Origin of the sequence: Mucilaginibacter frigoritolerans, assembly GCF_007830615.1 — a bacterium.
Lineage (GTDB): Bacteria > Bacteroidota > Bacteroidia > Sphingobacteriales > Sphingobacteriaceae > Mucilaginibacter > Mucilaginibacter frigoritolerans.
The window spans coordinates 57672-288357 of the sequence record NZ_VLLI01000006.1; the positions used below are offsets into that span (position 1 = coordinate 57672).

General features: G+C 39.2%; 200 protein-coding genes (2 of these 200 only partly in view). 102 read left to right on the forward strand and 98 right to left on the reverse strand.

The window, feature by feature from the left end:
- The 14 genes from sov to JN11_RS11145 form a co-directional block, all read right to left on the reverse strand.
- Nucleotides 1-1722 carry the start of a T9SS outer membrane translocon Sov/SprA gene (gene sov, locus JN11_RS11080; protein ID WP_449406738.1) on the reverse strand. Its footprint begins 5322 nt before the window's first position, so 1722 of the gene's 7044 nt are visible here — the first part of the coding sequence; the start codon lies at nt 1720-1722; the stop codon falls past the left edge of the window.
- A 33-nt stretch (nt 1723-1755) separates the two neighbouring features.
- Nucleotides 1756-2340 carry a Holliday junction branch migration protein RuvA gene (ruvA, locus tag JN11_RS11085; RefSeq protein ID WP_144912555.1) on the reverse strand — a complete coding sequence of 195 codons (585 nt, stop codon included), beginning with the start codon at nt 2338-2340 and terminating at the stop codon, nt 1756-1758.
- A gap of 2 nt (nt 2341-2342) precedes the next feature.
- Nucleotides 2343-4655, reverse strand: a complete 2313-nt coding sequence (locus JN11_RS11090; protein WP_144912556.1) for an NADP-dependent malic enzyme — start codon at nt 4653-4655, stop codon at nt 2343-2345.
- 228 nt (nt 4656-4883) lie between these two features.
- Nucleotides 4884-6296 carry a lytic transglycosylase domain-containing protein gene (locus tag JN11_RS11095; RefSeq protein WP_144912558.1) on the reverse strand — a complete coding sequence of 471 codons (1413 nt, stop codon included), beginning with the start codon at nt 6294-6296 and terminating at the stop codon, nt 4884-4886.
- Nucleotides 6297-6357: 61 nt separating this feature from the next.
- Nucleotides 6358-7782, reverse strand: coding sequence for an Asp-tRNA(Asn)/Glu-tRNA(Gln) amidotransferase subunit GatA (gene gatA / locus JN11_RS11100; protein ID WP_144912560.1), 1425 nt, complete (start codon nt 7780-7782; stop codon nt 6358-6360).
- A gap of 103 nt (nt 7783-7885) precedes the next feature.
- Nucleotides 7886-8104: a twin-arginine translocase TatA/TatE family subunit gene (gene tatA, locus JN11_RS11105; protein WP_144912562.1), complete on the reverse strand. Its 219-nt coding sequence runs from the start codon at nt 8102-8104 to the stop codon at nt 7886-7888.
- Nucleotides 8105-8155: 51 nt separating this feature from the next.
- Nucleotides 8156-8566: a twin-arginine translocase TatA/TatE family subunit gene (locus tag JN11_RS11110; RefSeq protein WP_246138992.1), complete on the reverse strand. Its 411-nt coding sequence runs from the start codon at nt 8564-8566 to the stop codon at nt 8156-8158.
- Nucleotides 8567-8667: 101 nt separating this feature from the next.
- The gene (locus JN11_RS11115; RefSeq protein ID WP_144912565.1) at nt 8668-9966 is read right to left on the reverse strand and encodes a murein hydrolase activator EnvC family protein; all 1299 of its coding nucleotides are present in this window, start codon (nt 9964-9966) and stop codon (nt 8668-8670) included.
- Nucleotides 9967-10025: 59 nt separating this feature from the next.
- Entirely contained in the window at nt 10026-10742 is a 717-nt protein-coding gene (locus JN11_RS11120; RefSeq protein WP_170227742.1) for a DUF4292 domain-containing protein, read from the reverse strand.
- Between the two features lie 91 nt (nt 10743-10833).
- Nucleotides 10834-12627 carry a tetratricopeptide repeat protein gene (locus tag JN11_RS11125; protein WP_144912569.1) on the reverse strand — a complete coding sequence of 598 codons (1794 nt, stop codon included), beginning with the start codon at nt 12625-12627 and terminating at the stop codon, nt 10834-10836.
- A gap of 31 nt (nt 12628-12658) precedes the next feature.
- Entirely contained in the window at nt 12659-13093 is a 435-nt protein-coding gene (gene dut / locus JN11_RS11130; RefSeq protein WP_144912956.1) for a dUTP diphosphatase, read from the reverse strand.
- Nucleotides 13093-14580: an oligosaccharide flippase family protein gene (locus JN11_RS11135; RefSeq protein WP_144912570.1), complete on the reverse strand. Its 1488-nt coding sequence runs from the start codon at nt 14578-14580 to the stop codon at nt 13093-13095. Before JN11_RS11135 ends, dut begins: the two co-directional genes overlap by 1 nt.
- Nucleotides 14581-14669: 89 nt before the next feature.
- The gene (locus JN11_RS11140) at nt 14670-14951 is read right to left on the reverse strand and encodes an acylphosphatase (RefSeq protein ID WP_144912572.1); all 282 of its coding nucleotides are present in this window, start codon (nt 14949-14951) and stop codon (nt 14670-14672) included.
- Nucleotides 14952-14983: 32 nt separating this feature from the next.
- The gene (locus JN11_RS11145; RefSeq protein WP_144912574.1) at nt 14984-16156 is read right to left on the reverse strand and encodes an amidohydrolase family protein; all 1173 of its coding nucleotides are present in this window, start codon (nt 16154-16156) and stop codon (nt 14984-14986) included.
- 142 nt (nt 16157-16298) lie between these two features.
- On the opposite strand from JN11_RS11145, the gene rlmN reads away from it, so the two are divergent.
- Together rlmN and JN11_RS11155 are read left to right on the forward strand one after the other, a co-directional pair.
- Nucleotides 16299-17357 carry a 23S rRNA (adenine(2503)-C(2))-methyltransferase RlmN gene (gene rlmN, locus JN11_RS11150; RefSeq protein WP_144912575.1) on the forward strand — a complete coding sequence of 353 codons (1059 nt, stop codon included), beginning with the start codon at nt 16299-16301 and terminating at the stop codon, nt 17355-17357.
- Between the two features lie 31 nt (nt 17358-17388).
- Nucleotides 17389-18087: a ComF family protein gene (locus JN11_RS11155; RefSeq protein ID WP_144912577.1), complete on the forward strand. Its 699-nt coding sequence runs from the start codon at nt 17389-17391 to the stop codon at nt 18085-18087.
- A gap of 54 nt (nt 18088-18141) precedes the next feature.
- Here the strand turns inward: JN11_RS11155 and JN11_RS11160 are convergent, their stop codons facing one another.
- The 3 genes from JN11_RS11160 to JN11_RS11170 all read right to left on the reverse strand — a co-directional run bounded on the left by JN11_RS11160 (nt 18142) and on the right by JN11_RS11170 (nt 20830).
- A complete protein-coding gene (locus JN11_RS11160; RefSeq protein WP_317131269.1) occupies nt 18142-18531 on the reverse strand; it encodes a response regulator in 390 nt (129 codons plus the stop codon).
- A gap of 156 nt (nt 18532-18687) precedes the next feature.
- Nucleotides 18688-19974 (reverse strand): serine hydroxymethyltransferase, encoded by a 1287-nt coding sequence (locus JN11_RS11165; protein WP_144912580.1) that lies wholly within the window; start codon nt 19972-19974, stop codon nt 18688-18690.
- A gap of 103 nt (nt 19975-20077) precedes the next feature.
- Nucleotides 20078-20830 carry a segregation and condensation protein A gene (locus tag JN11_RS11170; RefSeq protein WP_144912582.1) on the reverse strand — a complete coding sequence of 251 codons (753 nt, stop codon included), beginning with the start codon at nt 20828-20830 and terminating at the stop codon, nt 20078-20080.
- Between the two features lie 196 nt (nt 20831-21026).
- Between JN11_RS11170 and dxs the strand changes: the two genes are divergently transcribed.
- Nucleotides 21027-22955 (forward strand): 1-deoxy-D-xylulose-5-phosphate synthase, encoded by a 1929-nt coding sequence (gene dxs, locus JN11_RS11175; RefSeq protein ID WP_144912957.1) that lies wholly within the window; start codon nt 21027-21029, stop codon nt 22953-22955.
- 160 nt (nt 22956-23115) lie between these two features.
- On the opposite strand, the gene gmd is transcribed toward dxs, so the two are convergent.
- The 15 genes from gmd to upp all read right to left on the reverse strand — a co-directional run bounded on the left by gmd (nt 23116) and on the right by upp (nt 37439).
- Nucleotides 23116-24252, reverse strand: a complete 1137-nt coding sequence (gene gmd, locus JN11_RS11180; protein WP_144912584.1) for a GDP-mannose 4,6-dehydratase — start codon at nt 24250-24252, stop codon at nt 23116-23118.
- A gap of 87 nt (nt 24253-24339) precedes the next feature.
- A complete protein-coding gene (locus JN11_RS11185) occupies nt 24340-24903 on the reverse strand; it encodes a DUF3109 family protein (RefSeq protein ID WP_144912585.1) in 564 nt (187 codons plus the stop codon).
- Nucleotides 24904-24905: 2 nt separating this feature from the next.
- On the reverse strand, nt 24906-25685 hold the full coding sequence (locus JN11_RS11190; RefSeq protein WP_144912587.1) for a DUF3108 domain-containing protein: 780 nt from the start codon (nt 25683-25685) through the stop codon (nt 24906-24908).
- Nucleotides 25686-25801: 116 nt separating this feature from the next.
- Nucleotides 25802-26317, reverse strand: coding sequence for a DUF2480 family protein (locus JN11_RS11195; protein ID WP_144912588.1), 516 nt, complete (start codon nt 26315-26317; stop codon nt 25802-25804).
- Nucleotides 26318-26473: 156 nt separating this feature from the next.
- On the reverse strand, nt 26474-28582 hold the full coding sequence (locus JN11_RS11200; RefSeq protein ID WP_144912590.1) for a peptidylprolyl isomerase: 2109 nt from the start codon (nt 28580-28582) through the stop codon (nt 26474-26476).
- A gap of 188 nt (nt 28583-28770) precedes the next feature.
- Nucleotides 28771-29358 (reverse strand): LPS export ABC transporter periplasmic protein LptC, encoded by a 588-nt coding sequence (gene lptC / locus JN11_RS11205; RefSeq protein WP_170227743.1) that lies wholly within the window; start codon nt 29356-29358, stop codon nt 28771-28773.
- A gap of 11 nt (nt 29359-29369) precedes the next feature.
- A complete protein-coding gene (locus JN11_RS11210) occupies nt 29370-30746 on the reverse strand; it encodes a hypothetical protein (RefSeq protein ID WP_144912593.1) in 1377 nt (458 codons plus the stop codon).
- A complete protein-coding gene (locus tag JN11_RS11215) occupies nt 30739-31485 on the reverse strand; it encodes a type III pantothenate kinase (protein WP_144912595.1) in 747 nt (248 codons plus the stop codon). Before JN11_RS11215 ends, JN11_RS11210 begins: the two co-directional genes overlap by 8 nt.
- Nucleotides 31485-32177, reverse strand: coding sequence for a phosphoribosylformylglycinamidine synthase subunit PurQ (purQ, locus tag JN11_RS11220; protein ID WP_144912597.1), 693 nt, complete (start codon nt 32175-32177; stop codon nt 31485-31487). Before purQ ends, JN11_RS11215 begins: the two co-directional genes overlap by 1 nt.
- A gap of 45 nt (nt 32178-32222) precedes the next feature.
- Entirely contained in the window at nt 32223-33203 is a 981-nt protein-coding gene (locus JN11_RS11225; RefSeq protein WP_144912598.1) for a DUF6427 family protein, read from the reverse strand.
- Between the two features lie 54 nt (nt 33204-33257).
- Nucleotides 33258-34247 carry a glycosyltransferase family protein gene (locus JN11_RS11230; protein ID WP_144912600.1) on the reverse strand — a complete coding sequence of 330 codons (990 nt, stop codon included), beginning with the start codon at nt 34245-34247 and terminating at the stop codon, nt 33258-33260.
- Between the two features lie 108 nt (nt 34248-34355).
- Nucleotides 34356-35210: a UDP-2,3-diacylglucosamine diphosphatase gene (locus JN11_RS11235; protein ID WP_144912602.1), complete on the reverse strand. Its 855-nt coding sequence runs from the start codon at nt 35208-35210 to the stop codon at nt 34356-34358.
- Between the two features lie 259 nt (nt 35211-35469).
- Nucleotides 35470-35991: a DinB family protein gene (locus tag JN11_RS11240; protein WP_144912604.1), complete on the reverse strand. Its 522-nt coding sequence runs from the start codon at nt 35989-35991 to the stop codon at nt 35470-35472.
- Nucleotides 35988-36704 carry a YjjG family noncanonical pyrimidine nucleotidase gene (locus tag JN11_RS11245; RefSeq protein WP_144912605.1) on the reverse strand — a complete coding sequence of 239 codons (717 nt, stop codon included), beginning with the start codon at nt 36702-36704 and terminating at the stop codon, nt 35988-35990. The genes JN11_RS11240 and JN11_RS11245 overlap by 4 nt, the downstream gene beginning before the upstream one ends.
- Before the next feature lie 90 nt (nt 36705-36794).
- Nucleotides 36795-37439 (reverse strand): uracil phosphoribosyltransferase, encoded by a 645-nt coding sequence (gene upp, locus JN11_RS11250; RefSeq protein WP_144912607.1) that lies wholly within the window; start codon nt 37437-37439, stop codon nt 36795-36797.
- A 214-nt stretch (nt 37440-37653) separates the two neighbouring features.
- Here upp and uvrB point away from each other — a divergent pair, with 214 nt between their 5' ends.
- The 4 genes from uvrB (at nt 37654) to JN11_RS11270 (ending at nt 42965) form a co-directional block, all read left to right on the forward strand.
- Nucleotides 37654-39678 carry an excinuclease ABC subunit UvrB gene (uvrB, locus tag JN11_RS11255; RefSeq protein ID WP_144912609.1) on the forward strand — a complete coding sequence of 675 codons (2025 nt, stop codon included), beginning with the start codon at nt 37654-37656 and terminating at the stop codon, nt 39676-39678.
- Between the two features lie 148 nt (nt 39679-39826).
- On the forward strand, nt 39827-40078 hold the full coding sequence (locus tag JN11_RS11260; protein WP_144912610.1) for a DUF4834 family protein: 252 nt from the start codon (nt 39827-39829) through the stop codon (nt 40076-40078).
- 2 nt (nt 40079-40080) lie between these two features.
- Nucleotides 40081-40368 (forward strand): hypothetical protein, encoded by a 288-nt coding sequence (locus JN11_RS11265; protein WP_144912612.1) that lies wholly within the window; start codon nt 40081-40083, stop codon nt 40366-40368.
- Nucleotides 40369-40466: 98 nt separating this feature from the next.
- Nucleotides 40467-42965, forward strand: coding sequence for a YfhO family protein (locus tag JN11_RS11270; RefSeq protein ID WP_144912614.1), 2499 nt, complete (start codon nt 40467-40469; stop codon nt 42963-42965).
- Between the two features lie 72 nt (nt 42966-43037).
- Here the strand turns inward: JN11_RS11270 and JN11_RS11275 are convergent, their stop codons facing one another.
- Both JN11_RS11275 and JN11_RS11280 read right to left on the reverse strand, forming a co-directional pair.
- A complete protein-coding gene (locus JN11_RS11275; protein WP_144912615.1) occupies nt 43038-43796 on the reverse strand; it encodes a glycosyltransferase family 2 protein in 759 nt (252 codons plus the stop codon).
- Nucleotides 43793-45061, reverse strand: coding sequence for a glycosyltransferase (locus JN11_RS11280; RefSeq protein ID WP_144912617.1), 1269 nt, complete (start codon nt 45059-45061; stop codon nt 43793-43795). Before JN11_RS11280 ends, JN11_RS11275 begins: the two co-directional genes overlap by 4 nt.
- 123 nt (nt 45062-45184) lie before the next feature.
- On the opposite strand from JN11_RS11280, the gene JN11_RS24840 reads away from it, so the two are divergent.
- From JN11_RS24840 to JN11_RS11295, 3 genes are read left to right on the forward strand one after another with little or no spacing between them, the layout of a single operon-like run.
- On the forward strand, nt 45185-45688 hold the full coding sequence (locus tag JN11_RS24840; RefSeq protein ID WP_144912619.1) for a serine acetyltransferase: 504 nt from the start codon (nt 45185-45187) through the stop codon (nt 45686-45688).
- A gap of 40 nt (nt 45689-45728) precedes the next feature.
- The gene (locus JN11_RS11290) at nt 45729-46472 is read left to right on the forward strand and encodes a class I SAM-dependent methyltransferase (protein WP_144912621.1); all 744 of its coding nucleotides are present in this window, start codon (nt 45729-45731) and stop codon (nt 46470-46472) included.
- Nucleotides 46473-46520: 48 nt separating this feature from the next.
- Nucleotides 46521-48026, forward strand: a complete 1506-nt coding sequence (locus tag JN11_RS11295) for a rhomboid family intramembrane serine protease (RefSeq protein ID WP_144912622.1) — start codon at nt 46521-46523, stop codon at nt 48024-48026.
- 31 nt (nt 48027-48057) lie between these two features.
- On the opposite strand, the gene JN11_RS11300 is transcribed toward JN11_RS11295, so the two are convergent.
- From JN11_RS11300 to JN11_RS11325, 6 genes are all read right to left on the reverse strand, one after another.
- The gene (locus JN11_RS11300) at nt 48058-48975 is read right to left on the reverse strand and encodes a glycosyltransferase (RefSeq protein WP_144912624.1); all 918 of its coding nucleotides are present in this window, start codon (nt 48973-48975) and stop codon (nt 48058-48060) included.
- 55 nt (nt 48976-49030) lie between these two features.
- Entirely contained in the window at nt 49031-49804 is a 774-nt protein-coding gene (locus tag JN11_RS11305) for a class I SAM-dependent methyltransferase (protein ID WP_246138994.1), read from the reverse strand.
- 117 nt (nt 49805-49921) lie between these two features.
- Entirely contained in the window at nt 49922-50920 is a 999-nt protein-coding gene (locus tag JN11_RS11310; RefSeq protein WP_170227744.1) for a PorP/SprF family type IX secretion system membrane protein, read from the reverse strand.
- Nucleotides 50917-54288 (reverse strand): Ig-like domain-containing protein, encoded by a 3372-nt coding sequence (locus JN11_RS11315; protein WP_144912628.1) that lies wholly within the window; start codon nt 54286-54288, stop codon nt 50917-50919. Before JN11_RS11315 ends, JN11_RS11310 begins: the two co-directional genes overlap by 4 nt.
- Nucleotides 54289-54408: 120 nt before the next feature.
- A complete protein-coding gene (locus tag JN11_RS11320; RefSeq protein WP_144912629.1) occupies nt 54409-55059 on the reverse strand; it encodes a class I SAM-dependent methyltransferase in 651 nt (216 codons plus the stop codon).
- Nucleotides 55056-56372: a flippase gene (locus JN11_RS11325; RefSeq protein WP_144912631.1), complete on the reverse strand. Its 1317-nt coding sequence runs from the start codon at nt 56370-56372 to the stop codon at nt 55056-55058. Before JN11_RS11325 ends, JN11_RS11320 begins: the two co-directional genes overlap by 4 nt.
- Before the next feature lie 357 nt (nt 56373-56729).
- Here JN11_RS11325 and JN11_RS11330 point away from each other — a divergent pair, with 357 nt between their 5' ends.
- Nucleotides 56730-57566, forward strand: a complete 837-nt coding sequence (locus JN11_RS11330) for a tectonin domain-containing protein (RefSeq protein ID WP_144912633.1) — start codon at nt 56730-56732, stop codon at nt 57564-57566.
- Nucleotides 57567-57654: 88 nt separating this feature from the next.
- Here JN11_RS11330 and JN11_RS11335 read toward each other — a convergent pair whose 3' ends face one another.
- From JN11_RS11335 to metK, 3 genes are all read right to left on the reverse strand, one after another.
- Nucleotides 57655-58680: a tectonin domain-containing protein gene (locus tag JN11_RS11335; RefSeq protein WP_144912635.1), complete on the reverse strand. Its 1026-nt coding sequence runs from the start codon at nt 58678-58680 to the stop codon at nt 57655-57657.
- Nucleotides 58681-58774: 94 nt separating this feature from the next.
- Nucleotides 58775-60586 (reverse strand): translational GTPase TypA, encoded by a 1812-nt coding sequence (gene typA, locus JN11_RS11340; protein WP_144912636.1) that lies wholly within the window; start codon nt 60584-60586, stop codon nt 58775-58777.
- Nucleotides 60587-60823: 237 nt separating this feature from the next.
- The gene (gene metK, locus JN11_RS11345; protein ID WP_144912638.1) at nt 60824-62074 is read right to left on the reverse strand and encodes a methionine adenosyltransferase; all 1251 of its coding nucleotides are present in this window, start codon (nt 62072-62074) and stop codon (nt 60824-60826) included.
- A gap of 268 nt (nt 62075-62342) precedes the next feature.
- Between metK and JN11_RS11350 the strand changes: the two genes are divergently transcribed.
- From JN11_RS11350 to JN11_RS11495, 29 genes are all read left to right on the forward strand, one after another.
- Nucleotides 62343-63239 (forward strand): diacylglycerol/lipid kinase family protein, encoded by an 897-nt coding sequence (locus tag JN11_RS11350; protein WP_144912639.1) that lies wholly within the window; start codon nt 62343-62345, stop codon nt 63237-63239.
- 72 nt (nt 63240-63311) lie between these two features.
- Nucleotides 63312-63647, forward strand: a complete 336-nt coding sequence (locus JN11_RS11355; RefSeq protein WP_144912641.1) for a translation initiation factor — start codon at nt 63312-63314, stop codon at nt 63645-63647.
- 209 nt (nt 63648-63856) lie between these two features.
- Nucleotides 63857-65464 (forward strand): phosphoenolpyruvate carboxykinase (ATP), encoded by a 1608-nt coding sequence (pckA, locus tag JN11_RS11360; protein ID WP_144912643.1) that lies wholly within the window; start codon nt 63857-63859, stop codon nt 65462-65464.
- Between the two features lie 269 nt (nt 65465-65733).
- On the forward strand, nt 65734-66570 hold the full coding sequence (locus tag JN11_RS11365) for a MotA/TolQ/ExbB proton channel family protein (protein WP_144912645.1): 837 nt from the start codon (nt 65734-65736) through the stop codon (nt 66568-66570).
- A gap of 94 nt (nt 66571-66664) precedes the next feature.
- The gene (locus JN11_RS11370) at nt 66665-67285 is read left to right on the forward strand and encodes an ExbD/TolR family protein (RefSeq protein ID WP_144912646.1); all 621 of its coding nucleotides are present in this window, start codon (nt 66665-66667) and stop codon (nt 67283-67285) included.
- A 4-nt stretch (nt 67286-67289) separates the two neighbouring features.
- A complete protein-coding gene (locus tag JN11_RS11375) occupies nt 67290-67829 on the forward strand; it encodes an ExbD/TolR family protein (RefSeq protein ID WP_144912648.1) in 540 nt (179 codons plus the stop codon).
- Between the two features lie 48 nt (nt 67830-67877).
- Nucleotides 67878-68693: an energy transducer TonB gene (locus JN11_RS11380; RefSeq protein WP_144912650.1), complete on the forward strand. Its 816-nt coding sequence runs from the start codon at nt 67878-67880 to the stop codon at nt 68691-68693.
- A 224-nt stretch (nt 68694-68917) separates the two neighbouring features.
- Entirely contained in the window at nt 68918-69859 is a 942-nt protein-coding gene (locus tag JN11_RS11390) for a PstS family phosphate ABC transporter substrate-binding protein (RefSeq protein ID WP_144912653.1), read from the forward strand.
- A 214-nt stretch (nt 69860-70073) separates the two neighbouring features.
- Nucleotides 70074-71807, forward strand: coding sequence for a tetratricopeptide repeat protein (locus JN11_RS11395; RefSeq protein WP_144912655.1), 1734 nt, complete (start codon nt 70074-70076; stop codon nt 71805-71807).
- A 77-nt stretch (nt 71808-71884) separates the two neighbouring features.
- The gene (locus tag JN11_RS11400) at nt 71885-72256 is read left to right on the forward strand and encodes an NADH-quinone oxidoreductase subunit A (RefSeq protein ID WP_144912657.1); all 372 of its coding nucleotides are present in this window, start codon (nt 71885-71887) and stop codon (nt 72254-72256) included.
- A gap of 292 nt (nt 72257-72548) precedes the next feature.
- Complete coding sequence (locus JN11_RS11405; RefSeq protein ID WP_144912659.1) at nt 72549-73091, forward strand: NADH-quinone oxidoreductase subunit B; 543 nt, start codon at nt 72549-72551, stop codon at nt 73089-73091.
- Complete coding sequence (locus JN11_RS11410; RefSeq protein WP_144912661.1) at nt 73091-73594, forward strand: NADH-quinone oxidoreductase subunit C; 504 nt, start codon at nt 73091-73093, stop codon at nt 73592-73594. Before JN11_RS11405 ends, JN11_RS11410 begins: the two co-directional genes overlap by 1 nt.
- 6 nt (nt 73595-73600) lie before the next feature.
- A complete protein-coding gene (locus JN11_RS11415; protein ID WP_144912662.1) occupies nt 73601-74812 on the forward strand; it encodes an NADH-quinone oxidoreductase subunit D in 1212 nt (403 codons plus the stop codon).
- Entirely contained in the window at nt 74805-75329 is a 525-nt protein-coding gene (locus tag JN11_RS11420; RefSeq protein ID WP_144912664.1) for an NADH-quinone oxidoreductase subunit NuoE family protein, read from the forward strand. Before JN11_RS11415 ends, JN11_RS11420 begins: the two co-directional genes overlap by 8 nt.
- Before the next feature lie 192 nt (nt 75330-75521).
- Nucleotides 75522-76886: an NADH-quinone oxidoreductase subunit NuoF gene (gene nuoF / locus JN11_RS11425; protein ID WP_144912666.1), complete on the forward strand. Its 1365-nt coding sequence runs from the start codon at nt 75522-75524 to the stop codon at nt 76884-76886.
- Nucleotides 76887-76947: 61 nt separating this feature from the next.
- Nucleotides 76948-77943, forward strand: coding sequence for a 2Fe-2S iron-sulfur cluster-binding protein (locus JN11_RS11430; RefSeq protein WP_144912667.1), 996 nt, complete (start codon nt 76948-76950; stop codon nt 77941-77943).
- Nucleotides 77943-78974, forward strand: coding sequence for an NADH-quinone oxidoreductase subunit NuoH (gene nuoH, locus JN11_RS11435; RefSeq protein WP_144912669.1), 1032 nt, complete (start codon nt 77943-77945; stop codon nt 78972-78974). Before JN11_RS11430 ends, nuoH begins: the two co-directional genes overlap by 1 nt.
- Before the next feature lie 9 nt (nt 78975-78983).
- Nucleotides 78984-79481 (forward strand): NuoI/complex I 23 kDa subunit family protein, encoded by a 498-nt coding sequence (locus tag JN11_RS11440; RefSeq protein WP_144912671.1) that lies wholly within the window; start codon nt 78984-78986, stop codon nt 79479-79481.
- A 60-nt stretch (nt 79482-79541) separates the two neighbouring features.
- Nucleotides 79542-80039: an NADH-quinone oxidoreductase subunit J family protein gene (locus JN11_RS11445; protein WP_144912672.1), complete on the forward strand. Its 498-nt coding sequence runs from the start codon at nt 79542-79544 to the stop codon at nt 80037-80039.
- Complete coding sequence (gene nuoK, locus JN11_RS11450; protein ID WP_144912674.1) at nt 80039-80368, forward strand: NADH-quinone oxidoreductase subunit NuoK; 330 nt, start codon at nt 80039-80041, stop codon at nt 80366-80368. Before JN11_RS11445 ends, nuoK begins: the two co-directional genes overlap by 1 nt.
- A gap of 98 nt (nt 80369-80466) precedes the next feature.
- Nucleotides 80467-82374 carry an NADH-quinone oxidoreductase subunit L gene (nuoL, locus tag JN11_RS11455; protein WP_144912675.1) on the forward strand — a complete coding sequence of 636 codons (1908 nt, stop codon included), beginning with the start codon at nt 80467-80469 and terminating at the stop codon, nt 82372-82374.
- A gap of 26 nt (nt 82375-82400) precedes the next feature.
- Nucleotides 82401-83867, forward strand: coding sequence for a complex I subunit 4 family protein (locus JN11_RS11460; RefSeq protein WP_144912677.1), 1467 nt, complete (start codon nt 82401-82403; stop codon nt 83865-83867).
- On the forward strand, nt 83867-85246 hold the full coding sequence (locus JN11_RS11465; protein WP_144912679.1) for an NADH-quinone oxidoreductase subunit N: 1380 nt from the start codon (nt 83867-83869) through the stop codon (nt 85244-85246). The genes JN11_RS11460 and JN11_RS11465 overlap by 1 nt, the downstream gene beginning before the upstream one ends.
- Before the next feature lie 58 nt (nt 85247-85304).
- Nucleotides 85305-85952: a DedA family protein gene (locus tag JN11_RS11470; protein WP_144912680.1), complete on the forward strand. Its 648-nt coding sequence runs from the start codon at nt 85305-85307 to the stop codon at nt 85950-85952.
- A 9-nt stretch (nt 85953-85961) separates the two neighbouring features.
- Entirely contained in the window at nt 85962-86507 is a 546-nt protein-coding gene (locus JN11_RS11475) for an inorganic diphosphatase (protein ID WP_144912682.1), read from the forward strand.
- A 7-nt stretch (nt 86508-86514) separates the two neighbouring features.
- Entirely contained in the window at nt 86515-87852 is a 1338-nt protein-coding gene (locus tag JN11_RS11480; protein WP_144912684.1) for a hemolysin family protein, read from the forward strand.
- A gap of 12 nt (nt 87853-87864) precedes the next feature.
- Nucleotides 87865-88572 (forward strand): 16S rRNA (uracil(1498)-N(3))-methyltransferase, encoded by a 708-nt coding sequence (locus tag JN11_RS11485; protein WP_144912686.1) that lies wholly within the window; start codon nt 87865-87867, stop codon nt 88570-88572.
- Nucleotides 88573-88574: 2 nt separating this feature from the next.
- Nucleotides 88575-89240: a DUF4159 domain-containing protein gene (locus JN11_RS11490; RefSeq protein ID WP_144912687.1), complete on the forward strand. Its 666-nt coding sequence runs from the start codon at nt 88575-88577 to the stop codon at nt 89238-89240.
- 101 nt (nt 89241-89341) lie between these two features.
- Nucleotides 89342-89839 carry an acetyl-CoA carboxylase biotin carboxyl carrier protein subunit gene (locus JN11_RS11495; RefSeq protein WP_144912689.1) on the forward strand — a complete coding sequence of 166 codons (498 nt, stop codon included), beginning with the start codon at nt 89342-89344 and terminating at the stop codon, nt 89837-89839.
- A gap of 78 nt (nt 89840-89917) precedes the next feature.
- Here JN11_RS11495 and JN11_RS11500 read toward each other — a convergent pair whose 3' ends face one another.
- On the reverse strand, nt 89918-91582 hold the full coding sequence (locus tag JN11_RS11500) for an SUMF1/EgtB/PvdO family nonheme iron enzyme (RefSeq protein WP_144912691.1): 1665 nt from the start codon (nt 91580-91582) through the stop codon (nt 89918-89920).
- Nucleotides 91583-91819: 237 nt separating this feature from the next.
- Between JN11_RS11500 and porV the strand changes: the two genes are divergently transcribed.
- Nucleotides 91820-92995: a type IX secretion system outer membrane channel protein PorV gene (gene porV / locus JN11_RS11505; RefSeq protein WP_144912693.1), complete on the forward strand. Its 1176-nt coding sequence runs from the start codon at nt 91820-91822 to the stop codon at nt 92993-92995.
- On the forward strand, nt 92995-93477 hold the full coding sequence (gene ispF, locus JN11_RS11510; protein ID WP_144912694.1) for a 2-C-methyl-D-erythritol 2,4-cyclodiphosphate synthase: 483 nt from the start codon (nt 92995-92997) through the stop codon (nt 93475-93477). The genes porV and ispF overlap by 1 nt, the downstream gene beginning before the upstream one ends.
- An 80-nt stretch (nt 93478-93557) precedes the next feature.
- Here the strand turns inward: ispF and JN11_RS11515 are convergent, their stop codons facing one another.
- The 3 genes from JN11_RS11515 to JN11_RS11525 all read right to left on the reverse strand — a co-directional run bounded on the left by JN11_RS11515 (nt 93558) and on the right by JN11_RS11525 (nt 98093).
- On the reverse strand, nt 93558-96935 hold the full coding sequence (locus tag JN11_RS11515; RefSeq protein WP_144912696.1) for a glycosyltransferase: 3378 nt from the start codon (nt 96933-96935) through the stop codon (nt 93558-93560).
- Nucleotides 96936-96993: 58 nt separating this feature from the next.
- Nucleotides 96994-97155: a FeoB-associated Cys-rich membrane protein gene (locus tag JN11_RS11520; RefSeq protein ID WP_144912697.1), complete on the reverse strand. Its 162-nt coding sequence runs from the start codon at nt 97153-97155 to the stop codon at nt 96994-96996.
- Nucleotides 97156-97256: 101 nt separating this feature from the next.
- Entirely contained in the window at nt 97257-98093 is an 837-nt protein-coding gene (locus JN11_RS11525; RefSeq protein WP_144912699.1) for a glutamine amidotransferase-related protein, read from the reverse strand.
- Nucleotides 98094-98251: 158 nt separating this feature from the next.
- Between JN11_RS11525 and JN11_RS11530 the strand changes: the two genes are divergently transcribed.
- A complete protein-coding gene (locus JN11_RS11530; RefSeq protein ID WP_144912700.1) occupies nt 98252-98812 on the forward strand; it encodes an NUDIX domain-containing protein in 561 nt (186 codons plus the stop codon).
- A 41-nt stretch (nt 98813-98853) separates the two neighbouring features.
- Entirely contained in the window at nt 98854-99594 is a 741-nt protein-coding gene (locus JN11_RS11535) for a lysophospholipid acyltransferase family protein (protein ID WP_144912702.1), read from the forward strand.
- 68 nt (nt 99595-99662) lie between these two features.
- On the opposite strand, the gene JN11_RS11540 is transcribed toward JN11_RS11535, so the two are convergent.
- Both JN11_RS11540 and JN11_RS11545 read right to left on the reverse strand, forming a co-directional pair.
- Nucleotides 99663-100391: a LytR/AlgR family response regulator transcription factor gene (locus JN11_RS11540; protein ID WP_144912704.1), complete on the reverse strand. Its 729-nt coding sequence runs from the start codon at nt 100389-100391 to the stop codon at nt 99663-99665.
- Between the two features lie 2 nt (nt 100392-100393).
- A complete protein-coding gene (locus JN11_RS11545) occupies nt 100394-101407 on the reverse strand; it encodes a sensor histidine kinase (protein ID WP_144912706.1) in 1014 nt (337 codons plus the stop codon).
- 327 nt (nt 101408-101734) lie between these two features.
- Between JN11_RS11545 and JN11_RS11550 the strand changes: the two genes are divergently transcribed.
- The 4 genes from JN11_RS11550 (at nt 101735) to JN11_RS11565 (ending at nt 105233) form a co-directional block, all read left to right on the forward strand.
- Nucleotides 101735-101938: a hypothetical protein gene (locus JN11_RS11550; RefSeq protein ID WP_144912707.1), complete on the forward strand. Its 204-nt coding sequence runs from the start codon at nt 101735-101737 to the stop codon at nt 101936-101938.
- Nucleotides 101932-102831, forward strand: coding sequence for an ABC transporter ATP-binding protein (locus JN11_RS11555; RefSeq protein WP_144912709.1), 900 nt, complete (start codon nt 101932-101934; stop codon nt 102829-102831). Before JN11_RS11550 ends, JN11_RS11555 begins: the two co-directional genes overlap by 7 nt.
- A 3-nt stretch (nt 102832-102834) precedes the next feature.
- The gene (locus JN11_RS11560; protein ID WP_144912711.1) at nt 102835-103641 is read left to right on the forward strand and encodes an ABC transporter permease; all 807 of its coding nucleotides are present in this window, start codon (nt 102835-102837) and stop codon (nt 103639-103641) included.
- Nucleotides 103642-103706: 65 nt separating this feature from the next.
- Nucleotides 103707-105233, forward strand: coding sequence for an IS1182 family transposase (locus JN11_RS11565; protein WP_144912712.1), 1527 nt, complete (start codon nt 103707-103709; stop codon nt 105231-105233).
- A gap of 149 nt (nt 105234-105382) precedes the next feature.
- Here the strand turns inward: JN11_RS11565 and JN11_RS11570 are convergent, their stop codons facing one another.
- The 6 genes from JN11_RS11570 to JN11_RS11595 form a co-directional block, all read right to left on the reverse strand.
- Nucleotides 105383-106735, reverse strand: a complete 1353-nt coding sequence (locus JN11_RS11570; RefSeq protein WP_211360734.1) for a M28 family peptidase — start codon at nt 106733-106735, stop codon at nt 105383-105385.
- Nucleotides 106736-106756: 21 nt separating this feature from the next.
- On the reverse strand, nt 106757-109921 hold the full coding sequence (locus JN11_RS11575) for an ATP-dependent DNA helicase (RefSeq protein WP_144912714.1): 3165 nt from the start codon (nt 109919-109921) through the stop codon (nt 106757-106759).
- Between the two features lie 84 nt (nt 109922-110005).
- Nucleotides 110006-110299 (reverse strand): YciI family protein, encoded by a 294-nt coding sequence (locus JN11_RS11580; RefSeq protein ID WP_144912715.1) that lies wholly within the window; start codon nt 110297-110299, stop codon nt 110006-110008.
- 72 nt (nt 110300-110371) lie between these two features.
- Entirely contained in the window at nt 110372-111046 is a 675-nt protein-coding gene (locus JN11_RS11585; RefSeq protein WP_211360735.1) for an NAD-dependent epimerase/dehydratase family protein, read from the reverse strand.
- A gap of 105 nt (nt 111047-111151) precedes the next feature.
- Entirely contained in the window at nt 111152-111916 is a 765-nt protein-coding gene (locus JN11_RS11590; RefSeq protein ID WP_170227745.1) for a porin family protein, read from the reverse strand.
- 163 nt (nt 111917-112079) lie between these two features.
- The gene (locus JN11_RS11595; RefSeq protein WP_144912718.1) at nt 112080-113804 is read right to left on the reverse strand and encodes a glycoside hydrolase family 3 protein; all 1725 of its coding nucleotides are present in this window, start codon (nt 113802-113804) and stop codon (nt 112080-112082) included.
- 189 nt (nt 113805-113993) lie between these two features.
- Between JN11_RS11595 and JN11_RS11600 the strand changes: the two genes are divergently transcribed.
- Entirely contained in the window at nt 113994-114656 is a 663-nt protein-coding gene (locus tag JN11_RS11600; protein ID WP_144912720.1) for an outer membrane beta-barrel protein, read from the forward strand.
- Nucleotides 114657-114783: 127 nt separating this feature from the next.
- Here the strand turns inward: JN11_RS11600 and JN11_RS11605 are convergent, their stop codons facing one another.
- The 7 genes from JN11_RS11605 to JN11_RS11635 form a co-directional block, all read right to left on the reverse strand.
- Entirely contained in the window at nt 114784-115761 is a 978-nt protein-coding gene (locus JN11_RS11605) for a nucleotide-diphospho-sugar transferase (RefSeq protein ID WP_144912722.1), read from the reverse strand.
- 162 nt (nt 115762-115923) lie between these two features.
- On the reverse strand, nt 115924-117756 hold the full coding sequence (locus JN11_RS11610) for an ABC transporter ATP-binding protein (RefSeq protein WP_144912723.1): 1833 nt from the start codon (nt 117754-117756) through the stop codon (nt 115924-115926).
- 124 nt (nt 117757-117880) lie between these two features.
- On the reverse strand, nt 117881-119020 hold the full coding sequence (locus tag JN11_RS11615; protein ID WP_144912725.1) for a glycosyltransferase family 9 protein: 1140 nt from the start codon (nt 119018-119020) through the stop codon (nt 117881-117883).
- A gap of 34 nt (nt 119021-119054) precedes the next feature.
- Nucleotides 119055-119810, reverse strand: coding sequence for a glycosyltransferase family 2 protein (locus tag JN11_RS11620; protein WP_144912727.1), 756 nt, complete (start codon nt 119808-119810; stop codon nt 119055-119057).
- A gap of 99 nt (nt 119811-119909) precedes the next feature.
- Nucleotides 119910-120854 (reverse strand): glycosyltransferase family 2 protein, encoded by a 945-nt coding sequence (locus tag JN11_RS11625; protein WP_144912729.1) that lies wholly within the window; start codon nt 120852-120854, stop codon nt 119910-119912.
- 17 nt (nt 120855-120871) lie between these two features.
- Nucleotides 120872-121867, reverse strand: coding sequence for a glycosyltransferase family 2 protein (locus JN11_RS11630; protein ID WP_246138995.1), 996 nt, complete (start codon nt 121865-121867; stop codon nt 120872-120874).
- Nucleotides 121868-121873: 6 nt separating this feature from the next.
- Nucleotides 121874-122752 (reverse strand): glycosyltransferase family protein, encoded by an 879-nt coding sequence (locus JN11_RS11635; RefSeq protein WP_144912730.1) that lies wholly within the window; start codon nt 122750-122752, stop codon nt 121874-121876.
- A 209-nt stretch (nt 122753-122961) separates the two neighbouring features.
- Here JN11_RS11635 and meaB point away from each other — a divergent pair, with 209 nt between their 5' ends.
- Nucleotides 122962-123855, forward strand: a complete 894-nt coding sequence (gene meaB, locus JN11_RS11640) for a methylmalonyl Co-A mutase-associated GTPase MeaB (RefSeq protein WP_144912732.1) — start codon at nt 122962-122964, stop codon at nt 123853-123855.
- 12 nt (nt 123856-123867) lie between these two features.
- On the opposite strand, the gene JN11_RS11645 is transcribed toward meaB, so the two are convergent.
- On the reverse strand, nt 123868-125157 hold the full coding sequence (locus JN11_RS11645) for an aminopeptidase P N-terminal domain-containing protein (RefSeq protein WP_144912734.1): 1290 nt from the start codon (nt 125155-125157) through the stop codon (nt 123868-123870).
- 147 nt (nt 125158-125304) lie between these two features.
- Between JN11_RS11645 and JN11_RS11650 the strand changes: the two genes are divergently transcribed.
- From JN11_RS11650 to JN11_RS11680, 8 genes are all read left to right on the forward strand, one after another.
- A complete protein-coding gene (locus JN11_RS11650) occupies nt 125305-126654 on the forward strand; it encodes an OmpA family protein (protein WP_144912736.1) in 1350 nt (449 codons plus the stop codon).
- Between the two features lie 181 nt (nt 126655-126835).
- The gene (locus JN11_RS11655) at nt 126836-128188 is read left to right on the forward strand and encodes an OmpA family protein (protein ID WP_144912737.1); all 1353 of its coding nucleotides are present in this window, start codon (nt 126836-126838) and stop codon (nt 128186-128188) included.
- 97 nt (nt 128189-128285) lie between these two features.
- Nucleotides 128286-128429: a DUF6728 family protein gene (locus tag JN11_RS24430; protein WP_170227746.1), complete on the forward strand. Its 144-nt coding sequence runs from the start codon at nt 128286-128288 to the stop codon at nt 128427-128429.
- Between the two features lie 76 nt (nt 128430-128505).
- The gene (locus JN11_RS11660) at nt 128506-128886 is read left to right on the forward strand and encodes a RidA family protein (protein ID WP_144912739.1); all 381 of its coding nucleotides are present in this window, start codon (nt 128506-128508) and stop codon (nt 128884-128886) included.
- A gap of 15 nt (nt 128887-128901) precedes the next feature.
- Nucleotides 128902-131010 carry an ATP-dependent DNA helicase RecG gene (gene recG, locus JN11_RS11665; protein ID WP_144912741.1) on the forward strand — a complete coding sequence of 703 codons (2109 nt, stop codon included), beginning with the start codon at nt 128902-128904 and terminating at the stop codon, nt 131008-131010.
- Between the two features lie 73 nt (nt 131011-131083).
- Nucleotides 131084-132460: a M20/M25/M40 family metallo-hydrolase gene (locus JN11_RS11670; RefSeq protein WP_144912742.1), complete on the forward strand. Its 1377-nt coding sequence runs from the start codon at nt 131084-131086 to the stop codon at nt 132458-132460.
- A gap of 113 nt (nt 132461-132573) precedes the next feature.
- The gene (locus JN11_RS11675; protein ID WP_317131270.1) at nt 132574-133860 is read left to right on the forward strand and encodes an MFS transporter; all 1287 of its coding nucleotides are present in this window, start codon (nt 132574-132576) and stop codon (nt 133858-133860) included.
- A 202-nt stretch (nt 133861-134062) separates the two neighbouring features.
- Complete coding sequence (locus tag JN11_RS11680; RefSeq protein ID WP_144912746.1) at nt 134063-138337, forward strand: hybrid sensor histidine kinase/response regulator; 4275 nt, start codon at nt 134063-134065, stop codon at nt 138335-138337.
- 17 nt (nt 138338-138354) lie between these two features.
- Here JN11_RS11680 and JN11_RS11685 read toward each other — a convergent pair whose 3' ends face one another.
- Nucleotides 138355-139350: a polysaccharide deacetylase family protein gene (locus JN11_RS11685; protein WP_144912748.1), complete on the reverse strand. Its 996-nt coding sequence runs from the start codon at nt 139348-139350 to the stop codon at nt 138355-138357.
- Between the two features lie 131 nt (nt 139351-139481).
- Between JN11_RS11685 and JN11_RS11690 the strand changes: the two genes are divergently transcribed.
- The 4 genes from JN11_RS11690 (at nt 139482) to JN11_RS11705 (ending at nt 144307) form a co-directional block, all read left to right on the forward strand.
- Nucleotides 139482-140204 (forward strand): pyridoxine 5'-phosphate synthase, encoded by a 723-nt coding sequence (locus JN11_RS11690; protein WP_144912749.1) that lies wholly within the window; start codon nt 139482-139484, stop codon nt 140202-140204.
- A gap of 167 nt (nt 140205-140371) precedes the next feature.
- Nucleotides 140372-143281: an aminomethyl-transferring glycine dehydrogenase gene (gene gcvP / locus JN11_RS11695; protein WP_144912751.1), complete on the forward strand. Its 2910-nt coding sequence runs from the start codon at nt 140372-140374 to the stop codon at nt 143279-143281.
- A 192-nt stretch (nt 143282-143473) separates the two neighbouring features.
- Nucleotides 143474-143785, forward strand: coding sequence for an antibiotic biosynthesis monooxygenase family protein (locus JN11_RS11700; RefSeq protein WP_144912753.1), 312 nt, complete (start codon nt 143474-143476; stop codon nt 143783-143785).
- Nucleotides 143786-143944: 159 nt separating this feature from the next.
- Nucleotides 143945-144307 carry a TM2 domain-containing protein gene (locus tag JN11_RS11705; RefSeq protein WP_170227747.1) on the forward strand — a complete coding sequence of 121 codons (363 nt, stop codon included), beginning with the start codon at nt 143945-143947 and terminating at the stop codon, nt 144305-144307.
- Between the two features lie 185 nt (nt 144308-144492).
- Here JN11_RS11705 and JN11_RS11710 read toward each other — a convergent pair whose 3' ends face one another.
- Nucleotides 144493-146133 carry a M28 family metallopeptidase gene (locus JN11_RS11710; RefSeq protein ID WP_144912755.1) on the reverse strand — a complete coding sequence of 547 codons (1641 nt, stop codon included), beginning with the start codon at nt 146131-146133 and terminating at the stop codon, nt 144493-144495.
- 185 nt (nt 146134-146318) lie between these two features.
- On the opposite strand from JN11_RS11710, the gene JN11_RS11715 reads away from it, so the two are divergent.
- From JN11_RS11715 to JN11_RS11725, 3 genes are all read left to right on the forward strand, one after another.
- On the forward strand, nt 146319-146678 hold the full coding sequence (locus JN11_RS11715; RefSeq protein ID WP_144912757.1) for a hypothetical protein: 360 nt from the start codon (nt 146319-146321) through the stop codon (nt 146676-146678).
- 97 nt (nt 146679-146775) lie between these two features.
- The gene (locus JN11_RS11720; RefSeq protein ID WP_144912759.1) at nt 146776-147468 is read left to right on the forward strand and encodes an SIMPL domain-containing protein; all 693 of its coding nucleotides are present in this window, start codon (nt 146776-146778) and stop codon (nt 147466-147468) included.
- 366 nt (nt 147469-147834) lie between these two features.
- A complete protein-coding gene (locus JN11_RS11725; RefSeq protein ID WP_144912761.1) occupies nt 147835-148248 on the forward strand; it encodes a hypothetical protein in 414 nt (137 codons plus the stop codon).
- Here JN11_RS11725 and serS read toward each other — a convergent pair.
- The gene (gene serS / locus JN11_RS11730; RefSeq protein ID WP_144912762.1) at nt 148245-149516 is read right to left on the reverse strand and encodes a serine--tRNA ligase; all 1272 of its coding nucleotides are present in this window, start codon (nt 149514-149516) and stop codon (nt 148245-148247) included. The two genes, JN11_RS11725 and serS, sit on opposite strands and share 4 nt — an antisense overlap.
- Nucleotides 149517-149645: 129 nt before the next feature.
- On the opposite strand from serS, the gene rsmI reads away from it, so the two are divergent.
- The 4 genes from rsmI (at nt 149646) to lnt (ending at nt 155255) form a co-directional block, all read left to right on the forward strand.
- Nucleotides 149646-150323 carry a 16S rRNA (cytidine(1402)-2'-O)-methyltransferase gene (gene rsmI, locus JN11_RS11735; RefSeq protein ID WP_144912764.1) on the forward strand — a complete coding sequence of 226 codons (678 nt, stop codon included), beginning with the start codon at nt 149646-149648 and terminating at the stop codon, nt 150321-150323.
- 22 nt (nt 150324-150345) lie between these two features.
- A complete protein-coding gene (locus tag JN11_RS11740; protein ID WP_246138996.1) occupies nt 150346-151371 on the forward strand; it encodes a hypothetical protein in 1026 nt (341 codons plus the stop codon).
- Nucleotides 151301-153574: a hypothetical protein gene (locus tag JN11_RS11745; protein ID WP_144912766.1), complete on the forward strand. Its 2274-nt coding sequence runs from the start codon at nt 151301-151303 to the stop codon at nt 153572-153574. Before JN11_RS11740 ends, JN11_RS11745 begins: the two co-directional genes overlap by 71 nt.
- Nucleotides 153575-153647: 73 nt before the next feature.
- Nucleotides 153648-155255: an apolipoprotein N-acyltransferase gene (gene lnt / locus JN11_RS11750; RefSeq protein ID WP_144912767.1), complete on the forward strand. Its 1608-nt coding sequence runs from the start codon at nt 153648-153650 to the stop codon at nt 155253-155255.
- Between the two features lie 45 nt (nt 155256-155300).
- On the opposite strand, the gene JN11_RS11755 is transcribed toward lnt, so the two are convergent.
- Complete coding sequence (locus tag JN11_RS11755) at nt 155301-156152, reverse strand: N-acetylglucosamine kinase (RefSeq protein WP_144912769.1); 852 nt, start codon at nt 156150-156152, stop codon at nt 155301-155303.
- Entirely contained in the window at nt 156149-156529 is a 381-nt protein-coding gene (locus JN11_RS11760; protein ID WP_144912771.1) for a response regulator, read from the reverse strand. Before JN11_RS11760 ends, JN11_RS11755 begins: the two co-directional genes overlap by 4 nt.
- 221 nt (nt 156530-156750) lie before the next feature.
- On the opposite strand from JN11_RS11760, the gene JN11_RS11765 reads away from it, so the two are divergent.
- Nucleotides 156751-158547 (forward strand): M61 family metallopeptidase, encoded by a 1797-nt coding sequence (locus JN11_RS11765; protein WP_144912772.1) that lies wholly within the window; start codon nt 156751-156753, stop codon nt 158545-158547.
- 383 nt (nt 158548-158930) lie between these two features.
- Here the strand turns inward: JN11_RS11765 and ligD are convergent, their stop codons facing one another.
- Together ligD and ku are read right to left on the reverse strand one after the other, a co-directional pair.
- Nucleotides 158931-161432, reverse strand: a complete 2502-nt coding sequence (ligD, locus tag JN11_RS11770) for a DNA ligase D (protein ID WP_144912774.1) — start codon at nt 161430-161432, stop codon at nt 158931-158933.
- Between the two features lies 1 nt (nt 161433).
- On the reverse strand, nt 161434-162204 hold the full coding sequence (gene ku / locus JN11_RS11775; protein WP_144912776.1) for a non-homologous end joining protein Ku: 771 nt from the start codon (nt 162202-162204) through the stop codon (nt 161434-161436).
- A 231-nt stretch (nt 162205-162435) separates the two neighbouring features.
- On the opposite strand from ku, the gene JN11_RS11780 reads away from it, so the two are divergent.
- Entirely contained in the window at nt 162436-162873 is a 438-nt protein-coding gene (locus JN11_RS11780; RefSeq protein WP_144912777.1) for a DUF1801 domain-containing protein, read from the forward strand.
- 107 nt (nt 162874-162980) lie between these two features.
- On the opposite strand, the gene JN11_RS11785 is transcribed toward JN11_RS11780, so the two are convergent.
- The 3 genes from JN11_RS11785 to JN11_RS11795 all read right to left on the reverse strand — a co-directional run bounded on the left by JN11_RS11785 (nt 162981) and on the right by JN11_RS11795 (nt 166369).
- Complete coding sequence (locus tag JN11_RS11785; protein ID WP_144912779.1) at nt 162981-164411, reverse strand: glycosyl hydrolase 53 family protein; 1431 nt, start codon at nt 164409-164411, stop codon at nt 162981-162983.
- Nucleotides 164412-164690: 279 nt separating this feature from the next.
- Nucleotides 164691-165767: a collagen-like triple helix repeat-containing protein gene (locus JN11_RS11790; RefSeq protein ID WP_144912781.1), complete on the reverse strand. Its 1077-nt coding sequence runs from the start codon at nt 165765-165767 to the stop codon at nt 164691-164693.
- A 227-nt stretch (nt 165768-165994) separates the two neighbouring features.
- Nucleotides 165995-166369, reverse strand: coding sequence for a VOC family protein (locus JN11_RS11795; protein WP_144912783.1), 375 nt, complete (start codon nt 166367-166369; stop codon nt 165995-165997).
- A 227-nt stretch (nt 166370-166596) separates the two neighbouring features.
- Between JN11_RS11795 and JN11_RS11800 the strand changes: the two genes are divergently transcribed.
- The 6 genes from JN11_RS11800 (at nt 166597) to JN11_RS11825 (ending at nt 172825) form a co-directional block, all read left to right on the forward strand.
- Nucleotides 166597-167193: a cupin domain-containing protein gene (locus JN11_RS11800; protein WP_144912785.1), complete on the forward strand. Its 597-nt coding sequence runs from the start codon at nt 166597-166599 to the stop codon at nt 167191-167193.
- 159 nt (nt 167194-167352) lie between these two features.
- Nucleotides 167353-169128, forward strand: a complete 1776-nt coding sequence (locus JN11_RS11805) for a glycoside hydrolase family 9 protein (RefSeq protein WP_144912786.1) — start codon at nt 167353-167355, stop codon at nt 169126-169128.
- A 291-nt stretch (nt 169129-169419) separates the two neighbouring features.
- Nucleotides 169420-170301: a cyclase family protein gene (locus tag JN11_RS11810; RefSeq protein WP_144912788.1), complete on the forward strand. Its 882-nt coding sequence runs from the start codon at nt 169420-169422 to the stop codon at nt 170299-170301.
- 198 nt (nt 170302-170499) lie between these two features.
- The gene (locus JN11_RS11815) at nt 170500-171399 is read left to right on the forward strand and encodes a LysR family transcriptional regulator (RefSeq protein ID WP_246138997.1); all 900 of its coding nucleotides are present in this window, start codon (nt 170500-170502) and stop codon (nt 171397-171399) included.
- A 73-nt stretch (nt 171400-171472) separates the two neighbouring features.
- Complete coding sequence (locus JN11_RS11820; RefSeq protein WP_144912789.1) at nt 171473-172483, forward strand: NAD(P)/FAD-dependent oxidoreductase; 1011 nt, start codon at nt 171473-171475, stop codon at nt 172481-172483.
- A gap of 24 nt (nt 172484-172507) precedes the next feature.
- Nucleotides 172508-172825, forward strand: a complete 318-nt coding sequence (locus JN11_RS11825) for a 2Fe-2S iron-sulfur cluster-binding protein (protein WP_144912791.1) — start codon at nt 172508-172510, stop codon at nt 172823-172825.
- A gap of 92 nt (nt 172826-172917) precedes the next feature.
- Here the strand turns inward: JN11_RS11825 and JN11_RS11830 are convergent, their stop codons facing one another.
- Nucleotides 172918-173511 (reverse strand): hypothetical protein, encoded by a 594-nt coding sequence (locus tag JN11_RS11830; RefSeq protein WP_144912793.1) that lies wholly within the window; start codon nt 173509-173511, stop codon nt 172918-172920.
- Nucleotides 173512-173691: 180 nt separating this feature from the next.
- Between JN11_RS11830 and JN11_RS11835 the strand changes: the two genes are divergently transcribed.
- The 6 genes from JN11_RS11835 to ftcD all read left to right on the forward strand — a co-directional run bounded on the left by JN11_RS11835 (nt 173692) and on the right by ftcD (nt 181400).
- The gene (locus JN11_RS11835) at nt 173692-174177 is read left to right on the forward strand and encodes a hypothetical protein (protein WP_144912795.1); all 486 of its coding nucleotides are present in this window, start codon (nt 173692-173694) and stop codon (nt 174175-174177) included.
- A gap of 142 nt (nt 174178-174319) precedes the next feature.
- The gene (locus JN11_RS11840) at nt 174320-174829 is read left to right on the forward strand and encodes a MarR family winged helix-turn-helix transcriptional regulator (RefSeq protein WP_144912796.1); all 510 of its coding nucleotides are present in this window, start codon (nt 174320-174322) and stop codon (nt 174827-174829) included.
- Nucleotides 174822-176381, forward strand: a complete 1560-nt coding sequence (gene hutH, locus JN11_RS11845) for a histidine ammonia-lyase (RefSeq protein ID WP_144912798.1) — start codon at nt 174822-174824, stop codon at nt 176379-176381. Before JN11_RS11840 ends, hutH begins: the two co-directional genes overlap by 8 nt.
- On the forward strand, nt 176359-178032 hold the full coding sequence (hutU, locus tag JN11_RS11850; protein ID WP_144912799.1) for a urocanate hydratase: 1674 nt from the start codon (nt 176359-176361) through the stop codon (nt 178030-178032). The genes hutH and hutU overlap by 23 nt, the downstream gene beginning before the upstream one ends.
- A gap of 127 nt (nt 178033-178159) precedes the next feature.
- Nucleotides 178160-179368 carry an imidazolonepropionase gene (gene hutI, locus JN11_RS11855; RefSeq protein ID WP_144912801.1) on the forward strand — a complete coding sequence of 403 codons (1209 nt, stop codon included), beginning with the start codon at nt 178160-178162 and terminating at the stop codon, nt 179366-179368.
- Between the two features lie 343 nt (nt 179369-179711).
- Entirely contained in the window at nt 179712-181400 is a 1689-nt protein-coding gene (gene ftcD / locus JN11_RS11860; RefSeq protein ID WP_144912803.1) for a glutamate formimidoyltransferase, read from the forward strand.
- Between the two features lie 136 nt (nt 181401-181536).
- Here ftcD and JN11_RS11865 read toward each other — a convergent pair whose 3' ends face one another.
- Complete coding sequence (locus tag JN11_RS11865) at nt 181537-181857, reverse strand: hypothetical protein (RefSeq protein WP_144912804.1); 321 nt, start codon at nt 181855-181857, stop codon at nt 181537-181539.
- A 198-nt stretch (nt 181858-182055) separates the two neighbouring features.
- The gene (locus JN11_RS11870) at nt 182056-184323 is read right to left on the reverse strand and encodes an aconitate hydratase (RefSeq protein ID WP_144912806.1); all 2268 of its coding nucleotides are present in this window, start codon (nt 184321-184323) and stop codon (nt 182056-182058) included.
- Between the two features lie 340 nt (nt 184324-184663).
- On the opposite strand from JN11_RS11870, the gene JN11_RS11875 reads away from it, so the two are divergent.
- Complete coding sequence (locus JN11_RS11875; RefSeq protein WP_144912808.1) at nt 184664-185074, forward strand: hypothetical protein; 411 nt, start codon at nt 184664-184666, stop codon at nt 185072-185074.
- A gap of 60 nt (nt 185075-185134) precedes the next feature.
- On the opposite strand, the gene JN11_RS11880 is transcribed toward JN11_RS11875, so the two are convergent.
- On the reverse strand, nt 185135-185758 hold the full coding sequence (locus tag JN11_RS11880) for a polysaccharide deacetylase family protein (protein ID WP_144912809.1): 624 nt from the start codon (nt 185756-185758) through the stop codon (nt 185135-185137).
- 152 nt (nt 185759-185910) lie between these two features.
- On the opposite strand from JN11_RS11880, the gene JN11_RS11885 reads away from it, so the two are divergent.
- From JN11_RS11885 to JN11_RS11905, 5 genes are all read left to right on the forward strand, one after another.
- Nucleotides 185911-187374 carry a TolC family protein gene (locus JN11_RS11885; protein ID WP_144912811.1) on the forward strand — a complete coding sequence of 488 codons (1464 nt, stop codon included), beginning with the start codon at nt 185911-185913 and terminating at the stop codon, nt 187372-187374.
- Between the two features lie 110 nt (nt 187375-187484).
- Entirely contained in the window at nt 187485-188816 is a 1332-nt protein-coding gene (locus JN11_RS11890) for an efflux RND transporter periplasmic adaptor subunit (RefSeq protein WP_144912812.1), read from the forward strand.
- Between the two features lie 106 nt (nt 188817-188922).
- The gene (locus JN11_RS11895; protein ID WP_144912814.1) at nt 188923-189930 is read left to right on the forward strand and encodes an NAD(P)H-dependent glycerol-3-phosphate dehydrogenase; all 1008 of its coding nucleotides are present in this window, start codon (nt 188923-188925) and stop codon (nt 189928-189930) included.
- 22 nt (nt 189931-189952) lie between these two features.
- Nucleotides 189953-190264 carry a hypothetical protein gene (locus JN11_RS11900; protein WP_144912815.1) on the forward strand — a complete coding sequence of 104 codons (312 nt, stop codon included), beginning with the start codon at nt 189953-189955 and terminating at the stop codon, nt 190262-190264.
- Nucleotides 190265-190343: 79 nt separating this feature from the next.
- Complete coding sequence (locus tag JN11_RS11905; RefSeq protein ID WP_144912816.1) at nt 190344-190664, forward strand: hypothetical protein; 321 nt, start codon at nt 190344-190346, stop codon at nt 190662-190664.
- A gap of 250 nt (nt 190665-190914) precedes the next feature.
- On the opposite strand, the gene JN11_RS11910 is transcribed toward JN11_RS11905, so the two are convergent.
- Nucleotides 190915-192774: a DEAD/DEAH box helicase gene (locus JN11_RS11910; protein WP_144912818.1), complete on the reverse strand. Its 1860-nt coding sequence runs from the start codon at nt 192772-192774 to the stop codon at nt 190915-190917.
- 302 nt (nt 192775-193076) lie between these two features.
- Between JN11_RS11910 and JN11_RS11915 the strand changes: the two genes are divergently transcribed.
- Nucleotides 193077-193931, forward strand: coding sequence for an alpha/beta fold hydrolase (locus JN11_RS11915; protein WP_144912820.1), 855 nt, complete (start codon nt 193077-193079; stop codon nt 193929-193931).
- A 146-nt stretch (nt 193932-194077) separates the two neighbouring features.
- On the opposite strand, the gene JN11_RS11920 is transcribed toward JN11_RS11915, so the two are convergent.
- Nucleotides 194078-195718, reverse strand: coding sequence for an ABC transporter substrate-binding protein (locus JN11_RS11920; protein ID WP_144912821.1), 1641 nt, complete (start codon nt 195716-195718; stop codon nt 194078-194080).
- A gap of 925 nt (nt 195719-196643) precedes the next feature.
- Between JN11_RS11920 and JN11_RS11925 the strand changes: the two genes are divergently transcribed.
- The gene (locus JN11_RS11925) at nt 196644-197750 is read left to right on the forward strand and encodes an AAA family ATPase (protein WP_144912823.1); all 1107 of its coding nucleotides are present in this window, start codon (nt 196644-196646) and stop codon (nt 197748-197750) included.
- A 291-nt stretch (nt 197751-198041) separates the two neighbouring features.
- Nucleotides 198042-199535 (forward strand): DUF6965 family protein, encoded by a 1494-nt coding sequence (locus JN11_RS11930; protein ID WP_144912825.1) that lies wholly within the window; start codon nt 198042-198044, stop codon nt 199533-199535.
- Here the strand turns inward: JN11_RS11930 and JN11_RS11935 are convergent.
- The gene (locus JN11_RS11935) at nt 199519-200025 is read right to left on the reverse strand and encodes a YcxB family protein (protein WP_144912827.1); all 507 of its coding nucleotides are present in this window, start codon (nt 200023-200025) and stop codon (nt 199519-199521) included. The genes JN11_RS11930 and JN11_RS11935 overlap by 17 nt on opposite strands.
- Nucleotides 200026-200264: 239 nt before the next feature.
- Complete coding sequence (locus JN11_RS11940; RefSeq protein ID WP_144912829.1) at nt 200265-200732, reverse strand: DUF4293 domain-containing protein; 468 nt, start codon at nt 200730-200732, stop codon at nt 200265-200267.
- Between the two features lie 118 nt (nt 200733-200850).
- On the opposite strand from JN11_RS11940, the gene JN11_RS11945 reads away from it, so the two are divergent.
- The 4 genes from JN11_RS11945 to JN11_RS11960 all read left to right on the forward strand — a co-directional run bounded on the left by JN11_RS11945 (nt 200851) and on the right by JN11_RS11960 (nt 204678).
- Nucleotides 200851-201369 carry a DUF892 family protein gene (locus JN11_RS11945; RefSeq protein WP_144912831.1) on the forward strand — a complete coding sequence of 173 codons (519 nt, stop codon included), beginning with the start codon at nt 200851-200853 and terminating at the stop codon, nt 201367-201369.
- Between the two features lie 169 nt (nt 201370-201538).
- Nucleotides 201539-201820 carry a hypothetical protein gene (locus tag JN11_RS11950; RefSeq protein WP_144912832.1) on the forward strand — a complete coding sequence of 94 codons (282 nt, stop codon included), beginning with the start codon at nt 201539-201541 and terminating at the stop codon, nt 201818-201820.
- 127 nt (nt 201821-201947) lie between these two features.
- Nucleotides 201948-202772, forward strand: coding sequence for a tRNA pseudouridine(38-40) synthase TruA (gene truA, locus JN11_RS11955; protein ID WP_144912834.1), 825 nt, complete (start codon nt 201948-201950; stop codon nt 202770-202772).
- Between the two features lie 157 nt (nt 202773-202929).
- Nucleotides 202930-204678, forward strand: coding sequence for an ABC transporter ATP-binding protein (locus JN11_RS11960; protein ID WP_144912969.1), 1749 nt, complete (start codon nt 202930-202932; stop codon nt 204676-204678).
- Between the two features lie 127 nt (nt 204679-204805).
- Here JN11_RS11960 and JN11_RS11965 read toward each other — a convergent pair whose 3' ends face one another.
- The 9 genes from JN11_RS11965 to JN11_RS12005 form a co-directional block, all read right to left on the reverse strand.
- Entirely contained in the window at nt 204806-204997 is a 192-nt protein-coding gene (locus JN11_RS11965) for a hypothetical protein (protein WP_144912835.1), read from the reverse strand.
- 134 nt (nt 204998-205131) lie between these two features.
- Complete coding sequence (gene atpG, locus JN11_RS11970; RefSeq protein WP_144912837.1) at nt 205132-206013, reverse strand: ATP synthase F1 subunit gamma; 882 nt, start codon at nt 206011-206013, stop codon at nt 205132-205134.
- Nucleotides 206014-206155: 142 nt separating this feature from the next.
- Nucleotides 206156-207730 carry a F0F1 ATP synthase subunit alpha gene (gene atpA / locus JN11_RS11975; protein WP_144912839.1) on the reverse strand — a complete coding sequence of 525 codons (1575 nt, stop codon included), beginning with the start codon at nt 207728-207730 and terminating at the stop codon, nt 206156-206158.
- Nucleotides 207731-207751: 21 nt separating this feature from the next.
- Nucleotides 207752-208303 (reverse strand): ATP synthase F1 subunit delta, encoded by a 552-nt coding sequence (gene atpH / locus JN11_RS11980; protein ID WP_144912841.1) that lies wholly within the window; start codon nt 208301-208303, stop codon nt 207752-207754.
- 27 nt (nt 208304-208330) lie between these two features.
- On the reverse strand, nt 208331-208825 hold the full coding sequence (gene atpF / locus JN11_RS11985; protein ID WP_144912843.1) for a F0F1 ATP synthase subunit B: 495 nt from the start codon (nt 208823-208825) through the stop codon (nt 208331-208333).
- Nucleotides 208826-208913: 88 nt separating this feature from the next.
- Nucleotides 208914-209156 carry an ATP synthase F0 subunit C gene (atpE, locus tag JN11_RS11990; RefSeq protein ID WP_144912971.1) on the reverse strand — a complete coding sequence of 81 codons (243 nt, stop codon included), beginning with the start codon at nt 209154-209156 and terminating at the stop codon, nt 208914-208916.
- Nucleotides 209157-209208: 52 nt separating this feature from the next.
- Nucleotides 209209-210201 (reverse strand): F0F1 ATP synthase subunit A, encoded by a 993-nt coding sequence (gene atpB / locus JN11_RS11995; RefSeq protein WP_246138998.1) that lies wholly within the window; start codon nt 210199-210201, stop codon nt 209209-209211.
- 78 nt (nt 210202-210279) lie between these two features.
- Nucleotides 210280-210666: a hypothetical protein gene (locus JN11_RS12000; protein ID WP_144912846.1), complete on the reverse strand. Its 387-nt coding sequence runs from the start codon at nt 210664-210666 to the stop codon at nt 210280-210282.
- A complete protein-coding gene (locus tag JN11_RS12005) occupies nt 210663-210893 on the reverse strand; it encodes an AtpZ/AtpI family protein (protein ID WP_144912848.1) in 231 nt (76 codons plus the stop codon). The genes JN11_RS12000 and JN11_RS12005 overlap by 4 nt, the downstream gene beginning before the upstream one ends.
- Nucleotides 210894-210944: 51 nt before the next feature.
- On the opposite strand from JN11_RS12005, the gene porW reads away from it, so the two are divergent.
- From porW to uvrC, 4 genes are all read left to right on the forward strand, one after another.
- Entirely contained in the window at nt 210945-213755 is a 2811-nt protein-coding gene (gene porW, locus JN11_RS12010) for a type IX secretion system periplasmic lipoprotein PorW/SprE (RefSeq protein WP_144912850.1), read from the forward strand.
- Nucleotides 213756-213758: 3 nt separating this feature from the next.
- Nucleotides 213759-216002, forward strand: coding sequence for a transglycosylase domain-containing protein (locus JN11_RS12015; RefSeq protein ID WP_144912851.1), 2244 nt, complete (start codon nt 213759-213761; stop codon nt 216000-216002).
- Nucleotides 216003-216076: 74 nt separating this feature from the next.
- The gene (locus JN11_RS12020) at nt 216077-216463 is read left to right on the forward strand and encodes a four helix bundle protein (RefSeq protein ID WP_144912853.1); all 387 of its coding nucleotides are present in this window, start codon (nt 216077-216079) and stop codon (nt 216461-216463) included.
- A gap of 47 nt (nt 216464-216510) precedes the next feature.
- Nucleotides 216511-218328: an excinuclease ABC subunit UvrC gene (gene uvrC, locus JN11_RS12025; protein WP_144912855.1), complete on the forward strand. Its 1818-nt coding sequence runs from the start codon at nt 216511-216513 to the stop codon at nt 218326-218328.
- 38 nt (nt 218329-218366) lie between these two features.
- On the opposite strand, the gene porN is transcribed toward uvrC, so the two are convergent.
- From porN to JN11_RS12055, 6 genes are all read right to left on the reverse strand, one after another.
- Entirely contained in the window at nt 218367-219323 is a 957-nt protein-coding gene (gene porN, locus JN11_RS12030; protein WP_144912857.1) for a type IX secretion system ring subunit PorN/GldN, read from the reverse strand.
- 7 nt (nt 219324-219330) lie between these two features.
- Nucleotides 219331-220860, reverse strand: a complete 1530-nt coding sequence (gene porM / locus JN11_RS12035; protein ID WP_144912858.1) for a type IX secretion system motor protein PorM/GldM — start codon at nt 220858-220860, stop codon at nt 219331-219333.
- A 41-nt stretch (nt 220861-220901) separates the two neighbouring features.
- A complete protein-coding gene (gene porL, locus JN11_RS12040; RefSeq protein ID WP_144912860.1) occupies nt 220902-221702 on the reverse strand; it encodes a type IX secretion system motor protein PorL/GldL in 801 nt (266 codons plus the stop codon).
- Between the two features lie 59 nt (nt 221703-221761).
- Entirely contained in the window at nt 221762-223075 is a 1314-nt protein-coding gene (gene porK, locus JN11_RS12045) for a T9SS ring complex lipoprotein PorK/GldK (protein ID WP_144912862.1), read from the reverse strand.
- 378 nt (nt 223076-223453) lie between these two features.
- On the reverse strand, nt 223454-224212 hold the full coding sequence (locus JN11_RS12050; RefSeq protein ID WP_394348825.1) for a uroporphyrinogen-III synthase: 759 nt from the start codon (nt 224210-224212) through the stop codon (nt 223454-223456).
- A 25-nt stretch (nt 224213-224237) separates the two neighbouring features.
- Nucleotides 224238-225230: a DUF4271 domain-containing protein gene (locus tag JN11_RS12055; RefSeq protein WP_170227748.1), complete on the reverse strand. Its 993-nt coding sequence runs from the start codon at nt 225228-225230 to the stop codon at nt 224238-224240.
- A 141-nt stretch (nt 225231-225371) separates the two neighbouring features.
- On the opposite strand from JN11_RS12055, the gene JN11_RS12060 reads away from it, so the two are divergent.
- Nucleotides 225372-225755 carry a YrdB family protein gene (locus JN11_RS12060; RefSeq protein WP_144912867.1) on the forward strand — a complete coding sequence of 128 codons (384 nt, stop codon included), beginning with the start codon at nt 225372-225374 and terminating at the stop codon, nt 225753-225755.
- A gap of 62 nt (nt 225756-225817) precedes the next feature.
- On the opposite strand, the gene JN11_RS12065 is transcribed toward JN11_RS12060, so the two are convergent.
- A complete protein-coding gene (locus tag JN11_RS12065) occupies nt 225818-226702 on the reverse strand; it encodes a PhzF family phenazine biosynthesis protein (RefSeq protein ID WP_144912868.1) in 885 nt (294 codons plus the stop codon).
- A 108-nt stretch (nt 226703-226810) separates the two neighbouring features.
- On the opposite strand from JN11_RS12065, the gene JN11_RS12070 reads away from it, so the two are divergent.
- Nucleotides 226811-227152, forward strand: a complete 342-nt coding sequence (locus JN11_RS12070) for a winged helix-turn-helix transcriptional regulator (RefSeq protein WP_144912870.1) — start codon at nt 226811-226813, stop codon at nt 227150-227152.
- Between the two features lie 184 nt (nt 227153-227336).
- On the opposite strand, the gene JN11_RS12075 is transcribed toward JN11_RS12070, so the two are convergent.
- A protein-coding gene (locus tag JN11_RS12075; RefSeq protein WP_144912872.1) for a glycoside hydrolase family 2 protein crosses the window boundary here: on the reverse strand, nt 227337-230686 show its 3' portion. It continues 7 nt past the right edge of the window; 3350 of the gene's 3357 nt are visible here — the last part of the coding sequence; the start codon falls outside the window, past its right edge — the gene reads right to left on this strand; the stop codon is at nt 227337-227339.

Consider the following 230686-nt stretch of genomic DNA (forward strand, 5'->3'; position numbering starts at 1 on the left):
GCCATCGGGTTGTTTATTCTGTTGCTGATCAAGATTATCCAAATCTGTTAATTGTATCCAGAGTTTACTTTTGGTATTCTGGCCCTCCTCCATTATAGGTTTCTGGATACCAGATTTATCATCTAACCTTGAAATGGTAAGCTTAAAATTATTGGGACTGATTTGATAAGCATTTAAAGGATAAATGTTTTTCATCATCAGGTTCCAGGTAGGTAAATTTGTTTTTAACAGCTCATTTTTAAGCAATTTTACATACAAAACTTTTGGGGTATTCGGATCAACCGGCACATCTGTAGAAAATTCACCTACCTGGTACTGAGTGCCGTTGTAAGTATATTGGTAAGCAACAGCCAGTACCTCATCATTATTAAGCGGATAGTTAAGAGATATATACCCCAGCTGAGGGTGAAGGGTGTAATCCTTTGTGGTTAATAAACGGGCATAAGTTAATTTAGCATAGTTATCTGAAGTACCTGTAGAAGCAAAATAGGTTGCTATTGTATTTTTAGGATCATTGGTTAATCGTGCATTTACAGGTAAACCACGCAATAATGAGTTCGATTCTTGTGGAAAACCCGGACCCTGAAAACCCGCTGGAAGGCCAGAATAACCTGAACCGCCCTTTATTAAAGTTTTATTATAAGGATTGTTTTCTCCGAGGTCGGTAAAAGCCAATATATCTCTTGAACCTGTTGTACTGTTTATCCTGTTGGTTACCCAAACTTCAATTTTTGTGATGTTTACATTTGAGCTGATAATAGGAATATTGGCAAGTGCCTTATTGTAATTGTTTCTAAAAAACTGTGATAAAAAGAAGTGTTTATTGGCATCATAATCTGCAGAGGTCAGTTTAAAGCTTCCTTGCTGCGCTCCATTTTTTATGGTAATTGATTGCGATTGCGAACGCTGCTGCGACATAATGGTAGTTACATCAAGCTTACCGAATTTAAATTGTGCCTTTACTCCAAACAATGCCTGGCTACCAGTAATAAGCGTGGTATTTAAAGGCATGCTTACTGTACCTACTTCTATTTTTTGTATAATCTCATCCTTGTAGCCAGTGTATTCGAGCTTTATCTGGTTCTCGAAATTGAACTGGGCATCGGTATTGTAATTTGTAGTAATTTTTAATTTTTCGCCTATAGTTCCGGTGATATTTAATTGAATTTTCTGATCAAAATTAAAATTAAACTGGTTACGCTGCTGTGTACTATACAGTGGATTTTGGTTACTATTTACCTGACCAGACATAATAGCCTGGGCAGAACCCTGCGGCCTGATGTCAATTGTTGATCCACCAAATATTTGATTAAAAGTCTGGCTCCTGATCTTTATTTGTGGAATAAAGCCCGGCTGCTGCGACTGATAAGCATAATTATCCGAGAGCTGTTGAAAATAAGCTCTTTGGTTTTCTCTTTCTTTTAAATGTAAATATTGTTCAAATGTGAGGTATTGTGGTGGACGGTATAATAGGTTGCCTACTCTTTCATATAAAATGTACATATTGAGGCTTGGATCATACTCAATAGTACGGACAAGGTTGGGAGGATCCGGGTCAAATATCCCATCCAGGAGCCTTATATTTCTCGGATCTTTACCATTATCAGGTACTTGTACCTTTGTTGTATCACGGTTTCCTGCTGATTGTTGTGCAAAAACATTCCCCAATCCGCAAAATGCAGAAAAGAATAAAATGCATACAACTCCTTTTAAGGTAAAAATTTTAATCAAGGTCAGGAATTCAAATTCTATTAATTATAAACTTTTTAACGCGGCTTTAATCAATTGTTCAACGGTTATATCGCCAGTATTTCTGTTTAATTCCAGTTCAATTACCTTCTCGGCAGCATTGCGTGCAAAACCAAGCATCACTAAAGCTGATAATGCTTCTTCTCTTACTGTTTTATTTAAAGGTGCCGGACTCAAAGTATCTGGCCCCTCTTTTTTCAGTTTATCCTGCAATTCCAGTATAATACGCTGGGCCGATTTTGGACCGATACCCTTTATACGTTGAATCAATGCAACATTGCCCGAAATTATTGCATTTTGTATTTCTTCGGGTGTCACAGATGACAACATCATTCTGCCAGTATTAGGACCGATACCAGATATGGATATCAGGTGCAAAAATAACCGGCGCTCACCCTCATCAATAAAGCCATATAAAGTATGTGCATCCTCTTTTACATGCAGCCATGTAAACAGTTTGCAACGCTCATTCTCTCCGAGTTTTGAATAGGTATTTAATGAAATATTGATATGATAACCAACACCTCCGGCATCAATTACCACAAAAGCAGCATTCTTAAAAACTAATTTCCCATCAATATATGCGTACATCTTTATTTAGCTTTTAAAGCAGCGGCTGGTTTATTTTTTAAATATTCGTTCTCTTTTTCCTGGGCATCAATTACAGCAATGGTAATCATATTCACTATCTCCCTTACCGAACTGCCTAATTGAAGTACGTGTACAGGCTTTTTCAGTCCAAGTAAAATTGGACCGACAGCTTCTGCACCTCCCATTTCCTGCAATAATTTATAGGCAATATTTCCTGATTCAAGGTTTGGAAAGATAAGAGTATTTGCTGGTTTTCCCTTTAATGTTGAAAACGGAAAATTATCAGCAAGCAGGTCGGCATTTAAAGCAAAATTTGCTTGCATATCGCCGTCAACCAGCATATTTGGATATTTTTCGTGCAGAATACGCACCGCTTCACGTGTCTTTTCGGGTATTGGGCCTTCGTTTGATCCGAAGTTTGAATAAGACAGTAAAGCAACCCGCGGGTTGATGTTAAATTGTTTTACAGTACGCTCAATCAGTACCGTTATATCCACCAGATCCTGCACAGATGGATTAACATTCACTGTTGTATCACCAAAAAATACAGGTCCATTTTTGGTGATCATCATATACATACCGGCAACCCTGCTTACGCCATCGCCTGTACCAATAATTTGCAGGGCGGGCTTAATAGTAGTAACATAATCCTTGGTTAAGCCTGATATCAAAGCATCTGCTTCACCAAACTGAACCATACAGGCACCATAGTAATTCCTGTCATGCATCAATTTTCTTGACTCATAAAGCGTTACTCCTCTGCGCTGGCGTTTATTGTACAAATAATCAGCATACTCTTCCAATCGTTCGCAATTTTCACCGGGGTCAATAATGTGTACGTCACCGAGTTCAATCTCGTTTTCGCGCATTATTTGTTTTATCTTTTCAATATTACCCAGCAAAATTGGTGTGGCAATCCCTTCTTCTTTTACAATTTGAGCTGCCTTTAAAATCTTATAGGTGTCGGCTTCCGCAAAAACTATCTTTTTAGGGTTTTGCTTTGCCTTATTGGTCAAGCCACGAAGCAGTTTATCATTAATGCCAATTCTTACCCTTAGCTCTTCAATATAGGCATCCCAATCGTTTATAACTTTTCTGGCCACGCCTGAATCTATCGCAGCGCGTGCTACGGCAGATGACACCTCTGTTATTAATCGTGGGTCCATCGGCTTAGGGATAATATATTCACGGCCGAATTTGAGATTGGTGGTATTATACGCGAGGTTAACGGATTCAGGGATTGGCTTTTTGGCCATCTCAGCAATTGCTTTAACAGCCGCAATTTTCATTTCTTCGTTAATAGCAGTAGCCCTTACATCCAGTGCCCCTCTGAAGATATATGGAAAGCCCAATACATTATTAACCTGGTTAGGAAAGTCAGACCTGCCTGTAGCCATAATAATATCCTTGCGGGCATTTATCGCTAAATCGTAAGCAATTTCAGGTTCAGGATTGGCCATGGCAAAAACAATAGGGTTTTTAGCCATGCCTTTCAACATATCAGGTGTAACCACATTGCCGGCAGAAAGTCCTACAAAGACATCAGCATTTTTCATTGCCTCAGTAAGTGTCTTCACATCGTTACGCTCGGTAGCAAATTCCATCCTGATATCATCGAGATCAGTACGGTTGGGCGTAATTAAACCGTTGATATCAAACATTACCAGGTTCTCTTTTTTAACGCCGAGAGCCAGGTACATTTTTGAGCATGATACAGCTGCCGCACCGGCACCATTCACCACCATTTTTATTTTATCGAGCTTTTTGCCCTGTATTTCACAGGCATTAAGCAAAGCGGCTCCTGATATAATGGCAGTTCCGTGCTGATCATCATGCATTACCGGAATTTTCATTTCAGCCTTTAACCTGCGTTCAATTTCAAAGCAGGTAGGTGCCGATATATCTTCGAGGTTTATCCCTCCAAATGTTGGTTCAAGTGCTTTAACTATGTTTACAAATTCATCAACTGTTTTTGCATTAACTTCAAGGTCAAAAACATCAATATCAGCATAAATTTTAAACAACAATCCCTTACCTTCCATAACGGGTTTACTTGCTTCGGGACCAATGTTTCCAAGTCCTAATACAGCGGTTCCGTTACTAATTACTCCTACCAGGTTACCCTTAGCAGTATATTTGTAAACATCCTCAACATTATCAGCAATGCGCAGGCATGGCTCCGCTACTCCCGGAGAGTAAGCCATACTTAAGTCGCGTTGAGAATTGGTGGGCTTTGTAGGTACTACCTGTATTTTACCGGGGCGACCCTTTGAGTGGTAATTTAATGCGTCCTGGTTACGGGTGGGTTTATTCATTTTATCAGTTTCAAGTACACAAAATTACAACTCTTTTTAGCTGAAAGCAGAATGAAAAAGGCCCAAATCATAAAGATTAAGCCAAACAGTAAAATCGTTACGGAGTAGTCTGAAAATGAATACGATGTAAATTTAAACTGAATCATGATAAAGCGGTTTGCCTGGTTTTAGTAAAATTTTAAAGCTCCAAAATTGAAAAAAATCCAAAATTGAATGTTTATATCAATACTAACCTTTGCTTATTTTGATTGTCATTCCGGGCTGAAGGCGGTTTTTCTTTAGGCCATTCATTGATCTTATCTTTTCCACAGAAGCTCCTTCAAATTTTGATGCAATACTGCTTAATGTATCGCCTGCTTTAACTTTGTAGGTTATATAGCCATCGTGATTTTTCAAAGAAGGCTTCTCTGCAGATAAATCAGCATTTTCTTTTAATCGCAACCTTTGTCCAACCACAGCTTTGCCACTATGTAAATGATTCCATGCTTTCAGATCGTGCAATTCAATACCATAAGTATCAGCTATATCACCAAGTGTTTCACCTCTTTTTACTTTGTGATAGGATGGAATATCTTCTTCTTTCTTTGCTGTATAAGGCGCATAAAAACTTTTTGGCGCTGTAGGTACCAGGTTACTGTTATTTAAGGTTTCGTATAATGCACTATATTTCTCCTTATCAATTTGAGGTATTATTAACCGGCGCGGCAATTTATCAGTGCCGTTAATAATTTGTCTTTTATAAGCAGGATTTAAATTGGCTAAATCTTTAACATCTATATTTAAAACCTGTGCAACTGAACCCAGCGATACGTATTTGTTTACCAGAACCGTATCTGTTTTTAAGGCGAAATTACAAGGCTGCGGAATAATGTTCAGCTTGTTATAATAGTTCATGATGTAAGCCACCGCAATAAATGCAGGAACATAACCACGTGTTTCAACAGGTAAATATTGACGGATTGTCCAAAAATCACCAGTTCCGCCTGCTTTATCAATAGCATGTTCAACATTGCTCTTGCCACAGTTATAAGATGCAATGGCTAACAGCCAGTCGCCAAATTCTTCGTAAGCATCTTTCAAATAAGCAGCTGCTGCATAACTGGCTTGTACCGGATCACGGCGCTCATCAATATAATCATCAATATTTAAACCGTATAGTTTACCTGTAGTAAACATAAATTGCCATGGGCCTGTGGCACCTACGCGCGAAACAGCATAAGGATCAAGCTTTGATTCAACGATGGATAAGTATTTAATTTCATCAGGGATACCCGCATCATGAAAGGCTTTTTCGTAGATGGGGAAATAATACTTGGTTAAACCCAGCACATGTCCCATCTCATCCCGATTATGTGCATAAATGTCAATATAACTTTGTACATACTCATTATAATCTAACTGGATATCTTTTTTGATGGAATCCAAGCGACGCTTAAATACACCACTTTGTGACGTTAAGGGGGCCGGTTGATTAACCACCGGAACGACTATGGTATCCTGATAGTTGCTGGTAAGATTTTGAGCAATGTTTAACAGATTATCGCCATACACCAGAGAGTTTGCTGCCGGGGTAAAAGAAGGAGAAGCCTTAACGATTTGTAACGATAAAAAACAGATAATTAAAGTAAATAATCTCTTCATTCTTTAAGGGGTTTAAACCAATAATACGCCTACGTCACCAACTTACTAATATATTAACTTTTTATAGCTCAAGGAAATATTTGGAAAAATCCAGTAATTCCTGTTCTTCAAAATGTCGTGTTAATAATTGTAAACCTAACGGCAATCCTTTGCTATTATTGCCTGCAGGCAAAGAAATTGCGGGTGCACCTGTTAAAGATGCTTGTACGGTAAATATGTCAGCAAGATACGTTGTTACCGGATCTTTTTCTTTTTTGCCCAACGGTGGAGCAGGTTCAGGGGCTGTAGGAATGAGTATAAAATCATATTCCTTTAATATTGAATCCGTTTTTTCGCGTATTAAACGACGTACTTTTTGGGCCTTGGCAAAATAAGCGTCGTAATAACCAGCGCTTAATACAAATGTACCGAGCATTATACGGCGCTTCACTTCTTTACCAAATCCTTCAGAACGTGATTTTTTATAGGTTGATACCAAATCTGTAGCAGCAGGGCTACGATACCCATAATGCACACCATCATATCTGGAAAGATTGGATGATGCTTCGGCCATTGCCAAAATATAATAAGTTGGTACTATATAATCCAGGTATTCAAAAGCAATGGGTTTAACCGTATGCCCATCAGCACGGAGTTTATCAATATATTCAACAAGCGTGCTTTTAACATCCGGGTCAACACCTGGGCTTGATAATGCCTCCTGCAAATAAGCAATCTTTTTAGGGCCCGGCTTTTTTATATTCTCAGCAAATGCAGGGACAGTAATATTTGCTAATGTACTATCATATTCATCGGTACCCGCCATAACTTCTAACAGCAGGGCAGCATCTTCAACCGATTTTGTTATTGGCCCAACCTGGTCAAATGATGAAGCATAGGCAATAATTCCATGCCTTGAAATGCGTCCATATGTAGGTTTTAATCCAATTATGCCGCAAAATGAAGCAGGCTGCCTTACTGAACCACCCGTATCGGTACCTATTGCGGCATGGCACATACCCGCCTGCACTGCCACTGCAGAACCGCCTGAAGAACCACCGGCTACCCGGGTTTCATCTGCAAAGTTTTTTACCGGTCCAAAATGAGAGTTTTCGTTTGATGCCCCCATCCCAAATTCATCACAGTTACAACGGGCTATAATAACTGCATCTTCTGCCAGCAAACGTTCAACAATCGTTGATGAATAAATGGAAGTGAAGCCTTCTAAAATTTTAGATGATGCACTTACTTTGTGCCCCTTGTAGCAGATATTATCTTTAATGGCAATAACCATACCGGCAAGTTTACCGGCTGTGCCTTGTTGTATACGTAAATCAACATTACGCGCGCTTTCAAGCGCATCGTTTTCAAACACTTCATTAAAAGCGTTTAAGTGAGTATTCGAAGCAATTTTATTCAGATAGCCTTTAACCAGTTTCTCAACTGTAACACCTCCAATTGCAATCTCTCTCTTTATTTCAGTTAAAGAGTTAAAAGATTTAGTCATGGGGCTAAAATAAAAAACTTATCCGTTGAAATGTAAAATATCAACAGATAAGTTTATAATATGATTTTTTTCTAAAAAGAATAAAAAATTATCCTGCTTAAAATTAAGCTTTAGGCTTTTCTTCCGGAGTTGAAGTAGGAGTAGTTGTGGTGGTTGTGGTAGTATTATTATTAGTACTGCTACTTTCGCCATTTTGAGCATCTTTAAACTCTTTCATCCCCTTGCCCAGGCCTTTCATTAATTCAGGAATTTTTTTACCTCCAAAAAACAACACAAGTACTAACAAGATTAAAATAATGTGCTGCGGTTCTAATAGTCCCATGATTTAAATTTTTTATATATGGTTAATTGTTACTTTGAATTATTGATTAATTTAACTGTGTGATGTTCCGGTATTACTATCCGGTACATTACTATGGCTTTCTGACACATGTTCTGTATGCGATACTTTAGTATCATCAGCCCCAGTATCTGATGGCTGGCTATAATGAGTATCACCTACAGGTATTGAATTTATTGCCGGTCGAATAATACCAGCTGCTCCAGATTCAGCAATTGATGAAGATTGATCCTGAACAGGTTGCTGCTGATGTGCTATTGCAGCTTCATCCAGCTTCTTCTCTTCTCTCTTTTCTTCAAAACTATTTATCTGGTTATTAATTTCACGCTTTACCCCTTCAGATGCGTCTTTAAAATCACGAATACCCTTTCCCAATCCACGTGCTATTTCAGGAAGCTTTTCGCCACCAAAAAGCAACAGAGCAATAAATATAATTATTACCATGTCTGTGGAAAAGAGGTTGCTAAAAAATAAAAGAACTGAACTATGCATCTTTTTTAATTTAATCTACAAATATAGAGAATAAAAAATTAATATATTTAAAACTAGTTTGGTGCAAGCCAAATTCTAGGGTTAACTGGTGTCATACCTTTGTATAAATCAAACGTAACAATGGCTTCGCCTGTTGTTGCATCAGTTGCTACAGTACCAATAACCTCTTTGGTACTTACTTTTTGACCTTCTTTTACAGTATATGACCTCAAGTTTGAGTAAGCTGTAAAATATTCCCCGTGTTTTATTACCACTAAAAATGTGCCACTAACGTTTGAAATCCGTGTAACCTGCCCCTGGAATACTGCCCTTACAGAAGCACCAGGATTAGTTTTAATGTCCCATCCGTAGCTTTCGTTTTTAATGCCTTCATTATCAGTATATATCCCAAAACCCTGTTTCACACTTCCATTTGTTACCGGCCATGGCAATGCTCCACGGTTTCCTAAAAAGTCACTTGATAATTTAGCTGCCTCAGGAGTAGCGTTCAAAACTTCGCTGGTAGTTGAATTCTTTGTAATAGCCCGAACTTTGGGAATTACTGCCACTTCTTTATTTTCGGCTTTCGCTTTTGCTTCCGCAGCTCTTTGCTCTGCTCTTGCCTGTTCTTCGGCCTTGCGTCTGGCCTCTTCAATTTCTCTGCGTATAGCTGCATTAATCTCTCTGTTGGTCTTAGCTATCTTTTTCTGAACATCCTGCTGCTGCTGTTTAAGCATCCCCTCATGTTTCGATAAATCAGCTACTACCTGTACCTGGTTATTCTTTTCAACGCCAAGCGTTTCCTTTTCCTTTTCCTGATCAATTAATAAATTATTTTTCTCCTTTTTACTTTTGTCCAGCTCATCAATCTTTACGTGCAGCTCTGTTTGGGTTTCCTGTATGTAACCGGCCTGGCGCTCACGGTAAGTTCCTATCTGCTGTAAATATTTTAAACGTTTGTAAGCCTGGTTAAAGTCTTTAGCCGCAAAAATAAACATCAACTTATTATAAGCACTTTGATTACGATAGGTGAAAAGAACCATTGCAGCGTACTCTTTTTTTAACTGGGTTAACTGGCTTTGCAGGTTGTGGACAAAGTTATTACTCTCGGATATCTGGTTATCCAGGTTATGCACTTCGGAATTTATATTTTTAATTTTTTCCTCCCTCAGTCCTATCTGTTGCTTTAATAAATTTAGCTGCTTTAAAGTAGCTTTTTTATTATTTACCGTTTCCTGGTATTCGTGATTAAGCTCTTCCAGCTGTTTGGTGAGTTCTTCCCGCTGATGTTTTAGTTCAGCACTGCTTTGTGCATGAGCAGCAAAGGCAGCAAAAACAAATATTAAAAGGAATAGTACTTTTAAAAATCTCATCTTTTATTTAAACTCGTTTAACGCAGGCTTTGCCTTTATTTTTAATACTCTTAAATATGTTAATTTATTTTTGCGGGATTGTACCTTGAAGGAATGCTAAAAGGAAAATCAAGTGCCTGGTCAAAATCAACTTTAACGTAATGCAAATTAACCAGTATTTTTTTATCTTTTACTATTGATGATATATCTATTTGTGATGGCACGATTCTGGTGCCTGCCTGCACATACACACTATCAATCACTTTTAAAGATTGTGAAGCATTCTGATTGTCCAAATCAGTTTGATTAACTTTCATATCGGCACCAAGCAAAAGCTTATAAACAACATCCTGCAGGTTGCCATTTATGGTAGTGATGCCGTTAGTTGTTATAAAATCGGCATTTTCATTTAGTAATTCAGGAATGGCGTTACCAATCAACAATGATTCAATTGTTTTGTAGTTTACCTGATTACCGGCAAGCCTATTTAAATAGCTGAAAGGTTGTTTAACATACTCACTCTGAAGTCGGTTAATCAGCAAAACACTATCCGGAGTAATTAAAGCACGGGCAACTTCAATACCGGCTATAGCGGTTATTGAAACCCATATTTTTTGGTCGCGTTTAATGCGGATATTTAGCGTAACATCATTACTTTCTCCATTAATGTTTAGTTTGGTGCGGGCCTTGCCTGAAAAGGTATCAAAATTGGTTTGAGCCGCCTTAATTGCATTTATTTTCACCAATTTAGTATCAACTGCCTTTGTGGTGCTATCTCCTACTGGCCGTTTTATCACCAGCTGTTTTTTTGCTTTGCAGCTTACAATCAATAACAATAAACAAACTGTAAATAGCTTTATATAACTTGAAAAATAGTTATACAAATCTTTATTCAACGTATTTCTTCTCATTTATCTTTTGTTCTAAAAAAGGCGATTTACCACCGTTTGCTTTGGCTTTTTTCCAGTTTTCAACAGCGTCGTCAATATTACCCAGGTAAAACAGAATATCTCCATAATGCTCTAATTTTACAGCACTGATAGCTTTATCATCAGTAAGGGCTTTTTCCATCCATTGTTTTGCAGTGGCGTAATCCTTTTGTTTAAATAAAATCCATGCGTAAGTATCTTCAAACGAAGCATTGCTTGGCTGTAAATCATTTGAATGTTTGGACATCGCTGCTGCCTTATCCAGGTGTTCGCCCCTTACTGATAAGTAATAGGCATAGTTATTTAATGTAAATACGTTATCCGGATTATAAGAAAGGGCCTTATCATAGGCATCATCAGAGTTTTTATTGTCTTTCAAATCATGATAGCAATCGCCCAGTGATGAATAGCTTTGTGAAAGCAGGTCCTTGTCCTGAAACTCAAGTGAGGTTGCATTTTTTATATAAGATAAAGCCTTATGCGAGTCTTTTTTTTGCAGCCATGCAATACCCACCAGATAGTTCATCCAGGCCTGGTTTGGGAAAAGCGATAAAGAGTATTCACCATCTTTAATGGCACCATCAAGGTCATTACTGCCCAATTCAATACGAACCAGTTGCTCCTGCACCTCATAAACCTGGCTATTAAGCGATATTGATTTCTGATACATTGCTTTAGCCTCGGTCACTTTATCGTTTTGCAACAGCATATCCCCATAAATAGCATAAGCACGGGCATCATTTGAATGGGCAACTGTAAGAATCCGGCTTAGTTCCAATGCGCTGGCCTTTGCATCAGGATCTGGAAATTTAGGCAGGTAGCCTAAAACAATTTTTATTTTTTGGTTGATATCAATATCTGGAATGGCAAATGCAAATGAAAGCTGATCATAACTGGCTTCATAATCTTTTTTATCCCTGTAAATATCGGCCAATGCAAGGTGCACCAATCCATTATCAGGGGAGATTTTTTCGGCTGTTTGTAATACCTTAAGTGCCTTATCGGCAAAGCCGTTTGCATTATACAGTTCGGATAAAAACAGGTAATATTTTATCTGTGATGGATTGGCGTCAATCATTTTATCTAATTGTTGAGCAGCCAGGTCAACCTTACCTTGTTTCAAATATATTTTCTGGCGATTAGCCAACAGGTCATCATCCGGCCCTATTATTAGTTCCAACTGGTCATAAACCTTTAAAGCTTCATCATATCTTTTTTGCAAAAAATACACGTTGGCTTTGTCATAATAATAATCCGGTTTATCAGGGTTTATTCTTATTAACTCATTAAAAACGTTTTCCAGCTTACTTACATCATTGCTTTTTTCGTAACAGTCAGCAAGTGATAACCAGTACCATTCATTATCCTGATTAACGGTAATTGCTTTTTCTAACAGTTGTTGTGCTTCTTCGTAATTATTTTTTTGCTTTTTAAGGTTGGCCAGTTCATACATAGCGGCATCATTTGCTGGGTCCATTTGTATTACTTTATTAAATAACTCTGTAGCCAATGAAAAATTCTCGACAGTTTTCTCTCTCAGCGCTGAAAAGTAAACCTGCTTAACCATGGCACTATCCATATTGCTCATGGGTTTGCCAACAACGATAATAGCCGAATTGGCTTTTTTATCATTCTGGGCAATAACCTGTTCACTTATTAAAAAAGAAAAAGCAATAATAACCGAGGCAGTAAAAGCTTTACCTGCTTTTATGCTTAATAATTGTGTATTACGCCCTGACTTTTGAATGGCCATTATGTTGTTTTTTGCGCTTGTAAATTGTATTTTATCCTATTCCTGTATGTCCATAACCACCTGCGCCGCGCAAAGTTTCATTTAATACTTCTACCTGTTCCCAGTTTATTTTTTCGTGTTTGGCAATAACCATCTGGGCTATTCGGTCGCCGGTATTTATTTCAAATACCTGGTCCGAAAAATTGATGAGCAATACTTTTATCTCTCCCCTATAATCAGCATCAATTGTTCCAGGCGAATTTACTATTCCGATACCATGCTTAAAAGCTAAGCCACTACGTGGGCGAATTTGTGCTTCAAAACCTTCCGGTAATTCAATAGACAAACCTGTTGGAACTAGCTTACGCTCCATTGGCTTTAGTAAAACGGCTTCCTGCACATTAGCCCGCAAATCCATTCCAGCAGCGTGCAAGGTTTCATATGCCGGTAAACTATTTTCTGATCTGTTAATGATCTTGATATTCATCATGCCTTAATAAAAATAGCTTTTAAATTCTTCCACTCAAAATATCCTGCAACTGATATAAATATTAACAACAGTATATTCCCTGCAAATAAATTCCGCTTAAAAATACTGAATGATAAATAAACGATAACTATTGAAGATATGATATAAATAAGATTCTTTTTAAGATTATAAGGAATTGGATAATTTCTTTGTCCCCATACATAGGATAACACCATCATTGTTGCATAAGCTATTAATGATACCCATGCCGATGCCATATAACTGTATTTGGGTATGAACAATACATTTAATACAATAGTTAAAATGGCGCCCACCCCTGATATGTATAAGCCATATTTAGTTTGATCAGATAGTTTATACCAAACAGAAAGGTTCATATAAATACCTAAACTAACATATCCAAACACCAGCGGTGGTACCACCGGCAAGCCAACCCAATAGCTTTTATTCGGGATAAAATATTTGAAGATCTCAATATTAGCTATCAAACCAATAAATATCACACAAACGGTAATCACAAAATAATCCATAATGCGGGCGTAGGTTTGGCCGGCATTCTTGTTTTTGGCATGACTAAAAAAGAAAGGCTCGGCACCCAGCCTGAAGGCTTGAATGAATATACTGAGGAACAGCGATATTTTGGCACAAGCTCCGTAAATACCTACTTCATGAGCACTAATGTTTTGAGGTAAAAGTTTACCTAGTAGCAGCTTATCTAAATTTTCATTAATGATGAATGATATATTGGCAATTAAAACCGGCCAGCTATAGGTAAACATTTCCAGCAGCATTTTAACATCCAGCTTTAACCTTATTTTTGAAAATTCAGGAATCAGCATCAATAGCGTTATTGCGCTCGAAACCAGGTTTGATAAAAACACATACCCTACCCAGCCTTTTACATACCAGCTGTTTATCCATTGCGTTGCTGGTAAGTGGTGCTTAGTCCAAAAAGGCAATCCCCAAATAAAAATCAGGTTGAGCGCTATATAAATAAGCACATTAATAAACTTAATAGTACCAAAACGCCCGGGTCTGTTTTCGGCACGCAGCTTAGCAAAAGGAATAACACACCAGGCATCAATAATTAAAATGGCGATGAAGTAGAGGATAAAGCGCCCGAAATCATTTTGAGATGAATCATTACCAACTCTTATAAATTCGGCAATATGACTTATAAAAGGCAAGGTACACAGCACAAAAAGTATAGTAATAAAAAATACTGTGGCAAAGGCATTGTTGTACACCTTTGCTTTATTATCAGGATACTTGCTTAGATACCTGAAAAATGTGGTTTCCATTCCAAAAGCCATTATGGCATTCAAAATGGACGACCAACTGTACATGGTAGTTAAAATACCGTAAACCCCAGTTGCATAAGCCTTGGTATAAACGGGTGTAAGGAAAAAGCTTAATACACGGCCAGCGATAGTACTTATACCATATACGGCAGTTTGCCCGGCGAATTTTTTAGCGGTTGACAATGGATAATCTTTTATTAAGTGGTTAGTTCTAGGCCCATAGCCTTTTGTAAATAAAGACTATGAACTTAAGGCTCCGGCCACAGAGCTTATTACAAGCTCTTTTTTACGATTTCAAAATTACGATAGTTTTTTAATTCGCCTTCATTAGTTTCAACAGAAGTTACTTCAGCATCCTGGGGACCCTCGTTGCACCAGTCCAAAAACATTTCGAGAGAAACATTATCTCCTTCGGCAGCTATAACCACATCGCCATTGTTCTCATTTTTAATATACCCTTTAACCCCCAGCTGATCAGCAACAGCTTTGGTTGACGCACGGTAATGCACGCCCTGCACTTTACCTTTTATTATGATGTCGATGTGTTTAGTCATGTATGAGTTGATTGGGGTGAAAATTATTAAAATTAAATCAACTTTTTCACTTTAGTCTCCGGTGTTATTTTTAAACCATCAAGACCTGATATAAGATTCAATCCCGGTGTTTTGCCCGCTTCAAGTGTGCCTTTTTCGTCATCAATACCTAAAAAACGGGCGCCGTTGATGGTTCCCCATTCAATAAGCTGAGCTGTGCTCACCAACGGAAATTTTTCCTGAATAGTTCGCATCTCGCTTAAAATACATAGTTTGGTATTAGAAGCAAGGCTATCGGTACCCAGGGTTATGTTATATCCTTGCCCTATAAAAAGCTCAATTTTAGGCAGCTTATTTTCGATATACAAATTAGCATTTGGGCAAAAACAAAAATTTATTTTACGGTCAAAACGCTTTATAAAGTAAATATCCTTCAGATTGGTGCAGGTATTATGAACCAATAAAATCTCCTGTTTATCAGTTAATAAAGGAATTATAGTTTGTACTGAATTACGGGCCTGTGGCTTAAAAAAGCTAATATCAATGCCGAATGAAGCATAAAGGTCATTAAAACTGCCTAATTTATATCTGAAAAACTTATTTTCATCATCACACTCCTGGTTGTGGATGCTGATTAAATTATGCCCAACTTCTGAATGTTTTTGGATGAGCTTAAAAAGCTCTTTCGAAACAGAATAAGGTGCGTGCGGCGTAATGGAGCATGACAACGGCTTAAATTCATTCAATAGCTGTAAAGCATTATTGAACGTATCTGATGCCCGCGCCGGCAAAAAACTAAAGGTTTCAATAAAACTATGATAGTATAGTTTACTGGCTGTTTTAGGTTTGATGCTTATGTTGCTATTGGATATATCGCCAACGGCAACAATGCCATTTTCATACATTTCCATATCAGCTTTTTGAGCAGCATCTAAAACCATGCTACTTTCAGCACCTCTGAATTTTTGAACATCCGTTATAAAATTAACCAAGCCGGTATGTTGTTTAACTTTATCTTTAAGATGTGAAAGTTCCAGATGGCAATGGGTATTGACAAATCCGGGGCATAATATACCACTCAATTGTTCAATGGGCACATCCACCGGAGGAGGAGCATTTTGGTCGGTAACTGATAAAATTTTACCGTTATCATCAACAGTAACAATTCCATTCTTAATTGGATCGGCACAAACAGGAAAAACGTAATCGGCTTTAAAACTTTTCATTAAGATATAACTAACACTTGTCGTAACGTTTTCGATTAAATGGCACCTTTATTTAAAAACCATTAACTTTTAGTTATTGTTTTTAAATATAAAAAGAATGTCTTTTAAAAGATAGTTTTTTTTTATTTCGTACTTTTGCATCGTGAATATTGCAAAAGAAAAAATTGATATCCGTGGCCTCAGCCTTGACGCCTTGCAGGAACGTTTTATCCAAATGGATGAAAAAAGTTTCAGGGCTAAGCAGGTTTATGAGTGGCTATGGAAAAAATCTTGCGTTTCTTTCGACGAGATGAGTAATATTTCAAAAGAACTGCGCACTAAACTCAATGATCATTTCAGCATCAATAATGTTAAAATAAATAACTCACAGTTTAGCGCCGATAAAACTATAAAAAATTCTTTCATTTTACACGATAGTCATTTAATTGAAGGTGTTTTAATTCCAACTCCCGGCCGGATGACGGCCTGTGTATCGTCGCAAGTGGGCTGCAGCTTAACCTGTAAATTTTGCGCCACGGGTTATATGGAACGCAAAAGAAATTTAAATCCCGACGAAATATACGACCAGGTAGTGTTGATTAATCAGCAAGCCATGGAAAACTATGGTGCCCCGCTTTCAAACATTGTTTATATGGGCATGGGCGAGCCTCTGCTAAACTACAAAAATGTAATGGAGTCTATAGACAGGATCACGTCTGAAGACGGACTTAACATGGCAGCTAAAAGGATAACGGTATCAACCGCCGGGATAGCCAAAATGATTAAAAAGCTGGGCGACGATAATGTGAAATTTAACCTGGCATTATCGTTACATGCTGCCAATGACGAGAAACGTAATACTATAATGCCTATAAATGAGCAAAACTCATTAAAAGCATTGGCCGAGGCTTTGAAATATTATTATGCCAAAACAAAAAACCCGGTAACGTACGAGTATATTATTTTTGACGGGGTTAATGATAACATACAAGATGCTGTAGAATTGGCCCAGTTTTGCAAACACCTGCCCTGCAAAGTAAATATTATTGAATATAATCCTATTTCATTTGCCAACTTTATAAACGCAGGCGAAGATAAGGTGGAAGCTTTTGCCGACTACTTGCGTAAGCAAGGCGTTAATACCCATTTGCGTCGCAGCCGCGGTAAAGATATTGATGCCGCCTGTGGGCAACTCGCCATAAAAGAAAAAGCAAAAGTTTAGGAATAACAAAAATCTGTGTTAAATTCATAAAATGAATTTGAAGCGCAGTTATCTATCTGATTTTGTTTCCCTATTATTTCCAGAGCTTTGCGCTGCATGTCATGAAACACTATTGGCAAATGAGCATTTAATATGCACCAGTTGCCTTTATAACTTACCTTATACTAATTTCCATTTACAGCCCGATAACATTGTAGCCCGTCAGTTTTGGGGTAAAATACCTATTGAGGCTGCTTATACCCTATTTTACTTTGCCAAAGGTGGTAATGTTCAAAACCTGATGCACCAGTTTAAATATAAAGGAATGCAGCAGATTGGCCATTTGCTGGGAAAAATGGCCGGGGAGCAATTGATAAAAAACGATATTTTTAATACGGTGGATTTTATTATACCTGTACCTCTTCATAAAAAAAGGATGCAGCAAAGGGGATATAATCAAAGCACCTGCTTTGCCGAAGGCCTTGCGGAAAAATTAACAGGAACAGTTGATGATCAGAACCTGATAAGATTGAAGGCTACCGAAACACAAACTCATAAATCCAGATTTGAGCGGTTTGAGAATATGCTGGAGGTTTTTGAAGTAAAAAAACCTGAGAAATTGCTTAATAAGCATGTTTTATTAGTTGATGATGTAATAACTACCGGTTCAACATTGGAAGCCTGCGGTACTTGCTTACTTAAAATACCTGGTTTAAAGCTCAGTATAGCTACCATAGCTTATGCGGAGTAGAAATTTACAGATTAAAAATGTTTTTTAACACAGCACATTTAAGGCTAAGCGCAGTTATACTTTCTGATATGCGCTTAGTTTGTCAAATAAAGCTTTAGGATCAAAGGGCTTTAATACATAGTCATTCATACCGGCAGCATCAATCTGTTCCCTTTCGGTGCTCAGCATGGAAGCGGTTAAAGCTATGATAGGTAATTGTTTAAAATAAGGTTCGTCTTTAGCACGGATAACCTGGGTAGCTTCAATACCGCCCATTTCAGGCATATAAACATCCATTAATACCACATCGTAATTACGGTTTTGGGTGATTTTTTCCACCGCCTGCAATCCGTTTTCGGCAAAATCTGCAGTTGCTCCCCATTTTGATATTACCTTGTTCATTAATAGCCTGTTTATTTGGTTATCATCAACTACAAGCACATTTATTTTCAATCCCGTTTCCACTATATTGTTTTTTAGATTAATTTCAAATCGCCCCGTTAAACGTAACTAATAACTAAAAGGTTACGCACTTAAAACAGCACAATTTAGCAAAACTAATGCTATAAAACAAATTAAGCGCCGTTAAGCGCTTAGTTTGTTTTTGTATAATAATTTTAATTAGTCGATATCGCCATCACGGTAAAGCGGAAAATCGTGCATTAACTTGTGTACTTTTTTACGTACCTTTTTTAACATATGCTCGTCCTCTGGGTTACTCAACACCTCATCAATCAATTCCACAATTTCGGCCATGTGTTTTTCCTTCAAACCACGTGTAGTAATGGCTGCTGTACCCACCCTGATTCCTGAGGTAACAAATGGTGATTTGTCATCATAAGGCACCATGTTTTTATTGGCAGTAATATCAGCTGCCACCAAAGCATTCTCGGCAGCTTTACCGGTTATATTTTTATTGCGTAGATCAATCAATATCAAGTGATTATCAGTACCCCCCGAAACAATTTCATAACCACGATCAGTAAATGCCTGGGCCATAGCAGCACCATTCTTTTTTACCTGTAAGATATATTTCATATAATCTTCAGATAAAGCTTCACCAAATGCAATTGCTTTTGCTGCAATAATATGTTCCAAAGGGCCACCTTGTGTGCCTGGGAATACCGCCATATCCAGCAGGTTCGACATCATTCGGATCTCGCCTTTAGGCGTTTTTAAACCCCATGGGTTTTCAAAATCTTTACCCAGCAATATCATACCACCACGTGGGCCGCGCAAGGTTTTATGTGTAGTTGTAGTAACAATGTGACAATGCGGAAGCGGATCTTTTAATAATCCACGTGCTATTAAGCCGGCTGGATGTGATATATCGGCCAAAACCAATGCACCAACCTCATCTGCAACTTTACGGATAAATTCATAATCCCAATCGCGTGAATAAGCCGAAGCTCCGCAGATAATCAATTTTGGTTTTTCGCGTAAGGCAACCTCTTTCAACTGATCGTAATCAACCAGCCCAGTTTCTTTTTTCACACCATAAAAGTGCGGATCGTATAATTTACCTGAAAAGTTTACTGCTGAACCATGTGTTAAGTGACCACCGTGCGACAAATCAAAGCCCAAAATTTTATCGCCAGGCTGTAAAACCGCTAACATTACTGCAGCATTTGCCTGCGCACCAGAGTGCGGTTGCACGTTTGCCCACTCAGCATTAAATAATTGTTTAGCTCTTTCAATAGCTATTGTTTCAATTTCGTCAACTACCTGGCAGCCGCCATAATAACGCTTACCCGGTAGCCCTTCGGCATATTTATTGGTTGCCACAGAGCCTGCAGCTTCCATTACCTGCTTGCTAACAAAATTTTCAGATGCGATCAGTTCAATGCCCTCTTCCTGGCGTTGCTGCTCTTCATCCAACAGCTTAAAAATCAATTTGTCTCTTTTCATAATTATTTAAAAACGGCGCTAAGTTAAGGATTTTGGTTTAGAGATCGGTGGCTTGTGCTTAGAGATTAGAAAAAACTGACAAGACTGACTTATCCAGTTATATTTAAGCACTAATCTCTTTGCTCGAGATCCAAAAGTTATTATAGCCCAGGCCAATCTGTATATCAATCATCTCTTGTTGCAGCATTTCGAGAACAGCCAGGAAGTTGTAAACAAAATGCACCTTATTTTCGGAGTTGCCGGCTATCGCTTTAAAATCCATCATCTTGTTAATCTTGAGCAGGTTTTCTATAGCTTTTTTCTGTTGTTCAATAGTGTATGGATATTGCACTACGGTATGATGCACTTCCTCGCTCCTGCTCAGATAGCGTTTCATCAGTCTACCGTACATCATCATTAGCTTATATAAACTAAGTTCTGATAGTTCCTCCCCCGGTAAAGCTACCGCATCAGCTTGCTCTATGTCAAATTTTATATTTCCCCGCTTTTCCTGCTTAAACCGATCATCCTCCATGGGATGGAGGACTTCGCAGATCTCCTTAAATTTCTTATACTCTATTAGCTTACGGATCAGATCTTCCCTCGTATCGGTTTGGTCGGCATCAGGGTCTGCTTCATAGCGCGGCAGCAGCATTTTTGCCTTAATACGCATTAAAGTAGCCGCCACAAAAATGAACTCACTGGCAATCTCCATATTCAGGATAGTCATTTGATGAATATAATTCAAAAAATCATCTGCAATACGGGCAATAGGAATGTCATGGATTTCCAGTTCATCCCTTTCAATAAAAAAAAGCAGCAGGTCAAAAGGACCTTCAAACTGGGGTAATTTTATTTCAAAACCTTCTTCAACCATGAGAGCCCAAAAATAAAGTTAAATTGTTGTAAGTGGCTGAAAGTATATTAATTGTTGAAAAATTTAAATTTCATTCTGATTGATGATTTAAAGCCAAATAAGTTGTTAACACTTCCTAAAATTATTCAGTAAGTTTTATCCCTATTTTATTAATAAATTTCCGTAATTTGTAAGTTAAATAATTTACCAAATGTCAATGCAGGTACCGGCAGGCCATTTATTAGAAAAAATAAACTATCCATCTGACTTAAAGCAACTTAAAGTTGAAGAACTAAAACAGGTTTGCCAGGAACTAAGACAATATATAATTGACGTAGTATCGGTAAACGGTGGGCATTTTGCTGCCAGCCTGGGTGTAGTGGAGTTAACAGTTGCTTTGCAATACGTTTTGAACACGCCTTATGACCAATTAGTTTGGGATGTTGGCCACCAGGCTTACGGGCATAAAATATTAACCGGACGCCGTGATATTTTCCATACCAACCGTGTTTATAAAGGCATGAGCGGTTTCCCAAAACGTTCTGAAAGCGAATACGATACTTTTGGTGTGGGTCACTCTTCTACCTCTATTTCTGCAGCTTTGGGTATGGCCGTTGCCTCACACTATAAAGGCGAAACCGACAGACAGCACGTAGCCGTAATTGGCGATGGCGCGATGACAGCAGGTATGGCTTTTGAGGCGCTGAACCATGCTGGTATTGAAAACTCTAACCTGCTGGTGATATTGAATGACAATAATATGTCTATTGACCCTAACGTGGGTGCGCTGAAAGAGTACTTAACCGACATAACCACTTCCAAGCCCTACAACCGCTTCAGAGATGATATTGCACATGTACTTGCAAAGATATCAGCCATTGGCCCTGATGCGTTTAAAATAGCTCAGAAACTTGAAAAAAGCATTAAGGGAACCCTGCTTAAAAAGAGCAATTTCTTTGAAGCATTAAAATTCAGGTATTTTGGGCCGATTGACGGGCATGATGTTGAGCACCTGGTAAAAGTATTAACTGACCTGAGAGATATACCAGGGCCTAAATTACTGCATTGCATTACTGTTAAAGGTAAAGGTTATGCATTAGCCGAAAAGGATCAAACCAAATGGCATGCACCCGGCTTGTTTGATAAAATAACCGGAGAAATTAAAAAGACAAAGCACGAAAAACCACAACCTCCAAAATACCAGGATGTTTTTGGTCATACTATAATTGAACTGGCAGAGCAGAACCCTAAAATAATGGGTATTACCCCAGCTATGCCATCCGGCTGCTCGCTTAACCTGATGATGAAGGCTATGCCTAACCGCGCCTTTGACGTTGGTATTGCAGAACAGCATGCGGTAACTTTTTCGGCTGGCTTGGCTTCGCAAGGACTAATTCCTTTCTGTAACATATACTCCAGCTTTATGCAGCGGGCCTATGATCAGGTAATACATGACGTAGCTATTCAAAACCTGAATGTGGTATTTTGTTTAGACAGAGCCGGTATTGCCGGAGCTGACGGACCAACGCATCATGGAGCCTATGATCTGGCGTTTATGCGTTGCATACCAAACATGACTGTTTCGGCACCGATGAATGAGGAAGAATTGCGCAACCTGATGTTTACTGCCCAGCAGGACGATATGGGGCCATTTGTAATCAGGTATCCACGCGGTAACGGTGTTATGGTTGACTGGCAACGACCTTTAAAAGCAATAAAAGTTGGTAAGGGACGCAAAGTTTGCGATGGTGAAGAAGTAGCCATACTATCAATCGGTCATATCGGCAACGAAGTTGTAAAAGCTACAGCAGAATTGAACTCTGCGGGTTATTACCCTGCACACTACGATCTTCGTTTTGTGAAACCACTTGATGAAGCCCTATTACACGAGGTGTTTAAAAAATTCAGTAAGGTAATTACGGTAGAAGATGGTTGTTTAGAGGGCGGAATGGGCAGTGCCGTTTTAGAATTTATGGCCGATAATAACTACCAGCTTCAGGTTGTGCGTTTAGGTATACCCGATATGGTTATTGAACACGGCGACCAACCCGAACTTTGGGCAGACTGCGGTTACGATGCCAAAAGCATTGCTGCACAGGTTATGGCCTTAGGCATAAAACAAAACAAACATACTATAGCTTCTTAAAAAGCCTCCACTTTATTTATAAAGCCCTAAGTTTTTGATAGACAAAACTTAGGGCTTCTTTTTTTTACTCTTTTTTTATATTGATTTAACTGCCTTACCAAGTGTGCCGCGTTTACCAGATGTGCCACGTGTACCGGGTGTCACAGGCACAGTAATAAGCTTATTCGAAATAGTTAAGCGTTTTAAATCCACCTTTTTTCAAATAATCATCCTTTTTTACCAGGTAAAGGTCAGATTGAACCATATCACTTACCAGCGATTGGAGATTGTATTTAGGTATCCAACCCAATTTCTCTTTTGCTTTTGTTGCGTCCCCAATTAATAAATCAACCTCGGTTGTCCTGAAGTATTTGGCATCAACCTTCACAACTGTTTGGCCAAATTTTAAAGCATCCAGGTTCAGGCCCAATTCTTTGGCTTTTTGTTCGTCAATATCAATAATTACTCCGCGTTCGTTTTCGTCTTTACCGCTAAATTCCACTTCTATGCCTAGTTCATTAAAGGCCATCTTTATAAATTCACGTACAGTGGTGGTTACTCCTGTGGCAATTACAAAGTCTTCGGGCTTATCCTGCTGTAGCATCAGCCACATAGCTTCGATATAATCCTTTGCGTGGCCCCAGTCTCGCTCGGCCGATAAATTGCCAAGGTACAGGCAATCTTGCAGCCCCATAGCTATTTTTGAAGCAGCACGGGTAATTTTACGGGTAACAAATGTTTCGCCGCGTACAGGGCTTTCATGGTTAAATAATATACCATTACAGGCATACATATTATAGGCTTCGCGATAGTTTACAATTATCCAGTAACCATACAACTTAGCAACCGCGTAAGGCGACCGCGGATAAAATGGAGTGGTTTCACTTTGCGGAACCGCTTGTACCAAACCATACAGCTCAGAAGTTGAAGCTTGATAGATTCTTGTTTTTTGCGTCAGTCCTAAAAGTCGTACAGCTTCAAGGATGCGTAATGTTCCAATACCATCAGCATTGGCTGTATATTCAGGGGTATCAAAGCTCACCTTTACGTGGCTTTGCGCGGCCAGATTATAAATTTCATCAGGCTGTACTTCCTGAATAAGGCGGATCAGGTTAGTTGAGTCCGTTAAATCGCCGTAATGCAATCTGAATTTAACATCAGGATCATGCGGATCATGATACAAATGGTCAATACGATCGGTGTTAAATAATGACGAACGTCTTTTTACGCCATGTACTTCATATCCTTTTTTGAGCAGGAACTCTGCCAAATATGCACCATCCTGACCGGTAATACCGGTGATTAAAGCTACTTTCATCTGGAAATATTTAAGTACAATATTATCCAAATAAATTACAAAAACAGTATTTGATATAAGGAGTAGAAATTAGAATTAGCAAGATGACTAAAGATCCGCCACTTTTTCTTCAAGTTCGTTATACCATTCTTCACCGTATTTACGAATAAGCGGGCCTTTTAAAAACTCATGCACACTCACTTTAAGCTCATTACCGAAAGAACATGCAGGGCTGCAAATGCTCCAGCGATCATAATTCAATACATCAAACTCCGGGTATTTAGTAATGCGGATTGGGTATAAATGGCAAGAGATAGGCTTTTTCCAATTGATTACACCTGTTTCATATGCCTTCTCAATGGCGCATTTGGTAATACCGTTTTCCCATATAACATAGGCACACTCCTTATTTACATCAACACATGGGGTGGTATAATCGCCTTCAAAATCTTTAACATAGGTGCCAACTTTTTCAATGGTGGCAATCCCTTTGGCAGTCATAAAAGGTTTTACTTTTGGATATATTTCATCCAGTATATCCAGTTCATTGGCGTCAAGCGGCGCGCCAGAGTCACCCTCCAGGCAACATGCTCCTTTACATTTATTTAAATTGCAAACAAAGTTTTCCTTCACCACATCTTCATGCAGCAATACAGCCCCAACTTCTATCATATTTATTTCTTTAAGGGATTTAGTGGGTATTTCAAGTTTTTTGCTCCCGTTAAATCCATTGTTACACTACCTACTACCAGTTCAACATGTGCTTTTACAGGTATACGGTTTTTATCATCTGTGATCCAAAGGTACAGTTTACTATCCTTTCTGAATACGCGGCCAGGAATAATGGTTGGGTTGAATTTTAAACAATTAAAACTACCCATTGAACAATTCACCTTTTCTACACCAACATAGGTAATACCCAGCGTATGTACTCCATCTTCTAAAAAATATTGAAGTTCAAATTTTTCTCCTTTTTGAATTTTTGAAACATCAATACTACGCGAAAAATAATAGGCTGATAAAAAATCAAACACCTTACCCTTATATGGAAAAACGCCTTTAGCGGCTGTTATCTTATCATTCTCATGATTAAAGGTTACGTTATCTGTATGCTTGTAATTTGCCTCATGCCTGTTCTCAGTATAAAAATAAGGCATTAAGGTTGATTGGTCGACATATGATTCATATCGGTTACGAACCTTATAAAATATATCAAAGGTTCCGGCTGTCCTACCATCTGCTACAATATGAAATACCGGATGACCATCGAATTTCTTGTCGCTTTCCTCAACATTTATAACAGCTTCGGCGGCTGTAAAAAATCCATATTTGAGGGTATAAGTCAGTTGCTCACCTGTTTTAAAAACAGGCTCATTAATACTGTTAAGTTCCTGAGCATATGATCCGTTAAAAAAAGCAATTATGACGACAATTATTAAAAAGTATTTTCTCATATTTTAGTCAAAACTGCTTAATCAACGTTTTAAGTTTATTTATGTTGTTAAACAATTTTTGGCATTATTAAAATAGAAAGCAAATTTGATAATCAATAAATTAGACAAAACTCGTTTTAATCTTTCTTTTTATAGATTGGTACAGTAGAGCAAGGTTCGCCAAACATAAGGCTTTTTACTATGGGAGTAAGTTTTTGAGTAAGTTCAACATAAGCCGAAACAGGTACCGGGATATCTCCGCAACCTTTTATTACGATGCGTTGATCCCTATATTGTTCAACATCCATTTTACCAATGCTTTTCACAAACAGTACAGTTTCCAATACCTCTTCGTTTCCAAAAACAACTTCAAGCGCATGTTGTGCAAGTTTATTTGCCAACAGCATATAGGCCCAAGCCGGTACAATTGCATCAGCGGTGCAGGTTACAGCAACAAACTTACCGGTATATTGAGTCCAGTCGTGTTCTTTTACAAATTCCCTGAAATCCTTTTCCTTCAAAATAAGGCCCATAAACAGGTTATCTGCAATATCATATATTACCCGTTCGCCTTCAGGGTAAAAAGCTGCGGGATCAAGTGTAACCAAACCACTTTGCGCTACCTTGTTTATTATATTTTCCTGTATTTCCATTATCGTAAAATAAAAAATCCGGGTAGAGAATTAACACTACCCGGATACAAAATTACTTTTTATTTCTTTTAGTATCTGTCTTTAACAAACAATGAACCATCTGTAATCATCCGTTTCATTATTTTTTACTTTCAGATGGCTGCTTTAAACTACTTCTTATAAGAATTTAGCTCTGTTATCTTTTATAGTAGCTTTATCTTTCAATGCTTCAAATATCTGCGCATCTGCACTCTGAAGTATAGTCTGAGCCATTTGTTGTTTTTCTCTAACTGCATTAGTAAGAGCCGGTGGATTAGTAAAGCTATTTAAAACAAACACATAAACACCTTGCTGACCTTCAACCGGTTTTGATAGTTTGTTAGGCTGTGAACCAAAAACAGTACCAATAACTTTATATTCAGCTGATGATCCTGGAATTACAGGGTTAGCAAATACGATATTCTCCAACGGTGTAACCTGGCTTCCTACTTTTTGGGCCACCTGATCAATACTTGATACACCATTTAAAGCTCCTGCAAATTTATCAGTTAATACTTTAGCTTTTACCTTGTTTTTAACCATCGGCTCAATTTGCTTCTTAACAGCATCAAGTGGCAATATTCCTTTTGGCTTAATCATTACCAAATGGGCTACGATGTATTGGTTATCAGAAATATAAACTTTATCTGAAAAATCACCATTTTCAGCATTGAATGCCCATCTTACAATTTCACGTGCATTATCAATACCTGGCAAGGCTGCGGCAACACCTCTAACATCTGTAGCCGTCTTTTTTTGAATACCTGCTTTTTTCGCTTCTTCATCAAAATTATCTTTTGTTAAAGAACCTAAAAATCCTTGTGCCTTACTGTAAACAGTTGTTTGTGTTTGACTGCTGGCCTTTAACGGTACATCAACAATAGCTACTTTAACAACCTTTGATGAACCTTTTTGATCTTCGATCTCAATTAAATGCACACCATATTGTGAAGCAACGATCTTCAGATCACCTTTTTTACCGCTGAACACAGCATCCTCAAAAACAGGAATCATTGCGCCACGACCAAAAGTACCCAAATCACCACCTTTAACAGCAGAGTTTTTATCTACAGAAAACATATTAGCCAGTTCTGCAAATGATTTGCCACCCTGAATAAGTTTCTTTAATGAATCGGCTTTAGCCATTGCTTTTTCAACACCAATGGTTCTGTCGTCAATCAGAATGTGACGTGCTTTTACTGAATCTGGTTCAGTACGCGCATCAACCAGTTTAGCAATTTTGTAGCTACCTGTTGATAAATAAGGACCATAAACAAATCCGTTAGATTCATTAAACATTACTGAATCCAATTTCGGCTCTAAACGGCCTTTATGAACATAAACTAGTGGAGCCTTTGTTTCCGCATTAATTTGAACAAAAAGAGAATCATCTTTAGTTGCTTTAAAGGCTGTCACTAATTTATCAGCCTGAGCTTTAATAGCTGCACTATCAGCTGACGAAGGTGCTGCATTAAAACTTACATAATCAAAGGTTCTGGTTTCCTGTTGATTTTTAAATTCGTTTTTATGCTCGTCGTAGTATGATTGATAATCACCGTCAGTTACTGTGATTTTGCTATCAGGTACCGAAGCATAAGTAAGCACGGTATATTTGAAATTAGCAAGCTTATTTTTTGCTTCGTAATCATCTTTTGCTTCCAAAGAGTTTACATATAAACCAGTAGTTACTAAAGCAACATATTTTTCAGACAATTTAGCTTCAATCATTTGTGAAATGAAATCAGACCATTGTTGTCTTACCGGATCATCAGCTTTAGATGCTGCAAGGTTATTTAAAAATGTGTTTAACTTATTTTTATCAACCTGGCCTGTTTTAGGATCGCCAAAAGCCTGAACAATCTGTGGATTTGGGTTATCACCGCTTACCATTGATTTTGCTTCATCGTCACTAACTACCAAACCAAGTTTATCAACCTCTTTTTTCAATATCAGCTGACTGATCATTTGATTCCAGGTTGTTTCCTGAATGTAGCTGGTAATTTGGGGTGATAAGTTTCCCTGCCCAGACTGTTGCCTGAATTGAGTACTGTTTTGTTCCACTTTTTTTGCAAACTCATCATATGCAACTTTTTCGCCGCTAACATTACCCAGTTCATTCCGGTCATCCCTGAAAAAAGAACCACCTGAACGTACTACCTCGCCAATAATAAAAGCAAGCAGCGCAAACCCAATAAAAAATGCGAGAATTTTCCCCATCCGGTCGCGCAAAAAACCCATTATACCCATATACTTATATAAATTATATTATACTGTTAAAAAGAGGGCGCAAGATACAATTTTTAGTAAAATTCTATAATACAATTTTTTGTATAAATAATTCCTGAATTTTAGGCTATTATAAACGGTATATCTTGCGGCATTAAGGCTTTTTTACATTTAAAAAACACTAATCCCTGATTATATTTCCTGCATTTTTATGGATTAATACCACTCTCTTTATCATTCACGTTGAAAATACCTGTGGATTGATCAATATGCCAGGGATACAAACTTTCATTACTGTTAAATCCGGTACCATTCATTATGTTACCATTGGTCATGATAATTTGGACCGGTTTCTTTGAAAAAAGCTTTTTATTGGCTTCATCATAAATCAGTTCATCTGATTTAAACGTTTCACCCTGTGCATTTTTGGCCACCACATTCTTGTGAAACTCAATTAAGTTCTCTTTATCTTTTTCAATAGCGTATTCTGATGTTATGGTTCCTTTTATAGAAAGATCATCTTCATAAAAGATAATCTTTACGCCTTTTGACATTTCCTTATAAGGTTTGGCCGCATCATCATAATCAATTTCGAGCGGAGCGGTAAGGTGCGCTTTTACTTTTGCTGAGTCACTATAAATAATATCTACAAAAGTTGAACGGGAAATTGGTTTATCCGCCTCTGCGGATGCTATTTTCTTTATATCATTCAAAGAGTTTTCACACGATGCCAGCAGCAAGCAAATAAACACTGCCGACAAATATAAATGTAAAAGCTTCTTTGCCTGACTGTACATTATCATTAAGGTTATTGGAATTTAAACCGTTGGAACCACTTATCATTTAAGGTAAAGCCTATGTGTATGTTAACATAATTCTCTTTCACCAGGCCATTGTTTAAAGTCCCTTCTCTGCCTACTTCAGCAGAAAGATTTATCTTATCAAAGGTTGAAAGACTATTTGGTAACGGTAATCCAAAACCAAAGGTCACTGCTTGTTTTTTAATATCGGTATTGTTAACGTTCAGGTAAGTGTCTTCATAAATAAAACCAAAACGATAATCAACCCTGGCCCAGTAGTTACGTAATGCATTAATGTTTGGGGTTATAGATCCACCTACATTTAATGTTTTACTGTTTTGCAGTCCAGCATTTGTACCATCAATAGTAAGTGATGACCAGTTACCTACGGTATAGTCCGCTCCTATTAAAAAGTGTCCATCATTTTGGAACGAAACACCAAAACGATTGATTCTTGGAAGTTTTATTTTGCTTTTCGTCCCAGTATTGTTTACCAGCGAATCAGCCGCTAGGTTTTGATTACCGCTGCTATCATAAGTGTATTGACTTACCACATAACTGCTTGTTGAATTTAAACTTGAACCTGTAGAAGTTGAATATCCAAATACCAAATGCTTGTTAGTATTGCCGTTAACATCAGCAAAATCAAACGAATATTGGATACCATAATCGTAATTAAAGCCTCCAACGCTATTGGTCTGCTGTACTTTCGAGTCAAGCGTACCATATAAGGTAGGTATTTCTGTTTCGGTTGATTCTGCCAGGTTACCAAATATGTATGACACATTACCACCTATTAACAAGTGCTTGCCAATATGATAGCCATAACCTATATAAGCCTTTGATAAACCGCCTTCACCATTATACAGATAATTTACAGCATTGGTATCAACCTTAGGGGTATTAGGATTAGAAGGCGTTGGCGACGTGCCGAAATTATTTTGAGTTATTTTGTAATTATAACCAAGTTCTGAATATGGCAATAAACCAAAACTTAGGGCCGAATGCCTGTTAACCGGCATTGCGAATGCAACATGGCTTAACCTGAAATTGGCATTTGTTACGCTGGTTGTTCCTCCCGTTCCATTATTCTGATTCAGGTTATCAATGGTTGCATAAATACCAGCATCAATAGTTGTATAATTTATCATCCCGTATGAGGCCGGGTTAATAACGTTAATATTGTTATAGCCGCTAACGCTATTTATTGCTGTACCGATACCCCCCATTGCAATATTTTGAGGAAGTAATGCCGGAGCATACTCACCTAGTCCGTACCTGGAATAAGGCGAGCTGGTTGCTGGAGTAGTGGTTGATTGCGCCTTTGCGCCAAATGCAATAACAGCAAGTAAAATTGTTACAAGGGCCCTGGAATATTTAATCATTATTGTTGTGTATGGCTGCGTTTAATCCTTTAAGAACCAAGTAAGGTTCAATTTTTATATAGGGGGCAAAGATGCTATTTTTCAATAGAGTATCAAAAAAAATACCGTCGCCCCCACAAAGTATAATATTTAGTTCTTCTCCGTCTTTTTTATAACTTTCAACGAAGCCTGTTAATTCATGTTTGATCCCGTTTTGCACACCCGATAATATAGCCGTTGTTGTATTATTTCCATAAGTCTCGACAAACGTCTTATCGGCACTAATTAAAGGCAAACCTGCCGTGTAATAATTTAAAGCCTTATAACGCATATTTAAACCCGGTGATATACTGCCGCCAAAATAATTTCCGCCGGCATCAACATAATCATACGTAATACAGGTACCACCATCAATTATAAGGCTATTTTGAGCCGGATATAAGTAATTTGCTCCTATTACTGCTGCTAATCTATCAAGTCCAAGCGTTTCGGGTGTAAGATAGTGGTTTACAATCCTCCCTTTCATCCCGGCATTAAAGTATAGTACCTTAACCTCTTGCCCGAGCAAAGTAATCCATTCGCTATTATCTTTTTTCTTAACTGATGAGATGATTGCTTTGGTAACTTTGTAATCAACAAGAAGTTTATTTGTTAAAATTGCATCAATGGTTTGGTATTGATTATTGAACAATAATTCATTGCTTTCAAAAACAGCAATTTTAGTATATGTATTGCCAATATCAATAACCAGATTGGCCATTAGGCTTTAACAAGCGATAAAATTGATTCAAAAATGGCCAGGCCATCTTCATTAGCTACCAACGAATCTGAAGCGCGTTCGGGGTGTGGCATAAAGCCAAATACATTACGTGCTTTATTGCAAATACCTGCTATATTTTCTAACGAACCATTAGGGTTTGAATCTGCTGTAATATTACCGGCTTCATCACAATACCTAAATAACACCTGATTGTTATCATTTAGGGATTTTAAAACATCGGCATCAGCAAAATAATTACCCTCACCATGTGCAATAGGTATTTTTAAAGCCCGCTGAGGATCAATCTGCGCAGTAATTAATGAGTTGTTGGTTTGTGCCTTCATGTAAATATTGCGGCAAATAAACTTACGGTTCTCATTATGAAGCAAGGCGCCCGGCAGTAAACCTGCTTCTGTAAGCACCTGAAAACCATTACAGATACCCAAAACATATCCACCATTTTCTGCAAATTGAATTACTTCCTGCATAATTGGCGAAAAACGTGCTATGGCACCTGAACGTAAATAGTCGCCAAATGAAAAGCCACCTGGTAACACAATAAATTCAGCTCCCTGTAAATCATGGTCTTTATGCCATAAACGTACTACCTGCTGCCCCAGTATTTTTTCTAATACATAGATGATATCTTCATCGCAATTAGATCCCGGAAATACTACTACTCCAAATTTCATGATACAAAACTAATATAACAGCTGTAAATTGAACGAATGTAAAAGTTAAAAAGTGTTAAACTGAAAATAAACGATGCTGATTAACAGTATAACAAACAACGTTTCATAGAACCATTTACGCTTTGAGTTTAAAAAATAATAAGAAAAAAACACCGATACCGGTACTACACACAATAAAAAATGACTTAAATGGAATGCTGCTTTGTTATAAAATGAAAAACCTCCTATTAAAGAAACAATAAACAAAAACTGAAATGATTTACGGACCTGTACGTAGCTCTTGAAAAAATTTTTCTGCAATGTAAAAAAACACAGTAACAAAATAATAACTACAGGTATTAATACTAGATAGTTATAATAATTTATGCTGTTGCCATCAGAAAACTTTGTACTCAAAGGCTGCCAGATATTATAAAACTGCCCCAAACTATCGTTCCAGAAGTAATATACTGCTAAAAAGAAGAATACCGTTATATAACCAATTACACCGGCAATAAGCTCGCGCCAATTAAAAGGCTTAAAAATAATTAGCCCTATCCATATGGCTAAAAAGAAATAAATAAAAGGTAAATAAATTATGGAACCAAGGGCAACTATCAAACCCAGGTCATAAGCTGCTGATTTGGCGTCATTACTTTTATAAAAACTGAGCAACTTAAACAGCATCCATATTAACAGAAAATTGCATAACAGCGGCGCACTTAGTACAAGGAAGTTTTTAAATAAACATGAAACCGTTATGTACATTAAAGCAGGTAAAAAAGTTGGTTTACCCAATAAATTAAAATGATTTACCAAATGATTTAACAGAAGTGCCTGCACAAATACAATAATACCTGCAAGAAAAACATTTATAGTCGGATCTAACGGAGATGGCGCTGATAACAATAAACGGGCAAATGGATCAGCAAAGGCAAATTCAATTTTCCCTGGGATATTAAACAAATAACCGGCACGTAAAGCGAACGATACAATAGCCAGCCATAAAATATTAAAGGGATTAAGCGATTTAAAAAAATTGATCATTAATGCGTATTTGCCAGCGCGAAATTACAGAAAAACTACTTATGCCGAAACTACTTATGTTTTTGCATACTGTTTTACCAAATTATCAACAATCAAGGCGGTTTCATCGGGGAAATTCACTATTACTTTCTTATCGTCACTAATCCAATTATTAATATGATAAACAAACTGATCGTCAATTTCATGAATTACGGGTACGCCAAGTCTTGATGCTGCCACAGCATTGCATTGCTGTTCGTATTGCCCCTTCATGGGTATCATCAATACTTTCTTCTTTAAGAAAAGGGCCTCGGCAGGACCTTCAAAACCTCCGCCTGTTAATAAACCTTCGCAACCGGCAAGACTAACATTAAATGCTTCATTATTTACAGGCAGTATTTCTACATTTCCCTTACGATGCGGTGTTTTTTGGCGCTTTGAAAAAATTTGCCATTGAATTTTTCCTGTTTTATTCAAATGCCTAGCTAGTAATTTATCATCATATGCCGGTAAGTACACAGTATAATGGCCCTGGTTAGAGGTTTCCATATTTCTGATCTCGCTGCGGATAACAGGGGTATGGATAAAATCATCATACCGTTCAAAATGAAAGCCTACATGATGAGTAGTAGGCGAATAATATTTAAGTAACCATTCCGCATAACTCCACTTTGCTGGCCGTGGTGTATTTTTTGAAACAAATGAACACTGATGACTTAATGACACAGAAGGAATTTTTTGCAGTTTGCATGCCCAGGCGCTTACCGGTTCAAAATCATTAATTATAAGATCGTATTGCTTTAAGGGTAGCGTGCGTATATCATGCCATAACAAAGGCAGATTCATTATTTTAAAAGTTGCCCAGTTATCAACCCCACCATTGGTTCCAAATACAAAGCTAAAACCATGAAATTTATATTTAAGCGGCTGCGACAAGCTAACTTCTGCCTGTGTACCACTTACTAAAAGGTCAACCTCGCCGTATTTTTGCAGCAGGGGTACAATTTCGCGCGCCCGGCTAATATGTCCATTGCCTGTTCCTTGTATGGCAAATAATATTCTCATAGTTGCTGTAAGGTAGTAAGTTGAAGCGTTTTTAACAGAAATATTTATTAACAAATATTTCTGTTAAAAACGTTGCTAAAATTCAAATATAAGCGGGTGGGTTAAGGTTTATCCTGGTTCCTGTTTAAATCTTTCAAATAAAATTTTAACATCCAGTTTAGCGTCCAGATCTTCGGCATCGGTTTTATCATCCTCGTCGGCATCGCTTTTAAAATCCTCAGGTTGGTATTTAAAGATAGTCCAGTTACCATCATTATACTCCAGCGCAGAAAGACTTTCAACCCAATCTCCTGAGTTTAAATACAATACAGAGCCAGCTTTATCGGTCGATTCCATTTCTCTGATCTCGGCATGATGGATGTGACCGCAAATTACATACTGGTAATTTTTATCAACCGCAAGGTCGGCAGCGGTTTGTTCAAATTGATTAATGAATTTAACGGCTTCTTTGAAACGGGCCTTCACTTTTTGTGAAAAGCTCATTTTTTGGCGACCCAATGATGTTAATAACCAATTGGTGAAGCTATTGATCAAAATAAGGGTATCATAACCTACGGCACCTAATTTTGCCAGCCATTTTGAATGCTGCATAGTAACATCAAATACATCACCATGAAATATCCATGCTTTTTTACCATCAATATTGAGTACTATTTTATCCAGCAATTGAAAAGAGCCCAGGTTAAAATCAGTGAATTTGCGTAGCATTTCATCGTGGTTTCCGGTTAAATAATAAACCGGGATGCCATCGGTAACAAATTTCAATATCCGGCGCACTACTTTCATATGCGCTTCGGGCCAATATGACTTACTGAACTGCCATATATCAATAATATCCCCGTTTAAAATAAGGATTTTAGGTTTAATGCTTTTTAAATACTTAAGCAGTTCCTTAGCATGACACCCATAGGTGCCTAAATGCACGTCGGATATAACAACAATATCTACTTCGCGTTTGGCCATTAAAATTGGGGGGAGGTTGATCCGGCAGATAAGTTATACCGGCAAAATATTAAAAAATAAGGTAAGTAACGATTACTCTTCCTCGTCGTCGTCATTAACTTTTAATTCAAATGGGCTGATATAGAACACGCCAACGAGCGAAAGCAACCCAACTACGATCATGTAAGCAAATTCAAAATGCATCTTCTACAATTTTTACAAATATCTGCCAATCAGATTATTTAAATGTTAAGACTTTGTTAAATGTAAAAGGTTTCATTTAATTTGAAATTTTTTTCCTGATACGATTCAACTGTTTTAAATGATGTTGTAAATGAATCCTGATAAATTTAAACCATTGAGGTGCATTAAGCATACCCAAACGCGGATGTTTATGCCTCGACGTTGCCAATGCATCCTTTATTAACGGTGCTATATCCTCAATTCGCTTGCGGCATTTTATAATTAAATTCCTGGCCTCCTCCTTGCTGATTTTAAGTGCAGGCATTTTTGTACCGACCTTCTCGGGCATTTTCACCCTTGGAAACACGCCCGTAAACAGCATAAACTTTCCAAAAAGGTTCAGTCCGTCTTTAGTTGGTTTGCAATTATGGTGTGTACAACGTTCCAGCGCAATGACTGATCCCAGTGTTGCTTGTAAAATATGCGAATAAACCTCAGCGTATGACCATCCTCCTTCCGGCGGCGTAAGCGTAAACATTTCATCAGGAATGGTATCCAGTTGCTTGCGGTAATTATCTAATGCAGCATCAATGGCTATACGTTCCCTGGCAATGTTCATAGTAATAAAGTTAGTTCTTTTAAATGAGTAATCTGCAATGGCACATCATCAGGTTTAGGTGCATTAAACGGATTAAAGTAAATAGCATCCATTCCGAAGTGCAGAGCACCGTAAACATCGGCCTCCAAACTGTCGCCAATCATCAGGCTTTCACTTTTTTGGGCACCGGCTAAACTCAGTGCATGTTCAAATATGGCCTTATCAGGTTTATTAAACCCTACAATTTCTGAAATAATAACGTGTTCAAAGTATTTCCCAATATTAGTATTTCCTATTTTTAAGGTCGAGGCCTCTTTAAATCCGTTTGATATTAAGTGAAGGGTATATTTTTCCTGCAGATATCGCAAAGTTTCATGTGCATATGGAAACAGGTTTGTTTTGGTAGGGCAAAGTTTTACATAGTCGTCCTCAAAAGCCAATGGAATTATTTCAGGACGGAGACCCAATTCTAAAAAAGTTCTCCTGAAACGGGTTTCACGCAACTCTGTCTTGTTAATTTTCCCAGTGTGATATTCGGCCCAAAGCTGATGATTATTACGGGTATAGGTTTCAATAAAAACCGGTGCCGATGGCAGGCCAATTTCACTTAACCTGTAAATATCATATAGCTCATACAAAGTTTCCTCGGCATTTCTATCAAAATCCCAAATGGTATGATCAAGGTCGAAGAAAAGGTGACGGTATTTTTTGATGTCGGATATCGGATTTTCCATTTCGGATGTTATTCTATTCGAAGAAGCTCAATTCTTCCTGCCGCCAAAATTAAACTTTTCAAATCCGAAATCGAAAATCCGAAATCGATATCACGCCTTTTCCCCAAACGCCAAGTCACCTGCATCGCCCAAACCGGGTACGATGTAAGCCTTGCTGGTCATTTCTTCATCCACGGCACAAAGCCATATTTTGGCTTTAGGCAGGTTGGCCCGCACATGAGTAATGCCTTCTGTACTGGCTATTACAGCAGCAATATGCAGTTCTTTAATTTTATATTGAGCTAACAGCTCTTTGCAAACCTGTACTAAACTTTGCCCGGTGGCCAGCATAGTATCACACATAATAAGTATTTTACCGTCCAGATCAGGTGTTGAGATATGATCAATACTGATAATAAAAGTGCCATTCTTTTTCACCTTACGGTAGGCGGTTGCAAACAACGAATCGGACTTGTTGAAATAATTTAAAAATCCCTGGTGAAAAGGCAAACCGGCACGCAAAATAGTCCCTAAAACCGGCTGATCATTAATTAGATTAACATTGGCTGTACCTAAGGGAGTTTGTACCTCTGTTTCTGTATATTGTAATGTTTTACTAATCTCATAGGCAAGTATCTGACCGAGCTTTTCCTGGTTAAGCCTAAAAACCGCTCTATCCTGCTGAATATTATCGTCACGTAATTCGGCCAGAAACTGGTTGCCGATGGTATTGGTTTCATTCAGTACAAAAATCATGATTAAGAGATTAGTTGCCCACAAGTAACAGGCAAACAAAAATAACAATTACAATGTTGAAAAACTTTAAAATTTAACGTTGGCTAAATACTACTGACATAAGGCTGTCACTACCCGTTTATAATATTGATTAATATAAGGAAATTGGTCAAAAACGACAAACTAATGGCTAAACTCCAAACTCTAATCACTATTTTGTATTTTTACATATTCTATGGATTTTAACATCACCTCACAATATCAACCCACCGGCGACCAGCCCGAAGCCATAAGGCAACTGGTTGAAGGTGTTAATAATAATGACCCATTTCAAACCTTGCTTGGTGTAACCGGCTCGGGTAAAACGTTTACTATTGCTAACGTTATTGCGCAAACGCAAAAACCAACTTTAATATTAAGCCACAACAAAACACTTGCAGCGCAATTATATGGCGAATTCAAGCAGTTTTTTCCGGATAATGCCGTCAATTATTTTGTTTCCTATTACGATTATTATCAGCCGGAAGCATTTATCCCAACTACCAATACTTATATTGAAAAGGATTTGCAGATAAACGAGGAAATTGAAAAGCTAAGGCTGCGCACCACCTCTGCCCTAATGTCGGGCAGGCGTGATGTGATCGTGGTTTCGTCTATATCCTGCATTTATGGTATGGGAAATCCCGAAGACTTTAAGGATTCGGTATTTCGTTTTGCGGTAGGTACACGCATTAGCCGTAATGCTTTTTTACATCGGTTAGTGGAAATTCTTTATTCGCGCACCACTACCGATTTTAAGCGCGGTACATTCAGGGTAAAAGGTGACATTGTAGATATTTTTCCGGCTTATATGGATCATGCCTACCGTGTTTCTTTTTTTGGAGATGATATTGAAGAGCTAAGCACTTTCGATATTTCTACGGGTAAAACCATGGAGAAAATGACACACATGGTGTTATTCCCAGCTACATTATATGTTGCTCCGAGGGAACGTTTCACACAATCTATATGGGCCATACAGGAAGAACTGGAAACCCGCAAAAAACAGTTTATTGATGATGGCCGTTTTCTGGAAGCGAAACGTTTAGAAGAAAGGGTTAATTACGATCTTGAAATGATCCGCGAGTTAGGATACTGCTCGGGTATTGAAAATTACTCCCGCTTTTTTGACGGGCGCCAGCCAGGAGCACGTCCTTTTTGTTTGCTGGATTATTTTCCTGATGATTACCTCATGGTGATTGATGAGAGTCACGTAACTGTTGGACAGATCAGGGCAATGTACGGTGGCGACCGTTCCCGTAAAATATCATTGGTTGAATATGGTTTCCGTCTGCCTGCGGCTATGGATAACCGCCCCTTAAATTTCCAGGAGTTTGAAAGACTTGCACCACAAACCATTTACGTTAGTGCTACGCCTGGTGATTTCGAACTCGAAAAATCAGGAGGGGTTGTAGTGGAGCAGGTGATTCGCCCAACTGGGTTGCTTGATCCGGTGATTGACATTCGTCCTGTAATAAATCAGGTGGATGATCTGCTGGATGAGGTGGACAAAACCATAAAAATGGGCGACCGTATACTGGTAACCACCCTAACCAAACGCATGGCAGAGGAATTAGCCAAATACATGGATAGGCTGGGTATTAAATGCCGCTATATCCACTCAGAAGTAAAAACCCTGGAACGCGTAGAGATTTTGAGGGGGTTACGCTTAGGTGAATTTGATGTACTGATAGGAATTAACTTGCTTCGCGAAGGGTTGGACTTACCTGAAGTATCTTTAGTAGCTATTTTAGATGCTGATAAAGAGGGATTCCTCCGGTCAGAACGTTCGCTGATACAAACTATTGGGCGTGCTGCCCGAAATGACAGGGGCCGGGTAATTATGTATGCTGATAAAATTACTGATTCTATGCAAATCACCATGGATGAAACTAACCGCCGGCGTGATATCCAGATAAAATATAATACCGAACACGGTATTGTGCCTAGAACTGTAGGCAAAACCAAAAGCGAAATTATTGAGCAAACTTCGGTGATGGACTTTAAAGGCGGCGTTCAAAAAGCTTATGTGGAAGCCGATAGTGTATCATTAGCTGCCGATCCTATCGTACAGTACATGACCAAACCTGATCTGAAAAAATCAATAGAAAACACCAAAAAGGAAATGCTTGCCGCAGCAAAAAACATGGACTTCTTGTTGGCGGCCAAGCTACGTGATGAAATGTTTGCTTTAGAAAAAATGATGGAAGAAAAGTTTTGATATGAAGCTAACATAATTGTCATTTTCAAATCATGAACAGATTTTGTTGTAACAAAAGCATTTTATAACTAGTCAATAGTTAATGCAAAATCATAACGAAACATTTTTGCCGTTATAATAGTATATTTGCAGGCTAATTTTTTACAAAATGGGAGAATTATTAGATTTCCTTTTGATGGTTATTTTAGCCATCTACGTTATAAGGACACTTGCGCGTATTTTTTTACCGATGCTTTTTCAAAGTGTAGTGAACAAGGCGCAACAACAACAAAGTCAACAACACAATTATAATAACAACGCACCTACAGGTAAAATTAAGGTTGAGTATAAGCCTGAAACTAAAAAAGGATCAATTCCTGATTCGGAAGGGGAGTTTGTTGATTATGAAGAAATTAAATAATTATGATGCTACCTGAAGAAGTATTTAAACGCCGCAGAAGACATAATAATACGCCGGAGTCAATCCTTCTTATAATTGCCAATTTTATAGTTATTTCGGCCGATATAACTTTATTTTCGAGCCACAAACATGTTCATTGGTTTTTTTGGGTAGTGGCAGGCTTGCTTGCTGTGTACAACTTTTTCACCATCCGCAGAAATATAGAAGAGTTTAGCGGCAAGGTTGTATTAATTTCCTATATATCAAGCGTCCTGATATTAATACCTCTATACTTTATCTTAAACCATTAAAGTTTCCTGTTCAAATAAATCAATCAAACATATTATTCCTATTCTCATTCAAATTTCTATTTTTGAAGAAATAAAATAATCCCTTTTATAAAACTTAGATGAATAACTGGTTCAAGCGGAATAGCATTCACTTTTTAATTGCAGCAATTTTTTTAGTGATATGTTTCTTGTATTTTACTCCTGCGTTTCAGGGTAAAACTTTAGGGCAGGTTGACGTATTCGGCGCCCAATCCACACAAAAAGAAATTAACGATTACAAAGCAAAAGACACCACCATTTTATGGACTAACCAGATTTTTGGTGGCATGCCGACTTACCAGATATGGGCTCCATATGCTAATAACATAGCATCAACCGTAGTTAACGTATTAATAGCGGTTTTCCCGAATCCAATTTATGATGTATTGTTATTTCTGTTTGGGACCTACTTTTTATTCAGTGTTTTAAAACTTAATCCATGGTTTGCAGCAGCTGGTGCGGTAGCATTTACGTTTTCATCATATAACATTATATTATTGGTTGCAGGTCACTCCAACCAGGCGTTAGCAATAGCATTTTTTGCACCTATTATAGCAAGTGTACTACTAACCTTACGTGGGCGGTATATACTCGGCGGGTCATTGACTGCTTTATTTATGGCCCTTGAATTTAAGGCTAACCATATCCAAATGACTTATTACCTGTTAATGGCTTTAGTTATTCTGGTATGTATAGAGCTTTATCATGCTATAAAAAGCAAAACCACGCCGGCATTTTTAAAATCGATGGCTTATTTGGGTGGGGCTTTGGTTTTAGCATTATTGGTAAATGCATCATTATTGTGGAGCACACTGGAATATAGTAAATACAGCTACAGAGGCCCATCAAACTTAACCCAGCACACCAAAGAGCCCAGCAACGGCTTAAGCAAAACTTATGCTTATGAATGGAGCCAGGGTGTTGGCGAGTGTTTAACGTTCCTTGTTCCAAACGCCTATGGTGGCGCTTCAGGCCCTTCAGAGGCTATTGATCAAAATTCAGCTACAGCAAAAGTATTTTTAGATAAAAATATTCCGGCAGATCAGGCGGTAAATTATGCTCAGCAAATATCAGGCATACCTGGCCTTAATATGTACTGGGGTAACAAGCCAGGTACATCAGGCCCGTTCTATTTCGGAGCGGTAATTTGTTTCTTGTTTTTATTCGGCTTGCTTATAGTTAAAAGTCGATTAAAATGGTGGCTATTAGGAACGGTTGTTTTAACCATGCTGTTATCTTTTGGTGGTAACTGGCCATATGTGTCCGATTTATTTTTCAACTATTTCCCGCTTTACAATAAGTTCAGAGCAGTTGAATCTATTTTGGCAGTTGCCGGTATTTGCTTTCCTATCCTGGCATTTTTGGCCGTGCAGGAAATTGTTAATGCCACCGATAAAAATGCCATACTTAAAAAACTATATCTTTCATTTTATATAGTTGGTGGTTTAACTTTATTGCTGATAGCCCTGCCACAATTGCTTTTAAGCTTTAAATCAACCGATGCACAAACCGGAATCAACTACCTGACTCAAGCCTTTAAAGGTGATAGCGCAACTGCAAACAGTGTTGCCAATGCTATTGTTAGTGACCGGATTGACCTTGAACGAGCCGATGCTGTCCGCACTCTGATTTTTGTGGTTATCACTTTTGGATTAATCTGGTTGTTTATTAAACAAAAAGTGAACTTAACCGTTCTTTCGCTTGGTCTTTTTGCCATTGTTTTAATTGATATGTGGCAAGTTGATAAGCGTTATTTGAAAGAAGCCAATTTCCAGGAAAAACAGGACGCTAACCAGGTTGTTAAACCAAGGGAAGTGGATACTTTTATTGCAAGAGATCCGGATCCGGATTTCAGGGTATTTGATTTAACTGCCGAAATAAAAAATGACGAAACAAATCCATTCTTTCATAAATCAATAAGCGGCTATTCAGCAGCCCGTTTAAAAAGATACGATGAGTTAATGGACAACCAGTTGGCTACCAATCCACCAAATCATGATGTATTGGATATGCTAAATACAAAGTATTTTATTACACAGGGTCAATCACAAAGTATCAGCATGCAGGCCAACTCTACAGCCTGCGGACATGCCTGGTTTGTAAAAAGTGTTAAATTAGTTGATAACAGTGATCAGGAGATGCAAGCCATAAGCAGCTTCGCTCCGAAAGATGAAGCTATTGTTGACAAACAATACAAACATTTATTTGATGGTACTCAATTATCAACCGATCCTAGTGCTACTATCACCTTAACACATTACAATCCAGACCATATGACCTATCAAAGCGGATCAACTACTGCACAGATAGCAGTTTTTTCTGAGATATATTATGATAAAGGATGGAAAATGTACATCGACGGTAAAGAGCAGCCTTATTTCCGTGCAGATTATTTATTGCGTGCAGCTTTGATTCCGGTTGGGAACCACAAAATTGAATTTATATTCCACCCGGCATCTTATTATACCGGCGAAAAAATTTCACTTGCAGGTTCAATACTATTAGTGCTTGCTTTGGGCGGTGCAGTTTATACAGAAAACAAAAAGAAGAAACCAGTAGTTGCTGCTAAAAAAGCATAACAAAAGGTATACATTAAAACGAAAAAAGCGATGGGTTTATTCATCGCTTTTTTCGTTTATAAAATTCCAGGATTAATCATTAGTCCTTCTGTTCTTCAGCCAATACCATCCCAAATTAAAGGCTATTACAAAATGATTAAACAGGGTTGGTATTAAGCCATAATATCGTTTCATAATATCAAACCTCTCCTGCAAACTCTGGCGGTGCTTAGCTTTTGACATCCCTCCTACCATGTACCTGGCAACATAACGGTTTACGTTAACAACCTTTTTTGCTTTTTTCGCAGCGCGGATAATCCAATCAATATCGGCACTTAGCTGATACTGGCTATCGTAAGGTTCTGTTAATAATCTGCGAATATAAATAGCCTGGTGGCTAATACTCATGCCATATTTAAACCCTCGCCAGGTAAATTGTGCTGGTGCTTTATGCCTTCGCTGACCAAGGCTTTCTCCGGCATCATTAATCATTTCGGTTTCGCCGTAGTAAATATCAGCATCAGGAACAGCGGCAAATACACGTTCAACAGTATCAGGCTCATAAAACTCGTCGCCTGAATTCATGAATATCACATAATCACCTGTTGCAATTGCCAAGCCTTTATTCATTGCATCATAAATGCCGGCATCTTTTTCACTTATCAGTTTTGATATGCCGCTTTTGTATCTATTAATAATATCCAGTGTACCATCAGTCGATAATCCATCAATAATGATGTATTCAATATTGGCATAAGTTTGGTTGATAACCGATAGCATTGTCCGCTCAATATGAAGCGCATTATTGTAAACAACGGTTACTACCGACAAGGTTGGTTTAAAAGCTGTCATACAGTCAAAATTGATTGGTAAACAGCTATATATTGTGCAGCAACAATTTCATTAGTAAAGGTATTTAATACCTTATCTCGGGCACTGACAGCCAGTTCCCCTTTCTTATCCGTAGTTAAAACATAATGAATTCCTGCTGCAAAATCAGTTGCCGATTTAAATTCAGCCAAATAACCATTTTCTTTATGCTCAACCATATCCGGAATACCGCCCGTGTTAAAGGCTACTACAGGTGTTCCGCAGGCAAGGGCCTCCATTATGGTATTGGGCAGGTTATCTTCTATTGCAGAGGAAACAAACACGTCAGCCATGCTGTAAAGCTCTGCCAAATCATTTTGGGATGTTATAATATCAAGCGCATGAACTTTAAATGGCAATGAACTCACATCAAAAGATTTATTCTTTCCGAAGATTACAATTTCAACCCATTCCGTTTCCTGGTAATTATTCTTCAAGTCATTTAAAGCATCAACCAAATAAGTAATACCTTTTCGCCTGTCTAATATATTAGCCGCACCAAACAGTATTATTTTTGATTGCGGATTAATCCCCCACTTAGCGCGCGCAGTCAGCACCTCTTTTGGCGAATATATTTCTATATCAATTGGATTCGGAATAGCTTCAATCCGGAATTCTTTAAGCAATGAACTGTTTTTTGCCACATCAGCCAACCAATGGCTACAGGTTATAAAGGTTATATTTTTTGCGGCACTGAGCATATCATTTTTCCGCATCCAACCCTTAAAAGAAATATCTTTATCTCCTGCATCGCGCAGCATCCAGCAATTGCCGCATTCATTGATAAAATGATCACATTCGCCTGCATAATGACAGCCACCGGTAAACGCCCACATATCATGCAGGGTCCAAACAATAGGCTTACCAGTTTCAATGAGTTCTTTTATATTTTTTATAGACAGATAGCCGCCATTTGTCCAGTGCAAGTGTAAAATATCAGCACTCTTAATATCAGGCTGGTTAGCAATATCAGAACCAATATTAGCTGTAGAAAATGCAAACCTTAATGATTTTTCTTTTGCCTTAAACCAGATAAAAGGCAGACGCTCATATAAAAAGTTAAAACGGATTTTCAACCTGGTTAAAAAATCATCTCCAATATTTTTAACGCGTGGCTCATCGGTCTTTTTTTCCTGAACCTGCATATTTACATCAACCTGCTTTAATTCGAGGGCTTTAAGTAAACGCATACAAGCAGCAGGCGCACCGCCCCCGGCATCAGCAGTATTAATTAAAGTCACTTTCATTTTGGCGGTGCTATTTATATCGGCAATTATAACAAATCTTAAATGAAAACTTTACTTTTGGAGCATCTGTAATTACAGGCAGTTGCGGCTTTGCCATAACTACAAAAATGAGTAACTTAAAACATGAACTTTTTTGCTTATTTATTCCAGGACTGGAGCGCCAACCGGCAAAATTTTAAAGGACAGTTAGTTTTATTTTTATTCCGTTTGGTACAGGTATTTAATCGCTATACCATTACAAAAATTATATTCTATCCTTATTTTATGCTTTACCGTTTTTTTGTGGAATGGCATTTAGGCATTGAACTGCCCCGTAAGCTCACCATTGGAAAAGGCCTTTCGCTTTACCATGGACAGGCGCTGGTAGTAAATAAAAGTGTAATAATTGGCGAAAACTGTGTATTAAGAAACTCAACCACCATAGGGCATAAAAAATTAGCCAACGGTACATTCAGCAACTGCCCGCGAATAGGTAATAATGTAGATATTGGCGCTAACGTTTGTATTATTGGAGACATAACTATTGGCGATAATGCAATTATTGGCGCCGGTAGCGTAGTAATTAAGGATATACCTGCAAACAGTATTGCGGTGGGGAATCCTGCCCGTATTTTAGAAAATAAATAGATAAAAGACTCAACCTGAAGAAAGCAGGATATAATTATTAATGGAACAAAATTTAACAGACCGGGCATTCTGGAAAGCTTTTTGGGAATCAAGAAAGAACTTGATACTTTATATAAAACCTAATTATGTTTTTGGTGATATATTGGCAAAGATAATCCTCAAAAAAAAGATAAAAAACGCCATTGAACTTGGAGGTTTTCCAGGTTATTATGCTACCTATTTAAAAAAATATGAGCATCTGGACACTACCTTGTTTGATTATTTTATTCATGAAGGGTTAATCAATCAGTTGCTAGAAAAAAACGGGCTAAAAACCGGTGATATTAATATTATTGAAGCTGACCTTTTTGAATATAAGCCGGAGAAACCTTATGATATGGTTTTATCTTTCGGTTTAATTGAACATTTTAATGATACTAAGGCCATTATTGAAACTCACCTGCAGTTTTTAAAACCGGGTGGTGTATTGTTTATCACACTGCCCAACTTTAAAGGCATTAATGGGTGGGTACAACGCAAGTTTGACAAGGAAAATTACGATAAGCATAACATCAACAGCATGGATTTACAACTGCTAAGTAAATGTTGTAATGATTTAGGGCTAACGGAAGTAGAATCATACTATCATGGCAAATTTACAGTATGGCTAGAGAATAAGTCAGAGCAGGGCGCACTAACCAAGGCATTTGTTAAGGCCGTTTGGTGGATGGTAAAACTAGCTAAAGTTATACCGTTTCCTAATAAGGCGTTATCGCCTTATATTGTGGTAAAAGCAGTGAAATAATAAAGGTATATATGCTATATTGCTGCCTCAACCAAACTTATCTTTATCATGGCCGGAGGAATATCTCCCAACAAAATAATAACAATACCTTTAGAGGACTATAATTCAGACCATTACCTTACTTTACTATACCAGGCCATGCTCAATATGGGTTGGGATATAGGCTACTTTGATCATGATGGAATTATTGCCTATACCAAAATCTCATGGGAGTCTTACTCTGAGGAGATATCAGCGCGTTTAAAAGATAACATCATCGTAATTAAAAGTGAATGTGTTGGCTATCAGGGTCTGTTTACTGATTATGGAAAAAACAACAAAAACCTTGAGCTCCTTTTAGGTGAAATTAGTTATGCGGAATTTCATTTACAACAAAACCTGGAGCAAACTACCCAGGAATTAATAAATGGGATTCCGGAAAAACAATTTTTAAATCTGGAGGACCCTCCAATGGCCGGAAAAGAACAGCTCCGCGGTTTCTTTTCGCCAATCATTCCACGCAAAAAATACGTCATCACTCCTTTATTGGTAATTGTAAATACGATAGTATTTATACTAACATCGGTTGCGTTTGTTCTTTTACCTAAACTATTGTTTAAAAATAATATTAGTGATGATACCAGCGAAAAAATTTACATGCTGCTTGGTTTCAATAGCCGCACACATGTTTTAAACGGAGAAATCTGGCGCCTTTTAACCAGTGTCTTTCTGCATTTCTCCTGGCTGCATTTGGTGCTTAATATGATCGTTTTGGTGTATGTTGGCTCATTGATAGAATATAAACTGGGTAAATGGAATTTTTTGCTGATGTTTTTGTTTACCGGAATCATATCAAGTATGTTTTCGGTAATGTGGCATTTTACCGAAATCAGCGCAGGCGCATCCGGAGCAATATTCGGCTTATTTGGGATATTACTGGCTTTGCTGAGTACAAATTTTTATGAACGCAGCGCGCGCAAGGCATTACTAATCAGTACTGCCATAACCGTAGGAATCAACATCATCCCCGTTGGCGAAGGTATTGACCACGCAGCACACTTTGGGGGGCTTATATCAGGCTATATTTTGGGATGGATAGCTTATTGGGGGGTTACTCAAAAAAACTTGTTTATAAAAAAATGGGGAATTGCTTTATCAGGGTTATTATTGACGGCTGCGTTCGTTGCTTACGGTGTTTTATTTATGCCACAATATCAGGTAAAAGAATATGAAGCATTAATTCAAAAATATGAAACAATGAGTAATCAGCTCAATGTCGATTTCTATGGAGAAACCTCAGAAAGACAGGTCAAATTAGACTCGATGGAACAAAGAGGGCTTCCGCGGGTTACAGAGATAAAAAAGATTGCTGCACAATTAACTCATCTTAAACTACCTTATAAAAAGAAAAAAGATGCGGAGGTACAGGCGAAACTTATCAATCTTTACTGTCAGTATTATAACTTGCTTTATCTTGAATTTAAAGAGCAAAATCATTATAAATACCGCCCTAAAATAGATCATATAACCGACCAAATTAATGAGGTCCGTTCAGATTACTCAAAAAATAACTAGAATTTATTAGATTAAGAAAACGGCTTATCAATTACTTTTTTGTAAGATATTTTACCTGAAGTTGTTTTACAAAGCGTAATCCTCTTTGAACGAGGGTACCTTTTCGCTTTTTAAGGAAATGCCTGATCGCCTCATAAGCTTGTTCATCTTCTTTTATTTCGGCAGGGAATTCTTTAATTTCATTTTTGGCTAACTGAACATTATAGGTACTCTCTTTTTGAGAGTGAATGCCGCTACCATCGTTACCAATATTGTGAATAAGTGATGCAGATGGATTTAGGGTTAACCCACCTTTCAAAAATATTGAAGCATACCAACGTATGGCCCATGAATTATTTTTCCCCGCTTTAAAGCCTTCCAGTTGCTTCCAGAAATTCATGGTGCCTTCAATAGAGAACTGACTTGTTTTTTTGGCGTCGAATTGTTTTAACAATACATCAACATCTGGCTCAAATTCTTTCCATGCTCTGTCCCATGTTGCCCAACCCCAACTGGTTGCGGCTCTGAAAAAGAAGGTTTCGCACAGCTTATTACCGGCTAGGTTATACATATATGCACCAATATGCATTACCTTTTCTTCGTTAGCATATCGGATTAAGGCTTCATTAAAGTATTGCAACGTATATGGCGATGATAACATGTCATCTTCAAAAACGATAACCTTGCCATATTGATTCACCAATTCAGTAACTCCACTGATAATGGAGTCGGCCAAGCCTAAATTCTGTTTGCGGGTTATTATTTTCACCGACTTAAATCCGGTAGTTTCTTTTATTAATTGTCTAACCTGTTCGACCTTAACTTTATCCTCATTTGTTTTTGCAGCATCCGAGTAAATAAACAGACGCGATTCATCAGCCAGTAAATTTTTCTGTAAATAACTAATAGTACGCCGCGTATGTTCCGGACGATTGTAAACAAATAAAGCTATAGGTGCAAGATTTTGCATAGATAGAGGTTGACTATAATATTTATTTATAGAAATTCAAGCTTAAAACCTGGTTTTAGAAAATATTTAATTGCTCATCGGCTTTTTTGCAAAGTACGGTATAAGCATTTGCAAAACTTTCGTTCAGTTTTTTACCAAAAATTTTACCAAGACTATTTTTAACCGTGTACTCGGCGGTAATCTTCAAGTTAGTAACAAAATTCTTTGGCTTCTTTTGGTTGATATAGGTATTAAACCTGGTAACTTCCGGTTCTATCATTGATGTTAAACCATTTTCTATCTCAAATCCTTCAGTACGTAATAAATAACGCAGAGCTGTTGGCGTATAAACATTGATATGTCCATAAGCTAAAAAGTGTTTTATCCGGTTATCAACCCCGGTTTTATAATCAAGCGGCACTTCAATTATACAATGACGGGCCACCCGCTTAATTTCGCGTAATAACATACGTTCATGTTCCACATGTTCCAGCACATGCGATAGAATGATCAAATCAAAGCTATCGTTCTCAAAAGGTAAACGATAGCCATCAAATAGCTGAGCGGATTTAAGGTCTTTTATATTGCGTAATTTAATATGTTCTACTCCGCTTTCCGAAATTTCTACAGCATAGTATTCAGGCGCAAAATCCTGATCGGCCAGTAATTTTAAAATACTTCCGTCTCCTGCTCCTACTTCCAGCACTTTCTTAAATATACGCCCCTCACTAACTTCAACAATATGCTGTGCTTTATATTTAGCGCCCAACATACGCCACGCTTCGTCGTGCTTGTTATAAAATTCGTCATAAGCGCTTTTAACGCTATCGGTAATTATAGATTGCTGCATGATTTGCGAAGATAAAATTATAGCACAATATTCCCATGTTTTTAATATAGGGATTATTAAAAAGACAAATTTATAATTAATACAAAGGCAATTTTATTTTGCAGATAATCTAAAAAGCTAAAACATCGGGATTACATCGGCAGTGCTATTTGATTTTTTGCCAAAAATATAATTTAATGAAAGTTCAAATCCTCCCTGTCCGCTGGTTGCTGTATTTAATGCCGACGTATTAAAATCATAACTGATACCAATAACCATGTTTTTAAGATGATATCCCACATCGGCTATTGCCGCTTCATTAATTTCATACATACCACCCAATATCAGTCCATTATCATCCTGCAATTTAAATTCGGAATAAGCTCCTAATCCTTTGATTTGATTTTCCTGTTGGCGGATATAGATCAGATGAGGTGTGATATCAAAAAAATCAGAGGCGTTGATTTTAACACCACCATGAACAGTAAAACGCATTGGCAGTGTACTTTTTAAACCATCCACCGAAAAAGGATCTTTCTCATCTGTAAGATGTGCAACGCTTACGCCGCCAAACGGTTTAACTTTATTATCAGGATTTGCATCATAGTAAAACACTCCCACGCTTGAGTCAAATACAAATGTATTGGTTGCCGAAAAGTTTTCAAAGCCAGGCAATGTGGGATCAAATCCAACTTCAGGGTTATACTGATCATCTAACTGCAGTTTGCTTGGACTAAAACTCCTGTTAATGAAGCCCGCCTGCAAACCAAAATGCAATCTTTTATAACCATCGTCCGAAACAGAAATCTTATAACCAAATGAAAGGCTGCCTGTAAAATAATTATATCCAGCAGAACCTGCCGCCTGATCTAAAATATTTAAGCCTATCCCTACCTTGTCTGTAGGATGAAAATCCATTGATAAGCCTCCTGTTGTATAACCATTAGCTATACCTGCCCATTGATTTTTAAAATTGGCAGTTATACGCGTTTGTCCATCAAAAGCTCCTGTTAACGCTGGGTTAAGCCATAAAGGATTAGCATAATACTGTGAAAAATGTGGATCTACCTGGGCATTTGCTTCTTTTAATACTCCTGTCAGAAGCAATACTACTATAATTAATGTTATTTTTCTCACCGTAATAATGTAATCGTTCCTTTTTTATTTACTTGTTTCCCATCATTCATAATAGCTTCCACGTAATAAACATAAACGCCAACAGGTTCTTTTTTTCCTCTATAAGAGCCGTCCCAGCCATTTTGCAAACTTGTTGAAGTATAAAGTAATTCGCCCCATTGATCATAAATATAAAACTTCAAACTTCTTATGCTTTCGCTGTGTACGTATACTATATCATTTTTACCGTCGCCATTCGGCGTAAAAGCATTGGGCACATAAATTATATCAGTTAAGGTTAAAGGATCAACAGCTGTACCCGTAACAGCTGCTGAATTTTCACTTAATTGACAGGGTTGATTTCCAACCGCACGAACAATCAATGTAACACTTTGCGCTGGCTGTAGCCCATTAACGGTATAGCTTAATCCATTACTGTCAGATCCCGGATCAACAAATGTTTGTCCGTTATCTGTACTAACCTGATAACCTATAGCCCCGGCAATTGCATCCCATTGAAAAGTTACACTTATGATAGTACTGGAAACAAATGTTACTAAAGGAGCCGGCAATTGCTGTATCATTTGAACAGTTGCCACAGCCCTGGTAGCCGAAATGCAACCTGTTATATTATCTACGGCTTCGGCATAATAATTTGTTGCTGTACTTAATGTAGGCGTTGTGAATGTATTTCCGGTAAATAATATGGATGTTCCATTGGCATCTGCATACCAATTTATAATTGCATTGGGATCGGTACTGGTTGCTGTTAATGTTGCGTTAGTACCGGTACAAATTGAAGTATCTGTTACGTTTACCAATGGTGAAGGTGCAACGGTTACATCAACTGCGGCTCTGTCTGAGGCACAGCCAGCACTATTAACCGCCTCGGCATAATAAGTTGTATTACCTATTATCGTCGGTGTTACAAAACTAACCCCTGTAAATAAAGATGTACCATTTGTGCTTGTTGAATACCAGTTATAGGTTATTCCTGTTTGAGGAGATGCTATTGAAAGTGATGCAGTGCTTCCTGGGCAAATTTGAACATTTGATAATACCGGAACAGGAATAGCCGGAGGCGAAAAAATCTGTATGGTAACAACATTACTTACTAAGGGAACAGTACATACCCCAGAAGTCACTATCCGGCGATAATAGGTTGTTACACTTACAGTCGATGGATCAAAGTTTATCAGATTAGCATTAGTTACATCAACAAAATTTAAATCATCAGTCGAAGATTGCCATTGATAATTGTAAACGCTGCTCCCCCCCGTTGGAGTACTGCCGGTTATTTCGGCAGGATCTCCACTTGTACAAAAAGAGGTAATTGCAGGTGCTGTTATTACATTATTTGCCGTTGGCGATAATATGGTGAGGCTGTAAAACGAATCAAAACTGATATTACCGTTAATTGTTATTTGGCGTCTTACTGGATAAGTAATGCTTGAACCTGTATTATTGGTTATTGAAGAGGTTTGATAATCTTTATTGTTAGCTACACCTGGCGCATTAACCCAAACATTATTTTGCTGAATTTGCCATGCGTAACTTCCAGGAACCGGATTTACAACATCACCTGTTAACGTATTACTTGCAGAAGAACAAGTTGTATCGATCTTAGAAGCCTCTTCAACACTAACAGTAACAGTGTATTGTATAGATGAACATGCAGAGGCTACTGTATAAATAAAGGGGGTTGTGAAATTTTCACTCACACCAGAAGCAGGCGTTACGGTGCCATTATTACTAACCGTAATAGTTGGCGTTAATGCACTAATATTTGATCCTGAAGCAACAGTTATAGCGATAGTATGGTTGACGGCATCAATCACCGCAGGAGCTACCTGTTGAGGCATAGTAAAGCCTGTTATTTCACTTACCACATTATTATTTACAACTGAAAAACTAGCCAAAAAGCTATCAGATGTTGAATTTACAGCGGTATAGTTATCAACGGCACAATTGCCTGTATCAAAATCAGCTGTTTGACAAAAAGATCCTGCAACGTACACATTTGAACCAACCGCTACAGTTTCATATCCTAAGTTAGATGTACAGGTGCTGCCAAATGCACCTGATGCTATCGGACTGCCAGAAGAATTAAGACCGATGATAAAAGCAGACTGGCCACCAGTAGTATTTGAAAGCGTACCATTGCTTAAGGCCGCACCTACATTAATTATTCCCGAAAAATAACCAGTAATAAAAATATTATTGTTGCTATCCAACGTAATGTATCTGCAATTAGCATTACAATTACTACTTCCTATGTCTTTTGCCCAGTTAGGCGAACCATTAGCTTTATAATTAGCTACAATGATATCAGCAGGGCCCTGTGAAACTATTGGATTACCAGCGGAACCACTGGAATAAAAACTCCCTCCAAAAATCCCTGTAATTACAATGTTCGATTGGCTATCTATCTTTATAGAAGAAATGATACCTGTGCCTGATCCAGGCAGATAATTTACCCATTCGTAGGTTCCGGCAGCCGTATATCGAGCTACAAAATTTGAAACAGTATTATTATTAAATGTAGCAGCGGCTATGCCCGAATAGCTAAAATCAACATTGCCATAAAAATCTCCGGTTACTACAACATCATTGGTGGTTTTATCAATTGCAACCGCAGTTAAATTTTGCGTGTTTACATTTCCAAGGGGATGTGCCCATAAAAAATTACCATTGACATCATACTTTGCAAAAAAACAAGCCAATGAATTCTGATTGGGAAGATTGTATACTGCTCCGGATGGATCTACATCTACAGCCCCTGTATAGCTTGCAGTAATAATTACATTGTTTTGAGCATCGGTAGTAATATAATGACCTCTGTCAATATCTGAGCCCCCCATGCTGGTGGCCCACACAAAATCTCCATTTTGCGTATATTTTGCAATAAAAATATCGTCTGCCCCATTGGAAGATAAAATAAAGTTTCCTTTTGGATTAAAATTAACAGATGTTTGAAACTGACCGGTAATTAAAACATTACCTAAATTATCAACTGTCATACTATTGGTGAGGTCGATACCACTTCCTCCCATACTTATGGCCCAGATATAATTTCCGGTGGCTATATCATATTTCGCAATGTAAATATCAGCATCCCCATTGGAGGTTAGTTTTTGCGTACCGCCTTGCTTCAGATTAAACGTAACAGTACCCCTGATATATCCGCTCACATAAATATTACCATTATTATCTGCTGCAATATTAGTTGCTTTTGAATCGCCGGTACCTCCTATATCATTAACCCATACAGGTTTAAAATATTGAGCCTGCGTATAAAAGGAGATTGAAAGGAACGCAATGAGTAATATTAAGCAGCGTACTCCTTTTCTAAATAGGACAGAATGATGCACCGGGTAAAGTTTAAGCAATAGTGAATAAGGGTTATTTCAAAGTATCCACCAAGATAAACACGATACTTTAAAAACAATTCAATAAATCATAAAATTCATTGAATTGTTACAGGTTTTATAAAAGTTATTTGAAAGCAATTAAATATCCAGGCAATTATCCGGTCTATAAAATATAGATGTTGATTTGCGGTAAAATAAACCTGGTGAAATTCCGCTAAATGGTAGCTGCTTATATCCTTTATCTTTCAAAAAGTCCATGCCCTCATTATAGCCCTCACGTTCTGAATCATCCAAAACAATGACACCTGTATCAGAAACGGCATTGATGGCTTGCTTGCAGCAATTTACCCTATCCCTTCCATCAACTATAATAATATCAAATTTCTCTTTCAGTGTTAGGGGTATCCTGCAATATTCTCCATCCCTAACAAGTTCACAGAAAATCATATGGGAGTTTTCAGGTTTTGATTGTACTATTTTATCATACCATTCTTTATCGTGTTCAACAGAAACTACCTTTTTAGCATATTTAGCATAAAAAAAGGTTGAATTTCCTGATCCAAATTCAAAAACAGAGTGTTCTTTTTTTAATCTAGCCTGTATAAAATCAATAAATGAGTATGTTACCCAAGGAATTGGATTATTATGTTCATTAACTGGAAATCTGCTTTCAAAGGCATTAAACCATCCTATTTCAGTAAGGTAGCTATCAGGATTATTAAATGAAAGCAGCCTGCGCAGCCTTTTAGGATTTGAAAATACCTGGTAAAGTAATTTGATTTTACTCATCGTTTAATGATTTTTTGTGCCAGTGAAATTAAAAATAATGATTTAAACATCATTACTCCCTGGTCACTAACTTTTGGTATAAATATGATAAAGAAAGTAGCACTGGCGTAAGCCACCAATGTTGCAATAGCGGCACCCATCATACCCATGTGCGGTATTAATATTAGATTGAGCGCAATATTTACTATTGCTCCAAAACCTGTACGGATAAAGGTAAGCTTATTAAAATTTTCGGCTATTAAATACTGGCTGCTGGCTGCTCCTAAAAACACAAACACACCCGACCAGATATGTACTGACAAGGTTGGCGCAGCATAGGCGTACTCAGGCGTTAATAATTTGTAGATCAAAGGCGAAGCAAATGTGATAATAATGGCTACAGGCAAACTTAAATAAACCATCAGATCATACAAATGCTGGATCCTTTTTTTATATCGCGATATGTCATCGCGCTTAGCATTTAAAATGGCCGGGAATAATGAGGTTACAATTACTGCCGGGATAAAGTTCCAGGCCTCACTAAACTGGGCAACTGTGGCGTAGGCTCCAGCCTCCTTTACACCCGCAATATTTTGCAGCATTATGGCATCAATTTTCATATAAAGGGATACCATGATTCCCGATATTATTAAAGGCCATGAATATTTAAGCAGCTTAACCGCCAACTTGTAATTGAATGACCATTTAAATATGCTCCTTTGCTTACGCTGATAAGTAAAATAGTATCCAACAGAGATTAGCAAAAAATCAAATGTATAAGCGTATATAAAGTATATTAAAGGTTGTTTGGTATAAATTAACAGCAACTTTATAATTGCCGATATCAGGTTACCGGCAATTTGTACCTGCATGATATATTTTGACTGTACCTGCGATTGAAAATAAGCATCAATAACCGTAAAAGCCTGGATGATGCCTATGGTAGAAAAAATCAAAATGTAGTTATAAGGCGTGCCTTTAGCAGGATAAACAAGATAAGCAGTGTATATTATGGGTACGCAGCATAAGCCTGCCATTATTTTCATCCAAAAAGAAGTACCCAAAATTTGGTCGCGGTTATCTGGAAATTGGTGAAGCTCCTTAACAATAAATTGATCGAGACCAAGAGTAGCTATCGCCGAAAAGAAATAAATATAAGCCAGCCCCCCATTAATTATACCATTATTACCCCTGCCCAAATACCTTGCCAGCATAATACTAACAATCATCTTTATAGCTAAACTACCAATACGGCCAACAAATAACATTCCCGTATTTTTAAAATACTTTTCAAATGCCTGCTGGTCAAAACCCGGGATATTAGGTAAACGCATATTTGCACAAATGTATTAAAAAACACAACGTATACTACAATGAGGTTGTAATTGAAATGGAGCCTTGATTTTGCCATATTTCGAATTTTACAACAACTATAGGCTCATACATTTGTATCTGAATAACTACTTTGATTAACAATCCAATAAATTAAAAATTTTATCATAAATTAAAATAAATCAGCATTTAATTTAATATAATTAATCACTGTATAATTAAAAACACTTTAAATTAATATTATTACACAATTGTTTAAAAATAACATAATACTTTTTTTAATATCACTTACTATTCATAGCGAATATTTATACTTTAGATGCCATAACGATGTCGTTATAACTTAAACCATTCATGGAATGAAAAAAATCAGTATTACTTTATTATCCATTGTATTTGTTAGCTTTTTTGTTTCCTGCAAAAAAGACAACAGTATTTCAACAAACAACGGCGCTGCTGCATTGGGCGCAAAACATTTAGCAAGCCTTACTTCAACAGACAACTGGCAAGTGTTGCCGGGAACCGGAACGGACATTGGCATTGGAGCCAATGGTTCTGTCTTTATAACAGGCGATTCAGTTGTATCAACTACCGGTGGGTTTGCAATTTTAAAATGGAACGGAACCAGTTGGAGTACTTTTGGGGGAGCGGCAGTGAGATTATCAGTAGATTCATTGGGTGATCCATGGGTCGTAAATAAATCGCACCTGATTTATCAATATAATGGTAGTGCCTTTCATGTACTACCCGGCACGGCTACCGATATCGGGGTTGGTGGTCATAACACTGTATTCATAACTGACACCACAACATCAACAGACGGGTTCCGTGTATCAAAATGGAATGGAACCAGTTGGGTTGTACAATCAGGAATTTCAGGTGTCAGAGTTGCTGTGGATCCAACAGGAGCTCCATGGGTAGTTACCAAATCTAATTTGATTTATAAAAATATAGCCGGTACCTGGACACTAATACCTGGTACAGCTACAGATATTGGTATAGGTGCCAATGGTACGATATATATTGTTAGCACAACATTCTCTTCGTTAACAGGTGGAGATCAGATTTCAAAATGGAACGGAACAGGCTGGACAGCTACCGTATCAGGGGCCGGTGTAAACATCAGTGTTGATCCGCAAGGCCACCCATGGACTGTTAATGCCTCACACTTGATCTACAATAATCTTAATTTATAATATTTTTTTAAAAATAAAAGCCGCTTTACAAATATTTGTAAAACGGCTTTTATTTTAGACTTTATACCACAATGCTTTTGAAATAAACTTAGTTAAGTTTAAAAATAAAGCGCGAGTTGTCTGTCCACCATGGCTTACCTTGGGGAGATACCGAAATATTGATGCCGGTTATTCCTTCTATCTGGATCCATCCATTAGATGAATATTTGTATATGGGCGGATTAACAACATTATATAACCCTGTTACATACACCGAACCATCAGCACCAATACCAATATCGTCAGCAGCAACCCCATAAATAGGATTCCACAGTAAATTACCGGTATATTGATACACAATATTTGATTTGTTAACTACCCAGGGAATACCTTGTGGAGACACAGCAATACGTACACCGGCGCACTCTGGAAGTGTATCCCATCCTGTGCCATTCCATTTCATAATATTAAACCCTCCAGTCGGCGAAACATTTAATGTACCGATAATGAAAACGGAACCATCAGCACCTATGCCTATATCAGTACCAGTGCCTGGTAATTGATCCCATGAAGTTCCATTGTATCGTAATATAAGATTTGACTGAGTTATAACCCATGGTAATCCCTGTGGAGAAACAGCTACTCTAACGGCGCCACAATCAGGCAATTTTACAAACGTGTTTCCAACCAGTTGAAAAACACTGTGACCGCCGGTTGAAAGCGTATCGGCTCCCACAATATAAACGGCACTATCTGCACCTATACCAATGTCAGATCCCTTCCCTGCCGGAATTTGTGTAAAGCTGCCACTGGTCGACGGCTGTAAAACTATTATTAAACAGGTAGCAGTAACGGAGTGTGTTTTGTTGCTTATGGTGATTGAAGATTGTCCTATTTTTTTTGCTGTAACCAGGCCTGAAGCAGATACACTGATGATTGAAGTATCAGATACACTGCAAACAAGGTTATTAATAGCGTAATTTTTTGAAATGAGCTGATTGGTTGTTCCCACAGTAAGTTTCAAAGTATCTAACACAAGTGAAACAGATTTATCGGGATTTACAGTGATGCTTTTAACGCAGCTGCTAAAAATAAAAACAGAGCAGCATGTTAATAATAGTAATAGTTTGCGCATAAATTGTGAAATAGGGTTTTACAAATGGTAAATATATAAAAACGCCCACCGGATTTACCGGCGGGCGTCTAATTCTATGTAATTCAATCCCGAATTATTGATTCTGGAACTTTTTAGCATTGATCTTACGTTCATTTTCATTTAAGTAAATTTTACGTAAGCGAATGCTTTGTGGAGTTACCTCAATATACTCATCAGCCTGAATGTATTCCATTGATTCCTCTAATGAGAATTTAATTGCCGGAGCAATACGCACGTTAGTATCACTACCTGATGCACGCATGTTAGTTAACTGTTTGCCTTTGGTAAGGTTAATAACTAAATCGTTATCGCGGATGTGCTCACCTAAAACCTGACCTTCATAGATATCAACTCCCGGATCAACATGGAAACGACCACGGTCTTGTAATTTATCAATAGCAAAAGCGGTTGTTTTACCGGTATCCATTGATACCAATACACCATTTAAACGACCAGGGATACTACCTTTCCATGGTTCGTAAGCTTTAAAACGGTGTGCCATGATAGCTTCACCACCGGTTGCTGTAAGTACGTTATTACGTAAACCGATGATACCACGTGCCGGAATATCAAATTCTAAATGCTGTAAATCGCCTTTTGGTTCCATTACCAGCAAATCACCTTTACGTTGTGTAACCAATTCAATTACTTTACCAGAAACATCTCCGGGTACATCAACAATCAAGGTTTCAATTGGCTCACATTTAACGCCATCAATTTCTTTGATGATTACCTGTGGCTGACCTACCTGTAACTCATACCCTTCACGGCGCATGGTTTCGATTAATACTGATAAGTGGAGAATACCACGACCATATACTAAGTATGAATCAGGCGAATCGGTTTCAATAACCTTAAGCGCCAGGTTTTTTTCCATTTCTTTGTATAAACGATCGCGCAGGTGGCGTGAAGTAACAAATTTACCCTCTTTACCAAAAAACGGTGAAGTATTGATGGTAAATAACATGTTCATGGTAGGCTCGTCAATTTTAATAACAGCCAATTGTTCAGGTTTTTCAAAATCAGCAATAGTATCGCCAATATCAAAACCTTCAATACCCACAACTGCACAGATATCACCTGCACTTACTTCGGTAGCTCTCACTTTACCTAAACCTTCAAACGTATAAAGCTCCTTTATTCTTGATTTTTGGATAGTTCCATCGCGTTTTACCAATGATACCGGCATGTTTTCCTTGATGGTACCACGCGCTACACGACCAATTGCAATACGACCAACAAATGAAGAATAATCCAGTGAAGTGATTTGCATTTGCAAAGTACCTTCGTTAATAGGTGCAGGCGGGATGTTTGCCAAAATAGCATCCATTAAAGGGAAAATATCAGTAGTTGGTTTTTTATAGTCGGTGCTCATCCATCCTTGTTTTGATGAACCGTAGATAACCGGGAAATCCAATTGATCTTCAGTAGCTTCAAGGTTAAAGAACAATTCGAAAATTTGTTCATAAACCTCTTCCGGACGGCAATTCTCTTTATCAACTTTGTTAACTACAACAATAGGTTTTAAGCCTAATGCCAAAGCTTTTTGAGTAACGAAACGAGTTTGAGGCATAGCGCCTTCAAAAGCATCACATAATAACAAAACGCCATCAGCCATTTTCAATACACGCTCAACCTCACCGCCAAAGTCGGCGTGGCCCGGAGTATCAATAATGTTGATTTTAACGTCTTTATAACGAACAGAAACGTTTTTGGAAACAATGGTGATACCACGTTCGCGTTCCAGGTCGTTGTTATCCAGTATCAATTCACCGGTTGACTCGTTGTCTCTAAAAATAGCACAACTGTGTAAAATCTTATCAACCAGAGTAGTTTTACCGTGGTCAACGTGAGCGATGATCGCTATATTTCTTATTTTTTGCATGAAAATGCGCCTCTAAATTTTTCGCAAAGGTAAGTTTATTTAGTTAATTTTTAAAGTGTTTGCCACTTATTAGCATAATAATGATACCGCGTTAACAAATTGATTATAAAATATACGCCATTTAACTACTAAAAAAGCTTCTGTTCCGCATTGTTTATTATTAAAATGCACCCACTTTAAACATAAATAGCGATGAGATTAAATTCTCATCGCTATTTATGTTTTGTAGCTTAATTATTATAAGCCAAAGGCTTGCTTAACTTTATCTACATAGTCAAGTTTTTCCCACGTAAATAATTCAACCTCACGTTTTAACTCGCTACCATCATGGGCTATAAACTTTTTGATTACCACTTCATTTGGGCGGCCAAAGTGACCATAAGCGGCCGTTTCGCTATAAATTGGGTTACGAAGTTTAAAACGGGTTTCAATAGCATAAGGGGTCATGTTAAATATGGCCTCAACCTTTTTAGCTATTTCGCCATCGGTTAATTTAACTTTAGCAGTACCATAAGTAGTTACATAAATACCCATTGGCTGTGCTACGCCTATAGCATATGACACCTGTACCAATACTTCATCGGCAACGCCTGCAGCAACCAGGTTTTTTGCAATATGGCGGGTAGCATAAGCAGCTGAGCGGTCAACTTTTGACGGATCTTTACCCGAAAAAGCACCACCACCATGTGCACCCTTGCCACCGTAAGTATCCACAATAATTTTACGGCCGGTTAAACCAGTGTCGCCATGCGGGCCGCCAATAACAAATTTACCAGTAGGGTTAATATGATATTTAATATTATCGTTAAAGAAGTGGGCATATTTAGGATACTTGGCTTTAACACGAGGAATTAAAATGCTGATAATATCTTTGCTGATTTTAGCAAGCATCGCTTTTTCTTCATCAAAATCATCGTGCTGAGTTGATATAACAATGGCATCAATACGAATGGGCTGATTGTTATCATCATACTCAAGCGTTACCTGTGATTTCGCATCCGGACGCAAGTATTTGATATCGGTGTTTTCGCGACGAATAGCAGCAAGTTCAAGTAATAAAGCGTGTGCAATATCCAATGCTAACGGCATATAATTATCCGTTTCTATGGTTGCATAGCCAAACATCATACCCTGGTCGCCAGCACCTTGCTCTTCCTTTGCCTTACGATCAACACCCTGGTTAATATCAGGAGATTGCTCATGAATGGCTGATAATACACCGCATGAGCTACCGTCAAACATATATTCACCCTTAGTGTACCCAATTTTATTGATTACCTCACGGGCAATTTTTTGAACATCAAGATAGGCTTTTGATTTTACTTCGCCTGCCAGAATAACCTGACCGGTAGTAACTAATGTTTCGCAAGCTACTTTTGACTCGGGATCAAAAGCTAAAAAGTGGTCAATTAAAGCATCCGATATCTGATCGGCAACTTTATCCGGATGTCCTTCTGATACGGATTCTGAGGTGAATAAATATGACATATTTTTAAAAAATGGTAATTAAAATTGTTTACACACAAATAGATGTTCTACATTAAAGAAAGAAAAAAGATTTAACGGGATTGAGGTAAAAAGAAGCATGGTTTTAGCACTTTTTTACGTGGTTGCAATCCGGTCCGTCAATTATTTCCTATATCTACGGAAAAATCTATCGGGACAACTTAAAATCAGTCCACATTCAGGCCGCTAAAATAAAACAATTTTCACAAAGCGGAAAATACATTTACTTTTGGCCAGAAATTATATTTAGTTGGAACGGAAAGCGTTATTCATAATAAACCCCATATCGGGAGGAAAAAAAAAGGACGGGGTTCCGGAGCTGATTGAAAAGTACCTGGATCCTGCTGCATATAAACCCGTAATTGTTTTCAGCGACGGCGTATCGCATGCAAGACAAATTGCAAAGGAAGCAGTTAATAAATTTGATTTGATAGTAGCCGTTGGTGGTGATGGTACCGTTAATGAAGTAGCATCTGCCCTAGTTGGTGCAGAAACGCATTTTGGTATTATTCCGTTTGGCTCGGGTAATGGCCTGGCCAGGTTTTTGGGAATACCAATGGATTCCGAACAAGCTATTAAAACATTAAATACCGGCAATATTGAAGCCATTGACACTGCCAAACTAAATGGCAAGCCTTTTTTTAATATGGCGGGTATGGGTTTTGATGCACACATCAGCGAAGTATTTTCACACACTAAAAAAAGAGGCTTTATTAGCTACATCAAATCATCTATACAGGAAATTGCAAAATATAAACCACAACCCTATCAGCTTGAGATTGATGGTAAGGATTATCAACGCGAAGCTTTTATGCTGAGTTTTGCCAATTCATCACAATATGGTAATAATGCGCATATTTCTCCAAAAGCATCCGTGCAGGATGGTTTACTGGATATTTGCGTAATTAAAATGTTCCCTTTATGGCGGTTTCCTGAAATGGGTATCCGGATGTTAAACAAAACAGCCGATAAAACCAATTATGTGGAAATTATCAGGGGCAAAAACATTAATGTTAAACGTATTAAGCCCGGCCCGGTACATTTAGATGGCGAGCCTAAAGTTATGGGCACCGATATTAATATTGAAATAGTACCCCATTCATTAAAAATTATTGTAGGCAGTTCATATAAAAAGTCATCAATCTAAACCTAAAGTTCGTTTTTTTTTATTCGGATTTTGATTGATAATTGTCTGACTTTATAATTAAAGACTTAAAACATGTCAAAGAAAAACTTCACCGGCGTTGTTTATTCTACGGATCCCAGCTTCCAATACCAGGAAAACAGCGGGCATGCTGCGCAAACATTGCCTCCACAACAGCAAAACCTCAAAATTTATCTTGATCGCAAAGGTGGTGGCAAAGTGGTAACGCGTATAGCTGATTTTATTGGCGCCGACGCAGACCTTGAGGCTATTGGAAAAAAATTAAAATCAAAGTGCGGTGTTGGCGGCTCCGCTAAAGAAGGTGAAATACTGATCCAGGGTGATTTCCGTGATAAAATCCTCACACTACTACAGGCCGATGGTTATAAGGCTAAAAAAGCAGGCGGATAAAAGTCAAAGCATTTAATAAAGCGTACCACACTGCCTCAATCAGCATTATTAAAAAAATAGTTAGTGTATTGACTTACTACCACAACTATTTAATAGTCAAATAATTACATTATGTGTAAAACATACATTATGTAAAAAAATAAGCAATTCTGCTTGTTTCTTCCCTTTTAAAACCGCTAATTTTGCGGTAAATCAATTATAACTATTTCATGATAAAAAGTACTAACCACGTACCTGATCTGGGCTATTTACAGCTTGATCGGGCCAGGAATATCTATTACCAATTGAATCCTGCCGAATTGATTGAAGCAGCACTCAAAAGAGACGAAGGCGTATTGGCCGATAACGGTGCGCTGGCTATAGATACCGGGGAGTTTACCGGCCGTTCGCCCAAGGACCGCTTTATTGTTGAAGACGATATAACCATGGACAGTGTTTGGTGGGGTAAAGTAAATATTCCCTTTAGCACCGAAAAATTTAATACCTTATTATATAAGGTAACTAACTACTTTAAGGACCGTGATATTTTTGTGCGCGATTCATGCGCTTGCGCAAACGAAAAATATCATATCGACATTCGCGTTATTACGGAAACTGCTTACCAGAATTTATTTGTTCACCATTTATTTCTTCGCCCTGAAGTGGTAAGTCCGGATGCTATACCCGAATGGACAATAATTGCAGCACCTGGTTTTAAAGCCGATCCGGAAATTGACGGTACACGCCAGCACAACTTCTCCATTATTAATTTCACAAAAAAAATTATCCTGATTGGTGGTACAGGATATACCGGCGAAATAAAAAAGGGGATTTTTTCTGTACTAAACTTTATATTACCTTATGAGAAAAATGTATTATCTATGCATTGTGCAGCTAATACCGGAGCGAAGGGTGATACAGCTATATTCTTTGGGTTATCTGGCACGGGCAAAACAACACTCTCAGCCGATCCTGAACGTAACCTTATAGGCGATGATGAACATGGATGGAGCGATTACACCATTTTTAATTTCGAAGGAGGTTGTTACGCCAAATGTGCCGATTTAACTTCCGAAAAAGAACCCCAAATTTATAATGCCATTAAATTTGGGGCATTACTAGAAAATATTAATTTTATAGAAGATAGCCGCACAGTTAACTTTTCTGATATCGCTAAAACAGAAAACACACGTGTGGCCTATCCATTATATAATATTGAAAATTCCATAATTCCATCTATCGGGGCATCGCCAAAGAATATATTCTTTTTAACCGCAGATGCATTTGGTATACTTCCCCCTATTTCAAAACTCACTCCTGAACAGGCTATGTATCATTTTATTTCAGGCTATACCGCTAAAGTTGCCGGTACCGAAAGCGGGGTTACAGAACCCAAAACTACCTTTTCGGCTTGCTTTGGCGAAGCGTTTTTACCTTTAAACCCGGTAACCTATGCAACTTTGTTAGGTCAAAAGATAAAGCAATATCAGGTAAAAGTATGGTTGGTAAATACCGGCTGGACGGGCGGCCCGTATGGCGTAGGGAAAAGGATGAAGCTTAAATATACCCGCGCCATGATCACAGCAGCACTAAACGGACAACTGGACAATATAAAATATAAGGAACATCCTATATTTGGTTTGCAGATGCCCCAAAGCTGTCCAAATGTTCCGGATTCTATACTCGACCCTAAAAACACATGGGATAATAGTGAGTACTATGACGAAACCGCTAATGAACTGGCTGTTTCATTTGTAAAAAACTTTGAGCAATATGTTACATATTGCCCAAAAGAGGTTATAAATGCAGCTCCAAATGTCACCATATCTTCATGGTAACATAAATTTTATAAATTATTGTTTGCTATTATTAAAAAAAATAGGTTTCATTGTAAAAAATTGTCTGTACAAAAGACAATTTTTATTTTTTGAAGCGTTATGTATCCACTAATACATAAGGCTTTATAATTTTTGTATTAAAAAATTATAAAGAATAACAAAATAGTTTTTTTAATTCATTAAAATTCTATTTTTGTTATTCGCTAAATTATTGCATTTAACAAACTTATATTTATAAACTACAAACTAAAAACTAAAAACTAAAAGTAATGGCAAACGCACCAACAAAACCAACAACTCCTGTAAAGAAAGAAAGCTCTAACTCGGGCCTGTTTGCAACCCTAACTATTCCAATTTGTATAGTTGTTGCAATCATAATTTTTATTTACATACTAGGTGACCCTAGTCATTATACAGATGGGGATGTTGAAAAAGGCACAGCAACCGATTTCTTTGGCCGTATCCACAAAGGTGGTAACCTGGTACCACTTATCATGTCGTACCTGTTAATTGTAATTGTATTCTCTATTGAGCGTTTTGTTGTTATCGGCAAAGCAGCCGGAACCGGAAATGTTGACGCTTTTGTAAGAAAAATCCAAAGCGCACTTACTGCAGGCAATATTGACGCAGCTGTTGCAGAATGCGACAAACAAAAAGGTTCAGTAGCAAACGTGGTAAAATCAGGTTTGAAAAAATACCGTGAAATGGAAACTGATAACACACTTGATGTTGATCAGAAAACACTTGCTATTCAAAAAGACATTGAAGAAGCTACTACATTAGAAATGCCAATGCTTGAGCAAAACCTTACTATTATTGCTACCCTGGTATCAATCGGTACATTAACCGGTTTGTTAGGTACAGTATTCGGTATGATCAACGCGTTCGCTTCATTAGCAAACGCAGGTTCAGGAAGTTCAACAGCACTTTCAGCATCTATCTCTGAAGCACTTGTAAACACTGCATTAGGTATCAGTACTTCTGCTACTTCAATTGTAATGTACAACATCTTTACGTCAAAAATTGATAACCTGACTTACGCTATTGACGAAACAGGTTTCAGCATAGTATCTACATTTGCTGCTTCTCATAAAAACAGCAGATAATATAAAAGCTATTGCTTAGTTTTTACCGTCCCGATATAGTATTCGGGACGGTTAGTATATCTGTTATACACTACAAATTAAAACTTAACAAACTATGCCCAGAGTAAAAGTTGCAAGGAAAAGCACAGCAATTGATATGACAGCCATGTGCGATGTGGCCTTTCTTTTGCTTACCTTTTTCATATTAACAGCTAAACCTAAAGTGGAGGATCCGTCAAAAGCTGACGTTCCTACCTCATCAAAGGAAAAGGTTGTTCCAGAACAAAACCTGGCTACCATAAGTGTTGGCCAAACCAATCAGGTTTATTATTCAGTTGACGGCAGCGATGTACGTACTGAAGCATTAAAAGCAATGGGCGAAAAATACCATGTGTCTTTTACTCCTGATGAAATAAAAAACTTTTCAAACACAGAAGTGTTTGGTGTACCAATGAGCCAGATGAAATCATTTTTAGATGGCACCATTGATTCACAACAAAAGTTCCCGCAAAAAGGTATTCCTGTTGATACTACTTCAAATAATGAATTATCAAACTGGATCTTAACTTCACGCCAGGCTGATAAAGCTTTGCATGATAAAGATCTTGATATTGCCATTAAGGGAGATAAAAGGGAACAATACCCGATTATTAGCACAATAATCGAAATATTGGCAAAACAAAGGCTCTTCAAATTTAGTTTAATCACCGACCTAAAAGCGGCACCTAAAAAATAAAAAAATGGCAGAATTAGATACCTCCGGCGGGGGTAAACACAAAGGTGGGAAAGTAAGAAGTAAAAAAGTTTCAACTCGCATTGACCTTACTGCGATGGTGGATCTGGCTTTCTTATTGATCACATTCTTTATGTTTACAACAACCCTTGCCAAAAAGAAAGCAATGGATTTAGCCATGCCTGATAATACAGTAAAGACTAATCAATTGCCTGTTGCCGCTACCCGTTCAATGACTATCCTTTTGGGTAGCCATAACAAACTGGAGTGGTACATGGGTGAGCCAGGTAAATCTGCGCCTACAGTTGATAACTACGGAAAAGACGGCTTGCGCAAAGCACTAATTGAAAACGGCAAAAAAGTTGCCGCTACACATGCTGCACCTGATAATTTCATGATAGTTTTGATAAAACCAAGTGATAAGTCAACTTATGAAAACCTGGTTTCTACACTTGATGAAATGAGTATCACAGGTGTTCAATCTTATGCAATTGTAAAAATCACTCCTATGGAACTAGGTGATTTGCAAAAGAATAATATCTATTAGTAATATTAATATTACTAAAAACGTTAATTAATATTAAAGCCTAAAACAATGTTAGGATCAAAATTAGACATATTAAATCAGCAATGGATTGATGTCGTATTTAGCGGTCGCAACAAAGCATACGGTGCATACGAGTTAAGGCAAAATAACGGTAAAAATACCGCAAAAGCGCTTCTTATCGGCTGTGTATTCTTTGTACTTGCAATATCTGCTAATACGATTATCAACATGTTCTCTGGATTTATCCCAAAAGGTAAAGAGAAAGTTAAAATCACCAATGTGGTGCTTTCACCTCCCCCACCGGATTTGAAGAAACCACCTCCGCCGCCACCACCTGAACCACCAAAACCAAAGATTGACCAGGTTAAGTTCCCTCCTCCGGTTGTAAAACCAGACGTTGAAGTAAAGGAACAACCACCAACAGTTAAAGAACTGGCAGTTGCAGATCCAGGACAAAAAAATCTGAAAGGTGATAAAAATGCTGACGTAACTATTGATGAACCAGCAGGTACATCAGACCAAAAAGTAACCGAAGAGGATCCTAATAAGATCTTTACTTCAGTGGAGCAAGCTCCGGCTTTCCCGGGTGGTTTAGAAGCATTTTACAAATACCTTGGTAAAAACATCAGGTATCCTGCAGTAGCACGTGAAAATAACACACAAGGAAGGGTAATTGTAAACTTCGTTTGCGAAAGAGATGGTTCCCTTACTGATATTAAAGTTGTACGTGGTATTGGTGATGGTTGCGATGAAGAAGCAATTCGCGTAATCAAAGCATCTCCAAAATGGTCTCCAGGTATTCAGAACGGACGTCCGGTACGTTGTTCATACACGGTGCCAATTGCATTTACACTTGCAGAATAAAATCATTATGTTATTGAATAATAACCAGCAAAAATCGCCCAAAAGGCGGTTTTTGCTTATTTTAGGAGTATCAGCATTCATTGCATTTTGTTGCTTAGGACTGATGATTATCTTTTGGGACAGCATGTTACCCAATATGCCAAAGACTCAAAAAACAGTTATCGGTATAGCAATAATCATTTATGCGGGTTTACGTTTTTCAAGGCTTTTAAAGAAAGATCCTAATGAAATATAATAGAAATCTGAAATATTTTGCTGTTTTATCGCCTCTTTTGTTAATTGCCATTTTCTCGGGCTGTAAACAAAAAACAGATACAACTAAGGCTGTATTAAATCCTAATGCAAACAAAATGGTTGTTGATGAGTCATTTCAACCCATTGTTGACGAGGAACTGTATATTTTTAAAGCTGCAAACAAAGACACTTTACATCCGGTAATTTCTTATTCACCTGAAAATATCGCTGTAAACAGTTTTATGGATGACAGCGTTAGAGTTGCCATTCTGGCACGCGATTTAACCGCTAATGAATACAAGGCCCTTCGCGATACAAGAAATGCTGTGCCCAATATTAACCGCTTTGCTATTGATGCCATAACAATAATAGTAAATGAAGCATCTAATGATACCAGCATTACGGTAAGTGAAATAAAAAAAATGCTGGGTGGTTATACTAAAAAAGATAAAGTTATCGTTTTTGATAATCCAAACTCAGGTGTAGTAAGGTATTTAAAGGATTTTACTGGTTATAAAGATTTCAAGCAAAAAAATATTTATGCCCTAAAATCCAACAAGGAAGCAATTAAATATGTAGCCGAACACCCTAATGCTATAGGTATTGTAGGCTTCAGCTGGTTGAATGATCCTGATAAAGACTATTCAGCCGATGTTCAAAAAGTTAAAATTGTAGGTGTGAAGGATGATGTGAGCAAAAATAATGATAACGGATATATTACCCCTTCGCAAAGCTCATTAGCATTAAAGCAATATCCGCTTACCAGAAACTTATATATTTTATACAATACCAGCAAATTAGGCAAGGATTTTGAGGCTTTCATATTAGGTGATCGCGGACAGCGGATAATTCTTAAATCCGGCTTATTACCAGACATGATTCCGGTAAGAGATATTGTAATTGAAAAAAAGATTAAAACAAGTAACAAATAAAGAAGTTTAAACTTGTACAGTTTTGTTACTAAATTTAAATCAAAAAAATTATATCATTGCAAACTGAATATACTGTAAATCAAACTGCAATAAATAGCAGATATGTTTTAAACAGATTATAAACAGTTAATTAATCAACTAAAAACTAAACAAAACAATGCAGTACCCTAATGGTGCAGCTAAAAATTAACTAAAAACGAAAGATTTATTAACGATGAAAATGATCAATAAAGTAGCCGTCGCGGGGTTGGGATTGGTATTTGCGGGTTCATCAGTTTTTGCGCAAAGTTTAGCTGATGCAAAAAAAGCAATTGATGCCGAACAGTATCAGAAAGCTAAATCAATGCTTAAAAACCTTACTACCACGCAAGCGGATAAGGACGAGAACTTTTTTTACCTGGGCTGGGTATATTTAAAACAAGATTATGTTGACTCTGCAAAAGCTACCTTTAACAAAGGTATTGCGGTAAACGCAAAATCAGCATTGAATTATGTAGGCTTAGGCGCTGCTGCTCATGTTGAAAAAGACAACACTACAGCAGCAAATGATTTTAACCAGGCTATTACCCTTGCTGGTAAAAGCAGCACACCCTATTTGTATGCAGGCCTGGGCTATTTATTACCGGTTAGTGGTAGCGCAGCAGGCGCAACCGGTTCTGCCGTTACACCTGTAGATGCAGATGCAGCTATCGCCATATTAAACAAAGGCAAAGTTGTTAACCCTAAGGATGCCGTTTTACTGGTTGCTTTAGGTGATGCTTATCGCTCACAACTGAAAAGTAACGATGCTTACACAGCTTATTCAGCTGCTTTAGCAATTGATCCTAAATTACCTTCAGCAAACGTTTCTACAGGTGTTTTATGGAGGTATGCTGACAACTTTGAAGACTCTGAAAAACAATTTCAGGCAGCTTTAGCTATCGATCCTAATTATGGACCTGCTTACCGTGAGCTCGCTGAAACCAATATCCGTGAGGCATCAAAAGATGCAGCTACTTATGATGTAAAAACAAAAGAAGCTGTTGAAAACTACAAGAAATATATCAGCCTTACTGATTACTCTGTTGAAACACAAATGCGTTATGCAGACTTCCTGATCCGTACTAAAGATTATGTTACTTTACAAAAAGTAGCTACAGATTTAAGCGCATCAGCAAAAAGTAATTTAAGGGTTTACCGTTATTTAGGTTATGCTGCTTTCGAAAATAAAGATTATCAATCAGCACTAACCGCTTTAAACAAATGGACTTCTGAAGCTGATCCAAAACGTTTAATTCCTAATGATTACCTGTACTTAGGCCGTACAGAACTGGCTCTTAAACAAGATTCATTAGGTATACGCGATTTACGTAAAGCTTTAACTTTAGATACTTCACAAGTTGATATCTATGGTGAAATAGCCAAATCACTATATGCTTCAGGTAAATACATTGATGCCGGAGAAGCTTACCATACCTTTGCTGAGAAATCACGTCAGGCTAAATTAACTGACCACTTTTACGAAGGTTTTAGCTATTACCAGGCTTACAAAGACCAATTGATAAAATCACAGACAGTTAAAACTTTAAAACCTGATTCAACATTACTTACCAAAGCCGATTCAGCATTTACTTATGTAGAACGCAAATTGCCTACACCAAATGCACAAATCATATATTTTCACGCAAATGTGAAGGATTTTGAAGAAGGCGATAGAAATAATATTAAAGGTTTAGCAAAACCACTGTTTGAACAATACATCCAGGTAGTAACTGCAAAAGGTGCACCAGATGATAAAACTAAAGGTTATTTAGCTGCTGCTTATGTTTACTTAGGTAACTACGCTCAGTATAAAGAAAAAGATGAAGCAAAAGCGCTTGATCTTTATACCAAAGCAAAAGATATGGACCCAACCAATCCACAGGTAGTCTATTACTTCGCTAAAAAAGGCGGTGCTAAAAGCAAATAAGTAATTAAAAGCAAATAAGAAGCCTTCTGATTTATCAGAGGGCTTTTTTATTATAGTTCCATTTGTATATTTGCATCATGGAAGTACAAAGTTTGCCCATTAATTATCTGCCCATCATATTTCAAATGTTGGTGGCTTTAGGTTTTGTGGTTACCACTATGTTTGTAACACATAAAATAGGCCCTAAAAGGGTAACCAAAGATAAATTAACCCCGTTTGAGTCGGGTATTGAGGTGGTGGGTAATGCCCGTACCCCTATTTCTATCAAATATTTCCTGGTAGCTATCCTTTTCGTGCTGTTTGACGTAGAAGTGATCTTTATGTACCCATGGGCGGTAAATTTCCGCGATTTGGGTAAAGACGGCCTGATAGAGATGTTTATTTTTATGGGAACGCTTTTACTGGGCTTTATTTACGTAATTAAAAAAGGCGCACTAGACTGGGACTAATCTCGTCGCTCAACTCCCCTCAAAAGGGGAGCTCGTTTATAGAAAAAGAAAAGATTAAAAGTCTTCTGCAATATTGAAGATTTAAGAAAGATCAGTTTAGACTGTTTCTAAATAAATTTACCATATTACATAGTGTAAGCCTTACATAGTAAAATGTTGTAAATTTGTCATATATAAGCATAAACATAATATGCTCAAGTCTTTTAAAAACGTTAAGCTATATATAATTGGACTAACGTAAATATTAAAGGCTTTTGACTTAAAATTGATGGGTTTTTGTATCAAATAAATCATGAGTGATATTCAATTAGTTGATGCCCCGGCAGGTGTAGAAGGAGCAGGTTTTTTCGCAACCTCGCTTGATAAAGCAATCGGTATAGCACGTTCAAATTCATTATGGCCATTGCCATTTGCTACTTCGTGCTGCGGAATAGAATTTATGGCAACCATGGCATCTCATTATGATTTGTCGAGATTTGGTGCCGAGCGTTTAAGCTTCTCGCCAAGGCAGGCAGATCTTTTAATGGTTATGGGTACCATTGCCAAAAAAATGGGACCAGTTTTAAGGCAGGTTTATTTGCAGATGGCAGAACCCCGCTGGGTTATTGCCGTTGGCGCATGCGCATCAAGCGGTGGTATATTTGATACTTACTCTGTGTTACAGGGTATTGATGAAATTATTCCTGTTGACGTTTATGTTCCGGGATGCCCACCGCGTCCAGAAGCTATTATTGATGGCTTTATGAACATCCAAAAGCTGGTTCAAACAGAAACTTTACGTCGTAGAAACGAACCACAATACCAAAAACTATTAGCTTCATACGGAATACAATAATGGGCAAAATAACAAACGAAGAGCTTTTAAGCAAAATAGGTGCTCAGTTCAACGATAAGGTAACTACAATAGGCGAACCATTTGGCTTGCTTACACTGGAAACTACCAGGGAGCACATTATTGACGTTTTAACTTATTTAAAAAACGATCCCACTCTTCAATTCATTTATCTAACAGATATTACCGCTATCCATTATCCTGAACAGGAAAAAGCTATCGGTATTATTTATCATTTACATAGCCTGGTACACAATACCCGTATCCGTTTAAAAGTTTTTTTAACTGATGGTGATGTACACATCCCTACTGCCACCGTTTTATGGAATGGCGCTAACTGGATGGAAAGAGAAACTTACGATTTTTTCGGGGTAATATTTGACGGACATCCTGATTTACGCAGGATATTGAACGTTGACGATATGACAGCGCACCCTATGCGGAAAGAGTTTCCATTGGAAGACCCTAACCGTGTTGATAAGAAAGATTATTTTTTTGGAAGATAACAGAAAATGCAGAACCACCCGGTATTTACAGATAACGATCCGCAAAGCGAGCTTTCAACCCTTAACTTAGGGCCAACCCACCCTGCAACACATGGAGTATTCCAAAACGTGCTGCAATTGGATGGCGAAAGAATTGTAAGCGGTGTATCAACCATAGGTTATATTCACCGTGCATTTGAAAAAATTGCCGAACACAGGCCGTTTTATCAAATCACACCATTAACCGACAGGTTAAACTACTGCTCATCCCCCATTAACAATATGGGCTGGCACATGACAGTTGAAAAACTTTTAGGCATCGAAACACCAAAACGTGTAGACTATCTGCGTGTAATTGTAATGGAGCTGGCCCGTATTGCCGATCACATTGTTTGTAACGGTGTATTAGGTGTTGATACAGGGGCTTTTACAGGTTTCCTTTACATGATGGAATACCGCGAAGCCATTTATGAAATTTATGAAGAAGTTTGTGGCTCACGCCTTACTACCAATATTGGCAGGATAGGTGGTTTTGAGCGTAATTTTAATACCATAGCTTTCAGCAAACTGCGTAAATTCTTAAAAGATTTCCCGGTAACGTTAAAAGAATTTGAATCGCTGTTTAATCGTAACCGCATATTTATTGACCGTACCAGGGATGTAGCTGCTGTAACCGCCGAAGAAGCATTAAGCTATAGCTGGAGCGGCCCGCTATTACGTGCAGCAGGCGTTGATTATGATGTAAGAGCGATGGAGCCTTATTCATCATATGATGATTTTGAATTTGAAGTTCCGGTTGGTACCAATGGTGATGTTTACAACCGCTTTTTAGTTCGTAACGAAGAAATGTGGCAAAGCTTACGTTTAATTGAGCAAGCTTTGGTTAAACTTGAAAAAGAACCATCGGATATTTTCCATGCTGATGTACCTGATTTTTACCTTCCTCCAAAAGAGGATGTTTATAATAACATGGAAGCTTTGATCTATCACTTTAAAATTGTGATGGGCGAAGTACCAACCCCAACAACTGAAGTTTACCATGCAGTTGAAGGTGCCAATGGCGAATTAGGATTTTACCTGGTAAATGATGGCGGCAGATCGCCATACCGTTTGCATTTCCGCAGACCAAGTTTTATCAATTACCAGATGTATGCCCCAATGAGTCGCGGTATGTTATTATCAGACGCAATTATTAACATGAGTAGTTTAAACGTTATAGCCGGAGAGTTAGATGCTTAGAGTTGACGAAGCCCAGGCACCGGTTGAGTTTTCGCCGGAGCTGATCAGTAAGTTTGATGACATTGTGAGCCGTTACCCAAAAGGTAAACAAAAATCGGCTTTATTACCTATACTCCATTTAGTACAGGCAGAGTTTGGCTGGGTTAGCCCAATAGCCATGGATAAAGTTGCCGAATACCTGAGCATTCAGCATATTGAGGTATATGAGGTGGCCAGCTTTTACAGCATGTACTTTTTACGCCCTCAAGGTAAGTTTGTACTGGAAGTTTGCCGCACCGGACCTTGCTGTTTAGTAGGTGCCGAAAAAATAATGGATTATATTGAAGAAAAGCTGGGTGTAAAAGAAGGTGAAGTAACTGCCGATGGCCTGTTTAGCTGGCGTGGAGTAGAATGCCTTGCAGCATGTGGCTTTGGCCCTGTTTTACAAATAGGTCCTGAATACACTTTTTACGAAAATTTAACACCAAACTCAGTTGATAAGCTGATTGCAGAATTAAAAGCAAAAGGCCATAATTAAAAAATGAACAGAACAAGTTTAATCATAACTGATGCATTGTTCGTAATTACCATAATTGTTATCCATTACGGGAATGGTGATTTCAATAAAAATCCGTTGATATTAAACTTATTGATTGTAGTAGCTTTAGCAAGCTGCATTATCAGACATATTAATTATTACAAGCTGACCAAAAAGATATATTAAGCAGCAATGGCACGTAAATTACTTTTAGAACATATTAACGTTTCCGGCATCAATACCTTTGATGTTTATCGCTCAAAAGGCGGTTATGCTTCTGTTGAAAAAGCACTGAAAACCATGTCGCCGGATGATGTGGTTGAAGAAGTTAAAAAATCAGGATTACGTGGCCGTGGTGGTGCAGGTTTCCCTACCGGGATGAAATGGAGCTTTCTGGCAAAACCAGAAGGTGTAGCCCGTTACCTGGTTTGCAATGCTGACGAATCAGAACCCGGAACTTTTAAAGACCGTTACCTGATGACCCATATTCCTCACTTACTAATTGAGGGAATGATAGTATCCAGCTTTGCTTTAGGTGCCAAAACATCATACATCTATGTTCGTGGCGAAATGATGCCACAAATCAGGATACTGGAAAGAGCAATTGCAGAAGCAAAAAATGCAGGTTTCTTAGGTAAGAATATATTAGGCACAGGTTACGATCTGGAACTATACGTACAACCAGGCGGTGGCGCTTATATCTGTGGTGAAGAAACTGCATTATTAGAATCATTGGAAGGTAAACGTGGTAATCCGCGCATTAAACCACCATTCCCTGCTATTGCAGGTTTATATGGCTGCCCTACCGTAGTAAACAATGTTGAATCAATTGCCGCAGTAGTGCCTATCATTAATGAAGGTGGCGAAGAGTATACTAAAATTGGTGTTGGCCGTAGTACTGGTACCAAATTAATCTCTGCCGGTGGTAATATTAAAAATCCTGGTGTTTTTGAAATTGAATTAGGTCTTCCAGTGGAAGAGTTTTTATATTCTGACGAGTATTGCGGCGGTATAGCCAATGGCAAACGTTTAAAAGCGGTAGTTGCCGGTGGTTCGTCAGTTCCAATTTTGCCTGCTAACCTTTTCCTTAAAACCATTAATAATGAGCCCCGCTTAATGAGCTACGAATCATTAGCAGATGGTGGATTTGTTAGCGGAACCATGATGGGTTCTGGCGGTTTTATTGCTTTTGATGAAGATCAGTGCATTGTACGTAATACCTGGAACTTTACCCGTTTCTATCACCACGAAAGTTGCGGACAATGTTCGCCTTGCCGTGAAGGTACCGGATGGATGGAAAAAGTATTGCACCGTTTAGAACATGGCCATGGAAAAATGAGCGACATGGATTTGTTGGTTGATGTTTCTAAAAAAATTGAAGGAAATACTATATGTCCTTTAGGTGATGCAGCCGCATGGCCGGTGGCATCAGCAATCCGTCACTTCAGAGATGAATTTGAATGGCACGTTACCAATGCTTCTGAAGCAGTATCAAGGAATTATGGTTTGGCACATTACGCCGACCCACTTCCTAAAAAAGAAGAAACACCAGCATAAATAAAACATTTGTCGTTACATAACGATAAGAACTAAATATTGAGTTTTTAATTTTAACTTAATGAAAGTAACAATAGACGGAATACCCGTTGAAGTAGAACCAGGAACAACCATCTTAAATGCCGCAAGGCAAATTGGTGGTGACATAGTTCCGCCTGCTATGTGCTATTATTCCAAACTGGAAGGCAGCGGTGGTAAATGCCGTACCTGCCTGGTTAAGGTTAGCAAAGGATCTGAAAAAGACCCTCGCCCTATGCCTAAACTGGTAGCATCATGCCGTACTACGGTAATGGATGGGATGGAAGTACAAAACATCACCTCGCCCGAAGTAATTGAAGCACGTAAAGGAATAGTGGAGATATTGTTGATTAATCACCCGCTGGATTGCCCTATTTGCGATCAGGCAGGCGAGTGCGATCTGCAAAACCTTGGCTTTGAACACGGTGCAGTTAAAACCCGTTATGAGTTTGACCGCCGCACGTTCGAAAAAATCGATATTGGCGATAAGATCCAACTGCACATGACCCGTTGTATTTTATGCTACCGTTGCGTTTTCACTGCCGATCAGATTACCGATCATCGTATTCACGGTATTTTAAACCGTGGAGATCACTCCGAAATATCTACCTACATTAAAGCAGCTGTTGATAATGATTTTTCAGGAAACGTTATTGATGTATGCCCTGTAGGTGCTTTAACCGATAAAACTTTCCGTTTCAAAAATCGTGTTTGGTTTACCAAGCCAGTTGATGCACATCGTGATTGCGATCATGAAAAATGCAATGGAAAAGTAACCTTATGGTATAAAGGCGAAGAGGTTTTACGTGTTACTGCCCGTAAAGATAAATATGGTGAGGTAGAAGAATTTATTTGCAATACCTGTCGCTTCGATAAAAAGAAAACCAGTGATTGGGTAATTGAAGGTCCTCGTAAAATTTCGCACAAATCGGTTATCAGTGCAAATCACTACGAGTTTAAACCTTTGCCGGTTGTTAAAACTAACCCGCAATTAATGGAAAAGAATAAAGAACAATTTGAACGAGATACACGCTTATAATGGGACTTGCAGATATAATAATTAAACTGGTACTGGTAGTTATCATTTTTGCGATAAGCCTGGTAATAGCCATGTACTCCACTTATGCCGAACGTAAGATTGCGGCATTTTTTCAAGATCGTATAGGTCCTAACCGTGCCGGTCCGTGGGGCCTTTTACAGCCACTGGCTGATGGTGGTAAAATGTTCTTAAAGGAAGAAATCATCCCTACCCATGCCAATACTTTCCTGTTTATTGCAGGTCCTTCGTTAGCTATCTTAACTGCTTGTATTGGTTCTGCGGTTATCCCATGGGGACAACAAATGACCATTGGCTCACACGTTATTGATTTGCAGGTTGCTGACATTAATGTGGGGATTCTTTACATTTTTGGCGTTGTTTCCTTAGGTGTATACGGCGTAATGATAGGTGGATGGGCATCAAACAATAAATATTCTTTATTGGGTGCTATCCGTGCTGCATCACAAAATATCAGCTATGAAATTTCAATGGGCTTGTCAATCATCGCTTTATTGATGGTTACCGGTACTTTGAGCCTTCGTCAAATTGCTGAGCAACAACACAGCTGGCATTGGAATATCCTTTACCAGCCACTTGGCTTTTTACTATTTATAGTATGTGCCTTTGCTGAAACTAACCGTACCCCATTCGATTTGCCTGAGTGCGAAACCGAACTGGTTGGTGGCTATCATACCGAATATTCATCAATGAAATTGGGTTTCTACCTGTTTGCTGAGTATATTAACATGTTCATTTCATCAGCAGTAATGGCAACATTATACTGGGGTGGATATAATTATCCGGGGATGGATTGGGTATTAGCCCATACCGGACCAGCTATAGGCCCACTTATTGGTGTGGTAGTTCTGTTTGCAAAAATATTTTTATTCATATTCTTCTTTATGTGGGTTCGATGGACCATTCCGCGCTTCCGTTATGATCAGTTAATGGATTTGGGTTGGAAAGTTTTGATCCCACTGGCTATAGCAAATATTATAGCAACTGGATTATGGATTACTTTTATTAAATAAGGGATAAAGATGGAATCGTTAAGTAATAAACGTAAGGTATTGGAGTCAAAGCCACTCAATTTTTGGGAAAGGGCTTATCTTCCTGCTATAGTTCAGGGGCTTTCAATTACCATGAAACACTTTTTCAGGAAACCGGTAACTATCAGTTATCCTGAAGAACAACGTGAGTTTTCAGAGAATTTCCGTGGCATGCATTCGCTTAAACGCGATGAAAACGGTAAAGAACGTTGCACCGCCTGTGGTTTGTGCGCTTTATCATGCCCGGCAGAAGCAATCACCATGATAGCTGCAGAACGCCAGAAAGGCGAAGAGCACTTATACCGTGAAGAAAAATATGCTGCTGTATATGAAATTAATATGCTGCGTTGCATCTTCTGCGGATTGTGTGAAGAAGCATGCCCTAAAGAAGCTATCTATTTAGATGGCAACATTGTACCGGCAGACTATTTAAGGAAAGATTTTATTTACGGTAAAGACAAATTAGTAGAAGCTCCCTTAAATCAATAAAGAAGTTTTATACCTTTGCCCTACTCTTTTAGGGGGTAAAGGTATTTTCAAATATAAATCATGAGTACATTTTACTTCATCGCATTTTTGTCCATATTTTTTTCAATACTGGTAATTACGGCGAAAAACCCCGTGCATAGTATACTTTACCTGATACTTACCTTTTTCACTTTTACCATTCACTATGTTTTATTAAATGCCCAGTTTTTGGCCATTGTTAATTTCATTGTGTACATGGGGGCTATCCTGGTATTATTCTTATATACCCTTATGCTCATTAACCTGAACAAGGAATCAGAACCTCGTAAATCAAACGTGGTTAAAATAGCAGGCTTTATAGGTGGTGGTTGTTTTTTACTTGCAATAGTATCAGCAGTAAAAGCTTTCAACGGTTCGCAATTGGTAATTTTGCAGGATCCAAACCTTGGTCTTGTAAAAAATCTGGGTAAAATACTATTTAACGAATATTTATTACCATTTGAAGTATCATCAATATTGCTGTTATCAGCAATGGTTGGTGCTGTTTTATTGGCTACTAAAGACCCCAAAACAACCTGATGGAAACTTTAACACACAATATTCAAGCTATTCCGCTTAACCACTACATTTTATTAAGTTCTATTATATTTTCGATTGGGGTTATTGGTGTATTAATCCGCCGCAACGCTATCGTAATATTTATGTCGGTCGAGCTAATGCTCAATTCAGTTAATTTATTGCTTGCAGCATTCTCGGTTTATCGTGGTGATGCGACTGGACAGGTTTTTGTATTTTTTATTATGGCCCTGGCCGCTGCCGAAGTAGCAGTAGGTTTGGCTATTATCGTAATGATCTATAGAAATACAAATTCAATAGACATTAATGTACTGAACAGGCTTAAATGGTAAATGATTTCTGAAGCCGGCTTTCCGGCTTCGGTTTTTTAAAGATAAACTCGCGTCGTTGAGAGACTCTTGACAATGACAAATAATTTATAGTATAACAAATGGATAAATATATCTGGCTTATTCCTATACTACCGTTAGCCGGTTTTATTATTAACGGTATCGGCCGTAACGCGTTACCAAAGGCTTTTATAGGCTTTTTGGCAAGTTTTCTGGTGCTGGTTTCTTTTGGCTTAAGTATCGGTGCTTTTTTACAGGTACAACATACCGGTCAATTTCCTGCCCACTTATTTAACTGGTTCTCGGTACTTGAATTCAAGGTCTCCTTCGATTTCCTGATCGATCAGCTTAGTTCAATTATGTTGCTGATTATTACCGGTGTGGGTTTTTTAATCCACTTATATTCTATCGGTTATATGAAAGATGATGCCGGTTTCGGTAAGTTCTTTGCATACCTTAACCTGTTTATCTTCTTCATGCTTTTATTGGTGATGGGATCAAACTACCTGGTAATGTTTATTGGCTGGGAAGGTGTAGGTTTATGCTCATACCTGTTAATCGGTTTCTGGTATTCAAACCCAGCTTATGCTGATGCTGCTAAAAAAGCATTCATCATGAACCGTATTGGCGATTTAGGCTTTATCATTGGTATATTTATCCTGATTGTATTTTTTGGAAGTGCAAACTTTGCTGATATCTTCCCTAAGGCGGCTACACCTCAATATGCAACAACAACACCTTATGTTGTAATTACATTATTATTGTTTGTAGGTGCTGTAGGTAAATCGGCTCAGCTGCCTCTATTTACCTGGTTACCTGATGCAATGGCCGGTCCAACTCCGGTATCAGCGTTAATACACGCAGCAACGATGGTAACTGCAGGTATTTATATGATTGCCCGTTCAAATATTTTATTTACGCTTGCCCCTGTAACGCTTCATGTAATAGCAATTGTGGGTTTAACCACTGCTGTTGTTGCTGCATTAATAGCACTATCACAAACAGATATTAAAAAAGTATTGGCCTATTCAACAGTATCACAGTTGGGTTATATGTTTTTAGGCTTAGGCGTTGGTGCTTATACGGGTGCATTTTTCCACGTATTAACTCATGCATTCTTCAAAGCGCTTTTATTCCTTGGTGCAGGTTCAGTTATCCACGGAATGAGTGGTGAGCAGGACATGCGTAAAATGGGCGGACTGAGAAGCAAATTGCCTATTACCTTTATAACTATGTTGATTGGTACTCTTGCCATTTCTGGTATTCCGCCATTTGCAGGCTTCTTTTCAAAAGATGAAATTTTGGCGCATACCTTTACTTACAGCAAAAGCATGTACGCAATTGGTGTAATTACGGCTATGTTTACTTCATTTTATATGTTCCGCATGTTATACCTTACTTTCTGGGGTAAATTTCGCGGCACACATGAGCAGGAGCATCACTTACATGAATCACCTGCATCAATGACTATTCCATTGATTGTACTGGCTATCTTATCCATTGTAGGTGGTTTTATCGGCATACCGGATTCATTGTGGAGCGGCCATCATATATTAGGTAAATTCTTATCTCCGGTATTTACAAACTCAGCAGCCATTTTAAAAGAAGTATCCTCATCACAATCAACAGAAATAACCTTAATGGCTATTTCTGTTGGCGGAGCTTTAATTGCCTTGGTTTATGCTTACTTAAGATATGTGAAAAATGCTCACGTACCGGTGGCAGACGAAGAAGAACGCCCGGCACTGGCAAGTTTATCTTATCACAAATTTTATATCGACGAATTATACGATACCATTATCCGCAAACCATTAGATTTTCTATCAGATTTCTTCTACAGAGTAATTGATAAGTTAGGCATTGATGGAATTGTTAATGGTATAGGCAAAGGCACTATGGAATCGAGTAAAGGTTTGCGTTTATTGCAAACAGGTAATGTTGGATATTATATTTTTATGATGGTTGTGGGTATCATTTCCATCCTTTTTTACATTGTATTTAAAAAGTAAAGAACGATTAGCGTTTATAATATAAAATGACGGTCAGTATTTTAATTTTTTTACCGGTAATTTCGGCTCTTGCTGTTTTACTCTTTAAGAACGGTGCAACAAAGCATGCAGCGTTGGCTTTTTCAGTAGCTGAATTAGCATTAGCAGCCATATTTTTAAGCAGGTTTGTGCCCGACGCATCCATACAGTTTGCTGTTGTGGCTCCATGGATACCTAAACTGGGCATTTACTTTAGTGCAGGTATTGATGGTATAAGTATGATAATGATACTACTTACCAACGTATTGGTACCACTTATCATCCTAACCACTTACAAGCATGAATATAAAAATGCCAATGCCTTTTATGCATTGATATTGTTTATGCAGGCTGGTATGTTGGTAGTATTTACCGCTTTAGATGGCTTTTTATTCTATGTAGGCTGGGAAGCAGCGCTTATCCCTATTTACTTTATCTGCTCACTTTGGGGCGGTGTAAACAGAATTAAGGTTACTATTAAATTCTTCATTTATACATTCTCAGGTTCATTGTTTATGCTGGTAGGTATTATTTATTTATACCTGCTTAGCCCATCAAAAACCTTTGATCTTTCAGCATTTACCACTACCGGTGTTGTTGATGCACATCATCAGGCATGGGTATTCTGGGCGTTCTTCCTGGCTTTTGCCATCAAAATGCCTTTGTTTCCGTTCCACACCTGGCAGCCTGACACTTATACCGAAGCACCTGCTGCCGGTACCATGATGTTATCAGGTATTATGCTTAAAATGGGGATCTATGGTGTTATCCGCTGGTTAATTCCTATTGCACCACTTGGTTTTCAAAAATATGAAGGAATTGTAATTGTATTAGCCGTTATAGGTATTGTTTACGGTTCCATTATTGCATTTACTCAAAAAGACGGCAAACGCTTAGTGGCTTATTCATCAATAGCACACGTTGGCCTTATTGCAGCCGGCATATTTGGCTGGACTACTATGGGCCTACAGGGTGCCATGTTCCAGATGCTTAGCCATGGTATCAATGTAGTAGGTTTATTCTTTATTTGGGATATCATCAGCAGCCGTTTAAATACCAGGGAAGTTAATGAATTAGGTGGTATTGCTAAAGTGGCTCCTAAATTTGCTATAGCATTTTTAATTATTGTATTAGGCACAGTAGCATTACCATTAACCAATGGTTTTATTGGTGAATTTATGCTGCTTAACAGCGTGTTCCGTTACAATGTTTTACTGGTTGTTTCAGCAGGTTCAACCATGATATTTGGCGCTGTTTATATGCTGCGCATGTATAAAAAAGTAATGCAAGGAGAGACAAACGCATTAACTGCAGTATTTGCAGACATAAGCGGTTCTGAAAAACTGGTATTGGGCATTATATGTGCCCTTGTAATAATTATGGGTATTTATCCGCAACCAATTCTTCATATTTCTGAAGCTGCAGTTAATAACCTGGTTCAAACGGTAAATAATAAATTTGTACAAGTAAAATAATGAGTACTTTAATTATCATATCCATTTTACCCATTATACTCCTGTATATTGGTTTATATAAAGGTCAAAAGGCATTGTTGCCTGTAACAATTATTGGTTTACTTGTTGCTTTAGGTTTTGGCATTTCACAATGGAATAACAATGCACAGCCTATTTATCATGGCATGATGCTGTTTGACAATTTCTCCGTTGTATTTTCATCAGTTACCATCATATCAACCATATTGATTGTATTCCTATCAAAAGACTATTTCGAAAAAATAAGCAGCCATATTGCTGAATACTATGCTATTATCCTATTTTCATTAGCTGGAATCATTGTAATGGTATCGTTTTATAACCTTACCATGCTGTTTATCGGCATCGAGATCATGTCAGTTAGCTTATACATCCTGGCAGGTATAAAGAAAAGCGACTTTGCTTCAAACGAGGCCGCTTTAAAATACTTCCTGATGGGTGCATTTTCAACAGGCTTCCTATTATTTGGTATCACGTTGATTTATGGTGCATCAGGTTCATTTAATTTAGAAGCTATCCGCAACTTTGTAGTAGAGCATCCGCACAATATCGATCCGATGTTTTATACCGGTGTTTTACTGATCATTGTTGGCCTTTGCTTTAAAGTGGGTGCTGCTCCTTTCCATTTCTGGACTCCAGATGTATATGAAGGCTCCCCTACCCTGATCACTGCATTCATGTCAACTGTTGTTAAGACAGCTGGTTTTGCAGCTTTCCTCCGTCTATTTACAGCTTGTTTTGCCCCAATATCTGATTTCTGGGTACCAGTATTATTGGTGATAACTGTTATTACCTTGTTTATAGGAAACATTACGGCACTTTATCAACAAAGCTTCAAGCGTATGCTGGCATTTTCAAGTATATCGCACGCTGGTTACCTGCTTTTTGCTGTAGTAGCCTTAGGAGCAAGTTCTGCAAATTCTGTATTTGTTTATGCAACTGCTTACTCTATTGCCTCAATAATTGCATTTGGAGCTTTAATACTGGTTCAACAACAATCAGGCAGTGATAATTTTGAGAGCTTTAACGGCCTGTCAAAAAAGAATCCTTTTCTGGCGTTGGTATTAACAATTGCGATGCTTTCATTAGCAGGTATCCCACTTACTGCCGGTTTTATTGGTAAATTCTTTATGTTCACCGGTGCATTAAACAAATATCAGGTAGTTTTGGTAATACTGGCTGTAATAAATGCTATTATCAGCATTTTCTACTACTTCAGGGTTATCATAGCAATGTATTTTAACGATGCTGACCGGGCTGAGCTTGTTATACCTGTATACTACAAATTTGTATTAGGTTTATCAGCAATAGCAACTATCTTGATCGGTATTTATCCAGGGTTCATTTCAGGGCTTATTTAATTCCGTAACACAAGTATTACAATTTCATTTAATATTTGTAGTTTTACGGATATAGTGAATGGATAATTTTTGGGAACATCTTCAAAATTTAACGGACGCTCAATCCATCATAAGCTTAGGGTTTTACTTTTTGCTTATAGTTGTTTTTGCTGAAACCGGCTTGTTTTTCGGTTTTTTTTTACCGGGAGACTATCTGTTGTTCATGTCTGGTCTGTTATGTTCCACAGGGCGCTTTGATATATCCATTTATACGCTTGTATTATCATTAATAGGCGCGGGTATATTGGGGAATTTTACGGGCTATTGGTTTGGCTACCGTGCAGGGCCTTCCTTATTCAGTAAAAACAATTCCTTTTTTTTTAAACGGCATTATGTTGAACTGGCAGAAGAATTTTATGCTAAACATGGGGGTATGGCCCTGGTATTAGGCAGATTTTTCCCAATTATTAGAACTTTTGCACCTATCTTTGCAGGTATTGTAAAGTTAGATTTAAAGAAGTTTACAATTTATAACATAATTGGCAGTGTAGCCTGGGTAAACACTTTTACTTTAGCAGGGTATTTTTTAGGACGAAGATACCCGCAGTTAAAAGATTACATGGAGTATATTGTCATAGGATTAATAATAATAACAACAATTCCCCTGATTTTTGCTTTTTTAAAACGAAAGCTGCAAAGAAGGCAGAATGTTAACGAACTAAAATAATATAATTAAATGAGTACACAACATCCATGGCACCAGGTTTCTCCTGGTGATAATGTTCCAGAAATTGTTCAGGCTATAATTGAAATTCCAAAAGGCTCAAAAGCCAAATATGAAATTGATAAAGAATCAGGTTTATTGAAACTTGATCGTGTTTTATTTTCTTCGGTAATGTATCCGGCTAATTATGGTTTTATACCGCAAACATACTGTGATGATAATGATCCTTTGGATATTCTGGTACTTTGCTCAATTGATGTTTTTCCAATGTCAATTATTGAAGCAAAAGTAATAGGCGTTATGCATATGGTTGATAACGGTGAACAAGACGATAAAATCATCGCAGTAGCAAAGAATGACATGTCAGTAAATTACATTAATGACCTTAATGAATTACCACCGCATGCGATGACCGAAATTGTTCGTTTCTTTAAAGATTACAAAAAGCTTGAAGGTAAAAATGTTACCATTGAGCATCTTTTGGGTATGCGTTATGCTCATAAGGTAATAAAAGAGAGTTTGGAATTGTACAAGTCTACTTTTCCTGTGTACCAATAATTAATTTATGGGCCCTGATCTTGAAATAAACGGTTTATATCTTTTCCTTACCTTCTTCCTGGTTCTGCTGAACGGCTTTTTTGTAGCCGCTGAATTTGCAATGGTAAGGGTTAGGGGCTCACAAATAGAGATCAAGGCCAAATCAGGCAGCCCGGTGGCAAAGGTGGCCCGCAGCATAATGCACAACCTTGATGGGTATCTGGCAGCTACGCAATTAGGGGTAACCATAGCTTCGTTGGGTTTGGGCTGGGTTGGACAGGAGGTGGCAACTAAGCTCATGCTTAATCTTTTTGCAATGTGCGGACTGGTTATTACTTCAAGCTTCATCATTAATACAAGTCATGTTGTAGCCTTTGCATTTATTACCATTTTACACATTGTATTTGGTGAACTTGCGCCAAAATCAATTGCTATACAAAGATCGGTACGCACGGTAATGGCTATTTCATTACCCTTGCGTTTCTTCTTCGCCGTTTTTCGCCCATTAATTTGGATGTTAAACGGGTTTGCCAATTTTGTTTTAAAACTGATAGGCATCAACCCGGTACAAGGCGAAACAAGCCATAGCTCTGAAGAATTGCAATACCTGCTTGACCAAGGAAAACAAACCGGTGCTTTGGATTCAACTGAGCATGAGCTGATACAAAATGTATTTGACTTTAATGAACGTGTTGTTAAAAACATCATGGTTCCCCGTACCAAAATATCAGGGGTTGATATTAATACCAGTAAAGACGAATTACTTGAACTTGTTATAACTGAAGGTTACTCGCGCATACCTGTTTATGATGATGTTATTGACAAAATAATCGGTATAGTACATGCCAAAGATATTTTGCCCTTACTTGCCCGCAATGAAGATATCGTTCTAAAGGATATTATCCGTAAACCATACTTTGTTCCTGAAACAAAAAAAATCAATGACCTGATGGCTGAATTGCAGCAAAAACGCATACAAATTGCCATAGTATTGGACGAATTTGGAGGCACTGCAGGTATGGTTACGCTGGAGGATATTGTTGAAGAACTGGTGGGTGAAATTCAGGACGAATATGACGAGGAAAAACCTATTGTGGAGAAAGTAAACGACCGTGAATTTATAGTAAACGCTCTTGCTCCTATTTATGATGTAAACGGCCATTTACCTCATGACCTGCCCGAAGATGGCGATTTTGACACTGTTTCGGGCTGGCTGGGTGATATATTTGGCAAAATACCAGATGTTGGCGAACAAAAAGAATCAAACGGATATAACATCACCGTATTAAAAAAATCGGACCAAAACATTGAGTCAGTTAAGCTTGAATTGCTCATAAATGAGGAAGATGCTGTAGATTTACATTAATCTGTAAATACAATGCAACTTTTTTATACCCCGGATATTAACCCGAAAAGCCCCAATTATTTTCTGAACGAAGAAGAAAGCAAGCACTGCATCAGGGTACTACGGCTTGAAAAGGGTAGCGAGGTACAATTAATTGATGGCAAAGGCAGTTTGTATGCAGCCATCATTCAGGATCCGCATCCTAAAAGAACCATACTTCAAATAATTTCAGTAACAAATGCGTTTAATAAAAGGAACCATTACCTGCACATAGCAATGGCGCCAACCAAAAATATTGAACGTATGGAGTGGTTTTTAGAAAAAGCAACTGAAATAGGCATTGACGAAATAACCCCAATTATTTGCCAGCGCTCCGAACGGAAAGAGGTAAAAGTTGATCGCCTGAACAAAATAATTACAGCTGCTATGAAGCAGTCTCTTAAAGCATACCACCCTGTTTTAAATGAGTATGTCACTTTTAAGCAGTTTCTGACTAAACCCTTTGAGGGACAAAAATTTATAGCGCATTGCGAAAACACAGACAAAACAAATTTAAAGGCCGAACTGATAAACAATGGCAAATTTTTAATATTAATAGGCCCGGAAGGTGACTTTTCCACTTCAGAAATTGATGAGGCTTTACTTACTGGTTTTAAAGCCATTACTTTAGGCGATAGCCGTTTACGCACCGAAACGGCAGCACTGGAAGCATGTTTTGAAGTAAACTTTTTAAATCGTTAAAAATGAAAAAGGTAGTTTATTTATTTGCAGCATCTTTTCTTATTGCCCTGGTCAGCAGCTTTAATATACCGCCAACGTACAAAATGGCTAAGCTTAAATATAATGGAGGTGGCGATTGGTATGGCGACAGGACAGCCTTACCCAACCTTATAAAATTCTGCAACGATAACCTGAAAACCAATTTCCAGGCAGAAGATGAGGTGGTTGAAGTTGGCAGTGCTGAAATATTCAATTATCCTTTTATCTTCATGACCGGACATGGAAATGTTATATTTTCGGACCAAGAAGCTCGGAACCTTAGGAAATATTTAACCGGCGGCGGTTTTTTGCATATTGACGATAATTACGGCCTTGATCCTTATGTGAGGCCACAAATGAAAAAAGTATTCCCAGAGCTTGATTTTGTTGAACTGCCACTAAATTATCCTATTTATCATCAAAAATTCAGCTTTCCCAATGGCTTACCCAAAATACATGAACATGATGGTAAAAGGGCCCAGGGGTTCGGGCTTATTTATAAAGGCAGACTAGTTTGCTTTTACACTTATGAGTGTGATTTAGGCAACGGATGGGAGGATTATGGCACATATGCCGGCGACACGCAGGAAAGTCGCTTAAAAGCCTTAAAAATGGGCGCAAATTTAATTCAATACGCTCTTACCCAATAGCCAATTACTAATTCTAACCGACCTTAGCTTGATTCCGTTGTTTTTTAATATCTTGCCCATACTAAATAACTAACTCCTCCATAAACTGATTTTCAATTATTATGCATCAAATAAAAGTAAACGATAAATATAATTATGAGGCAGATAGCAATGAAAACGTCTTAATAATAAATGGAGTTAAAATACTTGCAGATATAAAACATCTAAACACATCTTCATTACACATTATACATAACCTCCAATCATACAACGCAGAAGTTATTAGTTTTAACCAGGCTGAAAAAACCGCTGAAATCAAAATCAACAATAATATCTATAGTATTTCAGCAAAGGATCAGTTTGATATTTTACTTGATAAGCTAGGACTCAGCAGTTTAAACGCTACAAAGGTTAGTGAAATAAAAGCTCCTATGCCTGGCATGGTATTAAAGGTTTTTGTAAGTGAGGGAATGGAAATACAAAAGGGAGATAACCTTTTTGTACTTGAAGCTATGAAAATGGAAAACATTATAAAAGCCCCGGCTGACGTTGTGGTTAAGACAGTAAAAATTAAGCCTGGAGACAAAGTAGAAAAAGGACAGGTGTTAATGATGTTTTAATAACACGTTTATTCAATAACAAAATAGGCTGTCTGAATATTCAGACAGCCTATTTTGTTATTTATCCTCAGTAAATGATTACTGTTTAGGATTAAAGTCTTTTGCTTTTTTAACACTATAGTGAGGTTTACCTTCAGGATGAATTTCTGGTGAACCAACTAATGTCATTGCGCAACGGAAACCAACTTCCGCACTTGCATCAGTCTCATCCATAAAGCGGCGTGTTGCAGGGTTTAACCAGAAAGCTAAATCGTTCCATGAACCACCTTTATACACTTTTGAATGATTATTTACTAAAGTAGTTGTTCCATATAAAGCCATATTAACACTATCGCCATATCCTCTTAAATCAGGATTATAAGGCTTTCCGGTAATAGGATCTTTTTGACCCGGGATACCTGGCGCAGTGCTGTTTGCACCTACAGCTGCACCTGCAGTGGCAGTATTAGGCTGACCAGCTGCTGCCTGAGCTTGTTGTAACGCCATAGCATCAGCATATTTCATTTTTTTGCTTGATGCAGCTGGATCTTTAATCGGACGACCATATTTGTCTTTTGCGTAAGTTCCTTTAGTGGCGTCAGCTAATCTTTTGTTGTTAAACTCATTACCACGGAATGGGTTAAAATCTTCAAAGTCTTCAAATGATCCCTGACGATAAGTATCCTGTACCCACTCATTAACGTTTCCAGCCATGTTATATAAACCAAAATCATTAGGTTGATAAGCTCTTACAGGGGCTGTAATGTCAGCTTTATCATTTAAGTAACCACCCACACCTGCGTTATCACCTGCACCACGTTTAAAGTTGGCTAATATTAAACCACGGGTAGCTCTTTTAGCAGAACGTACGCCAAGGCCATTCCATGGATATATTTTACCTGCATCAATATTTTCAAATTGTGTATTACCAATAAGTGATAGTGCTGCATATTCCCATTCTGCTTCTGAGGGCAAACGGTATGCTTGCTTCAATATACCATCCTCCATACGTGCCGGCCTAACCGGATTTTTACTTTTTCCATCAGGTTTTGCATTAGGACTCAAATCTGGAATCATTTTTTTACCATCAATTCCCTGACCCTTATATTGTCCATTAAGATAGATATCGGTATTGAAAGGATCTTTACTTGTTGAAGCTGGTTGAGCGGCGCCTTTTTTACTCCCATTCAAATCGTTCCAACTTACCATTCTACCTGTTTCTCTTAGTATATTCTCATTAGTACGGTCTGTTCTCCATACACAATAATCCTGAACCTGATCCCAGCTAACACCTACTACAGGGTAGTCCTGAAATGCAGGGTGCCTTAAATAATTATCAACATATGGTTCATTATATGATAAAGGTTTACGCCATACCAAAGTATCAGGTACAGCATTGTAATACAATTCATGATCCTGTGGATAAGTAACATTTATCCAGTGAAGGTAATCCAGCCAATCTTGATTAGCTACTTCTGTTTCGTCCATATAAAAGGATCCAACTGTAACTCTGCGACGTACGTTATTGTAATCATAAGTCACATCCTGATCGGCGCTGCCTCCCATTACAAAAGTACCGCCTTCAATAGGTATAAGGCCTGGCCCTGGCGAAGGATGCGTTTTTCTAAACTTCTCATAACCACCTGTTTTTTTGTCGTTATAAGTAATTCCGGTCTTAGCAGACTTTTGCGGTTTACTGCAGCTGCTCATTAGAGTTGCTGCACACAGCAACACAACAGCAGTATTAGTAAAAAGTACTTTCATATTTTACAATTATTTTTAGAACGTAAATTTAAAACAATTTGCTATAAATGCTAGTTATTTTATCCAATTCTTTTTAAAGAAACTAAACTTTTATACACCCTTTAACGAGAAAGAAAGAAAATGAGTTTCATTATTCTTATTTTTTTTTGCTTGAAAACTTATTTATATCCTACTACGTATTAGCCTTCAAATAAGCTTAAAGTTTATTATTTAAAATAATAAAAGTAATTTGGCACAATGAAATTTTTTTCTTTCCAAATCCCTATTCTATTGGCATGTATCTTACTGCCGATGTTAGTGATGTCGCAAACAACAGTTGTAATTCCCAATACCGAAGTCCCTTTTCTAAATCTTACACCTGATTCACGTTCAGGTGCTATGGGAGAAGCCGGTGTGGCCATTTCACCTGATGTAAATGCCAATTACTGGAACCCATCAAAACTAGCATTCCTTACTAATGATAATGATGTATCTTTATCTTATAGTCCCTGGTTAAGGTCACTGGTACCAGATATAAGCCTTTCCTATTTAAGCTATGCACATAAAATAGACGATCGTAACTCCATTGGTGCATCATTAAGGTATTTTAATTATGGCTCTGTTGCATTAACAGATGCATCGGCGAACAGCTTGGGTACCTACACACCAAGTGAGTTTCAGATAAATGGCTCTTTTGCACGTAAATTTGGAGATGAATTATCATTAGGATTAACAGCAGGCTTTATTCATTCAAGTTTTACAAGTAGTGCAGGCTCTACAGGACAGACTGGCAGTCCCGGTAATGCGGTATCTGCAGGTGTTTCTTTATTTTACACGAAACAAACGCAAGAATTTGGCGATGATGCTATTTTCTCTTTTGGTACCAACATTTCCAATATCGGCTCAAAAATTAGTTATAGCGCTGATGGAACTAAATATTTTTTACCTACCAACTTAAAAATAGGTGTTGCCAATACCTGGAACCTGGATGATTATAACCAGGTAACTTTAACTGTTGACTTTAACAAACTATTAACCCCTACACCTCCTGTTAGAGATGGCAGCGGGAACATTATTTCGGGCAAGGATGATAACATATCTGTGCCTTCCGGTATATTCTCATCTTTTTCTGATGCACCAGGCGGCTTTAGCTCTGAGTTGCATGAAATAACCATTTCACCTGGATTTGAATATTGGTATAACCAGCTTTTTGCTATACGTGCTGGATATTTTTATGAAAATGCAAACAATCCCGACAATCCTTACAAAGGAGGTTCACATTATTTAACATTGGGAGCGGGCTTTAAATACAACGATTATAATTTTGACTTTTCTTACATAGCAGCCAGTCAGCAAAGCAGTCCTTTGGCCAATACTATACGTTTTACACTTATTGCTAACTTTGGAGGCGAAAGCAATCAGCATAAAAAATAATGGCTAAAATTAAGGTTGGGTTTGGATTTGATGTTCATCAGTTAAAAGAACAGCATCCTTTTGTTTTAGGTGGAGTTAACTTAGAACACCATGCTGGCGCTTATGGCCATTCGGATGCTGATGTTTTGTTACACGCTATTTGCGACGCTCTTTTAGGTGCAGCCAATTTACGTGATATTGGCTTTCACTTTTCTAATAAGGATGACCGCTGGAAAGGCATAAGCAGCCTTATTTTATTGCAGCACGTAATGGTGTTGCTAAGAGAAAAAGGCTGGGAAATAAATAATATTGATGCTATGGTATGCCTGGAAGCACCTAAGATAAATCCGCATATCCCCGCCATGCAAATCAACATTGCAAGGGCAGCAGGTATAAGCGCCGAAGACATCTCCATTAAAGCTACTACTAATGAACAATTGGGCTTTATAGGCCGCCAGGAAGGTGTTGTAGCCTACGCCGTTTGTTTGATTGAGAAAGTTTAATAATACTTCTGAAAGAGGAGAAAAATATAAAAGTTTGAAAGGCATTAGTTTCTGATAATACCTTTCAAACTTCAAGTATCTTATTGCTGTTCTATAGTAACATCTTTTTTGATCACTACGTTACCGGTGCGTTTTAATGCACCCCAGCCACTTAACTCACCTTTCAAGGCTTTGCGGACTGATTTAAACAGAACGTAATACATTAACTGCCTCCATATAAAACGCTGTGGAATGATATAAACCAGTTTCTTATAGTCCTCTTTCTGCATCCAGAAAGCAATGATGGCTACCAAAAAGTCAATCAATACAAAAGCAACATAGTAAATTAATATTTTACCGGGCTTATCGCCAAATAAACCGATGATCATAATTAAATCTGCCAATGGCGAAAACAGTGGCAGAATGATCTGGAATATTAGGATATTAGGCATACCAAGCATTCCGAAAAACTTATACTTTTTATTAAACAGCGCATCCTTATTTTTCCAAAAGCTTTGCATTACCCCAAAGCTCCAGCGGAAACGTTGTTTCAGCAAGCCGTTAAGTGTTTCAGGGGCTTCTGTATAAGCTATTGCTTCTGCGCAATTTTTAACAATAAAACCTTGTTTCAAAATGCGCATGGTAAGGTCACAATCTTCAGCAAGCGTATCGTAGGTAAAGCCGCCAGCCTTATAAATAGCCGATTTACGGAAAGCACCAATAGCCCCAGGCACCACTGTAATACTGTTTATCAAATCAAAGGCACGCCTGTCCATATTCTGGGCGGTAATGTATTCGATAGATTGCCAAAGCGTAATAAAGTTATTTTCATTACCTACTTTAACTGTGCCGGCTACTGCACCTATTTCATCATCGGTAAAATAGGTCATCAGATGATAAATCGCATCGTCTTTTAACTGGGTATCAGCATCAATACATACTACAAACTCATTTTTGGCATGGCTTATTCCAAAGTTAAGTGCTGATGCCTTACCTCCATTAGGTTTCGTCAGTACTTGCACCAAGGGATGATTACCATATGCATTATTTACCAGATCGAAGGTTTTGTCCTTTGATCCGTCATCAACAAAAATTATCTCGAAATCAGTGTAATCAGTTTTGAGTAAACTTTCAATAGTTTTTAAAGCTGTAATCTCTTCATTATAACCAGGGACAATGATGCTTACCGCAGGAAGTTTGCTTTTATCAACTATAACCCTGTCAATCTTTTTATTTTCTGCATATTGCCTTAATGCTAATATGGCTATCAAAATTACCCTGCCAATTGCTAAAAATATAGCCGATAGAAACAGATATAATAAAAACCAATTGCCATAAAAGTAAAACTGGATAAGCAAATTGTACAGAGAGCCTAATACCCCTGAGTTGGCATCGTCCTTTATAGGTGGCATCAGGTCGGCCTTGGTTTTTCCTAAAACATCAGCAATGGTGGTAAACTTATAACCATGGCTTTTAAAGAAATGTATAATTTCGGGTAACGCCTTTACCGTTTCTTCGCGGGTATCGCCACCGGCATCATGTAGCAATAACATGGAGCCAGCATCTTTTTGCTTTATAACACGGGCAATAATGCTATCAGCGGTAACGCCAGGCTGCCAATCCCATGGATCAATAGATTCACCAATGTTAATGTAGCTTTGCTTACGGCTTTCTGCCACTGGTATAACCTCTGCAAGAGTTTGGGGTTCAGCATCCGCGTTAAATGGCGGTCTGAATAATATAGTACTTCTGCCTGTTACAGATTCTATCAGTTTCCGGGTAGCATTCAATTCAAGCTTTACCCTATCAACGCTAATGGTTGAAATATCAGGGTGAAAAAAGGTATGGTTACCGATTTCATAACCCTCATCATACTCCCGGCGAAGAATCTGAATATTCTTTTCAGCCATTGATCCTACCACAAAAAATGCAGCCGGAACATGTTCGCGCTTTAATATATCAAGTATTCTTGGTGTATAATCAGGGTCCGGGCCATCATCAAAAGTTAAAACTATTTTACCCGGCGCATAGCCGTATTTTCTTATTACATATCTGGTTGGAAGCTTAATATAATGCTGATTGGTTATAACAAAATTTGTTGTATCCATCTGCACATTAATCTGCCCTGTAGTTGGGGTAGTTACCAGATCAAGTACCTCACCATCACCGTCATAAAAGATCTTGTTATTTAACCCTACTGACGTTAGTTTTTTTATGTCGATACCTGTTTTTCTTAATGAATCAATTGCTAAATTCTTCTGGAAGAATGTCCACAATCGCGGATCTTCTGCTCCAAGGCGCCATAGCGCAACGCCGCCAGTTGCCCAATCATCCGCCATCCGGATAACATTAAAATTGGTTGCGGCATCGGTAAAATAAACCGTATGCTCCAAACTATCCAAATCGAAATAAGTATAGTGCAAGTTTGCAGAGGTAGGATCAAAAGTTATTTTACTTTTATTTTGCTGAGCTATACTTATTGCCTGTGCGTAACCCATAGGCTTGCCCACACTACTTTCCGGCCAATCATAAGCCCCACCCGCAATCGTTAAAATAACCTTCTCGCTCGGGATGCGGGTACAAATCCTATCTAAAATTTCTTCAACCCATCGCTGGTTTGAAAGATCGCCGGCATTACTTCCTTCGTTATGCTGATCAATAGCCATAACAAACAGAAAATCGTTCACGTGCTGAAGACGTTCCAGATTAAAAGCATCATCATCAGGTATAACATTCTGGGTTACTAAAAATCCTTTGGGATGCAGTATTTTATAAAGGTCATTTTCAAAAGCGATATAATTCTTGCTGTTGATGTCCTTTATTTCATCAAAATCAAGGTTTATGCCGTTGAATTTATGTCGTGTTAACTGCTGTGCTATATTATTGATGAATTGCGTACGAAGTTTTTTACTTTTTATAATGCGCTCAACATCCTTACTGTCATAACCACCCTTTTGATTGTTATAATTAACATAATTTGAAAGGGTGATCAGTACCGGCTTATGATATTTTTTATTCAGATTTATTAAGCCGGTATCAATATTGGCAACCATGGTATCGCGGCCAGGTGATATAAAAAAGCCTTCGCTTACTACCATGTCCAGCTTTGATATATACTGCACCAGAGAGTTATAAGCCTGAGGCTCCCAGGCCCTGTAAAATGCAGCATTTATTCGATCTTTATTATTAGGTCGCTTTAACTGATGCAAGTGCCTGGTATGGGCTAATTTTTGAATTTCGGCCTTGTCAATTTTAAAATCTTTATATTTTTTAGATTTCTTTAAATTTTCGAGCTCTTCTTTGGTTAATTTTTTAGGAACCGGATTTAAATTCGGCAGATTTGGATACTGCTTTGATGTTACAGTTATAACAGCAGCCAATACACTGCATGCCAGCACTATAATAATAACTCGGCTAAGCCATTTGAAGCGGATCCATCTACCTGGAGTATCAGTTTGAAAAACCTGTTTATCAGCCATTAAATTCTTTTAAATAAAGTCTTGTTCAGGTATAAAGGTTACAAAAAAGGGTTTGCTATTATTTTTGTGTTTTGATTTGTTCTATTGCCGAAAAATCAACACCGCATTTGCAATTACTGCCGCAGCTTTTCTTTGCAAATAAGCTTTTATACACCATCCGGCCTACATAAAACACGGCGGCTGCAAAAAGTATGGCTATTATAATTAATTGAATATTCACGTCACAAATTTACTACAATTTACATATATAAGTATAGACAATTAAAATAGTATTTGGTTTAGAGGATGTGCACCCATGATTCAACAGCCAAATATCATATTCTATATCTCCTCCAAACTTAAAACTGCCTGGTTAAGGAAATTAGGTATCATGGTTTTATTGGTATGTGTTATTTTATCAGGATCATCAAGGCATTCCAGCATTTCATTGTATTTATCAAGGCCATGCTCTCGAACCACTTCCTGCTTTTTTTCTTCTTTCAATAATGTTGTTCTAATATTGGTTACGTTGGCTTCCGGGTGAAACTGGGTTGAAAAAAAGTAATCACTAAAACGGATAGCCATCATTGCGCGTGGGAAATCAACATGCGGTCTTTCTTTTTCAATGGCCAATAATTGCATACCCAAATCAGTAAACTTTTTTTCATTTGGGTTGATAACCTGCCACAAACGCGAATCAAGGGCGTAAAAAGGATCGTCCATATGTTCAAATACAGGCTCATTTACAGCTGCATGCGTTTGGTGAACAGGCAAAACCCCGAAAGAAGCGGAGTTGCGCATATTTATATCGCCCAACTGGTACTTCCGACACATTAACTGGAAGGAATGGCAAACAAAAAGACCATGTTTTTTTTGAGCTGTATTGGAAAGATTATGATCTTCCAGCTTATCAATCAACCCGAAATATTTCTTTTCCCATTCTGAACCCTCACTTTCTATCGGGTCGCCGGGACCGCCGCTCGAAATATAAATATCAAAGTTAGTATCTGGTACTTCAACCTTTTTCCGTACATCAAAAACCTCGTAACTTAAATTTAAACCATGCTTGGTTTTATAATGATCCAATATATGCATAAAGCTGTTTATGGCTCCATTTTCAATACCGTTATAAAGATCAAGAATGGCTACTTTTACTGGTAGCTTTGGAGTTTGTGTCATTAGTTAATCAATTCGTTTCAACGTTTGCGATGTAAGATAATCAACAACATCGATAAAATTAAAATTTTGCTGATAAACATCATTACTACCAGAAAATACATCAGGATAAGTTTTTTATTGAGAGGCACTTTTTGGGATATTTTTAACAATTTTACCGCATGCATCACCCTGAAGAAAACCCATGGAAAATTATTGCCCAAAAGGATGTTTATGATAATCCATGGATTAATGTAACCGAATTCGACGTACTAAATCCTTCAGGAAACCCGGGGATTTATGGTAAGGTCCATTTTAAAAATATTGCCATTGGCGTTTTACCTTTGGATAATGAACTGAACACTTATTTGGTTGGGCAATACCGTTTTCCATTGGAACAATACAGCTGGGAAATGCCGGAAGGCGGCGGACCAATAGGAATTGACCCTATAGCATCAGCCAAACGTGAATTATTAGAAGAAACTGGCCTGAAAGCTGATAAGTGGACCGAAATATTGCGGATCCACCTTTCCAATTCGGTAAGTGATGAGTTAAGCATACTTTACCTTGCCCGTGGATTAAAGCAATTTGAGGCCGAACCTGAAGAAACCGAGCAGTTAATGGTTAACAAATTACCATTTGAAGAAGTTTACCAAATGGTATGTCGTGGCGAAATTACTGATGCAATGACCGTAGCAGCTGTTTTAAAGGTACGTTTGCTTATTATTGAAAACCAGTTATAATTTTATCCTATTTCCGAAAAAAATCTAAATTTGAGGCTTTTATGAAAAAACTCTTAGGTTATATTTTATCGCCATTTTCTATTCTTGCATTTTTTTTAGTGCTGTTAATTTTCCAGCCCATACAGTGGATCTGTTACCGTTTTTTCGGGTATTCGGCCCATAAACGTTCGGTTGATCTGTTAAACCTGTGCCTGTTAAGAACCTTTAATATTTTATTTAACAGGGTTATTTTTATCAACAAACAAAATTTGCCAATTGGACGACCAATGATATTTTTGGCTAATCACCAAAGCCTGGGCGATATACCACCTCTTATTTATTATCTGCGTAAATATCATGCTAAGTTTATATCAAAAATTGAGTTAACACGCGGTATTCCTTCTATTTCATACAACCTGAAATATGGTGGTGGGGCCAATATTGACCGTAACGATTCCAGGCAATCAATAGGTGAAATTATTAAACTGGCCACACGGATGAAAGAGAACAAATGGTCGGCAGTGATATTTCCGGAAGGGACACGTTCAAAAAACGGGCAGGTAAAAACCTTTCAAGTTGGAGGAATTGCCACCATATTGAAAAAATGTCCTGATGCCTTATTGGTTCCAATTGCCATTAATAACGCATGGAAAATGGTTCAATATGGCTATTATCCCCTTAGTACTTTTGAAAAAATGACCTGGACCGTACTTGAACCCATAGAGCCTAATGGCAGGCCAATGGAAGAGTTAGTTTTAGAAGCAGAAAACAGAATTAAAGAATCTCTAGGACAAACCCCCTAGCCCCTGAAGGGGGGAATTTTTGCACTGCTGCCAGTATATTCTTAACACCCCCTTCAGGGGGCTGGGGGTTAAATATTCTTCCCGTCAATAATCTTGAAGAATTCATCCCGATAGGTATCCCCCACCGGAATAATTTTATCGCCCATAAAAATGCGACTGCGCTCAATACTATCAATCTTATTAATGGATACGATGTAGGATTTGTGGACCCGCATAAAATTTTTCGCAGGCAAGGCATCTTCCATCTTTTTCATGTTTTGAAGCGTGATAATACGCTCTGTAGTAGTAAAAATGGAGATATAATCCTTTAACCCTTCAATAAAAAGGATATCGTTCAAATATACTTTCTGAATTTTATGCTCGGTTTTAACAAAAATAAAATCGCTTAAAAAATCCTGTTGCGGCTTTTGGGCAGGTTCTGGCTGTAAAGGTTTGGCTGCGGGCTGTAAAATCCCCTGTGCCTTTTGCACCGCTTTAAAAAAACGATCAAAAGCAATAGGTTTCAGCAAATAGTCAATTACATCCAACTCATAGCCTTCCAGTGCATATTGGGGGTAGGCCGTTGTTAAAATCACCTTTGCCTTACCGTTAGCTATACGCAGAAACTGTATACCTGTAAGCTCGGGCATTTGAACATCCAGAAAAACCAAATCCACATTGCCTTCTTGTACCAAAGTCAGTGCTTCAATGGGATTAGTTGTAGCCTTTACCATTTGCAAAAATGGGATCTTTGACATATAATCTTCCAGAACATGGAGTGCCAAAGGCTCATCATCAACAATAATACATCTGATCATTTTTATAAAACTAATGATAATTCAACGGTGTAAGTATCCGCTTCATCACGTATATCTAAATTATATTTTCCGGGGTAAAGCAAATCCAATCTTCTCTTTACGTTATTTAGCCCTATACCGCCTACTTCATCCCGGTTATTTCTATGTTTCCTGTTTTGTATATAAAAGTGAAGGTGTGCGTCTTCTACATCAATTAACAACCGGATGGGTGTTAAAGCATTATTTGCTACACCATGCTTAAAAGCGTTTTCAATAAAAGCGATGAGCAATAATGGCACAATCTGCTGGCATTCAACCTTACCCTCAACCTTAAAATCAATAAAAGCTTTATTACCAAATCTTATTTTTTGAAGGTCGATATAATTCTGCAAATATTGTAATTCTTTACCTAAGTCAACTTTGTTATCGTTACATTCATACAGCATGTAACGCATAATTTCCGATAGTTTTAATATGGCCTCGGGCGTTGTTTCTGACCGCTGATAAGCCAGAGAATAAATACTGTTAAGGGAGTTAAACAAAAAATGGGGGTTAATTTGCGACTTCAAAAAAGCCAGTTCAGCAGTAAGCCGCTGGTTTTCCAGATCACGCTGAATTCGTTCATTCAAAAACCAATCAACCATAAACTTCAGTACTGCACTCAGAAACAAAAAGATAAGGCTTGTAAATACGGAGCTTAAAAAATATGAGCCAAAGCTAACCACCTCACCTTTCATCCGCATCAGCACTATACTTTTAAAGATGAGTGCTACACCATACTTAACAAAACCATAAATAATTATGGATATAACTACGGATATGGCATAAAACCCATATCGTTTTTTATCAAAAAACAGGGGAATAAAAAGCAGATAGTTGAGATAAAATAAACTGATGTTTATAACAGGATATAATAAAAATATAACCAGGAGATCTTCGGTAGTAAATTTTGCATTATTGCGGGCAACAACCAGAAAGAACGTTATCAGAACTATCCAAAAAATTGTGTGCCAGAATATTTGCCAGCGTTTTTTCATTAAAGTAAATTGTTCTTTTAAGGCAATGAAGCTATCATGAGCCGGTTTTATTTTTCAGCAGCGTTCAAGAAAGCGCTTCGCTAAGTTCATTCCGGTTTGTGAGTGCTGGCTCACGATGTTTTCATCTCTCCTAAATTAATATTTTAAGCAGCAAAATGGTTATTATTTATATATAGTCGGTTGCTTTGCCGATGAACAGGCATTAAACTCCGACGAACGGGCGAATATGGGTAAACATCCGTTCATCTACAAATCCTGTGTGTTGGTCTAAATCTTTTTAGCAGTTAAAAAATTAGCTATTCATTTGTATCATCAAAAGAAATCACAATGAAAAAGTTGATCACAAACTCGAATCCTTTTATACTGTTACTTGTTCCGGTGTTATTTGCGCTGATAATGGGTGTAAGTTACCAGTTTCAGCAAAAAAGAGAATCCATAGTTGGAACAACCGTACATGCTACCTCTCTTTTTTATAAAGGCGTAACATTGATAAAAACTGTGTGCTCTGTAGCCAAAGAAAAAGTATGGTAATTAGTACCGAAGGCCTAACCTTTACCTTTGGACAGCAAAAGGTAGTAAAGTCACTATCGCTTAATGTGCCCGAGGGTAGTATTTATGGTTTTTTAGGCCCAAACGGTGCCGGTAAAACCACCACCATAAAACTACTCCTCAACCTGTTACAAACACAGGAAGGCAACATCAAAATTTTTGATAAAGATCTGCGAAGTAACCGCATAGAAATTCTTTCGCAAATTGGCTCATTGATTGAGCAGCCTGCCATTTACGCGCACCTTTCAGGAAAAGAAAACCTGCTTAACCGAGCCCTGCTTTTAGAAGTGCCAACCCAACGGGTTGATGATATGCTTAAGCTGGTGCATTTAACGGATGCAGCTCACAAAAAAGCAGGCCAATATTCACTGGGAATGAAACAAAGATTGGGTATTGCCCTCGCCTTGTTATCAGACCCTAAGCTTCTCATTTTGGATGAGCCCACCAACGGACTTGATCCCAATGGAATTATAGAGATCCGTGAATTATTAATCAGGCTGGTAACCCAACACCAAAAAACTGTTTTTATATCAAGCCACCTACTTGCCGAAATAGAAAAAATGGCTACCCACGTAGGCATTATTAATTATGGTGAACTACTTTTTCAGGGAAGTATTAATGATTTGGCATCGCTAAGCCAGCCCCTTGTACAAATAGAGGCCAATAATACTGTTGATGCGGCTAATTTATTAACCCGCAATAATTTCAACGTTACAGAAGTAAACGATCATCATTTGTTTGCTACTTACACTTCCAAACAGCAAATGGGCGAAATTAACAGTTTGCTAAATAAAAATGGCTACACTGTTTACAGCATTAACAAACAACAAAAAGATCTGGAAAAGCTATTCCTGGACATTACCCAACCTGCCTAAACCATGAAAGGATTTATACTATCATTCCGGTCCGAATTTTATAAAACACGCAAAACCATGGGCTTTTGGAGTGCGGTATTATTACCGCTGCTGCTATGTCTGTTGCTATTTATAGGCTTTTTTAATAAAAGTGACCAATTGGCTCAATTACCTGGTTTTATGCTCTGGCTGCGTTTTGCAGGCGCCATTTTAGGTGTAATGGGATCATTATTGCTTCCTATGCTTATTATTTTCATAGCCTATTCAGTAAACAGTATTGAACATAAAGCTGATACCTGGAAAACACTATTTAGCTTGCCTATACCCAAACTTTCGGTTTATGCAGCCAAGTATTTTTATGCCTTTTTTCTGGTGCTTTTATGCCTGGCCCTGTTTGTAGTTTTTACGCTTGGTTTTGGCAATTTATTAAGCGTGCTAAAGCCAAGTTTAAAGTTTAACGAATACAATATAGCTAACACCTTATCACATTTATACTTTAAACTATTCCTTTCTTCATTAGGCATATTATCGATACAATTTTTGTTAAGCTTATTATTCCGCGATTTCTTAAAGCCGATGGGGATTGGCTTTATATGTACCATAACCGGCGTAATATTAGCAGGCAATGGCTGGACATATGCTTACCTGTTCCCTTACTCGCATCCATTACTGGCACTTAAGGCATTGCAGCAGGGCAAAGAAGCACATCCCGGCAGTATGCCGTCAATTACTGTCGATATGCTCACCAAAGATACCTGGGTAAGTTTAGCAGTTGCCGTAGCCGTATTTATTATTGGATACTTTATTGTTTTGAAGAAGAGTGTAAAATAAACATAAAGAGGCTGTCTCAAAAGGGCAGTCCTTTTTATTTAAGACGCTTTTCGTAACTTAAAGGGATGGGAGCGAAAGTAGTTTTTAAGCCATATGACCCTGACCAGTTAACGTTTTTACCATATAAACTGGAGGAGTTGGTACCGGCAAGTCACCCGGTACGTATCGTTAAGCAAGTAGTTGATGAGGTAGACGTAAAACCCATCAACCGGAAGTATAAAGGCGGCGGTGCCTCCAGCTTTCACCCGCGGCTGATGCTGAAACTGTTGGTATATGGTTACCTGACCAATACCTATTCGAGCCGGAAACTGGAAGAACAGGCACAGCTGAATGTACACTTCATGTGGCTTTTAGGGATGAAAAAACCCGACCATAATACCATCAACCGTTTCCGGAGCGAGAAGCTTTCGGGTGTGCTAAAACAGATTTTCTCACAGATCGTGCAGTTACTTGCCGCCGAAGGTATCGTTTCACTTAAAGAGGCCGTGTTTACCGATGGGACGAAGATCGAATCGGTAGCCAACAAATACACCTTTGTTTGGGGCAAAAGCATTAAGAATAGTAAAGAGAAGATCAAAACGCAATTGGATGAACTTTGGCAATACGCACAGGATATCGCTAAAGAAGAACTGAAAGACACCGCTCCGCTGGAATATGGCCAGATCAACCCGCAAAAGGTAAAGGAAACGATCTCCAAGATCAACGTGGCCCTGGAAGATAAAGAAGAAGTAAGCGCAAAAGTAAAGCAGAAGCTGAAATATGCCGGGAAACACTGGCCGGAGAACCTCAGCAAATATGATGAACAGGAAAAGCTGCTGGGTAACCGTAACAGCTTTTCAAAGACTGACCCCGATGCTACCTTTATGCGGATGAAAGAAGACCACATGCTGAACGGCCAACTTAAACCGGCTTATAATCTGCAAATATCCACACAGGACCAGTTCGTTCTTAACTACACCTTACATCAAACCTCTACTGATTATCAAACCCTGCCATCTCACATTGACCAATACGAAACGCTGTACGATACACTCCCTGAAGCAGTTGTAGCCGATGCCGGTTACGGATCGGACGAGAACTACGGCATATTGCACGGGAAAGGCATCGAAGCTTATATCAAATACAACACGTTCGACAAAGAACAAAAAGAAGGCGTCAAAGCATTCAGCAATGACAGCCTGCATTATAATGAAGCAGCAAACTACCTGGTCTGCCCGATGGGGCAGCGCATGGCACACATGGGGGATGGGCAAAGAATAACATCATCAGGTTATGTACAGTTGATCAGCCGTTACCAGGCGCAGAATTGTAATAACTGCCCGATGCGGGGCGTGTGCCACCAAATCCCGGGCAACCGGATCGTTGAAGTGAACCATTCCCTGAGAAAACACAAGCAGGCAGCAAAAGAAAGGTTGAATACAGAACAGGGCATCAAATACCGGAAGCGAGGGCCGGCCGATGTAGAACCGGTATTCGCAAACCTGAAGCATAACCATGGCTTCAGGCGCTTTCTGCTGAAAGGAATGTCCAAAACGGAGGTTGAAATAGGTTTATTATCCATCGCACATAACCTCAGAAAATGGAAAGCGTAAGGCTTTTCGCTCCTTGTACCCTGAAAAACCGCCAAACCACAAATAAAATGAGATACCTGCACAATAGGACCTCGTTCCATAATAAACCAACCCAAAAGTATATTCAATAAAAAACCGCCTCATAATTACTTATGAGACAGCCTCTTCTTTTACCTCACCGGTTTCGGAAAAACCGGCAAACTTTCGTGACCATCAGCATCTACCGATTGTACGGCGAACAGGTAATTGTCTTTTGAATAAGCCAGCGTTGCCGTAACATCTGTAACATAAAATTTCTTTTCCCAATATGGGCTTATGGTTTCGCGCATCAGTACATAATAGCCAACGGGCTTTTTACCTGTTGCGGGAGCATCCCACTTCAGGATAGTTTTGTTGGTTAAACCGCTGGTTACTATGCCCACATTTTGCGGTTGGGCAGGTGCGAGGGCCAGATTAGCCAATACAGAAAGATTCATTCTGGCTACTTTTTGCACGTAGTTAAAGTCAACAAAATCGGGCAGGTCGCCGTAGTTGACGCCATTTTCGGTACGGATATCCTGATGCTGGCGGGTAAAGTCTTCGTTCATCTCTGTAAACCGTACAGCGGTGAATCCCTGTTGCAAAAAAGGCACGTGATCGCCTCCGCGCAGGTAACGGTCGCGACGATAGATTAGTTTTACATCCAATTGATCTACATAGCGTTCAGCAGTTTCCTTTACATAGCGTGCCAACTGGCGCGATGGACTGTCATTTTCACCACCTAAGGCAATCAGGCTCGCTATCTGTTTTTCATTGCCTGCTGCTGTTGAAGGAATACCTTCACTAAATACACGGACGCTTCGGTTATCCTTTAAGTCGGTTTCCATGCCATGAGTATTGCCTACAATGTCATTGTTCAGCATGGCATCAACATTCCATTTTTCGGCTTTAGCTCTTTTGGCCACATTTGATGAGCCATACAAACCTTGCTCCTCGCCTACCACTTCCATAAAAATTATAGTTGCAGGAAATGAGCGTTTGGCCATAACACGAGCCAGTTCCATAGATACTGCTGTTCCAGAGGCATCGTCATTGGCACCCGGTTCAACTGCGTTAGCATTCATCACATTGGTTACCCTTGAATCATAGTGCCCCGAAACAATATACACCCGGGTATCATTCGGATCGGCGCCTTTTAATATAGCCAGTACATTTTTAAGGTGTACCGGATTATCTATCCGCTCGCCTTTGGGTTGAGTAAAAGTATCAAACTGAACTGTCATCCTTCCGCCTGATTGTGAAGCGTATTTCTCCATTTCGGCTTTTATCCAATTACGTGCAGCGCCGCTACCTTCGGTTTTGCTGGTGGTATCACTTAGGGTATGCCGGGTTTTAAAACTTACCAGTTTCCTGATATTGGCCTCAATATTTTGCGAGGATACCTCATCAACCATTTGTTTAATGGATTGATCCTGTTTGATAATGGTTTGCGCATTTGCCTGTAAAAAGAACAGCGCTGGGATGAACAATAATAAGTATTTCATGAAGGTTTTTTATGTTGATTCTTATATTTCTTCTTCCTCCTGCATCACGTCTCCCACTTGTTTAAAATTACTTTTCACAAAATGACACCAATCACATTCTTTTTTCCCGCAGCCGGTATTAAAATCGTGGGCCATAATTTTTTGATAAACGGTTGTTATCTGGCCTGTAACCGTTTCTGTATCCTCCTGGGTGATCACTACTTTTTCTTTATGATATTCACCCTCATCAATGGGCTCTACAAACTCAAATAAGGTACTTACAACCTCCCAGTCCAGCGAGTGGTCATTATCTATCAATATTTTATAAAACACTGCCTGGCGCCAGTAATCGCCCCCATTTGGTTCATCATCTGTTGGGCGCAGGAATTTATCTTTTGCATATTTTAATTTGCCGGTCTTATAATCAACCACGGTAGCATGTTTACCAACAAACTCCACCTTATCCAGGTTGCCTTTTATAGGCACGCCCTGCACCTCCACATTTTTTATGCTGCGTTCCGTTACCGCTATTTTATTCCAAACATGTATGTTCTGGTTATAATAATCAGGCAGAATTTTCTCACCGTAATCAAGACGCAATTTAAATTCTTCTTTGGTGAATGAATCGCGATTACGGTACATGTACCAGCGGAACTCTTTCATAAAGTCGTCTGTCAACGGGAATTCATTGCCGTCATCTTTCAAATTTTTGAAAGCTTTATTCAATGCCCAGTGCACAGCCTGTCCAAAAGTAGCCGAAGGACTTTTTCCTGCCGGTACCCTTATTAAACATTGAAAATAAAACCGCAGCGGACAATCCAAATAGTTACTTAAGTGAGTTACCGACAGCGTATAATTTTGCAGCAACTGATCAATGTAATTATTATTCAATAGTTCTATTTTCGGCTGATCTTTTTCGGTGAACTGGATAGCCAAAAACTCCAGCATAGCGTCCTCGCTTACTTTAGGATATTGTAATTGCAGATGCGTATCAGCCAATATCTCCCCAACAAATTGAGATGCTTCCTGATCTTTTCCGTTTTTATCTCTACCGGCAAAGGATATAGATAAACACTGTTTGGCACGGGTAATAGCCACGTAAAACAAGCGACGGGCCTCTTCACGCTGTGCTATTTCATCATCAGGTGCCTGGGTTAAAGTATCCGGATAGCTAAAACCATAATTCCGTCCTTTGCTGTCCCATATTTTCTTGTTGGCACCTATAAGGAACACATGTTCAAACTCCAGCCCCTTTGATCCGTGAGCGGTTAAAAAATTGATGCCGTTTTCTGAAAATATCACCTGGTTCAGCGACAGTCTAATCTTATTTTCCTTCATCAAGTGGATGATATCTATCAGGTCTGCTAGTTTAATTTCCGGGTTCTTGCGGCTTTCATCCTTCAAAAAATCGAAGAAATTAGTAAGCACCTGCATGTACCATCCTTTATTGGGCTGCTGCATAATATATTTCAGGATGCCCATTTTGGCTATGGTTTGCTGAAAAAGCTGTTGCAGCGTATTGCTAAACGAATAGGTTAACAGTTCATCAATATCGTTTATCAAAAATTTTATCTTTCTTTCATCGGGCTGGTCAAATAGTCCGGTTTGAGCAGGAACCTTTAGCTGGCTAATGTAACGACGCAAAGATGTTTTAGGCTCATTATTGCGCGAAGTAGAGAAATTCTCTTTGGCAACCGCAACACTTGCTTTGGCTACTTCAATAGGTGGGATATCAAAAAAATCGTAGTGTAAAATCTCGAATAATAATTCATCACCGCTATAAGGCGAATCCATTTCCATTGCCAGGTAACGCAGTATATTGATGATCTTTTCGCCAAAAGGCAGGGTAAATATGTCTAATTTACGTTTGGTGTTTACGGCAATACTTTGCGTGTCCAGAAATTGAACCAGATCTTCTACCTGACTATGGTTACGGTAAATTACAGCAATTTCACCCGGCTCTATACCATTTGCAAGCAGGTGTTTAATTTGCATGGCTACATCAACCAGTTCCTGATCGGGGTTTTCATATTCATTTATAACCGGGGCCACCTCGAGGTTAATAAACCTGGGATGTGCAGCCCGCAGGTTTTTGTCGAGTGCCAGCTGCGTGGTTAAACGTTCGTGATTGTTGTTGATGAGCGCTTTTGAGATATCGAGAATTTGCTGATTGGAACGATAGTTTTGTTTTAATACCACCGTGTGCAGTGAACTGACATAATCATTAGCAAAATCCAGAATGTTTTTCATGTTGGCACCCTGGAACTTGAAGATCGACTGGTCATCATCGCCCACCACAAACACGTTGGGGATTTCCCAGTAATTCAATATAAACTTTAACAACTCATTTTGTGAGCCACTGGTATCCTGAAATTCATCCACCAAAATATATTGATAACGTTCCTGGTAACGGCGCAGTAATTCTTCATTTTCGCGAAAAGCTTTCAGCACCCAAAGAATCATGTCGTCATAATCATAACGGCCGCGATTCTTCATCTTTTTATCGAAATTTCGATACTCACCAACTGCCGCTAGCAATTTCCTCATGGTATCATGCGCTTTATCAATTTCGCGCTGATTAGGATCACCCGCTTTGATGCCTTTGGTGGCATTGGCACGTTTATAAAAAAAGCCATCGCGCAGATGCAGATCTTTCAGATATTCGTTAACGGCTTCTGTAATCACATCTTCGCTCCAGTCTTCTTTTTTCATAGTCGAAAAAAGGTCTTTTAAACGGGGGGTATCGTAATAAATATCGCCAGTAAAACGCTTTAATAAATGGTCATTTGCAAATTCATCTACCAATTCGCGAAAAAGCATCGCTGATTCCAAATCAGATAATGCCTCCAGATTGAGTTTGCCAAAGTAATCAAGGTTTTCCTGAATGATCTCGTTACAAAAAGCATGAAACGTATAAATATTAACCCGGTATGCATCGGGGCCTATAAATTCAAAAAGACGCTTGCGCATGGCAACAGCACCTGCATCAGTATAGGTTAAACATAAAATTTCATGGGCGTTGGCATCGGTTTCTAACAATATTTTGCCAATACGGGCTGCCAGTATTTGTGTTTTACCTGTTCCGGGACCGGCAATAACCAAAACAGGACCGTCCATCTTATTAACAGCAGCCAACTGTTCAGGATTTAACTGGGCCAGTGCCTGCTGAAATTTTTCGTTGTATTTATTGGGGGTAGATTGCGTCATTGATGAGTAAAGGTAACAAAGATGCGGAGAGATAGAAAGTGATATTGAGTCTAGTAAACTAAAACTTGCCCTTATTACATTGCTTTAACTTTTCACTACTGCCAGCATCTGGTTAAACTCAAAGGTATTTATACTAGTGGCAGGATCATCAGCCATAAAAGCACGAACCTGTGCTTCATCATCGGCTACTATAATGCCTAAACCATACACGCCGTTGGGATCAAGCACCGGCCCAAAGGTAATTACAAAGCCTTTCTCCATCATTCCGCGCCAATAAATTACATGCTGCTGCATTATGCTTCGTTCATCAGGTGTCATGTCTTGCGAAAATGTTGGACGAGTGGGAATAAGTTTAATCATGTAGTATTTCTTATCCATTGTTTTGATTTTTTGGCCATACTAATTTAAACTAATGCAGAGTTATATTCCTAAAAAAATCAAACTCATTAGCTATTGCATCTTGGAAAGAATAATAATGTCTTTTACATCAATAATTGCCTTGCTGTACCCGAAACGGGTAACATTTATCATGGCCAGGCCAAGTTCAGCAAGCGTGCTTACAAAATTGGGAAACACAGCCCTGAAAAAAGGATACATCCAGCTTAAATATTTGTAATAGGATAAGGTATTTTTTAATTCTTTTGTAGGATGCATATAACCCGGCCTAAAAGCGAATACCTGTTTAAATGGCAACTTCATCAAATCGTTTTCGGTTTTTCCTTTTACCCTGGCCCACATGGATCGGCCTTTTTCAGTACTATCCGTACCTCCGCCCGAAACATAACAGAAGGTCATATCCGTATTTAACCTGCTCAATGTTTGGGCCACTTGCATGGTTAAGGTATAAGTAAGCTTATAATATTCCGGCTCTTTCATGCCTACTGATGAAACACCTAAACAGAAGTAACAGGCATTGTAGCCAGAAAGCTGATCTTCAATTGCCGAAAGGTCATAAAAATCATGATGGATAATCTCTTTAAGTTTAGGATGTATAACACCGCAAGGCTTACGGTTAATCACTAAAACTGCATCAACTGCGGGGTGAAGCAAACATTCGTGCAACACGCCCTCGCCTACCATTCCGGTTGTACCTGTTATGATGGCCTTTATCTTTATATTTTCCATAGCTGCGGATTAAAAAGAAATAGCGGAATGGTAACCAAACCGCTATGTAATGGTACAAAACAAAATTCATTATATAAACAGCATGTTTACAACGCTCTTATATTACTATAGCCAAAAACTATACCCTACAGCAACTGTGCCTGCACCTGCGTTATTTTTCCCGTTTGCAGTTCCTTTTTGAATATTGAGAAAGCCATAGTTACCACCACCTTCAATAAAAATATAGCTCTTTTTAAATTTATAAGCGAAACCAACGTTACCTTCAAAACCTACGTTCACCTTATGTAACTGATCTTTAATATCATCATTGCTATTAAATGATTGTGGCCCAACAGGTAAAGCTTGTGTTCCTGCCGGATCTGTATAAAAATCACTTGTGCCACTGGTTATTTGATGAGCATATACCAAATATCCAAGGAATGGACCCGCATCTACATAAAATCTAAAGGGCGAAGATTTAAAGTTCCAGCCAAATTTTGCCAGAATTGGCAACATCAGGTAGTTTAATTTGGCCGTACTATTATATTTTGCATAAAGATAAGTTGGCGCTTGTCCGGGTGGATACATGGCCGACAATTCTGCTGGTGTTGGAAAAGCCTGCAACCCATCCTTTTTACCGCCCTGTGATGAATATTCAATCATAGGTTGAATGGAAAATAAGTCTGAAAATTTAAATTCGGCAAATATGCCTGCATCAACACCCTCCCTGGAGCTGTAACCCGTATTAAGCGGATTTTCATTCCCTCCACCGGCCGTAAGATTTGGAATACTGAGACCGCCCCTGATACCTAAGGCAACATTTTGTGCATCAGCCTTCAGAAAAAATAAGCTAATAATTAAAAAAAGTGAGTAAAAAATTAATTTCTTCATGATTTTAATGGGTTTAGAGATAAACAAAAAGCATTTAGAAAAGAACATTGTTAATAGAAGTTAACAATGATTACACACAAATTTAATGACTTATACCTTTGAATAGCAAGCCATTGTAAATATTACACAACAATGAAAAATAGTTAAATGCCCCCAATTTATATTATAATCTTAACCCTAACCCGGTTGTGAACATTGAATTAATAGTTACAGGCAGTCTACCTCCTGGTTGCAATTGTCTGGTAATTACTTTTACAGCCGAACGCTGCAAATCATCTGTCATTTGATAGCAGGCCAGCAATGCTCCGCATTTCTCAATGCCGGGCAAACCGGCTATTGTGTAAGCATTGGCAAAAACAGTAATTACAGTACGATTATTTGATGCCAGCGAGGTGATGAAGTTTTTAACATCGTTGCTATAATCCAACTTACTTGCGGGGCGTAAACGGGTATCATTGATACTTACATAAACCTGGTTAAACTGCTGTAATGTTTGCAGTAAGGCTTTTAATTCGGTTGCAGGTGCATTTTTATTTACTGTAAACAAAGAATTTATGGGATATGCCCTGGCCATTTCCTGCTGAAAAACGGTAAATTTATCAACCCCAATACTCACTATTGCCGTTTTTTGCAGGGCATCCATTTGTATTGCAGTGCCGTCGCCTTTTAAAACGGTAACAGCTGCATCACTAAGCTGCTGAACCAGTTCTTTTGCTATAGGCCGATTAAGGTCTGTTGTTAAATTTTCAGTTGAAACTTCTTTATAATGATTTAAACCGGCCCAATATTTAGCGGCTAATATCTTTTTAACACGGGCATCAAATTCCGTTTGGGAAATCTGATCTTTGCGAACTACCTTACGGATGAGTTTTATAGCACGTTGAGAATTCTCCGATAACTCAATAATATCATTGCCTGCTAAAAAAGCTTTTACATCAGCCTCTCCATTTGGAAAGTATTTTACTACGGCTTTCATTTCCATAGCATCAGATACAACAAGGCCCTTAAAATTCAGTGAATCTCTTAATATGCCAGTAACTATTGGTCTTGATAAAGTAGATGGTAGTTTCTTTGTACTATCCAGTGCCGGAATATCCATATGCGCTATCATTACTCCGCTTATTCCTGCTTTTATAGCTTCCCTGAAAGGATACTCCTCCAATGTATCTAACCGCTCCCGGGTAAAGGGTAATAAAGGCAAATCCAGGTGAGAATCAACATTGGTATCACCATGACCGGGAAAATGCTTTGCGGTAGTTAAAAGGCCCTCATCCTGCATTCCTTTAAGGTAGGCTATTCCTTTGGCGGCAACGTTGTACTTATTATCACCAAATGAGCGGTAATTAATTACCGGATTATTGGGATTATTATTGATATCCATATCCGGACCAAAATTCATTTGCATACCCAGGCGCTTAAAATCATAGGCAACCTGTTGCCCCATTTTATAAATCAGTTTATTGTCCTGTATGGCGCCAAGGGTCATTTGATAAGGATATGAAATGGTAGAGTCCAATCGCATACCAATGCCCCATTCGCCATCCATGGCTATTATTAAGGGTACATTTACCAGTTTTTGATAGCGGTTAATCAAATCAGCCTGCCTTACCGGACCTCCCTGAAAAAATACCAGGCCACCAACCTGCTCATCACTTATTATTTTGGCAACCGAATCTTCATAAGCCAGCCCCTTGTCGGTATGGGCACGTATAAAAAACAGTTGTGCTACTTTTTTGCGGCGGTTCATTTTTTTAAAAACAGAATCAACCCAATGATTTTGATGATTTAATGATTGTATAAAATCATCCTTTTGCCCAAAAACATTAAGCGAAATAAGACTTATAACAATTATCAAAATACACCTGGATGGTCTGTTAAATATCTTCATGTTTCAAATGTAGGTTAAATCTTATTTTGATGGCTAGATTTTAGCGGCACCTATTGATTTTTATGTAAAGAAATTATCACAAACTAAACCACAACTTATAGCGTTAGCACTGAAACTATAATTAAAATGAGGTTGCGAATAAACCTTTTCAATAAAATTCAATCTATGGATGTATTAAACAAATATTGTATGAAAAAAGTTATCTTCTTTGCTATATGCCTGCTAGTGGCAGGCTCAGTGAGCGCACAAGGTTATTATTATGGACCCCGCCCTGTTAGACGGCCGCCACCACGCCGTCAGTCTGATGATTTTTACAAGGTTAGAGTTGGTATAGCCGGAGGGTTGAGTATTGCAGATGCCTACAGTGCATATAATGCAGGCTATTCCACAGGTTCAATAGCAGCTTTTAATGTGGGCTTAACTTTAGATATTCCGATTGCTTATCCATTATCTTTTGCACCGGAAGTTCTATTTTCGCAAAAAGGTTATACTGCACAAACTACAGATGGTAATTTTACCCAGCGCAGTAATTTCATAGACGTGCCATTATTGGCTAAATTCCGCTTATCGCCATTTGTTAATTTTGTGATTGGGCCACAAATCTCTTTCCCGATATCAACAAGCAATACTTACGATAATGGGTTTACCCAAACCGCTCAACAAAATTATAGTACTACTTCTGATAGTCCGGTCTTGGGTGGCGTTGTGGGTGTTGGGTTTGATTTAAACAGAAATGTTGAATTACGCTTCAGATATACGTACGATTTGCAGGAAACTAATGACAATAGTTATTATATCCCTGGCTATCGTAATGAAACCTGGCAAATTGGTTTAGGATTTAAGTTTCAATAAAGATTAATTTGATATACTAAAAAAGACAGGTATTTTTAATTAAACACCTGTCTTTTTCATTTAGCACTAACCAGAAAAGTGTTGTTTAATGGACTAACAATAACGTTTATTTGCTTTAACAGTCATTTTAGCTTAAACTAAATATTGCTGCCTGTTTTAGAATACTCTTTGCAAATCTCTTGGCCTTTCTTTTAAATGAGTTTTCTTTTTTCTTCTTTGCCTCAATACTAAATTCAATATTCATTGTAAAACGATCAGCATTTTTTTCGGGCAAAATAAAAACAGGGTGTGTTATCTCATTTATTTCGCTTAAGGGAACATTGGCGAAAATATTATCTTCGGCAGTTGTATGGGTTGCATTAGCACCAAAACCAATATTTGAGATTAAATTTTCGTTAGGGATGATCGTAAGACCATTGTTAAAAAAATTAACAAAATCAAGTGGGAAGGCCCATGAATTTATTTTACCGGCTTTCATTGCATGAAAAATTTCGACCCAACAAGTAACTATCAAACTATCGTTATAGATATTGTTAATTTGATCTTTAACCTCCTGTTCGTTATAATTATTCAGACTTTTATCATAATCCTTCCAAACCCTCCTCCAACTTGCCCAGCCCCAAACATGGGTACGGTTTGCGAAGTAGTACGATGCATTTCCCCATTTTTTTCCATCCTGCAGGTTGCAGCCGGTAATATGCCTTATACGGGTGTCATCACGATATTTTTCGAGCAGGGTATCACAAAACTTAAAGAAGCTGTTTGCCGGCAGGCAGTCATCTTCCAAAACGATTCCTTCCTCTTCATTAGTAAAAAACCAATCAACAGCCGCCGAAACACCATCTTTACAGCCTTTATTTTTTTCGTTAAAAAGCGTTTTTACTTCGCACTCCCAGTCAATACTATCCGCCACGCTTCTTGCTTGTTTACATAATAATTCATCTTCCAAAACGTTTTCACGCGGAGCATCCGCAGCAATATATAAACGTTTGGGTTTTGCTGCTTTTATCTGTTCAAACACTTTAAACGTAGTATCGGGCCTGTTAAATATAACAAACAATACTGCCGATTTTGTTTGATAATGGGTATTGTAAAGTGAAGACATACTTGTGGCTTTTACAATTAAACTCCAAAGGAAACCGAAAGTTTAACTGAATAGTATAAAAATAAGGTAACAATATTGTTAGGTTACTTTATACAGCTATAAGTCAGTCATAATGCAAATAAAATGCTTCTTCTCAGGATGAAACATTTTTGTTACATCGTATCAATCAGCATTAAAGGTTTGCATATCGATGAGCCTTCGGTATAATCCGTTGCTGGATATAAGCTCCTGGTGATTGCCCTGCTCAACAATTTTCCCATTCTCTAACACTACAATTATATCAGCATTCTGAATGGTGCTCAGGCGGTGAGCTATGATTAATGAAGTGCGGTTTTTCATCAGGTTATTTAAGGCATCCTGAACTAGTTTTTCTGATTCTGTATCCAAAGCTGAGGTAGCTTCATCAAGCAACATAATTGGCGGATTATTTAATACTGCTCTTGCAATACAAATCCTTTGCCTTTGACCACCGGATAATTTAGTACCACGATCACCTATATTGGTGTCATAACCTTTTTCTGTTTCTATAATAAAGTTGTGTGCATTAGCAATGCGCGCAGCCGCTTCCACATCTTCTTTTGTCACATTGGTTTTGCCAAATGCTATGTTATTAAAAATAGTATCGTTAAATAGAATCGACTCCTGATTTACAATACCCATTAACGCCCTGAGGGAATCCATGGTTACCGATTGTATATTTTTGCCATCTATGAGTATCTCCCCGATTTGTGGTTCAATAAACCTCGGGAACAAATCAATTAAGGTTGATTTCCCCCCACCCGATGGCCCGACTAAGGCAACTGTTTTTCCTTTCGGTACGGTTAAATTAATGTCTGATAAAACTACTTTATCAGCATAAGCAAACGACACATTTTTTAATTGTACGCCCTGGGTGAAATCCTTAACTGGTACAGCATCCGGTGCATCTACTATCATTGGCTTTTCATCAATCAGAGCCAAAACACGTTCTCCTGCTGCAATGCCTGAGTGAATGTTACTAAATGAATCGGATATAGCTTTTGCGGGTCTCATTAATTGCGAAAAGATAGCGATGTAAGCTATAAATTGAGCTCCGCTTAAATCAGATCTTTTATTAAGAATCAGGTAACCGCCATAAAGCACAATACACGATATCATAATTATGGCCAATGTTTCTGACACTGGCGAAGCTGATTGTTGCCGCTTGGCCATTGAGCGCAAAATTTTTGAATACCGGGTGTTCTCAGCATCAAAACGCCCTTTTATAAAGTTCGTAGCATTAAAGGCTTTAACAATCTTAACACCCGAAAGCGCTTCATCCAGGTAACTAATCATGGTACCGTATGTTTGCTGCGCTGCAATAGCCTGTGATTTCAATTTCTTTACAATTTTTGATATAATAAATGCAGAAACGGGAACTACCAGCAATGCCCCTATTGTTAGCTTTACCGAAATGGCAAATAACATAAACATGAAAAATAACATTTGGGCCGGTTCTTTAAAAACAACCTGCAAGGTTGCAGTTACCGAAAACTGAACTACTTGAACATCAGATGCTATTTTGGAAATAATATCACCCTTGCGCTGATTGCTAAAATATCCCAAATGCATATCCATTACGCTGTTAAAAACAGAACGGCGAAGGTTAAGTAAGGTATGCAAACGCAAATTTTCCATAGTACGGGCAGAAAGATAACGGCATAGGTTACCAATTACCATGGTAAAAATAATTATAGAACATATATATTTTAAAGCACCCCAAGGTCCTTCAATCTGTATAAAGTAATTCATATAATATTTAAACCACCCGGTCAGATCCAAAAAGCTTGGACGTTTTACTACTTCAGCAGCAGTTGCAGCGCATGAGTTATTTATAAAGAGTGTATTTAATAATGGGATCAGCAGTGGATAAATCAATGAGCTGAAAAGCACATAAAATAAGGTGTATAAAATATATGGGATAGCAAATTTTTCAATTGGCTTAGCAAAAGATAGTAACCTGAAATAAGTCTTCATTAAAAAGTGAAATAAACGTGCAAAGCTAACAGTAATTAATCAATTACCGTATAGTCTTTAATTGTAACTGGTTATTTAAAAATAAATTTCATGCTCCGCCTGAAATTTATTTTTATGTGTATTTCTATGCCTGTAATAATTGCAGTGAAGCTTGTTGTACTTTTGCAAAACCAACGTTTGAAATACAGGGATGGGGTTGATTTGGTAGTGTTGTAAATTTACATTCCCAATTACAGTTGTAACACTCCATTTTTTCGAACAGGCAAACAGGGGCGTTTTCAAAACCATCGGAATATGGGGCAAACCGCCCAAAATGTCCACCACCCAAAATGCAAATTGATTTTGTTTTTGTTGCAACAGCTATATGAATAGCGCTGGTTTCGTTAGCTATTACTAATGATGCACGGCCAATTAATTCAATTAGTTGAGGTAATGAAGTTTTGCCTATTAAATTCTCCACATTTTGGGTGGGGAGATTGGCGGTTAAATAATCGCCAATTAACGTTTCCGCAGGGCCACCGGCAAGATAAATGGGCTGTTGCGTATTTGTAATAATAAGCTTTATCAAATCCAGAAACCTTTCCCTTTCCCAACCACGTTTTACTGTACCGGCACCAGGGAAAATAACAATTCCATTTTTCATTTCATTTCTGACAGGTATTGATGGCCCACTCAGGTTAATGCTACAGTTTAAAACACTTTGGAAAAAGAACCTTGTTCTTTCAAATTCAAAATAAATATTGGGTTGCAGAATAAGCCTGCTGGTATAAAACTTATCCGTTTTCTTTTTGTATTGGGCAGGAATCCCCTCCGTATCGCTTTCAAAGCCAATAATTTGTTTTGCTACTGTAAATGCTGCTAGTCCATCAGTAATAAATACACGTGTAAATGATGGCTGTAAAACTACTTGGTAATTATTTTTATAAAGCTGCCATGCCAGTTTAAGTAATTTGACAGGAGCTTCATACAATTTATCGGGACTACAGAAATAAAAATTGCTAATAAAAGAAGCATCGTAAGTAAGTGCAATATCTTTCCATAAAGTATTGCCAAGCAAATCAATTTCATAATCTTTAAATTGATCAGATTGCCTTACCACTTCAAGGTAGTTTCTGAAAAGCACATAATCACCAATGGCATCAGTTTTTATTATTAAAAGACGTTTTTGTTCGTCCCTGAATTTTGCAAAAAAACGAAACAACAAAGGGAGCTTAAGCAATATTAAGCGGCATACCCTGAACAAGTTTCTGTTTTTGATTACCATAGCAATTGAAAACTATATAAATTAAGTTGAGAGGTTAAATGGATGAAGATTTTTTATTCTTTTTAGGAAATAAAGTGCCTTTTAATTGACGGAAACTAAACCTTATCCAATTGCCCACTCCATGGTTTTTCAGGATCAGCTTTGCCTTATCCTTTTCCAAATCCTGATCAAGATTAAGTGATGAAACACCCGTGTGATTAAAGTTGGCTATAGTGAGGTCGGTATATTGAAAAGTAAAATCTTTATCCTTCCATGCCCGCATATTTAATTCATGATCGGCAGATATGCGGTATTTGGTATTAAACCGGTATTTATCAAATACTTGTTTGGGATAGATGATAGCCTGGTGACAAATAGCACTTTTTGAATGCTGGTAGGCAGAAACCTTGCCTCTGAACTTTTTACCATCCATTAAAACATTGCCATAATAAATAATAGATTTATCCCTTACCTGAAAAGCAAGTTCCGAAAATTCATTAAAAAGCGTGTCATCAGCCCCTAAAAAGTAAACCCAATCGCCCGTTATATGATCAAGGGCTTTGTTCATGGCCTCATAAATTCCCCCGTCTTTTTCGCTTCTCCAGCAGGCAATTTTATCATCATTGGCTGCTAATATGGCAACCGTCCCATCTGTACTGCCGCCATCCATTAATACAATTTCAATTGCGGGATATTGCTGCTGATAGATACTATTCAAACAATTTTGAATAACATCTGCCACATTAAGGGTAACAATGATTATGGAAATTTTAGGATAATCGTTTTTTAGATCGAATGAATTACCGGTCATATTTTAATTGATGAACATTTTTTGCAGATAACTATCAGCAAATATACAATGCCGTACCTTAACGAAAGCTATATCAGAAATCTGCGTGACACTTTACTATTATTGCTGGCTAAATATTTTTTTTGTTTTTACTCCCCAAACCTGGCTGTAAATATAGTTTAACCTATTCAGCTTGCTTTTTTTGCGAATGTAGAAAATAGTTTTGCGGTACTTAAATAACAAAGCACTAAGTTCAAAAGATAAATAACTTTGTACACGCTTTTTATAAGCCTTATAAAAACTATCTATCAATTGCTGGTCTTTATTTTTTGGAAATGCTGAACAATAGGCAAGCCATTGTTCAATACGTTCAATTTTTTGTACCGATGATAGTTTATGTTTATCATTTTTACGTTGTTGACGCAAAATATTGGTATCACTGCTATCATGCTGACGGTATTTTACCAGGCATTGTGGAATAAAATCAATGGTTCCCACATTAGTAGCCACATAAGCCAGCCACCAATCATGGAAATAGCTTTGTTTTAAAGGCAATGCATCAGTCAGGAGTTCTTTTTTCATTAATATGGAGTGACCTGAAACGCAATTAAAGAACAAAAAAACCTCCGGCTCACCACCTCTATAAAGATTCATGATATCCGAAACCTTTTTGTTCATTGCAGAGCCATCTTCATAAATAAATTCAGAATCGTGATAAACAAAAACATTATTCTTTATAGCATCAACCTGCAATTCTATTTTTTGCAGATCCCATAAATCATCCTGATCGCATAAGGCAATAAATTCGCCATTGCATAGTTTCACGGCTTTTTCAAAATTACTGGTAAAGCCTAAATTACTTTCATTTTTATAAACCGTAATTTGCGGATATCGGGAAGCATAATCATTGAGAATTTGAACAGTCGAATCTGTTGAACAATCATCCACCACCACAATTTCAAAAGTCTTATAGGTTTGGTTTACGAGTGTATCCAGTTGATCGGCCAAATATTTGGCACCATTATAAGTGCATAATGCAATTGATACCAGGGGGGCTTGTTTCATTTATATATCCGGCAAAATTAGGGCTTAAATTTATGTAGCTTCTTATCCTTCACTGATGACCGTATTTTGGTTACTACGTTAAAAATAGTTATCCGGCTGCTATTAGCAGTAAGCAGTTGTTTAAATTTATTTTTGTATTGATGTATCAGGGCCCGGTTTCTAAATAACTCTTTATAGCTATTCCATATCCAGGTATGCCCGCCTAACAATTTAGGGATTAAATCAATAAGCGTGATTTGCATATACCAAAGCATAAGTGCTACGCCATTTAAATGAATGGCATGAAGGTAAAAACGATTACGGAAGTATATACTTTTTACCCATTGTGCCGTTTCATAATTTTTTGTACTTGCCGATACCTGGTGCCTGCAAATAGAGTTATGCTCGTAATAGCATTTCCAACCCAAACGCCAGGCACGGATACTTAACTCCATATCTTCGCAATAAAACGGCGAAAATATTTCGCTAAACCCGCCAAGCTGTTTTAATTTTTCGGCATCAACCAAAGCATTGGCACCCGAAAGGTAAAAAGTATACAGTCTGCTACTTTCATCATTTGTATAACAAAAATAATCTGTCTTTAATTTCAGTCCATTAAATTTGGGTACACGCGCGGCATCTTGTATGTCATCACCTTCCATATCAATAATGCGGCCCATTACTCCAAAAGTATCCCAAGCTAAAAAGTATTTCCACTGCTGCTCAAAATAATCAGCACTAAGCTTTACATCAGAGTTTAAAATTAAAATCAACTCATGTTGCGTAACTTCAATACCACGGTTACAGGCAAAAGAAAAGCCCTTATTTACTGGATTAACAACTAGTTTTACTTCCGGATATTCGGTTTTAATAAACTCAACAGAATCGTCTTTGGAGCAATCATCTACAATAATAAGCTCGTAAACAATACCGGCCTTGTTTAAAGCAGTATAGGTATAAGGCAGGTACTCCTTTAACAGATGTTTCCCATTGTAATTGGGAATAACCACCGAAACACTTTTTTTGATTTCCAAATTTATTTATTTTACAATAATGTAATTTCTGTACTCACTAACGCGCCAGCCCGTTAAATCTTCTATTTTTTGCAATAGTTTTCGTCTCAAGGTCATTTTTTTATGCAACTGGTTTAAATCTATATTAAGGTTCCAGTTAGTGGCCGCTATTCGTTTTTGCATAACAGCCGGGTGACTTCCGGTAAAATGAATCAGCCTGTCGGCATTTTTGTAATCAAATTCAAAAGTTTCGGGCAGATTTTGCGCAAGCCATTCATCATCGTGATAAAACAAATTGAAGTTGCGCAATTTGCTTTTTAATCCGGCAGGAGGCTTTACCCAGCCATAATGGTATATATAGGCATCAATTAACTTCACTCTTACTTTACGGCCATCCCACCTGAAACCCTGCGCGTCGCGATAAGACTGTACCGCCTTATTGTTTCTCAAAATCCTGATCTCACGTCTGTACCACCTGCGCGAATGTCCATAATAATCATATGAGCCATAAAAATGCAGGTATTTAAATAATAAGCCTTCTACACCGGCATTATTTAAATTATCTTCCATCTCCTTTTTTATAAGGGGTAGATATTTTTCATGTACACACTCATCCCCCTGAATATAAAATGCCCAATCGGCATCAGGTGATATATGATTAAAAGCAATATCCGTTTGCGCGGCAAATACAGCACCGCCTTCGCGAATGCTATCATCCCATATGGTATTAACGATCTTGATTTTAGGAGAATTTATACCTTTAATAAGAGCCTCAGTTTCGTCTTCGCTATTTCCAAGTGCCACCACAAATTCATCACATATGGATAAAATGGAAGTTATGGCTTCAACCACAGGATAATCGTTTTTTACGGCATTTCTAATAAATGTAAACCCTGCAACTTTCATTTATATGATTTTTAAGTATGATCAAGCTTTTATGTTCAGGCTTCAATAATGCGTCAACCCCTCAATGAGTGAAGGAAAAGAGCATCTTTGCGCCGCAAATATAGCTTTCTAACACATTTGCCAATTATAAATAATATTTAGTGTTCATTACTTTATTGGGGCTTAAATTAAAATGTATTCTATTTTTGTTGATTAAGAAACGATCATCAATGTTAAGTAACGAGCATCCTATTCAACCACACTGTTCAGATCTGCGGTCAGTAGCCCGGGCTTTAACCATTGTGGAGAATGACTTAAAGGGTGCTGATGAACTATTGAAAAGTCTTACTTTCAAAAAAGAAATACCTGTAATTGGTATAACCGGCCCACCGGGAGCAGGTAAAAGCACACTGGTAAATTCGTTGATTGGTAAATTACTGGCAGGTAATAATAAGATAGCTGTTTTGGCTATTGATCCAACCTCCCCTTTTAATTTCGGTTCTTTACTGGGCGACAGAATAAGGATGGCGCCGCATTTTAACCATCCGGATGTTTTTATCCGCTCGTTGGCAACGCGTGGTTCATTGGGTGGCCTTTCTGCAAAAACCATTGAGATGACTGATGTTTTACGCGCTGCCGGTTTTGATTATATTTTGATTGAAACCGTTGGTGTAGGGCAATCAGAAATTGAAATTGCCGGGCTTGCTGATATTACCCTTTTGGTTTTAGTGCCCGAAAGCGGTGATGAAATTCAAAACATCAAATCGGGCTTAATGGAAATTGCTGATGCCTTTATTATAAATAAAGCAGACAGAGCAGATGCTGATTTATTTGCCAATAATTTAAAAAAGATAATAAATCAGAAAAAAGGACAAGGGCCGCCGGTATTTAAAACTGTGGCGTCAAAAAGTGAGGGGCTGGATGAAGTTGTTGATTTTTTAAAATCTGCATCGCACTTAAAAAACGACAGAAAAGCATTCTTACTGTCTGAAAAAGCATACAAATTGATCCAACACCGGAGAATGAATGATATAGATAAAAAAAAACTCCAGCAAACCATTGCCGAAGCTTCAGTTAAACCGGAGTTTAATTTATATAGTTTTTTGGAGGATTATTTTAAATAAGCTCCAACAGTATTAACTGTTCATTATTTCTTCAATGTGATCTGCTTCAACCGGGATATCAGCCATCAGGTCAATATTACCATCAGCAGTTATCAGTATATCGTTTTCAATCCTTACTGCAAAACCTTCCTCCGGAATATAAATACCTGGTTCGCAAGTTAAGATGTTACCCACCTCAAACTTTTTATACCTGCTGGCAAAATCATGCACATCAAGTCCTAAATGGTGTGAAGTACCATGCATAAAATACTTTTTATATAATGGCATTTTAGGATCTTGTTTATCAACATCACTTTTATTTAATAAACCTAAACCTATCAATTCTCCAGTCATTATTTTACCAACTTCATCATGGTAATCATTCCACACGGTACCGGCAACAAGCATTTCTGTTGCAGCATACATAACCCTTAACACTGCATTATAAACATCACGCTGGCGTTTGGTGAAACGTCCATTTACAGGAACAGTCCTGCTCATATCGGCATTATAGTTTGCGTATTCGGCGGCAAAGTCAAACAGAATAACATCTCCGTCATTACAAACCTGGTTATTATCATTATAGTGCAAACAAAGTGCATTTTTTCCAGATGCCAAAATAGGATTATAAGCATGTCCGGTAGCCCTTTGCTTTAAAAATTCGTGACTTATTTCGGCTTCAATCTCATATTCAGCTACACCTGGCTTAAGGAATTTTAATACACGTACAAAAGCGTCGCGCGTAATTTCGCAGGCTTTTTTAGTGGCCTGTATTTCGACGTCCGATTTAACTGCACGCAGGCTTCGAAGTATAGGTGCCGATCTTTCATAATGATGTAAAGGGTATTTGAGCTTTAAACTCTCAAACATTCTTAAATCACGATACGGAACGGTGTGACTGTAACGGTCATTTTCATTTGTATTAACATAAATATTTTCGGCGTAGTTAATTATAGTATGCAGTATTGTATCATATTCACTTAACCAATAAACATTTTCAATGCCTGATGTTTTTTTCGCCTCTTCTTTGGTATATTTATGTCCTTCCCAAATGGCAATATGTTCACTGGTTTGTCTTAAAAATAGTACTTCTTTGTATAGTGGATTAGGACAATCAGGAAATAATACTAATATACTTTGCTCCTGGTCAATTCCAGAAAGATAAAAAAAATCGGGGTTTTGTTTGAATAAAAAATTCTGGTCGCCATTTCGAGGAAATTCATCATTCGAATGGAAAATAGCTATAGAACAGGGTTTTAGATGAGAAATAAAATTTTTTCGGTTAAGGATAAACAACTCATTGGCAAGAGACTGATATTTCATTTAAAGCAGTTAATAATTTTTTAAAAACATTTTTTTTTATTTATTTGTATAAATATTACAAATATTGGAATAAAGTTTGGATATGGTTTCAAACATTATTACTATTTTTGAAAAAAATCACAATTAAAATTGTTTAATCTTAAAATTATGAACTATTCTACATTAAAGAAAACAGTCGTCTTTTCATTTGTTTCCTTGATGGCAGTTGGTTTCGCTTCAGCACAAACCGATACTGCTAAATCATTGAAAAAAGTGAAAACTTCTGACAGTACCTCAACACCAAAATTGTTTGGTGGTGCTGGTCAGTACAACACATGGAGCGTTGGCGTCAACGTTGGTGTAACAGCTCCTTCAGTGGCAACAGGTGGTGTTACACCATTTACCCACAACAAAGCCGAACTCGGTTATGGACTATCTGTTAGAGATCAATTAAGCCATGCATTTGGTTTACAAGCTGATTTCCATGGTGGTAAACTTGCCGGAAACGACAATGGTGGTACCTCAACTGACAGTGGTAACGGATTACCTTACTCAAGCTTTTCAACTAACTTTTATTCTGGAAGCTTAACAGGTGTTGTTGATGTTGGTAGCGTTAGCTTCCTGCACCGTAAAAATTCTGTTAATTTCTACGTATTAGGTGGTGCTGGTTTAATGTGGTATAAACCAACTGCAGTTGATCCTTCTGGAAATTCTTTCCCTTACTCTCACTACGCTAAAGAATTATTTATTCCAGTAGGTGCAGGTGTTAAATTCAAACTAACCGAGCAATTATCACTTAACCTTGGTTACACTGAAAACTTCATGGATGGATTTAATCTTGAAGCAATTCACACCAAATACCCTGCTGAAAACAAATATTCTTACGGTTATGCTGGTTTAGAGTACACTTTCGGTCCTAAATCTAAACCAAGTTTAGAATGGGTAAACCCAATTGCTCAGATGTATGACGAGTTGTATGATGCAGCTTTACGTCAGGAAGTTGAAGCTTTAAAAGGCCGTGTTGCAAATGTTGAAACTGCAGTTAGCGACCTGAAAAAAGATTCAGACGGTGACGGTGTTTCTGATCAATTTGACAAATGCCCTAACACTCCTGCAGGTACAGTTGTTGACGGTTCAGGTTGCCCTATCGTGTTCCCTAAACCAGATACTATTAAAGCTGCTACTGCTGCTGTTGCTCCTTACAGCAACATTCAGTTTGAATTTGACAGTTCAGTATTGAAAACATCTTCATACCCAGTATTAGATGCTACTTCTGCTGACTTAAGATCAAATAGCAGTGTTGTTACTTTAGCTGGCTACGCTTCATCAGAAGGTACTGCTTCTCACAACTTGCGTTTATCAAAAGACCGTGCTAACTCAGTAAAAACTTACTTAGTAAACTCTGGTGTTGACGCAAAACGTGTCAAAGTTAAAGGTTACGGTGAAACTCACCCAATTGCTGATAACTCAACTGAAGATGGTCGTATATTAAACCGTCGTGTTGAATTCCACAAATAATATTTGTAAAAAGTATTATAAAAAAACGGCTAACCAAATGGTTAGCCGTTTTTTTTTGCTCTGTTTTTTAATGATAAAATCAATGCATATTTAGCTATGGAGATTATTTAGTTTTTTTTTGTACGTTTGTTATAATACTGACATAAGCATCACAAAATAAAACCCTTAACCGCAAAATATCATGAATTGCTTTTCATTTAAGAAAACAACCATCTTATCAGTTATTCTTCTTGCGTCCGCAAGTTTGGCATCGGCACAAACCGATACAGCAAAATCCGTAAAAAAAACGACTATAGCTGATAGCTCATCCCATGCAAAATTATTTGGTGGCGCAGGGCAATACAATACCTGGAGCATTGGTGTAAATGCAGGCATAACTGCCCCTTCTGTTGCCACTGGAGGTGTTAATCCGTTTAATCATAACAAAGGAGAAATTGGGTATGGCATTTCAGTAAAAGATCAGCTTAGCCACGCTTTCGGATTACAATTGGATTTTCACGGAGGTAAACTTGCAGGTAACAATAATGGAAGTTACACAACTGATGACGTTAGTGGTGCACAATATTTAGCTTTTTCAACCAAGTTTTATTCCGGAAGCTTAAGCGGAGTAATCAACTTTGGCAATATTAGTATCCTTCATCGTAAAAGCACTATTAACTTTTACATATCTGGTGGTGCCGGTTTAGATTGGTACAAACCAACTCCAACCGGTAGCGATGGAAATTCTGTACCTTATAATAGCTACATAAAAGAATTATTTATTCCTATCGGTACAGGCGTTAAGTTCAGACTATCGCCACAAATGGATTTTAACCTTGGTTATACTGAAAACTTTGTTGACGGCTTTAACTTAACAGGCGTTCATGCTAAATATCCGTCTGAAAATAGTTACTCATATGGTTATGCCGGTTTAGAGTACACATTCGGTCCTAAATCAAAACAAAGCTTAGAGTGGGTAAACCCAGTTGCCCAAATGTATGATGAATTGTACGATGCCGAACTTCGTAAAGAAGTTGAAGTTTTGAAAGGCCGAATTGCCAATGTTGAAGCTGTTATAAGCGACCTGAAAAAAGACTCAGATGGTGATGGAGTTTCCGATCAGTTTGATAAATGCCCTAATACCCTTGCAGGTACAGTTGTTGATGGTTCAGGTTGCCCTATTATTTTCCCTAAACGCGATACAGTAGTTATTGGTGCCGCGCCTAAAGTTGCGCCTTACGGAAACATTCAGTTTGAATTTGACAGCTCTGTACTAAAAACTGCTTCATACCCAGTATTAGACGCAACTGCCGCTGATTTAAAAGCAAACAGCAGTGAGGTTACATTAGCAGGCTATGCTTCATCAGAAGGAACCGCGGCCCACAACATCCGCCTTTCGAAAGATCGCGCTAACTCCGTAAAAACCTACCTGGTAAACTCAGGTGTTGATGCTAAGCGTTTAAAAGTCAAAGGATACGGTGAAACTCATCCAATTGCTGATAACTCAACTGAAGACGGTCGTATATTAAACCGCCGTGTTGAATTCCACAAATAATATTACAACAATGTAAAATTGAAAAAGGCTTACCATGGTGAGCCTTTTTCAATTTTATAGCTTATTATTCAGTAAAAATTTTCAGTAAATTTGCTACATGTATTTTTTCAGAAAAAAAGATCCAAACAGGCCTACCAGCTTTAATCTTAAAGTAATGCATACCATTAATGCTATTGCTATTACTGTATTTCTGCTTGGCATTATCTGGAAACTAATTCAATGGTTTATATTAAAAAAGTAAATCAAATCCTTAATCTATTTTATCATTCAAAAAGCAAACCGTGCTATTGCATATTTGCGCCAAAAACAATTAGCTCATGAAGACTGTAGTTTATACCCAAAATGCTCCCGAACCAATAGGTCCATATAGCCAAGCCATAATTGCTGGAAATTTTGTTTTCGCTTCCGGGCAAATAGCTATCAATCCGGCAACAGGCAACCTGGTACTGGATGATATTAAGGCAGAAACCAAACAGGTAATGGAAAACATTAAAGCTATACTTATCACAGCAGGTATTGACTTTGGCCATATTATAAAAACCACCATATTTTTAATGGATATGCAAAACTTTGCACAGGTAAATGAAATTTATGGCACCTATTTTAAAGGAGATTTCCCTGCACGTGAAACGGTACAGGTTGCGGGCCTCCCTAAAGGTGTAAATGTTGAGATATCCATTACTGCAATTAAACCCTGATTATATCTGTAAAAATTGAACAGCCAGGTATTTCAAACTCCTATTGAATATTTAAAGGGTGTTGGTGTAAGTCGCGCCGATGTTCTGAAAAAAGAACTGCAGATATTTAATTTTGAGGATCTGCTACGTCATTTCCCGTTTAAATATATCGACCGTACCCGGTTTTATAAAGTAAGGGATATTAATGCCGATATGCCTTATGTACAGATGCTTGCCCGCCTCACCCAAAAAGAAATTATTGGCGAGAAACATACTAAACGTTTAGTTGCGCAAGCACATGATGATACCGGAGCCATTGAATTGGTATGGTTTCAGGGTGTTAAGTGGATTGAAAAAGCATTAATCCCAGGTAAAGTTTATGTATTGTTTGGCAAACCTGGCTTTTTCAATGGAAAGGCCCAGATGGCCCATCCCGAGATGGAACTTTATTCGACAGAGGTACAACAGCGTAAAGGGAATTTGACGCTACAGCCTGCTTACAGTTCAACGGAAAAATTAAAACAGTTTTCGTTAGATAGTAAAGGCATCCAAAAACTGGTGGCCATTTTACTGGAACAGCAATTAAAAGATATCCACGAAAACCTGCCATTATACCTGATTAATCGCTTTAAGTTGATTGACCTGGCTAATGCATATCGTAACATTCATTTTCCTGAAGATGCAACAAAGCTTACTGAAGCAATACACCGGCTAAAATTTGAAGAATTGTTTTTTCTGCAATTCAGGCTATTGCGAAATAAATTACTGCACACCCAAAAGTTTAAAGGAAACATTTTTGGAACTGTTGGTGAACTGTTTAACCAGTTTTACCATGAAAAACTCCCATTCCCTTTAACCAATGCCCAAAAAAGAGTTTTAAAGGAAATAAGACTAGATACACAACGCGGCGTGCAAATGAACCGTTTGTTGCAGGGTGATGTTGGTAGCGGGAAAACAGTTGTGGCTTTAATGAGCATGCTGATAGCCATTGATAATGGTTTCCAGGCCTGCATAATGGCACCTACAGAAATATTGGCCAATCAACATTATCAAACCATAAAAGAGTTGGTTGGTGATGATTTTATTGAAGTTGGTTTGCTAACTGGTTCAACCCCGCAAAAAGCACGCAAGGTTTTACACGAAAAGCTTGAAAACGGACAGCTTAAAATACTGATAGGCACTCATGCACTTATCGAAGACAAGGTGCAATATAAAAACCTGGGCTTTGTAGTTATTGATGAGCAGCATCGTTTCGGCGTGGAGCAAAGAGCTAGATTGTGGCGAAAAAATATTATTCCACCACACATATTGGTGATGACGGCCACCCCTATTCCCCGTACCCTGGCCATGACCCTGTACGGCGACCTGGATATTTCTATAATTGATGAATTACCGGCAGGTCGTAAGCCTATCCAAACGGTTCATTATTATGACACTCAGCGTTTGCGCATGTTTGGTTTCATGAAGCAGGAAATCGCCAAAGGGCGCCAGGTTTATGTGGTTTATCCATTAATACAGGAAAGCGAAAAACTCGACCTTAAGAACCTGATGGATGGCATTGAAGTAATGTCCCGTGAATTTCCATTACCTGATTACCGGCTAAGCATTGTGCACGGTAAAATGAAGGCTGCCGATAAACAGGTAGAAATGGACCGTTTTATAAAAGGCGAAACGCAAATTATGGTTGCCACCACCGTGATCGAAGTGGGGGTAAATGTTCCAAATGCATCCATCATGATCATCGAAAATTCGGAGCGCTTTGGCTTGTCACAATTACACCAGTTAAGGGGACGGGTAGGCCGTGGTGCAGAGCAATCTTTTTGTATTTTAATGAGCAGCCATAAACTAAGCCGGGATGGCAAAATAAGGCTTGATACTATGGTAAAAACCAATAACGGTTTTGAAATTGCCGAAACAGACTTACAATTGCGCGGACCGGGTAATATTGAAGGAACCCAACAAAGCGGGGTGCTCGATTTAAAAGTAGCCAATATTGCCACAGATCAGGAGCTTTTAATAAGCGTGCGCAAATGTGTTGAGGGTATATTTGAAAAAGATCCGCAACTTACCCTTCCCGAAAACCAGATACTCCATCAGACACTGCAGGTAAAGGGGCAGGGATTAAGCTGGAATAAAATATCATAAATTAAAAGTTGAGTGTTTAGGCATAGGGATATTTTGTTGCAGAGTATTACATTTGCTTAAACTGATCTCAATAATGAAATTAAAACTTTTACTATCCTTTTCCATCCTGCTTACAGCTTCAATTTCGCAAGCACAGGATTCATTAACTATCCGAAAAATTTATGATGAAGCGCTGGTTAACGGCCAGGCTTATGACAACCTGCATTATTTGTGCAAAAATATCGGCCAGAGAATCAGCGGATCTGCCAATGCTCAAAAGGCTGTTGACTGGAGCAAAAAACTAATGGACAGCTACGGCTTTGATCATGTTTTTTTGCAGGAAGTTATGGTACCCCATTGGGTTCGCGGCGATAAAGAAGTTGCCAAAATTATTGATGGCGACAAAGAAATCGCTGTGCCTATTGTTGCCTTAGGTATGTCGGTCGCCACTCCAAAAGAAGGCATTACTGCCGAAGTAATTGAAGTACAGAGTTTAGCAGAACTAAAAACTCTTGGCGAAAGTGTTATAAAAGGCAAAATTGTATTTTTTAACAGGCCATTTGATCCCCGTTTTATTGAAACAGGCAGAGCTTACGGAACAGCCGGCGACCAGCGTTTTGCCGGGCCTGCTGAAGCTGCTAAATATGGCGCAGTGGGTGCTATTGTAAGATCACTTACCGAAATTATTGATGACTATCCACATACTGGTACTACACGTTATGGTGATATAAAAATACCGGCAGCAGCTATCTCAACCAAAGGAGCCAACCTGCTAAGCAGCATGTTAAAATTGAAGAAGCTTCCTGCTGTTAAGTTTTACTTTAAACAAAACTGTGAGCAATTGCCTGATGTGCTTTCATACAACGTGATCGCTGAGTTAAAAGGAACTGAAAACCCTAATAAATTCATTACTGTTGGTGGTCACCTGGATTCCTGGGATTTGGCTGAAGGTGCTAATGACGATGGCACCGGTGTGATGCAATCACTTGAAGTTTTACGTATTTTAAAAACTATAGGCTATCACCCCAAAAACTCGATAAGAGCAGTATTTTTCATGAACGAAGAAAACGGAGATAAGGGTGGTGAAAAATATGCAGAACTTGCTGCAAAAAATAAAGAAGAGCATATTGCTGCAATTGAAACGGATGAAGGTGGCTTTACCCCTCGCGGTTTTGGCTTTACCGGATTATCGGCAGCCGCATTAAAAAACGTTAAACAAAATTGGAAACCTTTACTGGAACCTTATGATGCCGACAAATTAATAGCCGGAGGTGGGGGAACTGATATTGAACCTTTAAGAACAGCAGTACCATCTATAATACTTATTGGTTACTTACCTGATTCACAACGCTATTTCGATTTACATCATACCGCAAAAGATGTATTTGAAAATGTAAATAAACGCGAGCTTGAGCTGGGATCAGCAGCAATGGCCTCGCTGATTTATTTGATTGACCAGCATGGTTTTTAATTAAAGCCCATTACCGATACCTGCAGTGTAATTGCAAAATTACCAGCAGGTATCATTTTTTATGTCCATTCGTAAATTACAAATTGTAAATTCGCCAACTTAAACATCTAATAGTGTCAGAAGAAGGAGACAGTTTACCTATAAAAGATTCTTTTGCTGCATTGCGATACAAAGATTTTCGCTCCTACCTTGGGATGCGTTTCTTTTTTACTTTCGCTTATCAAATGCAGGCCGTAATTATCGGTTTTTATATTTATCAGCTTACTAAAAGTGCTTTTGCATTGGGTATGGTAGGCCTTTGCGAGGCTATTCCGGCTATAGGAATCGCCCTATACGGTGGCTATGTGGCCGATAAATCTGAAAAAAGAAAAATGCTCCTCATTATTTCGGGATTGGTAATGTTTGCATCGTTAGTTATGTTTTTTGTTACAATGAAAAGCATGAACGTGTATATTCATAAAGACTGGATAGTGCCTATTATTTATTTGATGATATTTTTAAATGGATTGGCGCGTGCATTTTATGGACCGGCTACATTTACCATATATGCGCATAGCATTCCAAAAGAAATCTATCCAAATGGAAGTACCTGGAGCAGTTCGAGCTGGCAAGTTGCCTCTATATTGGGGCCTGCTGCGGGTGGTTTAATTTATGGCTTTTATGGCATAACAGCTGCTTTTAGTGTTATATTATTTTTTCTGCTATTATCCATAGTACTTATATACCTTTTAAGATCTTATCCTCCTGTTTACATTCCGAAGGAAAGTATCTGGAAGAGCTTATCGGAAGGGATAGATTTTGTGTTTAAAAGCAAAATGCTAATTTGGGCTATGAGTCTCGATCTATTTTCTGTGTTCTTTGGTGGCGCAGTTGCACTATTACCAGTTTTTGCTAATGATATTTTGAAAGTAGGATCTGAAGGACTAGGAGTAATGCGGGCAACTTCATCATTAGGTGCAGTATTAACCATGTTGGCTATGGCAAAATTCTCGCCTATGGGTAAACCATGGCGCAATTTATTAATAGCAGTTACCGGCTTCGGCTTATCTATTATTTGCTTTGGACTTTCCAGAAGCTTTTATCTTTCGCTCATCTTTTTATTTACCGAGGGCGCATTTGACAGCGTAAGTGTAATTATCCGCGGCACTATTATGCAGCTTTTAACGCCCGATCATATGCGGGGTCGCGTATCGGCCGTAAATTCCATGTTTATTGGCTCATCAAATGAAATCGGTGCCTTTGAATCAGGTACGGCAGCTAAACTTTTAGGCACTGTGCCGTCAGTTATTTTTGGAGGAAGTATGACGCTGGTTATTGTAACCGTTACCTATCTGAAAACAAAGAAGCTCATTCCCCTATCGCTCAACCAAATTCAAACGCCTAACGAGGTTATCGCCTAGTTATTCACACTTTTCTTGTTATTTTATAGGGTAATATTACATAAATATCTCCCTATATTCCTGTGTGTTTTATAGTTACATAACCTTTATAATACAACAATCGTAGAAGGTTACATTCAACACTAAATAATATTATCATATTATTAAACCTAATATTATTTTATCGCCTGAATTTTCTATAAAGTATTTTTAAAAACTATTGATGATAAACCCTAAGTTTAACCCATTAAAGATACCCCTGTATGTATTGTGCTGCATTTTATTCCTGGCAACTTCCGCTGCTTCAGGTCAAAATAAGGTGGTGAAATTTTCATCACTTACTATTGATAACGGGCTTTCGCAAAGCGATGTAAAATGTGTTATTAAAGACCGTTTAGGATTTATGTGGTTTGCAACCGATGATGGCTTAAACCGCTATGATGGTTATTCTTTTACTATTTACAGGCACCATGCTGAAGACAAACATTCTTTACCATCAAATAATATTACTGTAATTTTTGAAGACAAAGCCGGCAATATTTGGATCGGCAGCAATGGTGGCTTAAGTTTATACAACCAGGAAACTGATTCATTTAACAACTTTACCAGTTGTAAAACGGATGATCACTCCTTATCAAATAATGACGTAAACTCTATTTTCCAGGACAAAGAAGGTAATATATGGGTGGGTGCTTATTCGGGCCTTAATCTGCTCGACATAAAAAATAAAACTTTTAAAAGATTCTTCTTCGCCAAAAACAGAGAGGATTTACCCGAACATCATATTTTTTCCATAGTCCAGGATAATGAAAGCAATATATGGTTAGGTACAGGAAACGGGTTATTAATATTTAATTATAAAACAGGTTTTACTAAAACTTATGATAACAAAGATGCCGTTGGACTAAGTGATGCCCCTGTTAATAAACTTTTAAAAAATCAGGATGGTAACCTCTACATAGGTTCGGCCGGAAATGGGCTTTATTATTTAAATTTAAAAAGTCATACTTTCACTAGTTTCCGTCATCAGTTACAAAACAAATGGTCTATCACCAATAATAACGTATTTACCCTGGCAACGGCGGGTAACCATAATATTTGGATAGGTACGGAAGATGGGCTTGACTTATTTAATGAGAGTACCAGCACATTTACCCATTATATTAATGACGACAGGCTAAATATCGATCAGAATAATTCAATAGGATGTATTTATGAAAGCAGTGGAATTTTATGGGTAGGGACTTATGATTCCGGCGTAAAATATTATGATTCCAATTTATCGTCATTTGAATATTATTATAAATTTTCAAATGATGCCAGGAGTTTAAGCAATAATATCGTTACTTCATTTGCACAAACAGACAAAGGTTATTGGATTGGAACTGATGGTGGAGGATTAAATTTCTTTAATCAAAACACCAGATTATTTACTCATTATAGCCCCAACACCCGAAACAAAAACACAATCAGTGGCAATCACATCTTAAAATTATTACAGGACAATCAAAAAAATTTATGGGTTGGTTATTATGATGCAGGTCTGGACTTACTGAACAGTAAAACGCAAAAAATAGCTCATTTTGCTACAGGCAATAACCCCAATCAAATAAGTGGCGATATTGTTTTTGCCATTGAGCAGGATAAACATAATGATATTTGGGTAGGCATGGATAACGAAGGCATAAATGTTATCCATCAATCAAAAGTAATAAAACGATACAAATACGACCCACAAGACACACTTAACTGCTTAACTAACAATGACGTAAGGACCATTTATAAAGACCGGGAAGGCAATATATGGATTGGCACGTTTGCCGGATTAAATTTATACAACCCAGAACAGGATAACTTTATTCATTTTAAAACATACAATAGCGGTATTACCAGCAACATTGTTATTTCGATATTTGAAGATAGTAAAAGAAATATATGGGTAGGAACATTGGATGGCGGCCTGAATTTGTTTGATCGTCAGAAAAAAACTTTTTCAGCATATAAATTTCCAACAGGCTCAGGATACTCCATAATTAACAGTATTACTGAAGATGCCGAGGGCTTTATATGGATAGGCACAAACCAGGGTCTTATCAGTTTTAAGGCCGATGCGCACGAATTACGGAAATTCACAGTAGCCAACAACTTACAAGGGTATGAATTTTTTATGGGAGCTGTTTTAAAAAACGATAATGACCAACTATTTTTTGGCGGTCATAATGGCTTTAATATCATTGACCCACAACACCTTTCTATAAATGAGCAAAATCACCCGGTAGTATTTACAGATTTCCAGCTGTTTAACAAAAAGGTGCCCGTTGGTGAAAACTCGGTTCTTAAAACGGCCATTACTGAAACTAAGGTTATCCGGTTAGCTTATTCACAATCAGTATTTACCATTGGGTTTAGCTCTCTTAATTATACTTTACCAGGTACAAATTCATACGCATATAAACTGGAAGGTTTTGAAAAAGATTGGAACTATGTAGGCACGCAAAGAAAAGCTACCTATACTAATCTGTATCCAGGCACCTACACTTTTAAAGTTAAAGCAGCTAATAACGATGGCATTTGGAATACTGCGCCTTCGAGCATAAAAATTATTATTGTACCACCCTTCTGGATGGCATGGTGGTTTCGGGTTATTTTAATTGCTACAGGTATAATTGCCATGTTCAGTTATAACCGTTATCGTATTTACGCCATAAAAAAACGACAAAAAGAGCTTAAAAAACTGGTTAAAGAACAAACAGCAGAAGTTGTTAAACAATCAGAAGAACTACAATCACAATCGGAGGAATTACAATCATTAAACGAGGAACTACAGGCACAATCGGAAGAATTACAATCGCAGTCAGACCATTTGCAGGAATTAAATATTGAGCTGGAAGAGCAAAAGGAGCACGAATTGGAAGCCCGCAAGGAAGCTGAAAAGGCAAATAAAGCCAAAAGTGTTTTCCTGGCTACCATGAGTCATGAAATAAGAACGCCTATGAATGGTGTGTTAGGAATGACCTCATTGCTTTTTGAAACACCATTAAATGATGAACAGCGTGAATATGCAGAAATTATACGGGTTAGTGGTGAAAACCTGCTAAACGTGATCAATGACATACTCGACTTTTCAAAAATTGAGTCGGGACAGATGGAGCTTGATCATCATGGTTTTGACCTGCGTCAGTGTATTGAAGATGTGCTGGATATTTTTTCGGAGGCCGCCGCTAAAAAGCAACTCGATCTTTTATATAAAATTGATCCCAATTTGCCAGCTCAATTGGTAGGCGACAAATTACGCATCAGGCAAATTTTACTAAACCTGATAAGCAACGCAATAAAATTCACCAGCAAAGGGCAAATCTTAATTGAAGTTGACTTACTGGAAAAAGCAGATAGTAATATTGATGTTGGCTTTAAGATAAAAGATACAGGTATTGGAATACCAGCCAACAAGTTAAAGCGCTTATTTAAAGCATTTTCACAGGTAGATGCATCTACAACGCGTAAACACGGAGGCACAGGATTGGGTCTGGTAATATGCGAACGTTTAATTGAATTAATGGATGGTCAAATTTCTATCGAAAGTGAACATGGAAGCGGCACAACAGTTATATTTAACATTAAAAGCAGTACCGACAACCCATCAGCATACAATGGTATATTTTGCGATATAACCGGTGCTGAGCACAAAAAGATATTGCTTATTGATCATAATTTAACTGCCCTTCATATTTTGCAGGATCAACTTAATCAATGGAAACTAAAATCTGAAATTGCTTTAACTGCTTTTGATGCATTAAAATACCTGACGCAAGAAAAATTTCATCTGGTAATTACCGGCGCCAATATTCCAGGAACAGATACGCTGGAATTAACACAGGCTATTAAAAATATTGATAAAGAATTACCCATTATATTATTGTGTTCGGTGCTTGAGAAAATAAAAAACAAAAGTATCGCCGATAAAATATTACTTAAACCGGTAAAGCAACAACAGCTGTGTAACGTTATCCAGGTAGAGCTTAAAAACAATCAAATTACCATCCCAGAAAAAACATCCGTTGCTCTGCTATCTGAAGAATTTGCGCAGAAATATCCGATGAGTGTTTTAATCGCGGAAGATAATCCAATTAACCAAAAACTAATCTTAAAAATAGTTTCAAAACTGGGCTATTCTCCAAGGATAGTTAATAATGGAAGCCAGGCAATTGATGTTATCAGTACAACTTTTTTTGATGTTATTTTGATGGATGTTCAGATGCCAGAATTGGACGGTTTGGAAACAACCAGGATTATCCGCAAAAGCAATATAGCACAGCCTTATATCATAGCACTTACCGCCAGTGCCATGACAGAGGATAAAATTGATTGCCTAGATGCGGGTATGAACAATTTCATATCAAAACCACTCAATATTAAAGAGCTGGTTGCCGCATTAGAAAAATCATTCCATGCAAAAGAAGTTACTAAGCTAAATGGCCAACTTGGCCAACTCGAGTAATCCGAAGCTTGTTAGGATTAATGTACCTTGGAACTATCGCTTTCAAACTCTTCATCAACACTTTCTCTTAAATCGTACAAGAGCCATTGTTTTTTAGCAATTGATTGAGTTTTTGATTTAAGCAGGTTAATAAAATCATTTACCCCAACTGGCTCATTTCCATTAGCATGAATCAAAACAATACTTCCGGGTTGTGATGCTTGCCCTTTGGCTAACCAGGCATCCGTACCAATTGGGATCAATCCAAAATTGGTTATCTTGTATACCAATTGCTGATCAGAAACCAAACCTGGAAACCTAAAAAATATAGAAGGAAGCAAGCCATTTTTAAGCATGGCTTTTTCCGTTTCCAATACTTCATAATTAATATCGGTACCTGCTTCCAGTAAAAAATTTTCTTTTAGCGGCAGTTTAGCACTTACCCGGTGATTGTATGAATGATTGATCCAGGTAATATAAATTTCATGCTCTTTCTGTAATTGCTTTAACCATTGGAGATCGTTCTGATGCTGACGCATCCATACCCCGGTGATGGATAATGCTACCGGTACCGGAGTTTCTACTTTTTGAAATTGCTGATAAATATCGGTAAAAATAACCCTGTCCAAAGGACGGTGCGACGGACAAAGATCAGCTGTTAGACTTATACCTGTTTCTTTAGGTAGTCCACTTTCAATACCTGCATCCTGGATGTTTTTTGATTGTTTTTCGGCCCTATCAATAGCTTTAATATAAGGTGTGTTTCTGAAATAAGCCCTTGCAACTGCATAAGTCATGGATTTTACTTCATAAAAGCCAGCTTCATCAATCTTAGTTTCCAGCGTTTGAGGGTTAACCAGGAAAAGGTAGCTTTTCCCACTATTTTCAAACTGACGGATAATCATCCAGTCCTGTGGGAAATGGTGAGCCCACCCATAGTAAACTTTATAATTACTTATATTTAAATAATTGGTTTGTGCCTTAGCTATTATTGTTGAACCGATTAATAAAATAAATAGGCAGAGTTGTTTCATTTTTGATGCAAGATGTTCGATTTCGAAATTAGTATATTAAGTTTGCAATGAGGATTATGTTTGAAAAATTTAATAACTCAAGAAATTTTCAAATCAAATCCGAAATTGAACATCCGTAATCCGTAATCAACATGACCCGTTTATCTGTCAACATCAATAAAATAGCGACGCTTCGCAATTCACGTGGCGGCAATAATCCCGATCTGATACAAGTAGCCAAAGACTGTGAGCGTTTTGGCGCGCAGGGCATTACCGTACACCCCCGCCCCGATGAAAGACACATCCGGTATAATGATGTTTTCGAATTAAAAAAGATAGTAACTACCGAATTTAATATTGAAGGTAATTGCCAGGAACAAAAGTTTATTGATTTGGTTTTAGCCAACAAACCTGAGCAGGTAACTTTGGTGCCTGATGTTTTAGGGCAAATTACATCCAACCATGGCTGGGATACTATTATCAACCAGCATTATTTACAGGATATGATTGCAGTATTTAAACAAGCAGGCATCAGGGTTTCTATTTTTGTTGATCCGATTGCTAAAATGGTGGAAGCAGCTGCCACTACTGGTACAGATCGCATAGAGCTCTATACCGAGGCATATGCACATCATTATAACCAGGGCAGAGAACTGGCCATTGCCCCTTACATACAGGCAGCAGAAGTTGCTCAAAAAAACGGGTTAGGAATTAATGCCGGGCACGATCTTGACCTTCAAAACCTGAAATATTTTGCTGAAAACATTCAGGGACTTGATGAAGTAAGTATAGGCCATGCATTAATAAGCGATGCTTTATATTACGGTCTGGAAAATACTATACAAATGTATTTGAAGCAGTTGGCTATTAATTAACTAACTTTCTTAATATCTTTATTTTACAAGCATAAACAAGGTATTGAACTTTCAAAAAAAATGGTTTACTATTTTTCTATGTAAAACCATTGTCACTATCAGGTTAACAATTGATACTCAAAAGGTAAAAGTGTACCTTTGCAAAAAATTGAAGGGACACAAATTTGATGAAGCTGAATATCGATTATCAGGAAAAATTTCAGGAGCGGCATATCGCGCCAAATGAGGCAGATACCGCGCAAATGTTAAAAACAATCGGCGTGAACTCATTGACTGATTTAATCGGTCAAACGGTTCCGCAAAAAATCAGGCTAAAAGCCCCGCTTAACCTGCCACCCGCAAAAAGCGAGTTTGATTACCTGAATACCTTAAAGCAGACTGCATCAAAAAACAAGGTATTTAAATCTTTTATAGGCCAGGGCTATTATGACGTAATAGTACCGGGTGTTATTCAAAGAAACATCCTTGAAAATCCCGGATGGTATACACAATATACCCCATATCAAGCCGAGATTGCACAGGGCCGTCTGCAAGCCTTGTTAAATTTCCAAACTATGGTAATTGATCTTACCGGTATGGAAATCGCCAATGCATCACTACTGGACGAAGGTACTGCTGCTGCTGAGGCTATGTTTATGCAATACAGTCTGCGTAAAAATCAAAGTGCAAATGTATTCTTTGTATCTGAAGACATATTTCCACAAACCATTGATATTTTAAAAACCCGCGCGCAACCTTACGGTATCGAATTGCAAATTGGCAATCACAACACTGTCGAATTAACCGACAACATGTTTGGCGCCATTGTTCAGTACCCTGCTGGTAACGGCGTGGTTTATAATTATACTAGTTTTGCTGCAAGTGCACACGAAAAAAGCATTAAACTAACCGTTGTTGCCGATTTAATGAGCCTTGTGCTTTTAACCCCTCCGGGTGAGTGGGGTGCCGATATTGTAGTAGGCACCAGTCAGCGTTTTGGCGTACCAATGGGCTTTGGCGGTCCTCATGCTGCATTTTTTGCAACTAAAGAAGAATATAAACGCTCAATCCCGGGTCGTATTATTGGGGTCACTATTGACAGTGCAGGTAATTATGCCCTGCGCATGGCTTTGCAAACCCGCGAGCAACACATCCGCAGAGATAAAGCAACTTCAAATATTTGTACAGCGCAAGCATTACTGGCTATTATGGCTGGTATGTATGCCGTTTACCATGGCCCTACAGGTATTAAATTAATTGCCGAAAGAATTCACGGTCTTGGTATACTGCTTTCTAAATCATTAAAACAATTAGGCTACGAGCAACTAAACGAAGCTTATTTCGATACCGTTAAGTTTGATTTGGGGAATTTAGTTGGCCCGATACATTCCGAAGCACTTAACAATGAAATGAACTTCCACTACAAAGGCTCGGAAGTTACCATTTCTATCGACGAAACTACTTCAGCAGAAGATATCAAAACCATTGTTCGCTTCTTTGCCAAAGTAAAGGGCAAAACACTGAACGATGTAAGCTTTGATGAGTTAAAAGAAAATATTGAAACAGTTATCCCAGCTGAACTGCAACGTAAATCGGCTTATTTAACGCATGCTTTATTCAACACGCATCATTCAGAGCATGAGATGCTGCGTTATATCAAATCATTAGAAGCAAAAGACTTATCCCTTTGCCACTCTATGATTGCTTTAGGATCGTGTACAATGAAACTAAATGCTACTACTGAAATGGTACCGGTTACCTGGGCTGAGTTTAGCAAGATCCATCCTTTTGCACCAACCGACCAGGTTGGCGGCTATATGCAAATATTTGATGAACTGAATAACTGGCTTAGCGAAATCACCGGCTTTGCAGCCATGAGCTTACAGCCAAACGCTGGTGCACAAGGCGAATACGCCGGATTAATGGTTATCCGCGCTTATCATAAAGACAGAGGCGATGACCACCGTAATATTGCTTTGATCCCATCATCTGCACATGGTACCAACCCTGCTTCAGCGGCAATGGCTGGTATGAAGATAGTAGTAGTTAGATGCGATGATAACGGAAACATTGATGTTGCTGACCTGAAAGCAAAAGCTGAACAGTATAAAAATGAGCTTTCATGTTTAATGGTAACTTACCCGTCAACCCATGGTGTGTTTGAAGAATCAATCATTGAAATCTGCGAGATTATCCATGAAAATGGCGGCCAGGTTTATATGGATGGCGCTAACATGAATGCACAGGTTGGTTTAACCAGCCCTGCCAATATCGGTGCCGATGTTTGCCACCTCAATCTGCATAAAACATTCTGCATTCCGCATGGTGGTGGTGGCCCGGGTATGGGACCAATCGGCGTAGCTAAACACCTGGTTCCGTTTTTACCGGGACATGCGGTAGTTGATATTGATAAAGGTAAGTCTATCCATGCAGTGTCATCAGCACCTTGGGGATCTGCATCAATCCTGATCATCTCTCATGCTTATATTGCTATGATGGGTGCCGAAGGTTTAACCAATGCAACACGCTATGCTATATTAAACGCCAACTATATTAAGGCCCGTTTAGAACACCACTACCCTGTACTGTACACCGGCGCTAATAACCGTTGTGCGCACGAAATGATATTAGATTGCCGCTCATTTAAAAACTTCGGTATTGAGGTTACCGATATTGCTAAACGTTTAATGGATTATGGTTTCCATGCGCCAACTGTATCGTTCCCGGTTGCCGGAACAGTAATGGTTGAGCCTACAGAATCAGAGCCTAAACATGAGCTGGATCGTTTTTGTGATGCGATGATCAGCATCCGTCATGAAATTGATCATGTAGAAAAAGGCATTTTGGATAAAACAGATAACCCGCTTAAAAATGCACCGCATACTGCGGCAGTTATTACTGCCAATGAATGGGAGCATCCATACAGCAGGCAAAAAGCAGCTTTCCCGCTGCCTTATGTAGCTGCATACAAATTCTGGCCATCGGTTGGTCGTGTTAACGATACTTATGGCGACAGAACGCTGATCTGCTCTTGCCCACCGTTAACAGATTACGAATTTGAAGAAAGCGAAGTAACTACTCCAGAATTCGGGACGTGAAATTGATGTGCTGATGTGTGGATGTGCTGATAAAAAACTAAGCTTCCACAAGCTATTATAGTTTTCCATAAAAAAGGCTCCCGCAAAGGAGCCTTTTTTATGAGATTTAAATATAAAATTAGGCCTCAACTTCTGAACACAATCAATATCGTTTTATAAATTCGCACAGCCGCATATTTACATATTAATTATATGATAGCAAACACCCCACCTACCCCCTATTACGCCGTTATTTTCACCTCGCTCCGTACAGAAGGAGACAATGGCTATAATGTTATGTCTGATGCGATGGACGAACTGGCCAAAAAGCAACCCGGATACTTAGGTATTGAATCGGCCCGTGACGGATTGGGTATTACCGTTTCTTACTGGCGCTCGCTGGAGGACATCAAAAACTGGAAAGCCAATACCAGTCATCAGTTTGCTCAAAAAACTGGTCGTGAAAAATGGTATGAGGATTTTAAGGTAAGAATCTGTAAAGTGGAACGGGACTACAGTTTGTAGTTTATTGGTTCATTTAGCATCATCTTCCAAATTTTCACCGCTAAAAAACGGGGGCTCACCGACTTGTTTTTAGAGCTAACCTAATTGGCGTTGTCATTTTTTTAATAGCGATTAATTTTACATCAACAAATTTAATCAATGCTGTTAAAACATAAAAAGATGAACACTTACCAAAGCACCTATACAACATTTGAAAGCATGACGATGGATGAATACAGCTTTATCCACCATGCATCAGCCGGGCTGAACCAAAATCAGATGCAAACTTTTATGCTGGTTTATAACGACAGGAGAAAAAATCCAAATGATATTTTACTGGCCACGCTGCTGGGATTTTTGGGCCTTGCAGGAATTCAAAGATTTATGACCGGTCAGATTATTATCGGCCTGCTTTATTTTTTCACTGGAGGTTTCCTCGGTATCGGAACATTGATTGACCTGTTTACTTATAAAAGTATCACCAATGATTATAACAGGCATCTGGCTTATGAGTGCTACCAGATAGCTAAAATGAACAATTAAACTACGCTTATTAAGCCCGTTAAAGCGCTTAATAACTCTATCATATATCGCCGGGGGAAACCCCATAAAAAGAAATCCATCCGCAATTAAACGAATGGATTTTTTATTTAAAAAAGCTTACCAGTTTACTGTGGCAGGTGTGCCCCGGTACACGTGGCACACCTGGCACAGTAAAATTAAGCATGTTATTTGCCTATCGATTTCTCCCTTACAGCCTTAAACTCCGATCCGTTTTTCCAACCCGGAAAGGTGGTTTCATTGGCTAATTTATCGCCCACGGCAAAAAGTAAATTAGCCACCTGGGCCATACCATCAGCATTCATAGCCGGAGTATAATTATCCGATGGCTGGTGATAGTGCAAATTGTTATACTCATTTTGTTTTTGTTTACCCCAAGCTTCCCCATGAGCAGTACTTTCGGCTCCGTTGTTCAAATCAAGCGCGGGTACACCAACTTTGGCAAAGTTAAAATGGTCTGAACGGTAATAACTGCCAGCTCCGGGATTCTTGTCACCGGTAACTTTCTTGCCATGTTCATCGGTATAGGTTTTCACATAATCATCCAAATCATTCTGACCTTTTCCTGTTATAGCAAAATCGTTGGTTTCGCCGTAATCGCCAAGGGCATCCATATTTAGGTCGGCAACCGTTTTGTTAAGCGGAAAAATAGGATGCGTGGCGTAATATTCAGAACCCAGCAACCCCTGCTCTTCAGCAGTCACTGCTAAAAACACAATAGTGCGTTTGGGCTTATCCTTTAATTGGGTAAATGCTTTAGCAACACTAAGCACAGCAGCTACCCCGCTGGCGTTGTCAACCGCACCATTATAAATGCTGTCTCCTTTGGCATCGGGTTTACCTACGCCCAAATGATCCCAATGAGCAGTGTAAAGAATGCATTCATCAGGACTGGTGCTGCCTTTTAATACCGCCACCACATTATGCGATGTTGAATATTTTAGTTTGGTTTGAACAGTTAATGTGGCATTCAGATTTAAAGGGATGGCTTTGAAATCACGTTTACGTGCTATTGCCCTGATGTCGCCGGTAATACCTGCTGCTGATAAAAGCTTTTTGGCAGCGTCTTCGGTTATCCAGCCTTCCACCTTACACCTTGAAAGATGTTTATCTTTTTGTTGTAGATAAAGCTTAGCACCAGTAAAGCTATTGGTAACCACACTCCAGCCATAACTTGCTGGTTCGGTTTGGTGAACAATAATAATCCCTGCCGCACCCTGCCGCGCTGCTTCTTCATATTTATAGGTCCACCGGCCATAATAGGTCATGGTATCTCCTTTAAATAAAGTACGGTCGCCCGATTTAAATCCGGGATCATTAACCAGTACTACTACCGTTTTGCCTTTTACATCAAGTCCTGCATAATCATTCCAATGATATTCGGGCGCCACTATCCCATAGCCGGCAAACACCAATGGTGAATTTTTAAGGGTCACCGTATCTACCTCGCGGCGGGTTGATGCAACAAAATCAGTTAAAGCGCTCAGGCTGATATTGGTTTTGTCACCGGAAATCTGCATAATTGCTGATGGCGTACTAGTAATTTCAACCATCGGTACTTCCTGAAAATAACTGCCGTTATTCCCTGGCTCCAATCCCAGTTTTTTAAATTGGGATGAAATATAGTTAATGGCCTTTGTCTCGCCAATGGTAAAGGGCTTCCGTCCCAGCAAGGAATCATCGGCCAAAACGGCAATATGGCTTTTTATTTCATCGCCGGTAATTGCATTGTTTGTTTCGCTGTGTTTACACCCAGTAAGAAAACCGATTGCCGCAGCAATCAAAAAGCTAGTATTGCCTATCTTCATATTATTCAAATTTACCAAATGTATAAAAAAAGCTGAAAGTTAAACATCTGAACGAAAACGAACAGTAAGCTGTAACAAAATGATGCAGCTAAAACCAATACATTAAATCAAACCAATGATAATCAAATACTTACATTATCGGCACAGGTTTTGACGAAAGAATGGTATCAACAAGGAGGTTATCAATGAGCCATCGCAAACCACCCGAACGCCGCACCTTTTTACAGGATCGTTTGGAAATTTTAATAAAAAGACAAAAATCCGGAAAAGCCACCTTTAATGAATTGACTGAACTTGATTATATTGTAAATTCAGACCCCGAAATAAGGAAAAGAATAATTATGGAGAATATGTTGATGGACGACCCGGGTGATCTCTCTGGCCCCTCAGATTATACTGAGCAGGAAGAAATAGCTTTGAATAAGCCGGTAAAACATACCAGTTGGTTTAATCAAATTAAATCCTGGCTGTCTGATATTTTCAATCTGCAATATTCCGGTTCAAAAAACTTATCTGCTAACACCAGGCAAATTGTTCTTTTGTAACCAGGCATAGCTGTTTTATTAAGTGTTTTTTTGTTTATTACGTTTGTAAACTAAGCCTTATCTTCGTTCATACAATCTACTCCATAAAAATAAACTTATGAAAAAATTAATTTTAGTAGCAGCATTTGTTGCCTGCACTGGTTTGGCATTTGCCCAAAGTGTTGATCTTCGTCGCAAAATTGAAGTTTCGGGAACCGCCGAACAGGAAGTTACGCCTGACATTATCAACGTTTCCATTTCCCTTCAGGAATACATCGACGGAAAAAACAAAGTCACTATTGATCAACTGGAAAATCAACTGGAAGGCGCGGTAAAAGATGCCGGAGTTACTAAGGATGATTTTACAATAAATAACCTATCAGCCTATAATAATACCTATCAGAAAAAAAAGAACCCCGATTTCCTTGCAAGTAAACAATACCTCATCAGGCTTCGTGATTTAAATAAATACAACCAAATAATCAGTAAGATTGATCCTAAGGGTATCCAATCAACGGGTATTGATAGTTATGATTATTCAAAAATTGATGAGCTAAAAAATGAATTGAAGCTTAAGGCACTCCTCTCTGCTAAACAGAAAGCCACCTTTTTATTAAATGGCATTAATGAAAAACTGGGCGATGCCATAAGCATAACAGAAATTGATAATGGGAACAGCATACCCGGACCAAGAGTTATGTTCAGAGCTGCTGCAATGAGTACCAACAACGTGCCTCAGGATTCCGACATTGATTTTAAGAAAATAAAATTAAGCTTTCAGATAAACGCGGTGTTTGAGATTATAAAATAAAAAGCAAAAGTCCGACTTAAATTTTTGAATTTCCTTAAATTTAAGTCGGGCTAATTACCATTCTGATAAAATATTTTTAATGTTTGGGAAGAAATTTGAATTTCAAATGATAACATTTTTGTTACAATTAATATTCCTAGGGGTTGTAAAAAGCCATTTCTTTTTAACTGCCCTTATTTCTTATAACTAATAGGAATATTAGCTGTAACAAAAGTTAATTAATTGCGTACAACCACTCGATATTGTCATTTTACAGGTGCTATATTAAAAAATTATTAAGTATTTGTTTTATTTTACAAAACTTGATAATCTATTGACAATATGAATTTTACATTTTATATTTAGGCTTCCTAATTAATAATCAGCATGATACGACCACGCTTTAATAAGGTACTATTGGTTGCCCCAGATGTTTTCCCTAATCAGTTATTAACTGATTATAACCATGTAGAACATGTATCCAGTGTAAAAAGTATTTTCCCTTCTATTTATGCTTTGGCACCTGAACTTATTATTTTAGATTTTGACTTTATGGGTAATGACATTGAAAAAGTGTTGCGCCGCATTAAGGTTAACAGGTTTTACGACAGGATAAAAATTCATTGCTACAAAAGCCAGCCCAACGATAAAATCGACGATCTATTAAAAACACTTGGTGTTGATCAATTTATCTACAGCGAAGACCTAAAAAGCGATAAAAAAGGCAAAAGTACCATGAGTTCTGTTAACGCAATATTTGATGCCTCTTTATTAAAGTGGACAAGCAGCGTTGCTAATTAATCTATCCACTCAAACTTTGTATAAGGCACTAATACTTCAGGTATCTTAATTCCTTTTTCTGTCTGGTTGTTCTCCAGCAAAGTAGCTACTATACGCGGTAAAGCCAATGCGCTTCCATTTAAGGTATGTGCTAATTGTGTTTTACCTTCCGCATTTCTGAAACGCAGCTTAAGCCTATTACTCTGAAAAGTTTCAAAATTTGATACTGATGATACCTCTAGCCAGCGTTGCTGAGCAGCACTCCAGGTTTCCATATCATAAGTAAGCGCAGAGCCAAAACCCATATCCCCCCCACATAAACGCAATACACGGTAAGGCAAACCAAGCTTTTGCAGTAGGCCCTGCACGTGGGTGCTCATTTGTTCAAGCGTTTCGTATGAATTATCGGGATGTGCAATCTGTACAATTTCCACTTTATCAAACTGGTGCAAACGGTTTAAACCGCGTACATGGGCACCATAAGATCCGGCTTCGCGGCGGAAACATGGCGTATGGGCGCAATTTTTAACTGGCAGCTCATCGGCACGCAAAATCACGTCGCGGTATAAATTGGTAACAGGTACTTCAGCAGTTGGGATCAGGTATAAATTATCTATACCAACAAAGTACATCTGTCCTTCTTTATCAGGCAGCTGTGAGGTACCGAATCCAGAAGCTTCATTAACCATTAACGGAACGCTTACTTCGCTATAGCCTGCCTTTTCAGCCTCATCAATAAAAAAGTTAATCAGCGCCCTTTGTAGCTTGGCACCTTTATTTTTATAAACCGGGAAACCGGCGCCAGTAATTTTAACACCCAATTCAAAATCAATCAGGTTATATTTTGCAGCCAGTTCCCAATGTGGTATTGCGCTTTCGGGCAGCACAGGTTTTGCACCGTTTTCCAATACCACCTCATTATCCTCTGGCGTTAAGCCTTTAGGCACTGAACTATGCGGTAAGTTAGGCAGTAATACCAATTTTTGATATAGCTCTTCCTCAACTAATGTTAGTTGTTCGCCCAAAGCCTGTACTTCACTTTTCCATGCGCCGGTATTTGCTTTTAAGGCTTCAGCATCTTCTTTTTTGCCCGCACGCATCAGTTCACCAATCTGCTTGGCAGCTGCATTAGCCTGTGCCGAAACACTATCCATCTGGGTTTGGGTTAAACGGCGTTTTTCATCTAATTGAATTATTTCATCAACCAATTCGGGCTGTTTGAAATTTTTCACAGCCAAACGTTCTAAAACTTGTTCCCTGTTATCGCGGATATAACTAACTTGCAGCATTGATTTTATTTTTACGCAAAGATATAATTAGTTCATAGTTGATGGTTCATTGTTCATAGAAAGATTTGTGAAATTTTGCACCCAACTTAATACTATGAACCATGAACTATTATCCATGAACCCAAACACATGAGCACAACAGGTAAATTATATTTAGTTCCTACACCTATAGGTAACCTGGAAGATATGACCTTCAGGGCCATCCGCATATTAAAGGAGGCCGACCTGATACTGGCAGAAGATACCCGCACCTCGGCACCTATGCTGAAGCATTTTGATATTCATCAAAAGGTATTTTCGCATCATCAGCACAATGAGCATCAGTCATCCAATGAAATTATTCGTTTTTTAAAAGAAGGAAAAAATATCGCACTAATATCTGATGCTGGTACACCTGCTATTTCTGATCCGGGGTTTTATTTGGTTAGAGAGGCTTTGAAAAATGAAATTGCAGTAGAATGTCTCCCAGGTGCAACAGCTTTTGTGCCCGCTTTGGTTAATTCGGGTTTCCCTACAGATCGTTTTTGCTTTGAAGGTTTTTTACCCCTGAAAAAGGGACGCCAAACCCGTTACAAAACGCTGGCAACAGAAGATCGTACCATTATATTGTATGAATCGCCGCATCGGATATTGAAAACATTGGAGGAAATGGCGCTTTATTTTGGCGAAGAAAGGCAGATCTCCGTGTCGCGCGAACTCACCAAAATGTTTGAAGAAACTGTACGAGGCACCGTTACCGAAGTAAAATTCTATTTCGAAACGCACCCGCTAAAAGGAGAGTTTGTAATATGTGTTGCGGGTAAATAGTTCTGTCAAATCCAGATCTTCAATGAGCTATCGTAGTTTTCTTTATATCGGGATATTATTTTGGACATGTCTTGTAATAAGCTGCAAAAAGAAAAAAAACGTAACCACCGCATTTTATTACTGGAAAAGCAATTTCAACCTCAACGTTCAACAAGGTGACATCCTAAAACAGACGGCTCACAATACTTTATATCTCCGTTTTTTTGATGTAAGCTGGAACGATCACTATCACAACGCCTTCCCGAATGCTATAGTCAATTTCAGCCAGCAGACTAATGGCTTGCAAATAACGCCCGTTATATTTGTCACTAATAAAACTTTTGAAAACATCAGATCCGAAGCCATTGACAGTCTGGCTATACACTGCAATGCGCTGGTTAACCACATCGCACAAAAACAAAAAATCAATTATAAAAATATCCAAATTGATTGCGATTGGACACTAAGTACACGCGACAAATATTTTAGTTTCTTAAAATCCTTTAAGAAAATCAATCAGCACTTTTTGGAAGCTACTATACGCCTTCACCAGGTAAAATACAAAGAGACTACTGGTATTCCGCCCATTGATAAAGGCATACTGATGTTTTATAACATGGGTAAGGTAAATGCTAACCTGCAGCAACCCAATTCCATTTATAATAATGCTGATGCCCAGAAGTACATCTCTTATATTCCCCAATATCCGCTTCAGCTTGATGTTGCCTTAGCACTGTTTTCCTGGTCTGTGCAGATCCGCGATGGGAAAGTGATCCAGATTTATGGCAATATTGGCGAAAAGGAGTTGAGCAATCCCATCAACTTTAAACAAAGTGGCAATGCCTATTGTGCCAAAAAAAGTTTCTTTTTAAACGGCATTTATATAAAAGAAAATGATAATTTTAAGTTAGAGAAAATAGATTTAAACATGTTGACAATGGCTGTTAAACAATTGATTCCCTATCTTCCTCCGCAAAAAAACAGAACCATCATTTATTATGAATTGGCTAATCTTAACCTATCAAAATTTAACACGCAAACCCTCAGCCAAATTTCTGCTGATTTTTAGCTTTTGCACATTGGCCATTGCCGGCATAGTTTGGGCATGTGCCGATGGCGGAGAAGAAAATTTTTCTATGTTTAGTCCGGAAGCATTTGTGGCCAAAGATTATACCCCGTTTTTTTATGATAGTAACTATTGGTACTACGGCCAAAGTGTTGAGATTGATGACAATAACAACCGCTTTAACGATCAGGTAATTAATGAATGGGACAGCTATTTAAATCATCAGTTAAACAAACCCACACTCCGATACCTTTTATTAAAGGCAAGCCCAAAAGGCATCGATTCTGTGAGTAATTATATAAATGGTAAAATATCCAAACTAAAGCCTGATTCTATCCAGGTAAACATGTCCAAACTGGATAAAGCCAAATTCAACAACCTGTACGGTTACCTAAAGCTTGCTAAGGAGTGCGAAAAATTTGCGGTTATTGCACCATATGGTTGGTACGACACACCTCCGCCCCTGCCGCCCGTATCTGCAAAGTTGGAAGGCTCGTTATCATCCGCCTTTAACAAATCAAAGGATCCCTTTATTAAACAACGACTTTGGTTTCAGCTAGTGCGTTACTATTTTTTTAATGATGATACCACAAAAAGTAAAACAGGGGCCATAGATAATAAAGCTGATATTTTAGTCTGGTTTAATAACTATAAAGGCACCTTCCCGCAAAACCTTACCTATTACAGGGCAATGGGATATGTGGCAGGCTATTATCGTCGTAAGGGTAATTATGCGCTTTCTAATTATTTGTACAGCCGATGTTATGATTACAGTTACGAATTAAAAATCCCCAGCAAGTTTAGTTTCCATGCACAACAGGATGCTGACTGGCAAGCAACATTAAAGCTCGCCAAAAATAATCAGGAAAAAATCACCCTCTGGCATATGCTGGGGATGGAATACGATCCGGTAAGAGCCATTAAAGAAATAGCTGCTTTAGATCCAAAATCCGACAAAATGGATTTACTGCTTAGCCGGATTATCAACATGAGTGAGGGTGAAGGCGAAAGCGATTACTCTGGAAAAATTGCCGACACTGCCCAGCAAGCCATAAAAAAGGCCGAGGCCCGTGAAGTGAATTTAGTTGATTCGATAGCATTAAAAAACAATACCACCAAACCCTATTACTGGAACCTGGCGGCAGGCTATCTGAATTACATTTATAAGGATTACAAAAAAGCAGGTAAGTTTTATGATATGGCAAAGAAACAATTGCCTGTAAACGACAAATTAATTACTGCCCAATACAAGCTGCTTACCATACTTTTAAATATTGATGAGTTGCAGCGCATCGATCCAAAAATAGAAGCTAAAATAACAGAACCTTTAGCCTGGCTGGCCAACCTGCGGGATGGAAAAGAACATATTACCAGCCTACGCTTTGATCCCGCTTTAGGAATATGCGCCAACCACATCGCCCAAATTTATAAAAAACAAGGCGATTGGCTCAAAGCCAACTGCTTTAAAGATTCTATAGCTTTTTATACTGATAGCAGCCATGTGCAAAAGCTTACAGACTTAATGACCAAGTCACAGAAAAGTGCCTTTGAAATCACCATGCTCAAGTATTATCCGCATACGCTGGATGAATTGTATTATTCCCAGGCCACTGTACTCACCTATAAAGAGAATATAGATAAGGCAATAGAAAAAATGAGTTTGGTGAAGACGATGAATCCTGATACGCTGGCAGGCAACCCATTCAACAGTCGGCTAAATGATTGCCATGATTGTGATCATGCGGCGCATCAGAAACAAAAATTCAGTCCACTTACCTTTTTAAAAACAATGAAGGGCATAAAAACTGATTTAAGAGCGGGTAAAGATAAATTCAGAAATGCATGGCTATTAGCTAATGCTTATTACAATATTACTTATTATGGCAATGCACGTTTGTTTTACCAATCCTCATTAATCGGCGTTGATATTACGGACCAAAGCATTACTAAAAAATATTATCTGCTGGCGTTGGCCAATGCACAAACCAACGAACAAAGGGCCCGCTGTACCTTTATGGCCGCCAAGTGCGAACGCAACGAATATTATAACAGCACTGATAATAACAATCAGGGAGCTGACGAAGCGACCTTGCCTCCGCCTGGAAAATACTTTGCCGATTTAAAAAATCATTACAGCAATACTAAATACTACCAGGAAGTGTTACAGGAATGCGGCTACTTTAAAAAGTTTGTAACAGAAAAATAGCTGAATCAATTAATATCACAAAAGTTTACAAACCACGGGAATTAATACCTTTACGCCTGAAAAATTAGTTTAAATGAAAAGAAATATCCTGCTGTCCGTTTTTTCTGGTTTACTGCTTTGGATAGCCTGGCCCCCTACACATTACACTACCTTTTTATTACTTGTTGGTTTTGTGCCGATGCTGCTCGCGTTGGAAAACATTATCCATTCAAATTATACTAAAAAGGGCAAAAAAATATTCGGCACTGCTTTTCTTGGATTTTTTATCTGGAATACGCTATCCATTTTTTGGGTGTATAATGCACTCAAAATGGTGGGCGAAGTAGTGGCTTTACCCATCTCTTTAATTCCTTATTCACTGGGACCATTGTTAATGGCCACGGCCTGTTGGTTATATTACCGCCTAAGGCTGGTCACCAACCGTGGCTTTAGCTTGTTTGGCCTGGTTTGTTTTTGGATAGCATACGAATACCTCCACCAAAGCTGGGACCTCGCCTTCCCCTGGATGACCTTAGGGAATGGTTTTGCAACCACCCATCAATGGGTGCAGTGGTATGAGTATACCGGTGTTTATGGTGGTACGGTTTGGATCTGGATTTTAAATATCCTGCTGTTTTTGATTTATGCAGGCTTAAAAGAGACCGCTAATAAAAAATTAAGATTAAAATTGATATCGGCCTTTGTTATTGCACTGTTGCTTCCCCTCAGTTTTTCATTATACCGCTATTATAGCTATCAGGAGCAACCCAACCCGTCAAACATTGTAATAGCACAGCCTAATATTGATCCTTACGCTAAAGAAACCAGTATCTCTACTCTACAGCAAGTAAGCATACTTACCCGTATTTCCGATTCATTGGGTCAGCACAATACCGAGTTTTTTTTATGGCCGGAAACAGCCATCCCGGAAGCCGTGAACGAAGAAACCGTTCGCAATAATCCATATTATCAGCAGGCACAACACTTTTTAAGCAAATACAAAAACGGCAACATTATAACCGGGGCCGAAACTTTTAAAATTTACAATAACAGGGCAACCTCCACTGCAAGCCCATATGGTGATGGCGGCGGTCAATATTATGATGCTTTTAATGCAGCTATGAATATTGAGAACTCTGCCGAGGTACAGTTTTACCATAAATCAAAACTGGTTCCGGGAGCAGAGTCGCTGCCATTTGGTAATGCCTTATCGTTTTTAAAACCAGCCTTTGAGCATTTGGGTGGAGCAACCGGAAGTTATGGTAGTCAGCCTGAGCCGGGGGTATTTTATTCTCAAAGCGGCATTGGTATAACGCCTGCCATTTGTTATGAATCTATCTGGGGCGAGTGGATTGCCAAATCAGTAAAAAAGGGTTCGCAGTTTATCGCCATTATTACCAATGATGGTTGGTGGGAAGACACTCCTGGTAAAGACCAGCATTTGGACTATGCAAAACTACGCGCCATTGAAACGCGCAGATGGGTATGTCGTTCAGCGAATACCGGTATCTCGGCATTTATTAACCAGCGGGGTGATATTGTTCAGCAAACCAAGTGGTGGGTTAAAACTGCTATTAAACAAGACATCAACCTCAATTCTGACATTACCTTTTATGTACAGTACGGCGACTATATTGCCAAGGCTGGAAGTTTACTGGCCCTAATAGGTATAGGATTTATTGTTGTAAAAAGATTTATTTAAACCAGATTTAAGCAAACTCCGAAATCGAACTTCCGCAATCCGAAATCAGATGTCTCTGCTTACAATAAAATCAAGCAGATCATGAATGGGTTGTCTGATTATTTTGCCTATGTGTATGCCGTGTTCTTTGCAAACAGCTTTTAATTCATCGGCAAAAACGTAGGCTATTGATCCTACAAAGTGACATTTATATTCGCGGTATTTAGGATACCACATAATATTGGTTTCAATAAACTCCAGCATGCCTTTTCTCAATAAATCCTGGGCGTAAGCTGTTTCGCGTATGGTATACAAAAACTTGCTGAACGATGCCAGGTAAGAGTTGGCATTGGGCATTTGGTACACGTTTTTAATAACTTTTTCTTTATCCAGTTGATATAAATTATCAAACTTCACACTTATTTCGCCGGGCATAATACCATACAAAAAGTCGGTTACCAAGGCTTTCCCAAACCAGGTTCCGCCGCCTTCATCGCCCAAAACAAAACCCAGACCGTGCTGACCTGAGTGGATATCTTCACCATCAAAATAGGAGATATTTGAACCTGTACCCAATACACAACAAAAGCCTTTATGGTGCCCGCAGGTAGCATAGGCGCAACCCAACAAATCGCTATCAACGCTGATGTATGATTTGGTAAACAACACACTCAATGCATTTGATACAATCTCATGCCTGTCCGGGCTTGAGCATCCGGCGCCAAAAAAGTATATTTCTGTAACATCAGGGGCAAAAGCAATCATATCCGCAGCTTCTGTCTGCAGTATTTTTACAATCTCTTTTTCTGTTAAAAAGTAAGGATTTAGCCCCCCGGTTCTGAATTGCCGTGTTTCGCCGTCAGAAAGCTTAAGCAACCAGTCTGTTTTTGTTGAGCCGCTATCAGCAACTAAAATCATGGACAAAGTTCTTCGAGTGCTTTTTGCGTTAGCGGTTTATGAATAAACTGGGTGATGTATTTATTATCGGTTGATTTACGCATATCCAAAGGATCGAGTGAGGAGGAAAGCATAAAAATTTTGATGGCCGTTTTATCAATGTCTATTTTATCATACTCATCCAAAAACTCAAACCCCCCCATCAAAGGCATACGCACATCCAGAAAAATCACATCGGGTTTTACGCTACCGTCGCGTAATGAATTAATAGCATCAGTTGCTGAGCGCACAACAATTATTTCTTCAACAAAGTTGCTGCCTTCCAAAATCTTACGCGTGACAAAATTATCTATGTAATTGTCATCAATAAGCAAGCATGTTTTAAAGCGTGAGGCCATTGAGTTCAAAAATAGCGTTTTAAACCAATTTAAAAAATATACTATCTAAAATTAATTTGTGTTTTTGTTTATCATAATGTTAAGCTTACAGTATCAAGCATTTTACACGTGCCATTATCGGCCCGCATAAATAAAAAATTATAAATTGCAGTTTAAACATCCTTTAGCATCCACTAAAAGCATTATTTGGTAAATAAATTTATTTAATACTATTTGCATCAATGAAAACAATTAAGTTAGTTGCTCTTTTTTTCACTTTATTATTTATTATGGATGATACTATAAGCCAGGCAGCAGGTGCTGTTCAAATAGCATACACCGTTACTTTCCCCGAAGCACAGGCACATTATGCCGATGTTGAAATGAATATATCAGGACTACAACAAAACACTTTAGACCTTAAAATGCCTGTTTGGACACCAGGCTCATACCTGGTAAGAGAGTTTGCAAAAAATGTGGAATCATTTAGTGCAACCGCAAAGGGTAAATTACTTGCTACACCAAAAATCAACAAAAATTGCTGGCAAATTAATACAACCGGCTTAAGTTCTGTTACAGTTAAATACAGGGTTTACTGCTTTGAAATATCTGTACGTACTAGTTTTATTGATGCCTCACACGCTTTTATATCACCAACCGGCATTTTTTTGTATCCTGATAAAATGCTGCAATCGCCTTCAACCGTTCACATTATACCTTACCAGGGCTGGACAAAAATTTCAACCAGTTTAGAACCGGTTAATGGCAATGCCTTTACACGCCATGCACCTAACTATGATATTTTGTTCGATTCGCCAATTGAAGTTGGTAACCAGGATATTTTTGGCTTTGATGCTGCAGGCGTAAAGTATGAAGTATGTATGGTAGGCGGCGGCAATTACGACAAAGAGCGCCTTAAGGTTGATATGGCTAAAATTGTAGAGCAGGAAACTGCCGTTTTTGGCGAAAACCCCAACAAACATTATGTATTTATAGTGCATAATTACGCACGCGGCGGTGGCGGTTTGGAGCACTTAAGTTCAACAACGCTTGGCGCATCAAGGGATAGCTATGGAACCGAAGCCGGATATCATAACTTTTTAAGCCTGGTAGCCCATGAGCATTTCCATTTGTGGAATGTAAAACGCCTGCGCCCTATTGTTTTAGGTCCGTTTAATTACGATACAGAGAATTACACTACGGATTTGTGGATTGCTGAAGGCTTCACTGCATACTATCAGAACATTATTTTACGCCACGCCAATTTAACTACTCCTGATGGTTACCTTGATGCGATATCGAATGAAATCAATGTTATTGAAAATCAACCCGGGCATTTAGTTCAGCCTCTGGCTGAGTCCAGCTTTGATGCCTGGATAAAAGCCTATCGGCCAAATGAAAATTCTTACAACACCACCATATCTTACTATGATAAAGGCGCTGCCGTTGGGATGTTGCTAGATCTGGAGATTATTAACGATTCGAAAGGCAAATATTCATTAGATGATGTGATGAAGTACATGTACGATACTTATTACAAAACCAAAAAACGCGGATATACCGATGCCGAATTTAAACAGGGCTTTGAAAAATTTGCCGGTAAAAACCTGGATGATTTTTATAAGAAATATATCACCGGCCTTACCCCTATTGATTACAATAAATACTTAGGTTATGCAGGCTACAAAATAATTGATGAATTAGCTGATAGCAATGACCCAACCCTGGGTGTAAATATTGCAGCCAGCGGCAAAAAGATTGTTACCAGTGTTATACGCGGCACCGCTGCCTGGATTGATGGCATTAATGTAAATGATGAACTGGTTAGTATTGATGGCGTACCCGTTACCGATGCAACCACCATGCTAACAGGTAAAAAAGTAGGCGATAAAATTACCGTTAATGTATTGCGCGACGGTCTTCCGCTTACCTTACCCGTTACACTTTTAAGAAACAATAGGCTAAAGTATAAAGTCATATCGTTACCTGATGCTACAGCTCAACAATTTGCAGTACGCAAAAAATGGCTGAAATTGTAGTAGAAGAAGCACGATAAGTTTAGTTATGAAAATACTTTGCCGACTGCTTTCTTTACCTTCTTTGCACGAAGCGGAGAGAAGGTCGACCAGCGTAGCGTCGTCGGGATGAGTCGACACCGCTGATGCATTTACGTTAATGTCGCTCGCAGAGTTAACTCACCGAACATCGCTGCGCTCGTTCTCCCTCTCTTTTGCAAGCAAAAAAGAGGGTTGGAATATTCATTAACAAAAAAGGTTGACTGTTTATTAGTCAACCTTTTTTGTTAATGTCCTCTCCTTGCGCCACCGCTAAAGCTAAGGCGGCACGCGCTTGGAGAGGATTATTCATATTTTGTTTGACTTTTGAAGGTATTCATGAGGGCTTCGCCGTTTAGGTGAGGCTATTATAATTTCTTAAGCAGCTCAAGCGCCTTCTTTAAGTCTGCTTTTGATTTGGTGAGATCTTTCCATGGGTCATCAATCTTCTTTACTCTATCAGGTGTATTAAAAATAGTATAGTCCGATAGTTTAAGATTATCCTTTACCTCATGCCAGTGTAGCGGAGTTGATACCGTTGCACCGGGCTTTGGCCTAACAGCATACGGACAGGCAATAGTTTGCCCCCTTCTGTTCTGTAAAAAATCGATATAAATCCTGTTCTTCCTTTTGGCCGGACTTCGTTCAACGCTGGTAGTATCAGGCAATTCTTCATGAATCAGGTTGGCAACATATTCTGCAAACATCTTCACAAAATCATAATCGTACTTAGCGCCCAGGTAACAATAAATATGTAATCCCTTTGATCCTGATGTTTTGATAAACACATCCAGCTTCATCCGGTCAAAAACCTCTTTTGTTTTTAATGCTGCTTCAACCGCTTGTGAAAACGGTACATCATGGGGATCAAGGTCAATAACCACATAATCCGGATTCTCCGGCGTTTTGTATGAGCTTAACCAGGGGTTGATCTCTATACAGCCCAAATTCACCATGTACATTAAAGTAGCAGCATCATTGCCTATAATGTAATGGATGTTTTTATCGTTACTTTCTGAATAGAGAGGTTCTGTTTTAATAAAATCGGGCAAATGTGTGGTATCGGTATCTTTCTGAAAAAATCCGGCATCGGCAATACCGTTCGGCTGACGGCGCATAGAGATAGGTTTATCTTTTAAATAAGGAATAATCCAATCGGCCATGGTCTTATAATAATTAATCAATTGACCCTTAGTAATCCCTTCATCCTTCCAGAATACTTTATTCAGGTGGGTCATTTTTAGCTTATTGCGGCCATAGGTTAAAACCTCTTCATCAGGCAATGGTGTATCAGGTGTTTCCATAACTACTTTTTCTGATTTTTTATCTTCCCTCAATCCCTTAAAAACCGGGTGACGCAAATGCTTATCTGCCGTCCATTCAGAGTACCAAACTTCACAAACCAGCTTTGGTTCAACCCAGGTAATCTTGCTTTTACGAGCTATTTTTTCATCAAAAGGTTTTTTGTCCGTTTGCAGCGGATGAAGCTTTGCGTATACTTCTTTTATGCTGACGTCATTAAAGCCGGTACCACAATTGCCGATGTACTGAATCTTTTCTCCTGGCTTAAGCCCGAGTATCAATGAGCCAAAATATTTGCGTGATCCGGTTGGTGCTGTATAACCGCAAATAATTGCTTCCTGCGCGTTTTGCAGCTTAAATTTCAGCCAGGTATCTGTCCGCTTGCCGCTGTTATAATAGCTTTGGCCGTCTTTACCTATTATGCCTTCCCAGCCTTCTTTCTTTGCTTTTTCAAACAAAGCGGTTCCTTTACCCAAAACATGCTCGTTATAAATAATATCGGGCGAGTCTATTGTACCCAAAAACGTTTTCAACAATTGTTTCCTTTTAATGAGTTCCATATCCCGCAGGTCATGTCCATCTAAATTCAACAGGTCAAAAACATAATATTTTAGCTTTAAATCTTTAGTATCGCCATCATAATGCTGAATATATTGAAAACTGCTTTTACTACTCTTATCTTCAATAACCAGTTCCCCATCCAGAATAGCTTTTTGAGAAATTGATTTCAATATCTCAACTACTTTGGGGTAATTATCACTAAAATCAATGTCATTACGGGAAATCAGCCTGGCCTTGTTGCCAGTATAGCCAATGGCACGGTAACCATCCAGCTTCCGTTCATAAATCCAATCGTCATTGTCAAATACTTTGGTTTCCAGCTTAGCCATCATAGGCCGGTATGGCTTACCTTCTTCAGGTCCATCATCTGCTCCATCTTCGGTTATTTCAGGACTTTTTTTTTCAGCCCTGATCTCTTTTACCGATGGAAGATCCGTTGCATCACCCTCCTTATTATTCTTCATCGCCTTAATCTTATCCGGCACAAAATCCTCGCTGTTAAAGCTCTTTTCAGCAAATTCATCCTTGTGCTTAATCAGCAGCCAGGAGTTTTCTTCCTTGCTATGCAGCTTAACCAGTGCAAACGCCCCCTTTAAAACATCACCATTGAGCCTGAATTTTAAATTGCCTGACTTTAAGCCTTCCCTCAATGTTTTCACATCATCCTTGCGGTCATCAGCCAGTGAGGTATAGGTTCCCTTATCCCATATCAGCACCACTCCGGCCCCATAATTTCCATTGGGGATAATACCTTCAAACTTGCGATAATCATACGGATGATCTTCCACCATCATAGCCAGCCGTTTATCTTCCGGGTTCATTGACGGTCCTTTTGGTACCGCCCAGCTTTTCAATACCCCATCCAGCTCCAGCCTGAAATCATAATGCAGATGCGAAGCATGGTGTCGTTGTACCACAAATGATAGTGTTTTGGTATCGCTTTTACCGCTTTTAGGTTCGGTAGTTTTTTTAAAGTCGCGTTTTTTAAAATAATCCAGCAAAGTCATATCAGGCTCCCTTCTTTGTGTTTAAGCTCTGCATCAGTTGTTCGTACAGATCATCGCCGGTAGCTTTTTTAGGTTTCAGTTTCTTAACCGTTGCCTGCTTACCCTTTGATTTAGCCTTGATAATCTTCAGTAGTTCATCATTATACTCATCCTTAAATTTCGATACATCAAAATGCTCAGCATACTGATTAATCAGCGCCATACCAACGTCCAGCTCCTTTTTACTTACAGCAACATTAGTGTCAATATTCAATTCATCGTTGCCCTTTATTTCCTGTGCAAAGCGGATACGGGTTACAATTAAAATACCATCTACCGGGTGCACAATGCAAAGCGACTCCGTAGTCCGCAAAACAAACCGGGCCAGTCCTGCTTTTTTAGATTTGATTAAGGCCTGCACCAGTAATGCATAGGCCTTATTGTTTTTTGTTTCGGGCTCAGCATAATAACTGGTTTCGTAAAACATGGGGTTTACATCGCCAATATCTACAAAGCTTTCAATCTCTATCACTTTACTTTTTTCGGGAGCTGCGGCTTCAAAATCATGGTCGTCCATTATCACATAATCATCATTCAGCTTATAGCCCTTCACAATTTTATCATAAGGCACTTCTTTATGGGTATGCTCATTTACCCGCTGATAACGGATACGCGAATGATCGCGCTCATCAAGCATATCAAAATCGAGCGCACTATCCTGTACTGCCGAATACAATTTTACCGGGATGCTTACCAACCCGAAACCAAGCGAACCTTTCCAGATAGATCTCATAACGAATAAATTAATCAGCCTCACCCTGCCCTCTCCGGGGGAAGAGGGTTCTAAAAAGCGCGAAGTTTAAGTCCTCTCTTCCGGAGAGGATTTAGGTGAGGCTTCCTAACTATAACCATCAAAAAGCAAAAAGAGTTTTACCTGGTATTTTATTGAATGATAAAAGCCATTAGGTTGATGGGCATTTATAAATTTTAACTAAATTTATGTTACAAAATAATTCAATTTGTTATGGCCGAAGCAAAAACAAAACCCACAAAAGTTTCTGCGGAAAGTTTTCTGAATACTATTGATGATGAACAAGCCCGCAAGGATAGCTTTACGCTGATAAAATTAATGGAGAAAATAACCGGTGAACCGCCAGTAATGTGGGGACCTGCAATTATTGGTTTTGGCAAGTACCACTATAAATATGCCAGTGGCCATGAGGGCGATATTTGTTTAACAGGCTTTTCGCCCCGCAAAGGAAAATTATCTTTATACACCATGGCCGCTTTTGAGGGAAGGAATGATTTGCTTACGCGATTAGGCAAACACAAAGGCGGTAAAGGCTGCCTCTACATCAAAAAACTGGATGATGTTGATATGGCCGTTTTAGAAACATTAATCATCAAATCCATTGAGTTTTTGAATAAAAAGATTGCTGATTATAAAGTATCAGAAAAATAATAGCCTTATCCACTTTGCCATGTCGAGCGAGAGCGAAACATCTTCTTCATTAGATCTGCTGCTTTAAGAAGATTCTTCGCTCTCGCTCAGAATGACAAGAATATACCTTATTTTACATATTGCTTAGCAATAGCCGGATAAACATTCATAAAATTGTTGGCTTTGCCATCTTTATCAAATATGCCTTCCCAGGTGCTTAGCGGTTCCCAGATAAATGAGCCGACAGCTTTATTGCCCGGTGCAGTAAAGGCAATATCATTAACCTCTTTTTTAAGCTGCGAATATTCGGCAACCATTACCTGCTGCGGGTATCTCTTAGCCAAATCGGCCATATTGTTTCTTAAATCCGCAAGGGTTCCGTGCCATTTCGGGTAATAGGACAAACCAATTACATCAAAAGGCACATTGCGTTTAGCCATATTATCTAAAAAGAACCTTGATTCGGCATTTTGCCCACCCAATGCAATGTGCAGCATAATAGTAGTTTTCGGACTAACCAACTTTACGCCCTTTACACCTGCGTAAATCAATTGTGCCAGGCTATCCAGGTTATTGATAGCGCCATCGGGCCATACCATACCATGATTAATTTCATTACCAACCTGTACCATATCAGGCGTGGTACCTTGATCTTTGAGCTTTTGCATCACGTCAACAGTATAATCGTATAGTGATTTTTTAAGCGTTGTAAAATCCTCACCCACCCATGCAGCCGGTTTGTTTTGCTGCTGCGGATCGGCCCAGTAATCGCTGTAATGAAAATCAAGCAAAAACTTCATTCCGGCCGCTTTTATACGTTTAGCCATTTGCTCGGTTTGTGCCAAATCGCAAAAGCCCTTATCTGGCGAATACCCTTTAGGGTTTGCAGGGTTAACAAATATTCTCAGGCGGATATAATTAAACCCATGAGCCTGCATTATGGCAATAGCATCGCTCTGTACACCATTATCAGAAAACTTCATTCCACGGCTTTCCAGTTGGGGTAAAAAAGAAATATCGGCCCCTAAAATTTTATCAGTTACCTTTTTAGGCGTGTATTTATCAGCAGTAACCACATGCGCCACACCCGGCTGCACCGTATGTATTTCGGTAGACCCGGTATACAAGCTATCAGCTTTAGCTTCCAGTTTAATTTTGCCAAGGGTGCGGCCAGCCTGTAATATAATACGGCAGCTGCTGTTGATATTTACATGCCAGGTACTATCGGTATGCGTGAGACTGGCAAAATCACCGGCATCCATTACATTTGTAATTTTGGCATCGCCGGTTATGTGAATGGTTACAGGGATATGGGTATTGAGTACGCTATCGCCATGGCTGTCAATGATTTTTATATTGATCAGTGCCTCATCCTTTCCATCGGCTATCATTGTGGTTTTATAAGGCGTTACCTGTATTTCAGCCGGGACACCCGGAGGCTTCGGCCTTGATCTTCGTCCCTGGGCGTTGATGGAGGTGATGGCGAGCAACATTAAAAAAGAAGCTAATAAGCCACTTTTAAGCTGCCTGCTAAGCAAATTTTGGTTGTATTTTAACATAAGGGTTCTAATTGGTAAGGCTAATTTATAATTTAAAATGTACAACTGACAATTATTTACAAGAGATATCCATTTATATCTGATTTTTTACAATGGGAACAGCCCCTCCTAAATCCTCCCCGGTAGGGAGGACTTAAAAAATAAACGTTTATGACGTTAAAGTCTCCCCTTCCGGGGGAGATTTAGAGGGGGCCAACCAACAAAAAAGCCGCCGCAGGATATTCCCGCAGCGGCTAACCAAATTAACTAAACTATGAACTATGTTACCCCTAACATTATTTACTGGTCTTGTTGCCATACACCGGTAAACCTGCTTACCGCCTGGTAGTCGCTTAAATTAAGATGGCTCTTCCTTAAAGCTGCACTTAAGGTACCGGTTACTGCAATTACTTTAAATTGGTAAGTGGCTATGGTATAAGTGGACAACGTTGGTATAGTAGCCGTTGACACCAGCTGGACAAAGAAATAATGCAACCTTACGGTACCTACATTGGTTTCATAAGCTATTTCGTAATTAAAGTTACCGCTGCCATCTGTAAACTCGTAAGGTAATGGTGCCCATTGATTGGTGTTGTTGCTTGTATTTGGCGTAAAATAAACCAGCACCATACCATCATCCAATACGTTTTGTGTAATGGTAGAAACCGCATTGTCGCAATACCTGGTAAAGTATTCGGTATAACTTGATGGGCTTGTTTGAAACTCATATTGCGAGTTCCATAACCATTGGCTATTGGTAATGGTAAACACGGTAGTTAATACATTCGCATTTCCCGGAGGTCCTTGCGGACCAGCTGGGCCTTGCGGACCGGCAGGACCTTGCAGGTTTAAGGGCACACCCCAGCCACTTGCAGTTTTAGGGCCGTATAACATGTAATTGGTTTTATCTAAATAAAAATCGCCGGTAACACCTATACTGGTAGATGGTGCACCACTACCACTGTATATTTTGCTGCCGGCCGCACCAGTAGCCCCAGTGGCTCCAGTTGCACCGGTAGCGCCTGTTGCTCCTGTAGCGCCCGTGGCACCGGTAGCTCCGGTTGCGCCTACTAATGAAATACCTGTACCCCATCCGGAGGATGTTTTAGGCCCATAAAGTAAGCCCGTAGAAAGATTAATATAAAAATCGCCAATAGCGCCAATTGTACTTACCGGCGTGGTAGTTCCGCTGTAAATAACGCTTCCATTTGCACCATTAGCACCGGCAGGGCCCGCAGGACCAACCGGACCCGTAGCTCCTGTTGCCCCGGTTGAACCGGAAGGGCCAGTAGGGCCTACTGCTCCGTTTTTACTACACGAGGTAAAAAAAATGGCAGTAACCATCAGGATAAACAAATAACTTGTAAAATGCTTCATAAATTTAATGGTTTAAAAAAAGTGATATGTTTTTATGTATTGATTTCTTAAATAAGAATCAAAGCAGCGTTAATCAGGGGGGATTTTTAAACTGATGTAAAATAAGGCAGGAAAAATTATGGCAACAAGAGTAAAAACACGCAAGTGCTATGCGGGAAATACTTGACAATCAAATATTTGAAAATAACTTAATTGTAAATAATGAATTCTTAACGGGGTGTAGAATATTAACTTATAGTCAACGAAATAACTATCCGAAAACCATCAGGGTCTTCAAAAGTGATCCCATTTTTGGCCCAGTAGGGATTTTTGGGAGCAACATTTTTAATGCGATTGGCAATAAACTTATTTTTTAATGCTGTAAACTCATCAACTGAGGCAGCGTAGAACACCAGCAAATCGTCATCATCAGCCTGGTGAAGCGGTGGATAATCAGAAACAGTAAACTCCAGGTGCCAGTCAGCACCGGGCACACCTAAAAAAACGCCATCATAACTTTCATGATTCTTAAATTGGCCCAACACCTTTAAACCCAATATTCTTCCATAAAAATCAATCATCCGGTTCAAGTCCCTGGTATGTCTGGCTATTCTGAATTTCATAATATCCGTAATCACTAAATGCGCTTATAGCCGCAATAAATGCATTTTTCAATCCAAATCCAAATTTTAACAGCTCAACAGTTTATTGCCTTTAAGTAAAATCCCTGTTACACAACAAGCCAACCTGTTAGCAACTATCGTTAGTATTGATGAAACTGATTGCATTAGTTATCTTTGTTATGTATCTACGAAAAAACTATGAAATTTAAAGCAACCCCATATTAAGGATGGATGTGCAAAAATTTATCCAAAGTGGAATTTTGGAAGAGTATTGCCTGGGTCTGCTTAGTGATGAAGAGTCGGCATACCTTATCCAGGTTGCTATGCTTTTCCCTTCCATTAAACGCGAACTAACTGCCATTGAAGAAACTTTGGAAAAGTTTTCTTTAGCTAATGCAATGGAGCCACCTGCGGAGACAAAAGAAAAAATACTGGCATCACTTGGTTTTGCAGATTCGGAAACCTTACCAGATATTGCACAGATGCCAGCCACCGATAAAAATACAGACCCGAAAACCTGGTTAAATGCTGCTGCTCATCTTATACCCGAAAATCCTACAACACCATTTACTTTTCATCAGTTACGCAAGGACGAGCATTTTCAGCAGATGCTGATTATTGCAACAACCCATGTACCCGAAGAAGAACATGATAACTACATCGAAAGTTTTTTTATACTAAAAGGGTATTGTGAGTGTACCGTTGGTAATGATTTTTTTCAACTGGGTCCCGGCGATTTTTTGGAGATCCCTTTAAATGTAAAACATAATGTAAAGCTCACATCCCCCTGTGTGGTTGCCGTTTTACAGTATGAGTTTGTTTAAGGTGCGGCCTTAGCGCTATTTCCATTCCTCTACCTACCCAAATTAAGCACTACATTACCTCTATTACCGACTATAAACCACTAAATTTATAAATAATGTATTGGCTTTAGTTTAATTTAGCAGTTAATACAATACTCCTTTGTACTAGCCATTAAAACCATGAAGTTTATTACAGTCTTAGTTTTTTCTTTGCTTTTTTTTTCAGCAACATGTTTTGCCCAAACTACTATTTACGCTAACCAAATCGGTTTCGATTCGCGCGGACCTAAAATTGCCCTGGTAAGTTTCGACCATCCGCTTAGGCGAAAAACAGTATTCAACCTCGTAAATACATCATCCCACCAAACTGTATTTACCGGGGTATTAAGCGGACCTGAAACCATTGACGAATGGACTCCTGGCAAGATTTATTATCGCGCAGATTTTTCTGCATTTAATAAAGATGGTAAGTATGCCATCACTGTTACTTCCGAAGAACAAACGGTTGCTTCATATCCCTTCATAATTGAGGAAGATGCTTTAGCAAAACTTACCATAAAGTCTATCATCCATTATTATCATAAACAACGCGCCAATACACCCGAAGAGCTGGCGGCCGATGCACACATGAAAATGATAGGGAGCGATAAAACGGTTGATATCCATGGTGGCTGGTGCGATGCATCGGGCGATGTAAGTAAATATTTTTCACACCTGGCTTATGCCAATTTCATGTCGCCGCAGCAAACGCCGCTCGTGGTATGGTCAATGGTAAACACATCAGAAGCTATCCCCTCATTGCTAAAAAAATGGAATGCAAAAGATTCATTGGATAATGAGGCCCTGTACGGCGCCGATTACATGATGAGGGCATTATCAGCCGATGATTATTTCTACATGATTGTCTTCAGCTATTTTAATAAAGATCCTAACGCCCGCCGCATAGTGGGCCTGCATGCCAACAGCGTTACTACCGATGAATATCAATGTGCTTTCCGCGAAGGTGGGGGCATGGGCATAGCAGCCCTGGCACGTATCTCCCAATGGAAAAAGCATGGCGAATATACCTCCAAACAATATCTGGATGGGGCCAAACGAGCCTTTGCCCACCTGTTAAAATACAATACTAAATATGATGATGACGGCAAGGAAAATATAATTGATGATTACTGTGCTCTGATGGCAGCCACTGAACTATGGATAGCGACCGATTCGTCCCTTTATCGTGATGAGGCCCGCAAACGTGCCCAAAATCTCAATAAAAGAATGAGTGCTGATGGTTATTTTATCAGCAATGATACTAACCGCCCCTACTGGCATGCCAGCGATGCAGGTTTGCCTGTTATAGCCTTAACCCGCTACCTGGATAAGGAAAAAGACGAAGCCCTGCGCACGCAAGCTTTAGCCACCATTAAAAAATCATTGGATTATAATCTTGCTGTAACCAATAATGTAAGCAATCCTTTTGGTTATGCACGGCAATCATTTTTATACCAGGGAAAAGTAAAAGACGGCTTTTTCATTCCGCACGATAATGAAACCGGCTGGTGGTGGCAGGGCGAAGATGCCCGTTTAGGTTCGTTGGCCACAGCTGCATTGGTTGGCGGCAGACTGGTTTATACGCAAAAAAACAACTGGGGCGTAAGCGATTCACTGGCAACCTATGCTTCGCAGCAAACATCATGGATACTGGGCTGCAATCCCTACTCTATTTGCTTAATGTATGGCTTTGGTAAAACTAATGTGCCTTACATGCACTCTAACTTTGGGCATGGGTCAGAAGTGGGTGGCGTATCCAACGGTATTACCGGTAAAGAAGGTAATGGCGATGGCAGTGGCATTGATTTTAAAACCGAAGATGCCGGTAATGAGTGGCGCTGGACCGAAGAATGGATCCCACATGCTGCCTGGTTTCTGCAAGCTATAACTGCAATGGCTCAACAAGCAAAAAATTAAGTACAAACCTCATCAGTTAACAATAAGTTTCCTCCACCCTCTTTATTGCTCGCAATAGAGAGGGTGGTCCATCCGCCTAAAGGCGGAGTAGACCGGGTGAGTCAATACGCCAGTGCATTTACGTTGACGCAGCCCGTAGAGTTGACTCATCCCGACGACGCTACGTTGGTCGACCTTCTCTCCGCTTCGCGCAAAGAAGGTAATTATGGCAATTGGGAAACATTTTCTTTAACTTTAACATAATAATCCTGCTTATTTTTGAAGGAGAATTTTTAAAAAGCAATCAGTTTTATGAGCAGTAAAAGAGTAGTTTTTGACTTCGATATAGCATTTACCAATGGTGGCGGCATACAGGGACAGGATTTTCGTTTGGATATTGATGGAGATACCATTACTGATAAGGAACTGGCCGACTATATTGTAAACGACATGCAGCTGCTAATGGTACGCAAGGTAGATATCATTAACAAACACTACATAACCGAAGCACATAAACGCAAGCCCGTTAATTTGAAGGCAGATGAAAAGCTGGTTGATTTAAGCCATACCATATTCGACGGATTAGTTACCTACAAAGGCTTGCCTGCACCTATAATTTGCGATTATCTGAGTCGTGAACAATCAAAAGTCAATTATGAGGAAGGTACAGAATTTCAGATCGGTAAAATAACCATGGTAACCAACACCGGTACTTATATTGATTGCCCCTTTCACCGTTTTGAACATGGAAAGGATCTGTCGGAAGTTGCTTTGGAGCAATTTGCTGATCTGGATGCCGTCACCATTAATGCAAAAGATGCCATTGAAATAGGCAAGGAATATTTTGTTGGTAAAGAGCTACGCAACAAAGCTGTGCTGGTATTTACCAACTGGGCAAAACACTGGAACACTGAGCTGTATTTTGAGAACCATCCTTATTTAACCGGTGAAGCTGCTCAATATTTAAAAGAATGCCAGGTTAAACTGGTAGGGATAGATAGTCACAACATTGATGATACCCGCGGTAAAAGCCGCCCGGTACACACCACATTGCTTGGTGCCGAAATTCTGATCACCGAGCACCTATGTAACCTGGATAAATTGCCCGAAAATGGTTATAAGTTTAATGCCGTGCCACCCAAGTTTAAAGGCGCCGGCACTTTTCCGGTAAGGGCGTATGCCAGTTTAGGATAATTATAGGGGTGTCATGCTGAGGCACTCGAAGCATGTGCGCAAAGGCCATACGCCAATGCATTAACGTTGATGCCCACCCGCGTGCTTCGAGTGCCTCAGCACGACACCTTTTTTAATCTTTCGAACATCCTTAGTTTTAAACTCATCGCTATGATAAAGCCATCCCTATAATTGAAGATTTTGCTACCTTAGTACCAAATGATCTTCGATTTTCGGCTTAAGGTTTTTTATACAGTTGCACAAAGGCTCAGTTTTACCAAAGCCGCTGCCGAACTGTTTATTACCCAGCCTGCCGTTACCAAGCATATTAAAGAACTGGAACATCAGCTCAACGTGCAGTTATTCAGGCGCAATGGCAATACCATCGTCCTGACAAGCGCAGGCAAAATATTGCTTCAGTATGCTGAAAAGATCTTCCAGACCTATACCGATCTGGAAAACGAACTGGCCGGCCTTAACGACGTAGAAGCCGGAACAGTACACATTGGTGCCAGCACAACCGTAGCGCAAACCATTTTGCCTAAAATACTGGCACTCTTTAAAAAGACTTACCCGCTGGTTAATTTTACTTTTATACAGGCCAATACCGATGTGATAACCCAACTGGTATTAGCTGAAAAGATTGATATTGCCATTGTAGAAGGTGCTGCCCATCACCCGCAAATAGCCTATGCACCCTTTGCTAAAGACGAAATTGTGTTGGTTACCCGGGCCAACAATGCACTCTCTAAAAAGGCTGAGATCACCCCAAAACAGCTCTTAAACATCCCCTTAATCCTCCGCGAAGCCGGTTCCGGTACGTTGGATATCATCTTTAATGCACTCAACAAAGTAGGTATCAACCCAAAAGACCTGCAAATAGAAATCCGTTTGGAAAGCAGTATAGCTATTAAACAATACCTGCTGTACTCTGAAACCGCTACTTTCCTGTCTATCCAATCTGTTATAAGTGAATTAAAGTACAACGAGTTGAGTATTATCGAAATTAAAGGGATGGAAATCTTCCGTACTTTTCAGTTCATCCAGCTGCACGGTAAAAACTCCAAGCTTATCGAACTTTTCAAACGCTTCTGCCTTGCCAACTATAACTTAAAGTAATTACCGATTACTATTTATCATTTGATAATGGTTATAATAAGGTTCACCTTTAATCATTAATTCAAACGTATTTATGGAACCTATAACTACTGATATTTGCATTATTGGAGCTGGCCCTGTTGGTTTATTTGCCGTTTTTGAGGCAGGCTTGCTAAAAATGCGCTGTCATTTAATTGATGTTTTACCACAGGTTGGCGGTCAGCTTTCTGAAATATATCCGCAAAAACCTATTTATGATATTCCCGGTTTCCCAACCGTTAATGCCCAGCAATTGGTTGATAGCCTGATGGAACAGATAGAACCCTTTAAACCTACTTTTTCATTAGGCGAACGTGTTAACGAGTTGGAGCAACTGGAAGACGGCTCATTTATAACCATTACCAGCGACGGTACAGTCGTTCACAGCAAGGTGGTAGTAATTGCCGGCGGTTTGGGTTGTTTTGAACCACGCAAGCCTGCTATTGACCGCCTGGAAGAGTTTGAGGGTAAAGGCGTGGCTTACATGGTGAAAAATCCCGAGGCTTATCGTGGCCGCAAGGTAGTGCTGGCCGGTGGCGGCGATTCTGCGTTAGACTGGACTATATTTTTGGCCGATATTGCCGAAGAAGTAACACTGGTACATCGTGGTGATACTTTTCGTGGAGCACCAGACTCTGCCGAAAAGGTATTTAAACTGGCCGAAGAAGGTCGTATCAATCTGGTATTGCAATCCCATATCAAAAGCATTAATGGCAATGGCCACTTGCAGGAAATTGAACTGGTTGATCATAACAATGAGATCTCCATCATCAATACCGATCATTTGATCCCGCTGTTTGGCCTTACCCCAAAGCTTGGCCCAATTGCCGATTGGGGACTTAATGTAGATAAATCGGCCATTATGGTTGATACTTTTGATTATAGCACCAATGTAAAAGGTGTGTATGCTATTGGCGATATCAATATTTATCCCGGCAAGCTAAAGCTGATCCTTTGCGGCTTTCACGAAGCTGCACTGATGGCCCAAAGCGCCTTTAAACAGGTATATCCCGATCAAAAGCTGAGTTTCAAATACACCACGGTTTACGGCGTCAGTGCATTTTAATACAATCGCTCCAAAAAAACAAAAATGATTCATTTAACTATTGAAGACAGGGACGGTACCCGCCGCCCTGTTGAAATACCCGAAGATATAAGCCTTAGCCTGATGGAAGTGCTGAAGGCAACAGATCATCATATTTTAGCTACCTGTGGCGGTATGGCGCTGTGTGCCACTTGCCATGTACAGGTTTTAGAGGGCCCTGAGCAATACTTTCACGCTACCGATACCGAACTTGACCTGCTGGATACCCTGCCCGATGCTGCCCACGACAGCCGCCTGGCATGCCAGTTAAGGATCACGGAGGATATGGATGGGATGGTGTTTAGGATAAAGGGAGAAGAATAGCCTGAACTGGAATTTTTCGAATGAAGGAGTTTTTTGAATTTTTATTCTGAAAATTCGAGTTCCGACTATTCTAATAATTCCTCCTAATCTTCCTACCGGATGTAATTTATGATGTCCTCCAGTTCAGATGGGTTTTTGCGGCTGGCTTCTATTCGTCCAACACGACCCAGAACAAAGGATTTAAACAAATCATTAGGTCCATCCAGATGATTTAATTTCTTCCTTTTGTTGTTAAAAATTAATGCCTGCGGAGTTCTGATAATTCCCCATGGAAATCCCCACCAGCCTAATAATGCGGACTTAATCATAGCATCATTGTTTTGCTTGTCCAGACATTGCGGACAGGCTATTTTAACCTTTTTTCTGTAACTGGTCATAACAATAAAGCTTATAACTGTAGCGGTTATTGTGGCATTTAATTTATCAAATACGCCATTACAAACCGGACAAGGTAAACGACGCAGCAATTCTGAGTATTCCAACAGTTGGGCTTCTGTTATTTTATCAAGTTGCACATCAATTGCTTTAGTAATTTGCTCAGACAGGCCTCGTTCTTTAATAATGGTTTTAACCAGTTCTAAAGCTTCGGGCCTTAAACCGGAAGCTTCTTCGGAAGCAATACGGATTAGCTTTCTATCATCAAATTTTCCATAATTTTTCCGTAATTCCTCAATGCCTGGTTCCATTATTAGTTGTTTTTAAGGTTTAGAATGTATTTATGTGATGTGATTTTATGTTTCTAAAGTACACATTATAAAATAATCACCAATAAAATGTAAAATTAGTTTTTAAATAAAGCGAGCATAACTGATAGTGCGGTTAGTATTTTTTTCATCTTTATAAAAATAAAAGCACCAAACTATATCATGAAGAAAGTATTTTTAATATTACTTGTTATTGTGTTAGCAACCAAACTTACAAAAGCCCAAACCGATTGGAAAAGTTATAAAGTTGATGACAAAATATCCATAAAGCTGCCGATGGAACCTGTGAGAAAAGACGTCAATGATATGACAGTTCTTACTAAGGATTCCTCCGCTTTTTTTGTTACCATACTTGATGCGGGGGTTGATTCTGCCAAAACATCAGAAATTATAAATAAACCCGGCTTTGCAGACGCGCTTAAAAAAGCGATAGTGGATAAAATGCCGGGATTTACTGTTGGTGAGATGACAAGAAGTAGCTGGAAAAGCTATACTGTTTTTCGTGCAGAGGGCATTGATAGTTCAAAAAACTTGAAGCTTTACTTTTGCATGTTATCTATTGGAATCAGATTGTATTTTATGGGTAATGTTGTTCCCGAAAAAAGTAGCAACCATACCGATTTAATAAACCTTTTATCCTTAAATTAAATTGTCAGAACTCGAATTTGTAGAATTAAGGAATATCCAGAATTCAATTCTAATAATTCTTTAATTCTGCAAATTCCGGTTCAGAAGTTAATAATTTCCCCTTAATATTTGCAATTGCATAAGCACTTATATAAATTGCAGTATGAATTTATATCAAAGCCTTGGGTACCTGGTTTTGGGCAGTCGTTTAAGGCGATTGAGCGAGAGCTTTTTGTCCGAAATTAACCGTGCCTACCAAAACGCCGGGATTGATTTTGATGCCAGTTGGTTCCCGGTATTTTATCTCCTATCAAAAAACGATAGCCTTTCTATAAAAGAACTGAGCGAGCAAACAGAGGTATCGCACCCTGCTGCAAGTCAGCTTATTACTAACCTGAAAAAACGTAAATTAGTTACCAGTGTTACCAGTGCCGATGATGGTCGGCGCCAGCAGGTACAACTAACAGATAGTGGCAGGCAACTGCTGCAACAGATATTACCTATGTGGGATGCCGTTCTTTCAGCAATGACGGAACTGGTTACCGAAGATGAAGCGTGTAAGGAATTATTGCCTGCTATCAGCGCACTGGAAAATGCCTTTAAGTCGGTAAATCTTTCTGAAAGGATCAACAATAAACTATCGTCAAAAATAAAATCTGCAGCAAATGAGTAATACCTTTCATTATGGCAGCAGCCATTTAACTATAGGCATTTGCCTTGATATTGCCAAAGGCAAAACCCGCGGTGTAATTGATCATGATGCCTCCGAAAAGATAATTGCCTCTTGGCACGAGGTTGAAAAAATTGTTCATGCACAGCTACCCGTTTATGGCATCAATACCGGTTTTGGTCCGTTGTGCGATACCCGCATTTCTGAGGCTGATACATCTCAACTACAAATCAACCTGTTAAAGAGCCATAGCGTGGGTGTGGGCAAACCCATCCCGCAGGAAATAGCCAAACTGATGCTTATTACCAAGGTACAGGCACTGGCACAAGGCTACTCAGGCATTGCTTTGGAGACGCTTGAACGCATTATCTGGCATATCGATCATGATATTATCCCGGTAGTTCCCGAAAAAGGTTCTGTTGGTGCCTCCGGCGATTTAGCTCCTTTGGCCCACCTGTTTTTACCATTGATAGGCGAAGGCGAAGTATTTGCCAATGGTGCTAAGTTCCGTACAAAAGATGTTTTAACCACGCACGGCTTGCAACCTTTGGCATTGGGTCCCAAAGAAGGTTTGGCCCTCATTAACGGCACCCAGTTTATCCTTGCCTTTGCGGTAAAAGCGGTTGAACGCCTGCAAAATGCTTTAGATGCTGCTGATTTGATCGGTGCTATGTCGTTAGAAGGCTTAATGGGTTCTGCCCGGCCATTTGATGAGCGTTTGCATCAGTTACGTCCTTATAAAGGCAGCAAGCATGTGGCTAAACGCCTGCATACGCTGTTAAAAGAATCAGAGATCTGCAACTCGCATGTTAACTGCGATAGGGTGCAGGACCCCTACTCGCTGCGTTGTATGCCGCAGGTGCACGGTGCCTCGCGTAATGCATGGCTGCATCTTAAAGAGCTTACCGAAATTGAACTGAACTCGGTAACCGATAATCCTATTATTTTTAATGCCGATGATACCATTAGCGGTGGCAATTTCCACGGGCAGCCATTAGCCATGGTTCTTGACTATGCCACCATCGCGACAGCAGAACTGGGCAACATTGCTGATCGCCGCTGTTACCTGATGAGCGAGGGACGGTATGGCTTACCAAAACTACTTACCAGTAATGCAGGCTTACACTCCGGCTTAATGATACCGCAATACACCACTGCCGCGCTGGTTACCGAAAACAAAACCCTTTGTTTCCCGGCCAGTGCCGATAGTGTACCAACCTCTTTAGGGCAGGAAGATCATGTGTCAATGGGTTCTATCAGCGGGCGCAAACTGCACCAGGTGATTGATAATTTGGAGTATATTCAGGCTATCGAGCTGCTTTACGCTGCCCAAGCCATGGATTTCAGGCGACCATTAAAATCAACTCCTGTTGTGGAAGCATTGCACAGTCTGGTACGGCAGGAAGTGCAATTTATTGAAGATGACCGCATTTTTGCGGATGATATTAATAGTTTACATCAACTTATTACCAATGGTTTGCTGCTGGCTACTGCCGGCGATGCTGCCGCTAAACACCAAATCAATTTAAACGATGACGACTTCGGAATTTATTAAAACCTATGCCAGTCACCCGGTGTATAAGGCACCGCGCGGTATGCAGCTGCATGCTAAAAGCTGGCAAACAGAAGCACCTTTGCGCATGCTGTTAAACAATCTGGATGGTGAGGTTGCCGAAAACCCCGACGAACTGGTGGTGTATGGCGGCATAGGCCAGGCAGCCCGTAATCCGGAGGCTTTGCGTAAAATTATTGAACTGTTACTGGAGCTGGATGAGCATCATTCACTGCTGGTACAGTCGGGTAAGCCGGTGGGTATTATCCGCAGTCATCCGCAGGCACCAAGGGTATTGCTCGCTAACAGCAACCTGGTACCCGCCTGGGCCAACTGGGAGCATTTTAACGAATTGCGCGCCAAAGGATTGATGATGTACGGCCAAATGACCGCAGGCAGCTGGATCTACATTGGTACACAAGGCATTTTGCAGGGCACTTACGAAACATTTGTAGAAGCAGGCCGCCAGCATTTTAATAATGATTTAACAGGCAAGCTGATTGTTACTGCTGGTTTAGGTGGTATGGGTGGCGCGCAGCCATTGGCCGCTACCATGGCAGGAGCCGTTTTTTTAGGGGCTGATGTGGATGAAACCCGCATTCAAAAAAGGCTGGATACCAAATACATCGACCGGATGACGCACTCTTACGAGGAAGCTATTGCCTGGGTAAAAGACGCCATGGAAAAAGGCGAAACCCTATCGGTAGGCTTAGTTAGCGATGCAGGCGATATGCTGGAAAAACTGCTGCACGCCAACATCATCCCGGATATGTTAACCGACCAAACTTCGGCACACGATCCGCTGAATGGTTATATCCCTAACGGCTTATCCTTAACCCTGGCATCGGTATTAAGAAAAACTGATCCGGTTGAATATAAAAGATTATCGCTGGCCAGTATGGCACGCCACGTGGGCCTGATGCTGCAATTGCAAAACCGTGGTGCTATCACCTTTGATTATGGCAATAACCTGCGCGAGTTTGCGCGCCAGGGTGGCGAAACCAATGCCTTTAACTTCCCGGGCTTTACACCTGCTTATATCCGTCCGTTGTTTTGCGAGGGTAAAGGCCCGTTCAGATGGGTAGCTCTGTCGGGCGATCCGGAAGATATTTTCACTACCGATCGTGCCCTGATGGAACTGTTTCCTGATGATAAACCACTCATCAAATGGTTAACTAATGCGCAGCAAAAGATAGCCTTCCAGGGATTACCGGCACGCATTTGCTGGCTGGGTATGGGCGATAGGGAAAAAGCAGGCTTGCTATTTAACGAGCTGGTAAAAACAGGCAAGGTAAAGGGTCCGATAGTGATCGGTCGCGATCATTTGGATTGCGGGTCAGTAGCATCGCCCAATCGCGAAACAGAAGCTATGAAAGATGGCTCGGATGCCGTGTCAGACTGGCCATTGTTAAACCTCATGGCTAACACGGCAGGTGGTGCAACATGGGTATCGTTTCATCATGGTGGCGGCGTAGGTATGGGTTATTCGCAGCATGCCGGTATGGTGGTTGTAGCCGATGGTACCGAACGTGCGGCAACCTGTTTAAGCAGGGTGTTGTACAATGATCCGGCTATGGGCATATTCCGCCATGCAGATGCTGGCTATGAAAAGGCACAGGAATGGGCCGATAAATATAATTTGAAGGTATGGTAATTGGAGAGAGGCTGTAATACAGTTAAGTATGGAAGTTGTATGATGTTTGAAAGTTTTTAATTAAATTTCCATCACCAAGTACCTTAAAATAACCGTACAAGCCCCTTTATTCGAACAATAATACTACATGAAAAAGATTATAGGCCCTTTCGCTCAGATACTCCCGATGACAGGTTTACCTTTAAAAGGTGCATTACGGGATGAGCAACTACAGATATTGGAAAATGCCTGGGTATTGATCCATAAAGAAAAGGTAGTGAGCATTGGTAAGGTTGAGCGTCTTAAGGCCGACCATCCATCGGCACAAATAGAAGAACTTACCGGACAGTATGTACTGCTGCCCGGCTTTATTGATTGCCATACCCATATTTGTTATGCAGGTAACCGGGCCAAAGATTATGCTATGCGCATAAATGGTAAAAGCTATCTGGAAATTGCCGAATCAGGTGGTGGTATCTGGGATTCGGTAACCCAAACCCGCCAGGCAGACGAAAGTACATTGGTTGACTTACTGATTAAAAGAGCCAACCGCCATTTGGCCGATGGCGTTACTATTATTGAGGTGAAAAGCGGTTACGGCCTCTCGGTTGAGCAGGAGCTGAAACAACTGCGTGCTATAAAAGAAGCATCGCAAATAACAATGGCAAACCTCATACCTACCTGCCTGGCAGCGCACCTGCACCCAAGGGATTTTGGCGGCAGCGCCGAAGAATACCTGTATCATATCACTAACTATCTGCTGCCCATCCTTAAAAAAGAAGAATTAGCCAGCCGTGTTGATATTTTTATTGAACAGGGAGCCTTTAAACCGCAAACAGCCCTACCATATTTAAGCAAAGCCAAATTAATGGGTTTTGATATTACCGTACATGCCGATCAGTTTACTACCGGGGGCAGTGAAGTTGCGGTGGAAGTTGGAGCCGTTTCTGCCGATCACCTGGAGGCCAGCAAGACCAAAGAAATTAAGGCTCTGGCCAATTCAGATACGGTGGCTGTGGTTTTGCCCGGTGCATCATTAGGTTTGGGGATGCACTACGCCCCGGCCCGCAAGCTACTGGATGCCGGAGCATGCCTGGCTATTGCCAGCGACTGGAACCCCGGATCGGCTCCCATGGGCGATTTACTATTGCAAGCCGCCGTACTCAGCGCTGCCGAAAAACTAAGCACTACCGAAGTTTTTGCGGCACTAACCTATCGCGCGGCACATGCCCTGCGCTTACACAACCGCGGTACACTGGCAACCGGTACACCCGCAATAATGCAGGCCTACCCTACTGATGATTACCGCGAAATATTATATCACCAGGGAAAACTTAAACCACTGATTTTATATTGAGTTTATGGTTGATGGTTGATAGATCATAGTTCATAGTGGAAAGACTCGATAGTCAAAAGTCTTGAGTCGATAGTCCGTAGCACGATGAACAAATGAGCGAGTGACATAATGAAAAGATGTAATAATATTAAGAAAAGAATAAATACCCCAACCCTCTTTTTTGCTTGCAAAAGAGAGGGTGATCCAGCGCAGCGTAGATCGGGTGAGTCAACTCTGCGGGCGGCGTTAACGTAAATGCATTGGCGTTTTTACTCATCCCGACGACGCTACGCTGGTCGACCTTCTCTTCGCCTTCGGCGGAAAGAAGGTAACAACAGTAATTAAAGAAGCAATTTCCTAACCAATGACAAAACTAATAGAATGCGTACCCAATTTTAGCGAAGGTGTAAACCTTGATATCATCCGCCAGATAACCAACGAGGTGGAAAGCGTTGAAGGCGTAAGGCTGCTGAATGTTGACCCCGGCAAGGCAACCAACCGTACAGTGGTGACCTTTGTGGGCGAGCCCGACAGGGTGATTGAAGCTGCCTTTTTAGCCATTAAAAAAGCAGGCGAGCTGATTGATATGAGCAAGCATAAAGGCGAACATCCGCGTATGGGCGCAACAGATGTTTGTCCGCTGATACCTATTGCCAATATCAGCATGGAAGAAACTGCGGAATATGCCAGCAAGCTGGCTAAACGTGTTGGCGAAGAGCTGCAAATTCCCGCTTATTTATACGAATACGCACAGCCCGATAAAAGCCGCAGCAACCTTTCGGTGATCCGCGCTGGTGAGTATGAGGGCTTTTTTAAGAAGATACAACAACCGCAGTGGAAGCCCGATTTCGGTCCGGCAGTGTTTGATGCCAGGCGTGGCGGCACCGTTATTGGTGCCCGCGATTTCCTGATCGCATACAACGTTAACCTTAATACCACCTCTACCCGCAGGGCTAATTCTATTGCTTTTGATGTGCGCGAAGCTGGCAGAGTATTACGTGAGGGAGACCCGATAAACGGCAAGATTATCACCGATGAAAACGGTAAACCAAAGTCTGTCCCTGGTTCGTTGAAATCGGTAAAGGCTATTGGCTGGTATATTGAGGAGTACGGCATAGCGCAAATCTCCATGAACCTCACCAATATTGAAGTTACTCCGCTGCACAAAGCTTTTGACGAGGTTTGCACCAAAGCCGCCGAACGTGGCATGCGTGTTACCGGCAGCGAGTTGGTGGGCCTGGTGCCGTTAAAAGCCATGCTGGATGCAGGCAAATACTTCCTGCTTAAACAACAACGCTCGGTTGGGTTAAGTGAAAAGGAACTTATTAAAATTGCCATACTCAGTATGGGCCTGTCAGAACTGGCACCTTTTAATCCGGAAGAGCGCATTATTGAATATTTATTGAAAGATAAAGCTGCAAGCAAGCTGGCCAGCATGACCTTAACCGACTTTGCCGACGAAACAGCAAGCGAAAGCCCTGCACCGGGAGGTGGCTCTATTTCGGCTTATATTGGCGCTTTGGGGGCTGCTTTGGCAACCATGGTGGCTAACTTATCATCGCACAAAAAAGGCTGGGATAACCGCTGGCTGGAGTTTAGCGACTGGGCCGAAAAAGGACAGCAATACAAGGACGAACTGGTAAAACTGGTTGATTTGGACACGGCAGCTTTCAACAAAATAATGGAAGCTTTCAGCTTGCCAAAGGGTAATGACGAAGAAAAAGCAGCCCGTACAAAAGCCATTCAGGATGCTACCAAATATGCTATCGAGATTCCTTTTAAGGTGATGCAGGCCGCATACGGCAGTTTAACAGTGATAAAGGCCATGGCGCAAACAGGCAATCCAAACTCCATCAGCGATGCCGGTGTAGCCGCCCTGTGTGCCCGCAGTGCCGTAATTGGCGCATTTATGAACGTAAAGATCAATGCATCCGGCTATAACGATAAAGATTTTGTTGTTGACATCATTGCCAAAGGCGAAGACATCGAAAACAAAACTATCGCCCTTGAAAAAGAGATTATTGAAATAGTGAATAGCAAGATTGGGGGGTAGGGTTATTAGTGCACCAAAAGTGTTTGTGGTGTTCAGTCTAGAAACGAACGAACACCACAAACAATACAGAAAAGAAAGATATAGTTTACTGTTTCAAAAGCATCCCAGCTTTTTACCAGCCTATACTTTTTTGTGTTTAATTATAATGCAAGACATCGGCATTAACAACATCTGAGGCAACTTTGCCGCTATCGTCAACGGTGTTGCCGGTAATAATTATGGCATCAGCGCCAATAGCTTTGGCTTTGGCGATTAATGCCTTGGTCACACGATCCTGCCCGGTATTAGGGCAAGTTAAATGACCGATAACCTTGTAGTCTTTTTTAACGTCATGGGCCGAGTAGTAAACGTCAACATTAGTTGTGGGAGTGGCAAGGGTATCGCCAAAATAGGAGGCTGTGGCACAGGATGATAAAAAAAGGCAAATAGCCAATAGCAAAATGTGATAATTTTTCATGGTGTTTTAATTTTTGTGAGTATGACCCTGCATCGCGTTATTTAGTTTAATAACACTTGGTAAGTATACTGTTACAATTGTCTGATATACAATTAGCGTAGCAATAAAGTTGATATAGCTGCTTAACAACAAAAAAGCCTTCCCAAAACTGGAAAGGCTCTTAATATTCAATCTGAAATCGTAATTCGTAAATCTGAATTACGAAGCCATTTGCTTGCGGATGATGTTTAACGCACCACCTGCTTTAAACCACTCTATCTGCTGTGCATTATAGGTATGGTTTACTGCGAAGCTATCGGTCGATCCATCTTTATGGTGCAATACTACGGTTAACTGTTTGCCTGGAGCAAAAGTAGTTAAGCCTAAAATATCAATAGAATCATCTTCCTGTATTTTATCGTAATCGTTGCTATCAGCAAAGGTGATACCCAGCATACCTTGTTTTTTAAGGTTGGTTTCGTGGATACGGGCAAATGATTTTACCAATATGGCACGTACACCTAGGTGACGTGGTTCCATAGCAGCATGCTCACGTGATGAACCTTCGCCATAGTTTTCGTCGCCTACTACAATGGTACCAATTCCATGTGCCTTATAATCGCGCTGAGTAGCCGGTACCGGACCGTATTCGCCGGTCAGTTCGTTCTTAACGCTGTCAGCAGTGTTATTAAAATAGTTAATGGCACCAATCAGCATGTTATTACTGATGTTATCCAGGTGACCACGGAACTTTAACCACGGGCCAGCCATAGAAATATGGTCGGTAGTACATTTGCCTTTAGCTTTAATCAACAGCTTTAAGCCGGTAATGTCAGTACCTTCCCATGCAGAAAATGGATCAAGCAGTTGCAGGCGAGATGATTTAGGATCAACCTTTACCTCAACCTTGCTGCCATCTTCGGCAGGTGCCTGGTAACCGGCATCTTCTACCGCGTAGCCTTTTACCGGCATTTCAATACCCAAAGGCTCGTCTAACTTCACCTGCTCACCTTTTTCGTTGGTAAGGGTATCGGTTAATGGGTTAAAGGTTAAATCACCGGCAATAGCAAATGCAGTTACAATTTCTGGCGATGCTACGAATGCGTGGGTATTAGGGTTACCATCCTGACGTTTAGCAAAGTTACGGTTAAACGAAGTGATGATAGAGTTTTTGCGTGTAGGATCGTCTGTATGACGTGCCCATTGGCCAATACAAGGGCCGCAGGCATTTGCTAATACTACACCGCCCATATCAGCAAAAGTATCTAAATAACCATCGCGCTCAACGGTGTAACGTACCAGTTCAGAGCCTGGGGTAATGGTGAACTCAGCCTTTGTTTTAAGGTGCTTATCAGTTGCCTGTTTGGCGATAGAGGCCGAACGGGTAATATCTTCGTATGATGAGTTGGTACATGAACCAATTAAACCTACTTCTAATTTTGTAGGCCAGCCGTTTTCTTTTACTGCGGTAGCAAATTTAGAGATAGGCCATGCCAGATCCGGAGTAAACGGACCGTTTACATGTGGTTCAAGCTCTGTAAGGTTTATTTCAATTACCTGGTCAAAATATTGTTCAGGGTTAGCATAAACTTCTGGGTCGCCGGTTAAGTGTTCTTTTACGGCATCGGCTAAGTCAGCAATATCGGCACGTTTGGTTCCGCGCAGGTAAGCAGCAGCTTTAGGGTCATAACCGAAGATAGAGGTGGTAGCACCAATTTCAGCACCCATGTTACAGATAGTACCTTTACCGGTTGCAGAAAGCGACTCAGCGCCTTCGCCAAAATATTCAACAATAGCACCAGTACCACCTTTTACGGTTAGGATACCTGCCACTTTAAGGATAACGTCTTTTGCTGATGACCAGCCGGATAATTTTCCGGTTAGTTTTACACCAATCAGTTTAGGGAATTTTAGCTCCCATGGTAAGCCGGCCATAACATCGCAAGCATCTGCACCGCCAACACCAATAGCCACCATACCTAAACCACCTGCGTTAGGTGTGTGTGAATCGGTACCGATCATCATACCACCCGGAAATGCATAGTTTTCTAAAACTACCTGGTGAATAATACCTGCACCTGGTTTCCAGAAACCCAGTCCATATTTATCAGATACCGAAGCCAGGAAATCATAAACTTCTTTATTTACGTCTTTAGCCGTGCTTAAATCAGCATCAGCGCCAATTTTAGCCTGTATCAGGTGATCGCAATGTACGGTTGAAGGCACAGCTACCTGCGGACGGCCAGCCTGCATAAACTGCAACAGGGCCATTTGCGCAGTTGCATCCTGCATTGCTACACGGTCTGGTGCAAAATCAACATAGTCAACTCCACGGCCAAAAGCTTTGGTAGCATCGCCGTCAGTAAGGTGGGCGTATAATATTTTTTCGGTTAATGTTAAATGTTTACCGGTCGCTTTACGTGCAGCAGCCACGCGGGTGCTGTAGCTATCGTAAACTTTTTTGATCATATCTAAATCAAAAGCCATTGTATTTGATTTTTTAGGTGAAAAGTAAAAGAAATTGTAAACAAACTTAGCTAATAAGCCTGTTGGCGGCGAATTTACAAAAATTACAACTAAATGAGGTCAGCGTACTGTGTAAATGTTATTTGGAGAGGTTCTAAATAGTGATTACTTGTTAGCGGCTGGTGTTTAGGTAATAATTAAGATTTAATATTAACATTTCTGTGTATTATGAAAATGTTAAACAAACTTAGGAATGTAAATACTGTTTTATGTAACCTTAATTGTAAGCCTTCCGTTTAATATTAATAATTAATTAATAAACTACCCCACCACCGATTAAACTAAAACGAAAGGTTAAACTATGAGCATCCTATTATTCTTTGCAATCGTTATGGTAATAACGAGTGCTTCTTTTTTAGTGGTTACCGGAAAAGAAAAACGTCAAAAACGGGCTATCGGAAAATTGCGTACCAGCAATGAGCTAAAAAACCTGTACGAGTACAAATACTTTTTAAAAGGTGTTAAACAGGCAAAAATGGAACTGCACATTAAACTAACTACCATCAGCTATTATAAGCTGCAAAATAAAATTTTCTTTAGTCCATTCGAGATCAATGTTTTGAAAGAAGAAATCAGCGCTAATATTCATGAGCTGGAAGAAATGATCCTTGATCAAAGTATATCGCCGACTGATTTTAACCGCCAGATACAACATATCAATAAACGTATCGACGTGCTGTCATATCCGTTGGCATCCGTATTACAATATTAATCAACCTCAATTTTAATGCAATACTACTCATGTGGCAGGGCTGCGTGGGTAGTTTTTTGTTTAAAAGTTTAGTGCTTTAAATTCATATCCTTCTTTACTCCAGTGCTCCAGTGCCTTTGGCAGGGCATATTCCATCCGCGGAAAAGCTTTCAGGCTATCGTGAAAAAGCACAATATCACCCTTACCTGCATTTTTAAGTACATTACTCAGGCATTTTTCAGGTTTCAGGCTGATATCAAAATCGGCTGAAAGGATGTTCCACATAATCACTTTAATATCGGGCTTCGCCTGTTGTAATAGTTTAGCCTGCGTACGTTTAATGCGCCCGTAAGGTGGACGGAACAAGTTTGTATGCAGTAATTTATCGGCCTGCAAAAAATTATCTACATAAATTTCATCATCTGTTTTCCATCCTTTAAGGTGATTAAAGGTATGGTTACCTATGGCATGCCCTGCTGCTTTTACCTGCTCAAAAACATCAGGATGTTTGCGTACATTATCGCCGATACAAAAGAATGTGGCCTTAGCATTAAATTCTTTTAAAATATTTAAAACAAAAGGTGTAACAATAGGTATAGGGCCGTCGTCAAAAGTGAGATAAAGGCTTCGGGAATTATCGTGCGTATCCCACATTAAATCAGGATATAAACGTTTAAGCAAGCGCGGAGTTTTAACCAGGTACATGTATTAGTTGCAGATAATTTTGTGGGTTGATGGTTAATGGTACAAATTAAAACCTATATCAACCAATTAAAATTACAGATATTTAAAATATTAATCAGGATCATATTTTTTTGATTGGCGATAAAGTAAACGATCCAGGCAAATATAACCTTATGACAAAAAACACTACAATAATTACACGGGTAAGCGCTTTAAGTATGCTATGTTTGGCCCTGCTCTCATTTACAGCAAAGGCCCAGCAAGAAATAAGCCTGCAAAAAGCAATTGACCTTACCCTGCAAAATAACCTTACCATTAAGCAGGCGCAGCTTACAGAGGCACTTGCCGATGAAGATTATAAACAGGCAAAATATAACCAGTTGCCAAGTTTAAGCGCCAATCCAAGTGCAGGCTACAACTTTGGCCGTACCCCTGTTGCGGGACAATATGTGTACGCTAACCAAAGCAATTTTTCAGTAACCAGTACGGCAACGTTACAGGTAATTCTTTACCAGGGGGGCCAGCTTCGTAACCAGATATTGCAAAACCGGCTTGCGCTGGATGTTGACAAAACCAGCACAGCCAAGGTTAAAAACGATTTGCTTTTAAATGTGGTTACCGATTATTTGACCATATTAACAGATCAGGATCTGGTTATTGCTGCCAAACAACAAATTGACCTGGCTAAAATTACATTAGACCGTACCCAAAAAAACTTTGACGCCGGCAACCAAACCCGGGCAGATGTTGCACAGGCAGAGGCACAACTATCAACCGCCGAACTGAATTTAACTAACGCCCAAAATCAGGTTGATTTGGCTGTGTTGATATTAAAACAGTACATGGAAATGAATCCTGCAACGCCCATTACCGTTGTGAAGCCTGATATTAGTAAACTAACTGATGTTAAAACCATTTATGATGCTAATGAGGTAATCAAAACTGCCTTTACTGTAAACCCGGATATTAAACTTGCAGAATTACAACAGCAAACCTATGCACAAGCCGTTAAAATAGCCCGGGGAAACTATTTTCCTGTCTTATCATTTTTTGGTAACCTGCAATCAAGCTATTCAAGTGTGGTTAATGCTTATGGTACCAGAATTATAGGAGAAACGGCTCCGGCACTCCAAACAATTGGGGTAGTAAAGGGTACAGGTGATATAGTTCAAACTGTTGCCCCGGTGCAAAATCCTATTTATTCGCCAAACTACCCTTTCTTAAGTCAATTTGGCGACAACTTTAACCAATCGTTCGGTCTTAGTTTACAGATTCCAATTTTTAATCATTATTCTGCGCGCACATCGGTACGCAAGGCAAAGTTAAATTATCAAAATGCCCAGCTTACTACCGAACTGGCAAAAAATACGCTGAGCAAAACCATTATCCAGGCAGTGCTCGATCTGCAATCGGCCGAGAAAAGCTACCATTCATCTGTACAAACGTATAATTCTAATAAAGAAGCTTTAAACATTACCAAACAACGGTATGATGCCGGGCTGGTAAATACGCTCGATTATAATACCGCGCTTACTAACTATAATAAATCGCAAAACGATATGATTGAAGCGCAATACCAGATGATTTTCAGAAGCAAAGTAATTGACTATTATTTAGGTAACCAGATAGTGTTATAGGCCCCACCCAAACCCTCCCCGGTAGGGAGGGCTTTAAAGAGGCTAATAAGAAATAAAAAAAATAAATAAATCCGAAATCGAAATTCCGAAATCCGAAATAAAAAAGAATCATGGGAAAAACTACTAAATATGTTCTTATCTCGTTAGGGGCGCTAATTGTACTACTGATAATATTAAAGGTAAGCGGCGTAATTGGCAAGCCGCAATTAACACAGGTGGCCACCGAGAAAACTGCTATACGTGATATTAGCGAAACAGTATCGGCCAGCGGAAAAATAAAACCGCATGTTGAAGTAAAAATTAGCCCCGAGGTATCGGGCGAGGTGGTTGAATTACCTATAAAAGAAGGTGATGTAGTTAAAAAAGGGCAGTTGATTTGTAGAATACGCCCCGATATTCTGCAATCAGAACTTGACCGTGCACAGGCACAATACAATACCCAAAAGGCCAGTATTGGCAACTCTTCACAGTTGTTGAAACAAGCACAGGCTACTTTTGATAACCAGGCATCTATCTACAAAAGAGATAAGGCCCTGTATGCTAATAAAGTAATTACCACTGCTGAGTTTGAGGCTGCCAAAGCCACTTATGATGGCGATGAGGCTGCCTTAGAAGCCGCCAAACAAAATGTTATCGGCTCAACTTACGGACTGGCACAATCACAGGCTTCGGTAAAAGAAGCGGCTGATAACCTGGTTAAAACTACCATTTACTCACCGGTTGATGGAGTGGTATCTAAATTATCTATCCAAAAAGGTGAGCGTGTTTTAGGAACCCAGCAGTTTGCAGGTACCGAAATTATGACCATATCAGACCTTAGCCAGCTGGATGTTAACGTTGATGTAAATGAAAATGATATTAACCGCATACAACTGGGCGACTCGTCAAAAATTGAAGTGGATGCCTTTTTAGGCAAACATTTTAATGGCGTGGTTACTGAAATAGGCGGCTCGGCCAATGTGGTAGGTACCAATGCCGATCAGGTTACCAACTTTACAGTTAAGGTAAGGATTAGCCCGGCATCATACATTAATCTGCTGAAAAAAACAGCTGATAACCCTTCACCATTCCGTCCGGGATTAACGGCTACTGTAGAGATCAATACTAATCATGCCAAATCATTATCGGTACCAATACAATCGGTAACTACCCGTGTTGAGAAAAAGAAATCGGCCAACCCTAATGCAGATACCAGCAGTAACAAACCAACTATAGCTGCACCTGTAAAAGAATATGTGTTTGTTTACAACGCAGGCAAAGTAAAACAGGTATTGGTAACTACCGGTATACAGGATGACACCAACATACAGATACTATCGGGCCTTAAAGCTGGCGACGAAGTAGTATCTGCTCCGTTTGCTGCCATAACCAAAGTACTTAATGATGGTATGGTGGTTCAAAAAGTAGATAAAAGCAAGCTATTTGCTGGTGATGGGAAGTAACAAGGAAAAATAGTCTATGGACCATGGACCATAGACCATGGACTGTCACAAATAAATAATAACTTTGTCCTGCCAAATAAACCTGGCGGGACATTTTTTATTGTTAATGCATACACCAAAACACAAAATCGCCGTTATTGGCGGTGGCAGTTGGGCTACGGCCAATGTTAAAATACTTACCGATAATACTACCGATAAAGAAATTTTTTGGTGGATGCGCAATGCTGGCGCTGTGGAGCATATCCATAAATTCAGGCATAACCCTAATTACCTTAGTTCTGTTGAAATTGGGGTGCCTGCAAAAAATGTATCAACCAATTTAAAAGCCATTATTGAGCAGGCTGATTATTTGCTGCTTAACGTTCCGGCAGCCTTTTTAAAAGAGGCGTTTACCGGTATTACCCCTGCTGATTTAGCGGGCAAAAAGATAGTATCGGCCATAAAAGGTATCGTGCCTGATGAAAATCAAATCATCGGCGAGTTTTTAAATCAGCATTATAACGTACCCTTTAGTCATTTTTTGGTGATCAGCGGACCCTGCCATGCAGAGGAAGTAGCGCTGGAGAAACTATCTTACCTTACCATAGCCTCGCGCGATACAGCCCTTGCTGCCGAGTTTGCCGGCATGTTTAACAACCGCTACATCAAAACCATTATATCCGACGATATTTACGGTACCGAATACGGCGCCGTACTTAAAAATATTTACGCTATAGCCAGTGGTATTTGCCACGGCGTGGGCTATGGCGATAACTTTCAGGCGGTGCTGATATCAAATGCTATCCGCGAGCTGGAACGCTTTGTGGCCGCTGTACACCCCATCAATCGCGATATAAAAGAATCAGCTTACCTGGGCGATTTACTGGTGACTGCTTATTCGCAGTTTAGCCGTAACCGTACTTTTGGCAATATGATAGGCAAGGGCTATACGGTAAAATCGGCCCAACTGGAAATGAACATGATTGCAGAAGGCTATTATGCAGTAAATTGCCTACACCAGGTAAATAAACAGTACAAAGTGCACATGCCTATTTGCACTGCTGTTTACGCTATTTTATACCAGAAACAGTCGCCGGCGCTGGAAATGAAACATTTGGCCGAAGAATTGAGCTAGTTGTTAAAAAACAACTAACATTATGAAAAATTTATTTAAGGTTGCACTGTTTGCAGTCGGAATGTTCTGTTTTGCGCAAAGCCAGGCTCAAACCCATAAAGACTCCACCCTGGGCCATAAAATAAGTAAAACGGCCACAAAAGTAGGCCATGCTACTGCACATACCGCAGCAAGCGGTGACGCGGCAATTACCGATAAAAGATATAAAGGTAAAACGGGTCCTGATGGACAAACCATCTACATTAATAAACATTCGCATTATTTTTATGTAGATCATAAAGGGAAAAGGGTTTATTTAAAAAAATCTGAACTTCGGAATAAACCAACGAAGTAATTTATAGTCTTAAGTCTGTGATCCGGAGTTAATTGATATCATTTAGCTCCGGACTAATGACCACAGTCTGGAACTACTTATGAAAAAGGTTGCTTTAATTGTTATCCATTTAGCTTGTGCCTCGGTATTAGTAACGGCAGCGTGTTCAAACCCGGTTAAAAGCAAGCTGAAAGGGAGCTGGAAATCAAAAGACGGCTCGGTAAAACTCCAGATTACCGATAAAAACTTTACCATGGACGATGGTGAGGCCCTTGACGAAGATTACTTTATTAAAGACGATACCATTTTTACCTCATTTGAGGGCAACCAGCCCTATACCAGCTTTGTAATACAAAAAATTGACGATCATAGCCTCCAGCTCATGGGCCCCGATTCGGTAGCCGTTGAGTATAACAGGTGAATTGGAGTTGATCATTAAGTCATTGGGCATTATCCTTTGCTTTGGCTCAGAATTATCTAAATAAATATCTATAGTGTTGCGTTCGTTTCAGGAGCGAACAGTAATGAAACCGTTTTGAAACACTTTCCCTCCGTAATGCATCCCCCTAAAATACAAAAGCCCCCGATCTTTGCAGATGGAGGCTTTGTAAACTAAACTAAACTAAACTTTGTCCGCCGGGGAGCGGACTATGAATTAAACTAAACTAAACTTAAAATCTTCTTTTGCGTTCGCCACGGTCCTCACGGCTTTTGCCAGAGAAATCGCGGAAACCGCCACCACCACTGCCTTCACGGCGTGGGTAGCCACCTCCACCTTCACGGCGTTCGCCACCACTGCGTCTGTCGCCACTGCCGCTGCGTTCGCGGTTATAGCCACCACCACCTTCACGGCGTTGATAACCACCACCTCCGCCTTCACGACGTTCGCTGCTGCCTTCGCCAGATACTTCTATCCTTACCGGACGGCCCTTAAACTCGGCACCGGTAAAGCCAGACATTACCTTTTCAACATCAGCATTTGGTACTTCAAAGAAAGAGTAAACACCCTTAACATCAATTTTACCAACAGTGCGGCCGCTTATTTTGCTTTGGTTGCAGATGTAACCCAGCAAATCGCCGCGGTTAAACTCATCAACAGAACCTAAGTTGATAAACAAACGGGTGTATTCTGATTTACCACTGCCACCTTCACGACGTTCGCCACCACGCTCATCGTTTCTTTCAAAACGGCGACCTTCTTCCTGCGGAGCATTCAGATCAGGTGCATTTTTGTAGTAATCAAGGAAGATGTTAAACTCAATAGATACAAAGCGTTTTATAAAATCTTCTTTGCTCATCTCTTTAAACTCTTCCAGTATACGTGGCAGGTATTGTTCAATCTGCTCTTCGTTTACGGTTACGTTGTTTACTTTATGTACAATGCTGAACAATTGTTTTTCGCAAACATCAAATCCGGTTGGAATTTCAGCTTTAACAAACTTTTTGCCTATAACGCGTTCAATCTGGCGTATTTTGCCTAATTCTTTTGCGTTAACAATAGCTATTGATACACCTGTTTTACCTGCACGGGCTGTACGGCCGCTACGGTGGGTGTAGTTTTCAACTTCATCAGGCAGTGAGTAGTTAATAACGTGTGTTACGTCGTTAACGTCAATACCACGTGCAGCAACGTCGGTAGCAATTAATAATTGCAGGCTGCGGTCGCGGTAGCGTTTCATAACCTTATCACGTTGTTGTTGTGATAAATCGCCGTGTAAAGAATCGGCATTGTAGCCATCTTTTATCAGTGATTCGGCAATTTCCTGAGTTTCAATTTTAGTACGGCAAAATACGATACCGAAAATGTCAGGGTTAAAATCAACAATACGTTTAAATGCGGCATATTTATCACGGGCACGAACGATGTAATACTCGTGCTCAATGTTAACATTACCAGTGTTTTTTGCGCCCATGGTAAGCTCAAACGGCTCATTCATGTACTTCTTCGCTATACGGCGAACTTCAGTTGGCATGGTGGCTGAAAACAGCCAGGTTTTTTTCTCGTCGGGAGTAGTAGATAAAATACTGTCAATGTCTTCCTGGAAGCCCATATTAAGCATTTCATCGGCCTCATCCAAAACAACAAACTTAACCTTGGTAAAGTCAATCGCTTTACGGTTAATAATATCAAGCATACGGCCCGGTGTAGCAACAACAATTTGCACACCGCGTTTAATCTGACGCAATTGGTCAGAAATGCTTGCTCCGCCATAAACGGCAACAACGTGAACGTTGTCCATTTTTTTGGAGTAGTTTTTAATGTCGTTCGTGATCTGTAAACAAAGTTCACGGGTTGGGCACAATACAAGAGCTTGCGGGTAATTTTCTTCGAAGTTCAGCAATTCGAGTAGCGGTAGTCCGAAGGCAGCAGTTTTTCCCGTGCCGGTTTGGGCTAATCCGACAAAATCGTTGCTGCCTGTTAACAATACCGGAATTGACTGTTCCTGGATTGGCGTAGGATTTTCAAATCCTAACTCAGAGATGGCATTAACAATATCATGACGGATTCCCAGTTCAATAAATGGGTTCATGAATTAAAATAACGAACTTGGCAACATCGCCAAATCGGCCGCAAAGGTAAGGATATTATTTATTATATCCAATAGGTAATGTAATATTTAACTTTATAGTTTTAAAACAGTAAACTATTATTAAAATAGCAGTCAGGTTAAATATTACTTATTCATTATCAGTTATTTGCAAAATACACCGCCAGGTAGGTTAAAATATTAGTAATTAGGCCCGATATGGTTATTAAAATATACATAGGGCTGTTTATAAAGATTGATGGTTTTATTATTAAATTTGATTTAACATCTTTTAGCTTCCCACCATGAAATTAAAATCACTGCTCCTTTTACTCATTATTGCTTCGGCCAAATTAAGCTTTGCCCAGAATGGTAAATCGCCCTTTGACACTACCCAATATGGCCGTAATGCTGCCGTTGGCCAATATGCCGATATACGCGGCTTTAAGATGTATTACGAAACCTACGGCAGGGGCGAGCCCTTGTTGATTATTCATGGTAATGGCGGCTCTATCAATAACTTTTTATACCAGATCCCTTTCTTCGCTAAAAGCTACAAGGTAATTATTGCTGATAGCCGTGCCCAGGGAAAATCTGTCGACCCTACAGATTCCCTAAGCTACGAGATGATGACCGACGATCTGAATGCCCTGCTCGACAAGCTGAACCTGAAACAATGCTACGTAATAGGTTGGAGCGATGGTGGTATTAACGGTTTGCTGCTGGCTATCCGTCACCCGGATAAGGTGAAGAAGCTGGCTGTAACAGGTGCCAACCTTTGGCCCGATAGTACCGCGGTAGATCCTTTTGTTTATAAATGGGCCATGAACGAAAACGAGAAGGTAAAGAAAGAGGCCGTAACCCCCAAAACTAAAAACGAGCTTAAACTGCTCCACCTGCTCTCGTACGAGCAGCATATTACCGTTGAACAGCTGCATACTATTACCTGCCCTACCCTGGTTATAGGCGGCGACCATGATGTGATTTTGCCGGTGCATACCATGCTCATTGCACAATCAATCCCTAACTCCTATTTGTGGATCATCCCTAACTCGGGGCACTCTACACCGGTGTTTAAAAAGGATCAGTTTAATGCCATTGTAGCCGACTTCTTCACCAGCCCTTTCCGCAAAATTGATGGCTATGGGAAGTTTAGGTAGAAGCCCCACCTAAATCCTCCCCGGTAGGGAGGACTTTAAAAATATGAATAATCCTCTCCGCTATTAGGCGGAAGGACTTAAAAAAATAAGCACAGGCGAAGCTAATTCTCCCCTTCCGGGGGAGATTTAGAGGGGGCTGATATTCACTACGGCTTCTTCACCACCCTCTTCAGGGTAAGCAGGTTCTGCGCGTTAACGCTGTAATGGCTAATGTTGTTCTGATAAAGGTTTACCCGTTTATCGTAGTACAAAATCACCACCGGCGATTGCTGCATCACCAGGTTATCCATTTGGCGGTATAAGGTGTAACGCTTTTGATCGTTAGGTTCATGGTAAGCTTGTTCAAACAAACCGTCGAACTGTTTATTGTTAAAACCGGTATAGTTTGGCCCCCAGGGTATTTTGTTTTTGGAGTAAAAAACCGACAGGTAGTTTTCTGCATCCGGGTAATCGGCTATCCAGGAGCCGTAAAAAAAGTTGACCCCGTTTTTGGATACCAACTCCCGCAGACTGGCACCCTGGGTAATCTCCACATTGGTTTTTATGCCCACCCTATCAAGCTGCCCCTGTACATATTCAATTAAACTGCGGTAGCTAACCGTTGTATGCAGCGTAATTTCGGGCATGGGCTTACCATCGGAGTAGCCTGCTTCTTTAAGTAGCTGGCGGGCCTTATCGGGGTTGTAGGTGTAGCCTTGCACCTGTTTGGCATCAAAACCCGGCATCCCCATAGGTATAAAGCCCGATGAGCCTGCTGTGCCCATGCTGTTGCGCAGGTATTTGATCATGTTTTTGCGGTCGATAGCATAATTGATGGCCTGCCTTACCTTGAGCTTTTTTAAGGGTGAGTTTTTTACGATAGCCAGGCTGCTATCTACCAGCATCCCCAAATAAATGGTATTTAAAAACGGACCGCTGTTAATCACAAACTTCCCCTTATACTTCTGCGTTACCACGCCCGATTTGGTGAGGATATCATCGCGGTAGCTGCCATCAATATCATTCAAAAAATCGAGCTTTTTGCTCAAAAACTCCATAAAGGCGGTTTGTTTATCGCTCAAAAAGGTGGCCCTTACAGCATCCAGATGGGGCAATGCGCTGCCGTCCTTGTCTTTCTCAAAGTAATGTTCGTTCTTCAGCAGTACCAGCACTTCGCCCTCTTTCCAGTAATGGAATATAAACGGGCCAGTACCAATGGGATGTGCGCGGAAATCCTTACCGCAATAGTCAACCACCTCATGCGGCACTACAGAGCAATATTGTGCCGTAAGTAAACTCAACAGCGGCGGAAAAGGTTGTTTTAGCTGGATGCGGAAGGTGCTGTCATTTACGGCGATGAAGGCGCTCTTGTCTTTCACCTTATCGCTAAAGATCCACGAGCCTGAAGAAGCTGTTTTTGGGTCGATGAGGCGGCTGAAGCTGTACACAAAATCGGCAGCAACCACTTTACGGCCCTTGCCACCCTTAAACTGTTTAGCATCCTGAAAAAAAACATCCTTACGCAAATGGAAGGTGTAGGCAGTGCCATCGGGTGATATGTCCCAGCTTTTGGCAATGCAGGGTTGGGTTTTCAGGCTGTCGTCAATCTGTACCAGTCCGTTAAAGAGCTGGTTAATCATCCACAGGGAGTTTTGGTTACGCGCAAAAGCCGGATCGAGGGAGCTCAGTCCCTCATCTAAATTGATATTAAATACTGTTTTTTTGGAGGCAGATGAAGGGCCGATGCAGGATGACAGGGCCAGAAAGAAAAATATCGCGATAAAAATAAATCGTACAGCCTTGTTCATCAGGCTAAAGATATTGATTATTGCCAAAACTGCGAATAATGGGAGTGTCATTATTGAGAGCAGTCCATAGTCGATGGTCCATAGTCCATGGCAGTTGAGTGATTGCAATGACACCGGGAAAGCAAGTTTTAAGAATGTTAAATGCGGCCGCATATCGCTCGCAGAAGGGACTCACCCGAACGTTGCTACGCTCGTTCTCCCTCTCTACGACAAGTCGTAAAGAGGGAATAAAAAACCCTTCCTGAACCTTCTTTACGCCGGGAATGTTCGATTTAACAATACTAACAACACCTGTTGCTAGTGTTGGTATATCTGCCTTGCTACATAAACTTCGCGTCATTGCGAGGTACAAAGCAATCTCTACGGTGGATGATCAATGGAACGTAGTACGCTTTCAGAACTTAATCAACAAGCTCTGTGCTCCTTTTATCTGTATAGCATAGAGATTGCTTCGTACCTCGCAAGGACGATGTGTAGAAATGAATGGTTTTAATTAGAAACACTAGAAACATTTAGAAACACGTGTTTCTAATGTTTCTAAATGTTGGTAATTGAATTCTTCTCTTTGTCATGTTGATCCGCCCAGTATGGCGGAGAAACATCTTCTTCGCGCGATAAGTATACAGCAGACCTGTCATCCGCAGAAGATCCTTCTCCGCCAGTTGGCGGATCAGGATGACAACAGGTAGAAAAGCGTATTAATTATTCTTTATTACTTCTTTGTTTTTACAAAAATTATCTTTATAATTGTAATTCATTTACAGGTCAACGGTGTTCTGCCGTTATAGCCTTTCAAAAGTACATTATCAATATATTATTATTAATCCAGTACTATCACTGTACAGGCATCAAACTAAAAAAACATAATAAACTATGCCAACTGGCATAATTATCTGCAAATCTAATAACCCTCCCATCAAACAAAATGAAACCTCAGTTCAACCTTCAGCAGCGCGGTATTGGCCACATTACGCCTGCACAAACCCTTCAGCACATTAATGAAATGATCAATCAGCCGGGCCCTGCCCGTACCCGAACGCTGTTTAAAAAGCAAACAGCCAATAAGTGGATCGACGAGGCTAAACAACGCCCTATACCCAAAATGCTGTTTGATGAGTTTTGGTTCGAGAGCGAACTCTGCATCCTGTTTGCCGAAAACGGGGTAGGTAAATCGCTCCTTGCTGTACAAATTGCCAACAGCATTAGCCTGGGTAAGCCTGTACCCGGCTTTAAGCTGGAAGCCGAATCACAGCCTGTTTTATACTTCGATTTTGAGCTTACTGATAAGCAGTTTGAGGGCCGTTACTCGGTAAACTATCAAAACCATTATCACTTTAACAGTAACCTGATACGTGCCGAAATTGATCCTGATAATACCGACTACGAAGAGCAGGGCTTTACCAGTTTTGAAGATTACCTGAGCCATGAGCTTGAACAGGATATTATTGAAACAGGCATCAGGATTATTATAATTGATAACATTACCTACCTTAAAACCGAAACCGAAAAGGCTAAAGATGCCCTGCCACTGATGAAAAGGCTCATCGACCTAAAAAAGAAATACAAACTATCATTACTGATACTTGCCCATACGCCCAAGCGCGATTTGTCGCAACCCATTACCCGTAACCACTTGCAAGGCAGTAAGCATTTATCAAACCTTACCGATAGTATCTTTACCATTGGCGAGAGCGTGGTTGACAGCAAAACCCGCTACCTGAAACAAATAAAATCCCGCAGCAGCGAAGTACAATACGATAGCGGTAATGTGATTGAGTGCAGGGTACATCAGCCCGATAACTTTGTGTTGTTCGAGTTTACCGGCTACGGTACCGAGGGCTATCACCTCAAAGCAAAATCAACCCAGGATAAAACCGAACTGGAAAACAACGTTGAACAACTGCTTGCCACTGAGCCCGGCATTACCGGCTACGCCATTGCCAAAAAGCTTTGTACCGATGAAAGTAAATTTAAAAGCTTTCAAACTAAAGTAAACCGCATTATTAAGAGGTTAGAGGATGGAAACAATTAGAAACATTAGAAACAAGTGTTTCTATTTGTTTCTAATGTTTCTAACTAACCCCGTGCGTCAATGACGTAGTGGAGAGTTACCGCTCGCAGAGTAGACTCACCCGGTCGACGCTACGCTGGACCACCCTCTCTACGATAAATCGTAAAGAAGGGAAAAGAAGAAAAAAGAAAAAGACACGTTTACTAAACCCTCTTTATGGCCTGCCATAGAGGGTGGTCGAGCGAAGCAATGACCGGGTGAGTCTCCCCTCTGTAAGTGACTCATCCCACATCCCACCCCTATACAATCACCATGCACCGATACATCCTCGAACCATACAGCACTCCCGCCAGCCGCTATCGCTGCCCGGAGTGCAACCATAAACGCACCTTTAGCAGATACATTGACACCGAAACCGGACTTCACCTTGCCCCGCATGTGGGCCGTTGCAGCAGGGAAAGCAAATGCGCATTTCATTTTAAACCGGGAGCTTTTTTTAAGTCGATAGATCACAGTAAAAAGTTCATAGATCATAGTTCATGGTTGATAGCCAGAAAGTCACCTGCCCAAGGGTCTTCTGCCATGAACTATGAACCATCAACCATGAACTCCTCCACCTTCACCCAAAGCTTATCACACTACGAAAAAAACAATTTTACCAACTGGCTCGTCACTTTATTTGGCGATGATGTTACCGCCGACCTTATAACCCGCTACCTTATCGGCACATCAAAACACTGGCCCGGTGCCACGGTATTTTGGCAGGTTGATGGTGCAGGCAGCATCCGCACGGGTAAAATAATGTTGTACAGTACCGATGGCAAGCGGGTAAAAAAGCCCTTTAATCATATTACCTGGGCGCATGTGGTAAGTAGGAAGTCCATAGACCATAGTAGAAAGTCCATAGTCGATGGTCCATGGTCGATAGCCAGAAACATTCCTGCCATGGACTATGGACCATCGACTATGGACCGTTCACCATCGACTATGGACTCCTCAAACCCTCCTTCCATGGACTATGGACCGTCGACTATGAACTCCCCACCATTAACCATGAACTCCTTCCAACTAAAACAATGCCTCTTCGGCGAACATCTGCTTAAGGAAGAGCCTGGCAAGCCGGTGGCTATTGTGGAGAGTGAGAAATCGGCCATTATAGCCAGTGTTTATTTGCCGCATTTTGTATGGCTGGCAGCGGGGAGCTTAAGCAACCTGAGTGCCGAAAAGTGTGCTGTACTGAAAGGGCGCAATGTTACCCTGTTTCCTGATTTGAATGCCTTTAACAAATGGCAACTGAAGGCAAAGGAACTGAAGCTGAATTTTAAAGTATCGGCATTACTGGAAGACGGCGCAACAGAAGCCGAAAGAACCGCCGGGCTAGACGTAGCCGATTACCTGCTGCAATTTAGTTGTGATGCTTTTAAAGCAGATAATTTAAAAACTGAACCAGTAAACGAAGCACCGCAAACAGAGGATATTGCACTATCGCTTAACAAGCCCAAAGCCATTATAAAGCTATTTGCCGATAGTTTTAATACTGATGAAGCAAGTATAAGGTATGATTATAAACCCGCCCTAAAACCCATCAAATGGGATGCTGAGATTGATGAACTGCAAACTTATTTTGATAGAATTGCATTGCCCGATGCACCTATCCGCCTTAAAAGTGGTGGCCTTATAACAGATGTAAAGTGCTTTGTAAATGCCCACCTTGAAAACGTACGCTGCAATAACGGCAAACCTACCTTTTTGCCTTATTTAGAAAGGTTGAGGGAAGTGAGGGGGGTGATTACCATTTATGCCTAATGTCAATGGTTTCTACAAAGCCTTTTAGCGCTTCAATGTTGGGTTTATCTTCTGTTTTAAACTTAACGAAGTTTGCTATAATTTTACTTTTGTATATCAATAACCAATTTCCCAAAATGATCACCTTATAAATTTTATCCCATTTAAAGGTTGCTGTAAATGTTTCAGCACTTTGAGTTATATCCTGTTCCCTGAAAGTGGTGGTGATTTCTTCCTGTAATGTTTTGTTGCTGGAATAACCAATGTATGCCATAATAAGGGAAAGTATTGGTGTAACTGCTGCTACAATGCAAATAAGATTTCCAGCTGAATACAAATTATCATTATAATGCTGCCCGATATGAAGCAATAAGGAGATGCCTGAAAAACATAAGTAAAGCACAGTAATAATCGCTATTGCTTTATTGTATAGCCCTTTATAAAGCATTGCAAAGTTGAGCTGTATGTATTCTTTCAGGCTGATTTTATAGGTTATAGAAAATTCGTTCATTGTGAAGGTTTGTTTCGGCTAAAGTAAAAAAATGTAATGACAGGACAAGGAAAAGTATCCACCAGTCAGATTTGTCATCCTGAACAGAGTGAAGGATCTTCTGCGCCGAGCATCAACGTTCTGCATTGTTCGCTATGCAAGATGAAGAAGATTCTTCACTCTGTTCAGAATGACAAGGGACATGAGAGCCCTTTAACCGTTTCGTTCACTCCTGAAATGAAAACCCTTTTAAACAAAATCTACCTCAACCTATCGGCCGATTTAACCAGCTTCTGATCTCTTTGTATGGCCCTTATTGCCAAAAATATAAATGCCAGACTTATGGTTGATAGGAAAATACCTATGCCCATGCTATGCGTATCAATCTGGGTGCTGCCCATAACACCTTTTACCGTTTGCGACATCCAGAAACTAAAGGCTATGATTATTACTGCGGCTATGTAACCAAAAAGGATCTGCTGCTTGCGGTTTTTGTACATAAATATAATAATAAGCGGTATAAGGCCCACTATAGCCGCACCTATGGTTAAAAGCGTAAATGATTGCGTAAGTGCCTGTTGTCCGTTAACATCCTGGTAAACGCCTACAATACTGATGGTAAGCGGCTTGCTATCAACATAAACATTGTGCACCAATGGAAAAAGGAACAATGCGTAAAATGCTAAACTGCCAAACAAAAGGTAAATGCTTTGTATTCTTTGTAACATAATTTTAAATTTATCACAACAAAGATATAATTGTTTTAGTTTGATTGATTTGCGCTTGGTATTATAAATTTTGGAATTTAATATCGTAGCTTTAAATGCTATTTTAACTGAAACAGAAATGAGTGAAACCACGGATAGTTCTATGCAACCTAAAGACGTACAACTTGACGACAAGCTGCTAAAAAGAACCTTTTTAGAGCATCTGAATTACATTTATCATGGCAAAATTAACCTGCTTAGTTTTTTTGCAGAGGTAAGGGAAATTGCCACCCTTCAGGTTTTAAAAATGGCTATACAGGAAGGCATTGATGATACCGAAAGTCAGTTGAGCCAGATGGATGAGATTTATATTTCTATTGAAGAAAAGCCATCAAAAACAAGCATCCTCAGTATAAAAGCCACCATGCTCGAGGCTTACCTCAGTGCCATTAAGGGCGGCAAAACCCAGATGGAGCGTGATGTTTTTATCCTTTTTTACCTGCAACAAATTGAGGGTATTGAAATAACTTACTTTAAAGTGCTTAAAAACCTGGCCAGTGCCATTGGCTACAGCAATACCTTTATCGATCAGCCTTTTGATATTGCCGTTGAAAACAGGATACTTTTCGAACAGATTTATAAGGAGTATATTTCGTAAACATTGCAGTCTGGATATATTCAAAGCCCAAAACGTTTATAATCAGATGGCTTTTTTATAAATCCTTAATCTGATCAGCAAAGGTTTTAGCCAAACAAATAGTTTGTCGCTTTCCCAAAGTGTTGAAGTGGGGCTTTTGTCAATCCTTTTATAAAATATCCTGCTTGTCATGTACCATAAGCAGCTTGCAGATAAAGCATCCAAAATAAAGAATATAAACACCATTGAAACAAATATGCAGATAACCGTTGCAGATGCGTTCCAATACCTTGTTGCTTCAATCACTAAAAAAAATGGTATTGCAAAAATTACTAGAAGAATAGCAGTTGAAGTTAACAAGCATGGAAAAGAAATGAGCGTTGTGATTATAACCTTTTTAGCGAGTTGCTTTTTTCCTGCTAAAAACATAATTAATGAAACCGGGATGGTTAAGCCTAACAATATCAAATAAAACAGGGTTTCTAAAAAAAGGAAAAAGGTAGGTGGCATGTTTAAGTAATTCGCACCGCAATTTAATAAAGTTTTTCTTGCATAGCCAATTCAATGTTAACAGAATACTTAATTATTACCTTTGTGCCGTGAGTGCAAAACAACGCTATTTTATTGAGCTATCGTACGATGGCACCCATTATCACGGCTGGCAAATACAGCAAAACGCAATCAGTGTACAGGAGGTTTTAAATGAGAAGCTATCTGTTATTCTGCGCCAGCCCATAGAAACCACCGGCTGCGGACGGACGGACACCGGCGTACATGCTAAAGAGTTTTTTGCACATTTTGATGCAGAGGAAGAGTCCATAGTCCATGTACCATGGACCATAGATAAGAAGCAAGCAACGACAGGTGAAGCTACCATGGACCATAAACCATCGACTATGGACTCAAAGATCCGGGGTCTCAACTCTATCCTCCCGAAAGATATCGCCATAAAAAATATTATACCGGTCGCTGCCGGTGCGCATGCCAGGTTCGATGCTACTTTGCGCAGTTATGAGTATCATATCCATTTCAATAAAGATCCGTTTAAAAATGGTTACTCCTGGGAACTGCGCGACAGGCCCGACATGGAGCTGATGAACATTGCAGCGTCAATTATAATGGAATACACCGATTTTGGTTGTTTTAGTAAATCAAATACGCAGGTAAAAACCAATATTTGTAAAATAAAACAGGCCCGTTGGGAGGTTTTGGGCGATGGTATTGTTTTTAAAATATCCGCCGACCGCTTTTTACGTAATATGGTTAGGGCGATAGTAGGCACACTGATAATGGTTGGCAAACATGAAATTGAACCGGATGCCGTACGTGCCATCATCGAAAGCAAAAACCGCAGTAATGCGGGCACATCGGTACCGGCTTGCGGCTTGTATTTAACGGAAGTGAAATACCCCCTAACCCCCTGAAGGGGGAATTTTAAGCGGGTTTAAAAATATCAGTCTAATTTTGAATTTGGTGGACAAAGACAACGACTCAAAAAAAAGCAATTCAAAAGTACCCCCTTCAGGGGGCGGAGGGGGTGTTACAGGTAAAGCGCTTGACTGGAAACTGCTTGGGCGGGTAATGAAGTATGTGAAGCCTTATAACGGCACCTTTGTGCTGGCTGCATTTTTAACCGTCTTTTTGGCGGTATCAGCCCTGGTGCAGCCTATCCTGATGCAAAAAACGCTGGATAACTACATCCTCAAAAACAACTACGGCGGTTTGGTTTTTATGGTTGAACTGATGATAGGTCAGCTTATTATTCAAACCATTGCACAGTATTACCAAACTTATTTAACCAACTCGCTCGGTCAATCGGTAATCCGCGATTTAAGGATCGATATTTTTAATCATATCACCAGTCTCCGCTTAAAATATTTTGACCACACCCCTATCGGCATGCTCATTACCCGCACGGTATCTGATCTGGAAACCATTGCTGATATTTTTTCGGAAGGGTTGATCTCTATTATGGGCGATATGTTGCTGGTTATTGCCGTAATAGCCTACATGGCGATACGCGACTGGAAACTGGCCATGATTACCCTTATCCCCATGCCTTTTCTGTTTGCATCAACCTATGTGTTTAAAGAGGCTATCAAATCATCCTTTCAGGAAGTGCGTACACAGGTAGCACAGCTCAATACCTTTTTGCAAGAACATATTACCGGCATCAGCATTATCCAGATATTTGCCCGCGAGGACCAGGAAATGCGCAAGTTTAAGGTGGTAAACAAAAAATACCGCGATGCCAATATCCGCTCCAACTGGTATTACTCTATCTTTTTTCCGGTGGTGGAGATTTTGTTTGCCTGCTGCATCGGCTTGCTGGTATGGTATGGTTGCAAACGTATACTGACGGATCAGCAGTTGCGAACTATCTCGGCATCGCCAACGGGTGTAACACCGGGGGTAATACTGGAGTTTATTGTTTACCTCAACATCCTGTTTAGACCCATACGTCAGCTGGCTGATAAATTCAATACCCTGCAAATGGGCATGGTAGGTGCCGACAGGATTTTCCGCGTGCTGGATACTGACGAGGTTGCCGAAAATGCAGGTACTTTAAGACCGGCCAAGCTTACAGGCGAGATTGAATTTAACCACGTTTGGTTTGCTTATAATGAGGAGAACTGGGTATTAAAAGACATCAGCTTTCATGTACAGCCGGGCAAAACATTGGCGCTGGTAGGTGCTACCGGCGCGGGCAAATCATCAACCATAAACATATTGAACCGCTTTTATGAAATTGCCAAAGGCAGCGTTAAGGTTGATGGGGTTGATATAAGGGATTACGATGTAAACTATCTCCGCTCGCATATTGCTACCGTTATACAGGATGTATTTTTATTTACGGATACCATTGCCAATAACATCAGTCTCAATAACCCCGATATTACTTTAGAGCAGGTTATCGCCGCAGCCAAAGATGTAGGCGCACATGAGTTTATTGAACGCCTGCCGGGCGGATATGAGTACAATGTGATGGAACGCGGTTCAACCCTTTCGGCAGGGCAGGCACAGCTGATCTCCTTTATCCGGGCATTGGTTTATAACCCCACTATCCTGGTGTTGGATGAAGCCACTTCATCCGTTGATACTGAGACAGAGATTTTGATACAAAACGCCATTAACAAGCTTATGCAGGGTCGTACAGCCATTGTGATAGCTCACAGGCTATCTACCATTCAAAATGCGGATAAGATTTTGGTATTGGATCATGGTGAGATCAAAGAATCGGGCACTCACCAGGAACTGCTCAAGATTGAAAACGGTTATTACCGCAAGCTCTACGATCTGCAATTTAACTCAGCAGGTATTGTGAAGTAGGTTTTGTAGTCCATAGACAATGGTAAAAAGTCCATAGACCATAGTCGATAGACCATGGTAGCTTCACCTGTCCGCCTGCTTATCATCCATCGACTATGGACTCAAGACTTTGGACCATCCTATTGACTCACTCTTTAACCGAATGAACCGGTTGCTCTTCCCTTTCGTGTTTTCTGGCTATATCGCCGCCATGTGGCTGATCGGCATGATAGGTTCTATCCGTTTTATGCACTTTACTTTTACCGCCCTTATCAACCGGCTTTTTGCTCGGGGTATCAGTTGGCGAGGGACTGTCTTTTGAGTTTGCTGGCTTTGTCATAATGGTTATTAACAAAGCGGGGCTTATTTGGTTTGAGTTGATTACAGGTAATGAAAGACTACCCTTCCATTAAACAAAAAAGGCTCCCCTTTTTCAAGAGAAGCCTTTGTATATTATTTTATAAAATGCTTTATTTAGGCTGATAATGCTGCTGCACCGCTCACAATTTCGGTAAGCTCGGTAGTAATAGCTGCCTGGCGTGCCTGGTTGTATGATAGTTTCAGTGCTTTTAACAATTCACCGGCATTTTCGGTTGCTTTATCCATTGCCGTCATACGGGCGCCATGTTCAGAAGCATTTGAATCTAACACAGCTTTGTAAACCTGTATCTTGATATTTTTAGGTATCAACTGTTCAACAATTTCTTCTTGTGATGGCTCCAGGATGTAATCAACCTGCGATGCTTTTTCCTCAGCTTTAACCTCGGCCTTAGGCACAGGTAATAATTGCTCTGTTACCAGGTACTGAACTGCTGCATTACGGAAATGATTATAAACCAGCTCTACGCGGTCATAATCACCCTTTAAAAAGCCAGTCATTATGCTTTCAGTAATCTTTGAGGTATTTTCAAAGTTCAGATCCAGGTACAGATCATTATTGTTGCCAATAACGTTGTACTTACGACGCTGATAAAACTCCTGGCTCTTTTTACCGATAGCAACGATAGAAACATTACCTGCCTTTAACTGCTCACTGTATTTCTCAGCAATGAGGTTATTGGCTGTTTTAATTACGTTGGCATTAAACGCACCCGCCAAACCACGATTTGATGATACTACAATCACCAATACTTTTACCGGCTCGCGCTCAACTAAAAACGGCGATGAACCATTTTCAAGGCTTGCAGATAAATTAGCCAACAGCTCTTTCAGCTTATTAGCATACGGGCGCAATTGTACAATAGCGTTAGTAGCCCTTTTCAGCTTAGCTGCCGAAACCATTTTCATAGCCTTGGTGATCTGCTGTGTTGAGCTTACGGATTTTATCCTGTTTCTTACTTCTTTTAAATTAGCCATCTTTTGAGATTTGAGACTTGAGACTTGAGATTTGAGGTTTTTTGCCTCATTATCAAATACACAAACCCTCTACTATTTCTATTTATCTCTATGAGAGATGAGTAGCATATCGCACTACTCACATCTCATATCTCATATCTAATTAATATTTTCCAGTCATTTCTTTGGCAACTGTTTCCAGTACGCCGGTGATCTGGTCGTCAAATTTACCTGCTTTAAGAGCAACTAAAACTTCAGGGTGACGTGCTTCCAGCATGCTGGTAAATTCGCCTTCAAACTCCCTGATTTTGTCAACCGGAACATTACGCATCAGGTTTTTAGTACCCAGGTAAATAATAGCTACCTGTTTTTCAACCGATACCGGTGAGTACTGACCTTGTTTCAGGATCTCTACGTTACGGGCTCCTTTGTCCAGTACGTTTTTGGTTGATGCGTCCAAATCAGAACCGAATTTCGAAAACGCTTCCAGCTCGCGGAACTGAGCCTGGTCAAGTTTCAAAGTACCGGCAACTTTCTTCATTGATTTGATCTGTGCGTTACCACCTACACGTGATACCGAGATACCTACGTTAATAGCCGGACGAACACCTGCGTTAAACAAGTTTGACTCCAGGAATATCTGACCATCGGTAATTGAAATTACGTTGGTTGGGATATAAGCCGATACGTCACCTGCTTGTGTTTCAATGATAGGTAATGCGGTTAATGAACCACCACCTTTTACAATATCTTTAATAGACTCAGGCAAATCATTCATGGCCTGTGCTATTGAATCATTCGAGTTAATTTTAGCGGCACGCTCTAATAAACGGCTGTGCAGGTAAAATACGTCACCAGGATAAGCCTCACGGCCCGGTGGACGACGAAGTAACAGAGATACCTCACGGTAAGCAACAGCCTGTTTTGACAAATCATCATAAATGATCAAAGCAGGACGTCCTGTATCGCGGAAGTACTCGCCAATTGCTGCACCGGCAAACGGAGCAAAGAACTGCATGGTAGCAGAGTCTGATGCATTTGCAGCAACAATGATGGTATAAGGCATAGCGCCTTTTTCTTCAAGGATACGTACAATGTTGGCTACTGTTGAAGCTTTTTGGCCACAGGCAACATAAATACATATTACCGGTTTACCGGCATCATAAAATTCTTTTTGGTTGATGATGGTATCGATACAAACCGCAGTTTTACCTGTCTGACGGTCACCGATAACCAACTCACGCTGGCCACGACCGATAGGGATCATTGCGTCAATAGCTTTGATACCGGTTTGCAATGGCTCAGTTACCGGCTGACGGTAGATAACACCAGGCGCTTTACGCTCTAATGGCATCTCGTAAGTTTTACCGGCAATAGGGCCTTTACCGTCAATAGGTGTACCAAGGGTATCAACTACACGGCCAAGCATGCCTTCACCAACATTAATAGAGGCGATCCTGTTAGTACGTTTAACGGTATCTCCTTCTTTAATATCATCGGATTTACCTAACAATACAACACCCACGTTGTCTTCCTCAAGGTTAAGTACGATACCTTGTAATCCGGTACCAAACTCAACCAGTTCTCCTGATTGTACTTTTGTTAATCCATAAACGCGTGCAATACCGTCACCCACCTGGAGTACAGTACCCACTTCTTCTAATTCAGATTCTGACTTAAAGCCTGCTAATTGCTGACGCAAAATTGCTGATACTTCGTCTGGTCTTACCTCTACCATTTTTTAATTTATTTTAGAGTTTTAATTTGCAATTACCCTTTGGGCAAATTCTTTTTTTAATTTTCCTAAATCACTGGCAATGCTGGTGTCAACTTGCCTGTCGCCTACTGTTAATACAAAACCACCAATCAGGTTCGGATCAACTTTGGCATTCAATTTTACAGTACAGCCGGTAGCTGTCTGAATATCGGCTATCATTTTTTGTTTGTTAGCCTCTGATAAAGCAGTTGCAGAAACTACAGTAGCTTTAATGATGTTCTTTTTAATATCATAAAGATTAACAAACTCTTCTGATGCAGTATACAATACATCGCCGCGGCTTTTGTTAATCATTAATTTAAAAAAGGCAATACTTGTCTTGCTCACTCTGCTGGCAAACACTTCGTCAAGTATTTTTATCTTTTTTTGGTGCGATACAATGGGATTAGCCAAAACCGCCTTTAATTCAGGATTCACCCTTAATGTATGATGAAAAAGCTCCATATCATTCTTAATCTCTTCCATGCTGTTTTGCTCGCTTGAAAGATCCATCAATGATTTGGCATACCTGGATGCAACTGTTAATTCTGACATGTTTGTTTATATTTCGGAAATCCGATATTAACTTAAATTAACGTCTTTTAATAATTCTTTAACCAGCTCGTCTTGCTTTTTCTGGTCTTCAAATTGCTTGCGCAATATTTTCTCAGCAATCTCTAATGAAAGTGATGCTACCTGATTTTTAACATCAGCCATAGCAATAGCTTTCTGGTTGTTGATTTCTATACGGGCAAGTTCTATCTGGCGGCCGCTTTCTTTACTGGCAGCTTCTTTAGCATCATGCACAATCTGATCTTTAATCTTTTTGGCTTCTGCCAAAATCTGATCGCGTTCGGCACGTGCTTGCTTTAACAGGCTTTCGTTTTCGCTGGTTAAACGAGACATTTCCTCTTTAGCAGCTTCAGCTTTAAGCAAAGCATTTTCAATTGAGTTTTCACGCTCATTAATTGCTCCTAAAATTGGTTTCCAGGCAAATACGCGCAGCAAGATCAGCAAAATCACGAATGATACTGTCGTCCAGAAAACTAAACCTAATTCGGGGGTAACTAAATCCATGGTATGTTACTTATGTATGTTTGTTCTATTCAATAATTTAAAAGAATATTCCCGGAGCCAATCGCCCCGGGGTATTCAATTTTGATTTTTAGCCAATCATGGCAACAACCACCGCGAAAAGAGCAACACCTTCAACAAGTGCAGCAGCGATGATCATGTTAGTTTGAATTTTGGAAGCAGCTTCTGGCTGACGGGCAATACCTTCAACGGCTTTACCACCGATTTGACCAATACCGATACCTGCACCGATAACAGCTAAACCTGCGCCAAGTGTTCCAATTTTACCTACTACTCCTGCTGCAGCTACAGCCTGAGCAATGGTTCCGATCATTCCAATCATTGTTTGATTAATTTAATGTATAAATAATTTAATTATTTGCTAATTAGTGATGTTCCTGTACTGCCATACCAATGAACAGTGCCGATAACATGGTGAAAATATACGCCTGTAAGAATGCTACCAGCAACTCAATACAATCCATAAATACTACGAACAATACTGAAGCAGGTGATACTGCAAGCGTTTTAAAAATAAATATCAGTGATATTAAGCTTAACACAATAATGTGGCCCGCTGTAATATTTGCAAACAAACGGATCATCAACGCAAATGGCTTTGAAATGATACCGATCAACTCAACCGGCACCATGATGATGTATAACCAAAGCGGAATTTCCGGCGTAAAAATGTGTTTCCAGTAATATTTGTTAGCGCTGAAATTAATTACCAATAAAATAATAAAAGATAATACCAGTGTTACCGCTATGTTACCGGTTAAATTATAAGCACCCGGAAAAAATGGCACTAAACCTAAAAGGTTATTTAATAATATAAAAAAGAAAATGGTAAGCAGTAAGGGCATAAACTTAGCAGCTTTTATACCAATGTTCGGGATAGCTACATCATCGCGCACAAAAACAATTAAAGGCTCCATTACTGATTGTAATCCTTTAGGTGCCTTGCCTGCACGTTTTTTGTACGAACGACTTACGCTACCGAAAACAACAAGCAATATGATCATAGCAAACCACATGCTGGCAACGTTACGGGTGATAGAGAAATCCCAAACTTTTTTGGTTTCATTAATCTTACCGTTATCGTCAGCAATCTTTACTTTGTTTTTTTCAAGGATATAGTTGTAATTTTTGCCTTTGTAAACCGCATCTTCATGCAGGTTGTTTGACATAAAAATATCAAGCCCTTTGTCGGTGTATAATATCACCGGCAGCGAAATTTTGATTTTTCCAAACACTGGCCATGAGTGAGAATCGCCGATATGCTCAAATATTGCTTCCTTTGGATCGAATGGTTTATCCTTGCTTTCATCAGCCTTTGGCTGGCAGAATGCAAGTGCCGGAAATGCCCATAGGAGCATAAAAAACGCGTAAATGCGTGAAATCTTAAAAATTTTTGAGTTCAAAATCGACCTTCTTTCCATTTAAAATGAACTTTTTTACTTTGAATTTTGGTTGCGCAAGTTACGTAACAAACCGTAAATTTCAAAGACTGTATTTAATAAGTATAAATACATAAAATCAACCACAAAAAACACCTTCTCCGGGTGCCTTGTTTTGATAAAAACCAGCAAAAAAATAAGACAAGCCAACAGCTTAAACGTGGTTGCCCCTAAAAACGCAGGAGCATACATTTCGGTATTTTTTGCCTGTATGGTTAAAATAAACAACAATACAATAAATGTAAGGCCAGCTACAAAGAAAAACATGCCCCAAAAACCGGGAACAAGCCAGCTCTCCAATCCTGAATATTTTAAGGCTAAAGGCGGAACAGCAACAAGGCAGGTAAACAATAAAAATGTGATAATAGATTTATAAGTTTTCAATTTTTTAATGATTTTATAATAATGTACATGGCTATAAATACGCCAATTAATGACAACAAAGCCGTAACCCACTGCGTATTATGGCCAGCGGCATGGTCAATTTTTACGCCTGCATAAGCAAAAATGCCTATGATGGCCATCATCTGGAAGGCTATACCGGTAAATTTTAAATAGCTATTTGACGGTTTATTGCTTTCAGAACTATCTTTTTGTTCATCTTTGAGCATCTGCAAATTTATTAATCCTATTGCATAAATGTTAGTAAATTAGCAAAGCTTATGTTATCATGGTTTAAATTGAATAAAGCACCTATATTTCCTTTGTTAAAACACCCTAAATTCCTGTTACTAGCCGTGGTAATTGCCCTGGCAGGTTGTTCGCTTGAAAAAGAAAGCGGCTTTAACCGCACCATGCAAAACCTTACAGCGCACTATAATATACTGTTTAATGCAAAAGAGTTATTAAGGTTAAAACAGATAAGCTATGCTACTTCTTTTGTTGATAACTACAACGAGATTTTAAGTGTTTACCAGGATACTACTGCACAAAGCACTGTACCCGATAAGGATTTAGAAGCAGTTATTGCCAAGGCCAATAAAATTATCAGCATAAAAGAACAGAGCCATTATTTAGGTGATGCTTACCTCCTTTTAGGCAAAGCTTACTTTTTAGAAGGCAATTACTTTAACGCATCTGAGTACTTTGATTACGTAGTGCGCTCCTACCCTCAACGGATGGACCTGGTTCAGGATGCTTTGACCTGGAAAGCGCGTTCTGCAATGTACCTCAATCATCTGCCCGAAGCTAAAATGGCTTTGGATACCGCAGTAAAAAACATCAACCCAAAAAAAAGACCACCTGCTGATATTTTTGCTACCCGGCTGCAATATGATATTAATATACAGAATTATGCTGAGGCCGAGGATGCAGCAAAAGTAGCTGTACAAAATGCTGATAATAAAATACAGCGTTTAAGGTGGCGGTTTATTTTGGCCCAAATTCAGGAGCATAACAATGAAACAGCAGCGGCATTTGCTAACTATACTAAAATAGCCAATAGTAATGCAGTGTTTGAAATGGCATTTAATGCCAGCCTTAATCGTATCCGGATTGAAGAAAAGCAAAAAGGGATAAAATTAACCCGGCAGCAAAGGCTGCTGGCCCTGCTAAAAGATCCGAACAATAAAGAATTTAAAGATCAGATTTACTACCAGGTGGCGGAGCTGTACATGGTGAATAAGGATATTAATAATGCTATAAAAAATTATAATCTTTCTATCCGCAACAGTGTAAGAAATCAGAATCAGAAAGGACTATCCTATCTGAGGCTGGCACAAATCAATTTTAAAATTAAGGCCAATTACATTAATGCTAAAAAATATTACGATAGTACTTTAACCAGTCTTTCTGCTAATTATCCCGGCTACCAGGTTATCAAAAAAACAAGCGACAACCTGCAATTACTGGCAGATCGCTCACAAATTATCATCAGGGAAGATACCTTGCAGGCATTAGCCAAAATGGATGAAACGACACGGTTGAAAACCATTGACAAAATGGTTAGCGATAGGATATTGCAGCAACAAGCTGCTATTAACAGCGCCAATGCCAATACCGCCAGCAGCAATGACGGAGCTTTAAGCAGCGGTGCAGTCAGTTCGTTTTATTTTTATAATGCCAACGCAGTGAGTCAAGGTTATACCGATTTTAAAAAGAAATGGGGAAACCGTAAGCTGGAAGACAACTGGCGCCGCAGCTCGCGCGATAACAGCGACATTACCAATAGTCAGGCTACCAATTTACAGGGAGGCGACCCGGATGCTCCCCCTGCTACCGGTACAACTGGTAAAAGTGCTTCCACAGCAGGCAACTACCGGCAAGATCTGTTACAGGGTTTGCCATTAACACCAACCCAACTGGCACAATCAAACCTGCGTATTTATAATGCTTATATTGATATTGCTGATTTTTACAGGGATATTTTACGTGATACCACAGAAGCCATAGCAATGTACGAAACCATATTAAAACGGTTCCCAAACGATTATAATAAGGCACCCATTTACTACAGCTTGTATCGTTTATACATGGACAAAGATGTTGCAAAATCAGATGAGTATAAAAATAAGATCCTTAAAGATTACGCAGGCACACCTTTTGCCAAAATAATTATTGATCCGGATTTTGCCAGGAAACTGGATGATAAAGATGCCGAATTTACCCGCGCCTATAACCAGGTTTTTGATCTGTACGTGAATAAAGAATATAAAGATGTTATTGGATGCTCGTTTGAGCTAATGAAGCAATATCCTAATAATAAATATGCAGCACAGTTATACTACCTTAAAACACTTGCCGAGGGCCACAATGAAAAGGTAAATCCGTTTAGGGACAGTTTACAGGAGATTGTTACCAAATACCCTAATGATAAACTAATTACTCCATTGGTTTACCAGCACCTGGCTTACATGAGCGCAAACAATGCGGAGATAATGAACCGTAAAACTGTTTTGGCTGATGAAGATCCGCAGGATATTCCATTTACGTTGGATAACGCACTGAAAGAAAAAACAGCTTACAGGCACCCGGTAATACCAGGCTACATTGTTCCGAAGCCCGAAGAAAAACGCCAACAGCCTGTGCTGGCACAGACGACACAGCCGGCACGCGTACAAACGGCAAATACCGCGGTACCTGATAAACTGGTTAAAAATACATCGCTCAGCATATTCACCAAAAACGATAGTACTAATTATTTCTTTATTGTAAATGTAAACAGCGGTACAACTAATTTGTCGTCTTCGCGTTTTGGTATTGGTCAGTTTAATAGGGTAAATTTTGCTGGTAGGGGCATAAAACACCTGGTGATTCCTATTGGCACCGATAACCAGCTGATTTATGTTGGCCGGTTTCCTTCGCTGGATGCAGTAAAAAAATATGCCCAATATATTATCCCTATACTGCCCGACATAATGAAGGTACCTAAGGATAAATACACCTTTTTTATTATAACACAGGAAAATCTGAATAAATTAGCCGACAAAAAAACGTTGGATAGTTACGTAGATTATTACCAAACAAATTATTAAAAAATGATCATTAAACTTGCCCCACAGGACATTAGAAGATATAACTGGTACATTTGGAGAACAGTTATTGGCTGTTTGGCACTCTTTATTTTGCTATTAATAGTAACCTATTTTGGTCTGTTTGGATCACTCCCAACCTTTCGCGATCTGGAAAACCCTAAGAGCAACCAGGCTACCGAAGTACTTTCTTCAGACAAGACTGTTTTAGGAACCTATTACATCCAAAATCGTTCAAGCGTAACCTTTTCCCAGCTTTCTCCAAATGTGGTAAACGCATTAATCGCTACTGAAGATAGTCGCTTTTATGAGCACTCAGGTATCGATTTTCAAAGGGTATTAAGCATTCCGCTTTTAAATCTTATAGGTAAAAAACAAGGCGGTAGTACCATTACCCAGCAATTGGCTAAAAACCTATTTTCGGGCGAGGTTGCGCGCAACCCATTTTTCAGATTTACGCAGAAATTAAAAGAATGGATTATTGCTGTAAAGCTGGAACGCCGCTATACCAAACAGGAAATTATTACCATGTATTTAAATACGGTTGATTTCGGAGCTTATAATACCTTCGGCATAAAATCAGCTGCCCGTACTTATTTCAACGTTACACCCGATAAACTTTCACCAGACCAAGCCGCATTATTAATCGGCATGGTAAAAGGTCCGGGCTATTACTCTCCTATCAGACATCCCGACAGAGCATTAAACCGTCGTAACCTAATAATGGGTTTAATGAACAAGCAAGGCTTTTTAAGTGATGGTCAGTTAGCCGATCTGAAGCAAAAACCACTAAATCTTAACTTTAACCCGATAAGCCATAATGATGGACCTGCGCCCTATTTCAGGGCTGTGTTAAAACAGGAAATTCAAAAACTATTCAGGGATCTGAACATCGCCAAGTCTGATGGTACGCCTTATGATCTTGACCGCGATGGTTTAAAAATATACACTACCATTGATGCTACTATGCAACAATATGCAGAAGAAGCACAACGCGAATACATGCCAATCTTGCAGGCTCAATTTAACGATCAATGGAAAGGTGTTAGCCGCTGGAAGAACGTGAAAAACTTTAAATTGCTGCTTGACCAGGGCATGTACCGATCTGACCGTTATAAACAATTGCAGGCTGAAGGAAAATCGGAAGATGAAATAAGGCAAAACTTTAATACGCCTGATAGTTTGGAGTTGTTTACCTGGAAAGGCAACGTTGATACCGTGATGAAACCTATCGACTCTATTGTGTACAGTAAAATGATGCTGCGCAATGCATTTATGAGCATGGATCCTACAACAGGTTATATTAAAGCTTGGGTTGGCGGTACCAGCTTTGAAAATTTTAAATATGACCAGGTTAAAATGGGTACCAGGCAAGTTGGTTCAACAGCAAAACCATTTACGTATGCTGTAGCTATTGAAAACGGCATATCGCCATGTACCGAAGTAGAGAACGTACCTGTAACTATAACAGGCTACGGATCAGAGCCATGGACGCCAAAACAATCTATGGGCGATTTTATTCCGGGATCAATCACTTTAAGAAAAGCATTAGGCTATTCACAGAATTATATTGCAGCCTATGTAATGAATGAGGTAAAACCCGTACCAGTAATGGAACTGATCAAAAAAATGGGAATTACCAGTAATGTTCCTCCATACCCTTCAATAGCTTTGGGTGTATTTGATGCATCTGTATTTGATATGGCCGGCGCATATTCTGTATTTGCCAATCATGGTACATGGACCGAGCCTACATTCATTTTACGTATTGAGGATAAAAATGGCAACGTAATTTATACCCATACGCCAAAAGTAGTGCAGGCTATGGATGAGCAAACAGCTTATGTGATGACCTACATGCTGAAAGGGGTAATTGAAGATGGAACAGGATCACGCCTGCGTTATAAATATGGGTTAACTAATCCTATTGGTGGCAAAACCGGAACAACCCAGGATAACTCTGACGGTTGGTTTATGGGCATTACCCCTCAGTTGGTAACCGGTGTTTGGACAGGTTGCGAAGATCGTGATATTCACTTCCGCTCAACCAGACTGGGTGAGGGCGCAAACTCTGCTTTGCCAGTATTTGCTTTGTTTATGAAAAAGGTTTATGATAATCCGGCATTAGGCATAAAACGTAATGTTGATTTTGACGCTCCTAAAAACGGACTAAATATCACTATTGATTGCGATGCCTATAAACAACAGCAGCAAGGCACGGGTGAGGTTGATAAAAAACTGGGATTCTGATAGGGTTCATTTGTTCACTCGCTCATTAGTTCATTGGTTGAATAGTTCAATAATTTGTTAACGTAAACACTTTTATGAGTTATTATAATCTTGAAGAATTAGAGGTATATCAGTTAACTGAAAGTTTTAGTGACGAGATTTGGTTTATTGTTGCTAAATGGGATTATTTTGCAAGTGACACAGTAGGTAAACAAATAGTTCGGTCCGCAGATTCAATTGGTGCTAATATTGCTGAAGGCTATGGCAGGTATCATTATAAAGAGAACAGAAACTTCTGTTACTTTAGTAGAGGGTCAATTATTGAAACAAAGGGCTGGTTAAAAAAATCACAAACACGAAATTTAATAAGTGAAGAGCAATTCAATAAACTATTTGAAGAGCTTCAAACTATTCATTTAAAATTAAACGCCTACCTAAAGTTTATTGGTAAGTCAGCAGTTGTTAACAAAGAAGATAAGTGAATTAGTGATCGAACAATGTACTAATGAACTAGTGAACCAGTGAACAAATGAACAGTTTTGACTATAAAATTGCATTAAAGAACATACCTCACAAACCTGGTGTATATCAGTTTTGGGATGATGAGAAGGAACTGATTTACATTGGTAAGGCTAAAGATTTGCGTAACAGGGTCACTTCTTATTTTAATAAGGATACCAATGTAAATGCAAAAACCCGTGTTCTGGTATCTAAAATCCGCAATATTACTTTTACAATAGTTGATACCGAGGTTGATGCCTGGCTGCTGGAAAACAGTATGATCAAAAAGCATCAGCCGCGTTATAATGTGATGCTGAAGGATGATAAAACCTATCCATGGATCATCATCAAAAATGAAAGCTTCCCCCGCATTTTCTGGACCCGACGCATTGTTCGGGATGGGTCTAAATACCTCGGTCCTTATGCATCTGTAAGTATGATGCATAATATTTTAGGCCTGATTAAAGAAACCTATCCATTGCGCACCTGCAACTTGCCGCTTACCCGCCAGAATATTGAAAAAGGCAAGTTCAAGGTATGCCTGGAATATCAACTGGGTAACTGTAAAGGACCCTGCCAGAATTATCAAACCGAAGATGATTACGACAATAGCATTGAAGAGATAAAAGATATTCTGAACGGCAAAATAGGCGTTGTTTTACGTAATCTGCGGGCAGATATGGATAAAGCAGTTACTGATTTAAATTATGAGTATGCTCACCGCTTAAAAAGAAAATTCGAGCTACTGGAGAATTACCAGAGCAAATCAACGGTTGTAAACTCATCCATCACTGATGTGGATGTTTTCAGCATAGCATCCGAAGAAAAATATGCCTTTGTTAACTACCTTAAGGTAATGAACGGCACTATCATCCAAACACAAACCATCGAATTAAAAAAACGCCTGGATGAAAGTGATGAAGAGCTACTAACGCTGGCTATATCTGAGTTCAGGAGCCGTTATGACAGTCATTCAAAAGAAATAATTGTACCTTTTGATATTGATCTGGATGATGCTTCATCAATAAAATTTACTGTACCCAAACTTGGCGAAAAAAGAAAGCTGCTTGATTTATCTCAAAAGAATGTACTATTCTTTAAAAAGGAAAAAATTGATCAGTACGAAAAACTAAATCCTGAAGTAAGAACAGATCGTTTGTTAACCCAAATGATGAAAGACCTCCGAATGAATCAGTTGCCCAGGCATATTGAATGTTTTGATAACTCTAACTTTCAGGGGAAATATCCTGTTTCGGCAATTGTAGTGTTTAAAGACGCCAAGCCCTCTAAAAAAGATTACCGGCATTTTAACGTTAAAACCGTTGAGGGTCCTGATGATTTCGCCACCATGGAAGAAGCCGTTCACAGGCGTTATAAGCGCATGTTAGATGAAGGCGGTGAATTACCTCAATTAATAGTAATTGATGGCGGTAAAGGCCAGCTTTCGTCAGCAATAAAGAGTTTAAAGCTTTTGGGTATTGACAAAAAGGTAACCATTATAGGAATAGCCAAAAGATTGGAAGAATTATACTATCCGGGCGATCAATATCCGCTTTACCTGGATAAAAAATCCGAAACATTAAAGGTTATTCAGCAGTTACGTGATGAGGCTCACCGCTTTGGTATCACATTCCACCGTAAAAAACGCGATAAAGGCACACTGGTAACAGAGCTTGAGTTAATTGATGGCATAGGCAAAACAACTGCCGAAAAGTTATTGAAATACTTTAAATCTGTGAAGAAAATACGTGAAGCTACCGAACCGGAGCTCATGGAGGTGGTAAACACTAAACAAGCCAAAGCTATTTTAGCATATTTCGGTAACGAAAAAAGCCTTGCTGAATAATTCAACAAGGCTTTATATTTTTCAGACTAAATACTGATTTAGTACTGCCATAAAGAGATTTCCCAATCCATAAGGGTCTTTTTGATCCTTTCCGATTCGTACAATCTGTCTATACCCTGTGCATAATCTTTTATACGTTCGTCTTTGTCGTTTGATTCTTTAACAATGTAGCTGGTAAATATTCTTTTTACAAACGCATCGTCAAAGCTTAACCCGGTTGCATCGCTTCCTTTACTTACAACTTCTTTAGTGGCAAATATTGGTCTGGCTTCAGGGAAATAAATCCAGAAAGCCGGCTGATAATCTTCACTGCTTCCTACTTTTACCTTAACCATAGGAGCAATACCTATAATTCTTGGCTCAAATACAGAACGCTGTCTGTCAAAAATCCAGTCTTCTTTGATACGGAATTTAACCAAACTATCAGGATTAAACTCACCTGCTTTCAAGGTTGAACCTATTTTGTTACCGTCTTTGTCAAACTTATCAACCAGTGTACTATCGGCTAATTTAGCTTTGGCAGCTCCGGGAGTTAATGGAGTTGAAAAACTATCACCATTCGGATCATCTTTAGTAGGAACCGGATCGTAAGCAGTTAATTCGCCTGCAGCAATTGCATCTAAAATAACGTCAATTAAGCGTTGTTTTGGTGAAGCAAGGTACTGGTTCATTTTTTCCCTTACATCTATCTCGCGCCAAACACGTTTTGCAAATGCAACATCATTTTCACGCAGATTAGGATAAGGAGTAACCTTAGCATTTAAAATATTACTTTTCTTAAAGTAACCATCTAAAGGCCTGTCAAACGGTTTTGCAGGAGCTGCGGCTACTTTTTTAGTTGTGTCTACAAAAGGTACTGCACTGGTAGGTGCGGGAGCTTTAGCTGCCGCAGTTTTCTTAGCCGGTGCACGTTTTTTTGTTTTCTTTTTCTTTGTTTGCGCGTACGATGTTACACATGCCAGGCAAAGTATAACAACTAAAAATCTTGTCTTCATAATCCTCTTAATTTGCACTTAATACAATCGGGTCAAGTCCGCGTTGTGTTCCGTCAGGCCCAACAGCTATAATATCTTTAAATACTACTGTTGTACCTGGAGTAACTGTATTTATTAAAGCTTTCATCGCACCTGTTAATTCATTTCCGGTTGCTGAAAGGATAATTACATCCTGACGTGGTTTTGCAACCAATATTGTAAAACGGGTTACGTTAAATTTAGCATCAAAATCAAAGTTATCCAATTTTGCAAAAATTCTGTCTTGCGCCCTTATGTTGGCAGCTCCGGTGTTACCACCGCTTTTACCAGCAAACTGAGGCTTCGGATCAGGTATACGTTTTACACGGAATAAAGAGCTTCCTAAGTTAGTAAACTTACCTTTTGTTAACTCACCTGAAACATTGATAGTTGCTTCACCCAGTGTTTTAACAATAACCGTGTATTTTCCACCTGTACCTTCAATACTTCCGCCAGTCATACTTACTCTTATGTTTTCTTTAGAAACACCTGGAGCAGAAACTGAAACCGGGTTTGGTACACCAATATACAATACGTTCATCTTATCTGGAGATACTACTGCTGATGGTTTTGCCACCTGGTAGGTCTGTGTAGGAAGCGGATATGATTTAACACCATCCGGACCTTTTACAGAAATTGAACCTGAATAAGTGAAAACACCTTCTCTTGACGTGTTTACAGTATACTTTCCTTTACCATCACTAACTGGTATAGATGAACCGTTAATTACGATGTTAGGGGTTGACTTTGAATCGTAGGCAGTTAAAAATATATCTGCACTATAGGTTTGTCCCTGCAATACATAGCTTGTTGGCGCAACTGCAACTCCCTGGAACTGATCCAGCGTAACTTGTGCAACGTCAATTTCAGCCAATATCTTTTTAACTACTTCGTTCTCTGCATTCTTAGTATCAGTTTGGATTTTCGCCAGGGTTGTTAAAGATGCACCCAATGGAATTCCATCACCAAAATAAGCTTCTTCCCAGGTTTTTTGAGGACCCGTTGTAATTTTCGGAGCATCAGCGTTAAGTGAAAAGTTAATACCTGCTTTTTCGTTTGGTTTTAACAAGTCTAATAATTGCGATTTAGTATCTTCAATTTTTTGACGTAATTCTTCACCTTTTTTGCCATTAATCATTACTTCAGCTGATGCATCAAGATTCTCTCTTTTATCAACGTCGCCAGTACTTGGATTAATACCTCCTCCTTTTTCAAGCAATTCATCTTTTACTTTCTTAACGTAATCGTTAAGTGCAGCAGCAATCTGAGTTGCTTTTTTAGCTCTGTCATAGATAGGTTGTGCTCTTTCCTTCTGTTCTTTAAGCTTTGTAGCTTCGAAATTTGAGATGGAAGCCTGAAGACCTTTATCTACGTTAGCGGTAGAGTTATCCAAACTAATTCTTATATTTTTAAAGGCATCCATCAAACTATCCGGTACACTTAGGGCCACTAAGCCCAATAGTACCAGGTATAGGATGCCCATCATTCGTTGTCTTGGGCTTTGCTTACCTCCAGCCATGTGTTTTTCTGTTTTTAATTAATAATCAAAAATTAAGTTAATTAACTAACACGTGGCTGATTCATTGCTGAAAGCATATTACCATATATTGAGTTCAATGTTGACATGTTTTTAGCTAACTTGTTAACTTCATCTTTAAACTGTTTAGAGTCGTTTGCAGAAGCGTTAAAGTTGCTAAGCGTTACAGCCATGTCCTGATAAAACTTGTTCATCGATTTTAAATGGTTGCTTGAATCCTGTAGTTCAAGTTCGTACACCGCATTTAATGATGTTAAGTTTTTAGCCATTTTGCTAATTTGCTCGTGGTATGTTTTAGAGTCGATATTGGTGTTAGCCATTTCTGATAGATTTGATGATGCTTTTTCAAAAGCATTGCTCAATGTATCATAGCTTGCGCTAGCTTGTTTCACTTTGTTAGTGAAAGCAATAGTAGCATCACCGGCATCAGTAACTCTTGAAATTGAATTCACTTTATCACCAAATGTTCTTAAACCATCAGCAAGGCTGCCAATTAATTCAGGACCAATTTTTGCATCAGCAAGCATTTTGTCTAAAGCCGCTGTGTTTCCAGCACCAGTACCAACACTTTTTGTTGATGATTTAGGCAATTCGCCGTCAAAGTCTTCGTCCAATTCAGGATAAGCTCTTCTCCAGTCAATTTCTTTCTCTTCACGTTGGAATCCTAACAAAAAGAACAATAGTGCTTCTGTTGTTAAACCGCCTGCAATAAAGTAGGTAGCTCCAGGCCAATGTAAAATCTTGAACATCAGACCCACAATAACCACTGTAGCGCCCCATGATACAATATTGTTAATTCCGTAAGGTTGTTTCTTCCCAGCCATAGTAATTTTAAAAAGGGTTATTTATTATTTTAATTAATTAGAGTGCAGTTTTATTTATCTTATCGTTTATCCTTGATATCGCGTCCAAGGTAATGTGTTACGCAACGGAAACCTATGTATGATTTTGCAGTATCCTGGTATTCGTAAGTACGTGATGAGTTTTGAAGGAAGTAACCAACATCTTTCCATGAACCACCTCTAACCACTTTACGTTTCAACACCGGCGGATCACTTGCTTTAGCTTCATAATCAAATGTTGGTGCCAAGTCATGAACAAAAGTAGAAGCTGATTCATCAAATGCAGATGCAGTCCATTCTGCTACGTTACCAGCCATGTTATACAAACCATAATCATTTGGGAAATATGATTTTACGTTAACTGTGTAGGCAGCACCGTCATCAGTATAGTTACCTCTGCCTGGTTTAAAGTTTGCAAGCAAGCAACCTTTAGCATTTTTAATATAAGGACCTCCCCAAGGGTAATCAGTCCCTATTCTTCCACCACGTGCAGCATATTCAAACTCAGCTTCTGTAGGTAAAGCATATGGTAAGCGATGTGCAAGGTGTCTTGAATCTTTATAAGCATCGTTATAACGTGAACGCCATACGTTAAAGGCACGGGCCTGGCGCCAGGTAACACCTACTACAGGATAGTTACGATAAGCAGGGTGTGAAAAATAACCTTCAACCATTGGCTCATTAGCAGCGTATGAAAAATCACTTAACCAAACTAATGTATCAGGATAAACAGGCACAGTATCACGGAAAATGAAATCTGAACGTTTTTTTGTTTTGTCATCCTTATAGTTGGCTGCATTACGGTAAACCATCAATGCATAATTATATTTTAATAAACGAACATCTAATTCATTACGATCAAACACACGATCATCACCTTGGTAATACATTCCCTGTAATTTTTGAGAACCACCCCCTCCATTGCCTTTTTTAGGGCTCATTACAGGGTATTTTTTCACATAAGCCCAGTTAATATATTTTTTTCCGCTTGGGTTTGACGCACCTTTCTGAGGTTTAAGATAGTATTTTTCATCCCCTAGGAAATTGGTGATGGCGATTGAATCACGTACCCAATTTACAAACTGTTTGTACTGACTGTTGGTAATCTCTGTTTGATCCATAAAAAACGGACCCACTGTTACCTGTTTTGTTTGGGCAATCTGAGAAAAAGTCACATCCTGGTCTGTTTGCCCCATAAGGAATGACCCTCCCGGAATGTAAACCATGCCAAAAGGCACTTCGGCTCTGAATGAGCGTTGCGGGATACCCGTTAACTCACCTCTGTCGCCGCCTTTGCTACAGCCACTCAAGATTCCACAAGCTAAAATTGCTATTAAAAAGTATATCTGTTTCATTTTTTAATCAAAAATCAGTTATATGTCTGTAACTATTATTATTAGGGTTTTATATGCCCCGAATATATTAAAATTGCTTCACTTAAATGTAAAAAACTATTTTTATTGGGTAAATATATCTACACTAAAATAGTTCTTTTAAACAATAACAACACTTACAATGATGTTAAATTCTTTGCATTAATACGCTTAGCTTCAAAAAATAGTTGCAAAAAACAACAAATAAATTATCAATATTTTCATCCAGAAAAAATGATCTGGCTCATTAATTGCAGATAATTAGGATTTGGGCTTATTATAAAAACGTCAAAGCCAGCAAATTAGTGTTAACTACACACTATAATTGCATACAATTAGAAGAAGTAGGTTTTAGGGGAGTTATTTATTTACCTGCTTAACATATTGATCAATAGCCATTGTCATTGATGGAGCCGCAGGTGTAGGTGCAGGTATATCCAAAATCAATCCTGCTTCCAGTACAGCCTTATGAGTAGTAGCACCAAAGGCTGCAATACGGGTATTATTTTGCTTAAAATCGGGGAAGTTTTTATACAACGATTGTATGCTTGATGGACTAAAAAAAGCAATTACATCATAAAATACGTCGGCCAGGTCAGAAAGATCACTGCAAACGGTACGGAAAAGCACTGCAGGTGTGAAGTTGTAACCGTTTTCGAGCAGAAATTTTTGAGTCTCTTCAGCTGCAACATCAGAGCATGGATAAAGAAACTTTTCGCCCGAATGTTTTTTTAATACTTCAGCCAGATCTGAAGCGGTTTGTTTGCCAAAAAATATCTTCCTTTTTCTATACTGAATATACTTCTGAAGATATAAGGCAATAGTTTCCGATAAGCAGAAATATTTCATTTCTACCGGTACCTCAAATCGCATCTCCTCACATATCCTGAAAAAATGATCAGCAGAATTACGACTGGTAAAAATCACTGCACTAAAATCAGCCAGATTTATTTTTTCCTTACGAAAATCCTTAGCAGGCACACCCTCAACATGGATAAATGATCTGAAATCAATTTTCAGGTTGAGCTTTTTTGCAAGCTCAGCGTATGGATTTTTATCATTCTCAGGTTTAGGCAAAGTAACCAAAATACTTTTAACCCTTTTCTTTCTCTCTTCCAAATTCAATGTGTGTAACTCCTAAAAGCTATATATTAAGTGACTTAATCAATATTAAAATAGGGCAAATTTCGAGGGCACAAAGATAGATAAATAAATAAAACTTATGAAATCTAAAATTTGAAATAATGCTTACGCTATTTCTTAAATACTGCCAAATGAAAATTATTGCTACTACTATTATAGTACAATTTAACAATAAAGGTATAAAACGACTGGCCAGCAAAGTAAAACATGCAGCTACTGCCAATAACACAAAAGCTATATTAAAGTAGGTTAAATTTAATATAGATATATATTGGCTTACAACTTGATTTATATCAAATACAAAACCTAAAAACTTAAGTATCAGGAATTTAACAGCAAACAACAACGCAATAATTAATGAAAGCACAAGAAAAAGCTGTACATCACTTAAATCATAATAAAAATAAACATTGTTATATTCAGCTACCTGATATAGAACCAAACCAAAGGCTGTGCTGAATAAAATAAACAGACCAATAAATGCCCATGAATTAATCAATCCGCCACCAAAATCTATTTGGGAAAATGCCTGTTTACTGTAAAAAGATTGTATAACACTCGCTATATCTCTGCCAAAAAACAGATTTAACAAAGCTGTAAATATGAATAATGCAATTAAAGCTGTTATAATCCATGGGTCACGTACCACTCGAAGTAATCCGCCTCTTAATGCAATTTTTTGGGCAGAACGTGATGTGGCTTGCAAATCATCATAGGATAAACCGGCCCTGAAAATATTATTAACGACATTATTCTTCCTGTTTGAATCAACCTTAAGGTATATCATAGCAAAAGAATCTGCAAGAAATTGCTGGCGATCTGCATTCTTTACAGAATCACGTAATAATGAATCAATATATGGGGTTTGAACAGCTATTGTACTATTACTTTGTTTTGGAGCTGCTGAATCTTTTTGTTTGGCAGTATCAGGGTGCTGCACAATAGTTGAATCCTGCTGGGCAAAGCCAGCGGTGTATCTAAGTAATATCAACAAAAAGCAAAAAATAGTTAAACGCATTTATCAGGGATATACCTTTATTATTTTGCTGCAAAAATACCTTAATAATTGGTTGTTTTATAGACCGACAATTAATTTAGTATTAATTTAGCCACTTATTTTAATCATTCTCGGGCGATGAATACTCATCCGCTAAATTTGGGTTTACGGTTTTTTTTGGAAATAGTTATGCTTATTGCACTGGCATACTGTGGCTTACATATCACAGAAAACTGGACAAGGTATATTTTAGCTCTTGCAATACCTGTAATTGCGGCAATTTTATGGGGAATATTCCGTATTCCAAATGATCCGAAGCCTGCCCCGGTTGTTACTCGCGGGGTAATAAGACTATTACTTGAATGGTTCTTGTTTAGTTTAGCTGTATGGGGATTATACGCCTGCGGATACATTCAACTTTCAATTATAATGGCTGTAGTTGTGTTGCTTCATTATATTGTTTCGTACGACAGAACCTGGGCCATGCTGAGGAATAAGCCATACAATGGATTTGTTAAATAAATGTGTTCGGCACTTTCCAGGTTATTTTCTATGTTCAGTTTGCGGCTTTCGGGATTAACCTTTCATAAATAAAGTTTCCCTTCCATTACAATTACAGAGGAACCACTTATCCAAATTCCATCATCTACTACTTTTACATGAATGATAGACGGTTGATTCACGTATTCCCCTTGTAATATCCGAAAGTCCTTGTCTTTGCTAATATAACCAAGTTTTTGCAAGTATCCTGCTAATGGACCGGCAGCTGTACCCGTAGCCGGATCTTCATCAATCCCAATACTGGGATTAAAAAATCTCGCTTCTGCCAGGATATCATTGTCTGGACGATTTGTTGTAAATAAATAACAGCCCTCAAAACCAAATTTCTCAGAAGCTTTCTTTAACAAAGATTTGTGAGAAATAGCATTCTTTAACAGTGAGCTATTCTTTACAGGAACCATCAGATGTGCTACTTCAGTCTTAACGATATTAATGTCCCAGCCATTCAGGTCAAGGTCAGCAACACTTAATCCAAGAGCCGGAGCAATAAATTCTGCTGGTACTGTTTTAACAATTTCGGCAGGACGCTGTTTCATTCCAACGTAGGGTAAACCATCCTGCTCAATAATTTTTAATAGGATTTTATCATCTTTTATCATCACATGAGGTTCGGTACCCTGATGTTTAAAAATGTCCCATTCCTTAAGTAATGCCAAACATACTGCGCCCAGCAGATTGTGTCCTGCGCCAATAACCTCGTGGTTTGCCTTTGTAAATGAGCGTACTTTAAAAACATTTTCTGCTATTGAATAATTCACAAAAGAGGTCTCCGAATAGCCAAATTCCCGGGAGATATCGTAATACTGGTTAATATCAAGTTCTTCATCAATATACACTACAGAAAGTTGGTTGCCTTTGTACCTGCTGTCTGTAAACACATCAACAACATAATAATCTAGTATTTTCATTCGCTTATTATTTATATTCAAAATTAGGCACTAATAGTTTACCTTTATTATCGGTTAACTAAAGGTAACCGGTTACCATTTGTTAACTATCTTCATATAAAAAGTCTGATGAAACAAGAAGCAACCTGCGAGCAAGAGTTAATTGCCATCCGCGATAGCCTGGAGATATTAGGCGGCAAATGGAAACTTAGAATTATGCGTCATTTAAATAATCATATTACTGAAACCAACACGTTCAAAAAGATCCAGCGCGAAGTAGAAGGAATATCAGCAAAAATGCTTTCAAAGGAATTACAGGATTTGGAAACTAATCTACTTATAACCAGAACAGTAATGAACACCAGACCCATTACGGTAAACTATGCAATAACAGAATATGGCAAGAGTGTTTTTCCGGTAACAGAAACGCTGGTTCAGTGGGGACTAAATCACAGGCAAAAGATAAAGTAAACAGATGGCTGGTGGAAATACCAATCTCTTTACTCCTCTTCACCGATTTGCAAATTCCTAATAACTTATTCGTTATCACAAGTAAAAGTGGTCAAATCAAAATCGGCGAAGAGGGGTCAATTTAACGGGGTTTATGCAATATGATAACAAAATCATCGGCAGGCTAATTAAAATAGCTTAGTAATTATGGCTTTTCGAGCGCTGATACCAGCGCTGACAAAAAAGCGGGTTGATTACTGGTTAACTGCCCCGAGAACTGCCACTTACCATCTACCTGGATCAGTTTGATTAAAAAGTGATTCCATCCTTGTTTTAAAGGGAGTTCTTTTGCAAAAGCTTTTGCTTTTCCATCGTCATAACTTCCGGTACGGATATTATTGATAATCATTTTACCATTAAGAAATACCTGCACGGCATCACTTGCTGATACCTTCATATTTATAATTGGGATATTAGGTTCTATTAACAGGTCTTCCAGTGATCTGGAACTCGACACCCAAAAGCTTAGATAAGCGACGGCATTATTATGCGGTCCTTCTGTTTTAACAGCGGAAATATCGGCTATACTTTTTTCGTTAAATACTGGACTCCAGACCCTGTCATTCATTACAACGCCCTGATGCATTTTTTCACCATCGTTGGGATCTATAAAGCGAGTTTCCACTCCATCATTTAAAGATTTAACAGCAAAATTGCCCAAAAACAGCTCCCGTACAATGGTACCATCCTTTAGCAATGGCTTATCATCACTATTTTCTATATCAAGCGGCACACCGGCATTGGTCAATATTTGCCTTATGAGTTTTTCGCCCTTTGCCAGTTTAGGAGCCGATGGTAAGGTGGTTACAATTAAAGTGCCATTGCCTTCGTGTTTCTTAATTAATACCACGCCCGATGGCTGTGTTTCCCTTTCGGAGCGCACTATCATAGCCGTTTTGGCATACTCTGGCTGCTTGTTCCATTTCAACCAGTCGGTATGGTTAACAGTAAGCAATATATTACTTTGCTCAACCAGTGGTCCGCCAAGTCCATGGGTAACAATTTCAGCTGGTTTTAATTCCGAAAAATACAGATCGGCATTATTTATCCCCGTGGTAAGGCTGTCTTTTATAACCGGCAATAAAGACGAACCCGAACGCTCTGTTACACTTAACAGAGCAGGCAGCAGCCCGTTTAAGGCAGAGAGATTAGTGGTATCTGCCCCCCAAACAAAAACAGTTCCACCATTATGAAGTACTTTATCAATTGATAATTTACTATCGGCTTTGGGCGGATGCACTCCATCAATAAATAACATTTCCGGAACTTTCTCTTTGTATAGCTTATCCAATGGCACACCGGCTTTTTTCAACTCGGCCGCCAATGTGCTACCCGTGCCTGTAAGTAATTTTACCGACTTAACAGCCACGCGCGTTTCGGCAACGTGGGTCACAGCCTTTTTTACAGTCCATTTGTCAGCCCCAGCAAGCGGTTCGGCTGCGGCATCTTTAATGGCATCAAACAGCGGCCAGGTTTCATACATAGGTAATGTAGGGTCGTAACCAGGGTTAAGGGTAGTACTATAAGGCCCCAGGCGTTCGGGCTGTACCCCCGGCTGGTTTTCTTTAAAAGATGTAAAGTAAATACCATCATTTAGGGTTAGCGGCCGACTTGTGTCCTTCAATCCTAATGGCAGCGGTTTTAAGCCATACCAAACGAGGTTAAATACGCTCCGATAAACCGCATCCCTTTCACGTTCATTAACTAAAATTGCATAAGAATCAGTCGCTACGCCTTCCATCCGGCCCAGAAAAGATTCATAAGCACGATTACCATTGGTTTCGGCAACCCGCTCGGGGGTACCATAATAAGCATTACCGGCCTCGCCTACCCCCCAGGGCTTGCCGCTCACTTTACCGCGGTCCATAGCTGCCGGGCCGCCATAATGAACCACATAATCTGGAAAGCGCCCCTCTCCATCGTCCTCCCCATCGGCAGATACCCATGAACGCGATGGGTCTAATTTGTGGCAAATCTCCGCCCAAATACCATAATATTTAACCAAAGTATCTTTGACTCCCGGTGGGTTATGCATCACGTTGGTTACCACAGGCATTACTTCGTTAGACACGCTCCAGCCAAAAACGCTGGGATGATTCCTATCCCTCATGATCAGTTCTGAAACATGATTTTTAGTATCGGCCCAAAAATTCGAATCATCCATTTTGGGGCCGCCATCACTGGCCCATATTGCGGTTTCGTCGAGCACCAGGATACCCATTTCGTCGGCCACATCCAGATAAAAAGATGGATAGGGCTGGGCATGCAAGCGTACAGTATTTAAATTGGCATCGCGCATGGCTTTAAACCAGGCTACAGCATAACGGCGGGTCATTTGCGGAATGCCCAGAAAATGCCATGAATCGCCTTTCATTACCATTGGCTTTCCATTGAGCAATACCTTGCTGCCATTGAATGTTATTTCGCGCCAGCCAAAACGGGTATATTTCTGATCTGTAGTTTTTCCATCAATCGTTGTTTTCAAAATCAGGCCATACAGGTTAGGACTCTCGGGTGACCATGTTTTGAGCTGTCCATTTACGTTGGCTGTGAGTAAAACTTTGATTTCGCTATGTGCAGGCACCTTTACTTTTACAGCCGGAATATTGAGTGAAACATTAGCAGCCAGGCCCATAGCCGGAATTGCATCATCATCAACCGAATGATTATTTCTGTTGATGCATTGAAGCGCATCGGCTCCAATGGTAACATCAACACTTTTATTTTCATCATTTATCGCCGTTACCTCAACCTCCAGTTTATCTTCATGTACTTTGGGTTTGATGTAAACATTGGATACACGCGTCTGTGGTAAAGCTTCGATGTAAACATCCTGCCATATCCCGGCAATATGTTGTCCCCAGAATGAGCCCGCCTGGTATGTTCTGCGGCCATATTTACCTTTTTTGTCGAAAAGCGAAGCCTTACGGATACCAACAGCGATCTCATTCTGTTCTCCGGGGAGTATCAGTTTGGTAACATCGATATCAAAAGGAAGAAAGATACCGAAATGGGTACCAGCAGATTTACCGTTCACCCAAATTTCCGCATCGCCTGCAATGGCTTCAAAATGTAACACCAGATGGCGGCCTTTCCAGTTTTCTGGCACATGAAAAGTGCGTTTTAACCAACCCATTTTTATACCTTCCCATGCTTTTGGGTAACTTGGATAAGTCCGAAAATCACCTCCTTCCCCATGATTATCTGCAAAACTGTTCACGTTCCATGGCGATGGAATACGGATTGGTGTTTTAGCCCAGGCATCAGCCTGCGCACGTGGAAGTACTGGCGTCGGATCAACACCTTCATTGAACCCTGCAGGCAATTGAACCGGCTGAAACTGCCATGATCCGTTGAGGCATATATCTTCCCGATATGGCTTTTCTGATGGCTTCACCAGGCTTTCAGAAGGGGCAAAAACACCCGCATATTCCTGATGCTGGCCGTAACAAAATGAGGAAGACAAGATCAGTGCAAACCCTAAGAAAATCGTTT

Coding starts and splice junctions, on each gene's coding strand:
- ruvA (WP_144912555.1), bottom strand. CDS start 2,340: ATGTACGCATATATTGATGGGAAATTAGTTTTTAAGAATGCTGCTTTT.
- JN11_RS11090 (WP_144912556.1), bottom strand. CDS start 4,655: ATGAATAAACCCACCCGTAACCAGGACGCATTAAATTACCACTCAAAG.
- JN11_RS11095 (WP_144912558.1), bottom strand. CDS start 6,296: ATGAAGAGATTATTTACTTTAATTATCTGTTTTTTATCGTTACAAATC.
- gatA (WP_144912560.1), bottom strand. CDS start 7,782: ATGACTAAATCTTTTAACTCTTTAACTGAAATAAAGAGAGAGATTGCA.
- tatA (WP_144912562.1), bottom strand. CDS start 8,104: ATGGGACTATTAGAACCGCAGCACATTATTTTAATCTTGTTAGTACTT.
- JN11_RS11110 (WP_246138992.1), bottom strand. CDS start 8,566: ATGGTAATAATTATATTTATTGCTCTGTTGCTTTTTGGTGGCGAAAAG.
- JN11_RS11115 (WP_144912565.1), bottom strand. CDS start 9,966: ATGAGATTTTTAAAAGTACTATTCCTTTTAATATTTGTTTTTGCTGCC.
- JN11_RS11125 (WP_144912569.1), bottom strand. CDS start 12,627: ATGGCCATTCAAAAGTCAGGGCGTAATACACAATTATTAAGCATAAAA.
- dut (WP_144912956.1), bottom strand. CDS start 13,093: ATGAATATCAAGATCATTAACAGATCAGAAAATAGTTTACCGGCATAT.
- JN11_RS11140 (WP_144912572.1), bottom strand. CDS start 14,951: ATGACTAAACACATCGACATCATAATAAAAGGTAAAGTGCAGGGCGTG.
- JN11_RS11145 (WP_144912574.1), bottom strand. CDS start 16,156: ATGAAAAGTTTTAAAGCCGATTACGTTTTTCCTGTTTGTGCCGATCCA.
- JN11_RS11155 (WP_144912577.1), top strand. CDS start 17,389: ATGAATTTGAAGCGCAGTTATCTATCTGATTTTGTTTCCCTATTATTT.
- JN11_RS11165 (WP_144912580.1), bottom strand. CDS start 19,974: ATGAAAAGAGACAAATTGATTTTTAAGCTGTTGGATGAAGAGCAGCAA.
- JN11_RS11170 (WP_144912582.1), bottom strand. CDS start 20,830: ATGGTTGAAGAAGGTTTTGAAATAAAATTACCCCAGTTTGAAGGTCCT.
- dxs (WP_144912957.1), top strand. CDS start 21,027: ATGCAGGTACCGGCAGGCCATTTATTAGAAAAAATAAACTATCCATCT.
- gmd (WP_144912584.1), bottom strand. CDS start 24,252: ATGAAAGTAGCTTTAATCACCGGTATTACCGGTCAGGATGGTGCATAT.
- JN11_RS11185 (WP_144912585.1), bottom strand. CDS start 24,903: ATGATAGAAGTTGGGGCTGTATTGCTGCATGAAGATGTGGTGAAGGAA.
- JN11_RS11190 (WP_144912587.1), bottom strand. CDS start 25,685: ATGAGAAAATACTTTTTAATAATTGTCGTCATAATTGCTTTTTTTAAC.
- JN11_RS11195 (WP_144912588.1), bottom strand. CDS start 26,317: ATGGAAATACAGGAAAATATAATAAACAAGGTAGCGCAAAGTGGTTTG.
- JN11_RS11200 (WP_144912590.1), bottom strand. CDS start 28,582: ATGGGTATAATGGGTTTTTTGCGCGACCGGATGGGGAAAATTCTCGCA.
- lptC (WP_170227743.1), bottom strand. CDS start 29,358: ATGTACAGTCAGGCAAAGAAGCTTTTACATTTATATTTGTCGGCAGTG.
- JN11_RS11210 (WP_144912593.1), bottom strand. CDS start 30,746: ATGATTAAATATTCCAGGGCCCTTGTAACAATTTTACTTGCTGTTATT.
- JN11_RS11215 (WP_144912595.1), bottom strand. CDS start 31,485: ATGGCCAATCTGGTTATTGATATTGGCAATACATATACTAAAATTGCT.
- purQ (WP_144912597.1), bottom strand. CDS start 32,177: ATGAAATTTGGAGTAGTAGTATTTCCGGGATCTAATTGCGATGAAGAT.
- JN11_RS11225 (WP_144912598.1), bottom strand. CDS start 33,203: ATGATCAATTTTTTTAAATCGCTTAATCCCTTTAATATTTTATGGCTG.
- JN11_RS11230 (WP_144912600.1), bottom strand. CDS start 34,247: ATGAGAATATTATTTGCCATACAAGGAACAGGCAATGGACATATTAGC.
- JN11_RS11235 (WP_144912602.1), bottom strand. CDS start 35,210: ATGGCCAAACGCGAAGTAGATATTGTTGTTATATCCGACGTGCATTTA.
- JN11_RS11240 (WP_144912604.1), bottom strand. CDS start 35,991: ATGAACATTGCCAGGGAACGTATAGCCATTGATGCTGCATTAGATAAT.
- JN11_RS11245 (WP_144912605.1), bottom strand. CDS start 36,704: ATGGAAAATCCGATATCCGACATCAAAAAATACCGTCACCTTTTCTTC.
- upp (WP_144912607.1), bottom strand. CDS start 37,439: ATGATTTTTGTACTGAATGAAACCAATACCATCGGCAACCAGTTTCTG.
- uvrB (WP_144912609.1), top strand. CDS start 37,654: ATGGATTTTAACATCACCTCACAATATCAACCCACCGGCGACCAGCCC.
- JN11_RS11260 (WP_144912610.1), top strand. CDS start 39,827: ATGGGAGAATTATTAGATTTCCTTTTGATGGTTATTTTAGCCATCTAC.
- JN11_RS11265 (WP_144912612.1), top strand. CDS start 40,081: ATGATGCTACCTGAAGAAGTATTTAAACGCCGCAGAAGACATAATAAT.
- JN11_RS11270 (WP_144912614.1), top strand. CDS start 40,467: ATGAATAACTGGTTCAAGCGGAATAGCATTCACTTTTTAATTGCAGCA.
- JN11_RS11275 (WP_144912615.1), bottom strand. CDS start 43,796: ATGACAGCTTTTAAACCAACCTTGTCGGTAGTAACCGTTGTTTACAAT.
- JN11_RS11280 (WP_144912617.1), bottom strand. CDS start 45,061: ATGAAAGTGACTTTAATTAATACTGCTGATGCCGGGGGCGGTGCGCCT.
- JN11_RS24840 (WP_144912619.1), top strand. CDS start 45,185: ATGAACTTTTTTGCTTATTTATTCCAGGACTGGAGCGCCAACCGGCAA.
- JN11_RS11290 (WP_144912621.1), top strand. CDS start 45,729: ATGGAACAAAATTTAACAGACCGGGCATTCTGGAAAGCTTTTTGGGAA.
- JN11_RS11295 (WP_144912622.1), top strand. CDS start 46,521: ATGGCCGGAGGAATATCTCCCAACAAAATAATAACAATACCTTTAGAG.
- JN11_RS11300 (WP_144912624.1), bottom strand. CDS start 48,975: ATGCAAAATCTTGCACCTATAGCTTTATTTGTTTACAATCGTCCGGAA.
- JN11_RS11305 (WP_246138994.1), bottom strand. CDS start 49,804: ATGCAGCAATCTATAATTACCGATAGCGTTAAAAGCGCTTATGACGAA.
- JN11_RS11320 (WP_144912629.1), bottom strand. CDS start 55,059: ATGAGTAAAATCAAATTACTTTACCAGGTATTTTCAAATCCTAAAAGG.
- JN11_RS11325 (WP_144912631.1), bottom strand. CDS start 56,372: ATGCGTTTACCTAATATCCCGGGTTTTGACCAGCAGGCATTTGAAAAG.
- JN11_RS11330 (WP_144912633.1), top strand. CDS start 56,730: ATGAAAAAAATCAGTATTACTTTATTATCCATTGTATTTGTTAGCTTT.
- JN11_RS11335 (WP_144912635.1), bottom strand. CDS start 58,680: ATGCGCAAACTATTACTATTATTAACATGCTGCTCTGTTTTTATTTTT.
- typA (WP_144912636.1), bottom strand. CDS start 60,586: ATGCAAAAAATAAGAAATATAGCGATCATCGCTCACGTTGACCACGGT.
- metK (WP_144912638.1), bottom strand. CDS start 62,074: ATGTCATATTTATTCACCTCAGAATCCGTATCAGAAGGACATCCGGAT.
- JN11_RS11355 (WP_144912641.1), top strand. CDS start 63,312: ATGTCAAAGAAAAACTTCACCGGCGTTGTTTATTCTACGGATCCCAGC.
- pckA (WP_144912643.1), top strand. CDS start 63,857: ATGATAAAAAGTACTAACCACGTACCTGATCTGGGCTATTTACAGCTT.
- JN11_RS11365 (WP_144912645.1), top strand. CDS start 65,734: ATGGCAAACGCACCAACAAAACCAACAACTCCTGTAAAGAAAGAAAGC.
- JN11_RS11370 (WP_144912646.1), top strand. CDS start 66,665: ATGCCCAGAGTAAAAGTTGCAAGGAAAAGCACAGCAATTGATATGACA.
- JN11_RS11375 (WP_144912648.1), top strand. CDS start 67,290: ATGGCAGAATTAGATACCTCCGGCGGGGGTAAACACAAAGGTGGGAAA.
- JN11_RS11380 (WP_144912650.1), top strand. CDS start 67,878: ATGTTAGGATCAAAATTAGACATATTAAATCAGCAATGGATTGATGTC.
- JN11_RS11390 (WP_144912653.1), top strand. CDS start 68,918: ATGAAATATAATAGAAATCTGAAATATTTTGCTGTTTTATCGCCTCTT.
- JN11_RS11395 (WP_144912655.1), top strand. CDS start 70,074: ATGAAAATGATCAATAAAGTAGCCGTCGCGGGGTTGGGATTGGTATTT.
- JN11_RS11400 (WP_144912657.1), top strand. CDS start 71,885: ATGGAAGTACAAAGTTTGCCCATTAATTATCTGCCCATCATATTTCAA.
- JN11_RS11405 (WP_144912659.1), top strand. CDS start 72,549: ATGAGTGATATTCAATTAGTTGATGCCCCGGCAGGTGTAGAAGGAGCA.
- JN11_RS11410 (WP_144912661.1), top strand. CDS start 73,091: ATGGGCAAAATAACAAACGAAGAGCTTTTAAGCAAAATAGGTGCTCAG.
- JN11_RS11415 (WP_144912662.1), top strand. CDS start 73,601: ATGCAGAACCACCCGGTATTTACAGATAACGATCCGCAAAGCGAGCTT.
- JN11_RS11420 (WP_144912664.1), top strand. CDS start 74,805: ATGCTTAGAGTTGACGAAGCCCAGGCACCGGTTGAGTTTTCGCCGGAG.
- nuoF (WP_144912666.1), top strand. CDS start 75,522: ATGGCACGTAAATTACTTTTAGAACATATTAACGTTTCCGGCATCAAT.
- JN11_RS11430 (WP_144912667.1), top strand. CDS start 76,948: ATGAAAGTAACAATAGACGGAATACCCGTTGAAGTAGAACCAGGAACA.
- nuoH (WP_144912669.1), top strand. CDS start 77,943: ATGGGACTTGCAGATATAATAATTAAACTGGTACTGGTAGTTATCATT.
- JN11_RS11440 (WP_144912671.1), top strand. CDS start 78,984: ATGGAATCGTTAAGTAATAAACGTAAGGTATTGGAGTCAAAGCCACTC.
- JN11_RS11445 (WP_144912672.1), top strand. CDS start 79,542: ATGAGTACATTTTACTTCATCGCATTTTTGTCCATATTTTTTTCAATA.
- nuoK (WP_144912674.1), top strand. CDS start 80,039: ATGGAAACTTTAACACACAATATTCAAGCTATTCCGCTTAACCACTAC.
- nuoL (WP_144912675.1), top strand. CDS start 80,467: ATGGATAAATATATCTGGCTTATTCCTATACTACCGTTAGCCGGTTTT.
- JN11_RS11460 (WP_144912677.1), top strand. CDS start 82,401: ATGACGGTCAGTATTTTAATTTTTTTACCGGTAATTTCGGCTCTTGCT.
- JN11_RS11465 (WP_144912679.1), top strand. CDS start 83,867: ATGAGTACTTTAATTATCATATCCATTTTACCCATTATACTCCTGTAT.
- JN11_RS11470 (WP_144912680.1), top strand. CDS start 85,305: ATGGATAATTTTTGGGAACATCTTCAAAATTTAACGGACGCTCAATCC.
- JN11_RS11475 (WP_144912682.1), top strand. CDS start 85,962: ATGAGTACACAACATCCATGGCACCAGGTTTCTCCTGGTGATAATGTT.
- JN11_RS11480 (WP_144912684.1), top strand. CDS start 86,515: ATGGGCCCTGATCTTGAAATAAACGGTTTATATCTTTTCCTTACCTTC.
- JN11_RS11485 (WP_144912686.1), top strand. CDS start 87,865: ATGCAACTTTTTTATACCCCGGATATTAACCCGAAAAGCCCCAATTAT.
- JN11_RS11490 (WP_144912687.1), top strand. CDS start 88,575: ATGAAAAAGGTAGTTTATTTATTTGCAGCATCTTTTCTTATTGCCCTG.
- JN11_RS11495 (WP_144912689.1), top strand. CDS start 89,342: ATGCATCAAATAAAAGTAAACGATAAATATAATTATGAGGCAGATAGC.
- JN11_RS11500 (WP_144912691.1), bottom strand. CDS start 91,582: ATGAAAGTACTTTTTACTAATACTGCTGTTGTGTTGCTGTGTGCAGCA.
- porV (WP_144912693.1), top strand. CDS start 91,820: ATGAAATTTTTTTCTTTCCAAATCCCTATTCTATTGGCATGTATCTTA.
- ispF (WP_144912694.1), top strand. CDS start 92,995: ATGGCTAAAATTAAGGTTGGGTTTGGATTTGATGTTCATCAGTTAAAA.
- JN11_RS11515 (WP_144912696.1), bottom strand. CDS start 96,935: ATGGCTGATAAACAGGTTTTTCAAACTGATACTCCAGGTAGATGGATC.
- JN11_RS11525 (WP_144912699.1), bottom strand. CDS start 98,093: ATGACACAAACTCCAAAGCTACCAGTAAAAGTAGCCATTCTTGATCTT.
- JN11_RS11530 (WP_144912700.1), top strand. CDS start 98,252: ATGCATCACCCTGAAGAAAACCCATGGAAAATTATTGCCCAAAAGGAT.
- JN11_RS11535 (WP_144912702.1), top strand. CDS start 98,854: ATGAAAAAACTCTTAGGTTATATTTTATCGCCATTTTCTATTCTTGCA.
- JN11_RS11540 (WP_144912704.1), bottom strand. CDS start 100,391: ATGATCAGATGTATTATTGTTGATGATGAGCCTTTGGCACTCCATGTT.
- JN11_RS11545 (WP_144912706.1), bottom strand. CDS start 101,407: ATGAAAAAACGCTGGCAAATATTCTGGCACACAATTTTTTGGATAGTT.
- JN11_RS11550 (WP_144912707.1), top strand. CDS start 101,735: ATGAAAAAGTTGATCACAAACTCGAATCCTTTTATACTGTTACTTGTT.
- JN11_RS11555 (WP_144912709.1), top strand. CDS start 101,932: ATGGTAATTAGTACCGAAGGCCTAACCTTTACCTTTGGACAGCAAAAG.
- JN11_RS11560 (WP_144912711.1), top strand. CDS start 102,835: ATGAAAGGATTTATACTATCATTCCGGTCCGAATTTTATAAAACACGC.
- JN11_RS11565 (WP_144912712.1), top strand. CDS start 103,707: ATGGGAGCGAAAGTAGTTTTTAAGCCATATGACCCTGACCAGTTAACG.
- JN11_RS11570 (WP_211360734.1), bottom strand. CDS start 106,735: ATGAAATACTTATTATTGTTCATCCCAGCGCTGTTCTTTTTACAGGCA.
- JN11_RS11575 (WP_144912714.1), bottom strand. CDS start 109,921: ATGACGCAATCTACCCCCAATAAATACAACGAAAAATTTCAGCAGGCA.
- JN11_RS11580 (WP_144912715.1), bottom strand. CDS start 110,299: ATGGATAAGAAATACTACATGATTAAACTTATTCCCACTCGTCCAACA.
- JN11_RS11585 (WP_211360735.1), bottom strand. CDS start 111,046: ATGGAAAATATAAAGATAAAGGCCATCATAACAGGTACAACCGGAATG.
- JN11_RS11590 (WP_170227745.1), bottom strand. CDS start 111,916: ATGAAGAAATTAATTTTTTACTCACTTTTTTTAATTATTAGCTTATTT.
- JN11_RS11595 (WP_144912718.1), bottom strand. CDS start 113,804: ATGAAGATATTTAACAGACCATCCAGGTGTATTTTGATAATTGTTATA.
- JN11_RS11600 (WP_144912720.1), top strand. CDS start 113,994: ATGAAAAAAGTTATCTTCTTTGCTATATGCCTGCTAGTGGCAGGCTCA.
- JN11_RS11605 (WP_144912722.1), bottom strand. CDS start 115,761: ATGTCTTCACTTTACAATACCCATTATCAAACAAAATCGGCAGTATTG.
- JN11_RS11610 (WP_144912723.1), bottom strand. CDS start 117,756: ATGAAGACTTATTTCAGGTTACTATCTTTTGCTAAGCCAATTGAAAAA.
- JN11_RS11615 (WP_144912725.1), bottom strand. CDS start 119,020: ATGGTAATCAAAAACAGAAACTTGTTCAGGGTATGCCGCTTAATATTG.
- JN11_RS11620 (WP_144912727.1), bottom strand. CDS start 119,810: ATGACCGGTAATTCATTCGATCTAAAAAACGATTATCCTAAAATTTCC.
- JN11_RS11625 (WP_144912729.1), bottom strand. CDS start 120,854: ATGAAACAAGCCCCCCTGGTATCAATTGCATTATGCACTTATAATGGT.
- JN11_RS11635 (WP_144912730.1), bottom strand. CDS start 122,752: ATGAAAGTTGCAGGGTTTACATTTATTAGAAATGCCGTAAAAAACGAT.
- meaB (WP_144912732.1), top strand. CDS start 122,962: ATGTTAAGTAACGAGCATCCTATTCAACCACACTGTTCAGATCTGCGG.
- JN11_RS11645 (WP_144912734.1), bottom strand. CDS start 125,157: ATGAAATATCAGTCTCTTGCCAATGAGTTGTTTATCCTTAACCGAAAA.
- JN11_RS11650 (WP_144912736.1), top strand. CDS start 125,305: ATGAACTATTCTACATTAAAGAAAACAGTCGTCTTTTCATTTGTTTCC.
- JN11_RS11655 (WP_144912737.1), top strand. CDS start 126,836: ATGAATTGCTTTTCATTTAAGAAAACAACCATCTTATCAGTTATTCTT.
- JN11_RS24430 (WP_170227746.1), top strand. CDS start 128,286: ATGTATTTTTTCAGAAAAAAAGATCCAAACAGGCCTACCAGCTTTAAT.
- JN11_RS11660 (WP_144912739.1), top strand. CDS start 128,506: ATGAAGACTGTAGTTTATACCCAAAATGCTCCCGAACCAATAGGTCCA.
- JN11_RS11670 (WP_144912742.1), top strand. CDS start 131,084: ATGAAATTAAAACTTTTACTATCCTTTTCCATCCTGCTTACAGCTTCA.
- JN11_RS11680 (WP_144912746.1), top strand. CDS start 134,063: ATGATAAACCCTAAGTTTAACCCATTAAAGATACCCCTGTATGTATTG.
- JN11_RS11685 (WP_144912748.1), bottom strand. CDS start 139,350: ATGAAACAACTCTGCCTATTTATTTTATTAATCGGTTCAACAATAATA.
- JN11_RS11690 (WP_144912749.1), top strand. CDS start 139,482: ATGACCCGTTTATCTGTCAACATCAATAAAATAGCGACGCTTCGCAAT.
- gcvP (WP_144912751.1), top strand. CDS start 140,372: ATGAAGCTGAATATCGATTATCAGGAAAAATTTCAGGAGCGGCATATC.
- JN11_RS11700 (WP_144912753.1), top strand. CDS start 143,474: ATGATAGCAAACACCCCACCTACCCCCTATTACGCCGTTATTTTCACC.
- JN11_RS11705 (WP_170227747.1), top strand. CDS start 143,945: ATGAACACTTACCAAAGCACCTATACAACATTTGAAAGCATGACGATG.
- JN11_RS11710 (WP_144912755.1), bottom strand. CDS start 146,133: ATGAAGATAGGCAATACTAGCTTTTTGATTGCTGCGGCAATCGGTTTT.
- JN11_RS11715 (WP_144912757.1), top strand. CDS start 146,319: ATGAGCCATCGCAAACCACCCGAACGCCGCACCTTTTTACAGGATCGT.
- JN11_RS11720 (WP_144912759.1), top strand. CDS start 146,776: ATGAAAAAATTAATTTTAGTAGCAGCATTTGTTGCCTGCACTGGTTTG.
- JN11_RS11725 (WP_144912761.1), top strand. CDS start 147,835: ATGATACGACCACGCTTTAATAAGGTACTATTGGTTGCCCCAGATGTT.
- serS (WP_144912762.1), bottom strand. CDS start 149,516: ATGCTGCAAGTTAGTTATATCCGCGATAACAGGGAACAAGTTTTAGAA.
- rsmI (WP_144912764.1), top strand. CDS start 149,646: ATGAGCACAACAGGTAAATTATATTTAGTTCCTACACCTATAGGTAAC.
- JN11_RS11740 (WP_246138996.1), top strand. CDS start 150,346: ATGAGCTATCGTAGTTTTCTTTATATCGGGATATTATTTTGGACATGT.
- JN11_RS11745 (WP_144912766.1), top strand. CDS start 151,301: ATGAATTGGCTAATCTTAACCTATCAAAATTTAACACGCAAACCCTCA.
- lnt (WP_144912767.1), top strand. CDS start 153,648: ATGAAAAGAAATATCCTGCTGTCCGTTTTTTCTGGTTTACTGCTTTGG.
- JN11_RS11755 (WP_144912769.1), bottom strand. CDS start 156,152: ATGATTTTAGTTGCTGATAGCGGCTCAACAAAAACAGACTGGTTGCTT.
- JN11_RS11760 (WP_144912771.1), bottom strand. CDS start 156,529: ATGGCCTCACGCTTTAAAACATGCTTGCTTATTGATGACAATTACATA.
- JN11_RS11765 (WP_144912772.1), top strand. CDS start 156,751: ATGAAAACAATTAAGTTAGTTGCTCTTTTTTTCACTTTATTATTTATT.
- ligD (WP_144912774.1), bottom strand. CDS start 161,432: ATGACTTTGCTGGATTATTTTAAAAAACGCGACTTTAAAAAAACTACC.
- ku (WP_144912776.1), bottom strand. CDS start 162,204: ATGAGATCTATCTGGAAAGGTTCGCTTGGTTTCGGGTTGGTAAGCATC.
- JN11_RS11780 (WP_144912777.1), top strand. CDS start 162,436: ATGGCCGAAGCAAAAACAAAACCCACAAAAGTTTCTGCGGAAAGTTTT.
- JN11_RS11785 (WP_144912779.1), bottom strand. CDS start 164,411: ATGTTAAAATACAACCAAAATTTGCTTAGCAGGCAGCTTAAAAGTGGC.
- JN11_RS11790 (WP_144912781.1), bottom strand. CDS start 165,767: ATGAAGCATTTTACAAGTTATTTGTTTATCCTGATGGTTACTGCCATT.
- JN11_RS11795 (WP_144912783.1), bottom strand. CDS start 166,369: ATGAAATTCAGAATAGCCAGACATACCAGGGACTTGAACCGGATGATT.
- JN11_RS11800 (WP_144912785.1), top strand. CDS start 166,597: ATGGATGTGCAAAAATTTATCCAAAGTGGAATTTTGGAAGAGTATTGC.
- JN11_RS11805 (WP_144912786.1), top strand. CDS start 167,353: ATGAAGTTTATTACAGTCTTAGTTTTTTCTTTGCTTTTTTTTTCAGCA.
- JN11_RS11810 (WP_144912788.1), top strand. CDS start 169,420: ATGAGCAGTAAAAGAGTAGTTTTTGACTTCGATATAGCATTTACCAAT.
- JN11_RS11815 (WP_246138997.1), top strand. CDS start 170,500: ATGATCTTCGATTTTCGGCTTAAGGTTTTTTATACAGTTGCACAAAGG.
- JN11_RS11820 (WP_144912789.1), top strand. CDS start 171,473: ATGGAACCTATAACTACTGATATTTGCATTATTGGAGCTGGCCCTGTT.
- JN11_RS11825 (WP_144912791.1), top strand. CDS start 172,508: ATGATTCATTTAACTATTGAAGACAGGGACGGTACCCGCCGCCCTGTT.
- JN11_RS11830 (WP_144912793.1), bottom strand. CDS start 173,511: ATGGAACCAGGCATTGAGGAATTACGGAAAAATTATGGAAAATTTGAT.
- JN11_RS11835 (WP_144912795.1), top strand. CDS start 173,692: ATGAAGAAAGTATTTTTAATATTACTTGTTATTGTGTTAGCAACCAAA.
- JN11_RS11840 (WP_144912796.1), top strand. CDS start 174,320: ATGAATTTATATCAAAGCCTTGGGTACCTGGTTTTGGGCAGTCGTTTA.
- hutH (WP_144912798.1), top strand. CDS start 174,822: ATGAGTAATACCTTTCATTATGGCAGCAGCCATTTAACTATAGGCATT.
- hutU (WP_144912799.1), top strand. CDS start 176,359: ATGACGACTTCGGAATTTATTAAAACCTATGCCAGTCACCCGGTGTAT.
- hutI (WP_144912801.1), top strand. CDS start 178,160: ATGAAAAAGATTATAGGCCCTTTCGCTCAGATACTCCCGATGACAGGT.
- ftcD (WP_144912803.1), top strand. CDS start 179,712: ATGACAAAACTAATAGAATGCGTACCCAATTTTAGCGAAGGTGTAAAC.
- JN11_RS11865 (WP_144912804.1), bottom strand. CDS start 181,857: ATGAAAAATTATCACATTTTGCTATTGGCTATTTGCCTTTTTTTATCA.
- JN11_RS11870 (WP_144912806.1), bottom strand. CDS start 184,323: ATGGCTTTTGATTTAGATATGATCAAAAAAGTTTACGATAGCTACAGC.
- JN11_RS11875 (WP_144912808.1), top strand. CDS start 184,664: ATGAGCATCCTATTATTCTTTGCAATCGTTATGGTAATAACGAGTGCT.
- JN11_RS11880 (WP_144912809.1), bottom strand. CDS start 185,758: ATGTACCTGGTTAAAACTCCGCGCTTGCTTAAACGTTTATATCCTGAT.
- JN11_RS11885 (WP_144912811.1), top strand. CDS start 185,911: ATGACAAAAAACACTACAATAATTACACGGGTAAGCGCTTTAAGTATG.
- JN11_RS11890 (WP_144912812.1), top strand. CDS start 187,485: ATGGGAAAAACTACTAAATATGTTCTTATCTCGTTAGGGGCGCTAATT.
- JN11_RS11895 (WP_144912814.1), top strand. CDS start 188,923: ATGCATACACCAAAACACAAAATCGCCGTTATTGGCGGTGGCAGTTGG.
- JN11_RS11900 (WP_144912815.1), top strand. CDS start 189,953: ATGAAAAATTTATTTAAGGTTGCACTGTTTGCAGTCGGAATGTTCTGT.
- JN11_RS11905 (WP_144912816.1), top strand. CDS start 190,344: ATGAAAAAGGTTGCTTTAATTGTTATCCATTTAGCTTGTGCCTCGGTA.
- JN11_RS11910 (WP_144912818.1), bottom strand. CDS start 192,774: ATGAACCCATTTATTGAACTGGGAATCCGTCATGATATTGTTAATGCC.
- JN11_RS11915 (WP_144912820.1), top strand. CDS start 193,077: ATGAAATTAAAATCACTGCTCCTTTTACTCATTATTGCTTCGGCCAAA.
- JN11_RS11920 (WP_144912821.1), bottom strand. CDS start 195,718: ATGAACAAGGCTGTACGATTTATTTTTATCGCGATATTTTTCTTTCTG.
- JN11_RS11925 (WP_144912823.1), top strand. CDS start 196,644: ATGAAACCTCAGTTCAACCTTCAGCAGCGCGGTATTGGCCACATTACG.
- JN11_RS11930 (WP_144912825.1), top strand. CDS start 198,042: ATGCACCGATACATCCTCGAACCATACAGCACTCCCGCCAGCCGCTAT.
- JN11_RS11935 (WP_144912827.1), bottom strand. CDS start 200,025: ATGAACGAATTTTCTATAACCTATAAAATCAGCCTGAAAGAATACATA.
- JN11_RS11940 (WP_144912829.1), bottom strand. CDS start 200,732: ATGTTACAAAGAATACAAAGCATTTACCTTTTGTTTGGCAGTTTAGCA.
- JN11_RS11945 (WP_144912831.1), top strand. CDS start 200,851: ATGAGTGAAACCACGGATAGTTCTATGCAACCTAAAGACGTACAACTT.
- JN11_RS11950 (WP_144912832.1), top strand. CDS start 201,539: ATGTACCATAAGCAGCTTGCAGATAAAGCATCCAAAATAAAGAATATA.
- JN11_RS11960 (WP_144912969.1), top strand. CDS start 202,930: ATGAAGTATGTGAAGCCTTATAACGGCACCTTTGTGCTGGCTGCATTT.
- JN11_RS11965 (WP_144912835.1), bottom strand. CDS start 204,997: ATGACAAAGCCAGCAAACTCAAAAGACAGTCCCTCGCCAACTGATACC.
- atpG (WP_144912837.1), bottom strand. CDS start 206,013: ATGGCTAATTTAAAAGAAGTAAGAAACAGGATAAAATCCGTAAGCTCA.
- atpA (WP_144912839.1), bottom strand. CDS start 207,730: ATGGTAGAGGTAAGACCAGACGAAGTATCAGCAATTTTGCGTCAGCAA.
- atpH (WP_144912841.1), bottom strand. CDS start 208,303: ATGTCAGAATTAACAGTTGCATCCAGGTATGCCAAATCATTGATGGAT.
- atpF (WP_144912843.1), bottom strand. CDS start 208,825: ATGGATTTAGTTACCCCCGAATTAGGTTTAGTTTTCTGGACGACAGTA.
- atpE (WP_144912971.1), bottom strand. CDS start 209,156: ATGATCGGAACCATTGCTCAGGCTGTAGCTGCAGCAGGAGTAGTAGGT.
- atpB (WP_246138998.1), bottom strand. CDS start 210,201: ATGCTCCTATGGGCATTTCCGGCACTTGCATTCTGCCAGCCAAAGGCT.
- JN11_RS12005 (WP_144912848.1), bottom strand. CDS start 210,893: ATGCTCAAAGATGAACAAAAAGATAGTTCTGAAAGCAATAAACCGTCA.
- porW (WP_144912850.1), top strand. CDS start 210,945: ATGTTATCATGGTTTAAATTGAATAAAGCACCTATATTTCCTTTGTTA.
- JN11_RS12015 (WP_144912851.1), top strand. CDS start 213,759: ATGATCATTAAACTTGCCCCACAGGACATTAGAAGATATAACTGGTAC.
- JN11_RS12020 (WP_144912853.1), top strand. CDS start 216,077: ATGAGTTATTATAATCTTGAAGAATTAGAGGTATATCAGTTAACTGAA.
- uvrC (WP_144912855.1), top strand. CDS start 216,511: ATGAACAGTTTTGACTATAAAATTGCATTAAAGAACATACCTCACAAA.
- porN (WP_144912857.1), bottom strand. CDS start 219,323: ATGAAGACAAGATTTTTAGTTGTTATACTTTGCCTGGCATGTGTAACA.
- porM (WP_144912858.1), bottom strand. CDS start 220,860: ATGGCTGGAGGTAAGCAAAGCCCAAGACAACGAATGATGGGCATCCTA.
- porL (WP_144912860.1), bottom strand. CDS start 221,702: ATGGCTGGGAAGAAACAACCTTACGGAATTAACAATATTGTATCATGG.
- porK (WP_144912862.1), bottom strand. CDS start 223,075: ATGAAACAGATATACTTTTTAATAGCAATTTTAGCTTGTGGAATCTTG.
- JN11_RS12060 (WP_144912867.1), top strand. CDS start 225,372: ATGAATACTCATCCGCTAAATTTGGGTTTACGGTTTTTTTTGGAAATA.
- JN11_RS12065 (WP_144912868.1), bottom strand. CDS start 226,702: ATGAAAATACTAGATTATTATGTTGTTGATGTGTTTACAGACAGCAGG.
- JN11_RS12070 (WP_144912870.1), top strand. CDS start 226,811: ATGAAACAAGAAGCAACCTGCGAGCAAGAGTTAATTGCCATCCGCGAT.